The following is a 228,505-nucleotide window of genomic DNA, read 5'->3' as shown; positions in this document are numbered from 1 at the left end:
TCCCCGGCGTCAAAAAGCCAATAACAACCAAGGGACGAAACTCGTGCGAATTCCAGTGAAGGCCGTCGGAGCTGCGGCGGCCCTGTTGATGAGCGCGCCGGCTTTGGCCGGCTGGGAGCCGACCAAGCCGGTCGAGATCGTGGTCGCAGCCGGTGCGGGCGGCGCCTCCGATCAGATGGCGCGCATGATGCAGGCTGCGATCCAGAAGAACAATCTGATGAAGCAGCCCATGGTGGTGTCGCTCAAGGGCGGTGCGTCCGGTGCCGAAGCCCTGATGTACATGAAGTCCAGCGAGGGCGACCCGAACAAGGTGCTGATCGCCTATTCGCTGATCTACATGTTGCCGCTATCGGCCAAGATCCCCTTCAATTGGCGCGACCTGACGCCGGTCTCGGTGATCGCGCTGGACCAGTTCGTGCTGTGGGACAGCGCGGCGGGGCCGAAATCGACGAAGGAGTTCATCGAGGCGGCGAAGGCCGCAAGCTCCCCGTTCAAGATGGGCGGCACCGGCTCCAAGCGTGAGGATCACGTGCTCACCGTCTTCCTCGAGCAGAAGACCGGCGCGAAATTCTCCTATCTGCCCTACAAATCGGGCGGCGAGGCCGCGACCCAGCTCGTCGGCAACCACACCGAATCCAACGTCAACAACCCCAGCGAAAATCTCGAAGTCTGGCGCGCGGGCCAGGTGCGTGCGCTCTGCGTGTTCGACAAGGAGCGCATCTCCTACACCACCAAGGTGACGGAGACGCAGTCCTGGCACGACATCCCGACCTGCAAGGAGGAGGGGCTGGACATCCAGTACCTGATGCTGCGCGCGATGTTCTTGCCCGGCAAGGTGACGGCGGAGCAGCAGGCCTTCTATGTCGACCTCTTCCAGAAGGTAACGCAGACGGCGGAATACAGGGATTACATGGAGAAGCAGGCGCTCAAGCCGATCTTCCTCACCGGCAAGGACATGGTCCAGTTCCTCGAAGAGGACGACGCGCTGAACAAGTCGCTGATGACGGAAGCGGGTTTCGTCGCGAAGTAGCCGTCTTCACCTCGCCCCGCAAGCGGGGAGAGGGGATGGCCGCAGTGGTTGTTGTCGCTCATGTCTCAAACCGATCTAGAAATCGTCGTCGACGACCCGACCGCGCCTGAAGACGACTCGCCGAGCGTCGTCAGTTCGGGAACGATCGAGATCATCGTCTCGCTCCTGCTGCTCGCACTCGCGATCACGCTTGGCTACGACAATTGGCGCACCGGCATTTCCTGGGATTCGACCGGACCCGAGCCCGGCTACTTCCCGTTCTATCTGTGCGTCATTCTCGCCGGTGGAAGCCTCTATGGCCTCGTGGCGGCACTGCTCGCGCGGGGCGCCCGGGGCGAGCCGTTCGTCACCCGCGCGCAGGCCCGCCGCGTGATGGCAGTGTTCCTGCCGACGCTGCTGTTCTGCCTGATCACTCAGTTCCTCGGGCTCTATGTCGCGAGCTTCCTGCTGATCGCGGGCTTCATGCGGCTGATCGGCAAGATCGCGTTGTGGAAGTCGCTGCTCACCGCATTCCTGTTCACGGCGATCATGTTCGTCACCTTCGACATCGCCTTCGACGTCATCATGCCGAAGGGACCGCTCGAAGCGGCCTTCGGTTTCTAGGGCGGGCCCGCGATGGAAGCGTTCGGTCTCCTCCTCCACGGCTTTGCCGTCCTGCTCACCTGGAAGACGCTCGTTCTGATGATGGTCGGGCTGGTGCTCGGCATCTTCGTCGGCGTGCTGCCCGGGCTCGGCGGCCCCAACGGCGTCGCCATCCTGCTGCCGCTGACCTTCACGATGGATCCGACCTCGGCCATCGTCATGCTGTCCTGCATCTATTGGGGCGCGCTGTTCGGCGGCGCCATCACTTCGATCCTGTTCAACATCCCCGGCGAAGCCTGGTCGGTGGCGACCACTTTCGACGGCTATCCGATGGCACAGCAAGGCAGGGCGGCGGAAGCGCTCACCGCGGCGTTTACCTCCTCCTTCATTGGCTCGCTGGTCGCGGTGCTGCTGATCACCTTCCTTGCACCGCTGATCTCGTCCTTCGCGCTCAAATTCGGTCCGCCCGAGTTCTTCGCCGTGTACCTCCTGACCTTCTGCTCCTTTGTCGGTCTCGGCCGCGAGGCCAAGCACAAGACCGTCATTTCGATGTCGCTCGGCCTTTTGCTTGCCGGCATCGGCATGGACACCGTGTCCGGCCAATTGCGCATGACGTTCGGCTCCGCCGAACTGCTCCGCGGCATCAACTTCCTCGTCGCCGTCATCGGGCTGTTCGGAATCAGCGAGATTCTCCTGACGATGGAGGAGCGGCTGGCGCTGCGCGGGCATGCCGCGAGCATCTCGCTGCGCGTCGTGCTGTCGGTCTGGAAGGATCTGCCGAAATACTGGGTGACGCTGCTGCGCTCATCCTTCATCGGCTGCTGGCTCGGCATCACGCCGGGCGGCGCGATCGCGGCGTCCTTCATGGGCTACAATCTCGCCAAACGCTTCGCCAAGGACCCCCAAAGCTTTGGCAAGGGGCGTATCGAGGGCGTGTTCGCGCCGGAAACGGCGGCGCACGCCTCCGGCACCTCGGCGCTGCTGCCGATGCTCGCGCTCGGCATTCCCGGTTCGGGAACGGCGGCCATCCTGCTTGGCGGGTTGATGGTGTGGGGCCTCAATCCGGGGCCACTTCTGTTCGTCGAGCACAAGGATTTCGTCTGGGGCCTGATCGCCTCGATGTATCTCGGCAATGTCGTCGGCCTCGTGCTGGTGCTGACCACTGTGCCGATCTTTGCTTCGATCCTGCGCGTGCCTTTCGCCGCGGTCGCGCCGATGATCGTGGTGTCCTGCGCGATCGGGGCCTACGCCATCCAGAACGCGATGTTCGACATCTGGCTCATGCTGGGCTTCGGCGTCGTCGGCTACGTCTTCAAGAAGATCGGCATTCCCCTGGCGCCGTTCACATTGGCACTTGTCCTCGGCAACCGCGCTGAGGACGCTTTTCGCCTGTCGATGATCGGCGCCGGTGGCGACCTCAAGGTGTTCTGGTCGAACGGGCTGGTTGGCTCGATCACGACGCTGGCGATCGTGCTCCTGTTCTGGCCGCTGATCGATTCCCTGTTCAGCCGGATCCGGCGGTCGCCGCGGCCGACCCCTGCCTCGGGCTAGCTGTCGGCTGAGGAAAACCTACACCACCTTGGCGTCCCTGAGCTTGGTGATCTCGGCGGCATCGAAGCCGAACTCGGCCAGCACTTCGTCGGTCTGCTCTCCGAATTCCGGCGGCCGCGCGACCATTGCGCTCGGCGTGCGCGACAGTGTGACGGGCTGGCCGACCAGGCGGATGTGGCGGTTCTCCGCGTTCGGTACGTCCTGCGCGATGCCGAGTTGCTTGACCTGTGCGTCTTCAAACATCTGGTCGATGGCATAGATCGGCCCGCAGGGCACGCCGGCCTCGTTGAGCTCCCGGACCCAGGTCTCCGTTGATTTCGCCGCCGTGCGCTTCTCGATCTCGGCGTTGAGCGCATCGCGATTCTTCGATCGCGCCGGCGCGGTCGCGTAGTCCGGATTGGCGACGAGCTCGGGGGCGCCGATCGCCTGCGCGCAGCGCTCCCAGATCCGACCACCGGTGGTGGCGATATTGATGTAGCCGTCCGAGGTTTTGAATACGCCGGTCGGAATGCTGGTTGGATGATTGTTGCCGGCCTGCTTGGCGACTTCCTTCTCCATGAGCCAGCGCGCGGCCTGGAAGTCGAGCATGAAGATCTGCGCCTGCAACAGCGAGGTCTGCACCCACTGGCCCTCGCCGGAGACGTCGCGCTCGAGCAGCGCTGTGAGAATGCCGATGGCACAGAACAGCCCGGCGGTGAGATCTGCGACAGGAATACCCACCCGCATCGGACCGCCGCCCGGCGCCCCCGTGATCGACATCAGCCCGCCCATGCCCTGCGCGATCTGATCGAAGCCCGGGCGCTTGTGGTAGGGGCCGTTCTGGCCGAAGCCGGAGATGCTGCCATAGACCAGGCGCGGATTGATCGCGCGCAGGCTCTCATAGTCGATACCGAGCTTCTTCTTCACGTCGGGGCGGAAATTCTCGACCACCACATCGGCCTTGGCGGCGAGACGCTTGAACACCTCGAGCCCCCTCGGGTCCTTCAGATTGAGCGTCATCGCGCGCTTGTTGCGGTGCAAATTCTGGAAGTCTGCCCCGTGCCGTGGTCCGCCCGGCTGCTCGCCGCCGGCATCCTCCGTGAGGGCGTCGATCTTGATGACGTTGGCGCCCCAGTCCGCGAGCTGTCGCACACAAGTGGGACCGGACCGGACGCGGGTCAGATCGAGCACGGTAAAGCGCGACAGGGCCTGTGAGGCGTGCGGGAAGGGCATTCGTGCGAGCTCCGAAGCGAATTGTGCGCCTACCATAGTGCCCAACGATCGGGCGGCAAGCCTCGCTGGGCGCTGGTGTCGTGAGCAAAAACGTGGGGCTGGGGCGCGATGGCGCCCGGCTCAGCGCGACATGCGCTTCAGCTCGGCGCGAGCCTTCTCCGCGAGCGGGTCGTCGCCGTGGCGGGCAATGAAGAGCTCCAGCGCCTCGGCCGTTCCCTTTCGGCGAGCAAGCTCATATTCCTCGGCGACGGCAATGGAGGGATCGCGCGCGGGCGGCATGACCGCGGCGCGCCCGGGTTTCCCTGCTTCCTGCGCCTTGGCTTTGCGAACCATGACAGGCTGTTCCTCCAGGAGCAGGTGATCAGGACCGGCGAGTGCGATGAGGGCCACGAAAAGGCCCGCCGCAGGGCGGAACGGTCCCATGAGTTACCTCAAGATTGCTGCGGTGGTCTCGTCACACCCCGTGTAAACACAGGGGAAACCGATTAACAAGTCGTTATCAGGGCGGCTTCGCGCAACCTACCCAAATTAAACGAAACGTATAGAACGAACCCTAGAATTGGCGCGGCACCCGAATCAGGCGTGTGCTCGGCGTTCCCGGGAGAGGATCATTGGCTACCGCGGTTACTATCAGCTCAACCGGCAACGCCGACATCGATGGAATGCTGTCCGGTTACAAATGGACCGGCACGATCACCTATAGCTTCCCGGATTCCTCGAGCGACTATCCGAGCCCTTACACCGGGGGAAGCGGCGAGCCGACGACCTCGGGCTTCTCGCCGGCCCCGAGCCAGATGCAGGCCGCGATCAATTACGCGGTCGGACTGATCGAGAGCTATACGAATGCCACCATCCAGTATGCCGGAACCAACGGCGCGGATATCATGGTGGCGCAGTCGCCGGCTGCCAATCCGACATCTTACGCCTACTATCCGAATAACTACGCGTCCGGCGGCGACGTCTGGTTTGGAACCCAATACAATTATTCGCTGGCCTCGCTCGGCAACTACTATTTCGCGACCGCGCTGCACGAGCTCGGCCACGCCTTTGGCCTGAAGCACAGCCAGGAGACCGGCGGCGTCGCCAATGTCGCGGTGCCGAGCGCGCATGACGATTCCGAGTACACCGTCATGAGCTATCGCAGCTATGTCGGCGGGCCGCTGACCGGCTACACCAACGAGTCCTATGGGTTCCCGCAGACCTATATGGCCAACGACATCCTCGCGCTGCAGACGATGTACGGCGCGAACTACACGACCCACAGCGACAACACCGTTTATACCTGGAGCCCGACCACCGGCCAGGAATTCATCAACGGCGTCGCGCAGCTCGCGCCGGGCGGCGGAGCGGGCGGTTCGGCCAATCGCATCTTCGAGACGATCTGGGATGGCGGCGGCGTCGATACCTACGACCTGTCGAACTATACGACGAACCTGAGCATCAATCTCAACCCCGGCGCATCGTCGGTGTTCTCGACCACGCAATTGGCCTATCTCGGCAACGGCCACTATGCGTCAGGCAATGTCTACAACGCCTATCTCTACAACAACGACGCCCGGTCCTACATCGACAACGCGATCGGCGGCACCGGCAACGACACGATACTCGGCAATGCCATCGCCAACGTGCTGAATGGCGGCGCGGGCAACGACACCATCACCGGCGGTGGCGGCAACGACACGATCATCGGCGGAGCCGGGACCGACACCGCGGTCTATTCGGGCAATGAGGCGAGCTACGCTGTATCCTACGATGCGAGCACGCAGACTTTCACCTTGGTTGACCAGCGTGCTGGTTCACCTGACGGCACTGATACCGTAACCGGCGTCGAGTATTTCCAATTTGCCGACGGCACGATCACGAGCGCCGCTCTGCTGAGCCTGACCACCCCCACCACGGTCGAGGCGTTTGGTTCGACAAGCCTGGTGCAGATCGGAAACAACTACTATCTCGATCCCGTTGCTGGGGGGACCGGACCAGAATTGAAGTATGGCGGCAGCCCGTTCTCAGCCGCGACGTTGAATGGCTGGACGGTTATCGGCGCAGAGCAGACCGCCAGCGGTTATGAAGTGGCACTGCATTCGCTGACCGCCGATCAGTACACGGTGTGGAATACCGATAGCAGCGGCAACGTGATCGGCAATGCGACGGGTGGGGTCGTCTCGGGCACAAGCTACGCGCTGGAGTCGCTCGAGCCAAGTTTCCACCAGGACCTCAACGGCGATGGGCAAATCGGTGCGCCCAGCACGGTGGTCGAATCGTATGGTTCGACCAGCCTCGTGAAAGTTGGCGACAACTTCTTCCTCAATCCCGTTTCGGGCGGCACCGGGCCAGAATTGAAGTACGGCGGCAGCCCGTTGTCGGCCGCGTCGTTGAATGGCTGGACAGTTATCGGCGCAGAGCAGACCTCCGGCGGTTACGAAGTGGCGCTGCATTCGCTGACCGCCGATCAGTACACGGTGTGGAATACCGATAGCAGCGGCAATGTGGTCGGCAACGCGACGGGTGGGGTCGTCTCGGGCACAAGCTACGCGCTGGAGTCGCTTGAGCCGAGTTTTCACCAGGATCTCAACGGCGATGGGCAGACCGGCGCGCCCAGCACGGTGATTGAGTCGTATGGCTCGACCAGCCTCGTGAAAGTTGGCGACAATTTCTTCTTCAACCCTGTTTCGGGTGGCACCGGGCCAGAAATGAAGTATGGCGGCAGCCCGTTCTCGGCCGCGTCGTTGAATGGCTGGACGGTTATCGGCGCAGAGCAGACCGCCAGCGGTTATGAAGTGGCGCTGCATTCGCTGACCGCCGATCAGTACACGGTGTGGAATACCGACAGCAGCGGCAATGTGGTTGGCAATGCCACGGGTGGGGTGGTCTCGGGCACAAGCAGCGCACTGGAGTCGCTCGAGCCGAGTTTTCACCAGGATCTCAACGGCGATGGGCAGACCGGCGCGCCCAGCACGGTGATTGAGTCGTATGGTTCGACCAGCCTCGTGAAAGTTGGCGACAACTTCTTCTTCAACCCCGTTTCGGGCGGCAGCGGGCCAGAATTGAAGTACGGCGGCAGCCCGTTCTCAGCCGCGTCGTTGAATGGCTGGACGATTATCGGCGCAGAGCAGACCTCCGGCGGATATGAGGTGGCGCTGCATTCGTTGACCGCCGATCAGTACACGGTGTGGAATACCGATAGCAGCGGCAATGTGGTCGGCAATGCGACGGGTGGCGTCGTCTCGGGCACAAGCAATGCGCTGGAGTCGCTCGAGCCGAGTTTTCACCAGGATCTCAACGGCGATGGGACTACAGGTGTTGCGATGGCACCTCTGGCGTCTTCGACGCAGACTGCGGTCCATTTGGCTGATCTACTGGCGGGTCATTTTTTGATCGCGTAGTCTCCAAGAAGGGGAGGGTGGCGTCCATTTTGCCGCCCACCGCCGCCGGGCGGGCATCGGCAATCCCACTTTCGACTGATAGCTCGCTGTTCTTCACAGGGGGCGCCGTTTGATCCAAGCGCGAGATGGCCAAGCAGGACGGGCGGCGGCCGAGCCCGGCGGGGGTGGTCGCGTATGACAAATTGTATGCGGTTGGTCGGCAATTTCGCTCCGATATTGCTGGACCTGCCCCAGCAATTGCTGCGGATTCCGGTTTTTTTGGACGGGCGGCGTGCTCGCGGCTTGGCTGATCCGGTCCCCGGTTCCTTGCCATTGCTTAAGCTGTTCAACCGCCTTAAGACGCGCCTTCAAGGCCCTATCTAGTCGCCCGAAAACGTGTGCTCCGTTCTGAAATCTACCGGCGATCGTGCATGGTCGGGCATGGCCCAACGGTTGGAAATGGTGTGAGAAAAAGTCCGCCCGATCTGCTTGGAAATTCGGCTTGGAACGCGATTGCGTTCGTGGTGGCGGTGGTGCTCAATCTTGCCATCCTGCCGTTCGTCGTGCTTCGCCTTGGCCCAGCTTCATTCGGCGTCGCCGGGTTGGTCACGGCCTGCATCGCACCGGCGCTCGTGTTCAGCAATTCGCTGGCGATGTCGACGGCGCGCGAACTCGCGCTGCGATTGGCGCCGTCCGATTGCGACGATGCACGAAGGTTGTTTGCAACCGCCATGGCGCTGGCGATCGGTGCAGGCGCCTTGATTGCTGCTTTCTATGGCTTCGTCGGCGCGCCGCTCGCGCGCCTTGGCTTTCATCTCAGCGGACCGGTCGCCGACGATCTCGAGCGCGCCTTTACATTGGCGGGCTTCGGCTGGCTGTGCCAATGTTTATCGGCAGTTCTTCTCACGCTGTTCACGGCCCGCCAGGATTATCGGCGCATTGCGTCGATTAGTATCATCAATACGGTTACAGCGACGGCATCCATGCTGCTCCTCGTCCCATCCGCCCCGCGCGCGTCGACATTTCTCGGCTGTCAGGCGTTGGGCTTTGCGGCGAGTCTGCTCGCGACGTTCGGCTGGTCGCGCCATGCGATCGGAGATTGGTTGGCGCGACCGGCGATTCATCGCGGCGCGCTGCGAAGGCTGGTCCGTCTGGGTAGCTGGCAACTGGTGGCCCAGGGCGGCGCGCTATTTGCCGCGCAGGCAGACCGCTATCTCCTCGGCGCACTCCTGCAGCCGCAATTCGTGGGGTTCTATGGCGTCGCCCAGCGCCTTGAGGAGGCCGTCTATATCGGAGTCCTGAAGATCGGCGAAACCCTGTTTCCGTTCTTCAGCTCGCTGCACAAGGAGGCGGAGGACCGCAAGGTCGATCTGCTGCTTCGCTCCTCCTGGATCCTCAACGTACTGGCGGCCAGCGCGCTGGGCGGGCTCATTCCCGTCGCCGGGCCACTGCTGCACCTGTGGACCGATGCTGAGGTCGCGGCCGAAGGCGAGCGAGTGCTTGTGGTGCTGTCGGTCGCCGGCATCCTGGGATCGAGCGCAAACGTCCTTGCATTCTATTTGCTGGCACAGGGACGATCCCGCGCCAATGCCCTGATCTCGCTCTGCACCGGCGTCGTCACACTCGCAACCAGCCTCTTCGCGCTTCCGCGTTTCGGCTGGCAGGCCGCAGGTTGGAGTGCCTGCGTCGGCATGATCGCGCAAATGATCACGACAATCCTCCTGGTGCGGTCTACCATCAAGATCGCCGGTATCTGGTCGCGCGTGATTCATTTCATGTTGATGCCGCTCGGCGTCGGGATATTGGTGGCGCTGGCGCTTCGCTATGGGTTCGATCGCATCGCATTCGAGTCTGCGCCGGCCTGGTGGTATGTCGGCGGCGTGGCGTCTCTGTCGGCTGCGACTATCTTTGTCGCCACCATCGCCGCGTCGCAGCTCGGTCCCTACCGCGCCGTCTGCTGGCGCGACCTTCGCGCTGTCGTTGGCCGTTTCATCCCGATCAAGGCGGCCTAGGGAATGTGCGGAATTGCCGGCATATTGGACCTTCGCGGCAATGTCGTCGCGCCGGCCGACATCAAGCGGTTGACAGACCTGCTCGGGCATCGCGGCCCTTTCGGCGAAGGCATCTGGTCAAGTGCGGACGGGAGCCTCGCATTCGGCCACCGTCGCTTGGCGATCATCGATCCCAGCCAGGGCGGCTATCAACCGATGGTGTCTGCCGACGGTCGCTACGTCATCGTCTTCAACGGCGAGATTTACAATTTCCTCGAGTTGCGCCGCGAGCTCGCGGAGCGTGGCACGGTCTTCCGTAGCCAGTCCGACACCGAGGTGATCCTTGCGGCCTGGCAGGCCTGGCGCGAGGACATGCTGTTGCGTTTCAACGGCATGTGGGCGCTGGTGATTTTCGATACCATCAGCGGCGAGCTGTTCCTGGCGCGCGATCGCTTCGGCATCAAGCCGCTGTTGTATGCCCTGTCGCCCGAACGCTTCGTCTTCGCGTCCGAACAGCGCGCGCTGGCGCGGAGCGGGTTGATCGATGCGTCGATCGACGGCGACGTGGCGCGGCGCATGCTGCTCGATGCGTTCGGTATCGAGGGCAGCGAACGGACGTTGTTCCGCAACGTCCGCCGGCTCCAGGCGGGCCACTGCATGTGGCTGCGTCACGGCAAGGCGGATGTGCGGCGCTGGTGGCGGACCGTCGATCATCTGCCGGATAGCCCGCACACCGAAGCTGGGCGCGTGGATCGTTTTCGCGAATTGTTTCAGGATGCCGTGGCCTTGCGGATGCGGAGCGATGTCCCGATCGGGACATGCTTGTCCGGAGGCTTCGATTCCTCGGCGGTGATCTGTGCGATGGCGGCGCATGAGAGGGCCGGCATGGGACCGCGCGACAGCGCCGCATGGCGGCACGCCTTTGTCGCGACGTTCCCGGGTGCCGCGAACGATGAGCGTCCCATGGCCGAGATTGCCGCCGCCTGGGCCGGCGTCGCGCCTACGTTCGTTGAAATCGGACGCGGGGACGCGCTGACCGATATCGACCGGATCCTGGATGACAATGACGACGTCTATATCGGGCTGCCCAGCGCCGCGTGGCTGATCTATCGGGAGCTGAGACGCCACGACGTCACGGTGTCGCTGGATGGTCACGGCGCGGACGAGCTGATGGGCGCTTATTTGCAGGACGGACAAGCGGGGGCCTTCCGAATTCGGAATGCGGCGGCCGACCTCGCCTCCCGCTCGGCGCTGGCGCGGCGCGGCGTCGATCTCGTGCGGGCGTTGACTGTCAGGGCCCGAGGACACTACTTCCTGCGCGGCGGCCTGCTGAACGTTCCCGACGAGCTGCCGCTGGTTGCCGAAGACGACGAGCTGCCGCGCGAATGGGGCGCCTTGAACCGCCGGCTCTACCGCATGTTCCACAGCACGGTGCTGCCCACCATTCTGCGCAACTTCGATCGCCTTTCGATGGCGCACGGCATCGAGGTCCGCATGCCTTTCATGGACTGGCGCCTCGTGACCTACACAATGGCGCTGCCTGAATCGAGCAAGCTGTCGGACGGCTACACCAAAGCCATCGCGCGGCGGGCGATGGCCAATCTGATGCCGGAGCAGATCCGGACCGCGCGGCGCAAGGTCGGCTTCAATTCGCCGATGCCGGAGTGGCTCAACGGCCCGCTTGCCGGCTGGATCGCAGCCTTGCTCGACCGCAAAGTGCCGGCATTCGCCGAACTGGTCGATGAAGCCAGCCTGTCCGCGACAGTCGGCCGCTTGACCGCGGCCAAGGCATGGGACTGGGAGGCGGCCGGGCGGATCTGGCCGTATCTCAATATGAAATGGATGCTGGCAAGGTACGCTTAGATTATGCGGGTTTTTCAGAATTGCGGTCTTACTCCGTCCTACCTCGCGCGGCTGAACCGCCTGGCACCAGAAGGCCTGAGTTTTCGGGAACGACGCAACACGTTTCTGAACGATCGGTTCGGCGCGCTTCACTTTCTGCAACCTGTGCTCGACAGTGACACGAGTGCGTTTCTGACCTGCGCCAACGATGGCCGTCTGCAAGGCCAATGGGCACGCGAACAGGGTGTTCGCCAGGGAGCTGCGCCAGAAGACATTCTGCTCGCGCAGATCGAGCACCACAGAACCGAGGTGCTCTACAACCTCGATCCGGTCGCGTTTCCGAGTTCCTTCGTTCGCAGGCTGCCCGGCTGCGTGAAGAAGACGCTGTGTTGGCGCGCGGCGCCGTCGGGAAATGCAGACCTGACGGCCTATGGTGCCGTGCTTGGAAATTTCCCGTCAATTTTGGAGTCCTGGCGTGACAAGGGGTGTCGGGCGGAATGGTTTTCTCCCGCAATTGATCCTGCAATGAGCGAATACGTGCAGGATGAGCGCCCCATCGACGTGCTGTTTGTTGGCGGTTACTCGCGGCATCATTCGGCGCGGGCAAAAACGCTTGAGAAGGTTGCTTCCCTCGCCGGAAGCCGACGGATCGTTTATTGTCTTGACTCGTCCCGATTGACGAGACTCGCCGAGAGCTCGATCGGTTATTTTCTGCCGCTCCAGAAACATCGGCGCCCAAGGATGGTTGCAGCGATTGCCAAGCCGCCGGTGTTCGGGAAAGAGCTCTACGAGTTGATAGGACGGTCCAAGATCGTCCTCAACGGTGCGATCGACATGGCAGGCCGGGATCGCGGCAACATGCGTTGCTTTGAAGCCATGGGTTGTGGTGCGCTGCTGGTCTCGGACGCTGGCAACTATCCCGAGGGCATGGTCGCCGACGAAACGATGCTAGTCTACCACGATGAGAAGAGCTGTCTCGAGCAGATCGAGCGAGCTATCTCCGATTGGACCGACGTACGGCAAATAGCCGCGAATGGGCGAATTCGGGTCAATGATATCCACACCAAGGCACGTCAGTGGGGCCTCTTTCAGACTATCGTAGCACGTCTCTAGTCATTTGACGCATCGCGCCGAATGTCGTCCATTGGAGATCAGGTCTGATTTTTTGAAGGTGTCCTGTGCCCTTTCGCGCGGCGTCGTCGGCGTCACATAAGAGGAAACCTTGATGTCCAGCCTCGCCGGTCTTGCCCGCCACTGCGCAAGATTCATAGACGGGATCAATCTCCATTTTCTCACCCAACGGCTCATCGGCCGTGCCACCTGCCGTTTGCAGGAGGGGGCTTTTCTGGCTCACTGCGCAAGGATCCGAAACGCGCTCGGCGATAGCAATCAGATCGTCGTCGGCCCCTATTCGCACATCAGGGGCGAATTGATGGTTCTCGGGCACGGCGGCCGGATTTCGATTGGAGAATGGTGTTACGTGGGCGTCGGGACGCGCATTTGGTCGGGAGCGTCGATCCAGATCGGCAATCGGGTGCTGATCTCACACGGCGTGAATATATTCGACAATCTCTCGCATCCCATCAAGGCCGCCGAACGCCACGAGCAGGCCAGGCAGATTTTTTCGAGCGGCCACCCCAGAAACGTATTTCTTGACGATCGTCCGATTAAGATAGGCGACGATGCTTGGGTTGGCGCGGGCGCGATGGTCATGCGCGGCGTGACGATTGGGGAGGGCGGGATTGTAGCCGCGGGAGCCGTCGTCACCAAGGACGTTCCGGCCTATACGATTGTTGCTGGAAATCCGGCAACCGTCGTCAGGGCGTTGTCGCCGGATGAGCGATGAGACGATGAGCGGGAATGCCGCTAGTTGAGGATAAGATAGTTAGATGTCCATCTGGGTCACAGGCGCTAACGGGTTCATCGGCCGCCATCTCGTTCGTGAGCTGGCGCTGACCGGCAATGCCATTCATGGCGTCGGGCACGGTGCGCTCGACCCATCAGATGCGCGCTGGCTCGGCCTGGAGAGCTGGATCAACGGCGAGGTCGATGCGGCGAACCTGAACATGCTTGCGGCGGCGTACGGGCCGCCCTCGCAGGTCTTTCACCTTGCCGGCGGCTCTTCCGTTGGGCTGTCGATCGAGCGGCCCTTTGAGGACTTTTCCCGAACCGTCGCCAGCACGGCGCGGCTGCTGGAATGGCTGCGCGGTTTTGCGCCCCAATGCCGGCTGGTCGTGGCCTCGAGCGCGGCCGTCTACGGTGCGAACCATGCAGGTCCGATCCCAGAGGATGCGACGTTGACGCCGATGTCGCCCTATGGCGAGCACAAGCTGATGATGGAGCAGCTGTGCAGAAGCTATGCGCGAAGCTATGGAATAGGCTGTAGCGTCGTGCGCTTGTTTTCGGTCTATGGACCGAACCTGCGTAAGCAATTGCTTTGGGACATCTGCTCACGGCTGAAAGCTGACGAGCCCGTGCTGACGCTCGGCGGGACGGGAACCGAAATCCGGGATTGGACCGACGTGCGCGATGTCGTCCGATTGCTGGCGTGGATCGGACAAAACCCGCAACCGGACGGTCTTCAGGTGATCAATGGGGGCTCAGGAGTGGGAGCGAGCGTGGCCGAAATCGCCGACCAGCTCGTCAGGAACTGGGGAAGCGGCACCGTCGTCCGCTATTCCGGCGTCGCGCGGCCGGGCGATCCCGCGAGCCTGCTCGCTGATCACCAACGTCTCGGCGAGATGAAATTCGATTGGCGGATTTCGCTCGAGCGCGGACTCGCCGACTACGTGGACTGGTTCAAGGGACAGGATCGTGGCTGAGCAAGCGACGCTGCGGGTCGCTTTCACCAATATTCCCAGACGCCTGTGGGCCGGGGGATATAACTATCAACGCAATCTGTTCGAGGTCTTGAACCGCCATCGTCCCGGTGCGATCACGCCGGTCCTGTTCGCGGGCGCGATGGATGACGACGATGAGATCGCTGCCTTCACGCGGATCCCGAGCGTTGAGGTGGTCCGCTCGCCCGTGTTCGATCATGCAGGCGGCAACCTCTTCGGTGCCCTCGCCTTCGGACTCGATGCGCCCGCGTCCACGCTGTTTCGCGATCGCAACATCGACATGGTGTTTGAATCCGCACGGTTCTTCGGCTGGCGTCTGCCGTTTCCAACGATCGCGTGGTTCCCCGATTTTCAGCACCGGTTGCTGCCGCATCTCTTCTCGCGGGCCGCATACTGGCGGCGCGATCTCGGCTTCCGCGTCCAGATCGTGTCGGGCCGGCACATCATGCTGAGCAGCGCAAGCGCGCTTGGCGATCTCAGAAAATTCTATCCCGGCCTGCGCAACGGGGTCTCGGTTGTGCGCTTCGCCACCGAGCCGCCGTCGAATCTGCTTTCGACAAACCCTGTCGATGTCCTCGCGCAGCACGACCTGCCCCCGCGCTTCTTCTATCTGCCAAACCAGTTCTGGCGGCACAAGAACCATCAGCTCGTCGTCGATGCGCTCGATCTGCTCAAGCGACGCGGATTCGACGCTGTGGTCGCGGCTTCCGGCAGCACCTACGATCCGCGTGAGCCCGATTATTTCGACAGCGTCATGGCGCAGGTCAAGTCGCGTGGTCTCGGCAAGAGCTTTCGTCATCTTGGCATGATCCCGCTGGATCATGTCTACGCGCTGTTGCGCGCTTCGACGGCGCTCCTCAATCCGTCGCGCTGCGAGGGATGGAGCACGACGGTGGAGGAAGCAAAGTCATTCGGCGTCCCGATGCTTCTGTCTGGCCTGGACGTTCATCGTGAGCAGACCGCAGGCGCGGCGCGATATTTCGGCGTTGATGATGCCGAGGCGCTGGCCTATCACATCCGGGATGTCGCCGAGACCGCGCCGGAGACGGTCGTTCGGCAGCTGCAGCCGGATCTCGATGACCGGGTTCGCGCCTTCGTCGCGGATTTCGTCCAGCTCGCGACCGACGTGATGCGCGGCGCAGGAACAAGGTAGCCGTCGGGCCTCGCAAGGGGGGGCTTCTTCTGCCTTGATTTGTCGCGTTGTTCGGATAGAAACAGGTCCGGGTTCAGCGGAAAATGGCTGTTTTGGGCTTTCAAGCCCTCCAGGGGCCTTCGCTCTGACGACGGCGGGGAAGTCTTGATGATCAGATTCGGCCTGCTCGGGTGCGGGCGCATTGCCAAGCGTCATTCCGACCTGTTGGGCGGCAACCACATCGTGGGGGCGAAGCTCGTTGCCGTCTGCGATTCCGATCGCGCGCGCGCCGATGCGATCGCTGCCAAATTCTCCGTTGCCGCACATGACGATATCGACGAGCTCCTGTCGCGCGATGACATCGACGCCGTCGCTGTGCTCACGCCGAGCGGGCTGCATCCTCAGCATGCGATCGCCTGCGCACGTGCCGGCAAGCACGTCGTGGTCGAAAAACCCATGGCGCTGCGTCTCCAGGACGCGGACGACATGATCCGCGCCTGCGACGAGGCGGGCACAAAACTCTTCGTCGTCAAGCAGAACCGTTTTAACGTTCCAATTGTGAAGGCCCGCGAGGCGCTCGATGCCGGCCGGTTCGGCAAGCTCGTCCTCGGTACCGTGCGCGTGCGCTGGTGCCGCGACCAGGGCTATTACGATCAGGACGCCTGGCGCGGCACCTGGGCTTACGACGGCGGCGTGCTCACCAATCAGGCCAGTCACCACATCGACATGCTGGAATGGTTTTTTGGAGATGTCGTCAGCGTCCATGCCCGCAGCACCACAGCGCTCGTGAAGATCGAGACCGAGGACACCGCGGTGGCGACGTTGAAGTTTCGTAGCGGCGCGTTGGGCATCATCGAGGCTACGACGGCTACGCGTCCCGCCGATCTCGAAGGCTCGCTCTCGATCCTGGGCGAGAAGGGAACGGTGGAGGTCGGCGGTTTCGCCATGAACCAGATTCGGCATTGGCGTTTCGTCGACTCGCTGCCATCGGACAAGGAGGTGATCGAGAAATTTTCGGTCAATCCGCCGAATGTCTATGGCTTTGGTCACCAGGCCTATTATCAGCATGTCGTCGATTGCCTCGCCGATCGCGGCGCGGCGCTGGTCGACGGATTGCAGGGCCGCAAGAGCCTGGAGTTGATCTCGGCGCTCTACGAATCCATCGAGACCGGGCAGGAAGTGTCGCTCCGCTTCATGCCGCGTCGCAGCCGGCTGGGCGTGGCCTCATGAACCGGCCCGAGTTGAATCAAGCTGGTATCCGCGACGTCGCGTTCGGCGCCGGCGTGAAGGTCGTCGAGCCGTGCAACCTCTATGGCTGCACGATTGGCGACGACTGTTTCATCGGGCCGTTCAGCGAGATCCAGAAGGGCGTCGTCATCGGCGCCCGCACGCGCGTGCAATCGCACAGTTTCATCTGCGAACTCGTCACGATCGGCGAAGATTGTTTCATCGGCCACGGCGTGATGTTTATCAACGATACTTTCGCGAGTGGCGGTCCGGCACGTGGCCGCAAGGATCTGTGGCGCGAGACGAGAATCGGCAATCGGGTATCCATCGGCTCGAACGCGACGATCATGCCGGTTCAGGTCGTCGACGACGTCGTGATTGGGGCAGGGGCGGTGGTCACCAAGGACATCACCGAAGCTGGTACATACGCCGGCAATCCGGCGCGTCGGCTTCGGACATAGAGGCATGCATGGCGGTCCCTTTCGCTGATCTTCAGCTCCAGTATCAAACCATCAAAGGCGAAATCGACGCGGCGATCGTGGCGGTGATCCGCGACAACGCCTTCATCCGCGGTCCCTATGTCGAGAGGTTCGAGCGGGAGTTCGCCAAGGCTGCGTCGGCCGAGCACTGCGTCTCGTGTGCCAACGGGACGGACGCGCTGTATCTCGCAATGAGCGCGCTGAAGGTGAGACCGGGCGACGAGGTGATCACGACGGCGCATTCCTGGATTTCAACCTCCGCGATGATCACGCATGCCGGCGCAACCGTGAAGTTCTGCGACACTGACGGGTCGACCTTTACCATCGACCCGAAGGCGATCGAGGCGGCGATCACGCCCCGTACAGTCGGTATCATTCCGGTGCACCTGTACGGGCAGCCCGCTGACATGGACGCGATTATGGCGATCGCGAAGAAGCATGGATTGTGGGTGATCGAGGATTGCGCCCAGGCGCATCTGGCAAGCTACAAGGGGCGGATGGTCGGAACTTTCGGCGACGCCGCGACCTACTCGTTCTATCCCGGCAAGAATCTCGGCGCGATGGGCGATGCCGGCGCCGTCGTCACCAACGATGCGGCCCTCGCGGAGCGTATCGCGATGCTCGCCCGTCACGGCGGAATCGTAAAGCACCAGCATCAGATCGAGGGGATCAACAGCCGTCTGGACGGCATGCAGGCGGCGATCCTGTCGGCCAAGCTGCCGCATCTGGCGGACTGGACACGGGGGCGCCAGGAGGCCGCGAAATTCTACGATACTGCGCTGAACCAGCTCGAGGGCATGCAGACGCCTCAATTAGCGCCAGGGCGAAGTCACGTCTATCACCTCTACACGATCAGGCACGCGAAGCGCGACCAGCTGGCCGGCCATCTGGCCGGCAGGGGGATTCAGACCGCCATAAACTACCCGACGGCGCTGCCGCTGCTTCCCGCCTATCGGCGCTTCGAGCATAGTCCGGCGCAGTTTCCGAATGCCTATGCCGACCAGCAGAGCATCCTGTCGCTACCGATGTTCGCGGAAATCACACGCCTGCAGCAGGAAGAGGTGGTACGTGCGGTGCGCGAGTTCTCGGCCTGACAATTTCGGCTGCGTGTGGCTTACGGCTTCCTTCGAAGAAGCGCCCTGGCGTCACATACCATAGCAGGAATAGGAAGATGGCGCCGTGCGAGAGCAGGGCGACCGTGAGTGGCACGTTGAGGAGAACCTGCGGCAGCGCGCCGCCAGAGATTAGGACGAATCGGATCGGCAGCCGAGCGGACGCGCGGTTGCCTAGCGCTAGCACCAGGCCCGATGCGAGTGCCGTCAGCGGTGCTAGATAGGGCCCAACCGAGGCGGTGCCTTCGGTCGCAAACAGCGAAGCATTAAGGTTTCCGAAGTGATATGTGCTTTCCATCACGATCGACAGCGGCTCCTGGTAGGGACAATGCGTTACTGCCCGGAGAAAGGAGATGTGACAGAACCATGTATGCGGATGGTGGGCGAAGAAATCGTTGTAGATGTCGAGCGCGCTCGATGCCGTCGCCATCATCCGGATGTTGACGAGATCGAAATATCTTCCGACGAGGCTCTCGCCAAGTGACGTTTTGACCATCACCATTGCGATCAACCCCACGAGCATGGGGAGAAAGATCGACAAGACGACCGACGCCCGGGCTTCGAACAGCCGCGTGAGGATGACCAGCGCGATGAGCCAGGCCGGCGTGAAGAAGGCAAATTTGGTCAGCGTGATCGGGTAGAAAAGCAGGAGGAGCGCCAGTACAGCGGCGGCGCGCCAATAATAGTTGCGCATCCAGCAGCAGGCGAAGGCGAACGGCAGGAGTGTGCTGGCCGTCATGCCCATGAGATAGCGGATTGCGCCAGGAAACTCGATCTCATTGCGATAGTCGTAGATGTGCGAGACCGAGACTAGTTTGAAATTGTAGGTCGAAGCTACTGCGATGGTCGCCGCCGACAACACCAAAATGAGGTTCAGCAGGCGCTCAAAGTTCGTTTCCGTCAGGATGACGATCTGCCGGATCGGCGTCCTGATGAACAGGACCGGGATCAGAAACAGCACCAGCGAGAGCGCCGCCGAAATTCCGGCGGCGCTGTGGTCGTAATCGTATTTCGAGAACGTGTCGATCCACAGGAAGCCGAGGACCATGGTGTAGAGATAAAAGCCGACGAAATAGCCGAAGCTGAATCGGGAGACCACAAAGAGCAGCGACACGGTCGAAAAGGCGAGCGCGATTGTGGCTGCGATCCACAGCCGCTCTTCGCTGAACAAAATGTAAGACTGATAGCCGGAGACCTTGATCAGCGACAGGCAGGTGACGGCGCTGTGAAGGAGCACCAGCAAGGTGAGGCCGCGCCGCGACTCAAGTCGGGATCGCAGGCCGGAGATGATGTCGGAAAGGAAAGCTATCATGGACAAAGGGGAGCGCCGTGCGTCCAATCAGGCCAGTTCAAGCGTGCGCTTGAAATAGGCGATCGTCTCCTTCAGGCCGTCCTCCAGCGCGACCTTCGGCTGCCAATCCAAAAGCGCCTTGGCCTTGGTCAGGTCGGGCTGGCGCTGTCGCGGGTCGTCCTGCGGCAGCGGCTTGAAGATCAGCTGCGAGCGCGAGCCTGTGAGCTTGATGACCTTCTCGGCGAGCTCGCGGATCGTGAACTCCGAATTGTTGCCGAGGTTGATCGGGCCGGTCACGGCCTCTTCAGTCGCCATCAAACGGGTGATGGCTTCGACGAGGTCGTCGACATAGCAGAATGAGCGGGTCTGCCCGCCATCGCCGAACACGGTGATCGGCTCGCCCCTGAGCGCCTGGACGATGAACGACGACACCACGCGTCCGTCGTTCGGCTGCATCCGCGGACCGTAGGTATTGAAGATGCGCGCGACCTTGATCGGCAGGCCGTGCTGGCGCCAGTAGTCGAAGAACAGCGTCTCGGCGCAGCGCTTGCCTTCGTCGTAGCAGGAGCGGATCCCGATCGGGTTGACGTTGCCCCAGTAGTCCTCGGTCTGCGGATGGATCAGGGGGTCGCCATAGACCTCGCTTGTCGAGGCCTGAAATATCCGCGCCTTGAGCCGCTTGGCGAGCCCCAGCATGTTGATGGCGCCATGCACGGATGTCTTGGTGGTCTGCACGGGGTCCCGCTGGTAGTGGATCGGTGAGGCGGGGCAGGCCAGATTGAAGATCGCGTCGACCTCGATATAGAGCGGGAAGGTGACGTCGTGCCTGACCGCCTCGAACAGCGGATTTGCGACCAGATGGGCGATGTTGCGCCGGCTTCCGGTGAAGTAATTGTCCACCGAGACCACCTCGGCGCCCGTCGCGAGCAGCCGCTCGCACAGGTGCGATCCGATGAAGCCCGCGCCCCCTGTGACGAGTATCCGGCTGTCTTTGTAGCTTTCAAACGGCATGATCGGTTCCAGATTCATTCGCGCGGAGCGGCCGGCTGAGTGGTATCGGCAACGGCCGGGCTCGCCAATAGCCAAGTGGCCTTTTGGGTCGGTGGTCGTTTTGAGGTGTTTAAATACCTCTACGCTGCATGGGGTTGTTTTCGATGTTTTTGGAAGATGGACAGCCGGGCGACTAGAACTCCCGCCGCTTCAGCCAGGCGCGCGCGCCCCAATGGCCAAAGCACCAGGCCGATTTGATGAGCGGCAGGTGCTCGACGTTGCGATAGATGTGCCAGACCCATTTGGCGGAGCGCAGGGGACGGCTGGAGACCGAGGCGCCCCTGACGCGGTAGCGTGCCAGATCCTCGTTAAGGCCGAAGGCGGTATGGCCCGGCCTCAGGATTGAAAGCCACAGGCAGAAATCGTCGTAACCCTCGTTCTTCATGGCGACGGGGCCCGCAATCTCGCGGTCCACCAATGCCGTCAATGTCGCAATCGAGGTGTTCTTGAGCAGTTGCTGATAGCTGAGCGAAGCCGGTACCTCGATCAGGCGGCCGGTGGTCACATTGCTTTCGTCGATGCGGCGGAATGCGGTGAAGCTGAGTGCAGCACGCTTCTCGCGGGCGAAGGCAAGCTGCCGCTCGAGCTTGTTCGGCAGCCACAGATCGTCGCTATCGAGGAAAGCGAGGTAGCGGCCCTGCGCATGGTCGATCGAGGTCTGACGCGCCAGCGCCGGGCCGCCGTTCTTCTCCTGACGGAGCAGCTTGACGCGGGGGTCGCGTGCGGAGATCGCCTCGATCAGGTCGGGCGTCCTGTCGGTCGAGCAGTCGTCGGCGATCAGGAGTTCCCAATCCGTAAACGTCTGGGCCTGGACCGACCGGATCGTCTCCTCGATGAAGCGCTCGACATTCCAGGAGGGCGTGATGATCGAAACCAGCGGCATTGATCCGGTATCCGTTCAGTTCGCGCCGACGGGCTCGGCGATCGCTGCGCGCAAGGACGCCGCGAAAGTATCGAGCAGCTTTGTGTCGCTGATATAGAGTTCGCCGGGATACGACCGGCGCCAGGCGGATTCGAAATAGGGCGCGCCCTTCGCTGGATCGAACGGGCCGGCGCGCAACGCTTCGCGCAATCGTGCGGGCACGTCGCTCTGGCGGTCGACCGCGTAAACCAGCGGACAGGAGCGGTAGAAGGCATCGCCCATCACCACGACGGGCTTTCCGAGCAACAGCGCCTCGGCGCCCGACTTGCTGTTGACGGAGATGACGGCTTCGGAGCGGTTGAGCACGGTGTAGTTGTTGGTTTGCGGCGGCAGCAGGACGAGATTGTCGAAACGGCGCGCGAGCTCGAACAGGCGGTCGGCCGAAATTGCGCCGATCTGGGCAGGATGTTCCTTCACCACCAGCACATGCGAGTCAGGGATCGTGCGCAACAGGAAGTCGACGGTGGCGACCTGATCGAGATAGTCCGGCGCCCGCAGCGTCAGTGCCATGTCGGCCGGTACGTGGAACGGGTAGTAGACGAACGGCGTCTCGGGAAGCGGGCGATAGAGCTTGCGCAGCCGCGTCGCGTTGAGGGCCATCGTTGCATGCACACGGGCGTGCCGCAGATTATGCCCGAACTCCTGGTGCTTGCCGAGCGCGAACTGGTCCCAGAGCTTCTCGGCGAGTCGATGGGCGTTGCGCAGGTTGGCCACCTTCTTGAAGGCGGCGGAATAATGATGCTGGTCTTTCTTGGGAATGACGATCGCGCGCTGCTTGAGCGTGTCGTCGAGATAGGCTCTCACTTCGGATGACACGGTGTCCGCGGGCTTGCCCATCATGTCCGGCGCAGCGAGACTGTCGGGCGTAAAATACATCCGGCCGCGAAAGAACGACGGCTCGATGAACCAGTTGCGGATGCCGCGGCGTTTCGCAGCGTAAAAGCTCGCAATGACGGAAAGAAAGCCGCCGAGCTCCTGCACCAGTTCGGCGCGGCGGCCTTGCGCGTCCAGCCGGTCGAGCACTGCCTCCATCGCATTGGCGTAGATCATGAACCGGCGGCGCAGCGCTGCAGTGTCGCGAATGCCGAAGGTGAAGCGCTCGTGGCTGAACAGGAAGTTGGTGCCGTCAAGTCCGTAGAGGGCGACGCGGGCGTCAAAAGCCTTGCGGTCGTCAGCCGCAGGCCCGACCTTGAGGCCCTCGCGATACATGTTGGTGACCGTCACGCCTTCCGCTTCGGCCATCTCGGCGCTGCGATCATCGAAGGCTAGCAACGCGACGTCATGTCCTGCGGCACGCAGCCGCTGCGCCACCGGAATCCAGAACCGGGTCTGGTATTCGGCCAGCGTCGTGATGAGGATGGTCTTGGAAGGTGGGGTCATGCGTGTATCGGTCTATTCCCGATCGCGACGCTGGCAAGTGGAACGCCGGTCGTGACGCAACTCGCGCGGGAGGCTGTGAATCGCGATGGCTCGGCCCCGTCATGGGCGGCGATGCGGTTGAGCAGGTTGACTACGAATTGCGGCTCGATCCGCTTGTCGCGCCGAACTGGATTGACCCGGGAGCGCAGCCGTTCCGTCACGGCCGAACCCAGCACCATGCTGGCGACTCCCTTGGCGATCTGCCCCGGGCTCGGCTTCGAGCGTGTGCCGCTCACGCTGGCGCGCAGCGAGACATAGGGCTGGCGCGAATTCGGCATGCTGGTCAGGACGTCAGCAACCCGTTCGGCCGCCAGTCCGTCATTGTGGTGGAAGAACGCCTCGATGTCGGCGGCGTGAACTCCGTCGAAGTCGAAACGCTCGGTCTCGTTGTCGATGCGGTCGATTACGGTTAGAAGCTCGTCGAACGAGGCGACCGGTCGGCTGACGCGCGCCGGCAGCGCGGCGTGGCCGGCGGTTGCCGGGGTGTTGAGATATTCGAGCTGGAGCGGCAGCTTGCCGAGTAGCACCGACTCGACCGCGGTGCCGCAATTGAGATGGATCACGGCGGCGGCATTGCGGATGCGATGGAGCACGCTACCGCTGCCGTCAACGATGACGTTGGCATGATGCGCGAGCGCATTGCGATAGACTTTCTCGTTCTCGAACGGATGCGGGCGAACGAGAATATTGCGCTCGGGGCGTGCGGCCGCGAGGCGATCAATCTCGGCGAGATAGTTCGCGAACACCTGCTTCAGATCGGCCATGAAGCGGTCGACATAAAACGCGTCCCATCCGGCGCGAACCATCGCCTCGCGTTCACCGCCCGGCTTGCCGGCGAAGCGCGAATTGACGAGCGGGAAGTTCGCATTGACGAGCAGATAGCCGCGCGGCTCGCCGTCGAGCAGCGAGCGCCAGCGCGGCGCGGCAAAATCGAAGCGGGGACATCCGGTGAGATGAAGCTGGTCGGGCCTCATCGTGCCGGCCGAGTTGAAGGCTTCATGTAGCCGGCTGCCCCAGAAGAAATAGCCCGAAAGGATACCGGCATACCCGCTATCCCGGATTTGCGCGGCCATCGCGGGGGGGGAATTGCCGCCCTTTTCTGCAAGCACGCCGCCCTCGGTGTCGAGGATGTAGAGAGCGAGGCCGGCATTGGCGAATCCCTGCATCAGGTCGAGATTGGCAGTGCGCGCATAATTGGCGACCAGCGCGCTCAGCCCCAGCCGCGGCACGTCGACGGCCTGCTCGTACATCGGTACGAGCACAACCGACGCACCGCGCCGCGCGAGCTGGTACCCGAGCAGAACGGCTCCCGCCAAGTCACGCTTGGGGTGATCGACCACCAGGCCTATGCGCAAGGTTTCGGCTCCCGGCAGATCCGGCTCAAAAACGCATCACGGCACGCTCGAGACCCGTCACGGGCCCGACTGCCCGGAAGCGCGGTGGCGGCTCCGGGAAGATACGCGGCTGCTGGATATAGGTCGCGGTGTAGAGCAAACGATTGTGCTCGGACAGGATGCGGCTGCCCATGTGCAGACAGCGGGCGGTGTTGACGATGAATGACGACAGGCGCGGTGCGATCATCTCCTTCACCGCATTCGGGCCAGTCTTGGCAAAGACCTTCGCGTCGCTCATGTGGCTCTTGAGGGTATTGCGGAACGGCTTCGATGGCCCTGCCGGAATGAAGGTGAACGGGCCATCGGCGGTGTCGCGCACGTCAGTGAGGTAGATGAACAGCTTGCAGACGCGCTTGTCGTCATGATCGAGGTGCCAGAGCTGCGAATAGCTAAGTGCCTGGTTGGGGGTCGGCTGCGACAAGGTCAGGAGCACATCCGACAGCTGGGGCAGGTCATGCATGAAGTCGCCGATGATCCGCAATGCGGCCGGCTGCAGCGCGTAGCGTACGAACGGATGGTCGGTCGCGAACGCGCCGTCGACCAGGTCCTCGTCTAGGAGGCTGACCCAGAACGATTTGTGTCCGAGCTTCTGCCTGCCGGAGAGCTCGTTGAGCCGGTTGACCTTGCTTTCCGAGACGGCCGCCACAGCCTCTGCAAGGCTGCGATCCACGAGCGATGAAACATCGACATAGCCATCCTCGGCGAGCTTGCGGCTCGCCTCCGTCCATTCCGGCTTTGCGGGAAGTTGCTTCAAGAGATCGATCCGTTTGGCGCGCGCGCCCGGTTGCAGGCTGCTCAGTGCTGCCTTGGTGACCCAGCCAAGATCGGTGCGGTTGACGTGCCAGAGCAAGCGGCGGAACTGGCTGATTTTCTGCTTCTTGGTGGCTTTCGCACCAGCATCGATGGTCGTCATGAGAGCTCGCTCGATCGCACGGAAACAGGCCTCTTTAACCCCTGGGTTTGCCCATTTCTACCCTAAAGTGCCGTCGGGGAGGCGCCTCTTGGCCCGAGAAATGATCCACCGATGTCCGCGATCAGACTTCGCTGTTCCGGGCTCAGGACGAGGAAATATTGTGCGGCCCATATCGCGGCGCAATACACCGTAGCTAGGAATGCCAGCGTAGCGATTCCGGGGGCGGGTGTGAGGAAGTGGAGGATCGCGGCTAGCGGGATCGCACCGACTAGAAGTATCGTCCAATGGACCAGAATGGCCCTGGAAAAGCGCTTTGGATCGAGATCCAGCTCACGAACGAAGATCTGCAGCTGCCAGGGAACGATTGCGGCAGTTCCAATGGTCTGTCCGAGAATGAACGCGCGCTCGGCCAACGCATGTGACGCCGCAAGCGTGACGGCCGCCCAAATGACGAGGTGGATCATCATTAGCATATTGAGGCGCGCCTGGACCTTGGTGCGGGTCATGAAGAGCGTGTTGCCGAAGATCACATATTGGAAGCACATGGTGACCACGAACATCAGGCCCATCCAGTGCGCATAGGGAACGATCTGCGACCCGATCCATATCCGCATGATGTCGGGCGACATCACGGCAGCGGCGACCATCGGCGGCACGGTGACGATCGGTAGCATCGTGATGCCAGCCTCGCCGAATCGATTGAACTGCTGATGGTTGTTCCGCTGATCCAGGCGGCTGACGACCGGCAGTAGCGATGAGGTCAAAAGGCTTGCGACCACCTTTGCAAGGCGAGGGATGCGGACCAGGGTATCGTAGATGCCGACGCTTTGCGGGCCGATATAGAGGCCGATCAGGAAAGGCTGTATGGGAGCGATGACGCCTCCGATCAGCTTGCCCTGCATGACCAGGATGCACCTCGTCATCACTTCTCGTCCAACGGCCGAAGAAGGGAGCGACAGTCCTAGCTTCGTCCGGCGCAGGGCGGCGACCGAAGCTCCGAGCAGGATGAGGGCGCGTAACAGATTGGTCGCGAGAAAGCAGTAAGTGACCGTCTGATAAGGATGCCCGGAACGCGCGATATAGATGACCGTCGCCACGTACAACACCGTCGTCAGAAACTCGCAGATCCGCAATAGTCCGTAGCGCTCAAAACCCTTGACGATCCCCTCCCAGACCAGGGCAGGAAACAGCAGAAGATTGCACGCCGCCGTCGCGAGCAACATGTCGGTAAAGCTTGCGGTGTGCGTTGCTTCTACCTTGAACAGGGAAGCCAGGAAAGGCGCAGCGAACCACATGGCGAGACTGAGCACGACTCCCAGGACAATCGAAACGAACGTCAGCAGAAGGACCTGGCTTCCACCAAGCCGCATGTCGCGATGCTCTCTGGCGCGAGCAACGACCTGAGTGGTGACCTCGGACAGGCCGAAATCGATGATGCCGATGAGGCCCGCCGGCATGAACAAACGCGTGAGGACGATCAGGCCAAATTCAGCAACGCCCCAGGTCTGGATGATGACCGGGATGACAATCACACCGAGGATGGCGACCAGTCCGAAGACGATTGCCGATACGACGGTGTTTTGAACGAGGCGCTTCAGCATGCTCCGTCGCTCACCAGGCGCTCAGGCCGCCGTCGACCGCGATGTTCTGACCGGTCACATAGGAGGCGGCATCGGAAACCAGGAACAGCATCGCTCCGACCATCTCGTCCGCGCGTGCCATGCGGCCGAGCGGAATGCGGGCGCCGTAGCGCTGCTTGAAGGTCTCGTTCTGGCCACTCTCGACGCCTCCCGGAGTCAGGGTGTTGACGCGAACGCCCTTGGCCGCCCAATAGGTCGCAAGATGTTTGCTGAGGCCGATCACGCCCGCTTTCGAAGCTGTGTAAACCGCAGGCGTGTTAATGGCGCGGCCGAGATATTCGGAGCCTTCGTAGATGCGCTGGTCAGGCGCCATCAGGCCGTAGATCGAGGCGGTCTGCACGATAGCGCCATAGCCGCGCTCCGCCATCCGGCCGCCGAATACCTGCGCGACATTGAACATGCCGTCGAGATTGACCGCCATGATCTCGCGCCAGGTCTCTTGCGAGAATTTTTCGACCGGCGCGAAGAAGGCGTCAACGTCGCGCGTCTTGCTTGCGGCATTATTGAGCAGGATGGACACCGGTCCGAGTTCGTTTTCGATCGCGCTTGCGGTGTCGCTCACCGCATCCGGCCGGGTGATGTCGCAGCCATACCCCTTGGCGCGAATGGAATGGCGCGATGCAATCTCGGCTGCAGCGCTCTCCGTCGCGCTCTGGTCGAGGTCGAGGACCGCGATATTGGCGCCGAATTCGGCGAGGCCATCGGCAAAGCGTCGTCCGAGAATACCGCAGCCGCCAGTGACGACCGCGGTGCGGCCGGAGAGGTCGAACAGGGCCTTGAAGCTCGTGGTCATTGCTTTGCCCCTCAAGCCGTTAGCCTCTGGCGGAGCATTAGTTCCACCAAGGCAAAATCGAGGTCGGAATCGATATCGACCGAACGTTCTTCCGGCATCTCGAATAGACGGGTGTCGGAGTAAAACACCGCCGGTTGCTCCAGGAAAGGCGCAACACGCCAGACGTAGATCGACGCATTCATGTCGAAGCAGCGCGGCGCATCCTGGCGGCGCACGACCGGAGGATCCACGGCCTTGGACAGGCCGACGCTGCCGTCGGCGCGTTGCTCCACGAGATTGAAATAGGGCGAACGGCGCGCTGTTGCTCCGGTGATGACATTGCGTGCGCCGGACGTCTGCAGCAACTCCACGGCACCGGTGATATCGGAGGCGAGGCGCAGCGGCGAAGTGACGTCGAGATCCACGAAAATCTCCGGCGTCGTGCCGCTGCGCGCGACCGCCTGCTCCAGGCAATGCCGGATCGCCGGCAGTTTCGGCGCGGTGTCGGTCGCCATCTCGTCCGGGCGTTTCACCGCAATATCGGCGCCGGCCTTCAGTGCCGCCTCGAGCAGGGCGTCGGAATCGCTGCTGAAGGCGATCGCGTCGAACAGGGCGGTCTCGCGCGCCTGCTCGATGCTCCAGGCGAGCACGGGCTTGCCCAGGAGATCGCGGATGTTCTTTCCAACGACGCCTTTCGAGCCGCCCCGCGCGCAGATCGTGCAAATCAGGCTCATGGTGAAATCCAGCTTCCCGTGCGCCAGGCCCGCTCGCTTGCATCGATCAGGTGCACCACGCCCAGTGCTTCTGGTAACGAGCAGGCCGGGCGTTGTCCTTCCATCGCGGCGAGGTGCATGTCGCGATAGCTCTGGTCTCGCTGGCTCGGAATATCGACGGCCTTGCCGTTGACCGATAGCCTGCTGCCAACGAGGTCAGCCTCGATGGTCTCATCCTCGAGATTGACGCGGATGCGGCGGACACCTTGCCGGTCTAGATAGTCCATGTGGACGTGAACCGCTTGCGCGCGCTCCATATCGAGCAGCAGATCAAAATGATCGTCGACGTCGATGTCGCGCGCACCCGACGCGCCGGCGAGTGCTGCGACGCGATGCCAGGGCCCGAACAGCCATAGCAGATAGTCCAGCTCGTGGCTCAAGTCGCGAAGCACACCACCTCCCGCATCGGCCGTGGCGGACGCGGTCGCGCGGTGATCGCGGCCGGGCCGCCAGTCCCGGATGTCCTGTCCGACATAAGCGGACACGGTAATCGTCTCACGGCCACGGATTCTTTCCGCAAGTGCGGTCATCACCGGATGGAAGCGCAGATTATAGCCGACGCTCAGGTGGGCAAAGGGATAGCTGACGGTCGGACCAGGCCTTGCGAACAGCGGTTTCTCGACCAGTACCGATCCAAGGAAGCCGGCTTTCGCGAGCTCTTGGAGATCTTCTCCATGCCTGGCGGTCTCGGTCGCAACCACCGCATATTGGGGGTGCACCTTCGCGACGGCATCCATGATCGAAGCATGGTCGCCGCCTGCGCGCCGGCTCACCGTCGTAACTTCAAGACCGAGCTCGCGAAGGACGCGCGCATGTCGCGTTCCGATCGAGCCAAGGCCAATCACGACCGCGTTCGCCGAAGTCACAGGAAGACCTCGTGAAATTCCGCGTGTGCCTGCTCGAAATCCTCCATGCGGCCGATGTCGAGCCAGTACTCGCGGATCGGATAGACCGCGACGCGTCCCTTGCTCGCGATCACGCGCTCGAGCACGGTCGGCATGTCGATGGGTACGCCGGGTTCGACATGACGGAAGACGGAATTACCGACCACGTAGATGCCGGCGCTGACAAACCAGCTTTCCGTCGGCTTCTCGCGGATGGTCTGGAGAAAGCCGTCCGACGTCGAGACCACGCCATAGGGCACGTGCACCTTGTGCTCGCGTACCGCCATGGTCGCTTCCGCCGGTGTCCCGTTGTGGAAATCGAGCAGCGCGCCGTAGTTGATCGTAGTGAGGATGTCGCCGTTGGTGACGATCATCGGCAGATCCGGCGGCGTTGGAAACAGCCCGAGCGCGCCGGCGGTCCCCAGGCGCTCCGTTTCGTGGACATATTGGACGTTAGCGCCGAAGGCTGCGCCGTCGGCAAAATAGTCCTTGATGATGTCGGCCTTGTAGTTGACCGAGATGAAGATGTTGGCAAAGCCCTGCTGTACGACGCTGCGGACGATGGTCTCGAGCAGCGGCCGTCCGCCGACATTGAGCATCGGTTTCGGCATGTCCCGCGTCAGCGCACCGAGGCGCTCGCCGAGTCCACCGGCCATGATCAGCACCGGATTCGGATAGTGACGCGGCTCAAGCAGCTCATCGAACGTCTCGACCACGACGAGATGACCACCCTCGTCGAGCAGCGGGAGCTGCTTGATCGACTTCTGCCGCATCAGATGCAGGCGATCCTCGCGCGACAGTGTCGCCAGTGCCGATACTGGCGTCCGGTTCATCACGTCGGTCGCGAGCCCGGTAAGCGGAATGCCGCGGAGCAGGCCGCGCCTGATATCGCCGTCCGTGACCACGCCGAGCAGGCGATTCTGGTCGTCGAGCACGAGTGCGATCTGGATGCTGCCGCTCTCGATCGCGGCAATGGCCTCGCCGACGGTCGCCTGCGTTCCAACGACGGCTTTACGCCAGGATTTCATGGCAAACTGCCTCGTATACGCCGGATATTGGGGGCGCCCCACGGGTGATTTCGCTATATCGCGGCTGCGAGAGGCGGCGTCAACCCCAACCAGGGCTACCTCGGGTTGCCCCTGTTAACCGTGGCGCTCCCCGGTTCGAATCGGTGGTTTGAAGGCGTTCGGCCGGCCCGGTAAGATGATCACGATAGGGAGTCGCAATGGACGATCTGATCATCATCGGCGGTGGCGAGCACGCCTTCATGGTCTATGAGGCGGCGCTGCTATCCGGCCAGTTCAACGTCGTCGGATTCGTCGACCGCCAGCCTGTCAGGCTGGGCGAAGTGCGCTACCTTGGAACCGACGATGTGGCGGCCAACTATCCCGATGTCGCTTTCGTAGTCGGGATCGGGACGCTCCAGGCCGGACCGGGGCGGGCGCAGATGATCGGCCGGATCCGGGTCAAGCGCTGGGCGACCGTCATTCACCCGCGTGCATTTGTTTCGCCATCGGCGAGCATTGGCGTGGGCTCGGTCGTCCTGCCGGGGGCGATCATTAATGCGCGCGCCGCGATCGGCGATCACTGCATCGTCAATTCCGGTGTCATCGTCGAGCACGACGTGCGCGTCGGGCACTATACCCACCTCTCGCCGGGAACCGTCGCGGGCGGCGGTGCAACGATCGGCAACAATTGTTTCGTGGGGCTTGGCAGCCGGGTGAAGGATCACATCGTCGTCGGCGACGATACGTCCATTGCGATGGGCTCCGTCGTGACAGCTTCTTGCCCGGCGGGGTCCGTGCTGCGCGGGCTGCCGGCAAAGCCCTACGGTCAGAGCGGATCGTCCGGCTCGAGCGCACGCGGGGCAGGCGTTCCAATCAGCGACCAATAATCGATCGGCGAGCGGCCCGAACCCGGCCGCTTGGCGGCGATGTCGTCTGGCCCGATCAACTCGCCTGCCTTGAGCGATCGCGCCGCCACGATGCTCTTGCGCGCCACCGGCACGTTCCCGATCTCGGATTCCTTCGGCGCCTTCACGCCATCGCCGAGCGCTTTCTCGACGTTGCGGATTGCCGTAACCATTCGTTTGAACTCGCCAGGTTCGATCGATGCCGCATGGTCGGGACCTGCGGCGTTGCGATCGAGCGTGAGGTGCTTTTCGATGATGGTCGCGCCCAGCGCAACCGCGGCCAGCGAGATTTCGATGCCGTCGGTATGATCGGAATAACCGACTGGAAGCTGGAAGGCTGTCCGCATCGTCGCCATCGCTGCGAGGTTCACGTCGCCGATCGGGCAGGGATATTCGGTGGTGCAATGGAGCAGGCTGACGTGGCGGCCGAGCGCGGCACGTGCGCCCGGGTCACGCCACGCGGCGCGGAAGGCGTCGACGCCGGGCGAATCTACGTGGTGCGCGTAGCCATGCGCGAGCACGCCGAGGGCCTCTTCAACCTCGCCTAATGTCGCCATGCCCGTTGACAGGATCAAGGTCGCGCCGGCTTTTGCCGCTGCATGAAGCAAGGGCGCGTTGGTGAGATCGCCAGACCCGATCTTGATACGCGGCAGTTTCAGCGATAGCAGGAAGGCGAGCGAGGCATCGTCGAACGGCGTCGAAAGGAACTCGATTCCGCGCGTGTTGGCGCGTGCGATTAATTGCCGGTGCGCCGCTTGCGGCAGTTCGAGCCGTGTCAGCATGGCCAACTGGCTCTCCGAAGCGTCGGTCGTGCGCTGTTGATAATCCGCCTTCTTCGCCGCATGGCCGGCGAGAGACCTCGCATTGAAGGTCTGGAACTTGACAATATCGGCGCCGGCATCTGCCGCAGCGTCGACCAGTGCCAGCGCCTTTTCCAGACTGCCGTCGTGATTGACGCCGGCCTCGGCGATGATCAGCGTATGCCTCGTCATGCACCTCTCCCGCTTGCGGGAAGCTCGTAGAAGCCCTTCTTGAGGAGCTGTTTGAAATCCGGGATCGCAGCAAGGGTATCGGCAAATCGACGGCTGGATTCGCCGTCGCCGTACGGATTGACGGTGGGTTGACGCCCGCGCTGTAGGGCCTGGGCAATGGCGGCGGCGATCGAGCCGCGCTCGGGCTCCGCCTGAAACACCGAGGCCGCGCGCTCACGCCCCTTCTGGCGGTCGCCGATGTTGACCGTAGGCACGTTGAATGAAGGGGCTTCGAGAAGGCCGCTCGACGAGTTGCCGATCACCACGTCCACCTGGTTCATCAGGCTGAGATAGCGGAGCTGGCCCAGCGAGGCGACCGCGATGCTGTTCGGGCGGCCCGCGACGAAGGATTCGATCCGTTCGTTCAACGCGCGGCCTTCGGCATCGGCATTGGCAAGCGTGAAGACGAGACCGAAGGCCGGATCGAGCGTTGCGAGCGCCACGAACAGCTCCTCCAGCTCGGCTACCGAACGGCCCGCTTCGACCGTGACTGGGTGGAACGTCACCACAGCGTTGCGGCTGCCAAGCGCCATCCCGACCGCGCGGCCGATGCCGGCACGATCCATCAGAGTAACGCGCTTGATGGCATCTATGCCCACAGAGCCGATCGTATGGATCCGTGACGGATGCTCGCCGAGCTGGATCAGTCGCCCGGTCGAGCCCTGATTGCTCGTGAAATGCAGATGCGCCATCTTGCTGATGGCATGGCGTGTCGACTCGTCGACCGCACCTTCGGTGACGTCGCCGCCGAACAGATGTGCCATCGGCAGGCGCATGAACATCGCGGCCTGCGCGGCCGCGAACATCTCGAAACGGTCGCCGAGCACGACGACGAGATCAGGCTTCAGCCGCGTGAATGCGTCGGCAAATCCGATCACGCCCAGTCCGACCGATTTTGCGACGCCGGCTCCGGTATCGCTGCTGAGCAGCGTCTCGATCGTCTCGTCGACCGCAAATCCTTCGTCGCGGATGTTGCTGAAAGTGTAACCGAACTCCGGGGCGAGATGCATGCCGGTGGCAATGAGCTGGAGTGCCAGGCCGGGGGTTTCCCGGATCGCGCGCATCGGCCAGGTCAGCAGTCCGAAATCGGCACGGCTGCCGGTGATGAAGCAGATTTTGCGCGTGGCGTCACTCATCGTGGGCCCTGATGCTGGCGCTGCTCGGCAGGTTGATCAGTCGACGCTCGATCGATTCGGCGACAGACAAGTCGCCGCGCGGACTTGTTGCATACATCGGCAGCTTCTGCATCAAGGTCCAGGCCGGCCGCGCGCCAAAGCCGGCTTCGTTGAGCGCTGTAAGCACCTCGTCGCGGCGGTTCGCATGGGCTTCGTCGAGCAGAATCGCGTTCAGCCAATAGTTGCTGGTGGTGCCTGCAGGCTCACGCGAGAAGTGCACGCCAGGGACGTGTGCGAAGACGCGCTCGTAAGCCGACGCCAGCTTGCGCTTGCTCTTCAGGAAGCCATCGAGCTGCTCGAGCTGAGCGCAGCCGAGCGCGGCGTTCAGGTTGGGCAGGCGATAGTTGAAGCCGACCTCGTCGTGGACGAACGCCCATTTGTGCGGCAGCTTGGCGGTCGTGGTGAGATGTTTTGCGCGGCGGCCCAGCTCTTCGTCGTTGGTGAGAATGGCGCCGCCGCCGCCCGTCGTCACGATCTTGTTGCCGTTGAAGCTGAGCGCCGCGAGCCGCGCCTGTGATCCGACGGCGTGGCCCTTGTAGGTCGAGCCGAGTGATTCCGCAGCATCCTCGACCAGCGCGATGTTCCAGTCTTTGGCCAGCGCGGCGATCCCCTCCAAGTCTACGGGGTGGCCGAACGTGTGCATGGGCGCAAGGGCCGCGATGCGGCGCCCGGTCTCGCGGTTGATGGTGCCGGTTGCGGTTCGTTCTGCGATCGCCTCGAGGCGCGCGGCGACCGCGCGTGGCTCCATGCCGAGAGTTTCGAGGGAGCTGTCGACGAAATGCGGGACAGCGCCGCAATAGGCGATGGCGTTCGTCGTCGCGATGAAGGTGAGGGCGGGTGAGATCACCTCATCACCGGGTTCGACGCCGGCGAGTCGGAAGCAGGCGTGCAGCGCCGCCGTGCCGTTGACCACGGCGATCGCGCGTTTGGCTCCGGTTGTTTCCTCGAGCATGCGCTCGAACCGATCGACGAATTTCCCGACCGAGGATACGAAGGTGCTCTTGATGCATTCCTCGAGATAGGCGATCTCGTTGCCGGCAAAGACCGGCTCGTGCAGGCCAAGCAGGCCGTTCGGCGTTCCGACGGCGCGCCTTACGGCATCGACTACTGCTGTTGGCTCGAATACGGACCTTGTCACGGCGATGCCCACCGTCTCTTCAGACATTGTAGATGTCAGCCTTGTACCGGCTGAGATTGGCGGGATTGGTGAACCAGCTCACCGTCTTTTCCATGCCGCGGCGCATGCCTTCGACGCCGCCGAATTCCGGTGCCCAGCCGAGCCGTTGACGTGCCAGCGAATTGTCGGCCCACAGGCGTTCGACCTCGCTGTTGGCTGGCCGCAGGCGTGCCTCGTCGGTCTCGATCTCGATGGCGGTTCCCATGACGTCGGCGATCATCTGCGCGGTCGCGCCGACCGAGATCTCGAAGCCGCTGCCGAGATTGATCGTCTGGCCGCATACCTGCGTCGCCGGCGCGGTCAGGCCCGCGATCAGGCCCCGCGCGGTGTCGGTGACAAACGAAAAGTCGCGCGTTGGGCTGACGGCGCCAAGGCGGATCTTGCGCTTGCCGGTGGCGATCTGGCTGATGATTGTCGGGATCACTGCGCGCGCCGACTGCCGCGGGCCAAAAGTGTTGAAGGGACGGATGACGACGACAGGGATGTCGAACGAGGCCTGGAACGACAGCGCCATCTGGTCGGAGGCGATCTTCGACGCCGAATAAGGCGACTGACCGACCAGCGGGTGGCTCTCCTTGATCGGAACGGATTGCGCCGTGCCGTAGACCTCACTGGTCGAGGTCTGCACGAAGCGGCGCACCCCAGCCAGACGTGCTGCCTGGAGCACGTTCACTGTGCCGCGAATGTTGGTTTCCACGTAGGAATCCGGTGCGACGTAGGAGAAGGGGATCGCGATCAGCGCGGCGAGGTGCAGCACGTCGGTACAGCCCCTTGCGGCTTCGATCATGAAATGAGCATCGCGGATGTCGCCAGCGACGACCTCCACCGACTTCATGACCTCTGGGGCAATTGTGTCGAGCCAGCCCCAGGAGTTGAAGGAGTTGTAGTAGACGATTGCCTTGACCCGGGCTCCGGCCTTCACCAGCTCCTCGACGACATGCGAGCCGATAAAGCCGTCGCTGCCGGTGACGAGGACGCGGGCGTCCCTGAGTTGTTCCATGCCGGACCCCAAACGCGATTAAGCCAGTCTTCGCAATAGGATGGCGCTATAGCACACTGGCGGTTGTGTGCAACAGAGCAGGGCTCGACCACCCTCAAATGCCCGCTTATGCAGAGCTTTTGGGGACGACAGCGAGAGCCGGCCTAGACCTTTTTGGCGGCGTCGAGGCGCTGTCGCACAAAGGTCTCGAGATTTCCCCCGTCGAATAAATGGCCGGGAAGGCCTGCCGCCCCTGCCGCCTCCATGTCGCTTGGCTTGTCGCCGATCACCATGCTGCGGCTCATGTCGATCGGGAACCGCCTGACGAGGTCGGTGATCATGCCGGGCGCGGGTTTGCGCCGGTCGCTGGTGCGGCAATAGCGCGCGACGGTGCCGTCGGGATGATCGGGGCAATACTCGAAGGCATCGATATGTGCGCCGACCAGCGCCATCTGGTCCGCCATCCATCGGTGCAGGGTGATGACGTGGTGCTCCTCGTAGTAGCCGCGCGCGATTCCGGATTGATTGGTTATGACGAAGGCGAAGTAGCCGGCATCGTTGACCGCTTTCACGGCCTCGCGCGCGCCATCGATCCATTCAAGCCCGGCCGCTTCGTACGCGTAGCCGGAATCATGGTTGAGCACGCCGTCGCGATCGAAGAACACCGCCGGGCGCCGCAGTCTCGCGCGCAATTCGCGGTCGGCACGCGCAAAGTCCTCGGGGATGCCGATGTCGATAAAGTAGCCGCGATAGGAGCTGCCGCGCAGCGCACCGCGTGCGGCAAGAGAGGGGAATACGTCCTGCTCGATCGAGGCGGGAAGGAGTGGCAGATCGGCGAGAACCGATTTGTCGATGACGTAGACGCCGGCGTTGACCGGTCCAGTCGCGCCCGCGCCGGGGGCCACGAATGTCCGTACGACGTCGCCCTCCAGTAGCACGCGGCCGTAGCGGTCGCCGTCCACGTCGGCGCGCAGCGCCATGTAGACGCCGTCGGAGTGTGCGCGCGCGATTAGGTCCAGCAAATTGAAGTCGAACAGCGAGTCGCCGTTGAGCAGCACGAAGCGATCCTGCAGGAGGTCGTGTGCATGGATCAGCGCGCCAGCCGTGCCGAGCGGCTGCGTCTCGCGCGAGACGGCGATCCGCGCGCGACCCCGGACCACGCCGGCATAGTGCGCCTCGACGAGCTCGGCCTTGTGGCCCGCGAGAAGCAGAATCTCGTCGAAGACGTCGTAGCGTGCGAGTTCGTCGATCAGCGTATCGAGGAACGGCCGTCCGCCAACTTCGAGCATCGGCTTGGGGATGGACTTGGTGCGGTCGCCGAGTCGGGTACCAAGTCCACCGACGAGGATAGCGGCCTGTCTCAGCATGGTGCGCGCCGCTGGCGCAGGATTGGGTCCGCTTGTACGCGAGGCAATTTCATAGTCGGAGTTCATGTTTCGAACTAAGATGTCGTCTTGAGCTGCGATCTCGATCTGAAAAGCCTTAGGGCGCCGGCAAGCCCGCGGAGGCGTATCGCCATGACAGCCCATGGTACGAGAGGTAGTCCAACACGAGCAAACCGCGTTTCCAAGACCAGGCTGACGACGAGTGCCGCGATCTTCATCCAGTAGCTCTCCACGACTAGAAAATTGAGCATTCCGCCGATGTACATCACGAGGAAACCGTACAACACATAGAGTGCCAGGAATGCGGACGCATACCGCCCCTGCAGCGTGCCCTTCACGATCAGGGCGGTCAATAGCGCGGCAACGGCCCCGCACCCGAGAAGAAACGGCCACGCATAGATTGGGCCGAACAGCTCGAAGAAGATCTCCGGAAACCCGCCTGCAAACTGGAAGCCTGCGAGGATGTGATCGGACGTCCGAGGCTCACCGACGGTTTCCAGCATCAGATATTGCGGCGTGGTGTTCTTGCTGGGATCCAAGGGGGTCTGAAAAAGAAAATCGTAAACCCGGCCGGGCTGCCAATGATCGAGGACGAATATCCGCTCATAGGAAATCCAGCCCATCTCGCTGGGCTGGACCAGTAAGCGCTCCCAGAACTCGGACACGACTTCGGAGCCCTCATAGCCGCGAACCGTGGTCAGATTGTTGAAGATGGCTACAGCAGCGAGGATGACTGTTAGCGAAACGCCTACCCCCATGAGTGCAGTTTCGCGCGCCCCGAATGCGCGCTTGATCCAGTGAAATGGGATCACCGATCTTTCGACTTCGGTCTGCGCAACAACTGCAGAGAAGGGAATAACGAAAAAGCTCAACAGGCTGTAAAATGCGGAGAAGCGGTTGCCGGTGAGGAACATGTAAACGAGCAGGGTAGCGACCAGTCCCATGTAGCGGAAGGCGATTCTGCAATTTCGCAGCCGTTCCGCCGCCAGCATGAGTCCCCACCAGAATGCGAGGAAGCTGCCGTATTTAGCTACCCAACGGTGAGCCGCGCCGGCCGTTGTTGCAGTGTAATCGTACCGTTCAGTATGCGTGAACAGCGGAATCGAGCCGCGGCGCAACATGTCCATGAACAGATAGGCAAGAAACAGCGATGACAATAAAAACGTTACGTCCGCCAGGGTCAGAACCCTAGGTGCCGCCCGTCGCCGATCGATGGCATCCAACCAGTTCCTGATCGCGCCGGACCGCAGCACGTACAGAAAGGGGAGAAGCGTCACGAAATAGGCAAGCACATGCAGCGGAGTAGCGAGTCCGGGGCCGACGAAACGAACGGTCTGGGACGACCATATCGGGCCCGCTAAATCGATGAAGGAGGTTGACACCGTACGCCAGGCGAACGTGAACAGGATGAAGAAAAATCCAAGAAAGACGACGGGCCGGTAAGCCGCCAAGAAAATAACAAAGAGGCAAAATGCACCTGCCGGCAAGATGACCGCGGTCTGCTCTGGAAGGGGTGGCATTGAGTGCTCGGCCTCGGATCAGAACAAACGATATTCTGGCGGGATCGGACTCTAAGTCCTGCCCCGTGGACTAACGGCAAGAAAGAGAAGACCAATTGCCACAAGCATTAAGAGTCCCGCCGCAATGGATGCCGTCAGAGTTCCGACTGAGCGTGAAGCTAGGGGAGAAATCTCCCCCGCGGCCTGTACCACCGTAGCTTCACTCAAGGTTGCCAGACTCTCGCCGGTCTGAATACGATCTTTAAGACTATTCCACGTCGGAAGCGCGGCCGTCACGGTCGGAGTGAAGACCCAGGGCCCTGGACGAGTCTTCTCTTCGGCCTCCGTGCTCAACACCCGGCTGTTCAAGTCGTCGTTCGACTGCTCGATCCTGGCGACGCGGGCTTTTGCGTCTTCGATTTGGGCTCGCAGCGGTCTCAGGCTCTGTTCGAGGAGGGCCGCATGGATCTCTCCGATCTCCGCGGCAACAGCATCGAGCGCGGCTCGAACATCTCCCGGCGAGCCCGCCGAAAGCTCGACGCCGATGTTCCGATCGCTGTCCAAAAGAATGCCTCGCAGGCTGGAGGTGACGATCCGCTTGGAAAGGGCAGCGGTTTCGGGATTGAATGAAGCGCGATTTGCTATCTTCTCCTTGAAGGATTGATCCGAAATCCGCGCAACCAAAGTGCGAGGAGGCTCAAGCGGAGCCAAAGGCGGGCCACTCAATTGCATGACAAAACTGATGGGCGGCGCTTCGCCGATTGTTACCCTCGTCCTGCCGGTCCAGACATCCGATGCCGTCGGATGGTAAAGCGTAAACGTCAGCACGGCTGCGGCAATTGCGGCGCCCGCAACTAGCCATTTTGATCTCCAGACGCGCTCTGAGATGAACTTCAAGACCGTTCTTGCGTCCGGTGCCGCGCCCGAAAAATGCTGGCCCACGAAGTCCCCTCACAAGTTTGTCGGCTTTGCTGATTTTAGGCTGTGGTCCTGGCCAGTGGCAACCCCGCGAGAACAGGATAGTCGAGCTTATCCAGGCCTGCCGGAACTTGCGGTCGATCGGATCGTCATGAAGCCGTTGTGTTGCGTCACTGATGGGCGACCACCACGGTTGATTTATTGTAGAAGCGCGCAACGCAATCGTTCGGTAGTTGTGACGGCGATTCCTTCAGTTCGTCACCCGCCAACAAGCGTGGCGACGCTGTGCGGCGGGGAACGGTGACGTTCGCATCGCCTGACGTGGAGAGGAGCGAGTTCCTCGCCTGGCTCTCGCGCCAGTAAGTGACGAGTTGAGGCCACTCATCCTGGATCTGCAAATAGGTAGGTGCGGTGTTTACTGGCAGGATATGCCAGGTTCCGTATGTCGCCGCGATGAAGGCTGCCAGACTTGCCGCTGTCGGAGTTTTGCCCTTGTAGAACTGAAGCGAGATGCCGAGGATCGCTTGGACCGCAATGACAACGCAAGCCGACAAGAGCACGACCTCCACGGCAACAAGTTCATTTCGTGCCCGAAGCGCGAGTACCTCGCCCGTCGAGTAAGCGCCGATGAAGTAGGACACGAGCGCCCACTGCGCACCGAGCGCCAGCAACGCAATCGCAAACAGGATGTTCTGCGCCGCAGCCTTGGGTCTTAGTCGCCGGCTCGTGGCAATGCCGAAACAAATCGCCAAGATCGCAAACGATCGGATGACGTCAGAATTGCCAATCGCGTAGCAATAGTCGGCAAGATAGGTCATCGCATTGTCCAGCGATGCCGCGATATCGCCGCTGCGTTGGTAGGCTTTGAGGCGGATCGCATTGCTGGGCGAAAAGAGCACCACGCCGTAACTCAGCAGTATGACGGCGAGGATCCCGAGGTGGTAACCGACCTGGGCTTCGCGCCGCATCGTAAACAGCCTGAACAGAAGGGACAGCGTCGCCATGCCGAGCAGAAAGAATGCGGTGAATTCGTTGAACATGGCGGTGAACGCGCAGACCAGAACAGCCAAGCTCAATGAGCGGAGGTTGATGCGGGTTCGGTTGAGCGAAACATTGATTGCCCACGCCGCAAAGAGCGAAGCGCCGATCGCTGCGGTCAAGTAGCAAGCCTCGCCCGTCACCCAGTAGATGAATTCGCCGATGTTCGGCACGATGCTGAGAGTAAGGGAGCACAGCAGCAGCCCGAACAAGCCGCCGAGCAGATAATTGTCCGTCCGCAGCACCAATATTGCGGACGCCATGACAGCCATAATGAACAAGAGCAACATCAAAGCATTGAAGACGGGATAGACAACGAAAAGATCAAGTCCTGTGGCGCTCGCCAACAAAGAGGGGAGAGTGATGATCGTTAGAGCGGGCAGTCGACCGGTCACTGATACGTAATATTGGTGGACAGCGGCGACCGCCTGCCCGAGGGTGTGTGACGCCAAGCAGAAATCATCAGTCGAAGGGCTGCTGTAGAGTGCGGCTGACGCGAAGGGCAGAAGATAAAACAGCGGAACGCAGCAAAGCACCAGGTATCCGAATCGAATGGCCACCGTCAGTAATTTTTTCGCAGTCTCATTCATTGCAACCGAGCGATCTGCTTCTGTGCCGGTATAGAAATAGTTTGTGTGAAGGCGCGGAAGCGCTATCCGCTCGAACGCATCGAAGCCTTCTGGTCAAGTGGTGCGACGCTCGGGATCGGACCGGCGCGAACAGTCGTGCTGGCCACCCCGTCAAGGAATGTCTTCCACTCGCAGTGACGAATTAAGCAATAATAATAGTGGAATGACAACTCGTGACCGGCCAGAATTGGCGACTTCGGAACAAATTCAATAGTTGCCTGGGGACCGCGCAGATCCATATTGCGAAACGCAGACCCCTCCATGTGCATGGCTTCGTCGATTTCCCGTAGAATGGTCGGGCGCTCGTTTCGGCCGGTAAACCCAAAAAGCGGTCGATTGTCCCAGGCAAGGTGTAGGCCGCCGGTTATCTCCGTAATTCCATAATAGGTATGATCGGGGAAATCGAGGAAGCCATCGGCCAGATTGAATACCGCCGCAGGCGGCTCACGATAATCTCGCCCGAGTTGGTCGATCATTGCCGATTGCCGAATCCACCGGGCTTGCTGCAGGAAATAGCTGTTCCATAGCGAGCAAAGGTTGGCCGAAAGGATCAACGCGCAGACAACATAGCTTGCGGCCCTGTTGGAGGCAGACTGAACGGTGCGGAGGACCCAGATGACGATGAACCCGACAGGAAGGCCAAACAGAAGGAGGTGTCTGGATTCGTAGAAATGCCCCGTTGGTGCAATGCCGACGCTGATGTACGGCAGCGCGCAAATGATGAACAGCATGACGCCCGCCACCAAGGGCCACATCAGGGCAGCGGGTAATTTCTGCGAATGGTTCCTGATAGCCGTGCCGTGCCGTGCCGCCAAGACCACAAACCCTATGCCGGCAAGAAGGGACACGCTGGCAACCCAGGCCGATCGCGCGGCCAAATGGAGAGCGTCAAGTGCCGGTTCGTAAATGCCCCAACGCAGGAACTGCAGCAACTGCGACAGCGCCTCACCAAAAATGGGAATCCGAATTAGATAGTAATCGTGATACGGACCAATCTTGGGAAAGAAATAGTTGGTCGAGATCCAATAAATAAAAGGTATTGCGAGGCAGTCCGCGAATCGCACAGTCGGTCGGATCAGGTTGCTCATTGTTGGTCGCTTGCAGCCGGCTTCCGGCGTGAGCAAGCAGAGGCCAGCCAACACGCCGGCGTAGTAGACCAAGATCATAGAGTTGACCGCGAAGCTGCAGAAGATCGCAACCAAACAGGCGAGACGCAAGCCGATGCGCGGGCGGCGGGAGCTCGCGATGATGGCAAACAGGTTGAGCCCGAGACAGAGCAACGCGAAGCTAAAGATGTAGGCGGAGGTAATCTTGGTCGCCCAGTCGCGGAAACCGGCATAACTCCAGACGAAGAAAACGACAATCAGCGTCTCGAAGTCGCTGAGAATCCTCAGTCGCGTAAGAAAAGAGTACAGACTCACCGCGCCGATCGCGATGCCTGCCAACGCAAGCGCATTCATAAAGGCAGTGGGATAACCGCTGAAGTTGGCCAGCGCGCAGTAAAGGTAGGTGATCGGGTGCCCGGCGCCATGAAGCAGAAACGAGATCATCGTCTGATAACCAGGCTTGATCTCGAACATCAACCAGTCGTCGCCGTATAGGCCATTGTTCAAGGCGAGGGGAGCGTGCACGATCAACAGCGCGCAGACAAGGAAAAGCGCGTCTTTCGGCCGCGAGTAAGCGCTCGCTTGGACAGAAGTCTCCTCGAGGTGAAGCGCCGTCCGCGTCAATGTGTCGTCCATGGGATATCGCGCCAACCGCACATTTGACCCGATTTCAGTCAAAATTGACCCGCTCGCGCTCCACCACGATTGGTCGGCGCCGGACCTGGTTGAAGATCGCCACGATGTATTCGCCTAGCACGCCGAGGAAAAACAGCTGTACGCCGCCAAAGAAGAACAGGCCGATGACGATCGTCGGAATACCCCGCGGTCCGATGTCGAAGCCCGCGAGTTTGAGCAGCAGCACGACGAACGCATAGGCAAAGCTGAGCGACGAGATGATGAGCCCAAAGAAGAACGCCGTGCGCAGTGGAACCGTCGAGAAGCTGATCGCGCCGAGCAGTCCCTGGTCGATCAGGCTCGACAGCCGGTTACGCGACAGCCCGTGTTTTCGCGCGAGCCAGGTGTAGGGAACGCCGATGGAGCGGAATCCGCATTCGAACGGCATCATTCGCATGAAGGGCTGGACGTCCTCGAACTGCTTCATGGCGTCGAGCACCTTGCGGTCGACGAGCTGGTAGTCGCCGACGTCGGCGGGATAGTCGACATAGGACATCCGGCTGATCATTTTGTAGTAGAGGTGGCGCGCGGTGCGGCTCAGCAGCGGCTCCTCGCGCCGTGCCCTGATGCCGAACACGATCTCGTAGCCCTGTTCCCAATGCTTGACGAAGGTCGGGATCAGCGACGGCGGGTCCTGCAAATCGGCCGGCAGGAATAGCACGGTGGCATCACCTGTTGATGCCAGAACGCCATTGTAGGTGTTCCGCAGGACGCCGAAGTTCCGGGCATTCACGATCACCTTGACCGACGGATCCTCGGCCGCGATTTCCTTGAGGATCTCCACCGTCCGGTCGGTCGAGGCATTGTCGCAAAAGATGTGCTCGCGGTCATAGTCTGGAAGCTCCGCGTCCATAATCGCCTTGACGGTCGCGTAGCACTCGCGGATTCCCGCCTCTTCGTTGTAACAGGGGGTGACAAGGCTGATCTTTTTCCGCATCAATCCTCCAGGAGGTCCATCGAGGGAGATCAGTCACCCGTGGGCCGAATCGGGCGGATGGCAGCCGCCTGAGGTGGTTGGCTCGCCTGTAGTGGGGTTGCCATCGTTCGATCGTTTCTTTAGCAGGTAGATCGGCAACTTCAACCGCTGCCGGAACAGGCGCGGGGAGGCCGGATCATGTTGACAAGACAGGCCTAATCGGTCTGATGTGACGTTTTCCCGGAGCGAGTATGAGCATGAAGGCGGTGATTTTGGCAGGTGGTTTCGGGACCCGCATCACCGAGGAGAGCCACGTCAAGCCGAAGCCAATGATCGAGATCGGCGGCAAGCCGATCCTGTGGCACATCATGAAGATATTCTCGTCCTATGACATCAACGAGTTCATCATCTGCTGCGGCTACAAATCCTACGTCATCAAGGAGTATTTCGCGAACTACTTCCTGCACATGGCGGACGTAACGTTCGACCTCGCCACCAATTCGATGGAAGTGCACAACAAGTTCGCCGAGCACTGGAAGGTGACGCTGGTCGACACCGGTCTCAACACGATGACCGGCGGCCGCCTCAAGCGCGTCAAGGATTATGTCGGCAACGAGACGTTCTGCATGACCTATGGCGACGGGCTCGCCGACGTCGACATCGCAGCGCTTCGGGCCTTTCATCGTACCCACGGCCTTCATGCGACAGTCACCGCGATTCAGCCGCCGGCCCGTTTTGGTGCGCTCGATATCGACCACGACGTCGTCCAGCATTTCGAGGAGAAGCCGCGGGGCGACGGCCGGTGGATCAATGGCGGTTTCTTCGTGCTGGAGCCTGCGATCTTCGATTACCTGCGCGACGACGCCACGATCTGGGAACAGGAGCCGCTGAAGCATTTGTCCCGGGACGGGCAGCTCGCGGCGTACCGGCACACAGGCTTCTGGGAGGCCATGGATACGCTGCGGGACAAGATGCACCTGGAGCAGCTCTGGGACGGCGGCCAGGCACCCTGGAAGCGTTGGCAATGAACCCCAACTTCTGGCAGGGTAAGCGCGTTCTCGTCACCGGTCATACCGGCTTCAAAGGCGGTTGGCTGGTGGCATGGTTGCGCCATGTTGGTGCTGACGTGGCAGGGTTTGCGCTGTCCCCTGCGACCGCGCCGAACCTATTCGACCTGACAAAGACCGCGCAGGACGTCGGCTCCGTCTTCGGTGACATTCGCGACCTCGCGGCCGTCAAGGCGGCATTCGGCAGTTTCCAGCCGGAGATCGTGTTTCACATGGCTGCGCAGGCGATCGTTCGCGCATCCTACGAGGACCCGGTCGGGACCTACGCCACCAACGTCATGGGCACCGTGCATGTCTTCGAGGCGGCGCGGGAATCCGGCGTGCGTGTGCTGGTCAACGTCACTAGCGACAAGTGCTACGACAACAAGGAGTGGGTCTGGGGTTACCGTGAGGCCGACGCGCTAGGGGGCAAGGATCCCTATTCGAACAGCAAGGCCTGCGCCGAGCTGGTCACCGCGGCCTATCGGTCATCCTTCTTCAGCGGAGCCGACCGAATCGGCTTTGCCAGCGCGAGGGCGGGCAATGTGATCGGTGGCGGCGACTGGGCTCAGGATCGGCTGATCCCTGACGTGATCGCGGCGATCCGCGATCGGAAGCCCGTGCCCGTGCGCAATCCCGACTCGGTGCGCCCTTGGCAACACGTGCTCGAGCCGTTGTCAGGCTATCTTTTGCTCGCTGAGCATCTCTGGCAGGACGCGGCCGCATTCTCCAGCGAGTGGAATTTCGGCCCCGATCCCGACAGCGTCCGCTCGGTGCGCTGGCTCGTCGATCGCATCGCCGTCCTCTGGGGCGTTCCGCCGCAGCAGATGCCGCAGCCCGGACAGCATCCGCACGAGGCGTGCCTCCTGGCGCTCGACAGCTCTAAGGCGCGGGCCCAACTCGGCTGGTCGCCGCGCTGGGACCTGGAACAGGCTGCCGCGGCCGTGGTGGAATGGTACAAGGCGTTCGAGCGTGGCGCTGCGGTCAAGCCGGTGATGATTGACCAGATCAACGCTTTCATGAATGCGCGGCGCGACTAACTTATTTTTCCCGGCCCGAACGGGCCGCAAACCGGAACCGATATGATGGCGACCACGTCGACGAGACCGCTCACCGAGATCAAAGGCTGCGAGGTCTGCGGTAATGCAGAGCTTGTGCCAGTACTCGATCTCGGCCTGCATCCGCTCTGTGACGACCTGGTGACAGTCGGTGATTCTCGCCAGTGCCGCGAATACCCGATCAAGATCGATTTCTGTCCGACCTGTGCCACCGGTCATCAGCGCTTCCAGGTACCGAAAGAGGACCTGTTTCCCAAGGACTATCATTATCGTTCGCGCTTCACGGCCGATGTGCTCTCAGGCATGCGCGGGCTCGTGGCGACATGCGCAGAGCGCATGGGGCCGCTGACTGGCAAGGTCGTGCTCGACATCGGCTGCAATGACGGCAGCCTCCTGGACTTCTTCCGCGAGGCGGGCGCGAATACGGCTGGCATCGAGCCGACGGGCGCGGCCCAGGACGCTGCCGCCAAGGGCCATTTCGTGGTGCAGAACTATCTCAGCACGGAAACAGCTGCGGAGATCCGATGCGGCGTCGGGACGCCCGACATCGTCACCTTCACGAACGTCTTTGCCCATATCGAGGATCTGAAGGGCGTGCTGGCGGCGCTGAAGACGCTGCTCGGGCCGGACACGGCAGTCGTGATCGAGAACCACTATCTCGGTGCGGTGCTTGATCGGCACCAGTTCGATACTTTCTATCACGAGCACCCGCGCACCTACTCGTACAAATCGTTCAGCTACATTGCTAAGTCGCTCGGCCTCGACATCGTCAATGTCGAATTTCCTGCGCGCTATGGCGGCAACATTCGCATCATCCTCGGGCGCGCGACGAAGGCCAGCGACGCCGTCGCGGCTGACGTCGTTGCCCGCGAAAACAATTTCCAGGGCGAGTTTGCCCAGCTCGCGCGAGACGTGGATCTCTGGAAGGCGCGCAAGGGGCAGGAGCTGAAGACAATCATCGCGGCGCACGGCCCGATTCGCGCCAAGGCGTTTCCGGGCCGCGCCGCCATTTTGGTCAAGCTGCTCGGCCTGAGCGAGAAGGAGATCGTCGCGGTCCACGAGAAGCCGGGTTCGATCAAGATCGGGCATTATGTGCCAGGTACCCGCATCCCGATCGTCTCGGACGATGAGTTGTTTGCGCATGGCGACCAGAGTAAGCCGCTGCTCAATCTCGCCTGGCATATCTCGCGCGAAATTCGCCAGTATCTTTCCGACAACGGATACCGGGGACCGGTGATCGACGTGCTCGGCGCCGACGATTTCCATGCCTGAGGCCCCCGTCTTCACGATCCTCGGATCGGGCTTCGGGATGTACGGGTATCTTCCCGCGTTGATCGAGTGCGGGATGAAGGTGGCGCTGCCGGATCGGTACCGCGCGGTGGTCGGCGGCAGGAGTGAGCTTGCCCAATACGTGCCGGAGGTGATCTGGTGCGCAAGCAGGGAGGAGGCTTTGGCGCGTGCGCGCGGGGTCGTCATCGCGCTTCGCCCCGCCGACCAAGCCGACTGGATTCCGCGGCTCGCTCGCATGCCTGAGATCCGCGAGCTCATCCTGGAAAAGCCGGTCGCGCCAACGCCGCAGCATGCGGCCTCCCTGCTTGCCGAATTGGAGCGGGCCGGCAAGCGCTACCGCGTCGGCTACACCTTCCGCTTTCTCCCTTGGGTCGAGCGGCTCCGCGTCACCCTCGGTTCGGGTGTCGAAGCCGTCTCTCTCGAATGGACTTTCCTCGCTCATCATTATCGAGCCAATCTCGACAACTGGAAGCGGTTCGATGTCACCGGAGGCGGGGCGCTCCGCTTCTACGGTATTCACCTGATCGCGCTACTTGCCGAGCTTGGTTACGACGCCATCTCGACGTCGGCGCTCTCCGGGCCCTCGGATGCGGAGACAGCGGAGTGGAAAGCGACCTTCATCGGAGACGCTTTGTGCCCGGTTACACTGAACATAGGAACACGCGCGAAGGAACCCTGCTTCAGGATCACTGTGCGGCGCCCGAGGCAGGGCGACGAGCGCATTGTCGATCAGCCGGATCCGTTCTCCCAGACAAAGCCAGCCAACGTGAATGTTCGAGATCCGCGCGTCGATGTGCTCAGCCGGTTATGCCGCTCGTTCGATGAACCGGATGTAGGACATGCAAAGCGCCAGCAGGCGATTGTCCGCCTCTGGGCGTGCGCTGAGGAGAAATCGCAGCCTCGTTAGCGGGTTCCCGGCTAGCGATTGGCGAGTTTCAAAGCCCCTTCGCGAGCGGCCGTCCAGATGTCGGCGTCAACCTTTGGATTTTGAACCTCGGGATAGGGCCGATAGCTCTTCTCAACTACCTCGAGTGAAGAAGCAGGGATTGTGACGATGTTTTTGTAAGCGATGATGGTCCATCCGGCCCAGACGCTCAAAAGCAAGGCTGTGGTTACCGATCGGGACCGAACCCACTGCCCGATTTCGTGGCAGCACACGATCAGTAGGATGCCATATGCGAAGGCTGGCAACGCAAGGTGACGGTCGCGTGCGTAGGAATACGAGAACAGTGTGCCGCCGAGGATCGCCAGCACGATGATAACGAGCCAGATCGGAACATCCCGCCGTCGCATGCGGACGGCCAATCCGACGACGATCAGGACGGTCGAGATGGTGTGCACAACGACCTGGTAGCTCACGTGCGAGGTGAGAATGCCCCATTGGGCTGCGCGGAACAGGAGGGCCGCGAGTTGCGCTACCACATTGTACACATAGAGCCTGAAGACGGCGTGCCCGGGAAACATGGCCTGCCGCTGCTCGTGCGAGAGATAGTCGAAGAAGTAACCCACTGATTCGTTGACGCCGCCGGCTCCGATCGAGGGGCCCAGCACAAGCGCGCGCAACAACAGATAGCCGACCGTGATGCCTCCAAAGACCAGGGCCGCGCGGACAGGCGCGTGGCGCATGAAAAATAGATAGAACACCACGAGCGCCAGACCGTTTTCTTTCGAAAGCACCGCCACAGCAAAGGCCAGCGCGCAAAGTGCCAGCTTGGTGTTGTCTGACAAATTGGACAGGACCACGGTCAGGCTGGTCGCAAAGCAGATGACAACAAGGACGTGCGGTAACTCGCTGATCCAGATGATGGAGCCCAACAGGAAAGGCGAGCCGAGGCTGAAGCTCACCAGCACAAGCGAAGCCTCCCAGGGCAAGCGTAGTTGCCGGATGGCGATATAGCCGAGCGACATCAGGAGCACAAAGCAAGCGAACTGCACCGCACGATAGGCGGAGAGATCCATACCGAAAATCAAATAGAGGCCCTTCAGAAAAATCTCCGCCACCGGCCGGTAGAAGGGGCTCGACAGCATCCAAGCGGCTGAAAGCGGAAGCTCCCAAAAACTTTGCTTCCGTAATTTGGTGAACCAGATCAGGTCATCGTTCGGCTCGAAAGGCTGCCTGAGCATGACATCAAGCAACAGCCAGGCGAGCACGATCGTGCCCACGGCCATGATGACAAGCAGCACGGCGCGATAATCGACGCGACGCGAAAAACTGCGCAGCCGCGATGTGGCCGCATCGATCCTCTCATCCACGGCTTTTTCGCTCACATTCACAAATCTTCGACAACTCGTTGCTGTCCTGGTCTGGATCGCTCAGCGGCGGAACGCGACCCCGCCTTAGCAAAGGTGCTGGGTGCGGTCGATCGCGTTTTTCAGCTCGCGAGGCTCCGGGTTCACCCTGGCTCACAACAGGGGCCACGACAGGCGCCCGGAATCGGCGCTGTGCTTCTCTCTATTCGAACGAGCGAATCCGCTGGCGTCGCAGCGAAGCCAAGCGACTGAACGATGGTTTCGAGGAAGCCTGGCGGCTTGTGGTCGACGAGAAGCCTTGCTGTTTCGATCCGTCCATTCGAGGTGAAGCCTCCGAAACCATACTGCGGTTCGGAACGGCGACTCTCGCAAAGGCGTGTTAGCGCTGAGACTACGGCCGGAATAGCCGATGTGGGGTAGCTCCCGGTCGCCGGATCGAGGACCTCCCGGTTCGAGATTGCAAGGTTCGGTCCGCTGTTTCCGCCGTTGACCAGGAATGAAAGTTCATAAAACGGGAAGAAGCGGTCGAGCGCGCGATATTCACGGTCGTCCTCCACGACCAGCATCATGGTTCCCGGCGCCGACGGATGCTGCTTGAATGTCTCGAGCAGCGCGCCGGTCTCGCGCGAGTCCGAGAGTAGGCGTTGGGTGAAGGACATATCGAGCAACAGGAAGACCGCGCCGATCACGGCGGCAACTCGCCACAGGAAGCGGCGTGGCACGATCAGCCGCAGCAGAGCGAGAATGGCGAAGCCGCTTGCCAGCATCAACGTGGTTTGGTGGCGTGTTTCCCATAACCCGCTGAAGCGGGGCGGCTGGCCGACCATCACATAGGGAAACAGTGCGCAGAGGATGAGCGCCGCCGCAGCGGCGAGCGTCAGGGCCGCGGCAAGCCGCGGTGAATCGTCCGGGTGATCGTCGCTGGTCGCCAGCGGGAGGCGAAAGATCCGGGCGAGCATGGCAAGGATGGCGATCGCAATCGCCGCGACGACAATGAGATCCGGCAGGTCGGACAGGTGCGGGACGAGTGTGCGCGCAGCCCTGAACTGGTCGATGAAGGTGATCACCGTTTCCTTGAGTCCAGCCGGAATACTCATCCTGAACTTGTTGTAGTTCGCATAAAGCCCATAGGTCGGCTCGAGCAGCTGCTTTGCTGGCCAATAGACCAGCGGCAGCAGGAGTAGCTCGCCCCGGGCGACCACGGTGCGCAGCGCTGCGCCCGCGCGCCGGGTAAACCAAGATTTAACGTCGCTCTTTCGCCAGGCCGAGAGCGTGACGATTGCCGGCGGGACCCATGCCATCACCAGGAACGAATTGGTCGAGAACGCCATCACCAGGAGGAGGACGATCAAAAAGCGCCGCGCAAGGAAGGAGCGATCCAGATCGCGTAGCAGCAAGACGAGCGCGAGCGCGAAGAAGAAGCTCGAGAACGCGTAGGGAATGGTCGACAAAATGAAACGGGCCTGATTGAGCGGCACTAGCGCGGTCAGGAGCGCCGCCCAGAACGCGTCGGCTGCGGGCCACTGCGTGGTTCGCCTGATGATGGTGTAAACGAGGGGTGGCAGTGCGCAGGACAGGATCAGCGCCGCGACAATCCAGGCGCGCGGTTCACCAAGCGCGGCAAAGGGAGCTGCCAGCCCATATTGCTCGCGACGTCCCATCTGCTTGAAGAATTCCCAAAACGTGCCGGCATCGGAATAGGCGAGAAGAACCCAATCATCCCACAGTGCCTGGTTGATCAGGATGACCGGTCCCCAGGCGGCGACCATGGCCAGGACCAGCAGTGCCTGGCATTTGAAGTTGCGTGCGGCTTGAGCCTCAATGGCCATGCGATCAACGGTGTCGGCTGCCGAACGAAAGGGTGCAGCCGCTACCACACGCTTCTCCCGCCATCCATCACGAGGTTCTGCCCGGTCATGTAGCTCGATGCGTCGGAGCAGAGGAATTGTACGGCTGCACGGTATTCGTCGACGTCGGCCATGCGGCCCATCGGGATCAGGCGTGTGAGCCGCTCGACGAAAGCAGGATCCTGGTTGTTGAAGACTCCACCGGGCGAGATCGCGTTGACGCGGACGCCGTGGTCGGCCCAGTAGGTCGCAAGGTATTTTGTCAATCCGATCAGGCCGTGTTTGATCACGGAGTAGGTCACAGGCTTGACGGGCTGCTCCTCCTCGCGCGTGATGCCGGGCTGCCGATAGAGCCGCTGGTCCGGCGCGATCACGCCGAGATCGGAGGCAATGTTGAGGATCACGCCGCGGCCGCGCCTGGCCATCTCGCCGCCGAACACCTGGGCGCACAGCATCGCGCCGGTGAGGCCGACGGCGATTTCGGTTTGCCATTGCGGCACCGGAAACGCCTCGAAGCGCGAGGAGTGCATCACGCCGGGCGCCGACGTCACCTTCGGATCGATCGCCGCGTTGTTGACGAGGATGTCGACGGTGATCCCGCGGCTAGCAAGTTGTTTGTGCGCGGCTCGTACCGAGTCCTGCGACGTGACGTTGATCTCGACCGCCATCAGATCGGCTTCGGGCATGTTCTGCTTCAGCGTCGCTTCGGCCGCTTCGGCCTGCGCCAAGCCGACGTCGGTAACGACTACGCGCGCACCTGCTTCCGCGAGTGCTGCGACATGCTGTCTGCCGAGCAGTCCACCGGCGCCGGTCACCAGCGCGGTTCGTCCGGTCAGGTCATAGCGGCAGGAAGGGCTTGCCATGAAAATGCTCCTGTTCAGCTCCGCAACTGGCCGCCATCGGCGACCATCACGCTGCCCGTGATGAATGCGGCGCGCGGCGAGGCGAGGAATGCGACGAGATCTGCGATCTCCTCGGGTCTGCCGAGCCGGCGCAGCGCTACCTCGCGTTGGAGCATGTCGTCGACCGCCGGCTTGTTCTCTGCGATCCTGCGCGCCCAGGTGCCGTCGGCTGCCAGAATGTTGCCGGGCGCCACGGCGTTGATGCGGATGCCTTCAAGCGCGAGCGGCCGGGCCAGCCCGCGAACCGTCGCGTTTAGCGCAGCCTTTGCGGCGTAGTAAGTGACGGGCGCACCGATCGCGGCCATGCCGGCGATCGAGGAGATGCAGATCATGGCGCGGTCGCCGCTGCCGCGCGCCATCGACGGGCGCGCTGCTTCGATCATGTTGGTCGTGGCGAACAGATTGAGGTCCATCACCCTTGACCATTCCGCCGCGGTTTCCTTGCCGGGTGGCACGGACGCGCCGCTGCCGACATTGCAAACGAGGACATCGATCCGGCCCCATTGCTTTTCGACATCCTGCACCAGCGCGCTCGCGGCGCCCGGCTCGGTGACGTCGGCCACATGAACCGACGTGCTGCCGGCGATCATTGCTCGCGCCGCATGCAGAGCGTCCGAGCCGCGCGCGGCAAGCGCCACTTTTGCGCCTTCGGACGCGAGCGTCGTCGCGATCGCAAGCCCGATCCCCCGGCTGGCGCCGGTGACGAGCGCGACACGATCGTTCAGCTCGAGCTTCATCGCGCGGCGTCCTCGATCCAGCCGATCGTCATGTCGCGATATCTAGCAAGCGCTCCGGCGTGGTCGCCGTCGGCGGCGCGTGCGGTTTGCAGGATATACTGGCCCTTGTAGCCGGAACGCTCGATCAACCGGATCGTCTTGGCGAGATCCGCGTTGCCGGCGCCGAGCGGCACCGTGGTGCCGCCGCGAATGCGATCCTTCACATGCACGTTGAGAATGCGCGGCGCGTACGCTGCGATCTCCTCGTCGCTGTCATAGCCGAGCGAGGCGCTGTTGCCGCTGTCGTAGTTGATGCCGAACATTTCGGCCGGAAACGCTTCCATGAACCGGGCGAGCTGGCGCGGCGGCAGATCGGATTCGAAGACGATCTTGACCTTCTGCCGAACGAGCGCCTCACGGCGGGCGAGCAGCACGCGCTTGAGTGTGTCGCTCTCGCTTTCGCGCTCGATCTTGCCGTTGTCGACCAGCGGGATCACCACGAATTCGATGCCGAGCCGGTTGCAGGCAGCGAGCAGGAGGTCGAGATCGGCGACCAGTGCATCGCGGACCACGGCGTCAACCTTCCAGAACGGTGCCTGCATGAAGCAATCGCCGGTCAGGCTCGGGATGCGCATGCCGTTGTCGCGCGACAATGCGATGATCTCGTTCTGACCCTTTTCGGTCATCAGCGGATTTTCGCGCAGCCGCTCCTGGTCGATGGTCCATTCCATCCGCGTCAAGCCCAGGGCTTGCGCGCGCGAAAACTCGTCGCGCCATTCGTTCCAAGGGAATGCCTGGATCTTGCCGTCGATCAGCGCCGACAGCCTGCCTTGCATGAAGCCAATGCGTTCGAGCGTTGTGGTCACGACTGTCTGTCCGAGCTGATGGCGAGGCCTTTGGTCGTCCAGCCGCCGTCGACGAAGAGTTCCTGGCCGGTCACGTAGGCCGACGCTGGCGATGCCAGAAACACGGCCGCGCCGACCATGTCGGCGGGCTGGCCCCAGCGCCCGAGCATGGTGTGGCGACGCCGATCTTCATGCATCCCCGGATCGGCAAAGCTCTTTGCGGTCATCTCCGTCGCGACGTAGCCGGGCGCCAGCGCATTGACGCGGATGCCGTCGGGGGCGTAGTCAGCCGCAAGCGCGCGCGTCAGCCCGGCGAGGCCGGCCTTCGCCGCGACATAGCCGGGATTGCCCGGAAAGCCACGCGCTGAATTGATGCTGGTGACGTTGATGATCGAGCCGCCGGCCGTCTTCATCAGCGGATAAGCGGCGAGAATGGTTGCATAGGCGCCGGTAAGATCAGTCGCGACCGTCACGCGAAAGCGTGCGAGTTCGGTTTCGGCACTCTGGGCAGGAAGGCTGATGCCGGCCGCGTTGACCAGCACGTCGATGGTTTCGCGCTGCGCGCCGACAATGCCGAACGCATGCGCGATCGCGGCATCGTCAGCGAGATCGCAAGCGATCGGTGTCACGCCCTGTGGCGCCGTGCCGGAACGGCTGAGCCCGAAGACGTCGGCGCCGGCATCCTTCAGTCCGGCTGCAATCGCAGCCCCGATGCCGCGCGACGCGCCGGTAACGACCGCGATCTTGCCAGCAAGCGAGAAGGCGTTGAGGTCAGGCATAGCCGTAAGCCTGTATGATCGCGGCGCAGAGCTTGACGTCTTCGGGGCGGTCGATCTGGAACATCTTGTGACGCTCCATGACGTGAAAGCCGATCTTGCCGCCCAGGCGGTTGTTCTGCTCGCGCAGGAGCGACGGGATCAGGACGTAGAACGAGCCGTTTTCGAGATAGCGCTTCTCGATCTGCTGCCGCATACGGCGGTTGCGGAAGTCGTAGTTGATCGGCTCCGGTCCGCCCGTGCCGATCCGCCAGTTGAAATAGTCCTCGACTTCGCAGACCGAGAGCAGGCTGTCGAGATTTTTCCGCTCGAAGGTATCGAGCGCCTGTTCGATATCTCGAGGCTCGCGGATCGGAGAGGTCGCCTGGAGCGCGACGATGCGCTCGAAGCGGCCCGCCCGCTCGTCAATCGCATTGAGCGCGTGCAGCCAGGCGGATTCGGACGAGGCGAGATCGCCGGAGATGTCGTCCGGGCGGCGCACGCCGACGGCGCCTGCGGCTTCGGCCGCGGCGAGGATCTGGTCGCTGTCGGAGGACACTGCCACCACGTCGACGCCGCGGGCCGCGCGCGCCTGTTCGACTGTCCAGGCGATCAGCGGCTTGCCGCAGAGATCGAGCAGGTTCTTGTGCGGAATACCCTTGGAGCCGCCACGCGCGGCGATCACGGCCAGCGTCTTGCGCGCCATCAGATGTGCCCCTCGAGCCGCTCGAGCGCCGTCCAGAAGCCTTCGCCCATGTTTTTGTGGCCCTGCCAGATCTCGGGAATGAAAGAAGCGGTAGGCGCGTGCTCGCGCAGCACTTTTCCGATCTCGTTGAAGTCGATTTCGCCTTCGCCGACCTGGAGACCTTCGCCGTCCAGTCCCTTGGCGTCGCCGAAATGCAGATGCGCGGTGTGCGGGCCGAGCTGCGCCAGGCCTTGCGCAAAGTCGAAGCCGAAATGATTGGCGGCGAGCTTCGTGTGGGAGATGTCGACGCACATCCGCAGATCATGTTTGGCGCAGAATGCGGCGGACTCTTCCGGGAAGATGAAAATGTTCTGGTGCCGCTGTCCGCCGAAATGCCAGGGGAAGGGCGCCATGGTCTGCGGCGTCAGCTCGACACCCTCCATGTCCAGCTCCTTCAGGCTCTGCGCAAAGATGCGGTAGCGTTCGGCCTTCTCTTCCGGCGGCAGCGGCTCGTCCATCGTGAAGCCGCCGATATTGGCGACGATTGGCGGGCGCTTCGTCTTCGGGAAGAATTTCTTCAGGTTGCGGGTGATGTCGATCACCGCCTGTGTCTGCTCGAGCGAGTAGCGCCGCAGCGTCTCGTCGGGCGTCGCCAGATCCATCAGCTTGGAGCCGGCGAACAGCTCCGGCGCGTGCACGACGAAGCCGAGATCGTAGGTGCCGGACAGGTAGGCCGCCGGATCGCGCTCCATGTCGCTATAGCTGAGGTGGAACTCGATGATGTCAGGCTCGCAGATTTCGAGGAAGCGCTCGGTGTCGTGATAGCGCACCGGGACACCCCACGGGCGGTCGAAGCGGTAGCGCCGCGCTTTCGCGGCGCCCTCGTCGAGGTCGCTCTGAAAGAAATAATCGTCTGCTGCCATCTTCCGCTTGAGAACCTTGCCGATCAGCGCGGGCATTTTCAGCGGCGACAGACCCTGGCCCGGGCTCTTCACGGCAATATCATCGTCGGAAATGACGGTGCCAGGCGCGATGTCGCGCGCGGCTACGAGGCTTTTGGCGAGATTCTCGCGGTTGATCAATTCACCCTGGCTCAGGGCGCGCTCGGCGAGCTTTTCGCCGCGCGCCGCTTCCACCTCGCGGATGCCGGCGACGAGCGCCTTGAATTCCTCCGGCTCGAGGCTTGCAGCATGGTCCGGGCCTTCCATCTCGCGGTCGAGGGTGATGTGGCGCTCGATCACCACGGCGCCGAGTGCTACCGCCGCCGTCGACACCGCGGTGCCGCGTTCATGGCCGGAGTAGCCCACGATCGGATGGATTTCGCGCAGCGTCTCCATGAACCGTAGATGGATGTTGTGCAGCGCTGCCGGATAGGTGCTCTGGCAATGCAGGAGCACATAGCTCGCCTTGCGTTCGTCGAGGAATTTTGCCGCGGTCTTGATCTCGTCCGTCGTGCTCATGCCGGTCGAGACGATCAGCGTCTTCCCGGTCGCGATCAGTTTCGCGAGCAGCGGAAGGTTGGTGAGGTCGGCGGAGGCGACCTTGTAAGCCGCAACGCCAAAGCCTTCGAGCACGGCCACGCTCTTGGCGTCCCAGGGCGTGCAGAGATATTGAATGCCTTTCGAGGCGCAGTAATCGGCGATCTTCTTCTGCTGCTCGGTCGTCAGCTCGAAGCGGCGTAACAGGTCCAGCGTGTACTCGACCGCGAGGTCGTCATCCTTTCCGGAGAGAGAGGAAGCGCGATAGACCTCGTCGAGCTTGCGCATCTGGAACTTGGCGCAATCCGCGCCAGCCGTCACGGCTGCATCGACCAGCGCGATGGCGCGGTCGAAATCGCCGTTGTGGTTGTTGCCGATCTCGGCGATCACGTAGCAGGGCTCGCCATCGCCGACGAGACAGTTGCCGATGCGGATCGGGGCGGTCTTATGGGCAAAGGTCATCGACAATCTCGTCTCACTCGTCGGTCGGCCGGGCCGGGAAGCGTGATTTCCAGGTCTTGAGGCCGTTCTCCTCGAACATTATGCGTGCACAGCGTAGGCCCTTCTGCTCGAGCGCGGAGATCAGCGGGTAGCGCTCGAACGGGCGCACAAAGAACATGAAATAGCCACCGCCGCCGGCGCCGAGCAGTTTTCCGCCGACGGCACCGTGCGACTTGGCGAAGTCATAGATCTCGTCGAGCTCGTTCGAGGAGATCTTGGAGCTCATCTTGCGCTTGGCGTGCCAGGCCTCGTCGATGAGCCGGCCGCATTCGAGAAGCCGGCCGCGCAGGAGATGCCTGCGGATCTCGCGTGTCACTTCCTTCTGCTTGGCGGCGGCGGCGACAGCGTCCGAGGTCTCATGCTGCGCCTTCTGGTCGCGGTGGATCGCACCGGAGTCATGACCCGAGCCGGTGTAGCAGAGCACCAGGCTCTCCTCGAGCTCGGCGATGATATTGGAATCGAGGCGCAGCGGCACGATGGTGTTTTGGTCGGACGAGAATTCCATGTGATTGAAGCCGCCAAACACGGTGGCGTATTGATCCTGCCAGCCGCCGGGAATGTTGAGCATCAGTCGCTCGGCCTGGAACGCCATCTCCGCGATCTCGTGGCGGTCCCACTGATCGCTACGGAATTCGTTGAAGCAGCCAATAATGGCTGAGGACACCACGGCCGAGCCGCCAAGCCCGGAGCCTACCGGGAAATCGGCGGAGACCTCGAGCTCAAATCCGTAAGTAGGCTTGATCAGGCGGATCACCGATCTGATCAGCGCGAGATCGCCACCCGAGCCGAGCTCGACGAGACAGTTTGCTTCGACCGTGCAGCGGAAGTCGTGCGAGTAGATCCGGATCCGGGCGTCGCTGCGCCGCCTGAGCGTCGCGTGGGCGTACATCTTGATCGTGGCGTTAATGACCGCGCCGCCGTCGTTCGCCACGAAGTAGTGGGTAAGGTCCGTGCCGCCGCCGGAAAAACTGATGCGTACCGGGGAGCGGGCGCGCGCGAACACCTCGCTCTCTTCCGACAGGTTGAACAGCTCGCGGCTGAACACGTCAACCAGCCGTCCCTCGGCATCGAGGATCGGAACCACATGCACACGCTGATCGAGCAGCTTGAGGATTTGCTCGCGTGGTCCGCCGGCACGCGCCCAGACGAAGTTGCGATTGATGCAGGCTGCGACGCTGTCGTGGATGGTGATGCCGGTCAACATGCGCCTGCGGATGTCGCCATCCGTCACCGCGCCGATGATCCTCCCGCTGGCGTCCTGGGCAAAAAGGATACCGAGCATGTTGGCGTTGAGGCGGCGAAAGGCCTCCTCAATCGTCTCGGTCTCGGCGATGGTGACGAGTGTTCGCTCAAGCACGTTTTTGGGTCCGGAGAAAGGCCGATTCCGCGGCCGGAACCGGGGCGCGGGGGTCAACCTGCTAATACGGTAGCCCTCGGGGTGATGCAAGGTTCCCGGCCAGACCGGATTAGGGATATGATCGGGCTTACGAATTGACCGCACTGACGGGCTTGGCAGTGATATGAAGACGGAGGCCGGTCGCGCGCCGAGATTGCGCCAAGCCACTAGCGTTCGTCGGCAATCACCTTGCCGTCGTTCGGCAGCGCGCCCGGGTCCACCAGCTCGACATTGCCACCGAGCTTCGTCACCGCGCGCAACGTGATGGCGATCTCCTCACGCAGCGTCTCGCTTGCTGCCGCTGTCTCGGCCTTCAGCGTCATCGCATCCGTCTCGCGCTCGCGGGTGACGACAAGGCGCAGGCGGCCGAGTGCGGGATGGCGTTTGCCGATCTCGGCGATCTGCTCGGGGCGGACGAACATGCCCTTGACCTTGGTGGTCTGGTCGGCGCGACCCATCCAGCCCTTGATGCGCATATTGGTGCGGCCGCAGGAGCTCTTGCCCGGCAGTGCCGCGGTGAGGTCGCCGAGTGCGAGCCTGATCCAGGGATGATGCGGGTCGAGCGAGGTCACCACGATCTCGCCGACGTCTCCCGGCGCAACGGGATCGCCGGTGCCTGGCCTGACGATTTCGAGGATCAGGTCCTCGTTGACGACCATGCCTTCGCGCGCCTCAGTCTCGAAGGCGATGAGGCCGAGATCGGCGGTGCCGAACGCCTGGTAGGCGTCGACGCCGCGCGCCTTGATCTCGGCCTGAAGCGAGGGCGGAAATGCGGCGCCAGAGACCAGCGCGCGCTTGATCGAGGAGACATCGCGCCCTGCGCTTGCGGCGGCATCGAGCAGGATCTTCAGAAAGTCCGGTGTGCCGCTATAGCCGGTCGGTCGGTAAGCCTCGATCAGCTCGAATTGCGCTTCGGGATTGCCTGGGCCTGCTGGAATCACTGCGCAGCCGAGCGCCCGCGCCGAGGCGTCGAAAATGAAGCCGCCCGGTGTCAGGTGATAGCTGAACGTGTTGAGCACGATGTCGCCGGCCCGAAAACCCGCGGCGAACAACGACCTCGCACCGCGCCAGGGGTCGGCCTGGGTTCCCTCCGGCTCGAAGATCGGTCCGGGCGAGGTGAAGAGCCGCGCGAATGCCCCGGGAGGGTGTGCGACAAAACCGCCAAAGGGCAGGGAGGCCTTGTGGAGAGCCGGTAGTTCCGACTTGCGCAGCACCGGCAGTTGCGCCAGCGCCGCTCGTGAGGTCACGGACGCCGGCTCGAAGCCGCTCAGGCGCTCTGCATAGGCCGGTGCCGCCATCGCATGGTGCATGATGCCCGGCAGGCGCGAGAACAGCTCGGCCTCGCGCTCGTCGGGTGCGCGCGTCTCAAGGGCGTCGTAATAGGCAGTCATGGCGGTCCTCAACTGGTTCGCGTCCGTTGCGCCGCCTCGCGCGCGTCGCTATCAGGGCGGCATCCAAAGCTGGAGAAGGTGGAATGGCCGAACAGGGGATCACCACGGACGAGGCCGCTGACGTCGTCGCCAGATTGAAGCGGCGGATGATCGACGAAGCGATGCCGTTGTGGTCGGGTGAGGGCTGGGAGGCCGCCTCGGGCGGCTTCATCGACCGCCTGCACAAGGATGGCACGGCGGATCGCGCCGCGCCGCGCAGGGTGTTCGTGCAGGCCCGCCAGATCTACTGTTATGCCAAGGCGGCGCAGCTGGGCTGGTATCCGGAAGGCCGCGCGATCGCGCTGAAGGGCCTCGAGTACATGCTGGCGCGTGCCAAGGCGCCGGACGGCCGTCCCGGCTATGTGCATCGCTTGACGCCTGAGGGCGCGGTGCTCGACGGCAAGCGCGACGCCTACGACCATGCCTTCATCCTGCTCGCTCTTGCCACCGTCTACGCGCTGGACAACGACGCGCAGGTTCGCGCAGAGATCGACGCGTTGCTCGCCTTCATCGACGCGCATCTGCGCTCGCCGCATGGCGGAGTTCACGAGAGTCTGCCGATGGCGATGCCGCGTCGGCAGAATCCGCATATGCATCTGTTCGAGGCGATGATCGCGTGTTTCGACGCGACGCATGACCTGTCGTTCCAGAACCGCGCCGGCGAGTTCTTCGCGTTGTTCCTCGCCAATCTCTACGACAAGCAGAAGCGCGCGCTCGGCGAATATTTCGAGGAGGACTGGTCGAAGATCGAGCCGGTCAGCGTCGAGCCCGGCCACCAGGCCGAATGGGTCTGGCTTCTTAGGGGATTCGAGCGCATCACGGGCTGCCCGACGGGGCGTTATCGCGGCGAATTGCTGGAGACGGCAGTGCGTAGTTGTGACCCCGCGAGCGGTTGCCTCATCGACGAGGCCGACGTCGACGGCAACATCCGCCGGCATTCGCGGCGATTGTGGCCGCAGACCGAGATCGCGAAAGCGTGGATCGCGCAGGCCGAATCCGGCGAGCCGGGCGCGGCGGACAAGGCGCGCGCGGCTCTGGTGCGGCTGGAACGGCATTATCTCAGCCATCCCGTGAAGGGCGGCTGGTACGATCAGTTCGACCGCGATGGCAACTCGCTGGTCGAGACCATTCCTGCATCGTCGTTCTATCATGTTCTCTGCGCGGTGACGGAAGCCGAACAGGTGCTGGGGTGAAGCGATCTTGTTTTGACGCGTTTTCTTCACGCGAACCGGTTCCCACTTCGCTCGAAAACGCTATAGCCAGCGCTTGCGTCGCTTGAAGCTCTTGAGGTTCTTGAAGCTCTTGCGCTGATCGCCGGCGCCGCCGAGGTAGAACTCCTTGACGTCCTCATTGTCGCGCAGCTCGTCGGCGGTGCCGTCGAGCACGACCTTGCCCTGCTCCATGATGTAGCCGTGGCTCGCGACCGAGAGCGCGGCGCGCGCATTCTGCTCGACCAGCAGAATCGTGACGCCGAGGTCGCGATTGATCTTCTTGATGATCGCGAAGACTTCCTTCACGAGCAGCGGCGACAGCCCCATCGACGGTTCGTCCATCAAGATCATCTTCGGCCGCGCCATCAGCGCGCGGCCGATCGCGAGCATCTGCTGTTCGCCACCGGAGAGATAGCCGGCGAGCCCCGTGCGTTCCTTCAGGCGCGGGAAGTAGTTGAAGACCATGTCGAGATCGGCATCGACTTCGCGATCGCTGCGCGTGAAGGCGCCGAGCTTGAGGTTCTCCAGCGACGTCATGTCGGCGACGATGCGCCGGCCCTCCATCACCTGGAAGATGCCGCGGCGGACGATCTTGTCGGGATCGATGCCGTTGATACGATCGCCGTCGAATACGATTTCGCCGCGCGTGACCTCACCGTCCTCGGTCTTGAGCAGGCCGGAGATCGCCTTCAGCGTCGTCGACTTGCCGGCGCCGTTGGCGCCGAGCAACGCTACGATCGCGCCCTTGGGTACCTCGAGGCTCAGGCCCCGCAGCACCAGGATGACATCGTCATAAACGACCTCGATGTTGCGCACGCTGAGCAGCGGCGCGGGCGCGACGACGGTTGGCGTTGAGTGCGCTGCTTCGATGGTTTGGGTCATGTCTCTTCATTCTCCGCTGTCGTCGCCCGGCTTGACCGGGCGACCCAGTATTCCAGAGACGCCAGCCGCTTCCCGAGAAGCCGCGGCGTACTGGATCCCCCGCCTTCGCGGGGAATGACGCGTGTGTTGTGGATCGAGGGTATGACCCTCACCACCCAAACCATTCCGGCTTGCGCGGCAGCTCGACGGTCTTCACTTTCTCGAGCTTGATCGTGCCCTTGGCCATGAGGTCGTTGAGGTCGCCATCGGTCGCACCGGTCACCTTGGCGCGATAGAGGTCGACCTTCATCGTGCCGCGATGATCCTTCTCGGTGTAGGTCGAAGGGTTGCAGACGCCCTCCATGCCCGCCGGCACCCAGTCCTTCTTCTGGTAGTAGCCCTTGGCGACGTTCTCGCCGGTCGCGCCGCCGTTCTTGGCAGCCCAGTCGAGCGCCTCCTTCATGTACAGCGACGAGCACACGGCCGCGATGTAATGCACGGGACGATAGACCTTGCCGGTCGGGTCCGACATCTTGGAAATTTCCATCACCGTCTTCATGCCGGGGGCGTCACCACCCCAGCTCACGGCGGTGCGCAAGGGGAAGATCACTCCGTTGGCGGCGTCACCTGCGGTCTTGGCGGCGTTCTCGTCCATCCCCCAGACATTGCCGAGGAACTGGATGTCGACGCCGGCCGACTTGCAGGCCTTCATCACCGAGATATTGGAGGCCGCGGTGTTGCCGAGATAGGCGTAGTTGGCGCCTGAGGACTTCAGGCTCAGGCACTGCGCGCTGTAGTCGCCCGGCGTCAGCGCGAACACCAGCGGCGGCAGCACTTCGAATCCGAGTTCCTGCGCCAACGCCTCGCCGGCCGCTTTCGGCGCGTTCGGATAGGGGTGGTTCGCGCCCATATGGACGAACTTCGGCTTGCCGCTCTTGCCCTTGGCTTTCCAGTCGTCAGCCGCCCACATCAGCATCGCGCGCAGCGCATCCGAGTAGGTCGGGCCGTAGAAGAAGTTGTAAGGCGCGGCCTTGGCCTTGCCGCTGGTGCCTTCCGGATCAGTCAGCGCAGCAGCATAGGAGCCGGACATGTCGGGGATCTTGTCCTGCGCGAGGAAGCCGGTCAGCGCCTCGGTGTCCGCAGTGCCCCAGCCCATGATCGCCGCGACCTTGGTGTCGGGCGCCGACCACTTCTTGTACAGCGCGATCGCGCGCGGCACCTGGTAACCGTAGTCGTTGGTGTCGAGGTTGACTTGCTTGCCGCCGATGCCGCCGCTCTTGTTGATCCACGCAAACGTGTCGGCGACGGCCTGGCCGTAAGGGGTTCCGACGTCGGAGGTGCCGCCGGAATAATCGGCGAGGTGACCGATCGCGATCTGCGCCTGCGCGGTCGCCGAAAAGGCCGCGATCGCAAGCGCGAGCGATGCAGTGCTCAAAAGGGATTTTGTCTTCATCGGTCGTTTCCTCCTGTTATTGTTTTGCTCAAGCTGCCCGCGCTCAATGCGAGAACGGGTAGAGTTTCCAGTAAGCCTTGATCTGGCGCCAGCGATGCGCGAGCCCGTCCGGCTCGAACATCAGGAACGCGATGATGATGAGCCCGATTGCGATCTCGCGCAGAAAGGTGATGTTGGTGTTGAGCGAGAGAGCGTGGTCGATCGCGCCGCCCTTCAGATGCAGGCTGAGCCATTCCATGGATTCCGGCAGCAGCACCACGAAGGCGGTGCCCATCAGCGTGCCCATGATCGAGCCGGTGCCGCCGATGATGATCATGGCGAGGAACAGGATGGAGCGCTCGATGCCGAACCCCTCCTGCGACACCACCTGCTGATAGTGCGCATAGAGCGCACCGGCGATGCCGGCGAAGAACGCAGCGAGTGCGAAGGACAGCGTGCGGTATTTCGTCAGGTTGATGCCCATGATCTCCGCGGAGAGATAGTGGTCGCGGATCGCAACCAGCGCTCTGCCGTCGCGTGTGCGCATCAGGTTGGTGACGAGGATGTAGCTCGCGAGCACGTAAGCCAGCACGACGTAGAAATATTGCTTATCGCCGCGCAGCGTATAGCCGAAGATCGAGAACGGTTCGGCGCTGGCCGGCACCGAGCCGCCGGAGAACCATTCGGCGCGGGAGAAGAAGTCGAGCAGGATGTATTGCGCCGCGAGCGTCGCGATGACCAGATAGAGCCCCTTCAGCCGCGCCGCCGGAATGCCGAAGACCAGGCCGACCAGCGCGGTAACGATGCCGGCGAGCGGGATCGCGAAAAACACCGGGATCGGCGCGTTGTTGGAGATGTAGGCCGAGGTGAAGGCGCCGAGCAGGAAGAAGGCGGCATGACCGATCGAGATCTGGCCGGTGAAGCCGACCAGGATGTTGAGGCCAAGCGCCGCGATCGAGAAGATGCCGATCTGGATCAGGATGCTCAGCCAATACCCGCCGAAAAATTGCGGCGCGAGGCAGAGCAGCAGCACGCCGGCAATCGCAAAGTTGCGGCTGGTCCTGGTCGGGAAGATCGTGGTGTCGGCCGCGTAAGTCGTGCGGAAATCACCAGCAGGGATGAGGGCAGGGCCGGCCATGGTCAAATCCGTTCGATGTCGTGGGTGCCGAACAGGCCGTAGGGCTTGATCATCAGCACGATGATGAGGACGTAGAACGGCGCGATCTCGTAGAGATTGCCCCAGTGCAGATACTGGCTGTCGACATATTGCGCGATGTTCTCGAGCAGGCCGATGATGATGCCGCCGAGCACGGCGCCGCCGACGGAATCGAGCCCGCCGAGGATCGCCGCCGGAAATACCTTGATGCCGTAGGCGGCAAGGCCCGACGATACACCGTTCACCACGGCGACCACGACGCCGGCGACCGCCGAGACCGTCGCCGAGATCGCCCAGGCCATCGCGAACACGCTTTTGACGGAAATGCCGAGCGATTGCGCCACTTGCTGATTGAACGCGGTCGCCCGCATCGCAAGCCCGTATTTCGAGGCGCGGAAGAACCAGGCCATGCCGATCATCATCGCAACCGACACCACGAGGCTCATGACGTAGACGGTCTGGATCTGAAGCCCGAACAGGTTCACCGACTGGCTTTCGAACACCCGCGGGAACGGTTGCGGGTTGACGCCGAACATCCATTTCAGCGCGGCCTGGAATACGGTGGAGAGGCCGATCGTCACCATGATCACCGAGATGATCGGTTCGCCGATCATGGGCCTCAGAATCAGAACCTGGATCGCAATGCCGAACACGAACATGAAGACGAGCGTCATCGGCATGCCGATCCAGAACGGCACCTGGTATTTTGCCAGCAGAGCCCAGCACACCCAGGCGCCGACCAGCAGCAGCTCGCCCTGGGCGAAGTTGACGACTTGAGTGGCCTTGTAGATCAGCACAAACGACATCGCGACGACGCCATAGAGCGTGCCGACCACGAGGCCGTTGACCAGGAGCTGGATGAGGAATGCGATGTTCATGTCGGTTGACCCAGCTCGTCATTGCCGGGCTTGACCCGGCAATCCATCAATGTGGAAGGAAGCCTGTTCAGAAGAGGATGGATGCGCGGGTCAAGCCCGCGCATGACGAGTGAATATGCGGTGGCACCCTGCTCATTCTCTCCAACAAGGGGAGAGGGCGCAGCAATGCACTGTGTTGCACAAGAACAAGTCACTCCGCCGCCTCCGCCATGTGGCCGTGTCCGCCGAGGTCCACCACGCGTAGCGTAGTGCGGACGCGCTGGGTCGTGCCGTCCTGAAAGCGGATCACGGTGTCGACGGGAATGTTGGAGTCGCCGCGGTAGATGGCGTCGATGATATCGGCGTATTTCTCGTTGATGACGCCGCGGCGCACTTTTCGGGTGCGGGTCAGCTCGCCGTCGTCGGCGTCGAGCTCCTTGTAGAGCAGGAGGAAGCGCGAGATGCGCTGCGCCGGCGGCAGTGTCGCGTTGACGGTCTCCACCTCTTTCTGGACCAGCTTGTAGACCTCGGGCCGCGAGGTGAGGTCGCTGTAGGTGGTGAAGGAGAGGCGGTTCTTTTCCGCCCATTTCGAGATGATGGAGTAGCGGATACAGATCATCGCGGCGAGCGCGTCGCGGCCGGCACCCAGCACCACGGCTTCCGCGATATAGGGTGAGAATTTCAGCTTGTTCTCGATGAACTGCGGCGAGAAGCGTTCGCCGCGCGAGGTCTCGGCGAGATCCTTGATGCGGTCGATGACCACGAGCTGCTTGTTTGCGTTGAAATAACCGGCGTCGCCCGAGAGCATCCAGCCATCCCTGATGTCGGCGACGCTTGCCTCGGGGTTCTTGTAGTACCCCAGGAACATGTTGGGATGCCGCACCACGATCTCGCCGACGCCGTGGATGTCGGCATTGTCGATGCGGATCTCGATATCGTCGGCCATCGGCACGCCGGTGGTATCAGGATCGACCTTGCCCGTAGGATGCAGCGTGTAGGCGCCCAACAACTCCGTCTGGCCATAGAGCGTGCGCAGCGGCACGCCCATCGCCCGGAAGAATTTGAATGTATCGGGCCCCAGCGCCGCTCCGCCGGTCGCGGCCGAGCGCAGCCGCGTGAAGCCGAGGCGGTCCCGCAATGCGCGGAACAGGACCATGTCGGCGAAGGTCGAGTGCTTGCCCTGCGCGAGCGCAGCAAGACCGGCCTTCATGCCAAGATCGAACAGGCGCTGCTTGAACGGCGTCGCATCCATGACCTTCGCGCGGACATCGGCGGCAATCGATTCCCATACGCGTGGCGCAAAGAGCACGAACGTCGGCGCGATCTCGCGCAGATCGTTCATCATGGTGTCGGGCTCTTCGACGAAGTTGATCTTCATCCGGCAAAGCAGCCCTTTGCCGAGCACGTAGACCTGCTCCATGATCCAAGGCAGCGGCAGCACCGAGACGTATTCGTCGTCCGGTCCCTTGGGATCGAATGCGAGATAGGTCGCGCAGTGGCCGAGCACGCGGCCGGCGGCGAGCATCGCGAGCTTGGGATGCGAGGTGGTGCCCGATGTCGTGCAGAGGATCGCGACATCCTCGCCTTTGGTCGCATCCACGAGCCTGTCGTATAGCTCCGGCTCGCGCGTGGCGCGCGCGCGGCCGAGCTCGGTGAGCTTTTCCGCTGGCATCAGCCGCGGATCGTCATACTTCCGCATCCCGCGCGGATCGGAATAGATGATGTGCCTCAGCCTCGGCACACGATCGGCAAGCCCGAGGAGTTTGTCGACCTGCTCCTCATCCTCGGCGAAGACGAGCTGCGCTTCTCCATAGGTGAGAAGATAAGAGGCCTCCTCATCCAGCACGTCGCGGTACAGCCCAAGGCTCAAACCGCCGATCGCATGGGTGGCTACTTCCGCCGCGACCCAGTCCGGCCGGTTGTCACCGATGATGCCGATGACGTCGCCGCGCCCAAGGCCCAGCTCGATGAGGCCGAGCGCGAACTCGCGAACCCGGCTCTGGTAGTCGCTCCAAGTGAACAGACGCCAGAGCCCAAAATCCTTCTCGCGCAGCGCGACCTCGCTGCCATGCTCCTTCGCATTCAGCCGCAGCAGTTTCGGATAGGTGTCGGCCTGCGCGACGCGCCCCGCGTAATCCATCATGCCGCGCACTCCGGGGCAGCGGGCTTGTCGTCGGGATCGACCAGCACCTCGTCCTCCTCGCCGAGATAAGCGCGCTTGACGTGGGGATCGGCCAGCACCGCGGCTGGATCGCCCTCGGCGATCTTGCGGCCGAAATCCAGCACCATGACGCGGTGGGAAATATCCATCACCACGCCCATGTCGTGCTCGATCATCACCACCGTCATCCCGAACTCCTCGTTGAGATCGACGATGTAGCGGGCCATGTCCTCCTTCTCCTCGAAGTTCATGCCGGCCATCGGCTCGTCGAGAAGAATGAGGCGCGGCTCCAGCGCCATGGCGCGCGCAAGCTCGACGCGCTTGCGCAGGCCGTAGGGCAGGGTGCCGGCTTGCGCTTTTCGAACCGATTGCAGGTCGAGGAAGTCGATGATCTCCTCGACCTTGCGGCGGTGCGCGAGCTCCTCCTTGCGCGCGCCGGTCAGCCAGTACAGAGAGCCCGTGATGAAATTGTTCTTCAGCAGATGATGACGGCCGACCATGATGTTGTCGAGCACGCTCATATGGTGGAACAGCGCGAGGTTCTGGAAGGTGCGGCCGATGCCGAGCGAGGCGCGGGCGTTCGGCGTCAATCCAGTGATGTCGCGGTCCCGATAGAAGAGCTGGCCTTCGGTCGGCTTGTAACGACCGGAAATACAGTTCACGATCGAGGTCTTGCCGGCGCCATTGGGGCCGATGATCGAGAACAGCTCGCCGTCCTTGATGGAAAAGCTGACGTCGGTCAGCGCGCGGACACCGCCGAACCGCAAGGACACGCCGCGCACTTCAAGACTGGTTGCCACCAATGATTCCCTCCCCGGCGACGGCGCTTTGGCGCTCTTTCGTCCATTCCCTTGGGCCGATCCTATATCGGCCGTTCGGACGAAACCATGCAGCCGATGGTCCCGGTCCGATCACGCGATGCGGCGTTCTCCCCGTTGGGAACAAAAGCCGCTATCCGCGCGAGGTGGTCCTCAATAGGGTAAAGCGCTATTTTGAAATGTCTTGTGCCTGACAATTCGTCGGCAAAGTTTTTCGCGGGGGCGGGGCCTGCTTCTTTCGTCGCAAGGCGAATGAGGCGCTTGTTGCGGTGCAGCAATCGGACGGGGTGACACCAGGGTGCAGTTGGCTTCGGGATCATGATTTCAGAGGATCAGTTGAACCGCGTCGCCGCCTGGTCGCGTGAGCTCACGATGCGTGAGATCGAGGTCGCCCGCGCCGGGATCATCGAAAAATCCTACGTCAACGGCGAGACCGTTTTCATGCGCGGCGACAGGTTCGACTATTGGGCCGGCGTGGTCAGTGGCCTCGCGCGGATGGGCGGGGTCTCGCGCGACGGCAAGGAGACGAGTTTGGCGGGCCTCACCGCGGGAGCCTGGTTCGGCGAGGGCAGCGTGCTCAAGAACGAGCCGCGGCGCTACGACGTGGTTGCGCTCCGCGACAGCCGTCTTGCGCTGATGGAGCGCAGCGCCTTCCTCTGGTTGTTCGAGAATAGCGTCGGCTTCAACCGCTTCCTGGTACGCCAGCTCAACGAGCGGCTGGGCCAGTTCATCGGGATGCTCGAGGTCAATCGCACGCTGGACGCCACCGCCCGCCTTGCCCGCGGCATCGCCTCGCTGTTCAACCCGATCCTCTATCCGGATTCCAAGACGCATCTGGAGATCACACAGGAGGAGATCGGCGCGCTCTCCGGCATGTCGCGGCAGAACGCGAACCGCGCGCTGAACCGGCTCGAGAAGGAGGGGCTGCTGCGGCTCGAATATGGCGGCATCACCATCCTCGATGTCGAGCGGCTGCGCGGGTATGGGGATTAGGGCTGGCGGCGCCAATCCTTCATCGCGCATTGGCCGGCGCATGCGCCGGCCATAGATCGTCGCGCCAGCGCACTGCAATCGCCATCATCGCAATGAACCCCGAGATCGCATACAGCGAGCCCGTCGCCGAATAGCCGATGCGATCGATCAGGCTGCCCGCCGCGAGCAGCCCGAGCGGCAGGCCGTAGATTACCATCATGCGCACCCCCATCACGCGGCCCCGGAGGTGTGCGCTCGCTGCACGCATCAGGATCACGGCCGCTGATATCATCGACATGCTCTGGGCGATGCCGGCGAGCACGAGGCAGGCCATGGCGACCGGCATGGTCCTCAGTCCGACGAACACCAGCAGCATCGCGTACCAGGCGAGTGTCGCGCCGATGAGAAGCCGGGCGATGCGCAAGCCGCCCACAAGGCTGAGCGTGATCGAACCGATCAGCGAGCCTACGGCGAAACTTGCCGACAGATAGCCGAGACCGGTCTGGTCGGTATGAAAGATGTCGCGCGCAACGAAAGGCAACAGTCCGTTCGTCAGCGGAAATGCCGTGAGATTGGCCAAAAATGCGACGCAGAGCGCCGCTCTCATCCCAGGGCCGTTCCAGGCATAAACGATGCCTTCCCTCAGGTCGCGCAGCAGTCTGGTGCCGGCGCGGTCGTCCACCGGCCGATGGCTTGCGACAGCAGACTTTGCCGGCCGGGTCAGGCAGAACATCAGGATCGCGGCCACGAGATAGAGACAGGCGATCGCCACGTACACGAGGCCGATGCCGAGCGCGGCGAACAGTCCTGCGCCGGTCAGGGCGCCGGCGATGCGAGCGCTATCCTGGGTCGTGCGAGAAAGGCTGATGGCACCGACCAGCTGTTCGGCCGGCATGATGCTGGCAAGCAGCGCGCCACGAATCCCGAGATCCGAAGGACGGATCAGGCCCATGATCGCAACGATGATCATCACATTGAGCGGCGCCAGATGTCCGGTGAGGGCTAGCGCCACGATTGTCGAAGACAGAGCCGTATAAGCAAGACGCATGGCGACGAGAAGATCCCGGTGTCCCATGCGGTCGCCGATCATCCCCAGCACCGGCGCAATCAATGTTCCGACATATTGCAGCGATGCCAGGATGGTAAGCAGCAGCACTGAGCCGGTCTCGACCATGATGTACCAGCCGAGCACCAGCGTCTCCACCTCGAATGCCCAGGAGGTGAGCAGATCGGAGGGCCATTGAAAGCGATAGTTGCGGATGCGAAATGGCGCGAGCGCGGAAGGTTTTGTGGCTGTGCTCAAGATGCGATGACGGGTTTCACGGCGATTCCCTGCCCTTATTACTTGTTCTTTCTGTTCGTCAGCGTAGTAGCGGCGGTGCGCGTGTCAATTGACGCCGCCGCATACTCGCGATGCACCAAGGTGCTGCGCGCGTATGACGTCCGTCCGTGGTATTGCTGCAGGCTCAGGGATGGCCGCTCGTCAATGCGTGGCGGCCTGTCGATTCGCCAGCGCGGCGGCCATGGCGGAGATCAGCGGCCGCATGAAATAGTGGTCTTCTACCGGCGAGACATCGGTGCGTAACCCGTGCGCGGCGAGTTCGCCGGAGACCGCCGGTCCCACCGATGCAATCAGCGTTCGCTCTAATCCGGCGCGCAGGCGCGCCTCGCTGCCATGCGCCTTTGCGGCTTCGATCAGGCGGCGGACCTGGCCGAGATTGGTGAGCGCGATGGCATCGATCCGCCCTTCCGCCATGTCGTCAATCGCAGTGACGATATTCGCGTCCGCCGCTTTCGGATCGTAGATGTAGGGCAACACGGTATCGACTTCGGCGCCTTGCGCCTCGAGCGAGCCGATCAGCGCGCTGTGATCCTTGTCGGGATAAAGCTGAAGCCCCACCCGATGTCCCCTGAGATCGATCTTCGATAGCATCTCGATGACGCCCTCGGTGGTCGGCTTCTCCGTAGTCTGCTGCGAATCCAGCCCGACCTCTCGGAGGGCGCGCCCCGGCTTCGGTCCGCGGGTGAATTTTCGCGATTTGGCGAGCGCGGCGACCAGCGCCTGGTCGATCCCGCGCTCTGCCGCGAGCTTCATCATCCGCCGCAGGCCTTCGCCGGTCATCAGCACGAGGTCGTCGAAGGGCCGGTCGATGGCGCGGCGGATCCACGCCTCGACCGGCACGGGATCCGGAGCATCGTGAATCGTGAACATCGGGCATTGCACGACGTCTGCCCCCTGTTCGGCGAGAAGCTTGGAAAATTGGGCCTCCTCGCGTGTTTCCAGGATCAGGATGCGGTAGCCGTTCAGGCGGTCGGCCATGGTCGAGCCTCGGTTTGGAATCGCAATGTTACGTTCATCCTGACTCCGGACTTGGGATTGGCGCAAGGCCGGCTCCGGTGATAGAGCAGGACGCAAATCGGCCTGTTCGGTATCGTTTTGCCCAAACCTTCATCAACGCTCATGCCCGACCATCAATACGTTCTGACGCTTTCCTGTCCGGATCGGCCCGGCATCGTCTCGGCGGTGTCGACCTTTCTCGCCCACAACGGACAGAACATTCTCGACGCCCAGCAGTTCGATGACATCGAGACCGAGAAGTTCTTCATGCGGGTCGTGTTCACGGCGGCCGATCTCGCCGTCGAGCTGTCCGCCCTGCAGACCGGTTTCGCCGCGATCGCGGAACGCTTCGGCATGGAGTGGCAGATGCGCGACCGCGCGTCCCAACGCCGCGTGATGTTGTTGGTGTCGAAGTCCGACCACTGCCTGGTCGACATCCTCTATCGCTGGCGCACCGGCGAGTTGCCGATGATCCCGACCGCGATCGTCTCCAACCACCCGCGCGAGGTCTATGGCGGGCTCGATTTCGGCGAGATCCCGTTCCACCATCTGCCGATCACCAGGGAGACCAAGCGCGAACAGGAGGCTCAGATCCTCGACCTCGTCGCCAAGACCGGGACCGATCTCGTGGTGCTCGCCCGCTACATGCAGATCCTGTCGGATGATCTTTCCACAAAGCTGTCGGGGCGCTGCATCAACATCCACCACTCATTCCTGCCGGGCTTCAAGGGTGCAAAGCCCTATCACCAGGCCCATGAGCGCGGCGTGAAGCTGATCGGTGCGACCGCGCATTACGTCACGCGCGACCTCGACGAGGGCCCCATCATCGACCAGGACGTCGAGCGCATCAGCCATCGCGACACGCCCGAGGATCTCGTCCGCAAGGGACGCGACATCGAGCGTCGCGTGCTCGCGCGCGCGATCCGCTACCATCTCGACGACCGCGTGATTCTCAACGGTCGCAAGACCGTTGTGTTCGTGGACTAGATTGCTTCACCGCGACCCGAAAGCGCGGCGAGGAGTGCACGGGCTCAGTGTGCCGCGTCGCTGGATGTCGACCCCGCGGCGCCCTGCTGCGCCTGCTCTTCTTTTTCGCGATCCGCGGCCGGCATCATGCGCTTGCGTTCGCGCTCCTTCATCCAGGCGTCGTATTGCGGTGTGCCGGGGCGCGGAGGGGCGTCCGCCGGCAGGCCTCCGGCCCAGTGTGGAACGTAGTCGCCCATCCCGGCGGAAAGCTTCTCGTTGACCGTGCCGCAGCCAGTCAGCCCCACGACGAGAGCAAGGAGGATCATGAGAGAGCCGAAACGTTGCAGCATTGTAAGTGGCACGAGCAATTGGAACGGGTTAGCCGGAGCTGGCGTGGGAAGACTAGCCATCAACTAGGTAAAAGAGACTTATTCGAGATAGGTAACTGGGTACCAAATTCGAGCCGCGTGAAAACTCCCGAATGTACAAATTCTGCAAGGGAATGATGAAATCCTCCATCCACGCCGCGCATCCGATTTCTAGACTGTCGGGAGGGACTCGCGACAATCTGGCGTGGACGTCGAAGGGGCTTTCTCGTTGACAAGTCCATTTTATTTGTACAACCGTACAAATCAGATGCGGTCGAGGGATCGAGGCGCTTAGGTCACCTCGACGTAACCGACATCGCCCCCGCTGCTGGCAAAGGAACGCGCGGCTTGCGCCGAATGGTCGCCAAACGTCCGATTGACAACAGGGGCGCGAAAGACGCCATGTGGCCCCGCCACACGGTCCGGTCCGAGTTTTGGTGAGGCAAGAGCCGGGCACTCGGTTCTGGACGCAAGAGAAGGAAGAAGGGGAGGGACATTTTGATGTTCGGACGTCGCAGATTGTCATGGGTCGCCACGCTCGCGGCCGTCGCAGGCCTCGTGGCCGTCATGCCCGCCAGGGCGGAAGATACCGTGAAGGTCGGCCTGATCCTGCCGATGACCGGCGGGCAGGCCTCGACCGGCAAGCAGATCGAGAATGCGATCAAGCTCTACATGCAGCAGAAGGGCGACACTGTCGCCGGCAAGAAGGTCGAGATCATCGTCAAGGACGACGCCGCGATCCCGGACAAGACCAAGACGGCCGCGCAGGAGCTGATCGTCAACGACAAGGTCAATTTCATCGCCGGATTCGGCGTGACGCCGGCGGCACTGGCCGCGGCGCCGCTCGCCACCCAGGCCAAGATTCCGGAAGTCGTGATGGCGGCCGGCACCTCCATCATCACCGAGCGCTCGCCCTATATCGTGCGCACGAGCTTCACGCTGGCGCAGTCCTCCACGATCATCGGCGACTGGGCTGTGAAGAACGGCATCAAGAAGGTGGCGACGCTGACCTCTGACTACGCGCCGGGCAATGACGCGCTCAACTTCTTCAAGGAGCATTTTGTCGCTGGCGGCGGCGAGGTCGTCGAAGAGGTCAAGACGCCGCTCGCCAATCCGGACTTCGCGCCGTTCCTGCAGCGCATGAAGGACGCAAAACCCGACGCGATCTTCGTGTTCGTGCCGGCGGGCCAGGGCGGCAACTTCATGAAGCAGTATGCCGAGCGTGGTCTCGACAAGGCCGGCATCAAGGTGATCGGGCCGGGCGACGTTACCGACGACGATCTCCTCAACAACATGGGCGATGCCGTGCTCGGCACCGTGACCGCGCATCTCTATTCGGCGGCGCATCCCTCGCAGATGAACAAGGATTTCGTCGCGGCCTACAAGAAGGCGTTCGGCAGCCGTCCGGGCTTCATGGCCGTGAGCGGCTATGACGGCATTCACCTGATCTACGAGGCGCTCAAGAAGACCAATGGCGACACCGACGGCACCAAGCTGATCGAAGCCATGAAGGGGCAGAAGTGGGAGAGCCCGCGCGGCCCGATCTCGATCGACCCCGAGACCCGCGACATCGTGCAGAACATCTACATCCGCAAGGTCGAGAAGGTCGACGGCGAGCTCTACAACGTCGAATTCCAGACCTTCGAGGCCGTCAAGGATCTCGGCAAGACCAAGAAGTGACGCGCTCTTCTAAACCTCTTCCGCTTGCGGGAGAGGTCGGCGCGAAGCGACGGCTGGGGGCTTTCTCAACACGGGGATTGTCCCGTTACGGAGAGACCCTCTCCCGCAAGCGGGAGAGGGAGCACAGCGGACCTCATATTTTTTCGACAACGATCTGCGCCCGATGACCGCAATCCTCACCAACCTGTTCGATGGCGTTGCCTACGGCATGCTGCTGTTCGTGCTGGCCTGCGGGCTCGCGGTCACGCTCGGCCTGATGAACTTCGTCAATCTCGCCCACGGCGCCTTCGCGATGACCGGCGGCTACATCTGCGCCGTGCTGGTCAACCAGCAGGGCTGGCCGTTCTTCGCCGCACTGCCGCTCGCCTTCGTCTCGGCCGCCGTGGTCGGCATCGCGCTGGAGCGAACGCTCTACCGCCACCTCTATGCGCGCGGCCATCTCGACCAGGTGCTGTTCACCATCGGTCTGACGTTCATGTCGGTCGCTGCGGTCGATTACATCAAGGGCTCGTCGCGGGTATTCATCAATCTGCCGGCGGCGCTCCAGGGCCAGTTCGACCTGTTCGGCGTCGGCATTGGCCGCTACCGGTTGATGATCATCATCATCTGCGGGCTCCTCACCATCGCGCTTCAGCTCGTGCTGGCCAAGACGCGTTTCGGCAGCCGCCTGCGCGCCGCCGTTGACGATCCGCGCGCCGCGAGCGGCCTCGGAATCAACGTGCCGCAGGTGTTCGCCTTCACCTTTGCGTTCGGCTGCGGCCTCGCGGGCCTCGGCGGCGCGCTAAGCGCGGAGATCCTTGGGCTCGACCCGTACTTCCCGCTGAAATTCATGATCTACTTCCTGATCGTGGTTACGGTCGGGGGCTCCTCCTCGATTACCGGTCCGTTTCTGGCTTCGCTGCTGCTCGGCATCGGCGATGTCGCCGGCAAATATTACGTGCCGAAGATGGGGCCGTTCGTGATCTATACCATGATGATCGTGATCCTGATCTGGCGCCCGAACGGCCTGTTCGGCCGCACCGCCGCGCGTTGAGTTGAGCCGATGAGCGCCGCATCCGACGTCGGTTATCACGCCCAGCGCCACGCGCGCTGGCACTATGGCGAAGTCGCCTTCTGGCTCATCGTGCTGGCCTGCGGCTTCGTGTTTCCGTCGCGCTACCTGATCATGACCGACATCGTGCGGCTTGCGCTGTTCGCGATGTCGCTCGATCTGATCCTCGGCTATGCCGGCATCGTCTCGCTCGGTCATGCCGCCTTCTTCGGCGTCGGAGCCTATGGCGCGGGGCTGCTTGCGCTGCACGGGATCATCAACGAGCCCGTGATTGCGCTCGTCGTCGCTGGTCTTGCGGCGATGGTGCTGGGGTTTGCCACCAGCTTCCTCGTCATACGCGGCGTCGATTTGACCCGTCTCATGGTGACGCTCGGCATCGCGCTGCTGCTTGAAGCGCTCGCCGAACGCTTCTCCAACATCACCGGCGGCACCGACGGCCTGCAGGGCATCGAGATGCAGCCGATCTTCGGAACGCTGGCCTTCGACATGTTCGGCAAGACCGGGTTCTTCTACTCGCTCGCCGTCCTGTTCCTCCTGTTCCTGCTCGCGCGCCGCATCGTGCATTCACCGTTCGGCCTGTCGCTGCGCGCCATCAAGAACAATCCGCTGCGTGCCGCCGCCATCGGCATCCCCGTGAACCGCCGCCTGATCGCGATCTATACGCTCGCCGCCTTCTATGCGGGGATTGCCGGCGCGCTGTTCACCCAGACCACAGCGATCGCCTCGCTCGACGTGTTCGCCTTCGAGCGCTCCGCCGACCTCATGCTTGTGCTCGTGATCGGCGGCACCGGCTATCTCTATGGCGGGTTGATCGGCGCGGTCGTGTTCCGCATGCTCCAGGAATGGTTCTCGACCATCACCCCGCAATATTGGCAGTTCTGGATCGGCCTCGTGCTGGTCGTGATCGTGCTGGTCGGCCGCCAGCGCCTGCACCGATGGGTGCTCTTCGTTCCCAATCTGATCATCAAGCAGATTGGCGGTCGCAAGGCGGTCGTCGCCGTGCCGGAGGGCGATGCATGACCATCGCGCTCGAAACCAAGAATCTCGAAAAGCAGTTCGGCGGCCTGCGCGTGACGCGCGACCTGTCGCTCAGGATCGAGCAGGGCGCGCGCCACGCCCTGATCGGCCCGAACGGCGCCGGCAAGACCACCGTGATCAACCAGCTCACGGGCGTGCTCAAGCCGAACTCGGGGCGCATCCTGCTCGAAGGCCAGGACATCACCGATCTGCCCGTGCACAAGCGCGTGCTGCGCGGCCTGTCGCGTACCTTCCAGATCAACCAGCTCTACCCCGACCTGACGCCGCTCGAAACCATTGGGCTGGCGGTCTCCGAGCGCCTTGGCCATGGCGGCGACTGGTGGCGGCGGATGGGCACCCGTGACGACGTCAATGGCGAGATCGCCGAGCTCCTCGAGCACTTCCATCTGCTCGACGTCATGAACGAGCAGACCGTGACGTTGCCCTACGGCAAGCAGCGCCTGCTCGAAATCGCGGTCGCGATCGCGGCCAAGCCGCGCGTGCTGTTGTTGGATGAGCCCGCCGCGGGCGTGCCCGAAAGCGAGCGCCATGACATCCTTGCCGTGGTCGCGGGGCTGCCCCGCGACGTCACCGTGCTCCTGATCGAGCATGACATGGATCTCGTCTTTTCCTTCGCGGACCGCATCTCGGTGCTGGTCTCGGGCGCGCTGCTCACCGAGGGCCCGCCCGACGAGGTCGCGCGCGATCCGCAAGTCAAGGCCGTCTATCTCGGCGAGGAGGCGGTCAATGTCTGACCTGCTCGCAATCGACTCCCTGCGCGCCGGCTACGGCGAGGCGGTGGTGTTGCCCAACATGTCCTTGCGCCTCGCCGAGGGGCAAGTGCTCGCGCTGCTGGGCCGCAACGGCACCGGCAAGACTACGCTGATCAACTCCATCGTCGGCGTCACCCGACGCTTTTCCGGCTCGGTCGCGCTCGCCGGCACCGACGTCACCTCGCTACGGCCCGACCAGCGTGCGCGCGCCGGCATCGGCTGGGTGCCGCAGGAGCGCAACATCTTCCGCTCGCTCACGGTGGAGGAGAACATGACCGCCGTGGCCCAGCCGGGCCTCTGGACGGTCGAGAAGGTCTACGAGATGTTTCCGCGCCTGAAGGAGCGGCGGAGCAATTTTGGCAACCAGCTCTCCGGCGGCGAGCAGCAGATGCTGGCGATCGGCCGCGCGCTGACGCTCAACCCAAAAGTTCTGCTCCTGGACGAGCCGACCGAGGGTCTTGCACCCATTATCGTCGAGGAGCTCCTGAAGGCGATCGGGACCATTACCCGGGCCGGCGGCATCTGCTCGATCATCGTCGAGCAGAATGCCCAAAAGATTCTGGGGCTTGCCGACCGCGTTGTGATATTGGAGCGCGGAACGATCGTCCACGACGCCCCGAGCGCCGCGCTGAAGGCCGACCCGTCGGTCCTCGAGCGCCATCTCGGCGTCGCCGGGGCGGCCGCCCACTAGTCTGTCAGACGCGTTTCCTTCACGCGAACCGGTAGCCACTTCGCTTGAAAGCGCTATTGAAAATTCGGGAGTGAACCAATGCAGCGAACCAAAGCCCCCTTCCGCGCCGACGAGGTCGGCAGCCTCCTGCGCCCGGCCAAGATCAAGGAAGCCCGCGCGAAGCTGGAGAAGGGCGAGATCTCGGCCGATGATCTGCGCAAGATCGAGGACGTGGAGATCGAGAAGGTCGTGCACAAGCAGGCCTCGATCGGCCTCAAGCTCGCGACCGACGGCGAATTCCGGCGCTCCTGGTGGCATTTCGACTTCCTGGCCAAGCTCACCGGGTGCGAAATGTTCCATCCGGACACCGGTATCCAGTTCGCGGGCGTCGAGACGCGTCATGATTCAGTGCGGGTGATCGACAAGCTCGATTTTCCCGACCAACACCCGATGCTCGACCACTTCAAGTTCCTGAAGAAGTATGCCGACCAGGCTCACGTCACCGCCAAGATGACGATTCCCTCGCCGTCGGTGCTGCATTTCCGCGGTGGCCGCAAGTCGATCTCCAAGGACGTCTATCCCGATCTCGATGCATTCTACGAGGACCTCGGCAAGACCTACCGCAAAGCGGTCAAGGCGTTCTACGACGCCGGCTGCCGCTATCTCCAGTTCGACGATACCGTGTGGGCGTATCTCTGCTCGCAGGACGAATTGAAGAAGGCCCGCGAGCGCGGCGACGACCCTGAAGGTCTCCAGCAGATCTATTCGCGCATCATCAACTATGCGCTGGCGGAAAAGCCCGCCGACATGGTGGTGACGACCCATGTCTGCCGCGGCAATTTCCGCTCGACCTGGATTTCTTCGGGCGGCTACGAGCCCGTGGCCGAGACCTTGCTCGCCGCCACCAATTACGACGGCTACTTCCTGGAATACGATTCAGACCGCGCCGGCGGCTTCGAGCCGCTGCGCTTCCTGCCCAAGGGCAACAAGGTCGTTGTGGTCGGTGTCATCACCTCGAAGTTCGGCGAGCTCGAGAAGAGGGATGACATCAAGCGCCGCCTGGAAGAAGCCGCCAAGTTCGCGCCGCTCGAGCAGCTCGCGCTCTCCCCGCAGTGTGGTTTTGCTTCGACGGAGGAAGGCAACATCCTCTCCGAGGAGGAGCAGTGGGCAAAGCTCAGCCTGGCTGTTGAGATCGCAAAGGAAGTGTGGGGCAACTAAGAGCGCCACGTAATCCGTCACGTGAGTGACGGGGAGGCCCTACAACACTCTCGCTGTCATTCCCCGCGAAGGCGGGGAAGCCAGTACTCCGCAGCTTCTCCGTACCTCGCACTGTCGCTGGAGCACTGGATCGCCTGGTCAAGCCGGGCGATGACACTTGAGCGCGATGCGAGTAGCGCCGCGCTCCTGTGCCCGCGCCCTCACTTCTCCGCCAGATAAACCTCGCCCAGCAGCGACGAGTTCGACCACGGCACCTGCTTGTTTCTGGTGGACGAGACGACCTCCGCGCGCACCCGCGTCAGCATCTGCTGCACCTCGAGCCCCGGCGTGCCGATATGGCGGGAGAGGGCGGAGGAGAATGGCGAGTTGGCGCCTTCGCCATCGAGCGCAACCTGGCCCGGTGCCGTGGCGAATGCGATCAGCGTGCCGGCCCCCAGTGTCGCGCCTGCGCCGAGACTGGTCGGCGCTGCGAGACCCGAGGCGCCCTCGATGCCGCGATTGGCGCCGGCGGCAGCCACCTGCGGCGCCATCGGGTTGTTGCGGCAGGCGTCGAAGATCAGGATGTTGGTGCGGACCTGGTCGTCGAGGCCGGCCGTGATCGTGTCCATGTCGATCATCGCCTCCGTCATGCTCGCTCCCGGCTTGAGCTCGACGTCGACGGGAATGAGATAGTTGCGGCCGTCGATCTGCACGCCGTGGCCGGCATAGTAGACGAGCGCGACCTGTGCCCGCGCAGCGTCGCGCAGGAAGTCTCGCGTCATCTTCTGCATCGTCGCGCGGTCGAGGTCGATGCCCTCCGACACCGTAAAGCCGATATCACGCAGGCTCTTTGCGACTGCGCGCGCGTCGTTGGGCGGATTGGGCAGCGCCTTGACGTGGGCATAGGCGCCGTTGCCGATGATCAGCGCCATGCGCTGGCCGCGGCCAACCGAGGCGGACGATGACGCTGGCGTCGTGCTCGCCTGTTGCCCCGCAGGCGCATTTGTCTGTTGCGCCGGGGAGGTCGGCGGATCGCGCGGTGTAGGCACGGTCGCATCTGATAGCAGCGACAGCCGCACCTTCGCGGTCGCCTGGTTGGACTTGCTGCCGGCGTCCGATGCAGTGACGCCGAGCGCGCCCTTGTAGTCCTCGCTGGCGCGCGCGTAATCGCCCTTGGCCTCGTAGGCGAGCCCGCGGAACGTGTAGGCCGAGATCAGCACGCTGTTCGGCGGCGTCATGATGTTGACCGGGGGCTTGTCCTTGGCGAGCCGGATCGCTTCGCTGCCGTCGGCAATGGCGCGGTCGAGCTCACCCTTGGCGCGCCAGATCGTGGTCCGGTGCACCAGCGGCTGCGACAGGCTCGGGTCGATGCGGATGGCTTGGTTGATGTCGGCGAGCGCGCCGTCGAGGTCGCCGAGGGCTTCCTTGCAGGCGCCGCGATTCTGGAAGGAAAAAGCCGATTTCGGGTCGGCCTTGATCGCAGCATCGAAATCGGCAATCGCCTTGGCGTAGTCCTTCTTGCCCTGATAGGCGTTGCCGCGGTTGTGGAAGATGATCCCGCTCGGCGGTCCGAGCTTCAGCGCGTCGTCGAAATCGGCGATCGCGATGTCGTACTCGCCTTTGTCGAAATAAGCCGAACCGCGCAGATTGTAGACGGCCTGGCTCGGCTCGAGCCGGATGGCTTCGGTCGTATCCACGATGACCTTCGCGTAGTCGCCCTTCTTGTTCCAGCCGACCGCGCGCCAGAAATGAACGGTGGCGAGCTGGCCGCCCTTGGACACTTTCAGCGCGATGATCTTGTTACAGGCATCGATCATCTGATCGGCCGGCGTGGTGTCGGTCGTGCAGAGCGGACCGAGCTGGCTGCGCGACTGTGCAAGGGCCGAAGCATTCCAGAGCGCCGTGACAAGCAGGCCGAGCACAACAAGCAGACGGCGCATAGTCGTAAATCTCCCGGGGTGGAGCGTCTCTTGTTTGTTGCCGGGCCGCCGATGATGGTTCAAGGGCAGAAGCAATGACCCAATTTGACCTGGGCTGGATCAGCTCCTGGACCAACTCCTGCCAATTCCTCTGCGTCACGCGCTCGTAACCTGATACGATCTCAGCATCGCTCAGACGTCCAGGGGCGTTGTGCAATGAGGCGGCGGGATTTTACAGCCGGTCTGTTGCTGACCACGGCGATCCGGCCCGCGCGGGCACAGCGCGGCACACCGCAGCTGATTGCGATCTTCCATCCGGCGATCCCCGTTAGCCTCCTGACCGAAACCGGCGGCGGAACGGCGTGGCGCGCGTTTTTCGGAGAACTCCGTCGGCTGGGTTACGTCGAAGGACAGAATCTGATCATCGAGCGCTACTCCGCCGAGGGGCATCACGAGCGCTACGCTGACTTTGCCCGACAGATCGTGGCGCGCAATCCTGATTTGATCGTCACCGGGACCAATCCGGTCGTGGTCGCCTTCAAGGCGACGACGAGCACGATACCGCTTGTGGCCTTCATGCTGGATCCGCTGAAGGCGGGACTGATCGCCAGCCTTGCGCGACCCGGCGGCAACCTGACCGGTATCACGCTCGATGCTGGCATCGAGATCTGGGGGAAGCGCCTCGCGCTGCTGAAGGAAGCCGTCTCCCAGACCGTGAGCGTCGCCTTTCTCGGGATGCGCGATGGATGGGAAGGATCATTTGGGCAGGCCTTGCGGGACGTCAGCAGCCGATTGGGAATTTCACTGGTCTCAATGGTCCCGAACATCGGGACGACCGCGGAGATCGAGCGTGTCTTCACGGACATGGCCGAGCGGCGGCCGGACGCAGTCTTGATCACCGGCGAAGGCGACCTCTACGCTCATCGGCAGTTGATTGCGGAGCTTGCCCTGAAACACCGCTTGCCGACGATGTGTCCCTACCGCGATTACGTCGATGCCGGTGGGCTGATGGCCTATACCGTCGACCTCGCGGAATTGCTCAGGCGCATGGCCCAGGATGTCCACCAAATCCTGAAGGGAGCCAGGCCCGGCGACATCCCAATTTATCAGCCGACCAAGTTCGAACTCCTGATCAACCTGAAAACGGCCAAAGCGCTCGGCCTCGTCTTGCCGCCCGCGCTGCTGTCCAACGCCGACGAGATGATCGACTGAGCGGTCAGGCAGGACGCCAGCCTTCCTCATACCCGCGCATTTCCCCGGTGGGCAGATCGTGTTAGGACGTTCTCCATCGAGCCCGCTGCCCACTCCGTCCCACTCATGAAGAACGACGAAATTCTGAGCCAGATCACCGAATTCTGCCGCAAGGCCAATATGGCGGAATCCACCTTCGGCCGGCGCGCGGTGAATGATGGCAAGCTGGTGCAGCGTCTGCGCGAAGGCAAGCGCATCACCATCGACACGCTGGAGCGCATCCAGGCTTATATGGCGTCGAGCATGCCCGGCGGGATGCCGCCGCCGCGGGGCCTGCAGGTGCCGCCGGAGAAGCGCGATCCGCGCGGCAATTTCCGTTTCTTCGAGAACCGGCAGAAATACCTGCTGTTCGTCCACACCTGCAGCGAGAAGCGGGTGATCGCCGACCGCGTGGCGCTGGAGCTTGCCAGCATGCATCCGCGCCCGCCGGCGCTGCGGGTGTTCGACGCCGGCGTCGGCGACGGCACGGTGCTCGCGCGTGTCTTGCGCGCCATGCATCAGCGCTTTCCGCACATGCCGTTCTATGTCGCGGGCAAGGAGCTCAGCCTCGAGGATGTTCGCTTGACGCTGGAGAAGGTGCCGGACCGGCTGTTCGAGCATCCGGCCTCGGTTTTCGTCTTCACCAACATGTACTATGCCGAGGCGCCCTGGCTGACACCGGCGTCACCCGCGGCCGCCGCCGCCACTGTGTGGCATGAGGTGCCGATGCGCGGCGCCGCCTCCGGAGATTTCGAGGCTCAGATCGCCGACCTGAAACCCTTCCTGGAGCAGAACTGGCGCGCGGCGGTCAGCCCGCGGACCGGCATGCCACTCTACGAGCGGCCGGTGGTTCTGGTGCTCTACCGGGAGGATCACCGCTTCCTGCTTGATTCGACGATTCCTCGGCCCGGCCAGACCGAGGCCAATTTCGACCTCGTTATCGCATCCCAGCCATACCGGGCCAAATCATCGGTTAATTTCCGGGCAAAACGCATCATTGCACCGTTGGCGCGCGCCCTGAGGGGTGGCGGCCGCCTGATCGGGATTCACTCCCACGGCCAGGATCCGGGCATGGAGATCATCCAGGCCGTCTGGCCTGGAGAAAATCCTTTCTCAGTGAGCCGTCATGAGCTATTGCGCGCTGTGAAATACGAGCTCGGCTCGGCAGGGCGCGACCTCAATTTTAACGCATATGCTGATAACCGTTCGATCTTCCGGTATGATATGGAAGCGCTGCCCAACGAGGTGACCGGGACCATCGGAACCTCGACAGCCTTTGCAGCCTGGAATGCGGCGGTGTATGTCGCTCAGATTGAGGACGACCGATTGACGGAAATGACTCAAAACGGCCGCACTCTGGATGCTGCCAGGGACGTGCTGCGCAAGTACAACGGGCTCTGGTTTTACGACGAATCCTACGTCATCTCGCGCCGGCGTGATTGACATCATCCAAAAGTAAACATCGCAAACGACCGCCCAACGGGGCGGGACAAGGGGTTACTGATGCGAGCGTCCTATCTCTTCACCAGCGAGTCCGTGTCCGAAGGCCATCCGGACAAGGTCTGCGACCGGATCTCCGATGAGATCGTCGATCTGTTCTACCGCGAAGGGCCGAAAGCCGGCATCGACCCGTGGCAGATCCGCGCGGCCTGCGAAACGCTTGCAACCACCAACAAGGTCGTGATCGCAGGCGAGACCCGCGGTCCCGCATCGGTCACCAACGAGCAGATCGAAAGCGTCGTGCGCGGCGCGATCAAGGACATCGGCTACGAGCAGGAAGGTTTTCACTGGAAGACCGCGGACATCGAGATCCTCCTGCATCCGCAGTCGGCCGACATCGCGCAGGGCGTCGATGCGCTTCAGCCGGGCGAGGTCAAGGAAGAGGGCGCGGGCGACCAGGGCATCATGTTCGGTTACGCCACCAACGAGACGCCTGACCTGATGCCGGCGCCGATCTTCTATGCCCACAAGATCCTGCGCCTGATCTCCGAAGCGCGCCATTCCGGCCGCGAGAAGGTCTTGGGCCCGGACTCCAAGAGCCAGGTCACCGTGCAGTACGAGAACGGCAAGCCGGTCGGCGTGCGCGAGATCGTGGTCTCGCACCAGCATCTGGTCGAGGATCTCACATCCAGCCAGGTGCGCGACATCGTCGAGCCCTATGTGCGCGAAGCGCTGCCGAAGGACTGGATCAACGGCAAGACCATCTGGCACATCAATCCAACCGGCAAGTTCTACATCGGCGGTCCCGACGGTGACTCCGGCCTGACCGGCCGCAAGATCATCGTCGACACCTATGGCGGCGCAGCCCCGCATGGCGGCGGCGCGTTCTCCGGCAAGGATCCGACCAAGGTCGACCGCTCGGCTGCCTACGCGGCGCGCTATCTCGCAAAGAACATCGTCGCCGCAGGTCTTGCCGACCGCTGCACGCTGCAGCTCGCTTACGCCATCGGCGTGGCGCGGCCGCTGTCGATCTACATCGATACGCACGGCACCGGTAAGGTCCCCGAGGACAAGCTCGAGAAGGCCGCGGCCGAAGTGATGGATCTGACGCCGCGCGGCATCCGCAGCCATCTCGATCTCAACCGTCCGATCTATGCGCGCACCTCGTCCTACGGTCATTTCGGCCGTACGCCCGACAATGAAGGCGGGTTCTCCTGGGAGAAGACCGACCTCGTCGAACCGTTCAAGCGCGCGGTCTGATCAATTCCGTCATTCCGGGGCGCCGCGCCAGCGGCGAACCCGGAATCTCGAACCTCTGGATTCCGGGTTCGCTCGTTTCACGAGCGCCCCGGAATGACTTTTTTCAAACAACAGGAAGCTCGACATGAACGCGAAGCCCGGCTTCACCGATTACATCGTCAAGGACATTTCGCTGGCCGATTTCGGTCGCAAGGAACTCTCGCTCGCCGAGACCGAGATGCCCGGCCTGATGGCCACGCGTGAGGAATACGGCCCGAAGCAGCCGCTGAAGGGCGCGCGTATCGCCGGCTCCCTGCACATGACGATCCAGACCGGCGTGCTGATCGAGACGCTGGCCGCGCTCGGCGCCGACATTCGCTGGGTCTCCTGCAACATCTATTCGACGCAGGACCACGCCGCAGCGGCGATCGCCGCCGCCGGCATTCCGGTGTTCGCAGTCAAGGGCGAGACGCTGACCGAGTACTGGGACTACACCGCAAAACTGTTCGACTGGCACGGCGGCGGTCACCCGAACATGATCCTCGACGACGGTGGCGACGCCACCATGTACGTCCATCTCGGTCTGCGCGCCGAGAACGGCGACGCCGCGTTCCTCGACAAGCCCGGTTCGGAGGAAGAGGAAGTCTTCTTCGCGCTGCTCAAGAAGCAGCTCAAGGAAAAGCCGAAGGGCTACTTCGCCGGGATCGCGAAGAGCATCAAGGGCGTTTCCGAAGAGACCACCACGGGCGTGCATCGTCTCTATGACATGCAGAAGGCCGGCACGCTGCTGTGGCCGGCGATCAACGTCAACGACAGCGTCACCAAGTCCAAGTTCGACAACCTCTATGGCTGCCGCGAGTCTCTGGTCGACGGCATCCGCCGCGGCACCGACGTGATGATGTCGGGCAAGGTCGCGATGGTCGCGGGCTTCGGCGACGTCGGCAAGGGCTCGGCGGCATCGCTCCGCCAGGCCGGCTGCCGCGTCATGGTCTCCGAGATCGACCCGATCTGCGCACTGCAGGCGTCGATGGAGGGCTATGAGGTCACGACCATGGAAGACGCCGCGCCCCGCGCCGACATCTTCGTCACCGCCACCGGCAACAAGGATATCATCACCATCGAGCACATGCGCGCGATGAAGGATCGCGCCATCGTCTGCAACATCGGTCACTTCGACAACGAGATCCAGATCGCGTCTCTGCGCAATCTGAAGTGGACCAACATCAAGCCGCAGGTCGACGAGATCGAATTCCCCGACAAGCACCGCATCATCATGCTGTCGGAAGGCCGCCTCGTGAATCTCGGCAACGCGATGGGCCATCCCTCCTTCGTGATGTCGGCGTCCTTTACCAACCAGACGCTGGCGCAGATCGAGCTGTTCGCCAACAACAAGGACGGCAAGTACAAGAAGGAAGTCTACGTGCTGCCGAAGACCCTCGACGAGAAGGTCGCGCGGCTGCATCTCGCCAAGATCGGCGTCAAGCTCACCGAGCTGCGCAAGGACCAGGCCGACTATATCGGCGTCAAGCAGGAAGGTCCGTACAAGTCGGATCACTACCGCTACTGAGGTCGGATCGCCTCACAACATGCAAAAGCCCCGGAGCAATCCGGGGCTTTTTGTTTTGCAGGGCGGAAACTACGGAGTTCTTCTCCCGGTTGCATCGCAAGACCGATTGGCGATTGACGTGCCGCGGTGATGGTCGGACAATCCTCGGCGGCGGAGGAAACCATGCAACAAGAACATTTCGACGTCCTCATCGTCGGCGCCGGCCTGTCCGGCATCGGCGCGGGCTACCATCTGCAAACGAAATGCCCGGGCAAGAGCTACGTCATCCTCGAAGGGCGCGACTGCATCGGCGGTACCTGGGATCTGTTCCGCTATCCCGGCGTCCGCTCCGACAGCGACATGTTCACGCTCGGCTATTCCTTCAAGCCGTGGACCGATCCGAAGGCGATCGCCGACGGGCCGCAAATTCTCAACTACGTGCGCGAGACGGCATCCGAGAACGGTATCGACGGTAAGATCCGCTTCCGCCATCGCGTCAAGCGCGCGTCGTGGTCGACGCCTGATGCGCGCTGGACCGTCGAAGCCGAACGTCTGACGGGCGAAGGCGTATCCGAGATCGTCCGCTTCACCTGCAATTTCCTGTTCATGTGCTCCGGCTATTACAAATACGAGCAAGGCTACACGCCAGAGTTCAAGGGCACCGCGGATTTCCAAGGCCGCATCGTGCATCCGCAAAAGTGGGCCGAGGACATCGACTACGCGGAAAAGCGCGTCGTGGTGATCGGATCGGGCGCCACCGCTGTGACGCTGGTGCCGGAGCTTGCGAAGAAGGCCTCAGAGGTGGTCATGCTCCAGCGCTCGCCGACCTATGTCGTGTCGCGTCCGGCGCAGGATCGGCTCGCCAACAAGCTGCGCGGCAATCTGCCGGCGACGCTGGCCTATCATTTGATCCGCTGGCGCAACGTGATGTGGGGGATGTTCTTCTTCCAGCTCAGCCGGCGTCGGCCCGCCAAGGTGAGGGACTTGATCCTGAAGGGCGTGAGGATCGCGCTGGGGCCGGACTACGACGTCGCGACGCATTTCACGCCGCGCTACAATCCCTGGGATCAGCGGCTGTGCCTGGTGCCCGACGGCGACCTCTTCACGGCGATTCGAGAGAAGCGTGCCTCCGTTGTTACCAACGAGATCGACACCTTCACGAAAGACGGAATTCGCCTCAAGGACGGCACCGAGCTCGTCGCTGACATCATCGTCACCGCGACCGGGCTCGTGCTTCAGGTCGTCGGCGGACTCGAGATCAGCGTCGACGGGCGGGTGATCGATTTCGCCAAGACGCTGACCTACAAGGGCATGATGTATGCGGACGTGCCGAACATGGCTTCCGCCTTCGGATACACCAACGCGTCGTGGACGCTGAAATGCGATCTCACCTGCGAATATGTCTGCCGTCTCATCAACTACATGGATCGGCACAATTTCCGCCAGTGCATGCCCCACAATGACGATGCCACGGTCACTGCTCAGCCTTCCCTCGATTTCACCTCGGGCTATGTGCAGCGCTCGATTGCAAAGCTGCCGAAGCAGGGCTCCAAGCGGCCGTGGCGGCTGTATCAGAACTATGCAATCGACATCGTCTCGCTGCGGTTCGGCAAGATCGACGACGGCGTGATGCAGTATTCGTGAGTGCCGCCGTCCTCGCGCTCATTGCTTGCGTAGAGTCAGTGCCAGACCGAGATCGATGGCCAGCGCCAGCATCACGGCGCCTCCCGCGAGACCGAACAGGACCAGATAGTCACCGCCGGTGCCGAAAGTGCGCGCCTTCACCGATTTTGCCGTGCCGTGGTTGAAGAAGCGGTTCGCTGTCCTCGAGAAGGCTATCGACACTCGCCGAATTGTGACTCGTTCGCCGCGCGAGGAGCGTTTATCGCAGAGCGGCCATTCGCCGATCCGTCGCGATACAGCGGCCTTTGGGCGCCTTACGCGCCTTTCCATATGCAGGAAGATGAGGATGTCAAAAGAGATAAGCAGAGAGCGTCGTCGTTTCCTGACCACCGCCGCGATCGGCGTCGTCGCACCGTTCGTTCTCGGCCGCGCCGCCACCGCGCAGTCCGGCAAGGCGAGTGCCTCGACTGTGCCCGCGATCAAGCCGGGTACCAACACGTCTTTTGCCGCGATCAAGCAGATCGATGCCGGCGTTCTCAATGTCGGATACGCCGAGGCCGGTCCGGCCGATGGTTCCGCGGTGATCCTGCTGCACGGCTGGCCCTATGACATCCATAGTTTCGTCGATGTCGCGCCTGCGCTGGCGAAAGCCGGTCATCGTGTCATCGTCCCGCACCTGCGCGGCTATGGCACGACGCGCTTCCTCTCCGGCGAGACGATGCGCAATGGCGAGCCTGCGGCGCTCGCCGCCGATATCGTCGCGCTGATGGATGCGCTCAATATCAAGCAGGCGACGCTCGCCGGCTATGATTGGGGCGCGCGGACCGCCAACATCATTGCGGCGCTCTGGCCGGAGCGTGTCAAAGCGATGGTCTCGGTAAGCGGCTATCTGATTTCCAGCCAGGCGGCGGGCAAGATGCCGCTGCCGCCGGCTGCCGAGCTGCAATGGTGGTATCAGTTCTATTTCGCCACTGATCGTGGCCGCGAAGGCTATGCCAAGAACCTGCACGATTTTGCCAAGCTGATCTGGAAGCTCGCCTCGCCCAAATGGCATTTCGATGATGCCACCTACGACCGCAGCGCGGCCTCGCTCGACAATCCCGACCATGTCGACATCGCGATCCATAACTATCGCTGGCGGCTCGCACTGGCCGAGGGCGAAGCAAAGTATGCCGAGCTCGAGCAGCGGCTGGCGAGCCTGCCGGTGATCACCGTGCCTACCATCACCATGGAAGGCGATGCCAATGGGGCACCGCATCCGGAGCCATCCACCTACGCGAAGATGTTTTTCGGCAAGTACGAGCACCGGACGATCACGGGCGGTATCGGGCACAATCTCCCGCAGGAAGCCCCGCAGGCCTTTGCCCAGGCCGTCCTCGATATCGCCGCGAGCTGATGGCGCCATGCGTTGTTTTGCGTATTCGAGCCCGGAGATGAATCGGCCATGCTGCCCAAACGGTTAACGCCGGATTAACCGGCACGTCCTAGGCTCTCTCGGCCGGGGTGCTCGCTAACTGAGGGTAGCCCAATGGAAGCCCAGAAGATCGCGGTCGACGCCGTCGTTGCGCTGACCGATTGTGACCGCGATGCCGTCACCACCTTCATCCGCCGGCTCTATCTCCAAGGCGTCAGGGACCCCAAGCGCTTGACCTTCAAGGGACTGCAGGCGCTCGCGCGGGCCTGATCGCATCCCCTCTGTCGCAACTGCCTGTGTCGAGAGCGACGGAACCAGTCTGCGGCGCCTTGCCGCTGGCGACGGCCCGGGCTACACGAGACGCCGCTGGGTCAGTTGGGATCGGGGAAATGTTGAAACAGCTTTTTGCGCCGCAGCTTGTTGTTCTCTATGTGCTTGCGGCATCAACGATTTACGTACACTTCCGCGGCAAGCAGCGGCTGCGCTTTGCCCGCCAGCTTGGCGATCATTCGACCTATCTCGCACCCTACAACGTGCTGATGTATGCGGGCTCGGCCGTGCCGAACAAGCCGGTGATCTCGGTCGATCAGTTTCCCGAGCTGAAGCCGCTCAGCGAGAATTGGGAGACGATTCGCGATGAGGCCGTGCGCCTGTTCGATGAAGGCTTCATCCGCGCCGCGGCCAAGAACAACGACTGGGGTTTCTATTCGTTCTTCAAGAGCGGCTGGAAGCGCTTTTACCTGAAATGGTACGACGACTTCCTGCCCTCGGCGCGCACGCTGTGCCCGAAGACGGTCGAGCTGCTCAATTCGATTCCATCCGTGCACGGCGCGATGTTCGCGATGCTGCCGCCCGGCGGCAAGCTGGGCGCGCACCGCGATCCCTTCGCCGGATCGCTGCGCTATCACCTCGGACTGGTCACGCCGAATTCGAACAAGTGCCGAATTCTCGTCGACGGGGTCGAATGCGTCTGGCGCGACGGCGAAGCCTTCATGTTCGATGAGACCTTCATTCACAGCGCTGAGAACGCGACCGACGTCAACCGCATCATCCTGTTCTGCGACGTCGAGCGCCCGATGAAGTACGGCTTCATGACCGCGATGAATCGCTGGGTCAGCCATCACATCGTCAAGGCGTCGGCGACCCAGAACGTCGACGGCGAGAACATCGGCGTGCTCAACAAGGTATTCGGCAAGCTCTATGAGATCCATCTCCAAAGCCGCAAGGTCAAGGAGTGGAACCGCAACGTCTACTACACGCTGAAATATTCGCTGACCGCGCTCATCCTCGGCCTCATCGTGATCTCAGCGCTGCGGTGATCGCGGCGTCCGCGCTGAATGGGGGATAGGCAATGGCCCCGTTGCCGACCGCCGACGCCGAGACGGAGCAATTCTTTCGCCAATGGCTCGACACCTTCGCGGGTTATGTCCGCGAAGTCGACTACGCCGCGGCGAGGCCGCTCTTCCATCCGGATGTGCTTGCCTTCGGCACGCACAACGACGTCATCCCCGGTCTCGATCAATGGGTCGCGACGCAATGGGACAATGTCTGGCCCAAGACGACCGACTTTCGCTTTGTCCTTGAGCAGACGTCGGTCCTAGCGTCTTCCGATGGCAAGATGGTGACGGTGATCGCGCCGTGGACGAGCACGGGCTATCACTCCGATGGTAGCCCGTTTGCGCGGCCGGGACGGGCCACCATGGTGTTCTCGCGGAATGCCGATGGCTGGCTGTGTGTGCATTCCCACATGTCGCTCAACCGCGGTGTCCCGCAGGTGAGCCATGCCAGCCGACCGGTGAAGGCCTGGTAGATCGAATCCTCAGGCCGGGCGAGCACCGGTCTGAATGATCGTCCCGACGTGCTGGCCGCGCAGCGCGGCAGTGAGCCGGCCGGGAACGAGACCGTTCACGACCTGCACGTGCGCGATGTGCCGCGCGTTCGCCATGACCTCGATCAGCGCGGGATCGAACGGCAGTGTGCCCTTGAGCTTGCCAAGGTCGGCAAAGCTGGTCTCTTTCAGCAGCTCCGCCTGCTTCCCGTCGGCGCCATTGGGGTCCGCAGTGTAGACGCCATCGACGTCCTCCACGATCGTAAGGCCGGCAGCGCCCAGCGCGTCCGCGAGCAGGAAGGCGCCGGTGTCGGCGCGATGCAGCGGGATGCGCGAGGTCGGGAATTCGTGGTGGTGATACGGGGGAAACGCGCTGCCCACGACCGCGCGGGCTGCCGAGAGGTGAATGGCGAGCTGGCTCGCGATGGTGGGGTGCTCGATGTAGGACACGCCCTCGGGTACGAGCAGGCTCGCAAGGATGTGACCGTTCTGGCCGGCCTCGCTTGCGGCGAGCGGTGCGAGCGAGCCGACGGGGAGGCCGAGGTCTAGGCCGACGCTATAGAGGTGGCGCGCGCGGATGCCGGCGCCGGTCAGGATGAGCAGGCGATGCTCAGGTAGCAGCGAGCGCAACTCGTCGACGAGCGGAAGGATCGTCTCGTGGCCGCGATCAATGAGGCGGCCGCCGATCTTGATCACCTGCACCCAGGGCAACAGCTTGATCGGGCGGCTGCCTGCGACGGGGCGGGTGAGATCGCCGTCGAGCAGGGTCTGGCGTGCGAGCGGCGAGGCGACGTGCTTGATCTGGTTGGTGACAGTCATGGCGCTATTCTCTTCAGCTCGCGGTGATGATGGTGCCGACATGCTCGCCCGCGAGTGCGCGGGTCAGATTGCCGGGAACGAGGCCATTGATGATCTGCACCTGGTGGACGTGGCGCGCCGAGGTGAGGAGGTCGAGCACCGGAAATTCGAGGATCGAGTCCTGCAACCCCTTGGCCTTCATCTCGGCCACCGAGATCTTCGGGATGAAGGTGGCGTTCTTCGATGTCTTCGGATTCGCGGTGTAGAGGCCGTTCTCGTCCTTCACATAGACCATCGCCTTGCAGCCGAATTGCTCGGCCACGAGAAAGCATCCAGCGTCGGTGCGGTAGGGCGGGATCACGCCTTCGGCCGCGGGGCGCATCCACAGGCTATAGGGCGGCATGCCGCTGAAGATGACGGCGTTCACCTCGGCGAGGAACAGCGGTACGGAGGAGAGCCCGGCACTGCTGACCGCGGAGATGCCGTGCTTGGCGAGAAGTTGCCCGAGCATTGCGGCGTTCTGATCGGCAACGGAGGCGCCTAGCTGCGAGAGCAAACCGGCCGGCAGGCGAAGCCCCGCGGCGATCGAATAGAGATGCCGCGCGCGGGTGCCTGCGCCGGTCCCGATCAGGAGCTTATGGACCTTGCGTGCGGCGACGATCTCCTCGACCAGCGGATTAAACCGCGGCGCGGCCGCGATCGATGACGCTCTGTCCGCCGATCTTGATCACCGTGGCGTCCGGCAGAATCCGGAAGTCCGGAGCCGCTTCCGCCGCGGCCTGAAGCTGCGGATCTGTGAGCGAGCGCTGCATGAGGAGCGCCTCAAGCTCCGTGGTCGTGTTCGACATCCGAGACATCCTCTCGTTTCAGTGCATTCTCGACGCGGGCCCGCCGGCGGGGCACCGGGGATCAGCCTAATATGGAAAAGCCCCGGAACGAACTCCGGGGCTCTGATTTTTGCATGTGTAGCGTGGAGTTTGTTACTCCGGCTGGCCGATCGACACCTTCAGCGTGGCGACGCCGTCGACGCCGCATTCGAGCTTGTCGCCCGGCTGGAGCTGCGACACGCCGGCGGGCGTACCCGTCAGGATGATGTCGCCGGCGGCGAGCTTCACCTGCTGAGAGAGCTGCCAGATGATCTCGGGCACGTTCCAGATCAGCTCGGTGAGGTCGCCCTTCTGCGCTTCCTTGCCGTTCACGGTAAGCCAGATCTTGCCCTTCGACGGGTGCCCGATCTTGGAGGCCGGCTGCACCGCGGAGCAGGGTGCGGAGCCGTCGAACGACTTGCCGATCTCCCAGGGACGCTCCTTCTTGCGTGAGGCGATCTGGAGGTCGCGGCGGGTGAGGTCGATGCCGACGGCATAGCCGTAGACATGGTCGAGCGCCTTCTCAGCGGGAATGTTGAGGCCGCCGCTCTTCATCGCGACGATCAGCTCGACCTCGTGATGCAGGTCCTTGGTCAGCGGCGGATAGGGGATGGTGGCGCCATCGGGTACCAGCATGTCGGCGTGCTTCGCGAAGAAGAAAGGGGGGGCGCGCTCGTCATTGCCCATCTCGCGGATGTGCTCGAGATAGTTGCGGCCGACGCACCAGATGCGGCGCACCGGATAACGGCCGGTCTCGCCGACGACGGGAAGCGAAGCCTGAGGCGGAAGCGGGATGACGTAGGAGGCGGCGTTCATGAAGCGATCTCGCTGCTCTTGGGGTGAAACGAACTTAGAGCATGATCCGAAAAAGTGTGAAGCGGTTTTTCGAAAAGAACATGCTCAGACAATAACCTGAAGCACGATGATCCCTCATCGTGGTTCAGGCGGTTGCACTGATCGGCGCCAGCGCCGAGGCGCTGATGTCGTGGTGCTGGAGGCGGAAGAACGAGGCGTAACGGCCGGAGCGGCGCAGCAGCTCGTCATGCCGTCCGCGCTCGACGATCTCCCCGCCCTCGACCACCAGGATGGCGTCCGCATGCATGATGGTGTGCAGGCGGTGCGCGATGACGATGGTGGTGCGGTTCCGGCAGAGATGCTCGATCGCCTCCTGCACCTGCTTCTCGGATTCGGAATCGAGCGCGGCGGTGGCTTCGTCCAGGAGGATGATCGGGGCGTTCTTGAGCAGCGCGCGCGCCACCGCGATGCGCTGTCGCTGGCCGCCGGAAAGCTGCGTGCCGTGCTCTCCAACCGGCGTATCGTAGCCGAGCGGGAAGCTCATGATGAAGTCGTGGGCGCAGGCCGCCTTGGCGGCATCGATGATCTCGTCCTCGGTGGCACCGGGCCTGCCGAAGGCGATGTTGTTGCGGATGGTGTCGCGGAACAGATACACGTCCTGGCCGACATAGGCGGTCTGCGCACGTAGCGATTTGCGCGACACCGACCGGATCGACTGGCCGTCGATCAGAATATCGCCCTGTGTCACCTCATAGAAACGCAGCAGCAGCGACAGCACGGTCGACTTGCCGCCGCCAGAGGGGCCGACCAGCGCGGTGACCTTGCCGGGCTCGGCGGTGAAGCTCATGCGGTTGAGCACGGTCTCGCCCGCGCGATAGGAGAAGCTGACGTCGTTGAGCTCGATCCGCGCATCCGACAGTTTCAGCGCCGGCTTGTCGTCATCGGATTGCTCGCTCGCCGGACTGTCGACGACTTCGAGCAGCATGCGCGCGCCGACGAGCTGGCTGTTGAGGTCGATGTTGAGCCGCGCCAGCCGCTTGGCCGGCTCGGTCGCCATCAGGAAGGCGGTCATGAACGAGAAGAACTGCCCCGGAGTGGCGCCGAGTGCGACCACGCTGTAGCCGCCATAAAGCAGGCAGCCCGCGACCGCGAAGCCGCCGAGCATCTCCATCAGTGGATTGGAGCGGTTCGCGACGCGCGCCATCTTGTTGGCGTTGCGCTCGACGACGGCGATGTTCTCGTCGATGCGGCTTTGCATCGCATCTTCCAGCGTGAACGCCTTGACCGTGCGGATGCCTTGCAGCGATTCCTGCATGGTCTCCAGGATGTCGGCGGTGCCGGTGAACTGGTTATAGGCGAGGCCCTTGATGCGCTTGACCAGCTTGCGCAGCACCAGCATCGCCGGCGGCACCGCGACGAGGCCGATGAACGACATCAGCGGATCCTGCCACACCATCACGCCGATCATGGCCAGCAGCATCAGCAGGTCGCGCCCGATGGCATTGACCAGCATGTTGAGGACGTCGGTGATGGATTTGGCGCCGGCCGTCAGGCGCGCCAGGAACTCCGAGGAGTGCCGTTCGGAGAAGAAGCCGATGCTTTCGCGCATCAGCTTGGCGAAGAGTTGCCGCTGGTTGGTGGCGAGGATGGCGTTGCTGATCTTGGTCAGGATCACCATGTGGCCGTAGGTCGAAACGCCCTTGATGAACAGGAGGACCACCGTCACGCCGGACAGCATCGCGATGCCGGGAACGTTCTTGTCGACATAGGCCTGGTTGATGACCTGGCCGAGAACGTAAGTCGCAGCCGCCGTCGCGCCCGCGGCCACCGCCATCAGCGCGAAGGCGACCAGATAGCGCCGCCAATAGGTGATCCCTTGTTCCGTGACGAGGCGGCGAATCAGGATCGCTGCCGCATAGGGATCGTCGGTGATTTTCTTTGGAAACTGGGCCATCCGTAGTCCATTGACGGCCGGGTGCAAACTTGCCCGCGCGTCAGGGATCGAATGGCCTCTGTGCCCGCTCAGACCGGGTTTTTCAAGCCCAATTAAGGACTTGCAAACCTAACGATTCTAGGCCGAGACCGCCTGGCGGAGGTCGCCGTGGCGCTCGTGGAACAGATGTTCCTCCCAGGCCAGCGCGTGGGCCGCAATCGTCTCGAGGTTCTCGTATTGCGGCTTCCAGTCCAGCACGCTGCGGATACGGCCGGTGTCGGCGACCATGGTCATGATGTCGCCGGGCCGGCGCGGCGCGTACTGGACCGCGAAGCTGCGCCCCGACACGCGACGTACGGCATCGATGGTCTCGAGCACTGAGTAACCGCGGCCATAGCCGCAGTTCAGCGTCGTGGAGGCTCCGCCGCGGCGCAGGTAAGCCAGTGCCGAGCGATGCGCCTGCGACAGATCGGTGACGTGGATGAAGTCGCGGATGCAGGAGCCGTCCGGGGTCGGATAGTCGGTGCCGAACACGTCGATCTTGGCGCGCTGGCCGGTCGCGGCCTCGACCGCGATCTTGAGCAGATGCGTGGCGCCGACGGTGGCAAGCCCGATGCGCGCCTGCGGATCGGCGCCCGCCACGTTGAAGTAGCGCAAGGTCACATATTGCATGCCGTAGGCCGAAGCGACGTCGTGCAGCATGATCTCGGTCATCAGCTTCGAGGAGCCGTAAGGCGAGAGCGGCCGGGTCGGTGCGTGCTCGGGCACGGGCACCTGGTCGGGATTGCCGTAGACGGCGGCGGTCGACGAGAAGATGAAGCGGTTGATGCCGCGCTTGACCGCGACATTGAGCAGGTTGCGCGCGGTCATGAAGTTGTTGCGGTAGTAGCCGAGCGGATCGCGCATCGACTCCGGCACCACGACCGAACCTGCGAAGTGGATGATGCTCTCGATGTTGTGCTGGGCGATCACGCCTTCGAGCAGGTTTTCGTCGCCGGCGTCCCCAATGAACAGCGGTACGCCTTCCGGCAAGTAAGCGGAAAAGCCCGTGGAAAGATCGTCGATCACGACGACGTCCTCGCCGGCTTCCGCCAGCGCCAGAACGGTGTGACTTCCGATATAGCCGGCGCCGCCGGTGACAAGCACAGTCATGATCTCACCCGTCTTGCGATCATCCGGTGATGCTAACGTTTGCGTGGTGAAGAGGGGGTATCGGCGCGGCTGAACTGGTCACTATGCTTAATGTTGCGTATAGGAGCCTCACGAAACGGAGCGTGACGTGGCCAATTTCCCGGGCGATCTTGAGCTGATCGTGCCAAATCTGCACAGGCGCTATTCCGGTGTGACCGCGACCAACCGGATGGTTGCGCCGCGCCTTGCAAAGCTGTTTCGCGCCGCCTGGTTCGGCTCGGACGCGCCGGAGGGGATCGCGCGGCTCGACATTGCCGGTTTCCTGCAATTATGGCGCCGGCGCGCGCCGCTGATCTGGCACGCGCGGCGCAACAACGAGATGATCGCGGGCGTGCTGTTGCGCGCGCTCGGCTGGCCCTTGAAGCTCGTGTTCACATCGGCTGCACAGCGCCATCATACCTGGATCACGCGCTGGCTGATCCGCCGGATGGATGCGATCATCGCAACGTCAGACATCTCGGCATCGTTTCTGAAAGTGAAGGCGACCGTGATTCCGCATGGCGTCGATACCGACGTTTATGCGCCTCCTTTAAATCGCGCCGCGGCGTTTGCGGAAGCCGTGCTGCCGGGCCGCTACGCCATCGGCTGCTTCGGCCGCGTGCGCGCGCAGAAGGGCAGCGACGTCTTCGTGGACGCGATGTGCCGCCTGTTGCCGCGCTATCCGGACTTCACCGCCGTCATCGTCGGCGCGATCACGCCGGAGCAAATGCCGTTCGCAAATGATCTGAAGAAGCGGATCGAAGCCGCCGGCCTGCAATCGCGCATCGTCATCACCGGTGAATTGCCGACCGAACAGGTGCAGCGCTGGTATCAGCGGCTGACGATCTACGCCTTCACCTCGCGCAACGAGGGCTTTGGCCTGACGCTGATCGAGGCGATGGCCGTCGGAGCTGCGCTGGTGGCCTCACGCGCCGGCGCAGCCGAACTCGTCGTCGAGGACGGCGTCACTGGCGTCTTGATGCCGCCGGGTGATCCGGACGCCCTGGTCGCCGCGCTTGAGCCCTTGATGCGCGACGTTGCATCCGCAGAGGCGATGGGACAGCGCGGTCGGGGGCGGGTGCTCGAACGGTTCAGCCTCGATGCCGAAGCGGCGCGGATCGGGGAGGTCTATCGTCCGCTGCTCTGAACCGGCGCTTTCGGGGGCCCGAACAAAAATGTCGAAAACAGCCCCATGCAAAGTAGCCGGTGACGGCTTGGGTCGGCGTGCTGATTTTACGAAAACGCATGGCGCGTCCGGCAGGTCACCCGTAAGCATGCATCATCGCGGAAATGATCATGTCGGTGCCGCGTTACTACCGGCAGCGGGCTTCGTCGTCTTTCGATGTTCTTGACACATTGTTCATGTTTTGTTCTTATCGTGCCATCCCCGAGTGGAGATGGCCATGGACAACCGTATCAACGAAATCCGACGACTTATCAGGGCGCTACGCGTGAGCATGCTCGAGGCTGAGGCCATCATGCGAGACCAGATCAACCGGGATGAGAGCTGCGCCTTCGTGGCGCAGGAGGTCATGAAGATGCGTTCGGTCATGAGCCTGCTCGTTGAGGAGCGAACAGCTCTTGGAGATACCGATCCCATTCTCGTCAACAGCTTCGTCATTCCCCGTCGACGGCCGGTGGAGAAGTCGCTTGCTTGGCCGGTCGGGCGCAAGCTGACACTGGCGTCCTGTGAGAAGGCGCGGGTGCACTCACTGATGCGCTAAATCAGCGCGCCGCTTTCGCCGAGCACGCGCTCTGCGATCGCGACGACCTCGGAGGCGGCGATGTCGCGCATGCAGCGATGGTCGTTCATCCGGCAGATCGTGCTCTGACAGGGCTGGCAGGAGAGGATCGACTTGTCCTGCACAACGGTGGCGGCAAGGCCGTTGAGCGGCCCCCAGAGGTAGGGGCTGGTCGGGCCGAAGATGCCCATGGTCGGCGTGCCCAGCGCGGCTGCGATATGCATCAGTCCGGAATCGTTGGAGATGGCAACGCCGGCTGCCGCCATCGCCAGCACGCCGTTGCGCAAATCCGTCCCGGTCAGGTCGCGCACCTTCGGCCCGCCGGCTGCGACGATCTCCTGGGCCATGGCCTTCTCACCGGGGCCGCCAACCACCCAGACCTCGAGGCCCTTTTCCACGAATTGGCGGGCCGCTTCCGGATAGTAGGTCCAGCGCTTGGAGACACCGACCGATCCCGGGCCCAACGCGACCGCGGTGACCCCGGTCAAACCGTTCGCCTGGCGCCAGCGCGCAACTTCTTCGGCCGGGACCCGCAACTGCGGCACCGGCCATTCCGGCGGCAGCGGCGCACCGTCGGGCTGGGCGAGCGCAGCGTTCTTGTCGATGAAGCGGGGTAGTCGTTTCTCTCCCCAACGCCAGCGATTAATCAGGCCGAAGCGGAACTCGCCGACGAAGCCGACCCGCTCGGGAATGGCGGCCAGCGCCGGCGCGATGGCCGCCTTCCAGGTACGGGGCAGCACCAGGGCCGTGCCATAGTTCCGTTCGCGCAGCAGCTTCGCCAAGCCGAGCTGGCGGCCGACAGCAAGGCGGCTGCGCGGCAGGTCCCAGACGATCCCCTGGCGGACGCCCGGCATGTAGTCGACCAGGGGAGCGCAGAGTGGGGTGGTCAGGAGGTCGACCGGCCGATTCGGCCAGCGCTCGTTCAGGACACGCACCACGGTGTGACCGCGCACGAAATCACCGATCCACATATAGGGGATGATCAGGATCGGGCGCGTGTCGGCCGGATCCTCAAATCCGCTAAATTGTGAATCAAGGTTCATTTTTCTAATGGGCCCTGGGGATGTCGATAGGGACCGTTCGGTAGCCGCTCTGCACAGGCAGGACAAGGCGGGACAGTTCCGATCCCAAAACCGCTTACACTTTGGTGGATCATGCGCTAGGGCAGGGTCCGGCGCAGTCGCGCTGAATCTGGCAAATCGGGCAGGGACGGTGGAATGTTGCTGGTGACCGGCGGGGCCGGTTTTATCGGGTCGAATGTCGTGGCGGCGCTCAACGATGCCGGCCGTAGCGACGTGGTGGTCTGCGACCTGCTCGGCCACGAGGGCAAATGGCGCAATCTTGCCAAGCGACAGCTCGTCGACATCGTGCCGCCGGCCGAGCTGATTGACTGGCTGAAGGGGCGCAAGCTCGATGCCGTGATCCATCTCGGCGCGATTTCCGAGACCACCGCGACCGACGGCGATCTCGTCATCGAGACCAATTTCCGCCTCTCGATGCGCCTTCTGGACTGGTGCACGGCGAATGCCGTGCCGTTCATCTATGCCTCGTCAGCCGCGACTTATGGCGACGGTGAGGCAGGCTTTGGCGACGACGCTTCGCTGCCGGCGCTGAAAACGTTACGGCCGATGAATCTCTACGGCTGGAGCAAGCATCTGTTCGATCTCGCTGTTGCCGAGCGCGTCGCACGCGGCGACAAGCTGCCGCCGCAATGGGCCGGGCTGAAGTTCTTCAACGTGTTCGGCCCGAACGAGTACCACAAGGGCACGATGATGAGCGTGCTGGCGAAGCGCTTCGACGACATCAAGGCCGGGCGCGTCGTGCAACTGTTCAAGTCGCATCGCGAAGGCATTGCCGACGGCGACCAGCGCCGCGATTTCATCTATGTCGACGATGTCGTGCGGGTCGTCATGTGGCTATTGGCAACGCCCTCGGTCTCCGGGCTGTTCAACGTCGGAACCGGCAAGGCGCGCAGCTTTAAGGATCTGATCCTCGCGGCCTACGCTGCGCTCGGCACCAAGCCCAACATCGATTATGTCGACATGCCCGAGGCGATCCGCGGCAGCTACCAGTATTTCACCCAGAGTGAGGTCGATCGCCTGTGTCGCGCCGGCTATAACGGCGGCTTCACGACGCTCGAAGATGCGGTGAGGGCCTATGTCAGAGGCTACCTCGACCGACCCGACCGTTTCCGCTGAGGCGTTGAGGAGCATGCAAACGCCCGTCTTCGATTTCGATACGCTCGCAGAGGCCGTCGCTGGCCGCACCGTGCTCTGCATCGGCGACCTCATGCTCGACGAATTCGTCTATGGCGAGGTCTCGCGGATTTCGCCGGAGGCGCCGGCGCCCGTCATCGCCGCGCAGCGCAGCGAGACCCATATCGGCGGCGCCGGCAACGTCGCACGCAACATCGCATCCCTCGGTGCGCGCTGCATCTTCGTTGCGCTGGTCGGCGATGATGACGCGGGGAGGCGGCTGAATGATGCGCTGGCCGAGATCGCCGGAATCGAAAGCGTGCTGGTGTGCGATCCGTCACGTCCCACGACGCGCAAGATGCGTTTCGTCTCCGAGCATTTTTCCACCCACATGCTGCGCGCCGACTGGGAGCAGGCGGCACCTGCCTCCTCCGAGATCGAGCTGAAGCTGATCGAGGCGATCCTGCCGCAGATCTCGCGCGCCGACATCGTGCTGCTCTCCGACTATGCCAAGGGCGTGCTGACCGCGCGCGTGATCCGCAACGTGATCGACGCCGCGCGCAAGCTCGGCAAGCGCGTGATCGTCGATCCCAAGAGCCTCAACTGGGCGATCTATCGCGGCGCCAGCCTGCTCACGCCCAACCGCAAGGAGTTTGCCGAGGCGACCCGCAGCCGCGCCGACACGGTCGAGAGCATCGCCGAGGCGGCGCAGGACGTGATGCGACTTGCCGATTGCGAGGCGATCCTGGTGACGCGAAGCGAGCACGGCATGACGCTGGTGCCGCGCGAGGGCGAGGCCGTGCATGTGCCGGCCCATCCGGTGAAGGTGCGCGACGTCTCGGGCGCCGGTGACACCGTCGCTGCGGCGCTCGCCGCGACGCTTGCTACAGGCGCCGATTGGGATACCTCGCTGCGCATGGCCAGCGCCGCCGCTGCGGTCGCGGTCGGCAAGCAGGGCACCGCGAGCGTGAGCACGGCCGAGCTGCGGCGAAAGATCCTGCCGCATGCCTATCTCGCCGCCGAGGAAAAGATCGTGCTCGTCCCTGGCGCACTTGCCGCACAGCTTGCGGACTGGCGCAAGCAGGGGCTGCGCGTCGGTTTCACCAATGGCTGCTTCGACATCCTGCATCCCGGCCACGTCAAGGTGCTGACCGCGGCGCGCGCCGCCTGTGATCGCCTCGTCGTCGGTCTGAACAGCGACGCCTCGGTGCGGCGGCTTAAGGGCGAAGACCGGCCGGTGCAGAACGAGCGCGCGCGGGCCGAGGTGCTGGCCGCGCTCGAAGCCGTCGACCTCGTCGTCATCTTCGAGGAGGATACGCCGATCAACCTGATCACCGACATCAAGCCGAACGTGCTCGTGAAGGGCGGCGACTACACGCGCGAGCAGGTGGTCGGCCATGACGTCGTCGAAGCCGCGGGCGGAACGGTGGTCCTGGTCGACATCCTCAGGGGATTCAGCACGACCGCACTCGTCAACCGCGCGCGGGGAGGGACGACGTGACGGCACTGACGCGGGAAACCACCGGCGCGATGATGCTCCGCCGCTTGCGCAGCCCGGCCGCCTGGGTCGAGTCCGTGGACCTGTTCGCGGTCCTGACCGCAGCCTCGCTGCCGTGGTCGACGTCGCTGGCCGCGATCTTCAATGCCCTCATGCTCGTCTGCATGGTGCCGTTTCTCGACGTCCGGGATTTCCTGACATCCTTGAAGCGGCCGATCTGTGCGGCGCCGATCGCGCTGTTCCTGCTCGCGCTGGTCGGAATGCTGTGGTCGGATGCGGCATGGGGCGCCCGGCTCTACGCCATGAATCCGACCGTCAAGCTGCTCGTGCTCCCGGTCCTGCTCTATCACTTCGAGCGATCTTCGCGCGGACGTTGGGTATTCGTCGCCTTCCTGGTCTCCTGCGCTCTACTGTCGGTGATGTCCTGGCTGGTTGCCTTCTACCCGCACCTCTCGCTGAAGCCCGGCAATCTCGAGCGAGGCATCTTCGTCAAGAACTACATCGACCAGAGCCAGGAGTTCACGCTGTGCGCAGTCGCGCTCGCCTATCCGGTCGTGATGCTGCTGCGTGAGAAGCGATACGGGCTCGCCGCGGTGCTCACGGCGCTTGCGCTGAGCTTCTTCGTCAACATGGCCTTCGTCGTGGTCTCGCGCACCGCGCTCGTCACCGTGCCGATCATGCTCGCGGTGTTCGCGTTTCTGCACCTCAAATGGCGCAGCATCGCGATCATCTCCGCCGCTCTGCTTGCCGGTGCTGCGCTCGCCTGGCAGGCCTCGCCGCAACTGCACAAGACCGCCGACACCTTTGCCAGCGATTATTATCGCTACAAGGAGAAGGGTGAGCCGACCTCGCTCGGGCTGCGACTCGAATTCTGGCGAAAATCCCTCGGCTTCTTCGCGGAGGCGCCGATCATGGGGCATGGCACCGGCTCGACGCGCGGATTGTTCGAGCAGGTCGCGACACCGAGTGGGCACTACCAGGCTTCCGCCGAAGTGATCGGCAACCCGCATAACCAGACGCTGAATGTCGCCGTGCAATGGGGCGTCATCGGCATCGTCATTCTCTACGCGATCTGGTTCCTGCACCTCCTCATGTTTCGCGGCGACGGACTTGCCAACTGGGTCGGCCTCCTGGTCGTGGTGCAGAACATCTTCACCTCGCTGTTCAACTCCCATCTGTTCGACTTCCACGAAGGGTGGATGTACGTCATCGGCGTCGGTGTTGCCGGCGGCATGGTGATCCGCGCGCAACGAGCCGAGCCGAAGGTGGGGGAAGCTGGTTCCTGAGTTGTCGCGCGGCTGGCAAGTCTTGTGCTGGCAAGTCTTGTCGAGATGGGCTATCAGCGCGGACAGGTTGTAGACAACTGGATATCATCGGTCGGCGGATGACGCGTCTTTCGCATCTTAACTCGCGCAATTTCCTGATCGCGCTCCACGACCTGCTTGCGACTGCGGCGGCGCTGTTTGTCGCGTTCTACCTCCGCTTCGAGGGCGGTGAGCTGTTCTTTGTCCGCCTGCCGCTGCTTCTGAAGATCCTGCCCTGGTTCCTCGCCTTCAGCGTGGTCGTGTTCTTTATCTTCAACCTGACCACGACGAAATGGCGCTTCATCTCGCTGCCCGATGCGCTGAACATCATCCGCGTCGCGACCGTGCTCACCGTCGCACTGCTCGTGCTCGACTACATCTTCCTCGCGCCCAACGTCCACGGCACCTTCTTCCTCGGCAAGGTGACCATCATCCTCTACTGGTTCCTGGAGATCTCCTTCCTCAGCGCGCTGCGGCTCGCCTATCGGTATTTCCGCTATACCCGCGTGCGGCGGCATGCCCGGATCGAGGATGCATCGCCGACGCTGCTGATCGGGCGCGCAGCGGATGCCGAGGTGCTGTTGCGCGGCATCGAGAGCGGGGCGATCACGCGGGTCTGGCCGGTCGGCGTGCTGTCGCCGTCGCGCGCCGATCTCGGACAGCTCATCCGCAACGTGCCGGTGCTTGGCGGCATCGACGACATCGAGGACGTGATCGGCGACTTCGCCAAGCGCAACAAGTCGATCGCGCGGGTGGTGATGACGCCGTCCGCCTTCGAGCCGGAGGCTCATCCCGAATCCGTGCTGATGCGGGCGCGCCGTCTTGGCCTGATCGTCAGCCGGCTACCGTCGCTCGAAAGCGGCGATACGCCCCGGCTCACGTCGGTCGCGGTCGAGGACCTCCTGCTGCGGCCGAGCGAGAAGATCGACTACGCGCGGCTGGAAGCTCTCATCAGGGACAAGTCCGTCATCGTCACCGGTGGCGGCGGCTCGATCGGTTCCGAAATCTGTGAGCGCGTCGTCGCCTTCGGCGCCGCGCGCCTCCTGGTGCTCGAGAATTCCGAGCCGGCGCTCTATGCGGTCACCGAAGCGCTTGCGGCGCAGGGGTCTGTGGCGACGATCGAAGGCCGGATCGCTGATATCCGCGATCGCGAACGCATCATGCGCCTGATGGCCGAGTTCAAGCCGGACATCGTGTTCCACGCCGCTGCGCTCAAGCACGTGCCGATCCTGGAGCGCGACTGGAGCGAAGGCGTCAAGACCAACATCTTCGGCTCGATCAACGTGGCGGATGCAGCCCTCGCCGCCGGCGCCGAGGCCATGGTGATGATCTCGACCGACAAGGCGATCGAGCCGGTCTCGATGCTCGGCCTGACCAAGCGCTTTGCCGAAATGTATTGCCAGGCGCTGGATCACGATCTGGGCTCGCAGGGCGCTGACAAGTCGCCGATGCGGCTGATCTCGGTCCGCTTCGGCAACGTGCTCGCCTCGAACGGCTCGGTGGTGCCGAAATTCAAGGCTCAGATCGATGCGGGCGGCCCCGTCACGGTCACTCATCCCGACATGGTCCGCTACTTCATGACCATCCGCGAGGCCTGCGACCTCGTGATCACGGCTGCGACCCACGCGCTCGGGGCCGAGCGTTCCAACGTCTCGGTCTACGTGCTCAATATGGGCCAGCCGGTGAAGATCGTCGATCTCGCCGAGCGCATGATACGCCTGTCCGGCCTGCAGCCCGGCTACGACATCGAGATCGTGTTCAGCGGCATGCGGCCCGGCGAGCGCCTGAACGAGATCCTGTTCGCGTCCGAGGAGCCGACGGTCGAGATCGGCATTGCCGGCATCATGGCGGCGCGGCCCAACGAGCCGCCGATGCAGACCCTGCGCAAATGGATCTCCGCGTTGGAGCAGGCGATCGCGCGCGATGATCGCGCCACCATCAGGACCATCCTGAAGGACGCCGTTCCGGAATTCGGGTCGACCGCGGCCTGACCATGCAGTCTCGAGGCAAGATCGTCGTCGCGAGCCAGCATTATCCGCCGGATCCCAGCACCACGGCGGCGATCATGGCGGAGATCGCGTGTCGTCTTGCCGTGGGCCACGAGGTCGTCGTGCTGTCCGGCACGCCCGGCGCGCTGCCGGTCTCGCAGATCGGACCGGACAAGCCGCGCGTCATTGCGGTCAAGAACCGGATGACCGGAAAGGCGGCGCTGGTCCGGCGGGCTCTCGCCGAGATCCTGTTTGCGCTGCGCACCTTCTTCGCACTCTCCAAAGTGTTGAAGCGCGGCGACGTGGTGCTCACCGTGACCGCGCCATTCATGCTGCCCTATGCGGTCGCGGCGGCCGCAAGGCTGAAGGGCGCGCGCTCGGCGCTGATCATGCACGATCTGTTTCCCGACGTGCTGGTGATGGCGGGCCTGCTCAAGCCCCGCTCGATCGTCACCCGCATGATCCGAGCCGCCAATGCGCTCATGTTCCGCGCGCTCAATGCCGTCATCACCATCGGCCGTGACGCCGAGGGACCGCTGCTGCGCTACCGCGGCATGACCGCAAACAAGATCCGCTTCATCCCGAACTGGGCGACGCTTGCTTCTGCGCTGCGTCCGGTCAGCGCGGATAACCCTTTCCGCCGCACGGTGTCGGCGCGCTTCATCGTCGGACTGTCGGGCAATCTCGGTTTCACCCACGATCCGGAGATCGTATTCGAGGCCGCGCGCCTGTTGCGGCAGGAGACGAACATCCACTTCCTGCTCTCCGGTTGGGGCATTGGCTTCGAGCGGCTGAAGCAGTTGCAGGCGGAATCGACCTTGCCGAACGTCTCCTTCGTGCCACGTGTCGAGGATTCCGAGCTCGAGGCGTTCCTCGCCGCCGCCGACGTGTGGATCATTCCCTATCGGAAGAACGTTGCGGGTGTGTCGGTGCCGAGCCGGTTCTATAATCTCCTGGCCGTCGGTCGTCCGGTGGTGCTGGTTTCGGAGCCCGAGGCAGAGGCGGCGTTGACGGTGGTCGAAAACGGGCTGGGCTGGGTGGTGGCGCCGGGCCGAGCCGATGAGCTGGCGGATGCGATCCGGGCGGCGGCCAGCGCCGACGCCGCGGCCATGGCGGACCGGGCGGTGAAGGCCGCCGCAAAATTCGATCGCGCCACGGCCATGGATGCCTATGCTGGCGTGATCGATGAATTGTTGCGCAATCCGGAGCTGGCGGGGCAACGATGAGCGAGCGAAAGCCGGTTGTGCTGGTGACGGGCGCCAGCGGCTTTGTCGGCCGCCACGTCGCGCCCGCACTGGTCGAGCAGGGATGGTCGGTCCGCCGCGCGGTGCGAAGCCCCAGGGGGCTGGACGACGAGGTCGTCATCGAGTCGATCAGTCCCGAAACCAGCTGGCAGGCTGCGCTCGACGGTGTCGATGCAGTCGTCCATCTTGCAGCCCGCGTTCACCACAAGCACGAGGAGCACGCGGTCCAGCTCTATCGCAATGTCAACATCGCCGGCACCCTGCACCTGGCGCGATCGGCGGCTGCGGCAGGCGTGCGCCAGTTCATTTTCATCAGCACCGTTCTCGTGCATGGCCGTAGCAATGAGGGTCGCGCGCCGTTCAGCGAGGACGATATCCTGACGCCGCGCGGGCTGTACGGCATGTCCAAGGCGGCCGCCGAGGCCGGTCTCAAGACGCTGGCGCGCGACAGCGACATGAAGATTTCGGTGATCAGGCCGCCGCTGGTCTATGGGGCCGGAGCCAAGGGAAATTTTGCGCTGCTGAGCCGAGCGGTCAATCTCGGATTGCCGCTTCCGTTCGCCGCGATCCACAATCAGCGCGCCTTCCTTGCCGTTCAAAATCTCTCGTCGTTCATCCTGCGCCGGCTCGCTCACCCCGATCCCGCGAGCAATTTCGAGATATTCCTGATCGCCGACAGGGAGCAGGTCTCGACGCCCGAATTCATCGAAAGATTGGCCAAGGCCGCGGGTAAGCGGCCACGGCTATTTGCGGTCCCGCAGGATCTATTGGGCTCGGTGCTCGGGATCCTCGGCCGCCAGGACACCCATGACAGCCTGATCGGCTCGCTCGAGCTGAATGTGTCGAAGGCGATCGCGATCGGCTGGCGGCCGGAGGTGTCGTTAGACGAGGGGCTGCGACGGGCATTGTCCGGCCAGGACGCCTGATAACCGACGACCTGGTGTCAGCCCACCCGCATCTGAGAAAATCTGCGCAGCACGAAGCCGACCGCGATGCTGCCCGCAAGCAGCGCCAGCGTCGTGACAGTCGTCGAATTGGCCCTGATCGTGAGAATCGCGAGCAGCGCAAGCAGGAGATTGAGCGCGAATACCTCGCCGACCACGCGGGACACCGTGAAGCCGTTGTCGGTGGCGCGCTGATAGAAGTGCGACCGGTGCGCCGACCAGAACGGCTCGCGCCGCGCGATGCGCCGGAACAGCGTCACGGTGGAATCGGCAAGATAGTAGGCCGGCAGAAGCAGCGCCGCGGCGATCTGGTGATGCCAGGCAAGTGCGAGCAGGCACCAGCCAAGCAGAAGCCCGATCGGCAGACTGCCGACATCGCCCAGAAACACCTTTGCGACGGGGCGATTGAACGGTGCAAACCCGACCATGGCGCCGCACAGCGCCGCCGCGACCAGCGCGGCCGGCAATGGCAGGTCGCCGAGCCATCCGAGCAGGACCAGCGCGGCGGTGATGGGGACCACCTCCGCCACCGTCATCAGATCCAGACCGTCCATGAAATTGACGAGATTGACGAACCACACGCCTGCGAGCAGGACGAGGCTGCGCTCGAATGCCAGCGGCAGCGCCGGGATGATCCGGAGCGAATCCGAGGTCGTGAACACAACGGCTCCGACGGAAGCGGCCTGGAGCACGAGCCGCAGCAGCACGGGAAGGGGCCGGATGTCATCGGCAAAGCCGACCAGCGCAATCACCACCGTGGCCACGATCAGAACCAGCGGAATGGAGGTATGCAACCAGGCGGTCCAAAGCGAGGCGACCAGCAGGGTTGCAGCAACAATTGCGATGCCGGCACCTTGCGGCGTGGGGGTCCGATGCGAGGAGCGCGCATTTGGCCGGGCCAGCGCGTAACGTTGGAGCAGGGGCATGCTCCGCCAGGTGATGCAGGCCGAGAGCAGCGCGGCCAGCGCGGCAGGCAGGAGGGCGACCAGAAACATTCCCACTGCCGTGTCGGGTCCGGAAACCAACGTGCTCACTCAGGCACCCCTATCGGGGCCGATCCCTGCTGAGCCTTCTCCGCGCTGAAAATCCAGACCAAGCCGCCGAATGCGCCGACGATGAAGGTCACGGCACCATACAACAGCGAGACGTTGACGCCCTCATTTGCGGCAAGGCCCGCAAAACCGAAGGCGAGGCCCATGCTCGCTTCGCGCACGCCCCAGCCGGCGATGGAAACCGGCATCATCGTGATCAACATCACCGGCGGAATGAGCAGGAAGGTCTCGCCGAAACTGACGGGCGCCGCGATCGATTGCACCACGCACCAGGCGATCACGACGGTGAGCACGTGAACGAGCAGCGACAGGATCGTGACGATCAGACCGCGCGAACGGTTGAAGATGACGCGATTGGCGATCACCGCGCAGGCATGAATGTGGTGGGTGGCCCACCAGCGCTTCAGCCATGGCCAGTTCAGGGCACCGAGCAGCAGGAAGCCGAGGCCGGCCCCGAGCGCCGCAAAATCCAGCAGCAACAGCGCCGAGCGTCCCTGCGCATCGTTGATGAGACGGTAGCTCCAGGGCAGGCTGGCGACGATGACGATCGCGAGCGCGATCAGGCCGATCGCGCGATCGACGAAGATCGAATAGGTCGCAGCACGCCAGCCGGCGCCAGCGCGCGCGACGAGCCAGAGCCGGACGGCATCGCCGCCGATCGCCGAGGGCAGGGTCTGGTTGAAGAAAGTTCCGATCACGTTGTAGCGCATGGCGCGCTCGAGCTCGAGCGGCGCGCCGCACTCCGCGCTGATCTCGCGCCAGCGCAGCACCCCGACGAAGATCTGCAGGAACGTCACCGCAATCGCGAGCGCGATCCAGTACAGGCTGCTCACGGTAAAACGCGAGAGCAGATCGGACGGGTTCACCTTGCGCAGTGCCAGGTAGAGCAGCGCACCGGAAACGATGATCTTGGCCGCAGAAAGCAGGATTCGGCGCATCTCGCCCGCGTTTGAACAGGGGTTTCTTCAGAGTTGGCGTAACCCGACGCCCCGCGCCGAATTGGCCGCTTTGGTATGGTCTTGGCGCTGATCTTGCAATAGCTGTCGTGAAAGGAGCTGTCGTGAGGCGGCGCGATAGCTATTGCCGGCCCCGTGACGCGGCGGCTAAAGAGGTGCCGGCGGACGATTTGGGAACATGATGGCAGATCAGGCAATTTTGGTCACAGGCGCGGCCGGCTTCATCGGCTTTCATGTCGCCCGGCAGCTTCTGGCTGAAGGCCGGCAGGTCGTCGGGCTCGATAATCTCAACAACTACTACGATCCGGCCTTGAAGCGGTCACGGCTCGACGTGCTGAAGCAGGATGGCGGCTTTTCCTTTGTCCAGGCCGATCTCGCCGATCGCGACACGATCGCGAAGCTGTTTGCGCAGCACAAGTTCGCGACCGTCGTGCATCTCGCAGCCCAGGCCGGCGTGCGCTACTCGATCGACCAACCGCAGACCTACGTCGATTCCAATCTCCAGGGCTTTCTTAACGTGCTCGAGGGTTGCCGGCACAATGGCTGTCGTCATCTCGTCTACGCCTCGTCATCTTCCGTTTACGGCGCCAACACAAAGCTGCCTTTTGCCGTAGAGGACAGGACGGACCATCCCGTGAGCTTCTACGCCGCGACCAAGAAGGCCAACGAGGTGATGGCGCAGTCCTATAGCCATCTGTACCGGTTGCCGGTCACGGGCTTGCGCTTCTTTACCATCTACGGCCCGTGGGGCCGGCCTGACATGGCCATGTTTCTGTTTGTAAACGCCATCATGGAGGGCAGGCCGATCCGGCTCTTTAACCATGGCAGGATGCGGCGCGACTTCACTTATGTTGACGACGTCACCCGTGTAATATCCAAGCTGATTGATCGGTTGCCCGCGGACAATCCGGCTGCTGCAAATGCGCCGTCTCGGCTCTACAATGTCGGTAACCACCATCCGGAAGAGCTGATGCACGTCGTCGGACTTCTGGAACATGAGCTGGGCCGGACGGCGGTCAAGGATCTTCTGCCGATGCAACCTGGAGACGTGCTGGAGACTTTCGCTGATGTCGGGGATCTGATGCGCGACACCGGGTTCGCACCATCAACTCCGATCGAGATCGGTGTCCGTAACTTCGTGGGCTGGTATCGCGACTACTACAAGGTTTGAGATGACGATGGACAGACGCATTATCCCCCTGATCATGTGCGGCGGTGCCGGCACGCGGTTGTGGCCGGCTTCGCGCGAGGTGCGGCCCAAGCAGTTCCTGCCGTTGTTTGGCTCGCGCTCGACGTTCCAGGATACGCTGCTGCGCGTCTCCGACGCTGCGCTGTTCGATCGTCCGATCGTCATCACCAATGCGGCCTATCGTTTCATGGTGCTGGAGCAGCTCGCCGAGATCGGCATCGAGGCCGATGTGTTGCTGGAGCCGATGCGGCGCGACTCGGGCCCCGCGATTGCGGCCGGCGCTGCCTTTGCGCAGAGCCGCGACAACGCGGCGATCGTGCTGGCGCTCGCCGCCGATCATGTCGTGCGCGACAATACGGCCTTCGTCGCGGCCTGCCGGCAGGGACTCGTTGCCGCCGGCGAAGGGTGCATCGTCACCTTCGGCGTCAAGCCGGAACGGCCGGCGACCGAATATGGCTACATCAATCCCGGAGAAGCGGTTGCGGGCGAGGTGCGCGCGGTCACGAAATTCGTGGAGAAGCCGGACGCGGTGAAGGCGGCCGACTACGTCAATTCGGGTTATCTCTGGAACAGCGGCAACTTCATGTTCCCGGCCGCTGTGCTGCTCGATGAATATCGCAAGGTCGATGCGGCAAGCGTTCAGGCCGTCTCCGAGGCCGTCGCGAACGCCGGCCACGATCTCGGCTTCGTCACGCTGGAGCCGAAGGCGTTCGCCTCCGCCAAGGCGATCTCGATCGACTATGCGGTGATGGAAAAGACCGCGCGCGCCGCGGTCGTTCCGGTGTCGTGCGGCTGGTCCGATGTCGGCTCCTGGCTTGCGGTGTGGGAGCTCTCGGAGAAGGACGCGCAAGGCAATGCCGCGCACGGCACCGCCGTGTTCGAGGACTCGCGCAATTGCAACGTCACGACCGACAAAGCGCTGGTGGCGCTGGAGGGGGTCGATGATCTCGTGGTGGTAGCGACCGCCGACGCCGTGCTGGTCTCGCGCCAGAAGGATGCCAACGGGCTGAAGCGGCTGGTTGCGAAGCTGAAGACGGTCGCGCCGCAGGTCACCGAAGAGCATCTCAAGGTGCATCGTCCCTGGGGCAGCTATCAGTCGGTCGACAATGGCGAGCGTCACCAGGTCAAGCGCATCGTCGTGAAGCCGGGCGGACGGTTGTCGCTCCAGAAGCATCACCATCGCGCCGAGCACTGGATCGTGGTCCGCGGCGCGGCCCGGGTGACCGTCAACGAGACCGTGAAGACGGTGCATGAAAACGAGTCGATCTACATTCCGATGGGCGCCGTCCACCGGATGGAGAACCCCGGTAAAATCATGCTGGAACTGATCGAGGTCCAGACCGGCAGCTATCTGGGGGAAGACGATATCATCCGGATTGAAGACGACTATCAAAGGTCGTAACCAGCAAGCTCCGAATCACGTGCTCCGGGCCTAAGGGCCGGCCTCCAACTGTGCTAAGGCCCGGGGAACGTGTAATTTTTTGAATCAAATCGTGTCCGGACCACGATCTCGGCGTTCGCCACAAATGTGGCGCCCGTGCTAGGAGTGGCGCCGGGGATTTGGGTTGAATCGGGGTTCGATTAGATGAGTTCCAAAGGATCTGCACCGGCAAAGGCCGGCTTGCGCGTCGGCGTCATCGGTGCCGGCGTGATGGGCAGCAACCACGCGCGCGTGCTCGCGGGGCTTCCCGGCGTCAGCCTCGTCGGTGTGGTCGATCCCTCGCCGGCGCACCGCGCGCGCGCGACCGAGCTTGTCAATTGCCAGTGCTTCGAGACGCTCGATCAGCTGGTCGCCGAAGGCGTCGATGCCGTGACCATCGCGGCGCCGACCCATCTGCACCACGAGATATCGCTCGCCTGCATCGCCAAAAAGGTCCACGTGCTGGTCGAGAAGCCGATCGCGTCTTCCGTGGAGGAGGGGCGCGACATCGTCACCGCTGCGCGCGAGGCCGGCGTGACGCTGATGGTCGGCCATGTCGAGCGCTTCAATCCGGCGGTCGCTGCGGTCAAGCAGGCGATCGCGGGTGAGGACATCCTGTCGATCGCGATCACGCGCGTCGGCCCGTTCCCGCCGCGCATGTCGAATGTCGGCGTGGTGATCGACCTTGCCGTGCATGACATCGACCTGATCCGCTGGTTCACCGAGTCCGATATCGTCGAGGTGCAGCCGCAATTGTCGAGCGCGGTCGCCGAGCGCGAGGACATCGCGCTGTTGCAGTTCCGCACTGCCTCCGGCGTGCTCGCCCACATCAACACCAACTGGCTGACGCCATTCAAGGCGCGCAGTGTCACGGTGGCGACCCGCGGCAAATACGTGATGGGCGATCTGCTCACGCGCCAGGTCACCGAATGCTTCGGCTTCAAGCCGGACGGCAGCTATTCGATGCGGCATCTGCCGGTCGGCCACGACGAGCCGCTGCGTGCCGAACTGATCGCGTTCCTCAACGCGGTGCGCCGCGGCGAGACGCCGGCGGTGACCGGCGATGAGGGCGTTGCGAGCCTCGAGATCGCCACGCGCTGCCTGGAGACGCCGAGCAGGCCTGCTGCGGCATCCGCGGCCCGCAAGGGGCCGCGCCGCGTCGCCGGCTGATCCGCCTCGATGTCGACCACCCAGAATCTGCAAGACAAGGTGCAAGGCGCCATGAACCAGCATCTGCGTTCCGATCCCATTCCCTTCATCGATGTCGGCGCGCAGCGTCGCCGGCTCGGCGCTTCGCTCGATGCTGCCGTCACCCGCGTTCTCGACCATTGCCAGTTCGTCAATGGCCCCGAGGTGACCGAGCTCGAGAAGCAGCTTGCGGCCTATTGCGGCGCCAAGCATGTGATTGGCTGCGCCAGCGGCACCGATGCGCTTCTGATGGTGCTGATGGCGAAGAACGTCGGGCCCGGCGATGCGGTGCTGTGTCCGTCCTTCACCTTCATTGCAACGGCTTCGCCGGCGGCGCGGACCGGCGCTACGCCGGTCTATGTCGATGTGGATGAGGCGACCTTCAACATGAGCGCCGAGTCCCTTAAGCGCGGCATCGCGACCGCCCGGAAGGCAGGCTTGAGGCCTGTGGCGGTCATTCCCGTCGATCTGTTCGGACAGCCTGCCGATCACGACGCCATCGCCGAGATCGCGAGCGCCGAAGGTCTTTTCGTGCTCGACGACGCCGCACAGGGTTTTGGCGCGAGCTACAAGGGCCGCAAGCTCGGCACGCTGGCGCTGGCGACCACGACCAGCTTCTTCCCGGCGAAGCCGCTCGGCTGCTTCGGCGATGGCGGCGCGATCTTCACCGACGATGACGAACTCGCGCATACGCTGCGCAGCATTCGCGTCCACGGTCAGGGCGCGGACAAGTACGACAATGTGCGTCTCGGCCTGACAGGGCGGCTCGACACCATGCAGGCCGCCATCCTGATCGAGAAGCTCAAGATTTTCGACGACGAGATCGCGGCGCGCAACAAGGTGGCGGAGCGCTATGCGCGGGGCCTGTCCAACGTCGTCACCGTGCCGCGGCTTGGCGCTGGCTGCACCTCGGTCTGGGCGCAGTACACCATCCGCCTGCCCGAGGGCACCGACCGCGACGGCTTTGCGGCCGCACTGAAGGCCCAGGGCGTGCCGACCGCGATCTATTACGGCAAGTCGATGCACCAGCAGACCGCCTACCGCCACTATCCGGTCGCCGACGGCGGCCTGCCGGTCTGCGAGAGCCTTTCGAAGGACGTCATCAGCCTGCCGATGCACGCCTATCTGACCGAAGCCGATCAGGAGCGAATCATCGCTGCCGTGCGCGGCGCGATTGCGGGCTGATTTCGCTGCCGAGGACTGGCTTTACCTCTCCCGCTCGCGGGAGAGGTAAAGCCAAAGGCGCGGGTGAGGGCTCTCACCTCTTGGGGAATCTCACTGCGGAGACACCCTCTCCCCAACCCTCCCCCCGCGCAAGCGGGGGAGGGGGCGAACCTTCGTCGTGGTTTGCACCTAGACCTAATCTCGCCATGCTGTAGAGCCTTATCGGTTGACGGATAACGCTCTAGAACAGACGCATGCTCGGACGCATCTTCACGGTTGGCGGATATACGCTGCTCTCGCGGCTGACGGGGTTTGCCCGCGACATCATGCTCGCGGCGATCCTGGGCGCCGGTCCCGTTGCCGACGCCTTCTTCGTGGCGCTGCGGCTGCCCAATCACTTCCGCGCGATCTTTGCCGAGGGCGCCTTCAACGCCGCCTGGGTGCCGGCCTATGCGCATGTCCATGGCGACAAGGGCGAGGCGGCCGCAAAGCTGTTCGCCGACCGCATCTTCACGCTGCTGTTGGCTTCCCAACTCGTGTTGCTGGTCGTCGCCTGGCTGTTCATGCCGCAGGCCATGAGCATCCTGGCGCCGGGCTTTAGTGAGGATGCCGAGCAGCGCAAGCTCGCGATCGAGCTGACCCGGATCACTTTCCCCTATCTGCTTTTGATCACGCTGGTGACGCTCTACGGCGGCATGCTCAACGTGATGCAGCGCTTTGCAAGCGCCGCGGCCGCGTCGATCTTCCTTAACGTCGCGATGATGATGACGCTGGCGCTCGCCGCCTGGTTTCCCAGCGCGGGCCACGCTGCAGCCTGGGGTGTCCTGATTTCGGGCTTCCTCCAGTATTTCCTGCTCGCGGGGGATCTCGCGCGCCATGGCGGCCTGCCGCGCTTTGCGCCGCTGAGGCTCGACGAAGACGTCCGCGGCTTCTTCAGGGCGCTTGGACCTGCGACGCTGGGCTCGATGGGGACGCAGGTCGCGCTGTTTGCCGACACCATCATCGCGACTTTCCTGCCGGCTGGCGCGCTGTCGGCGCTCTATTATGCCGACCGCCTCAACCAGCTGCCGATCGGCGTGATCGGTATTGCTATCGGCACGGTGCTGCTGCCGGAGATGTCACGCCGGATCACGGCCAATGATCATGACGGCGCGATGAAGGCGCAGCGCCGCGCGTTCGACTTCACGCTGCTGTTCTCGGTGCCCTTCGTCGCGGCCTTCATCACCGTGCCCGAGGCGATCATGCGCGCGCTGTTCGCCCGTGGGGCCTTCTCCAAGGCCGATGCGGCGGCCGCCGGCGCGACGCTTGCGGCCTATGCGATCGGCCTGATCCCCTTCGTGCTGATCCGCAGCGCGGTCGCGACCTTCTATGCGCGCAAGGATACGGCGACGCCGGTTCGGGCATCGCTGACCGGCATTGCGGTCAACGTCGCCCTGAAGGTCGCCTTGATGGGATCGCTCGCCCAGATCGGCCTGGCGCTGGCAACCGCCGTTGGCGTCTGGACCAATCTCTTGCTGGTGCTCTTCTTCGCGGTGCGGCGCGGCTTTCTCCTGCTGGACCGCGCCTGGCTGTTGTCGCTCGTCAAATTCCTGCTGATCGGGTTAATCCTCGCCGGCGCCTTCTGGCTGATCGCGCGCGTCAGTGGTGCCTATCTTGCCTCGATGCACTTCCACGACGAACTGACGCTGGTCCTGTTGGCCGTCGGAGGCACGATCGTCTATGCGCTCGCGATCCTCGCGCTGTTCGGCCGCGCCTGGCTGGTGTCGCTGGTGCGCGGTTAGGAGAGCTTCGATAGATTCGTCGCGTCCGCTTTGCGAGGAGGGGACGAATGTGCCAGGGCGAGGGGCTCGCCTCCAGGATGCAGCAGGCCTCCACACATCCCTTGATTTTGCACGATTGCCGTGGTATTGGCGCCTCATGAACAGAGTAGTGCGCATCGTCAACTTCAACCACATGACCCGCTTTGGCTGGGCCGTGGAAGGAGTCGCGCGCTAGGAATTGGACGACGACATCTTTTCCACCAGGCCCCGCCGGCATCGGACGGGGCCTTTTGTTTGGCCACGCTCCCTGCCGGCACAACAGCAGGAGCATCCGATGCCACCCCAACAGACGAACATCACATCCGAGACGGGGCGCGATGCCGCGTCGCTCGGCCTTGACCTCCCCATCGCAGCGCTGGACGACGTTTTGTCGGAAAAGGATGCTGCGGGATCAACGGCCGCGCCGGCGCGGAGCGTCCTGGGCTTGCTCCAGCGATATTGGCGTGCGTTTCAGGAGCGGCGACAACGCCAGAACGTGCGAACCACCTTGCACGAGCTCAGTGACAGGGAGCTGATGGATATCGGTTTGACGCGCGCTGAGGTCGACTACATCACAGGTCAACGAGCTATCGATACGCTCAGAGATAGCACGAGGTATCTATGGGGCCGTGGTGTGATCTAAACCATCACCGTCAGAAGCGGACATGCGCTTTGCTGGGCCAAGAACGGTCATTGCCGTTCTTTGGCTGTGCAGTCATATTGTTGGCATGAGCGTATTCCTGGTCCCCTATAATCCTGATTGGGAAAAAGCTTTCGAGCGAGAGGCAAAGGCCATCAGCCGTGCCCTTCCTAATGTGCCGATCATTTTGCACCATATTGGCAGCACCGCTATTCCGGGAATTTTGGCTAAGCCTATCATCGACCTGCTTGGCGTCGTGGATAGCTTCGAGACGCTAGATCGGCGTTCAACAGGGATGCGCGATCTCGGATATGAGGTTATGGGACCGTTTGGCATCGAGGGACGTCGTTATTTCCGGAAGTTCGACGCGACTGGTCGTAGGACACACCAACTCCATGTCTTCGTGCTGGGATCGCCGCATATAGAACGTCATCTTGCCTTTCGGGACTACTTGCGGAGCAATCCGCTAAAAGCTGCGGAATATTCCAATCTCAAGGCCAGGATAACCTCCGGTGAAGCCGTCTCTTGGGATGACTACATGGACGCAAAAGAGCCTTTCATTGCCGAAACTGAAGAAGTTGCTGTGGCTTGGTATCGTCTGAAGGCAGAGCATAGCTAGTGCCACTTGACGGGGTCTGTATCGACCTCCACAGGGAGACTAGCAAATTGATGCCATTCCGCCCAATCCCGCTATGACCAGGCGCAGCGGCGCTTTTTCCCGGCCTGCGTCCATCTTGCATGGCTAAGGCGTTTGCGCTGCCCGCCGATCCGCTGCAATATGCGGCAAAACAACCATGAGGGCATGGAGAGAACATGGCTGCTCCCATCAAGTTCGGCGTTGGCCAAAGCGTGCTGCGCAAGGAGGATGACGTACTGATCCGCGGCAAGGGCCGCTACACCGACGACTATGCGCCGCACGCGGCCTTGCGCTGCCTGATGCTGCGCTCGCCGCATGCGCATGCCAAATATACGATCGATGTGAGTCGCGCCCGCACGTTGCCGGGCGTTGCGCTGATCCTGACCGCCGACGACGTCGGGGATCTCGGCAATCTGCCGTGCCTGTTCAATCTCGAAACCGATCCGTTCACCGGCCCGCCTTATCCGATCCTCGCCAAGGACGAGGTGCGCCATGTCGGCGATTCCATCGCGTTCGTGGTCGCCGAGACCATCGATCAGGCCCGCGATGCGATCGAGGCGATTGAGGTCAAGTGGACGCCGCTGCCGGCGGTAACGGGCGTCGTCAACGCCGTGAAGCAGGGCGCACCGCAGGTCTGGCCGGACAAGCCCGGCAACGTCTTGTTCGACGTCTCCATCGGCGAGAAGGCCGCAACCGAAGCTGCCTTTGCGAAAGCGCATGCGGTCGCCGAAATCTCCATCGTCAATCCGCGCGTGGTCGCAAGCTTCATGGAGACGCGCGCGGCGGTCTGCGAATACGACTCAAAGCGCGACCATCTGACGCTGACGGTCGGCAGCCAGGGCAGCCACCGCCTGCGCGACATCCTCTGCCAGAACGTGCTCAATATCCCGACCGACAAGATGCGGGTAATCTGCCCCGATGTCGGCGGCGGTTTCGGCACGAAGCTGTTTCCGTATCGCGAATACGCGTTGATGGCGGTCGCGGCGCGAAAGCTGAAGAAGGCGGTGAAATGGGCGGCCGATCGCTCCGAGCATTTCATGGGTGACGCGCAGGGCCGCGACAACGTCACCACGGCCAAGATGGCGCTGGCCGAGGACGGAAAGTTTCTCGCCATGGATTGCGACCTGATGGGCGACATGGGCGCCTATCTGTCGACCTTCGGGCCCTACATCCCCCATGGCGGCGCCGGCATGCTGCCGGGCCTCTACGACATTCAGGCCTTCCATTGCCGCGTGCGTACCATCTTCACCCACAGCGTGCCGGTCGACGCCTATCGCGGCGCGGGCCGGCCCGAGGCGGCCTATGTCATCGAGCGCCTCGTGGATGCATGCGCGCGAAAACTCGACATGACGCCCGACGCCATCCGCCGCAAGAACTTCATCCAGCCGAAGTCGCTGCCCTACAAGACCGCCACGGGCAAGGTCTATGATTCCGGTGACTTCGCCGCGCATCTGAAGCGCGCGATGGAGATCGCGGAGTGGAAGGAATTTCCCAAGCGCGCCAGGGCGGCCAAGAAGCAGGGCCTGGTCCGCGGTATTGGCCTTGCGAGCTATGTCGAGATCTGCGGCGTGATGGGGGAAGAGACCGCCAATGTCAGGCTCGACCCCAACGGCGACGTCACCGTCCTGATCGGCACGCAGTCGAGCGGGCAGGGGCACCAGACGGCTTACGCCCAGATCGTCGCCGAGCAGTTCGGCCTGCCACCGGAGCGCGTGCATATCCGCCAGGGTGACACCGACGAGATCGCGACCGGGCTTGGCACCGGCGGCTCGGCCTCGATCCCGACCGGCGGCGTCTGCGTAGAGCGTGCCACGGGCGAGCTCGGCAAGAAGCTGAAGGAGATCGCGGCGCAGGCGCTGGAGGCCAGCGCGGGCGACCTCGAGATTGCGGCAGGCGCCATACGCATCGCGGGCACCGACCGTTCGATCTCCTTTGCCGATCTCGCCAAGCGCCCCGGCGCGGACTCCTCGAAGATGAACGGCACTGCGACCTTCGCCAGCGCCGACGGCACTTATCCGAATGGCACGCATCTGGCGGAAGTCGAGATCGACCCGGCCACCGGCGTGATCAAGATCGTCAACTACGTGATCGTCGACGATTTCGGCAAGACGCTCAATCCGCTGCTGCTCGCCGGCCAGGTGCATGGCGGCGCCATGCAGGGCATCGGCCAGGCGCTGATGGAGCAGGTGGTCTATGGCGCGGGTGACGGCCAGCTCGTCACCGGCACCTATATGGACTACGCGCTGCCGCGCGCGGCCGATGGGCCGGCCTTCGTGTTCGAGACCCACAACGTTCCCTGCAAGACCAATCCGCTTGGCGTGAAGGGAGCGGGCGAGGCCGGCGCGATCGGCTCGTGCCCCGCAATCGTCAATGCCATCGTCGACGGCCTTTGGCGCGAATACAAGATCGACCACATCGACATGCCGGCGACGCCGGAGCGGGTGTGGATCGCCATCAACGAGCACCACCGCCGTCACAGCCTCTAACGCGTGATCTCCGCACGCGGGAATAAAACCCCGCGGCGGGGTTCTATTCAGGGATAGGCCATGCCTCCCACCATGCGGAGCATGGTTCTGAGTTGTTGTTTGAGCATGATCTTTCTCGGAAAACCGCTTCACACTTTTCCCGGATCATGCCCTTGAAACGTCTGCGAGCCCGGAGAAATACCAGATGAAACGGACGATTGTTGTCGTGGGCACATTGTTGCTGGGTGCCGGCGCCGTGATGGCGCAGCAGGAGATTGCCGTTCAGCAGGACAATCTGATGCGCTCGCAGGCCAAGAGCATGTATGGCGTCATCCTGAAGATGACCAAGGGCGAAATCCCCTATAACCAGAAGGCCGTCGACGAGGCGATTGCCAACCTCGAAGCCGACGTCGCCAAGATCGCCAAGACCTTCGAGGTCAATCCCAAGCAGGACGTCGTGAACGCGACCTACGGGGCGTCGCAGAAGGTCTGGCAGAACAAGGCGGATTTCGATTCCAAGATCCCGCCGGTGCAGAAGGCCATCGCGGACGTCAAGGGCAAGGTCAAGGACCTCGCCAGCCTGAAGGCCGCCTACACCAGCATGAATGATCGCTGCACCGACTGCCACGAAACCTATCGCGTGAAGTTGAAGTAGCGCGGCGGGCGTTGCCGCTCCGGCAGCTGCTCTTCGCGATCACCGAATCGTGGCACGCGCGCATCCCATCTGCGATGTCCGCGAAAGCGGGCGATCCAGTACGCCGCGGCGGTTGTGCGGAAAGTTTAACCTCTCTGGAATACTGGATTCCCCGCCTTCGCGGGGAATGAAAGCGGTAAGAGAGGCGGCATTGTAGGCCTGAGCCGCCGCAGGAATTTCTTTCACCACAGCCGACCTATCGCTGCCAGAGCGCCGCGCATGAGCTATCTTCAGATTGAGCCGCCGCGACGTTGACGATGAGTCGTTGGATGCCGGCGCATCCAGCTCCTGACTGCTTTCGATTGCGGGGTTCCAACGCACGGCGAGGATCCGAATCAAGAATAGCGAGACAGGCCATGGCAAAACCGTTCCCGTCCAAGACGCACATCGGCAACCATATGCTGCATCCGGAAACCCTGATGCTGACCTATGGCTATGATCCGCAACTCTCGGAAGGCGCCATCAAGCCGCCGGTATTCTTGACCTCGACCTTCGTGTTCAAGACGGCCGAGGACGGGCAGGACTTTTTCGACTTCGTATCCGGCCGGCGCGAGCCGCCGGAGGGCATGGGAGCGGGCCTCGTCTATTCGCGGTTCAATCATCCCAACAGCGAGATCGTCGAGGATCGCCTCTCAGTCTACGAGCGCACCGAAAGCTGCGCGCTGTTCTCATCCGGCATGGCGGCGATCGCGACGACGATCCTCGCTTTCGTCCGTCCGGGCGATGTCATCCTGCACTCCCAGCCGCTCTATGGCGGGACGGAAACCCTGCTGACGAACACGCTCGCACGCCTTTCGATCGGCGCCGTCGGTTTCGCCGATGGCATCGACGAAGCTGCGGTGCAGCAGGCCTCCGGGGAGGCTATGCGCAAGGGTCGCGTCGCAATGATCATCATCGAAACCCCGGCCAACCCGACCAACGGCCTCGTCGATATCGCGATGATCCGCCGCGTCGCCGACGCGATCGGCAAGACCCAGGGCCACACGCCCATCATCGCGTGCGACAACACGCTGCTCGGTCCGGTGTTTCAGCGGCCGATCGAGCACGGTGCGGACATTTCATTGTACTCGCTGACCAAATATGTCGGCGGTCATTCCGACCTGATCGCGGGTGCCGCGCTCGGCACAAAGGCAGTCATCAAGGGCGTCAAGGCGCTGCGCGGCGCCATCGGCACGCAGCTCGATCCGCACTCATGCTGGATGATCAGCCGCTCCCTGGAGACGCTGAGCATTCGGATGGAGAAGGCCGACGGCAACGCGCGCCTCGTGGCCGACTTCCTGCGGGACCACCCAAAGGTGGAGAAGGTCCACTACCTCGGTCATCACGAAGCGACGTCGTCGGCCGGACGTGTGTTCGCGCGGCAATGCCTCGGCGCGGGATCGACGTTCTCCTTCGACATCGTCGGCGGCAAAGAAGCAGCCGTGAAATTCCTCAACGCGCTGCAAATCCTCAAGCTGGCGGTGAGCCTGGGTGGGACGGAGTCGCTTGCGAGCCTGCCTGCGACGATGACCCATTCCGGCGTTCCCGCCGACATCCGCCAAAAGATCGGCGTTCTCGATTCCACGATACGGCTCTCGATCGGTATCGAAAACCCCACCGATCTGATCGCGGATCTCGCGCAGGCATTGGGCGCGGCCTAAGGAGCTTGGACGTGAGCGCAGCGGTGGGGCGCTGATGGGCTCAGACGGGTGTGCAAAGTCAGGGCGCGATTAACCCTGACTCAATCGTCCGCACCGAAAGTGCCGGGTGGCCGTCTAGAAAGGTATTGTTTGTGACCGAGGTCACAGAACGAATATTGCATTTCGGCACGCTGTATTTAGTCTGCCAGATTGCATTCCTGGGGGGACTGCAGTGAGTCGTTTTAGTCTTTTTGTTTTATCGATATTTGCTGTTTTGCTGGGATGCGGCTCGGCCTACGCCGAGAAGCGCGTGGCGCTGGTCATTGGCAACTCCGCCTACAAGACCGTGCCCAGGCTATCGAATCCGGTCAACGATGCCGGCCTGGTCGGCGGCATGCTCAAGAAGGCCGGCTTCGATGTCGTCGATGTCAAGCAGGACCTGAGCGCCGCCGAGATGCGCAAGGCGCTGCGTGAGTTCGGCGGCAAGAGCCGCGATGCGGATGTTGCGATCGTCTACTATGCCGGCCATGGCATGGAGGTGGATGGCAATAACTACCTGATCCCGACCGACGCTGTTCTCGAGACCGACACCGATGTCTATGACGAGGCGTTCCCGCTCGATCGGGTGCTGGTCAGCATCGAGCCGGCCAAGCAGCTTCGGCTCGTCATCCTGGATGCCTGCCGGGACAATCCCTTTGCCAAGACGATGAAGCGTACAGTGGCATCGCGCGCGATCGGGCGCGGGCTGGCCAAGGTCGAGCCGACCAGCCCGAACACCATGATCGCGTTTGCCGCCAAGGCGGGATCGACCGCATCGGACGGTGACGCGAAGAACAGTCCGTTCGCAATAGCTCTCGTCGACCGTCTCCCCACGCCTGGACTTGACCTGCGCAAGGCCTTCGGTTTCGTGCGCGACGATGTGCTGAAGACGACCGGCTACAAGCAGGAGCCGTTTGTCTATGGCTCGCTCGGCGGCGATGATGTGTCGCTGGTGCCGGCCAAGCCGGCAGCCGGGCCGGGCCCGCAGGCCACCGCTCAGGACAGCCTGCGGCGGGACTATGAGCTTGCGCTTCAGGCCGGCGATCGCGAGGCTTGGGAAGCGTTTCTGCGAGCCTATCCGGCAGGGTTCTACGCAGACCTCGCGCGTGTGCAGCTCAGGAAGATTACCGCGGAGGAAGAACGCGCGGCCGCGATCGAAAAAGCCCGGTCAGCCGAACAGGAGAAGGCGAGGCTCGCCACGGAACGCGCCCAGAAGGCGGAACGGGAGAAGGCCGCAGCCGCGGCCAAGGCGGCCGAGGACGCCCGCATCGCCGCCGACAAGGCCAAGCAGATCGAGGAAGCCAAGGCAGCGGCCGCCGAGCAGCGCCGGAAGGAAGCCGAGGCCGCAGCCGCGAAGGCCCTCGCGGAGAAGCAGGCCGCTGAAAAGGCGGCAGCCGAGAAGGCTGCGCAGCAGGCTTCTGATCCGCAGTCTGCCGAGACACAGAAGGTGGCGGCGCTTGCGTCTCCGCCGACATCGACCCTCTCTGCGGCTGAGCTGGCGAAGTCGGTGCAGTCGGAACTGCGCCGCGTCGGTTGTCTGACATCATCCGCCGATGGCGACTGGAATGCGGCCTCGCAGCGCTCGCTGACGCAATTCAACAAACACGCTGGCACCAAATTCGATGCGAAGGCTGCGAGTATCGACACGCTCGATGCGCTGAAAGCGAAGCAGGGCCGTGTCTGTCCGCTGATCTGCGATCGCGGCTTCAAGGCGGATGGCGACACTTGCGTGAAGATCACCTGCCGCGCCGGCTACCGGGTGAACGACGACAACGAGTGCGAGAAGGTCCAGGACAAGAAGCCTGTGGCGACCCGCGATGACTCCAAGCCGCGAGACGACGAGAGGAAGAAGGTCGAGTCCGCACCGTCGAAGCCGCAGACCACGGGACAGATCTATTGCGACACCAGGGGCTGCCGTCCAGTTCGGCAGGGCTGTCGAGTTGAAGTCGCGATTGGGCAGTACGGGCACCGCGAGGTCTGTAACTGAGGACGGGCGCCGGGCAGTGAGCTCGGCAAAGATGCAGAGAAAACGGAAGGTGGGTTTTGTTCCGTTTGGTACAGCTTGCTATGCTTGGGCTCGCTACAGCGGGTTTGACGTTCGGCATGCCGAGATGATCGCGGCGGCAGCTTCATTGGCCTGGGCGCCCGACAGTTGCTGCACGAGGCAGACATAGTAGCCCCTGCTTCGCTCGTTCAGCAGGGAGTCGCCGTTGACGGCAAGCCAGTTGCAGGCGGAGCGAATGTACTGGATGGCCACCGGCGATCGGGTGTCGCGGACGAAGGACAGCTCACATTGAGCCTGCCGTTCCATGGCGGATTGTGCGGCGGCGTATTCCGACGATGAAACGAGCGCTGCGGCAGCGGCGACTGCCGACACAAGCGCGAGCAGCAGGCGAGCCCGCGCTCTGCCGTGCGCACGTCTTCGAGTTGCCAACGCAGAAAGCCTCATGGACCGACAGCACCTGTTCGGCAAAGCCACGGATTGCGGCACGATGACACAGCGCGCGAGTCTGTTCCGGAATCTGATAGGTGACGCGGGAGGAGTCAAGAAATTGCCATTGGCTGCGACGATATGATGGCGCGTCGAAGGACAAGGCTCGACCCGGGGGAGGGGCAAGCCTGATTGGAGTGGAACTGAAAGGACTTGCGAATGGCAAAGAACACGATTTGCCTCTGGTACGACAAGGACGCCGAAGCTGCGGCCCGCTTCTACGCCGAGACGTTCCCTGACAGCAAAGTAAGCGCTGTCCGCCGCGCACCCGGTGATTACCCATCCGGCAAGGCGGGGGATGTGCTGACGGTCGAATTCACCGTCGCCGGAATCCCGTGTCTTGGCCTCAACGGAGGTCCCATGTTCAGACATAGCGAAGCCTTCTCGTTCCAGATCGCGACCGACGATCAGGAGGAGACTGACCGCTATTGGAATGCCATCGTCGGCAATGGCGGGCAGGAAAGCGCGTGCGGCTGGTGCAAGGACAAATGGGGCGTGTCCTGGCAAATCACACCGCGCGTGCTGATGGAGGCGCTGGCGGCCGGCGGCGCTGAAGCAAAGCGCGCGTTCGACGCGATGATGGGCATGACGAAGATCGACGTCGCCGCGATCCAGGCGGCGCGGCGCGGCTGAAGTTGTGCTGGCATCCCGCAGGATGGGCCGAGCCTTGCGCGAAAACGCGCACCCTGCGGGCCGCTATCGCTTTCTTTGGTGGTGATCAATTTCGATCAAGCGGGTGGTGCGGTCCTGTGCCACGCTGTGTACTCTTCGTCGACAGCACATTAGTTCAACGGCGGCAGTCGAGACTTACATGTTCCGCGTGACGGCAGACACGTTGCAGGCCTATCTCGATTTCGATCCAGAGCGAAAGCATGACCTGGTCAACCTCCACAAGCTGATCGTTCAGGCTGCTCCGGCCCTTAAGCGCTTCTTCCATGCAGGGACACCAGCGGGAGAGGCGGGGATGCGGATGAAGATGATCGGCTATGGAAAATTTCGCTATGCGATCAAATCCGGAAAGACCACCGAATGGCCGGTGATAGGCGTTGCGCTTCAGAAGAACTACATCAGCGTGTATGTGTCGGTGACCAGGCAGCGAGCGCCGATCGTACCGAGATATGCAGGAAAACTCGGCGAATTGCGAGTGGGCGGAAATAACTTCAGCTTCGAAAGGTTCGATGATCTGAAGCAGAATGCGACGTCGCTGCTGTTCACGGAAGTTTCCGACATCTTCACGTCGGATCCGGAGAACCCTGTTCGATACATGCAGGGCGCGTGATGTGCCTCGTGGGGTAGAGGATGACGTCGATACCCTCCTCCGTCATTGCGAGCGTAGCGAAGCAATCCAGACTGTCACCGTGGAGAGATTCCGGATTGCTTCGCTGCGCTCGCAATGGCGACGTGGGAGAGGGTTCGCCCGATGTCTTCGTTTGAATGCTTGAAAAAAAGCCGAGCGCTCCTGGGAGCGCCCTGCTTCATTTCACAGCAAGATAGTGCCGCCGCTTACTTCGTCACCTGGCCGCGGATCTCGCCGCCCGGATTCGCTGCGGTGTGGATGTTGACGTAGTACTTGCCGCTGAGCAGATCGGCGGCTTGCGCGTCGGTGAGGGTCGCTTCGCCCTTGACGGGGCTCGATGCCGCATTCGGGATCGCGACCGCGACGCCGGCATTCTTGCCGGCTTCGGCCGGGCCGTGGAAGTGAGCGGCGGTCGCCGGGCCCGAGAGCCCGGAATAGGTGACGGTCCAGGAGAGTTTCTTGCTGGCGGCGTCATAGTTCAGATCGGCCGTGCCGGTGCCGCTGCTGGTCGTGGCAGGCACCTCGGCCTTGCCGTCCAGTGTCGCCTTCAGTTTTTCCGCGCAGGCGGGGCCGGCAAACGCAACGGCGGCCGTGAGCGCGAGCGTGGCAAAAAGGGGCTTGTTCATGGTTCTCTCCCTGTTGACCTCGAAAGGTGGCAAACGTCCAAACAATGCCACTTGGAATTTATTCCCCTCAAGCGTTCAAACCATCTAAATTATTCGTGGCTGGAGCGGCGGTGGCCGCAGCCTTAAGTTCGTCGGACGCCGATGGATTTCGTGAATGTTGCGACGAACGATCATTGCTGCGCTGCTCGCCGCCGGTCTCGGCCTTGCGCTCTATTGGTGGCTCACCGCGCCGGTCGCGCTGGCGCTGCCTGTGGCCTCGCGCGGGCCCGATCTTGCCAACGGTGAGGAGCTGTTCAACGCCGGCGGCTGCGCCTCATGTCATGCGGTGCCAGGCCAGCCTGATCGGCTTAGGCTCGGCGGAGGGCTCGCGATCGGCTCGCCGTTCGGCACCTTCTACGCACCCAACATCTCGCAGGATCCGACCGACGGCATCGGGCAATGGAGCGAGGCCGATTTCGTCAATGCGGTGATGAAGGGCGTCTCACCCGATGGCGCGCATTACTTTCCTGCATTTCCCTATACGTCCTACGCGCATGCGAAGGTGGACGATGTGCGCGATCTCTTCGCCTATCTGAAGACGCTGCCCGCCGTTCCGGGCAAGGTGCGCGATCACGATTTGCCGTTTCCGTTCAACATTCGTCGCAATGTCGGCGTCTGGAAATTTCTGTTCATGGACGGCGCGCCTTTCGTGGCCGACGCCGCGCGCTCGCCGCAATGGAATCGCGGCGCCTATCTCGTGAACAGTTTCGGCCACTGCGCCGAGTGCCACAGCCCGCGCAATCGGCTCGGCGGCCTCATTACGTCGCAACGCTTTGCCGGCGGCCCGAGTCCGGAAGGCGAGGGCTGGGTACCGAACATCACGCAAAAGGGCATCGGCGACTGGAGCGAAAAGGACATCGCCGACTTCCTCGAGACCGGAGACATGCCCGAGGGCGACAGCGCCTCCGGCGCGATGCGGCCGGTGATCAAGAATCTCGCGCTACTCACGGCCGAAGACCGCGCCGTGATGGCCGAATATCTGAAATCGCTGCCGCCGGTCGAGGGGCCCAAGCCGCCGCCGAAGCGGAAGGAGGGCGACTAGCGACCGCCGAACGCCTTGAAGGTGATGATGGTGAGAGTGTCCTGGATGCCTGGCAGGATCTGCACCTTCTCGTTGATGAAGTGGCCGATGTCGGTGTCCTTGTCGACATAGAACTTCACCAGGAGGTCGTAGTGGCCCGCCGTGGAATAGATCTCGGAGGCGATCTCGGCTTCGGCGAGCGCGTTGGCGACCGTGTAGGACTGGCCGAGCTTGCATTTGATCTGGACGAAGAAAGGAACCATCGCGGTTGCTCCGAAGGCATGATTTGGCGGCTAGAGCCGTTTCCGTTCCGATTGAATCGGAACGGGGCTCCAGATTCTAGTTTTGACGCGTTTTCTTCACGCGAACCGGTGTCCACTTCGCTGGAAAACGCTCTAATAGGCCAAAATCGGTCGGCTTTAGCAAGCGAACTTGCTGGCCTCGGGGCGCAAGCAGGCTTGCTGCCCCCGGGTATGCGCGTTACGACAGTTCATGGCACCGATCCAGCAAAAAGCCGCGCCATGACGACGCCCATAGCGCTCACCATCGCCGGCTCCGATTCGAGCGGCGGCGCCGGCATCCAGGCCGACCTGAAGACCTTCGCCGCGCTCGGCGTCTATGGCGCCTCCGCGATCACGGCGCTAACCGCGCAGAACACCAAGGGCGTGACCGGAATTCACGCAGTGCCCGCCGCATTCGTGATCGCGCAGATCGATGCGGTGTTCTCCGATCTCGATGTCGACGCGGTCAAGATCGGTATGGTCGCGCAAGCCGGCAGCATCGATGCGATCGCCTCCAGCCTGGTGCGATGGTCGCCACGGCATGTCGTGCTCGATCCCGTGATGGTCGCGACCTCCGGCGACCGGTTGCTGGCAGCAGAAGCCGTCGAGGCACTGCGCGCAAAACTCATGCCGCTAGCATCGGTGATCACGCCGAACCTGCCCGAGGCTGCTGCGCTGCTCGACGAAAAGGTGGCGGATAGCGAGGTGGAGATCGAAGGTCAGGGGCGCCGCCTGCTCGCGCTCGGCTGTCGCGCGGTGCTGATCAAGGGCGGGCACGGGCAGGGCGCCGAGAGCATCGACTATCTCGTCACGGCGGACGGCGTGATTGCACTCGCCGCGCCGCGGGTTGCCACGCAAAACACCCATGGCACCGGTTGCTCGCTGTCCTCGGCGGTCGCAGCAGGGCTTGCCAAGGGCGAGCCACTCGAGCAGGCGGTGCGCAATGCCAAGGCCTGGATCAGCGCGGCGATTGCAGCTGCCGATCGCTTCAGCGTCGGTCACGGCCACGGGCCGGTCCATCATTTCCACAAGTTCTATTGATCTCGGCCGCGATGGCGGCAGCGTGCGGTGGCCGCTGGCATTAACCAGTAAACCAAGCCAATAACCTATGGGTTCCCGGAGTTTTGCGGAGGTCGCCGCGGCGCCGTGTCGCCTGATTGTCGCATGCGGCTGATATCCGCGGAGTGGGCGAGGCAGGGTTTGATTCGTAACTGAGGGTGCCTCGCAGGTTCAATCGGTCATCCCCCTGTCACGGGACATTGTTACAGGCTGGCGCATGGGAAGTTACGATATGAGTGACGAGAGTCCCGAACGGCGCTTTCGGACCTTGTTCATCTCCGACGTTCATCTCGGGGCCCGCGGTTCGCAAGCTGATCTCCTCCTGGACTTCCTGCGCTACCACGATGCCGACACGATCTATCTCGTCGGCGACATCGTCGATGGCTGGGCCCTGAAATCGAGCTGGCACTGGCCGCAATCGCATAACGACCTCGTGCAGAAGCTGCTGCGCAAGGCGCGCAAGGGCGCCAAGGTCGTCTACGTCCCGGGCAATCACGACGAGTTCCTGCGCAACTACTACGGCACGCATTTCGGCGGCATCGACGTGGTCGAAAACACTGTCCATACCGGCGCCGACGGCAAGCGCTATCTCGTGATCCACGGCGACATCTTCGACCTTGTGGTGCAGAATGCGCGCTGGCTCGCTCATCTCGGCGACAAGGCCTACGATTTCGCGATCCAGGTGAACCGGCTCGTCAACTTCTTCCGTCGCGCTTTCGGCGTGCCCTATTGGTCGCTGTCGCAATGGGCGAAGCTGAAGGTCAAGAACGCCGTCAATTATATCGGCGCGTTCGAGCAGGCGCTGGCCGCCGAAGCACGGCGCCACGATGCCGACGGCGTGATCTGCGGCCACATCCACTACGCCGTGATCCGTGACGAGAACGGCATCCGCTACATGAATTGCGGCGACTGGGTGGAGAGCTGCACCGCGTTGGCCGAGCATGACGATGGTCACTTCGAGATCATCACCTGGGCCGATCAGTCGCGAAAGGCCGCGCCGGTCGTGCCGGTGGCTGCAAGAGCTGCGTGATGCGCATCCTGGTCGCGACCGACGCCTGGCACCCGCAAGTCAACGGTGTGGTTCGGACGCTGACCAAGCTCGCTGACGCCGCGAAGGCGCTGGACGTCGAGTTCAGCTTCCTCACCCCGCAATCGTTCCGCACCTTCGCGATGCCGAGCTATCGCGACGTGCGGCTCGCAATGCCGCGGCCGGCGAGGATCGCCAAGCTGATCGAGGAGGCGCGCCCCGATAGCATCCATATCGCGACCGAAGGGCCGATCGGCCTCATGGTTCGCCGCTACTGCCGGCAACGCAAGCTGCCGTTCACGACGAGCTTCCACACCCGCTTTCCTGAATATGTCCGCGCCAGGGTGCCGGTTCCGGGCTCGCTGATCTGGCGGGCGCTGCGCCGATTTCACGCGCCCAGCCGCGCCGTGATGGCGGCGACCCCGGCGCTCGCCCGCGAGCTCACCGAGCGCGGCTTTAACAATGTCGTACTGTGGCCTCGCGGCGTCGACAACAAGCTGTTCTATCCCCGCGCCATCGATCTCTGCTTTCCGGCGCCGGTGTTTTTGTGCGTCGGCCGGGTGGCGGTGGAGAAGAATCTTGAGGCGTTCCTCGATCTCGATTTGCCCGGCACCAAGGTGATCGTTGGCGACGGCCCGGCGCGTGCCGGCCTGGAGCAGGCCTATCCCCAGGCGATCTTCCTGGGCGAAAAGCACGGCGAGGCGCTCGCCGAAATCTATGCGGCAGCCGACGTATTCGTGTTTCCGAGCCGGACGGACACGTTTGGCCTCGTGCTCCTCGAAGCGCTGGCGAGCGGCCTGCCGGTGGCAGCGTTCCCGGTGAAGGGTCCGCGGGACGTGATCGGCGGTGCGCCGGTCGGGGTGCTGGATGAGGATCTGCGCAGCGCCTGCCTCGCCGCGCTCGACATTTCCAGGCAGGCCTGCGTCGAATTTGCCGCCAACCATACCTGGGAGGCGTCGGCGCGTGCCTTCGTCGACAGCATCCGGGCGGTCGGCGCAGTGCTGCCGTGCGCAGGCGGACGGGAACAGCCACGTTTCGTCGCCTAAAGCGCGATGAGATTGGAACGATGGTCATCGCGCTTTAGGTTACTGTTTGAGCATGATCTCCGCGCAAACGCGTTCCGCGTTTGTCGCGAGGGAAAACCGCTTTACACTTTTCTGGATCATGCTCTACCCTCACGTGGCAGTGTCTTCCCAGCCGTCGGCGGCCGGGATACAAATTGTCCATGACGGACCAGCCCCTCCCGGTCGGACCTGCCGACATTGATGCCGCAGCGCGCGTGATCGCGCCCTTCGCCATCCGTACCCCGCTTTTGTCCTTCCCCGTGCTCAATGAGCGGGTCGGCGCAAAAGTGTTCCTGAAGCCGGAGATGTTGCAACGGACCGGCTCGTTCAAGTTCCGTGGCGCCTTCAACAAGGTGTCCTCCATACCGCAGGACAAACGCAGCGGCGGCGTGGTCGCGTTTTCCTCGGGCAATCACGCCCAGGGCGTGGCGGCCGCGGCAAAGATCCTCGACATGCAGGCGACCATCGTGATGCCGTCGGATGCGCCGCTCTCCAAGCGCGAGCGCACCAAATCCTACGGCGCCGAGGTCGTGCTGTACGATCGCGACCGCGACGATCGCGAGGCGATCGCGCGCAGCATCGCCGAGAAGCGCGGTGCGACGCTGGTCAGGCCCTACGATGATCCCTTCGTCATCGCAGGGCAGGGCACTGCAGGCCGCGAGATCGCCGAGGACATGGCAGCGCTCGGCATTGCGCCCGACATCGTGGTGGCGCCGGCTTCAGGCGGTGGCCTGATCGCGGGCGTCGCGACCGCAGTGAAGGCGCGCTACCCGCAGGCCCAGCTCGTCGTAGCCGAGCCCGAAGCATTCGACGATCACAAGCTCTCGCTTGCCGCAGGTCACCGCGAGGCGCATGCGCCCGCCGGGCGGACGATCTGCGACGCGCTGATGGCGCTGATCCCCGGCGAGATGACCTTCGCCATCAACGGCAAGCTGCTGTCGCGCGGCGTCACCGCCTCCGATGCGGAGGTCGGCGCGGCGGTGGCCTTCGCCTATCGCGAACTGAAGCTGGTGGTCGAGCCCGGCGGCGCCATTGGGCTCGCCGCGCTGCTCGCAGGTCGCCTCGATGTTGCCGGCAAGAACGTCGTCATCGTGCTCTCGGGCGGCAACGTCGATGCCGATTTGTTTGCCGAGCTCGTGGCCTGATTCTTCGTCGGTTGGAGTGAGCCGAAGGCCCTGTTCACCTCTCCCCGCTGGGGAGAGGTGAAAGCCGGGATTCATAGTTTACATGCGCGCTCCTGACATGGAGAGGGCGGAGCATCGGTGCTCCGCCCCTCGTCGTTGTTGCTGAGGTCAGCGGTGATCAGTGCATGAGGCTGACGCGGCGCTTCATGCCGGCGTTGGCCGGTGCCTGATTCATCGTCTGGGCATATCGCGGCTTGAACTTGGTGTTCGTCGCGCCGCCGCCCGTCCGGTTCGGCGTCGTATTGAGCTGCGGACGGTTGGTCTGCACCTGGGCGTTGTTCGGCGGATTGTTGTTCTGCTTGACGATACCGCTATTGCCGTTGCCGGTGCGGATCGGCTGGTTCTGGGTTTGGATGGCATTGGTCTTCACGTCGATATCTTTTGCGTCGACGTTCAAGCCGGCCTTGCCCACGGTGGTCACCGGCATGGTCACGATCTTGCCGACGGTGCCTTTGCTGGTCGTGCCGTTGGTCGGCGCGGGCAGGGTGACGATCTTTCCCGGGAGCTGCGACGGCGTGGTGTTCGGCTGGTTGTTGGAAGGCGGCGTGCCGATCTGGCCGCCGTTGGCCTGCTGGACAAGCGGGATGTACTTGGTCGGGCCGAGATTGCCGAGCTTCAGCGTCGGTGCGATGGTCTGCGGAGCGAGGAAATGCGTCGCCTGCATCAGCGGGATCTGCTTCGGCTCGATCTGGAGCTTCAATGCCGGCGTTGCATAGGCGCTGCTCGCATAACTGTCGTAGAAGTTCTTGTAGGCAAGCGGCGAGTTGGCAAGAACGGCCTTGTGCCAGGCTTCCGCCATCAAGAGGTTGGCGAGCAGCCTGCGGATGTGGTCGCACAGCGGGTCGTGCGGATACATCTCGATGAACTCCTGATAGTACTGCGGCTGGCCCTCGGAGAGCACGTAGTCGTAGGCTTGTCGCGCGGAGCGGCTTGGCAGGTTGGACGCCGTCTGCACGACCGGCGCCTTCACGGGCGCACGGTTGGCGGCGACCGCGGTGTCGCCGAAGAAATAGAAGTCAGACGTCAGCGACGAGCTTTCCCAGGGCGTCTGCTGGCCGTCTGTGGTGTGGTTCACCTCCAGCCGCACCCGCTTGAACAGCTGCTCGATCGGCACGTTCGGTTCACGCGCGACGTTCAGGAAGGCCTGGGTGTAGGGGCTGTGGCTGCCTCTGCCGTCCAGTGCTTCCGCACCGGGCGCGGTCGAATAGCCGACGATCGAGCCATTCGGCGCATCGACGATGGCAAGGCCCCGATTGGCATCGATCAGGGATGGGAACGGATTGTTGCGGCAGGCATCGAGAATGACGATGCGCATGCGGCTCGGGATCGTCTCCAGCGTCGACATCACATCGACCAGTCGCACCGAGTTGTTGACGAACTCGGTCGGGTTCGAGATCTTGGCGTCGACCGGCACGAGATAGTTCTCGCCGGCAAGCTGCACGCCGTGGCCGGCGTAGTAGACCATCGCCACGGTGTTGGGCCCGCGCGAGGCGACCTTGGCGGAAAAGTCCTGCACTACCCTGAGCATGTCGCTCTGGGTCAGGTCGGTCGCGGAAATCACCTCGAAGCCTGCCGAGTTGAGGAATTGCGCCATCGACTGTGCGTCATTGTCGGGATTCGCCAGTTGTGGAGCGTTCTGGTAGTTGGAATTGCCGATCACCAGCGCAACTCGCTGCTCCGGGCCTTGCAGCGCGCCAGGGGCGGCATTGCCCTGCTCGACGATTGCGGTCTGGGCGAGGGCGGGACTGCACGCGAAGCCGAACAGGCTCCCGAGCAGGCCCGCATACATCAGGAAAGATTTCAAACGGAACATGAGCGCGCTCCCTCGGGGCTAACCTCGATGTGAGATTGGTTGCGGGAAAGCTGGACTACGTTCAGGGGAGGGCACGCGATGTCGGTTACCCCGGACGCCGGATGTGATCTGGGTCACGCATGGAACCGGCCTTGGCTAAGGGAAGCTCCTGACGACCTCGATCGGGCCGACAATGGCGGCGTTGAATGCGTCAAGGTCGTCTGCGGGGATCCAGTACTCCAAATGGGAGCGACCGCCGGCTTCCCGGACGTCGTACCTGTCGATGTAGCTCCGCTTGATCCGAAATCGCGTCACGAAGCCTGCGCCACTCGCTGGGACATTCCAGTCACGCGCGATCTTGATCGCGTAGTCCTCAGTCAATACCGGGTAGAAAATTGGCTGGTCCGGCAGGCGCGGCGGGAAGGCACGCATTCCTGCTTGCTGGATCAGCTCAAGCTCCTTTGGTCCCACGGGACGCCACAGGGTCAGGGTGTCGTCGGCTACCATTGTTGCTGGATGCGTGTGCCCGCTACGAAAAGAACGCAATCTTTTCGGCCTGGGTCATGCGGCGGATCGGGGCCAGCGGATCGTTGGCGGGTGCGCTGGGCTTTTGCAGCATGCCGCTCGCAAGAATGGTTGCGCCGAGTGACGGCTCCGGCAGCGGCGAAGGCATGGGAAGGGGCGATGCCTGTAGGGTGGCCGTAGCCTGCAGAGAGATCTGGGCTTCGACCATTGCTGGACGCTCCATGATCGCGACGGCGGGCTCGAATGCCGCGACCGGTTCGGTTGCGATCGGCTCGGCCAAAGCTGGCTCTTGCAAGACCGGCTCCGGCAAGGGCGTCTCGGACGAGACTTGCTCGGCGGCGACGGGCGCCTCGACAGGGGCTGCAACTTCCGCAGGCTCGGCAATTGCCTCGTCGAACTCCGGATCGGGCGCGGCCATCTCCATCGCGATCCGCTCGAGAATGGCGTCGTCTTCCGCCTCGGCTGCGGCATCGAACGGAAGCTCGTCGGCGACCTCCGCAATGGCAGAAGGCTCGGCAGCGCTCGCGTCGACCGCTGCGCGGCGTTCGGCGAGCTCTGCCAGCTCGGGCTCGCCGGCAACGTCCATCGTCTCGTTGATGGCCATCTCCTCGGCGACATCGGCCGCGGCAGCACTGGCCTCGGGCTCCGCGACGGCAGCGACCTCCTGCGGCACCGCCGCTGCGGATGGCTCGCTTGCCGACATCGCCATCTCGGCGTCCGCCATCGCGACCATCTCGGGCGCCGGTGCAGGTGGGGCTTGAGTCGCTGCACTGTCCCCCGTTTCGACCCGCTCGATGTGGTCCCTGAGCAGATCGAAGGCGGCCTTGAGGTCGGTGCGGGGGTCGATGGTCGACGTCTGACCGCAGGCGGCCTCGATGGCCGCGAGCTGCGAATCAATCAGGTCGCAGATTCGCCCGTCGGCGCCAATCTCGCGCCAGCGCCAGGAGATCTCCTTGATGATGCGCACACCGCGGTTAATCGGCCCGAGGCTGGTCTCGATCAGGGTGGGATCGACGGCCGCAATCGCGATCGTCTCGGCCTCGCGGATGGCGCGGCGGATCGCTACGAGTGCCTCAGGCAGCCGATCCTCGACGACCGGTTGGCGCTGTGCTGCAAGGGTTTCCTCGATTTTTGCGACCGCATCGAGCACCATGCGCGTATCGGCGTTGCGGTTGCGCTTGGCGTATTCGCCGAGGAACCAGCGGCCGCGCGCGGTCTCCATGAAGGCCTCGCGGATCGCATCGTAGTCCTGCTCGTTCGGCTCGGCCGCGCGGGCAGACATAGGCGAGAGGGCGAATGCTTCAGTGGCCATGGCAATCTCGTCGCGCAAATCAGTGCGCGTTACAGTAACGATCACCACGATATCGTCCGAATCGCAATTGGTTTGATGCTGACCGAATCACAAATCCCCATCGCAGCAGCGCAGCGCAGGCGATTCGCCGTGCGCCTGGCGCTGTTCTACAGCGTTTCGTTCGCCGTCCTCGGCACGCATCTGCCCTTCTTCACGGTGTGGCTGAAGGCGGTCGGCATCGAGTCGGCCTGGATCGGAATCATCGGTGCCGTCCCTGCGGTGACGCGCTTCACCACATTGCCTTTCGTGACCGGCTTCGCCGAGCGGCGCCAGGCCGTGCGCGCGGCACTGATCCTGACCGCGTTCGCGTCGGCGATCGGTTTTGCGCTGGTCGGGACGCAGCATCAGCCGCTGCCAGTGCTGCTGCTCTATATCGCCACCTGCTGCTTCTGGACGCCGCTGCTGCCGCTGACGGATGCCTATGCGCTGCGCGGCGTTACCAGCTACAATCTCGACTATGGGCCGCTGCGGCTGTGGGGTTCGGTGGCCTTCATCGCCGGCGCGCTCGCCTGCGGGCTCCTGGTCGACCTGATCGCCGCGCGCGAACTGATCTGGATCATCGTCGCGCTTGCGGCGCTCACGGCCTACACCGGCCTTTCGCTCCAGCCGCTGGATGAGTCGCGACGAAAGAGCGCAGCCGCCCATGGCGGCAAGCGCCTGCTGCGCGATGCGAGCTTCCTCGCGATCGTCGTGTCGGCGGCGCTGATCCAGAGCAGCCATACCGCCTACTACACCTTCGCCTCGATCAACTGGCAGGCTCACGGGCTCGGCGGGCTGACCATCGCCGGCCTGTGGGCGCTCGGCGTGTTCGCGGAGATCATCGTCTTTGCGGTGTCGCCGCGGCTTTCGCTGCATCCCTCGCTGCTGGTGGTGATCGGCGGCGTGAGCGCAGTGGTGCGCTGGTCGATCACGGCGCAGGAGCCGCCGGTCGCAGTGCTCGCGCTCGTCCAACTCGGGCATGGATTGAGCTTCGGCCTTACCCAGGTCGGAGTCATGAACCTCCTGGTGCGTCACGTGCCCGCGCATCAGATGGCGCGCGGGCAGGGCTATTACGCGGCGACCAGCGGGCTGTTGAGCTCGACGACCTCGATCATGTCGGGTGCGATCTATGCGCGCTATGGCGAGGCGCTATACTACCTGATGGCCGCGATGGCCGGCACGGGGGCTATGCTGATGTGGACTGCTCGGCATCGCCTCTTCGCTCACCCCCAGAGCGAAGCGTCGGGCGGATAGATAAGGCTCTCGTCATAGCGCAAGCCGTGATCGCGATCCCTTGCCAAGAGCAGCGGCCCGTCGAGATCGACGAACCGCGCCTGCGGCGTCACCAGCATCGCGGGCGCCATCGACAGCGAGGTCGCGACCATGCAGCCGACCATGATCTCGAAACCCAGCGCCCGCGCCGCATCGGCCATCGCGAGCGCCTCGGTGAGGCCGCCGGTCTTGTCGAGCTTGATGTTGACGGCGTCGTAGCGCTCGCGCAGCGGCGCGAGCGAGGAGCGGTCATGCACGCTTTCGTCGGCGCAGACGGCGATCGACCGCTTGATGCGGGCCAGCGCCTCGTCCTGGCCGGCCGGCAGGGGCTGCTCCACCAGGGTGACACCGACCTCGGCGCAGGCGGAAAGGTTCCGCTCCAGGTTGGCCACCGTCCAGGCTTCGTTCGCGTCGACGATCAATTCCGATTCGGGAGCGGCCTTCCGCACCGCGACGATCCTTTCAGGGTCGCCTTCGCCGCCGAGCTTGATCTTCAGGAGCGGGCGGTGCGCGGCCTTCGCCGTCGCCTCCGCCATCGCCTCAGGGGCCCCCAGCGAGATTGTGTAGGCGGTGGTGCGTTCTACTGGAACCGGGCGGTCGAGCAGGTTCCAGGCCCGCAGGCCCGCCTCCTTGGCCTCCAGATCGATCAGGGCGCAATCCAGGGCATTGCGGGCCGCTCCCGGAGCCATCGCGGCCTGCAGGGCCCGTCGGTCCAGTCCGCCGCCGATCGCCTCCTGCATGGCCTGGATCGCGCCGAGCGTCGCCTCCGGGGTCTCCCCATAGCGCGCGTAGGGCACGCATTCCCCGCGTCCGGTCAGGCCGCCCCGGCTCACCTCCGCCACGACGGTCACGGCCTCGGTCTTGGCGCCCCGGCTGATTGTGAAGAGGCCTGCGATCGGGAAGCGCTCGATTCGCGCCACCAACATTGGAAGTTTGCTGGAAGTCATTTAGAACTCTGGCAATTTCTGAACCGGCTGGTTACCTGATGCAACTAACTATGGCTGGTTGGGGATACCTTCTTCAAGGTCAGGGCGCGTGCGCAACCATCTCTTCTCATCCGACCCCTTCGCCAGGGAGCGGACATCTTGAACGGCGATCCAAAGCTGGAGCGGATTGCCAAGGGCAACGCGCTGGCACTTTGCGCTACGGGAACATGGACCGCGAGCTTCGCGCCGGCCCTCGAGCGGATGGTGGCTGACGCCGAGAAGCTCGCCGGCAGCGGGCCGAACATCTTCATCGACGTCTCCGAAGTCGCCAAGCTCGACACCTTCGGCGCCTGGCTGATCGAGCGGCTGCGCCGCAGCCTGACGCAAGACGCAGTCGAGGCCCAGATCGCGGGGCTGTCGGCCAACTATTCGAGCCTCGTCGACGAGGTGCGGCGGGTCAAGGCGACGCCGGTCATCGAGACGGGCGCTATCACCATCACGGGCATGCTGGAGCAGATCGGCCGCGGGGTCGCCGGCCTCACCTCGACCGTGACCGATCTCGTCGACATGCTCGGTGCGGTGCTCGCAGCCAGCGGTCGCGTGCTGATCCGTCCGCGTTCCTTCCGCCTGACCTCGACCGTGCATCATCTCGAGCAGGTCTGCTGGCGCGCAGTGCCCATCATCGTGCTGATCACATTCCTGATCGGCTGCATCATCGCGCAGCAGGGCATCTTCCATTTCCGCAGGTTCGGCGCCGACATCTTCGTCGTCGACATGCTCGGCGTGCTGGTGCTGCGCGAGATCGGCGTGCTCTTGGTTGCGATCATGATCGCCGGACGTTCGGGCAGCGCCTACACCGCCGAGCTCGGCTCGATGAAGATGCGCGAGGAGATCGACGCGCTGCGCACCATGGGGTTCGATCCGATCGAGGTGCTGGTGCTGCCGCGCATGCTGGCGCTGGTGCTGGCGCTGCCGATCCTCGCCTTCCTCGGCGCGATGGCGGCGCTCTATGGCGGCGGGCTCGTCGCCTGGCTGTATGGCGGCGTCGATCCCGAAGCCTTCCTGCTGCGCTTGCGTGATGCGATCTCGATCGATCATTTCATCGTCGGCATGGTGAAGGCGCCGGTGATGGCTGCGGTGATCGGTATCGTCGCCTGCGTCGAAGGCCTCGCCGTGCAGGGCAGCGCGGAATCGCTGGGTCAGCACACCACCTCCTCGGTCGTGAAGGGCATCTTCTTCGTCATCGTCATGGATGGCGTATTCGCGATCTTCTTTGCATCGATCGGGATGTGATGATGGTAGGCGAAATTCAGGACCCCATCATCCGCGTCCGCGACATCACCGTGCAGTTCGGGTCGACGCGCGTCCTCGACGGGCTGAACCTCGACGTCAAGCGCGGCGAGATCCTCGGGTTCGTCGGCCCCTCCGGCGCAGGCAAGTCGGTGCTGACGCGCACCATCATCGGCCTCGTCTCGAAAGTTGCCGGCCGTATCGAAGTGTTCGGCGTGGATCTGGATTCGTCCAATAGCTCGCAGCGCCGCGGCGTCGAACGGCGCTGGGGTGTGCTGTTTCAGCAGGGGGCGCTGTTCTCCTCGCTGACGGTCCGGCAGAACATCCAGTTTCCGATGCGCGAATATCTGAAGGTCTCGCAGCGCCTGATGGACGAGATCACCATGGCCAAGCTCGCCATGGTGGGCCTGAAGCCGGAGGTCGCCGAGCGCTTCCCGTCGGAGCTGTCGGGCGGCATGGTCAAGCGTGTCGCGCTGGCCCGTGCGCTGGCGCTAGATCCCGAGCTCGTCTTCCTGGACGAGCCGACATCGGGCCTCGATCCGATCGGCGCCGGCGATTTCGACGAGCTGGTGAGGACGCTCCAGCGCACTTTGGGGCTGACCGTTTTCATGGTAACGCACGACCTCGACAGCCTCTATACAGCTTGCGACCGCATCGCCGTTTTAGGGAACGGTAAGATCATTGCTGCAGGGTCGATCGCCGACATGCAGGCCTCGCAGCACCCCTGGTTGAGGCAGTATTTCCATGGCAAGCGCGCCCGCGCGGTCATGAGCTGAATATCCGGAGCACTTCATGGAAACGCGGGCGAATTACGTGCTGATCGGGTCGTTCACGCTGGCGGTGATCGCCGCGGCTATCGGCTTCGTGCTGTGGTTCCAGTCGCTGCACACCACCAAGCAGCGCAGCCCTCTGCGCGTCGTGTTCGAGGGCCCGGCGGCGGGCCTGCGCAACGGCGGCAGCGTCAATTTCAACGGTATCAGGGTGGGCGAGGTGGTCTCGGTGAAGCTCGACAACCCGCGTCGGGTTGTCGCACTCGCCATGGTCGAGAACAACGCCCCGATCCGCAAGGACACCCTGGTCGGCCTCGAATTCCAGGGCCTGACCGGCGTCGCCGCAATCTCGCTGAAGGGCGGCGAGGAGGCGGCCCCCGCGCCGCCGCTCGACGAGGACGGCATCCCGACGCTGACCGCCGATCCCAACAAGCTCCAGGACGTCACGGAAGCGATCCGCGGCACGCTGCAGAACATCAACAAGCTCGTCGCCGACAACCAGGAGTCGGTGAAGAAATCGCTGAAGAATCTCGAGACGTTCACCAACTCGCTCGCGCGCAACTCCGAGCGTATTGACGCGGTCATGGGCAAGGTCGACGGCGTGATGCTGAAGGCCGACAGTCTCATGCTCGGCCTCAACACGCTGGCTGGCGGCAAGGACGGCGGCGAGCTGTTCCAGGCGGTGAAGTCGATCCGCGAGCTCGCCGATGATTTCGACAAGCGCTCCGGCGCGTTGATGTCCGACGGCCGCCGCACCCTCGGCGATATCAGCCGCGCCGTGAACAACTTCGACCGCAACCCGACCCGCGTCCTGTTCGGCGCCAGCAACAGCAGCGCGCAACAGGCTCCGCCGCCGGCCGAGCCGCCGAAGCCCGCGCCCGCGCCCGCGAACGAGCGCAAGCGGCAGTAGCGGCACAGTGCTTCCCGGACGTCGTCCTGGCGAACGCCAGTACGACATCGAATGTGTGGTGGATCGTTGTCCTCAATGAGGGCTCAAACAAAAACGGAGGCCGTGAGGCCTCCGTTTTCATTTCGCTATTCGAAGAGCCTTGCCGTTTATCCCAGCCGTCCTGCCGCATGCGCGAGCAGGGTGTAGACCAGGCCCGTCTCCGAGGTCAGGTGGCTGCGCAGCTCCTGCGGGCTGCGGCCGTCGCGGGCGACTTCGTCGAGCAGGCGTTCGAACTCGGCGATGTAGCGGTCGACCGTGCCCTTGAAGTTGCGGTCGGCGCGATACTTGCGGGCGACCTCGTCAAAGGCCTTCTGGCCGGCGGGCGTGTAGAGGCGCTTGGTGAAGGCCTTGTTCTCGCCACGCTGGTAGCGGTCCCACATCTCGGCCGCGAGGTTGCGGTCCATCAGCCGGCCGATGTCGAGCGACAGCGACTCCAGCGGATTGCTGTTGCCTTGCGGGGCCTGCGCCGGCGGCGGCTGCGGCGGGCGGCCGCGCGGTGCCTCTCGGCCCGCCGGAGCTGCCGGGCCGGTATCGGCGCGGTTCAAGAGGTCCGACAGCCAGCCGTCGCGGCTCTGGTCGTTGCCGGCCGGTGCGACCGGCGGGGCCTCGGTGCGGCGCGAGGCCGGCACGCCGAGATCCGGCGGCGGCAAGGTCGACGCGCTGCCGGTGTCACGCATGCGCGTTTCGGTGCCGCGGCTGACGGCGGTCGCCAGCATCGGTTCTTCCTGACGCGCAACCGAGGCGCGGCCCGCGGTCGTGACGTCGAGGCCACGGCCGTGCTGGGCGACAATGCGGTTGAGCTCGGCGAGGGCCTCGATCTGGTCGACGATCACCTTGCGCATCTGCGCGGTGCTCTCGGCGGCCTCCTGCGGCATCTCGAGCACGCCGCGGCGCAGCTCGTTGCGGGTGGCCTCCAGCTCGTTGTGCATCTCGAACGCCATCTGCTTCATGCTGGCGACGAGGTTGCCGAACTTCTCGGCCGACTGCTTGAACATCGTGTCCGCCTCGTCGGTGGTCTGGCGATAGATGTCGTGCATGGCGTCGATGGTCTGGCGGTGCTCCTCTTCGGAAGCCGCGCGCACCGCCTCGAACTGCCGGGTGATCGCGGCAGATCCCGCGCCGGCGGTTTCCGCGACGACGCGCGCGATGTCGCGGGCGCGCTCCTCGGCCGCGGCAAGCGATTCATCGAGCAGGCCGGTGAAGCGCGACAGCCGCTGGTCGAGATCGGCGGTGCGCAGGTCGATCGTGGTGACCAGCGATTCCAGCGCCTGCTTGCGCTCGGCGAGCGAGGCGGTGGTGTTCTTGTTGCTCTGCTCGACGACGGCTGCGGCATCGACGAGCGCCTTGCCGTGCGCGTCGAACTGGGTCGAGAGCTCGCCGAGGTCGACCAGCGCCTTCGTGGTCTTGGTGTTGAAGACGTTGAGCTGCTCTTCGAGGTTCTGCGTCGCAGCGCCATTGCGCGCGGTGACGTCGTTCATTGCCGAGACGAAGTCGGCAACGCGGGTCACCAATGCACGCTCGAGCGAGTTGAGGTTGTCGTGGGCTCCGGTCAGCACCTCCTGGAGGAGGATGTTGCCTTCGCGCAGGCGCTCGAACAGGGCGACGGTATCGGTGCGCAGGATCTTGCTGGTCTCCTGCATCTCGGTGACCGCCGCGATCGAGACCTGGCGCGACTGGTCGATCGCCGCGCGCGAGGCCTGCTCGAGGTCCCTGAGCGACTTGTTAACCGCGCCGGTCGCGACTTCGCTGGCCGCGTTGATGGTGCGTGCGACCTCGTTGCCGTTGCCCGACATCGACTGCGAGAACGCCTGGCCGCGCGTCTCGATCGACTTCAGCGCGTCGGAAGTGACGCGGTCGATGTCGAGCGTGAGCTGGCTGGTCTTCGAGCCGATCGCGTCCACCAGCGTGCCGCGCTTGGCGTCGATCAGGTTCGACAGGCGGTCGGCCTGCTGCTGCACATAGGTGACGATCTCGTCGGTCTTGGCCGTCATGGCCTGGCCGAACGAGCCGCTGGCGGCGAGCACCGAGCGCTCGACGTCTGCCGAGCTCGACTTGACCCGCGAGCTCGCCTCGTTCGAGGCTGATATCAGCGCGTTCTGCGCGTTGAGCGCGCTGGTCTGGATGTCGTTGGTGGCGTTCGAGGTTGCCGTGCCGAGCGCCCGCTCGATGTCGGTCGAGATCGCGCGGATCTGGCTTGCCGCATCAGCCGACGTTGCGGTCAGCGAGGATTGCGCCTCGCGTGCGCTGTTGAGGATCGCCGACGCGGTATCGGCGCCGACCGCGGTGAGCGTCCGCTCGATGTCTGAAGACAGCGACTTGATCTGGCTTGCCGCTTCCGAAGTGGCGGTGACGAGCGATCCTTGCGCGTCGCGGACGCCGACCGTGAGCGCCTCGATGGTGGCGCCGCCGGCCATGGCCAGCGAACGCTGCATCTCTGCGGCGAGCGATTTGACCTGGCCGGTCTGCTCGGCCGAGACCGCGAGCAGGGTGCTCTGCGCGTCACGGGCGCTGGTCGTGATCGTCTCCGCGGTCGACTGGCCTGCCTGCGACAGCGAGCGCTGCACTTCGGCGGCAAGCGACTTCACCTGGCTCGCCGCATCCGAGGACGCAGTGACGAGGGTGTTCTGCGCCTCGCGCGCGCCGGCCGTGATCGTCTCGGCCGTCGAGGTGCCGGCCATCGAGAGCGAGCGCTGCACGTCGGAGGACAGCGCCTTGATCTGGTTCGACGTCTCGGTCGAGGCCGCGATCAGCGTGCTCTGTGCGTCGCGCGCGCCGGCGGTGATGGCTTCGGCCGTCGTGCTGCCCGCCAGCGACAGCGAGCGCTGCACGTCGGCCGTGAGCGTCTTGACGTGGTTGGCGGCATCGGAGGAGGCGGTGATGAGGGACGTCTGCACCTCGCGTGCGCCGGCCAGGATCGAGGCCGCGGTGGCCGAGCCGGCCGCCGACAGGGTGCGCTCGACGTCAGCCGACAGGGACTTGATCTGGTTGGAGGCTTCGCCCGATGCGGACACCAGGGTCGACTGCGCCTCGCGGGCGCTGGTCAGGATCGAGTTCGCAGCACCCGTGCCGACGGCGGTCAGCGCGCGCTCGACCTCGGACGAGGTCAGCTTGAGCTGCGCATTGACGTCGGACGAGGTCGCCTTGAGCTGAGCGTTGACGTCGGACGATACGGTCATCAGCGACTGCTGGGCCGTCCGGGCGCCGGTCTGGATGGTCTCGCTGGTGTTGACCACGAGGTTGGTCAGCGAGCGTTCGGCGTCCTCGACATGCGAACGGATGGTGGTGGAGATCATCTCCGCGCGCGACATCAGGTCGTCGCTGGCCTGGCGTCCGCTGCTCTCGATGCGGCCGGCCACGGCTTCGACCCGCGAGCCGAGCAGGTCCTCGAACTGCGCAACGCGCACGTCGATGTCGTTGGCGACCGAGCCGACCTTGGTCTCGATAGCCTGGTGGATTTCCTGGAAGCGCGCGGCGACCGTGCTGGCGAGAAGCGAGCTGCGGCCATCGATCGTCTCGGTCACCCCGCTGATGCGGCGGTCGACGGCTTCGATCGCCTGCGCGGTGCCGTCGGACAGGGTCGAGGTCAGCAGCGTCAGCCGCGAGTCGACCGACTGCACCGCCTGCGCCGCCGTGTTGGTCAGCGAGAGCGTGAGGTCGGTGAAGCGCGTATCCATCGATTGCAGCGCGTGCGCCGCGCCGCCCGTCAGCGACGTGGTCAGGTGCGTCAGGCGGGCGTCGATCGACTGGATCGCCTGGGTCGCGCCGTCGGTCAGCGATGCCGTGAGGTGAGTGAGGCGCGAGTCGATCGACTGGATCGCCTGCGATGCACCATCGGTCAAGGACGTCGAGAGCGCGCCGAGGCGGTTGTCGATCGTCTCGGTGACGGACTTCGAGCGCGTGTCGAACGACTGCTCCAGCGCGACGACCCGGCCGCCGAGCTGATCGTCGAAGGTCTTGATATGGCCTTGGATCACACCGTCGAAGTTGGCGAGCTTGCTGTTGAGCGAGCCGTCAAGATTGGTGACGCGCTCGCCGAGCGTGGTTTCGAACTGCACCAGGCGCTGGTCGAGCGCCGCGGTGATCTCGCCGCCGTTCGAGGTGAGGCGGGTGTCGAAATTGTCGACATAGTTCTTCAATGTCTCGGCAATGTCGGCCGTACGCTGGCCCATCCGCTCGACGATGTCGCCGCCGAAGGTCTTCACCGTGCGGTCGAACTCGGAGATGTGGCGGGTGATCAACGCGCCCAGCGTGCCGGAGTCGCGGGCGAACCTCTCCACGAGGTCGGCGCCCTGGTTTTTCACCAGCTCGTCGAATGCGCTCATCTGCAACGACAGGGAGTCGTGCGCAGTCTCGGTCTGGCTCACGACCTTGGCGACCAGCGTGTTGACGGTGGCATCGAGCGCATCGCTCGCCTTGTCGCCGCTCGTCATGATGTGGCCGGCGAGGCGGTTGCCGGCGTCGTCGATCTTGGCGGACAGGTCGTTGGAGCGCAGCTCGAGCTCGAGCAGGAGCGAGTCGGAGGAGTTCTTCAGGGAGTCGTGGACCTGCTCGGTACGCTCGGAGATGCCGTCGACGATCGCGGACGAACGCTGCTCGAATTCACCGGTGATGCGATCGATGCGCTCGTTGAGCATCTCGTGGACGCGGTCGGCGAGGTCGACGAACTCGTCGTGGACGTGACCGGTCTTGAAGTTGAGGCTGGTGGTCAGCCGCTCGCTGGCGTCGAGCACCGCGCGCGTGGTCTCGTTGCTGGCTTCCTCGAGGCGGTCGAGCAGGTCGCCGCCGCGCTCGCCGAGCGCGAGGATCATGTTGTCGCCGGCGTTGCTCAGCGCCTGCGTGATGTGGGCGCCGCGCTCTTCCAGGGCGCCGGTGATGGATTTTGCGACCTCGTCGACGCGCGAGGCGATCGCGTCCGAGATCAGTGCGATGTCGTGGCGCAGGTCGATCTGCACGCCGGAGATGGCGCTGCGGACCTGCTCGGCCTGGCCGACCAGGTTGTCGCGCTGATGCGCGATGTCCTGGAGCAGGGCGCGGATGCGAACTTCGTTGTCGCTATAGGCGCGCTCGAGGGCGGCGACTTCGTTCGCGACCAGTGTCTCCAGCTCGCCGGCGCGCGCGATCGCGCGCTCGATACCGTCGCCCATCGCCGCGACCTCGCGGCGGATGGCCTGGCCGACGGTGACCATCGAATCGGAGGCCGAACCTTCCGGCTCGGAGAAGCGGATCGCGACCTGCGCCATGGCCTGCGCGATCATGCGCATTTCCTGGCCGCGCCAGACAAGGCTCGCGAGGAAGTAGAACAGCATGATGGGCGCAAAGAACATCGCGACCAGGCCCGCGATCACCAGCACGCCGCCGCTCTGGCCCATCGCCGCATGGATCGAGGGCAGGAAGCCGACGGTCAGCGCGGCGCAGGCCGCAAGCCAGATGCCGGCGAAGACGGTTGCGAAGGTGTAGACGCTGCGGGCAGGGCGGCCCTTCTGAAGCGCCTGCAGGAGCTGGCCGATGGTCTCGCGGTCGTCATTGGCGGCCCGGCGGGGCGTGCGCGGCTCCTCGATCGGGTCGAACACCGGACGCTCGGTCGCGGCGGAGCGCGCCTCGAAGGTCGGCTCGTCGAACGCGGGGGGCGCCGGCGGCATCGGAGGCACATTCTCGGTGCGCACGGCAGAGGCGCGGCTGGTATCAGCGGCCGTATCGCTAATGTTCAGGGCTTCCTGGATAGCAGAAAGCGCGACTTCCGTGGGGTCTTTGACCTTCTTGGGAGTGTTCGCCATGTTCAGTCTGAGCCCTCGTTACTTGTACACGTCCCCGCGAGGCCTGCGTGTTCCGCAAGCCCACAGACCGGTTCATGCCGCTTGCGCGGATCCAATCGCCGTCTTCCACCCCGGACGGCTTGTCCGCCAATTTCCGCAACATCCTATTGGCAGAGCGCAGCGAATGAAATGGTCGCGATTAAGACAATCTTAATCATCGTTAACAGGATCGGGCCGTAAGGCCTTAGCAATAAATGAATTTCCCCACGGAACTTAGTCGATTGCGGCAACTTTTCGTCAATATGCGGGCGGAATTGGGTAAAACAGGTCTAACGTTCCATTAACCATTTCCGTGGTTGGGTGGGTGCGAAAGCTTCGCCGCCGGACTGGCGCGTTGCCAGTAATGCCGGGGCCCGCACATGACGCCAGATCTGCAACGGATGGACTGGATGCCCTCGCCGCCGCTTGCTCCGCTCGACCCCCTCGATCTCGACCATCTCGCGCGCATGACCCTCGGGGATGCCACGCTGGAATCCGAGGTGCTCGCGATGTTCGCGGAGCAGTCGAGCCGGCTGATCTCGGCGATGGCGGCGCTTCCCGCAGACGCATCCGCGCTGGCGCACAAGCTGAAGGGCTCGGCGCGCGGGATCGGCGCCTTTGCGGTGGCGGATGCCGCCGCTGAGCTCGAATGCGCGATCCGGACCGGCGACAACCCGACCCGCGCCTTCGCCGTGCTGAAGGAGGCGGTCGCAGAGGCCCGCGAAGCGATCGAGGCGATCCTGCGCCGCGCCTGAGCGCAATCCCAGGATTTTGCAAAGCCCAGTTCTGAGGTGATCAGAACCGGGCTCAAGCCTCTTGTTCTGACGCGTTTTCTTCAGGCGAACCGGGCTTCACTTCGCTCGAAAACGCTATGGCGCGGTGCCAAGCGACCCGTTATAGGACAGCGCGGACCCTCCCTCATTCCCAAGACTCCGGCAGCACGAGCACACATGGCCAAAATCCACTATGTCGATCACAAGGGCGAAACCCGCACGGTAGACGTCGAGAACGGCGCGACCGTGATGGAAGGCGCCATCCGCAACGCCATTCCCGGGATCGAGGCCGAATGCGGCGGCGCCTGCGCCTGCGCGACCTGCCACGTCTATGTCGACGAAGCCTGGCGCGAAAAGGTCGGCAGCCCGACGCCGATGGAAGAGGACATGCTCGACTTCGGCTTCGACGTGCGCCCGAACTCGCGCCTGTCCTGCCAGATCAAGGTGTCCGACGAGCTCGACGGGCTGGTGGTGTCGACGCCGGAACGTCAGGCCTGACGGCATCCTGGCGGCGCATCATCTCTTCGGAAAACCGCTGCACACTTTGCGCTAACGCGGCCCTCCGGGTCCGGATCATGCGCTGCTAGAGCTTCGGCAACGCGACCTCGATGCCGCGCTTGTGCCAGGGTCTGAGCTTCTCGATGACCTCGGCGGTGAGAGGGGTCGGTCGCCGCGAGGCCTCGTCGATGAGGACGCCGACCGACATCGCGGAGGCAATGCATGTGCCTTCGCAGAACACGACCTGCTCGAAGGTCACCGACGTCCGTCCCAGTTTCACGACGCCGAGCCCAAGCTCGATCGTGCCCGGCCAGTGCAGCTCGGCGCGGAAATGGATGTCGAGCCGCACCATGATCCAGGCGAGCCCCGACGGTGTCAGCCCGATCTTCGGGTCCTTCATCAGCGTGACGCGGCCGGTCTCGAAATAGGTGGCGTATACCGCGTTGTTGACGTGCTGGTTGGGATCGAGATCGCCGAAGCGCACATTGTCGCTGAGGCGATAGGGGAAATCCGCAAGTCGCGGCGCTGAATCCAGGCGGCTTGGTGCATTCACCGGTTGATCTCCGTCATATCCTGCGCCGTTACAGCTCAGTTATCCTGCCCCGGCAAGTAGCCCTGCCGGCAGGCGGCCAATGCTTTTATGCCTTCCCTGGGCCGTTCCTGTTGGCTAGACAGGAACTGCCCTTTCCGTTGCCTGCCGGGCGCCGTCCAACCGATAACGACCGATAAAGAGACGACATGAGCGACGCGATCAAAACCGATGTGCTGATTATTGGCGCCGGCCCTTGCGGTCTGTTCGCCGCCTTCGAGCTTGGCCTTCTCGACATGAAGGCGCATTTCGTCGACATCCTCGACAAGGTCGGCGGCCAGTGCGCCGAGCTCTATCCGGAGAAGCCGATCTACGACATTCCCGGCATTCCACACATCTCGGGGCAGGGCCTCACCGAGGCGCTGATGGAACAGATCAAGCCGTTCCATCCGACCTTCCACCTCGGCGAGATGGTCGAGAAGGTGGAGAAGATCGGCGATCCCGCGTTCCGCGTCACCACCGATGCCGGCAAGGTGTTCGAATGCAAGGTGGTGGTGATCGCCGCCGGCGGCGGCTCGTTCCAGCCCAAGCGTCCGCCGGTGCCCGGGATCGAGGCCTATGAAGGCACGTCGGTGCACTACTCCGTGCGCAAGATGGAGCAGTTTCGCGACAAGGAGATCTTGATCGTCGGCGGCGGTGATTCCGCACTCGACTGGACACTCAATCTGCACCCGCTCGCCAAGCGCATCACGCTTTTGCACCGTCGCGATGAATTCCGTGCCGCGCCTCACAGCGTCGAGCAGATGCGTGCGCTGGTCGCGGGCGGCAAGATGGATCTGAGACTCGGCCAGGTCACTGCGCTCTCGGGTAGCGACGGCAAGCTCGCCGGCGCCACGATCAAGGGGAACGACAACAGTGTCACCGAGATCGCCTGCGACACTATGCTGCCGTTCTTCGGGCTCACCATGAAGCTTGGCCCGGTTGCGAACTGGGGCATCGCGCTGGAGAACAATCTGGTGCCGGTCGAGACATCCGCGTTCGAGACCAACGTGCCCGGCATCTTCGCGATCGGCGACATCAATACCTATCCGGGCAAGATCAAGCTGATCCTGTGCGGTTTCCACGAGGGCGCGCTGATGGCGCAAAAAGCCCATCGTTACGTCTATCCGGAGAAGCGGCTGGTGTTCCAGTACACGACGTCTTCGTCCAGCCTGCAAAAGAAGCTCGGAGTCAACTGATCCGAGCCGTAACGAGGAGGGACGTGCCATGTTTCTGGTGCTGGAACCCTTCGCGAAATAGCCTTAGTCTGCGGCCATTCCAGTCGTGGGTTAGCCAGGTGATCATAATGCGGAATATCTTTTCCAGCTTCCGACTGCTCTCGCTCGTCGCGCTCGGTCTCGCGCTGTCGCCGGCGATGTCGCAGCCCGTTGCAGCGCAGGCCCAGCAGCCAACGGCTGCGGGCCTCTGGCAGAAGATCGAGGACGGCAAGCAGGTCGGATGGTTTCTCTTCATCGACCACAATGGCGTCTTTGAAGGCGTGATCGCGAAGACCTTCCCGCGTCCGGGCGATGATCCCAACGAGGCCTGCACCAAATGCACGGATGATCGCAAGAACGCACCGGTGCTCGGCCTGTCCTTCGTGCGCGACATGAAGCGCGAGGGTCTGAAGTACGAAGGCGGCAACGTGCTCAATCCGCGCGACGGCAACATCTGGAAGGCCAACATGAAGGTCAGCCCGGATGGTCAGACCCTCACCTTGCGCGGCTATCTCGGCATCTCGCTGCTCGGCAAGGACGAGAGTTGGACGCGACTGCCCGACACCTACATCGCGCAGGTCGATCCCGCGATCGTGGCAAAATATCTCCCTGCACAAGCCGCTGCCGCCAAGCCGCCCGCGCCTGCCGCGAAGAAGGGCGGCGCGATGATGGCGCCGATGAAGCAGTAGAGCGCGGCGTCGCCGCGCAGTCTTATCGATTCATAACGGACCTCTCGGAGTACTGGATCGCCCGATCAAGTCGGGCCATGACACCGAGGGTATGACACGCTCGCGCCCCAACCTCGTTATTGCTTCGCTGCGTTAGTAATGACGGCGGAGGGTCCGCCATCTCCATCTTCCAACCGACATCTCCAGTCGCAGACATGCAGGCGCGTTCTCGCGGCCTGGTCGCGTGATGGGAATGCGGTCCTGTTTGACTGCAGGCGTATGAGTCCAAAGACGCATGCCGCCCGTGTCCCCAACAGTAGTTCCCCGGAATGCGCTTTGGCGCCGGTTTTGCATAGTGGTCGGGAAAGCTGCTGGGGGAGCGAATCGCTATTTCTCCACGTCTGCGCGGTTCGCAGCGGACGAATAGTGGCGCTTGCGCCCCGCGGCGGACACCGACCCGCGGAGACGAAGGAATGTTTGCAAGACATTGTGCCGCACTCGTGCTTGGCGTGATCGTGCTGGCCCCGTCGGCGTTCGCGCGCGACGACGGGCGCTATTCCCATTCACCGCTCAAGCCCTGGTTCGAGAGCCTGCACAGCCAATACGGGCAATGCTGTTCGGATGCCGACGGCTACGTCATCGCCGACGTCGATTGGGAATCCGACAACGGCCATTACCGCGTGCACATCGACGACGAATGGGTCACGGTGCCTGACGGGGCCGTCATCACCGAGCCGAACAAGATCGGGCGGACGATGGTGTGGAAGCACTATGTCGACGGCCATCCGCGTGTGCGCTGCTTCATGCCGGGCAGCATGACCTGAACGTACACGCGACGGGTTTCTGTTTGGTTGCCATCGCGCATCCGCGCTAGAACCGCAATCTCACGCTGCCGAGCAGCACTGTGTGGTCGTGCAACGCGCGCCGATTGATATCGGCGCGCGTATGCGTGGAAGTGAAGGTGGCGTGATGTGCGACGATATCGTCGTCTAACGCTGCTCGCTCGTCGTTGTCGCGCTCGCGACCACCCTGACGTGCGGCGACAGCACCGCGATCTGCGCGGGCGAGGCGGGCATGCCTTCGATGGTCAGCGTCGGAGTGGCCGCCTGCTCCTGAACGTTGACGGCGCCGAGCAGCTGGACCTGCGTCGCCGAAATCGGAAATGACTTCACTTCGTAAGAGGGAAGCTCGCCGGCAAATGCGCCGGCAGTGCTGGCAATCATTGCGCCTGCAACGGCCATCATCGAAAAAATCCGCATCTCAATTCTCCTTGGGAAGATCAGCAATCGGAGGATTGGTCGCGAGAACGCCATAACAGGTTCGCGAATCTGGGAAACGCGAGCACCGATATTTGGTTGCGAGACATGAAGCGCGACGAAGCAATTCGGAAACGCGCCGCTGTTGTGTTTCAGGACTGTTTCGCGGAAGTCTCGTCGCATGCGACGAGGTACCGGTCGGCGAGAGCAATTACACACGCCCGGAATGGCCTCTCATCGCGTGGTACCGCAGTCGCGTCTCGCGCGTTGTCGACTGTCAACGTGGGAGAGGAGAATGGCCGTCGAGACCGAACTGAAGTTCCGCGTGCCCGTGCGCCATTACAAGGCGCTGGCGAATGGGCGCATGGCTGGCGGCAAGATCGGGCCACGATCCGAGAACGATCTGGTGTCGACCTACTTCGATACCAGAAAACACAAGCTGAAACGGAATGGCCTCACGCTTCGCGTGCGCGATGATGGTGACAAGTACGTCCAGACGGTCAAATCGGCCAACGGTGCGCAGTTCGGCCGCGGCGAATGGGAGGCGGAGATCAAGAACAGTGCTCCGAATCTCGGCAAGACGCAGGGCACCCCGCTGGAGTCGTTTGCATCGGGGAAGTTGCGTCGCAAGCTGAAGCCCGTGTTCGAGACATCGGTGCACCGCATCACGTTGCCACTTCGTACCAGGAGAAGTGAGATCGAGCTCGCCATCGATCGCGGGCGTATCGTCGCAGGGCAGCGCTCCAGTCCGGTCGAGGAGCTTGAACTGGAACTCAAGAGCGGCCGGCTCGTCGATCTGTTCCGCGTTGCAAGGTCGATCGAGCGGAGGTCGCAAGCCGAGCTCGATCTGCGATCGAAATCGGACCGCGGCTATGCCCTTGCGCGCGGCGAGGAGCATTCCGTCCTGTCCGCCGAAAGTATCGCCTTGAACGCCGAGCTGAGAGCGGGTGACGCCTTCCGGACCATCGGTCGCGCGGCGGCTCGCCATTTCTCGTGCAATGCCGACGCTGTCCGCAATGGCGACCCGGAAGGAATCCACCAGATGCGGGTGGGATTGCGACGCCTGCGCGCGGCGATCTCGTTGTTCTCGCAGATCCTGTCCGGGACGAGCACGAACAGGATCAAGCAAGAATTGAAGTGGCTCACCAATGAACTCGCGCCTGCACGCGAGCTCGATGTCTTCGTGACGGAGAATATCGAGCCTGCCACGCGCGAGCTGTTGCTGCGCAGGGGCGGCAGCGCCATCAAGAGGGAGTTCGGTGCCAGGCGCGAACGCGCCTTCGCGCGCGCAAAGGAGGCGGTCAACGCGCCGCGCTATCGCTCCCTGCTGATCGATACGCTGCAATGGATCGAAGCCGATCAAACGATTGCGACTGAAGATGCGAAGACGCCGATCTGCAAATTTGCCGGCAGACTGCTGAATCGTCGCATCAAGAAGCTGCGCAAGCGGGGACGGCATCTCGACGAGATGTCGGCGCGCGAACGGCACAAGTTGCGCATCAGTGCCAAGAAGATCAGATATGCGCTCGAGTTCTTTGAAAGTCTTTTTCAGTCCAGGCGTGAACGAAAACGGATGGCAGAGCAGTCGCAACATCTGAAGAAAATTCAGAACGCGCTTGGCTCGCTCAACGATTTTGTCGCGCATCGCGACATGGCTGTCGATGCAGCGCTCAAGACACATGCGCCGCGCCATGAAGGGCGTGCGCGTGCATTTGCCTCGGGCGTGGTCCTCGGCCGGGAAGACCAGGCGGTCAAGCCATTGGTGAAAATTGCGGAAAAGGCGGTGCGAGGGTTGGAAGTGATGTGAGCCGCGAGCCCGTGTTTCAGAATCGTTCCGTGGCGCAAATCAGGCATCGGTTGGTGCGGATGTTGTGACCGAAATGCATCGCCTTGCGGTAAAGCGCTTTCGATTTCGCGGCAATCCCATCGAACGTCGCAGCAGCCCGAGCGCCGAGCGGCCGTGACCGGCTAGATTCCGCTGCACCTGCGTCGGAAATGAAGGGATCGTCCGTGAAGAGAATGCTGTTCGCCGTGGTCGCGATGGTTGCCGGTGGCGCAGCGACCGCCGTCGCGGCCGATCTTTCGCAGCCGACTTATGTCAAGGCGCCGCGGCTCGAGAGCACGCTCTACGACTGGACCGGGTTCTATCTCGGCATCAATGCCGGCCATGGTGTCGGCCGCAACCTCACGAGCGTCGGATTTCCCGGCACGATCTTCAACGAGACAAATCGCCTGGCGCCGCAAGGCGCGGTGGGCGGCGGGCAGGCAGGCTACAACTGGCAGACGGGAGATTTCGGGCTCGGCAACGTCGTTCTCGGCGTCGAGACCGACATCCAGGCGGCGGACCTGACGGATAATCGCGGCTGCGGCATCTTCTCGCTCGCGGCGTGCAGCACCGACGGTCTGAATTACAGGCAGCGGCTCGGCTGGTTCGGCACGGTACGCGGCCGCATCGGTCTCGCCAATGGACCGGTGCTGAGCTACGTGACCGGCGGCCTCGCCTATGGCGGCGTGCGGACCAGCATCACCGAGATCCCCGACAGCTTCGCGACCAGCGAGGTGCGTACGGGCTGGACGATCGGCAGCGGCGTCGAGGCTGCGCTCGCCGGCAACTGGACCGGCAAGATCGAATATCTCTATCTCAACCTCGGCACCCAGACGGGCGCTGGCAGCCTGCTCGCGACGCCCGCCAGCTTCTCATCCGATCTGCACGAGCACGTCTTCCGGGTCGGCCTGAACTATAGGGTCGGCGGCACGCCTTATCGCGAGCAGCCGGTGGCGAACTGGACTGGCCTCTATCTCGGCGGCAATGCAGGTTCGGCGATTGCGCGCAATGCCAGCACCTATGGCGTCGCCGGCACAACCGATCCCGGACGCCACGATCTGAGCCCGAAAGGCTTCATCGGCGGCGGACAGATCGGCTACAATTGGCAGGCGGCTAATTGGGTGTTCGGCCTCGAGGCCGACATCCAGGGTTCGAGCCAGCGCGACAATGAGGTGTGCCTGTTGTGGTGCGGGCCGCCGATCGGCTTCGATCTCACCATCGATCAGCGGATGAGCTGGTTCGGCACTGCGCGGGCGCGCGTCGGCTATTCGGTCGGCTCGACGCTGTTCTACCTGACCGGCGGTGCCGCCTACGGCAACGTCAGGACGACTCTGGTCGACACCAACAATTTCGGCCTGTTCGTCGCCCAGCAGGTCTCGGCCACGCACACCAAAAGCGGCTATGCCGTTGGCGGCGGCGTGGAATCGCCGGTCAACCTGCTCGGCCTGTTTGGACCGAACTGGACCGCGAAGACGGAATATCTGTTCGTGGATCTCGGCAGCGTGACCGACCTGCACACCACTCTCTTCGGCGCGACGTTTGCCCACACCAGCCAGCTCCAGGAGCACATCTTCCGCTCCGGGCTGAACTATCACTTCAACACGCCGGTGGTGGCGAAATACTGAGGCGAGGCCGTCGCGCATCCTGGCTGCGCTCCGAAGAGGGCACGGTCGCGAGCCGATCACGCGCCGAGTTTGGATTCGCGTACCGTCGCGTCCGGCCTCTGGCGCAAATCCGGATTGAGCGCGAGCCCGAGGCCGGGACCGCGCGGCGCTGACACCATGCCGTTGCGGACGACGGGAAGCTCAGTCACGAGATCGCGATACCAGGTGGACAGCGTCGCGCGTACGACCTCCTGGAAGATCGCGGTTGGCGCATGGAGGGCGAGATGCAGGCCCGCCATCAGCGCAACCGGGCCGGTGCAATCGTGCGGCGCGACCGGCTTGCTGTAGGCCTCCGCAAGGGCTGCGATCTTGCGCGCTTCGCTGAGGCCACCGCACCAGGCGATGTCGAGCATCACGACGTCGAGCGCTTCTGCCGCAAGCAGATTGCGGAAGCTTGCAGCGCCCGCAAGCGTCTCGCTGCCGCATATCGGCGTCTTTACCCGGCGCCTGAGATCGGCGAGGCCTTGTGCGTCGTCCATTTTGTTGAGGGGATCCTCGACCCAGAATACACCGTAATCTTCGAGCGCGCGGCAGATGCGTTCGGCGGTGTGGGCACCCCACAGGCTGTGCAGCTCGCACATGATGTCGATGCGGTCGCCGACGGCAGCGCGGATCTTGCGGAACGGCTCGAGGCCGGTCTTGAGATCGGTCAGCGTGATCGAGTGGCCACCATTGGCGGCGAAGGGATCGAATGGCCAGATCTTCATCGCGCCGTAGCCTTCGCTCACGAGGCTCTCGGCGAGCGCGCCGGCGTCGCGCATGAAGGCAATCTGGTCGTCATAGGGGCCGAGTGCGGCATCGTCAGCGCCGATCTCGCGACGCTTCGCACCCTTGGTATTGTAGGCATAACCCGCGCAGGTGTTGTAGGCGCGAATCTCCAGCCGGCTCGCGCCGCCGAGCGCTTCGTGCACGGGAATGCGGTGGCGCTGGCCCTTGATGTCCCACAGCGCGATGTCGACAGCGCTGGCCGCGCGCACCTCCGCGCTGACGCTGTGAAAGCCGAGATAAGGCGTCAGCAACTGACGCGAGATGGCTTCGATGCGGCGGGAGTCCTGGCCGAGCACGAGAGGTGCTGCAAGCTCATGCACCGCGGCCTCGACGGCCTGCGCGCCGCGAAAGCTTTCGCCAAGACCCGTGAACCCCTCGTCAGTCTCGACTTCGACCCAGATCAGATTCGGCCGCTCGTCAATGCGAATGGTTCGGAGGGTGGTGATGCGGGACATTCAAAGGTCCTCTTGGTTTTTGCCGGCGTCGGTAACAGCGCGTCAGGTCACCGGCGCGGGATTGAACAGCGTCAGATCGTTGTGGATGCCCCAGCGGTCCGACCACGGCTTGGTGCGGCCGCTGGCGACGTCGAGGATCAGGCGGAACAGGTCCCATCCGGTTTCCTCGATGGTCTTCTCGCCGGTGGCGATGCGCCCCGCGTCGAAGTCGATCAGGTCCTTCCAGCGCCGCGCGAGCTCGCTGCGCGTCGCGACCTTGATCACGGGGGCGGCGGCGAGGCCGTAGGGCGTGCCGCGGCCGGTGGTGAACACCTGCAGGGTCATGCCGGAGGCAAGCTGAAGCGTGCCGCAGATGAAGTCGGAGGCGGGCGTTGCCGCGAACAGCATGCCCTTCTGCGTCGCCTTCTCACCGGGCGAGAGCACGCCTGCGATCGCGCTCGAGCCTGACTTGACGATCGAGCCGAGCGACTTCTCGACGATATTGGCAAGCCCGCCCTTCTTGTTGCCGGGGGTGGTGTTGGCGCTGCGGTCGGCGCCGCCGCGCGCGAGGTAAGAGTCGTACCAAGCCATCTCGCGCACCAGCGCGCGGCCGACATCCTCGTTGATCGCGCGACGCGTGAGCAGCTGGATGGCGTCGCGCACCTCGGTCACTTCCGAGAACATCACGGTGGCGCCGGCGCGCACCAGCAGATCCGCAGCGAAGCCGACGGCGGGGTTGGCGGTGACGCCGGAGAAGGCATCGCTGCCGCCGCATTGCAGGCCGATGACGAGATCGGAGGCCGGGCAGGTCTCGCGCTTGCGCGTGTTGAGAATTTTCAGGCGCGCCTCGGCCTGCGTCATGATCGCGTCAACGATCGCACCGAAGCCGTCGAAGGCCTCGTCCTGCATGCGCACGATGGCGTCATTCACGCCCTCGGGCACCAGCCGCTCGGGCGCGAGCTTTTCGCAGCCGAGGCCAACCACGAGAATCTCGCCGCCGAAATTGGGGTTGAGCGCGATGTTTTGCAGTGTGCGGATCGGCACGACAGCGTCAGGTGCGGTGATCGCGACGCCGCAGCCATAGGCATGGGTGAGGGGAACGATGTCGTCGACGTTCGGATATTTCGGCAACAGCTCGGCGCGGATGCGCTTCACCGCATATTCCATCGTGCCCTTCACGCATTGCACGGAGGAAGAGATGCCGAGGATGTTCTTGGTGCCGACGGAGCCGTCCGGATTGCGATAGCCTTCGAAGGTAAAGCCTTCGAGCGGAGGAAGCGGAGCGGGGACGGCAGTGGAGATTTCCAGCTTGTCGAGCGCAGGCGCTTCCGGCATGCGGATGCGGGCCTCGTCGACCCATTCGCCGGCGAGGATCGGCGACAGTGCGTAGCCGATCACCTCGCCGTAGCGGACGATCGGTGCGTCTTGCGCGATATCGACCAGTGCGGTCTTGTGCCCTTGCGGCACGAAGGCACGCAGCGTCAGTCCGTCGGCAAAGCGGGAGCCGGCGGGGAGCCCGAAATCATTGACCACGATCGCGACATTGTCGCGCTCGTTGAGCTTGATGTAGCGGGGCTGCTCTTTCGCTGCGACTGACTGGTCCATCTGCTCTTGCCTCATGAACTGAAATCGTAGGGTGGGCAAAGGCGCGACGCGCCGTGCCCACCATGCTTCACCCCGAACATAAGCGGTGGGCACCCTTCGCTTTGCCCACCCGACGACGCTTACGGTGCCAACCTAACAACCGAGATACCGGCGCGTTGAGAGAAGAGGTGGGTTACGCCGGCGGACTGCGCTTCGCGCAGCCGCGGACTAACCCACCCTACGATCGCGGCCTATCAGCCAGGGAACGTGTAGCCGGTCTTCACCGTGGTGTAGAACTCGCGGGCGTACGAACCCTGCTCGCGGGCGCCGTAGCTCGAGCCCTTCCGGCCGCCGAACGGCACGTGATAGTCGACGCCGGCGGTCGGCAGGTTGACCATCACCATGCCGGACTCGCTGTTGCGCTTGTAATGCGTCGCGTATTTCAGGCTGGTGGTGCAGATGCCGGAGGCGAGGCCGAACTCGGTGTCGTTCGAGATCGCGAGCGCCTCCTCGTAGTTCTTGGCGCGGATGACTGCGGCGACCGGGCCGAAGATTTCCTCACGCGCGATGCGCATGTTGTTGTTGGCCTCGGTGAACAGCGCCGGCTGGAGATAGTGGCCGGGCGTCTCGCGCTTGAGCAGCTCGCCGCCGAAGGCGAGCTTGGCGCCCTCGTCCTGGCCGATCTTGATGTAGCGCAGATCCTGGTCGAGCTGGCCCTGATCGACCACCGGGCCGATATGGACACCGGCCTTGAGTGCGTCGTCCACCGACAGGCCGTTCAGGCGCTCAGCCACCGCCGCGACGAAGCGGTCGTGGATGCCTTCGGTGACGATCAAGCGCGAGGAGGCCGTGCAGCGCTGGCCCGTCGAGAAATAGGCGCCGTTGACGGCGACCTCGACTGCGGTCTTGAGGTCGGCGTCGTCGAGCACAACCAGCGGATTCTTGCCGCCCATCTCGAGCTGGAATTTCTTCATGGGGTTGGAGAGCACACAGGCCTGCGCGATCTTGCGTCCCGTCTGCACCGAGCCGGTGAAGGAGATTGCGGCGACGTCCGGATGATCGAGCAGGGTCTGGCCGACCACGGAGCCGGAGCCGACGACGAGGTTGAACACGCCTGCCGGAATGCCGGAGCGGGTGATGATCTCGGACAACGCATGGCCGGAGCCCGGCACGAGTTCAGCGGGCTTGAACACGACGGTGTTGCCGTAGCAGAGCGCGGGCGCGATCTTCCAGGCGGGGATCGCGATCGGGAAGTTCCAGGGCGTGATCATGCCGATGACGCCGACCGGCTCGCGGGTGATCTCGACTTCGAGGCCGGGACGCACGGACGCGCCCTTCTCGCCGATCAGGCGAAGCGCTTCGCCGGCGAAGAACGCGAAAATCTGGCCGGCGCGGGCGACCTCGCCGATGCCTTCGGGCAGGGTCTTGCCTTCCTCGCGGGCGAGCAGGCGGCCGAGCTCTTCCTTGCGGGCGAAGATTTCGGTCGAGATCTTGGTGAGCGCGTCAAAGCGCTCCTGCGGCGTCGAGCGCGCCCAGGCCGGGAAAGCGGCCTTGGCAGCCGCGATTGCCTTTTCGGTCTGCGCCTTGTCGGCCTTGGCATATTCGCCGACGACGTCGTTGGTGTTGGAGGGGTTGATGTTTTTGGTGATGCCGGAGCCGTCGACCCATTCACCACCAATGAAATTCTTCAGGATCGCAGTCATCTTTTTCCTCCAGGGAAGCTTTTAGCGCACGAGGCAAGGACGCTTGTCGTCGAACGTCCAGCCGGGGATCAGGTACTGCATGGCAATAGCGTCATCCCGGGCACCGAGTCCATGCTGCTTGTAGAGGCCATGCGCGGCTTCGATGGCTGCCCGGTCGATTTCGATGCCCAGGCCCGGTTTGTCGGGAATGGCGATCTTGCCGCCCTTGATCTGGAGCGGCTCCCTGGTGAGCGCCTGGCCGTCTTGCCAGATCCAGTGGGTGTCGATGGCGGTGACCCTGCCGGGAGCGGCTGCGCCGACATGGGTGAACATGGCTAGCGAAATGTCAAAATGGTTGTTGGAGTGCGAGCCCCAGGTCAGCCCGTTGTCGCGGCAGGTCTGGGCGACGCGCACCGAGCCTTGCATGGTCCAGAAATGGGGGTCGGCCAGCGGGATATCAACCGCGCCGAGTCTCAATGCGTGAGACAGCTGGCGCCAGTCGGTGGCGATCATGTTGGTTGCCGTCGGCAGGCCGGTGGCACGGCGGAACTCGGCCATGATCTCGCGGCCGGAGAAGCCGGCTTCGGCGCCGCAGGGGTCCTCGGCATAGGCAAGGATGCCGTGCATGTCCTTGCAGAGGCTGACCGCCTCATCGAGCGACCAGGCGCCGTTCGGGTCGAGCGTGACGCGGGCATTCGGAAAGCGCTTGGCGATCGCGGTGACGGCCTCGATCTCTTGCTCGCCGCGGAGCACGCCACCCTTGAGCTTGAAATCCGCGAAGCCATAGTGATCGTGAGTGGCTTCCGCGAGCCGCACGACGGTCTCGGGCGTCAAGGCTTCCTGATGGCGCAGGTTGAACCAATCAGGCTTGCCGGTCTCGCCTTCGACATAAGCGAGACTGGTTTTGCTGATGTCGCCGACAAAGAAGAGATAGCCGAGCGTCTCGACGCTCTTGCGCTGCTGGCCTTCGCCGAGCAGGGCTGCGACGGGCAAATTGAGATGCTGACCGAGCAGATCGAGCAGCGCCGATTCCACGGCGGTGACTGCGTGAATCATCACGCGCAGGTCAAAGGTCTGCTTGCCGCGGCCGCCGGCGTCACGATCCGCAAACGTCGTGCGCATGTCGGCGAGGATATTGTTCAGCGCGCCGATGGTCTTGCCGACCACCAGATCGCGGGCGTCTTCCAGCGTCTTGCGGATCTTTTCGCCGCCCGGCACCTCGCCGACGCCGGTATGGCCGGAGTTGTCGGTGAGGATGACGATGTTGCGGGTGAAGAACGGCGCATGCGCGCCGCTCAAATTGAGGAGCATGCTGTCGCGGCCGGCAACCGGGATCACCTGCATCGACGTGACGATTGGCGCGCCGGAAATTCCGCTCTCGACCATCTTCTGCTCCTCCCTTTTTTCTTTCGTTATTCTGCAGCCTGTTGCGCCGATTGCGCGGCGGGCAGGTTTTGCACGAGCGCGGTGAGTTCCGCCATCTCCTGCTCGTTGAGATCAGTGAGCGGCGGACGGACCGGACCGGAGTCGCGGCCGATCACCTTCATGCCGGCCTTGATGATCGAGACCGCATAGCCCTTCTTGCGGTTGCGGATCGCGATCAGCGGCAGGATGAAGTTTTTCAGGCCTGCATTGATCGTCTCGTGATCGCGCTTGCGCACGGCTGCGTAGAACTTGGTCGCAAACTCCGGCACGAAGTTGAACACGGCCGACGAATAGGTGGTGACGCCCATGTCGAGATAGGGCAGGGCGAAGGTTTCGGCCGTCGGCAGGCCGCCGACATAGGTCAGGCGGTCGCCGAGCTTGGTGTAGACGCGGGTCATCAGCTCGATGTCGCCGATGCCGTCCTTGTAACCGACGAGGTTCGGGCAGCGCTCGGCGAGGCGCGCGAGGGTGTCCGGCTGGAGGATGGCATTGTCGCGGTTGTAGACGATGACACCGATCTTCACGGAGGCGCAGACCGCCTCGACATGGGCAGCGAGGCCGTCCTGCTCGGCATGGGTGAGATAGGGCGGCAGCAGCAACAGGCCGTCGGCGCCGGCCTTTTCCGCGCCGATCGCGATCTCGCGCGCAGTCGCGGTGCCGTAGCCGGTGCCGGCGAGCACGGGCACGCGGCCCTTGGTCTCGTCGACGGCGATCTTGACGACCTGCGGAACCTCCGCCGGCGTCAGCGAGAAGAATTCGCCGGTGCCGCCTGCAGCGAACAGGCCGGCGACGTCATAGCCGCACAGCCAGTCCATGTTGGCGCGGTAGGTCGTCTCGTCGAAGGAATAGTCCGCCTTGAACGGCGTGACGGGGAAGGACAGGAGGCCGGAGCCGATCTTCTGGGCCATCTCCTGCGGGGTCATCTTGCTCATGGGCGCTGCTCCCTTTGGGTTTTGAAGGTGGCGTGCACGCGGGCACGCCGGGATGTCCTGGAGGACGCGCGAACCGCCGCGTCCATGAGCCGTTACTTAAGAGACCGTTCGATGCGCGTCCAAGCCAAAGCCTATATCGAATGATGCGTATTGAGCATCAATCTTCCATGGTCTCAGCAGCCGCCAATTCGCCCGCGATTTTCACCAGTGCCGACAGCAACGGGTTCTCGTCATCGCGCCGCCAGACCATGAAGAGCTCGACCGGAACGCGCGTTCGCAGCTTGAGCGGCCGCAGCCGGACGTCTGAGATTTTCAGGCTCGCGGCCGCCGCCGGCACGATGGCAAGCCCGAGCCCCGCGCGCACCATCGCCAGGATCGAGTGGATCTGGCTCAAATGCTGGACATAGCGCGGCAGGATGTCGGCGCGGGTGAACAGCGCCACCAGCAGATCGTGGAAATAGCGGCTCTCGTAGGGCGAATACATCACGAAGGGCTGGTTGTCGAAATCCTTGATGGTCACGGACTCCGCGTTCGCCAGCGGGTGTTTCTTCGGGATCGCGGCGAGCAGGGGCTCGGCGACGACGCGGCGGCTGGCAAGCTCCGGCCGCGCGATCGGCGGCCGCAGCAGGCCGGCATCGATCTGGCCCGAGGCCAGCGCCTCGAACTGGTCGCCTGAGACCATCTCCTTCAGCGAGAAATCGACCTCGGGCAGTCTTGCACGGCAGGCGGCGACGAGCTCGGGCAGGAAGCCGTAGGCGGCAGCCGCCGTGAAGCCGATCTTCAGCGAGCCGGTCTTGCCGAGCGCGATGCGGCGGGCGACTTGCGAGGCGCTCTCCGCGAGCTTCAGGATGCGCCGCGCTTCGGGCAGGAAGCTGCGCCCGGCCGGCGTCAGGCGTACGGAGCGGCTGGTGCGCTCGAGCAGCGGGGCGTCGATGATGTGCTCGAGGACCTGGATCTGCCGTGACAGCGGCGGCTGGGTCATGTTGAGCCGCGCGGCAGCGCGGCCGAAATGCAATTCCTCGGCCACGGTGACGAAGCAGCGGAGCTGGTTGAGGTCGAACATCGATACGGGCCTTGGATGGATAAGGCGTTTCGCCGGCACTTCTAGCATCGATGACCCCCGAAACAAAGACGGCGGCTATGAAGCCGCCGTAAGTTGCCTGGTCTGCTCCGTTTTGCCGGAGCGCTCAGGAGGAACGCTTGAGCACCACCCGCTGGATCTGGCCGACCACCACGAGATAGGCGAAGGCGGCGACCAGCGCGTTGACGCCGACGAAGACCAGGGCGCCGTTGAACGAGCCGGTTGCGGCCACGATGTAGCCGATCACGATCGGGGTGGTGATCGAGGAGAGGTTGCCGAAAGTGTTGAACAGGCCGCCGGAGACGCCGCCGGCTTCCTTGGGCGAGGTGTCCGAGACGACCGCCCAGCCGAGCGCGCCGATGCCCTTGCCGAAGAAGGCGAGCGCCATGAAGCCGATGACCAGCGCCTGGCCGTCGACATAGTTGCAGCCGATGATTGCCATCGACAACAGCATGCCGCCGACGATCGGGATCTTGCGGGCCATGGTCAGCGAGCCGGTCTTGCGCAGGATCGCATCGGAGATGATGCCGCCGAGTACGCCGCCGATAAAGCCGCAGAGCGCGGGCAGCGTCGCCACGAAGCCCGCCTGCAGGATCGACAGGCCGCGCTCCTTGACGAGGTACACCGGAAACCAGGTCAGGAAGAAATAGGTCAGGGTGTTGATGCAGTACTGGCCGAGATAGACGCCGAGCATCATGCGGTTGGAGAGAAGCTGGCGGATGTGGTCCCATTTCGGGCCCGAGTCCGGCGCACGCTCATCCTTTAGATCGTCCTTGGGCGCGTCGAGATCGACCAGCGCGCCGCCTTCTTTGATGTAGTCGAACTCGGCCTCGTTGATCGAGGGGTGCTCCTTTGGGCCGTAGATCGTCTTGATCCAGACCAGGCCCATCACGATGCCCAGCCCGCCCATCACCAAGAACACGTAGCGCCAGCCATAATCATGGGCGATCCAGCCCATCAGCGGCGCGAAGATAACGGTCGCGAAATATTGCCCGGAATTGAAGAAGGCCGACGCGGTGCCGCGCTCATTGCCCGGGAACCAGGCTGCGACGATGCGCGCATTGGCGGGGAACGAGGGCGCCTCCGCAATGCCGACCAGGAAGCGGAGTGCGAACAGCATGGCGACCGCGGTGCCCGCGCCGAGGAAGCCGACCCAGCCCTGCATCAGCGTGAACAGCGACCAGACGATGATGCTGAAGGCATAGACGATGCGCGAGCCGTAGCGGTCGAGCAGCCAGCCGCCCGGCACCTGCGCGATCACATAGGACCAGCCGAAGGCCGAGAAGATGTAGCCCATGGCGACGGGATCGAGATGGAGTTCCTTGGAGAGCGCGGGGCCTGCGATCGACAGCGTGGCGCGGTCGGCATAGTTGACCGTGGTGACCAGGAACAACATGGTCACGATGAACAGCCTGACGCGGGACCTTTTCACGTCCGCTGCGGACACCACTGCGCTCATGCGCGCGCCTCCTCAAAATGAATGTTTCCTCGGGGACGACTCCTAGAGGCGCGCGCGGGAAAGTGTCCAAGTTGAAGGGAGCATCGATCGATGCCGTTTTTGGATTGATGGAACGGCAGGGAGGGCGGGAACGATGCGTGGGTGACGAACACCTTCGCGCTCAATCGTCGTCCTGGCGAACGCCAGGACGACTCGAAAGGGGGTCTTCGCGCGGCTTACTGCCGCGCGCCTGGCAGGAGCGGCGCCAGCAGGCCGCGGGTAACGCCCGGCGGCACGGCATCGAGGCCCAGCACGGTGCTTGCGGCCGGCAAGGCCGCGTCCGCCATCGCGGCGTGGCCCTCGGCGGAGGGATGCACGGCGCCGCCATAGACGGCGGAGAGCACGCCCCAGGTGGCGTCGTGAATGTCGTTCGGCTGGCTCGCGGCGGGCAATCCCTGCGGATAGGTCATCGCGGCGAAATAGCTGTCATTGGCGTCGCGAATCCAGCGGGCGCGCGGCAGGTAGGCGCGATATTCCGAGGCGCCGCGGCCGCACAGCATCGGCTGGCTCGCGGCGCTGACGATGTCCGGGTTGAAGCTCTGGCCGTTCTCGGCAAAGCAGGCGCGGTCGAATTCAGGATCGGAGCCCGAATGCGCGCAGAAGCCGTGGTCGGCGAACAGGCCCTGATGCGTATCGACGAAGGTCATGCGCTCGGATTCGGGATCGCGGCACAGCGCGCCTTGCGTGCAGGTCGCGAGCCCCTTGAGCTGCGGCAGGAATTCGGTGTCGACATAGGTCGAGACGCGGGCGAGCCGCTGCGGATCGGCGTTGAAGGCGGGATGGATGTCGAAGCCGGCGCGGCCGCCGCGGCACGGCACGCCGCCATCGGCGAGCGCCGGATTGGCGTAGGAGACATAGACGACATGCGAAAGGTCGCCGTCGACCAGCGGCTTCAGGGCCTCGCGCAGCCTGACGAAATTCCTGGGCAACTCGCGCGCGAGAGCATCGCGTGAATCGTCGACGCCTGCCATCACGCCGGAGCGCGTGAACAGTGCGCGTTCGGTCGCGGTGTCCACGATCACGTCGGCGACGAGACCGGAGAAATAGACGTCGTTGGCACCGATCGAGAGCAGCACGAGGTCGAGCTTGCGGTCCGGCTGGCGTTTCCTCGCCGCAGTGAGCGCCTCGCGCAGCTCGGCCACTTGTGCATTGACGCTGGTCTGGCAGGTGCCGCTCTTGCCGGGCGGGCATTCGCGCGCTCGCTGCGAGCCGAGCAGCCCGTCGCTGATGCTTGCGCCGGTGCAGGCGAGCGGCAGATAGGTGACGGCGATGTGGGGGTAGCGGACCGCGAGCGCGAGCGCGGTGCGGGTCTGGTAACTGTAGAGCGAGCGATGGCAGGCGGCGTTGAACCAGAGCGCGCCGTAGCGCTGCCAGTTGGCGAGCGTGTCCGGCGCCTCGCAGGCCCGGCCACCCTTGAAGCCGGCGCGGCTCGGCCGATAGTATTGCCCGCCGGCAGTGCCGAGATAGGAACGGAAGCAGAAACCGTCGTCGGACAGCGCGATAGCCCGGTCCGGATTGCCTTCGCCGGAGGCGATGCTGTCGCCCAAGCCCGCAATGAAGATGTCTCGGACCTGGATCTCGGTCTGGATACGCTGGGTCGGGTCGGAGCCCGACGAGACGTCGACGGTCGCCACCGTTTGCCTGCCATAACGGACGCGCAGGTTCACCGGCTCGGCGCAGTCGAAGGTCGAGGCCTGCGGCCCGTCGCCATCATCGAACGACCAGGCGCAGACGGCTCCGACCGGCACGGCGCCGGTCAGGCGCACGGTGACGGGATGGTCGACCGGGGTGATGTAGTTCTCTTTGACGTTGTCGCGGGTGCAGGGCTGGTTGACCCGGCCCTGGAGGTCGATGCAAAGCCGGTTGACCATGTTGCGGGCCCAGCCGCGGCCCTCGCTTTGCATCTCCAGCGACTGCTCGGTGGCGAGAATGCTGCGATTGCGGGCGTTCTCGACATGGAGCAGGAAGTCGCGCTCCTCGCGGAACAGGCGGAAGCGGTTGCGCACCTCCCAGGTGATCTGCAGGCTGCCGTCTTGCGCGGCAGCGCGTTCAGGCAGAAGAGCGCCGAGTGTCCCGACAAGCAGGGCGCCGGCGAGGAAGGTGCGGAGGTTGGCTCGGATCATGGCCCGCGCTTTCAACGTCAAAGTTGAGGCGGAAATAAGAGAGGCTTCCTCGACCCGCCGTCGACGTTGTCTGACCGGTTTACGGACCGCCGTCCAGCGGCCCGCGCGGGATGCTTAGCGCTTGCTGGCCTGCCGCAGCGACCGTTCGCGCTCCATCTGCGTCACCTGCTTGGGCAGGTTGGCCTGCGCGCAGGCCTCCGCCAGCCTGCGACGTTCCTGCCAGGGCTCCACGACGTTCATCCAGAGCTCGCGCGCGCCCATGATGGAAATGGCGAGGCCGAACGGGATCATGAAATAGAGGATGCGGAAGACCAGGAGGGTTGCCAGGAGCTGCTCGCGGCCGAATTCGGGGAGCGCTACCAGCATGGCGGCATCGAACACGCCGATGCTGCCGGGGGCATGGCTGGCGAAGCCCAGCAGGGTCGCCAGGATGAATACCACCGCCAGCGACATGAAATCGATCGGCGGGGTGGACGGTACCAGCAGGTACATCGCCATGGCGCAGAAGCCGAGGTCGACCACGCCGATAAGGATCTGCACGAGTGTGAGCGGCGCCGACGGCAGCACCACCTTCCAACCCTTCTGGCCGAGCTCGCGGCGCTTCTCGCCCATCGACAGCCAGACCAGATAGGCGGCGATCGAGGCAAGGCCCCCAAGGGCGATCAGGCGGTTGATCGCGGAGGGGAGCTGATCCATGGCGGAGGCGGCGGCGGGGTGGATCGCCATGCCGATCGAGAGCACGAAGATGTTACCGAGCCAGAAGGTGAGGCCGGAGAGGAAGCAGATCTTCGCAACGTCGATCGCATTCAGCCCGTAATCTGAATAGATCCGGAAGCGGATCGCGCCACCGGTGAAGACGGTCGCGCCGATATTGTGACCGATGGAATAGGACGTGAAGCTGGACAGCGCTGCGATGCGGTAGGGGACGTGCTTCTTGCCGATCGTTCGCAGTGCGAAGAAGTCGTAGAAGGTCAGCGTACAGAAGGCGAAGAAGACGCAGAGCGCCGCAAGCCCGATATTGCCTCGGGGAATCTCGGTTAACGCGGTCAGGATGACGCCGGTGTCGATGCCCTTGAGGGTGCGTACCAGCGTTGTGATCGCGAAGGCGATGATCATGACGCTCGCGGCAATGCCGAGCCGACGCCAGCCGATCCATCTCTTGAAGCCGCGTTTCAGCGCGGGCAGCACGTCCTGCATTCATCCTCCCGGCGGGGCACACTTAACCATACAGCCTACCCGATCGAGCCTGGGCCGATCGAGTGCGATCGCAGCCTGAAGGTTGGCACCGATCGCGAGGCATATCCCAGTTCCTTAAGGCAAAAACAGCGCCTTGTGCAGCCCTTGACAACGGAAGGTTCTGCGCTCGGGCATCCCCTTTTGTCATACGTCCTACACATTGCGGCGCGTTAAGGATTACGAGTCGCGGCGTTGCCGCTTCATTGCCTGCATTTTGCCAAATCACCGCACGCATCGCCTTGTTCCAGCGCAAGGTTTTCCATCCATTCGGAACGTCCCTCATGCGTGTCGGTTAGCCGAATATCAGCAACCGAACATCGCGCGACAGCCGCCTGCACCCAGGCCGGCGCCGCTGCTCTGTTCCCGAAGTGCAAGGATTGGAACGATGGGACTGTTCACCAAGGACATCAAGACCATGAACGACCTGTTCGTGCATCAATTGCAGGACATCTATTACGCCGAGCAGCAGCTCACCAAGGCATTGCCGAAAATGGCAAATAAGGCGACCGATCCGCAGTTGAAGCAGGGCTTTTTGACGCACCTCGATGAAACCAAACAGCACGTGAAGCGGCTGGAAGAGGTGTTCAAGATGCATGGCGTCGAGGTGAAGGCGGTCGATTGCCCGGCGATCGACGGGATCATCGAGGAAGCCGACGACACCGCCGGCGAGGTCGCCGACAAGGCGGTGCTCGATGCGGCCCTCATCAACGCCGCGCAGGCCGCCGAGCACTACGAGATCGTCCGCTACGGCAGCCTGATCGCCTGGGCCAAGCAGCTCGGCCGCACCGACTGCGCGGCGGTGCTCGCCAAGACGCTCGAGGAGGAGAAGGCGACCGACAAGAAGCTGACCTCGATCGCCGAAACCAAGGTGAACCTGCGCGCGGCGAGCTAGGCGGAACGCGTCGAGGGAACGCCGCGCGCATGACGCGCGGCGTTTCCATTAAGTGTTTCTCTTCTGCGTCTCTTGGCGGCACAACTTAACCGGCCTGGTATCTTAGCCCAAACACGAGAGCAATCACCGCGAAGGCGGCGATGGTCACGGAGAAGACGAGGCTCGCCACGGTCGAGCTGATCAGGGTCGACAGTACACCGATGCCGATCACCGGAAGCGCATTGCCGAGGAAGCAGCATATGAAATAGGCCGAGACTACCTCGGCGCGGCGATCATCCGGCGCGATCTGGTTCACCACCTGTAGACTCCCGCGATATCCAAGGCCCGCGGCCACGCCGCAGATTGCAGTGGCCGCGATCATGACGCCCAGCGACTGCACGAACTGCGCGATCACCAGCAAGGCAAGGCTCGGCAGCATGAGGCCGAGCGACCACAGCATCGCGGTCCGGCTCGACAGCGCACGGGTGAGGCCGATGACGAGCGCCACGGCGGCGGCAAGCTCGAGGAAGATCGCGCCGGCGACGGCATGACTGGTTTCATGTAACTGGTTCGCAAGCACGCTCGGAGCGAGCGCGGCGAAAAAGGCAACGAGGGCCATGGCGCCGAAGCCGGTGACGGCGGGTGCGACGAACCGGGCCCGGATGGTCGCTGGCACGCTCGCGCGGGGCCGCACCGACACGCGGGTGAATGCGCCCAGCGGTCGTTCCATGGTCTCGCGAGCGAATGCAAGAAGTGTCGCGACGGCGATCAAGACTGCGAGACATGCAATGAACGGTGTTCGCAGCGGAAACGCGACATATTCGGCGAGCAGGCCAGCCACCAAGGCGCCGAGACCGAGACCGGTGAAATTTGCAACGGTCGCAATCACGGTGGCGCGGGAGCGGTCTTGTTCGGCGATCAGTTCCGCAAGCCACGCGGTGCCCGTTCCGGCGCCGATCCCGATCGCCAAGCCGCTCAGCACCCGTGCCACATAAAGCGACGCAACGCCGTGGGCGAACAGGAATACGAGCGCCCCCAGGATGGCGATGCCCATGGCAATGGCTGATGTGCGCCGACGCCCCACTTCGTCGGATATGCGGCCGAACATCAGAAGCGCGGTCAGGTTTCCGACGACGTAAACGGCGTAGATCAGGGTCAAGGTGATCTGGGAGAAGCCGAATTGCTGCTTGTAGACGATGTACAGCGGGGTTGCGATCGTGCTGCCGGCGAACAAAGCGCCGATCATGCAGGCGACCGCGACGATCGTTGCCGTCTTGCCGAATTCCGAGCTCGCGCCTGACGAAACCGAGTAGTTGCCAACTCTTGCCATGACTTCGCTACCTTGAGGAGAACACCGACGTCCAACACGAGACAATCCGCACCGTTCCCACGCCGCATGCATGGGGAGGCTTGCATGGCGAGCAGACCGGATCTCTCGATCTTGTTTATCGAAGGAGACGATTCACCCCGCGATGATGCTTCGATCGCGGTCGGATCATGATGACGAACGGAAGCGCGCGTCAGTTGTCATTGCCGCCGCGGTCCCGCTGCTGGCCGCGACCGCGAGCTGGCGTAGCGCGCCAGCTGATGGTTAACCCCGAGTATGCTGCCCTGCGCCCACAGCCTTTGTTCACCATGCGCCGAGCCGGCATGTAGCCAGTTACCGACTGTGCACCACTACATCCCTTTAGTGCAGGTGCCGAAAATGGACCTGCGATATGTACCAAGTTCTTGATTGCCTGACGTACCAGCATGACTGGGAGCTGGTCGCGCTGGGCGGCGCGGTCTGCCTGCTCGCCAGCGCCGCAGCGATCAGCCTGTTCCATCGGGCGCGCGCGACACTGGGCTCTGCGCGCCTGGTCTGGCTTGCGCTCGACGCCATCGTCAGCGGTTGCGGCATCTGGGCGACGCATTTCATCGCGATGCTGGCTTACGGGCCGGGTGCCGGCGCCGCCTACAGCATTCCGGTGACGGTTCTGTCGCTGATCTTCGCGATCTCGGTAACCTTCGTGGGCCTGAGCATCGCGGTATCGTCCAAGCGCACGCACTGGGTCCTTCTCGGCGGTGCCATCGTCGGGGGCGGCGTCGCGGCCATGCACTATACCGGCATGGCGGCGCTGGAGCTGCCAGCGCATATCGGCTGGGTGAGCAGCACGGTGGCCGCCTCGATCCTGTTCGGAATCGTGTTCGGTGCGGCTGCCGTCCATGTCGCCGCGCGGCGAGACGATTTCTCGCATGCCATGACCGCCACCGGCCTGCTCACGCTCGCCATCGTCTCGCATCACTTCACGGCGATGGGCGCCGTCGTGCTGACGCCGGATCCGACGCTTGCCATCGACGGCTTGTCGATCGAGCCGGCGACGCTCTCCTTGCTCACCGCGAGCGCCGCGGCTGCCATCATCGCCATCGCGCTCGTCGCCGCCATCCTCGATCGCCGCGCCAAGGGCGAATTGGGACGCCAGCAGGTCGTGCTCGATACCGCGCTCGAAAACATGTCGCAGGGCCTTTGCATGTTCGACAGGGACGGCAGGATCCTGCTGTTCAACGAGCACTATGCCGCGATGATGGGCCGGACCGACATGATGTTGATCGGGCGTACACTGCTCGATGTGCTCCTGGAACAGAAGGCGATGGGCAGGTGGGAGGGCAACCCGGAGGAGTTCTTCGCGCAAGTCGTCGCCGACGCTCGCGACAGCCGTACCACGACAACGATCGTTCGCCGGTTCGGCCGTTCGATCCGTGTCGTCAATCAGCCGATGCAGGGCGGCGGCTGGGTCGCGACCTTCGAGGACATCACCGAATGGCTGGCGGCGCAGGACAAGATCTCCCACATGGCGCGTCACGACGCGCTGACCAATCTGCCGAACCGCGTGCTCTTCCATGAGCAGCTCGAGCAGGGCCTGCGCCTCGCCAGGTCCGGCGACCAGCTCGCAATGCTGTGCCTCGATCTCGATCACTTCAAGGACATCAACGATTCGCTCGGGCATCCGATCGGTGACGCGCTGCTCAAGGAGGTCGGCCGCAGGTTGGCTGCCTGCGTGGGCGAGAAAGACACCGTGGCGCGGCTCGGGGGCGACGAGTTCGCCGTTGTCCAACTCGGCAAGGAGGAGGAAGCCGCGGCCGCGGCGCTCGCCGGACGCCTGGTCGAGGTGATTTCCGCGCCCTATGAGATCGCCGACCATCAGATCATCATCGGCGTCTCGATCGGCATCGCGCTGTCGCCGCAGGACGGCAGCAATCCGGACGAGCTATTGAAGAACGCCGACCTTGCGCTGTACCGCGCCAAAGCCGACGGCCGCGGCACCTATCGCTTCTTCGAGACCGGCATGGATGCCCGCGCGCAGGCACGACGGCTGCTCGAAATGGACATGCGGGCCGCGCTGGGCAGGAACGAGTTCGAGGTCCATTACCAGCCGATCCGCGATGTTGCCAGGGATCGCGTCGTGGGCTTTGAGGCGCTGAGCCGATGGAATCACCCGGAACGCGGCCTGATCCCGCCGGTCGCCTTCATTCCGCTTGCCGAAGAAACCGGCCTGATCGTGCAGCTCGGTGAACAGGTGCTGCGCAACGCCTGTGCCGATGCGGCCACCTGGCCCGAGGAGATCGGCGTTGCCGTCAACCTCTCGCCGGTGCAGTTCAAGAATCCGAACCTGGTCGCCTCGGTGACCGAGGCGCTGGCCGCCTCGGGGCTCGCCGCCGCGCGCCTGGAACTCGAGATTACTGAATCCGTGCTGCTCCAGAACAGCGAGGCGACGCTTGCGATCCTGCACGAGCTGCGCGCGCAAGGGGTGCGGATATCGCTCGACGATTTTGGCACGGGTTATTCCTCGCTCAGCTACTTGCGCAGCTTCCCCTTCGACAAGATCAAGATCGACCGCTCGTTCGTGTCCGAACTCTCGACGCGCGACGACTCGATGGCGATTGTCCGCGCCGTCACCAGCCTCGGGCGAAGCCTCGGGATCGTGACTACGGCTGAGGGCGTGGAGAACGATGCGCAGCTCGAGCTCTTGCGACGCGAGGGCTGCACCCAGGCGCAAGGCTATCTGTTCAGCGCGCCGCGGCCGGCGTCCGAAGTTGCGATGATGCTGGCGAAGCCGCGCCTGCGGGCCTCTGCCTGAATGTCAGCCCTTGCGGAGCGCGAAATGCGCACCGCAGAACGCCATCACTGCGCCGAGGCCCAGTGCGGCAAGGCCGGCCAGCACGCCGGAGATGGTCGGGATCGGGCTCGGTGCGGAGGCTGCCTGTCCGGCACCCGCGAGCAGCAGCACGCCGACCGCGATCAGGAACTGCCGCATCCGTTGCGGGATTTGGCCCGAGACGGCGCTCTGCATCAGCGTTGCGGTGAAGTAGCCGCCCGAAAAGCCGACAGTGGCGATCAGCCACCATGCGATCGCCGCACCGGCCGGCATGACCTCATGCGTGTCCAAGCGCCAAAGGCCGCCGAGGTCGAGTCCGTAGCGCGCGCCCAGCATGTGAACCGCGAGCGCGAGCAGCATGCCCGCGATCATTGCGCCGCCGAGAATCAGGTGACGGGGGAAAAAGGTCGTCTCAGCCATGCCTCGTTTGTAGGATGGGCGAGGGCAGTCGCGCAAGCCGATCGGGCCGCGCGCTAAGTTGATAAGGTCGATCGAGATGTCCGAGGTGCAGCAGGCCGGCGCGCAAGCCACGAGTGCGCAAGTCACGAGCTACGCCTACAAGGCGTCGCTGATCGGCTCGGCGCACCGCTTCGAACTGACGGATGAGGGCCTGTCGTGGCAAATCGCCGGCCGCTACGGCCTGTGGCGCTATGGCGAGATCTCGGCGATCAGGCTGTCGTACCGGCCCGTCTCGATGCAGCAGCACCGCTTTCGCGCCGATCTTCGCCATGCGGATGGCCGCCGCATCTCGATCCTGTCGACGACCTGGCAGACCGCGGCGCTGATGGCCGCGCAGGATCGCGGTTTTCGCGATTTCATCGTCCTGTTGCATGCTCGCATGGCGAAAGCGGGCAGCCGTGCCAGGCTGACCGCAGGCCTCGGGCGCGCCGCCTACACGGCCGCGCTCGTGCTGTTGGCGATTTTGGCGGTGGCGATGGCCGGGCTCCTGGTCCGCGCCGTCGTGACCGCCGAATTCACGGGCGCGCTGTTCATCATCGGCTTCGCCGCATTGTTCACCTGGCAGATCGGCGGCTTCATCCGGCGCAATCAGCCGCGCAGCTACAGCTTTGACCGGCTGCCCGAGGCGCTGCTGCCATAGGGACGGCTGCAACCGGCGGTCATCAAACGTGACTTCGCCGCAGCGCGCCGGTGTCGCATCCTCATCGTCATGGAGCGCAGCAAGCGAATGCCGACGGCGGATGAGATCGCCGCGATCAATGCCACGCATCTGATCGAAACCCCGCTTTGGCCGGCTGACCTGCTGTTCCTGTTTGGAACCCGCGAGGACGTCGCGCTGCGCGCCGATACCGCGGCCCGGCTTTGGCGGGACGGCTATTTCCGCTGGTCGATTGTCAGCGGCGGCGTGACGCCGGGTTCGGAGCAATCCGAGTGCAAGCTGATCAAGGCAGCGATGGTCGAAGCCGGCATTCCGGCGGATCGGATCCTCGAAGAGCAGCGGGCGACGAATACGGGGGAGAACGTCGTCTTCTCGCTGCCGATCATCGATGCGGCGCTCGGGCTGCAAAACATTCGCAGCGTGATCTGCCTCGGCAATACCTGGACCGCGCGTCGCTATCCCATGACGCTGCACCGCCACTGGCCGGAGCCGGCCAAGATGCTCGTCACTGTCGACAGTTTCGCAACGCGACGCGGGCTCTGGCACACCGATGCCGAGTTTCGCCGGCGCGTCCTGCACGAATGGGACAAGATCGAGCCTTACAAGGCGAAGGGCTTCATCGCGGACTGGCCGGCGGCGTGAGAGGTCGGCACGTTACTGGCCGGCATGTTACTCCGTCGAATCGAAATCCTCTTCCTTCGAGCGCAGCATCGCCGAGAGTGTGCGCAGGCCCGTGTCGAGCTGCTCGAACGTTGGTGCGCCGAGCGCAAGGCGGACCGCATTGGGGGCGTGGCCACTGGCGATCGCGAACGTTGTCGAGGGCGTCAGTGCAATGTCGCGGCGGCTGGCTGCGGCGACCAGTGTCTGCGAGCGCCAATGTGGCGGCAGCGACAGCCACAGATGATAGGCTTTCGGGTCGGCCTGGATATCGAAGCCAGCGAGCCGCTGCGCGGCCAGATGCTGGCGCTTGCCCGCATCGATGCGTTTGAGGCGCGACAATTCGGCGGCAGTGCCGTCGATCATCAGGCGCTGTCCCGCCGCAAAGGCAAAGCCCGACGCGGTCCAGCCGCCCGAGCGCACCGAGGCCATCACGCTCTCACGCAAATGCGCCGGCGCGACGATGAAGCCGAGCGCGAGCCCCGGCGCAACCTTCTTCGACAGGCTGTCGAGCACGAGGCAGCGGTCCGGCGCGAGCGAGGCGAGGGGCACCTCGTCGGTGAGAAAACCATAGACGGTGTCCTCGATGATCGGCAGGTCGAGCTTCTCGGCGACGCGCAGCACGTCGTTGCGGCGGCCGAGCGGCATGGTCATGCCGAGCGGATTCTGCATCGTCGGCTGGAGATAGAGCGCGGCAAGATGCGCCTCGCGATGCGCCTTCTGGATCGCGTCCGGGCGCACGCCGTGCTCGTCCATCGCGAGCGGCACCAGCGCGATGCCGAGCCGCGCGGCGATGCCCTTGATGAAGGGGTAGGTCAGCGCCTCGACTCCGCAGCGCCCGCCCGCAGGCACGAGCGCGGCAAGCGCGGCGGCGATGCATTGCCGTCCGTTGGAGGTGAAGACGAGATGATCGGCGGCAGGCGTCCAGCCGTTGCGCGCAAGGAATGATGAGGAAATGCTCCGAGCTGCCTGCGTGCCGGTGCTCGTTGCGGGCCGCATCGCGGCCTCGAGCCCCTCGGGGCGCTCGAGACCGGCGAGGCTCTTTGCGATCATCGCCGATTGCTGCGGCAGGAGCGGATAGTTGAACTCGAAGTCGATGCGCGCGCCGTGCGGCTCGGCGGGAGCCGGGATCCCGCGTCGCGCCTCGCCGGAAATGAACGTGCCGCGGCCGACCTCGCCGACGACGAGGCCGCGACGCAGCAGCTCCGTATAAACCCGGCTCGCGGTCGAGACGGCAATGCCGCGCTCATAGGCGAAATTGCGCTGCGGCGGCAGGCGGTCGCCCGGCCTTAACGCGCCGTTAGCGATATCGGCGGCAATGGCATCGGCCAGCTTCACGTACTCGAACTTGGACATTATTGCACCGAGAGCAATGTTTTCCTTGCACCGAGGATTGTACTGGAGCATTTAAGTTCCATCAAGTTCCGCGATTGAACCCCGGCTGCGCGAGCAATCCGAGGGCAATGAAGGAGCAGACGCCGATCAGCATCTGTGCCGGCGGCATCGCTTTCGCCGCGCGGGACATTGGCCGGAGAAGAAACATGACCACCGTCTCGCAAACTGCCGGGCAGCCTCTCAGCCCACCCTCATCAGGCGGATTCCTCCGCTCGCTCGTCAACGGCGCCTCGGCGCTGCTCGACTTCCTGGAGCGCCGCACCGCCGTCAAAACGCTGAACGAGCTCGACGACCGCGCGCTGCGCGACATCGGGATCACGCGCTCGCAGATCGAGGATGCCGTTTACGGACAGGTGAAAGCCGAACTGGCGCGGTATCTGTAGCCAACCGCGGGGATCAGGCGATTGCGGCCTGTCCCCATGCTGCGCCAAAGGCTCGATCGTCGTCGGAACGATCGGGCTTGCGGCGCGGCCTCGTCGCGGCGCCGTGTTCGCGCCGGTGTCGAAGGCCGAGACGTCGCGCATGCATGGCGACGTTGTCGACGAGTGCCGTTATCCGTGCCGACGCCTGTTTGACGACGTACAGGATCGTCGTGACGCGGCTCAGCACGCCGAGCAGGAACAACACCGAGAATACGTCGATATAGGCAAGGAGATCGCCGACCAGCATCAGCTCGGGCGGGATCGGGATCCTGTGGTAGTAGGCCAGGATCAGAATGACGACGGGGATGAAGGCGATGACCTTCCGTACCGTCAACCTGTCCAGCAGCGCCGCCAGTTGTACGACCAGCACCTCCCAGAGCGCATCTCCGATCGCGAGCGGGACTTCGTAACTCCATTTGCGCCACCAGTCCCGCATGCGATTGCTCCGAAGTCAGTGCCTGACCACCAGCACCGAGCATTTGGCGTAGCGCACCACGTGGCCGGCGTTCGAGCCCAGGAAATAGGTCCGCATTGCCGGGCGGTGCGAGGTCATGACGATGAGCTCGGCCTTCATGTGCGCCGCTTCCTCGAGGATCTCGTGATAGATGCCGCCCTGACGCACCACGCTGGAGATGCGCGGGGCGTCGATACCGGACTCGCGCGCGACGATCGCGAGGGCTTCCTCCGAGGTCTGGCGCTGCTGCTCGTCGAAATCCGCCGGCACATATTCGGCCAGCATGACCGGCGTCATCGGCAGCACGTTGAGCAGGCGCACCGTGCCGTTCCAGGTCTGCGACAGCGTCGCCGCCGTTGCGATCGCAGGTTTTGCGAGGTCGGTGTCGGCAAGGTCGATGGGCACGAGAATGGACTTGAACATCTGCGCCTCCCTGTCTTTCGACGGCCGAGGACGGCGCCCTGTGTCCTCATGCCTGCTTCAGCAACTTGGGGCTGACGAACAGCACCAGCTTCCCGCGGCGGTACGCCACGTCGCCCCAATCCTTGACGTCAAAGTCGAAGACCGCAAGTCCCGCTGTGGGCAGATTGTGGGCGAGGGCCTTCCGGCCGGCTTCATCACCGCTGCCCATCAGCATCAATGCAATTTCATGCATGCCCGGATTGTGACCGACCAGCATCAGGTTCTTCGGCGAGGCCGGAACGGTTGCGATGCGAATGATTTCCAGGAGCTGCGCGGGACCGGCGCCATAGAGTTCCGGCAGCAATTCGACCTGGGGCTCCGCGACACGATTCTTCATGGTTTCCCAGGCGATGTCCCAGGTCTGCCTGGCCCGCACGGCGGGCGAAACCAGCACGGTATTGGGGAACGGCGGATGATGGGCGACCCAGTCGCCCATATGGGCTGCATCCCGATGGCCCCGGTCGTCGAGACGGCGGTCCTGGTCACGGCCGCTCGGTGCGTCAGTCTCGGTCTTGGCGTGACGCAGCAGCATCAAACGGCGCATGGCATTCTCGAATCATTACAGTCGTAATTAATGTACAGGCACAGGCATCGGTTCAGGACAAGGTGACAAGCGCCTGACCGGTGCCTTAAGAAAACGACATGAGCGAGACTTACACAAGCGTGTCCCAGGAAGAAGTCGGCTTTCGCGAGCGCGAGCGGCTGTCGTTCGATCTCGACGCCGATATCTGCGTGATCGGCGCTGGGCTCGCCGGGCTCACGATCGCGCTGGAGGCGGCTCGGCTCGGGGCCAGCGTCGCGGTGCTGGAGGGCCGGCATGTCGGCTGGAACGCGTCCGGCAACCAGCTCGGCACCGTGATGCCGGGCTTTGCGCTTCCGCTCGCCGATCTGATCGAGCGCATCGGTTTCGAGGACGCGCGCGAACTCTGGGCGCTTTCGAAGGAGGGCGCCAAATTCGTGCGCGCCAACGCCACCGAAGAGGCGATCCCGGGGATCGGCCTCGGCGACGGCGTGCTCGAGGTTTCCAATATCGATGCCGGGGACCGGCTGATCAGCCGGCTCCAGATGCTGAACGAGGATTTCGATACCGAGGCCGAGGGCTGGCAGGCTGATCGCGTGCGCGCAGTGCTCAAGTCCGACCGCTATTTCCATGGCGTCTATTACCCGAGGGCGTTCCACGTCGACGGCAGGAAATATGTCCACGGCCTCGCGGCCCTGGCGCGGCGGGCCGGCGCGCGCATCTTCGAGGAGACGCCGGTCGTCAGCATCGATCATTCCGGCATCCGCAAGCGTATCGTGACGCCGTCGGCACGCCTGCGCGCCACGCATATCGTGCTCGCCGGCAACATCCATCTCGGCGCGCCGCTGAAGCGCCTGTCGGACACATTGCTGCCGGTCTGGCGCTACGCAGGCGTCACCGCGCCGCTCGGCGAGCGCCTCTCCGAGATCCTCGCCTTCAAGGGATCGGTGATGGATACCGACGGCATCGATCATTTCCGCGTCGTCGACCGCGACCGTTTGATGTGGGAAAGCCCGGAGACGACATGGGCGGCGAGCCCGCAGCGCTTCGCGGGCGCCATCAAGCGCCGGATCCGCACGATCCTTCCGAATCTCGGCGAGGTCGAGATCGCCGAGATGTTTGGCGGGGCCACCGGCCAGACCGTGCACGGCATGCCGCAGATCGGGCAGCTCCGCAAAGGACTGTGGGTGGCAAGCGGTTTTGGCCGCCAGGGCATGAATACCTCGGCCATGGCTGGGCAGCTCATCGCCCGCGGCATCTTCCGGGGCGACGACCGCTGGCGCCTGTTCTCGTCGTTCGAACTGGTCTGGGCGGGCGGGATGACCGGGCGCGCCGCCGGCCAGATGATCGGGCTCTGGGGCAGGGCGAGCTCGGCCGCCGCCGGTGCGCTCGCGCGTTACCGCGACCGGGCACGGGTCAGGGAGAGGGCGCGCGAGGCGAAGCTGGCTGAGGCCAATCGGGCCGCCGGCACGGGTCCGCGGCGTACTCCGCCCGGCGCCGTGCGCCCGGTTCGGCCCGCCCCGCGGCCGGAACCGGTGCCGCATGCCGAGGAGGCCGTGTCGGAGGAGCAGGGCGTCTCGCAATAATTTGAGAAAAAACTCCGCCTGACGGTGTAACGTCGCGCGTTGAAGCCCGTATCTCAGCGCGTGGACAGGTGAAAAGTCCCTCGCACGGAGAAAGAGATGTTTGACCGCCGCATCCTGTTGACGTCCGTTGCCGGCCTCTTCGGCCTGACGGCGTTCCGCTGGTTGAGAGCGACCCCGGCCAAGGCTGGAGAGAAGGCCGCGGAGAAATTCGAGGTCGAGAAGACGGAGGCCGAGTGGCGCGCCCAGCTCACGCCTCAGCAGTACGAGATTTTGCGCAACCACGGCACCGAGCGGCCCGGCTCGAGTCCGCTTCTGAAGGAGCATCGCAAGGGCATCTTCGCCTGCGCCGGCTGCGACCTGCCGCTGTTCGCCTCCGACACCAAGTTCGAGAGCGGCACCGGTTGGCCGAGCTTCTACCAGCCGATCGAAGGCAATGTTGGCAAGACCGAGGACCGGACCTACGGCATGGTCCGCACCGAGGTGCATTGCCGGCGCTGCGGCGGCCATCTCGGCCACGTCTTCGACGACGGTCCGAAGCCCACCGGATTGCGCTACTGCATTGACGGTTTCGGGCTGGTCTTCCACCCGGCGGCGGCGTCCGCGACTTGAGCCTTGCGCCCGGCAATTGTTGCCGGCTCGGCAATTGTGCCCCGGTCTCACGGCCGGGGCATGTCTATTTAAGTCATTGATTTCCTGAGAATACCCGCATTGGCATAGCCCTTGCGATGTCTCCTTTCGAATGCGGCCATGGGTCCGGCGGCCGCCGAGATCGGATTTGGAGACAAAGTTATGGGTATCTTCGATGCAATGAACACCTCGGTGGGGGGGCTGCAGGCGCAGTCCTATGCGCTGCAGAACATTTCCGGCAACATCGCGAACTCATCCACCACCGGCTACAAGGGCATCGGAACCAGCTTCGAGGATCTCATCCCGGACGCCTCCGTGCCGAGCAAGCAGGTCGCCGGCGGCGTCACCGCGCATGCCCAGGCAACCATCACCACCCAGGGCACGATCTCATCCTCCAGCGTCGCCACCAACATGGCGATCACCGGCGACGGCTTCTTCTCGGTGCAGAAGGCGAGCGGCGTCGTCGACAACGTGCCGGTGTTCGACGGCGTCAACTACTACACCCGCCGCGGCGACTTCCAGGTCAACGCCAACGGCAATCTCGTCAACGGCGCCGGCTACTACCTGATGGGCGTCGCGGTCGACCCGAAGACCGGCAACGCGCTCGGCAACGTGCCGACGGTGCTGCAATTCCAGAACAACTTCGTCCCGGCGCAGGCGACCACCGCGATCCAGTATGCGGCGAACCTGCCGAGCCAGCCGAACACGTTGGCGAGCTCGACGGCGGCGAGCGGCTCGCTCGTGGCCTATGGTGGCCTTAATCCGTCCGATTTCGCGTCGAGTCCGTTGCCGTATGTCGATGCGACGGTCACCGGCACGGCCGTCAACAACCAGGCTTCCGCGCCTGCTCCTATCACCTCAGCGACGGCGCTGTCGGGCACCGCGCCCAGCGACTCGTTGACGACCAGCTTCGCCGCCGGCGACACTATCGTGGTCGACGGCACCACCATCACCATCACCGCGGCCGGCACCGGCCTGCAGGATTCTACCCATGTTCGCGCGGACGATACCGTCGGCGATCTGCTCACGGCGATCGGCGGCATCACCGGCGTGGCACCGACGATCAGCGGCGGCGCCATCACGCTTCACACCGGCGCCATGAAGGACCTTACCATCACGAGTGCGTCGTCCGCCTTTTCCGCGCTCGGTTTCACGAGCCCGGTATCGCAGGCCCGCGGCACCGGCAACAGCGTCGTGACTAGCAACGACGTTTCGACCTTCACCAAGGAGTCCATCAGCGGCGGCGCAGTGACTGCGTTTAATGCTTCCGGCACGCCGGTGAACCTGCAATTGCGCTGGGCCAAGGTCGACAGCTCCTCACTCGGGACCGGGCACTCCGACACCTGGAACCTGTTCTATCAGTCGAACGCCGATGCGACCGGCACCCAGACGGCTTGGATCAACACCGGCACTAATTTCACCTTTGCCAGCGACGGCTCGCTCAGTTCCCCGAGCGGTTCAGGCATCACCATCCCCAACGTCACCGTCGGCGGCCAGTCGCTGGGCTCGGTGGCCTTCAACATCTCCTCCGGCGGACTGACGCAATATGCCAGCACCAGCGGCGCCGTCACCATCAACACCATCACGCAGAACGGCTACGCCGCCGGCCAGCTCCGCTCGGTCGCCGTCAACAACAACGGCATCGTGGTCGGCACCTTCTCCAACGGCCAGAACCTCGATCTCGCTGCGGTGACGCTCTCGCACTTCAACGGCACCAACTATCTGAAGGCGATGGACGGCGGCGCCTATGCCGTGACCGACCAGTCGGGCCCGGCGATCGACGGCGCTTCCGGCAGCATCAGCGGCTCGTCGCTTGAGGGATCGAACACCGACATCGCCGACGAATTCACCAAGCTGATCGTGACCCAGCAGGCCTATTCGGCCAACACCAAGGTCATCACGACGGCGAACTCGATGGTGCAGGATCTCCTGAACGTGTTGCGCTGATCAGCGCCGACGCAGCGTAACCAGAGGCGGGCAGTAACATGGGTTTGAGTTCATCCCTCGCCAGCGCAATGAGCGGCCTGCGCGCCAACCAGGCCGCGCTTTCGATCGTCTCCTCGAACGTCGCCAATTCGCAGACGCCGGGTTACGTTGCGCAGTCGCCGAACCAGATCGAGGTCACCACCGGCGACTTCGGTTCGACGGTGACGACCACCGGCGTCAGCCGCGACCTCGATGCCTATGTGCAGGGCCAGCTCCGCACCGAGATCGGCGGCGGCGGCTACGCCGACCAGATGGCCAACATTCTGAAGCAGCTTCAGAATGTCTACGGCAACCCCGGCGGCAGCGGCACGCTCGAAACCGCGCTGAACGATTTCACAAGTGCGTTGCAGGCATTGTCGACGAGCGCAGGCGCGTCGTCTGCGCAGACCGTCGCGGTCGCTGCGGCGCAGTCGCTGGCGCAGCAGCTCAACCTCACTACCAAGGGCATCCAGTCGCTGCGCAGCAATGCCGAGCAGGATCTGAGCACCTCGGCGCAGCAGGCCAACGCGGCGATGCAGCAGATCGCCGACATCAATACCAAGCTGCAAGGCCTGAGCTCGAGCGATCCGTCGGCGGCGACGCTGATGGATCAGCGCGACCAGGCCATCAACACGCTGTCGAAATATGTCGACGTCCGCGTCGTTACCGACGGCTCCAACCAGGCCAACGTCTATACCAGCACGGGCATCCAGCTCGTCGGCGCGGGGCTGGCCTCGAAGTTCACCTTCTCGTCCGCTGGCGCGCTGACGGCGAATTCGCTCTATGACAGCAATCCGGCCAAATCCGGCGTCGGCGCATTCAACATCTCGCTGCCGAACGGCTCGTCGATCGACGTCGTCGCCAACAACGTGGTGTCGTCGGGACAGATCGCGGCCGACCTCAAGCTGCGCGACCAGACGCTGGTGCAGGCGCAGACCCAGGTCGACCAGCTCGCCGCGACGATGGCGAGCGCCATGTCCGACAAGACCACGGCCGGAACGGCCGTGGCCGGCCCGCCGTCCGGCTTCACGGTCGACATCTCCAATACGGCGCCTGGCAATTCGGTCAACCTGGCCTACACCGACGCCGCGACCAACACCCAGCGCCAGATCACGATCGTCAACGTGACGGATCCGGCGGCGCTGCCGTTGCAAAACGCCACCAATGCCAATCCGCTCAAGGTCGGCGTCGACTTCTCCGCGCCGATGGCCACGATCCTGTCCACGCTCAACACCGCGCTCGCCGGCACAACCCATCTGTCGTTTGCGGGCTCCGGCACCACGCTCCAGATCACGGACGACGGCACCGGTGCGAGCACGGTCAAGTCGGCCTCGGTGACCAAGACGATCTCCGCGCTCCAGTCGGGCAACGCGCAATTGCCGTTGTTCACTGACGGCAGCGCGCTCTACACCGGCGCGATCACCTCGTCGGGGTCGCAGATGACTGGACTTGCCGGACGTATCGGGGTGAACGCGGCGGTCGTGAGCGACCCGAGCAAGATCTCGGTCTACAACACCTCGCCGGTGACGCCCGCGGGCGATACCACGCGATCGGACTTTCTCTACACGCAGCTTACCAGCTCGGTGTTCTCCTATTCGCCGACGACAGGTCTGGGCTCGTCGAGCCAGCCATTCAGCGGCACGGTCTCGAGCTATCTGCAGCAGTTTCTGAGCATCCAGAGCAACGCCTCGACCCAGGCGACGGCGCTCCAGCAGGGCCAGAGCGTGGTCGTCTCGACCCTCCAGGCGAAGTTCAACTCGACCTCCAGCGTCAATCTGGACTCGGAGATGTCGAACCTGATTCAGCTCCAGAATGCCTATGCCGCCAATGCCCATGTCATGTCGGTGGTGCAGAGCATGATGAACACATTGCTCCAGGCTCAAGTGTAACCAGTACAGGGCTCTGAAAGATGTCGATCAGCAGCATCAACTATTCTTCGTCGGTCCTCGGCGCGCAGATCCGCAACATCAATCAGCAGCTCACCGATCTGTCGACACAGCTCTCGACCGGCAAGCTGTCGCAGACTTATTCCGGCATGGGGACCAACGAAGGTTTTGCGATCGCCGGGCGCGCGCAACTTTCCAACATCGCCGCCTACACCGACACGATCACCAACGTGAACGTCAACATCAACCTCGCCAACACCGCGCTCCAGTCGCTGACGACGATCCGCAACACGGTACAGACTGGCTCCGCCAGCACCGCCCAGGATCTCAACGTCAACGGCCAGACGATCGCGCAGAACACCGCCGCCGCCCAGTTCGGCTCGATGGTCGGCGTCCTCAACACGCAGTCAGGCAACCGCTATCTGTTCTCCGGGACCGCCTTCAACACGCAGTCCGTCGCCAATGCCGACGACATCATCAACGGGACGACGACGCAGGCCGGCCTGAAGACCGTCATGGCGGAGCGCCAGGCGGCCGATCTCGGCGCCAACGGCATGGGCCGGCTGGTGCAGACGCAGCCGACGCCGAGCTCTGTGCAAGTGTCCGAGGACGCCGCGGGATCGCCCTTCGGGTTGAAGATCGCGGCCGTTTCCTCGACGTTGACGGGCGCGACGGTCACGGGTCCGAGCGGCTCGCCGGTGTCGTTTTCGGTGGACCTCAACGGCACCAATCCAAACAATGGCGACAAGCTCAGCGTCCAGTTCACGCTTCCGGACGGCACGACCGAGCAGATCGACCTGACCGCGTCGACCGCCACGCCGACGCCGACCGGCAGCTTTGCGATCGATACGACCACTCCGGGCAACACCGCTACGAATCTCAACGCCGCGCTGAACACCGCGATCCAGAAGCTTGCCAACACTTCGCTGGTGGCGGCATCCGCCGTCACCGCCGGCGACAATTTCTTCAACACCGCGAGCTCGGCGACGGGAACGGCGGCAGTCTCCAATCAGGCCGCGCCGCCGGCTTCGACCACGGCCACGGGCGCGACAGCGCTGTCCGGCACGGCTCCCTCGGACTCGATATCACCCGGCTTCTCGGTCGGCGATTCCATCACCGTCAACGGCACCACGCTGAGCTTCGTCGGCTCGGGTGCGACCGGCAATCAGCTCAACGTCACCGACAGCATCCAGACCCTGCTCAGCAAGATCGATTCGATCACGGGCACCTCGAAGCCGTCGACGATCCATGGCGGCGTAGTCACGATCAACACCGACGATGCGGCGAGCCTGAACATCTCGGGCTCGACTCCGGGCGCCACGGCCGCGCTGAACACGCTGGGGTTCAGCTCGTCCCCGATCACCGCCACGCAACCACCGCTGCGCGTGGGCTCTTCGCCGGCGAGCTCTGCGACGACGCTGGTGAACGGCTCCGCCAATACGGTGAAATGGTACACTGGCAATGACGGGCCCGGCTCACCGCGCTCGACCGCGGTCGCGCGGGTCGACGATTCCATCACGGTGCAATATGGCGCCCAGGCCGACGAGGATGCGATCCGCACCCAGTTGCAGGCGATCGCCGTGTTCGGCACGTTCTCGACCTCGCCGACCGGGCAATATTCCGGGGCCCAGGTCGCGGCGCTGAGCCTGCGCACGACGCAGGCGCTGACGCCGCAGCCCGGGCAACAGAAGATCGAGGACATCCAGACCGATATCGCGATGGCCCAGAACACGATGAAGGACGCAACCACGCGTCAGACTCAGGCCAAGGCGCAGCTTCAGTCCATCATCGACCAGGCCGAGTCGGCGTCTCCCGACCAGGTCGCGAGCGAGATCCTGGCGCTCCAGAACGCGCTCCAGGCGTCCTACCAGACCACGGCGAACCTGGCGCAGCTCTCGCTCGTCAAGTTCCTGTAAGGGAGCGTTAAGGCTCCATTAACCATGCCTGTTTACCTCTTGGTGAGGAATTGGGGCGCGCGGGGCAATTGATGTCGGATCGGATGCAGCTTGTGGTGGCGACGCCGTGTTTCGGCGGCCAGGTGTCGAGCATCTATGCGAGCTCGATCTTCGCGCTCCAGCGCGCCGTGCACGGCATGTCCAATCTCGAGCTCAAGGTGCTCCTGCGCGACGGCGACGCGCTGATCACCCGGGCGCGGGCCAATCTGGTCGCGATGTTTCTCGACGATCCCAAGGCGACGCATTTCTTGTTCATCGACGCCGACATCGGGTTCAAGCCCGAACAGGTGTTCCGGCTGATCGAATGCGGGGCCGACGTCGTCGCCGGCTGCTATCCGATCAAGCGCGTCAACTGGGACAAGGCCGGGCGGGCGATCCAGGCCGGCCGGACCGACGTGCCGGCGGCCTCGCTCGATTACGTGCTCGAGATCGAGGATCCCGACCGCATCGTCGTCGTCAACGGATTTACCCGCGTGCGTTACGCAGGCACCGGATTCCTCATGATTCGCCGTCACGTGCTGGAGGCGATGTGCCGGCACCCGAACTATGCGAGCTTGCAGTTCTTCCGCGAGCATTCCCACGACACGCTGGCTGCGAGCCAGAACCGCTTCGCGCTGTTCGAATGCATGATCGACCCGGCGACCGGCACCTATCTCTCCGAGGATTTCGCCTTCTGCAAGCGCTGGACCGATATCGGCGGCGAGATCTGGGCCGACCTCCAGAGCTCGCTCGATCATGTCGGCCCGTCGGTGTTCCACGGCGACATCACCTCGCAATTCGCGCCGGCACCCGCCGCCGCAGCAGACGCCGCGTGAGCTTTCGGGATGAGCCTCGGCGCACCCCGCCTGCGAGCTGAAGACGGCCCGCGATACGGGCTGCGCGACCTCTTCACGCCGCTGGAGACGCTGCTTGCCTCCGGTGGCGACCAGCGCCTGGCGCTCGATCCGCGCGATGGTCTCAACGCCTACGCCTGCGCGCCGCAGCCGACGCCCGAGATCTGGAATTTTGCATCCTCGACCGCATCCTCGATCTCGCAAGCGGCCTATGAGCGCGCTGCGCTCGCGCGCGAGGAACTCGTGCACAAATCGCTGTTCGACGAGGTTGAGGTCGCTTTCGACGCCCGCATCGAGGACATGCGCGACGAACTGCGCACCCATCTCCAGCTCTCGCCGCGGGTGGATGTCGTGTTCTCGCCGTCCGGCACCGATGCGCAGCTTCACGCGCTGTTCCTGGCGCGCGCCGTGCTCGGTGCGCCGCCGGTCACCATCGTCGTCGGCTCCGACCAGACTGGAAGCGGAACAGCGTTCACCGCGCGCGGGCGTCATTTCAGCTCGGTGACGGCGAGCGGCGTGTCGGTCCGCAAGGATGGTCCGATCGCAGGTCTCGGCAGCGACAGTGTTGCGCTGTCGCTGATGGATGAGGCGGACGCCGACTCCGCGGTGCTTCGCGCAATCACCATGGTGGTCGCCCAGGGCGCGCCCGTGTTGCTTCAGATCATGGACTCCTCGAAGCTCGGCTGGCGCGCGCCGAGCGAGGCCTGTCTCGACGAGATCGCAAAACGCTGGCCAGGCAGAGTTCAGATTGCGGTCGATGCCTGCCAGATGCGGCTCGGGCGGCGTCGGCTGCGCTTCTATCTGGATCGCGGCTACATGGTGCTGGTCAGCGGCTCGAAATTCTTCGGCGGGCCCGCCTTCAGCGGCGCGCTCCTGGTGCCCAAGGGATTTGCCCGCGCTCTCGATCGCCTGAACGAGATTGCGCCCGGCTTCCTCGACTACGCCAGCCGCTTCGACTGGCCGAAGGGCTGGAGCGGCCTGCGATCGCGTTTCGAGCGCCGGCCGAACTTCGGTCAGTGGCTGCGCTGGGAAGCGGCACTGGCGGAGATCGCCAGCTACTACGCGCTGCCCGGTGCCTTCCGCGCCAAGGCGCTCGGCGAGCTCAGGGCCGGCATCGACGACATGATCGCCTTGACGCCTACGCTCCGCGCGATCACGTCCACCTCGCGCCGGAGCAGCGTGGACGACGAGGAATTCGTTCACGACACGATCTTTCCCGTCATGCTTCTGCGCGACGGCCGCCCGGCCACGACTGCCGATACCAACGCGATCTATCGTGCGCTCGCACGCGACGTGAGCGACGTCGACGTCGGTAGCGCCGCGGACCGGCAGGTGGCCGCGCAGCGCTGTCTCGTCGGCCAGCCGGTGCGGCTGCAGCGGCCGGACGGCACGCAAGCGCTGCTGCGGCTCTGCGTGGGCGCGCAGCTCGTGACCGGGGCGTGGTCGGCGGACGCGGCGCAAGGGCAAAGAAATCTTCAGCAAGTTCTCGAGCGCATCGCCCACGTGCTGGCGAAGATCGAGCTGCTGCTTGGCCGCACCAACAGCGCGACATCTGCATCCGGAGCCTGACATGCAGTCCGAAGTTTCGTATCCGCTTGGCGTCAGCGCGGCGCAAGTTGCCGATCGTATCGGCTTTGCGCGGTTGACGCATCAGGCGTTCGTCGGCGTCGATCTGCGGCCGCTGCGTGATCAGCTCGTGAGCAAGATCGCCGATGGCACCGCGCAGGCCGGCGAGGGGCTCGACCTGTCGCTGATCGCGCAGCTTCTCGGCGACAAGGAGGCGGGCCTTGCGATCCAGGCCGAGGTGCTCGCCTTCCATCAATTGTTCCGCTCGCCTTGCGCCGTCGCAAAGCCGGCGTTGCGCGTGCTCGCGCTCGCTGCGGCCATCGACATGGGCGGCAACACCCCGATCGAATTCCTGCTCGAAAGCTCGGACATCGAGCTGTTGACACTCTACGTCGTCAAGGGCGTCGGCCTGCCGGAGCCGCTGCCGGATCACGACGTCGCCATCGTCGTCGCATCCGATTCCGAAGAATGCCGCGAGCCGTTAGCTGCGATCGGCAATGCCGCCGCGAGCTGGCCAAGGCCGTTGCTCAACCGTCCGGATCGCATCGCCAACCTCGATCGCGACAAGCTGCATCGCCTGCTCGCCGGTACGGCGGGCCTCGACATTCCCGCGACGGTCTGCGCGACGCGCGCGCAATTGTCGGGTCTGTCGCAAGCGCGGACCCGCTGCGAGGACATCACGGGCGAATTGCGCTTCCCGATGATCGTGCGGCCGCGCGGCACGCATGCGGGCGTGGGACTGGCAAAGGTCGATGATGCCGCGGCGCTCAGCGAGTATCTGGCCGGGCGGCAGGAGCAGGAATTCTTCGTCGCACGCTTCGTCGACTATTCCAGCGCCGACGGACTCTTCCGCAAATATCGGCTCGCCATCGTCGACGGCAGGCCGTACGCCTGTCACATGGCGATCGCCGACCGCTGGGACATCTGGTACCTCAACGCCTACATGGCCTTCAGCGAAGAGAAGCGCGCGGAGGAAGCCGACTTCATGCGCGACTTCGATGTTGCCTTCGCGAGTCGTCATAGTGCGGCGCTCGACGAGATGATCGCTCGCGTGGGGCTGGACTATTTCACCATCGACTGCGCCGAGAACAAACGCGGCGAGCTCTTGATCTTCGAGGCCGACAACACGGCCGTTGTGCACAACATGGACTCGCCGGACGTGTTTCCGTACAAGCAGCCGCAGATGCGCAAGATCTTTGCCGCGTTCACGTCGATGCTGTCGCGACACGCGAAGGCGGACGGGAGCAGGGCGTGAACGAGATCATCCGGGGCGATATCCAGAGCGCACCCGCAAGCACTTCGCTCGATCCGCAGGATTGGAGTGCGTTCCGTGCGCTCGCTCACCGTATGCTGGACGAGACGATCGATTCCATTGCCAATGTGCGCGAACGGGCGGTGTGGCAGCCCGCGCCGGACAGTGTTCGCGCGCAAATGAAGGCGGATGTGCCGCGCGCGGCGACCGATCTCGGCGACGTCTATCGCGAGTTCGCCGATGTGATCGCGCCTTACGCGACAGGCAACGTCCATCCCGGTTTCATGGGTTGGGTGCATGGCGGCGGTACTGCGGTCGGCATGCTCGCGGAGATGCTGGCGGCCGGGCTCAACGCCAATCTCGGTGGCCGCGATCACATGCCGATCGAGGTCGAGCGGCAGATCACCGCATGGATGCGAGAGCTATTCGGCTTTCCGCAAGGTGCCAGCGGCATCTTCGTCACGGGCACGTCGATGGCGAACCTGATGGCGGTGCTGGTGGCCCGCACGAACGCGCTGGGTACGCTTGCACGTCAGCACGGCATCGGCAATGACGGCGCGCTGCTCACCGCCTACACATCGAAGGCGGCGCATGGCTGCATCGCGAAGGCGATGGACATGGCTGGACTCGGCACCGATGCGCTGCGCCAGATCGATGTCGATGCGGAGCATCGCATCGACATTGCCGCTCTGCGAGCGCAGATCGCCGTCGATCGCGACGTCGGTTTCAAGCCGTTTCTCGTGGTCGCGTCTGCAGGCACCGTCGATATCGGCGCGATCGATGATCTTGCCGCTCTTGCGCAACTATGCAGCGAGGAAGGGATCTGGTTCCACGTCGACGGTGCGTTCGGTGCACTGGCGATTCTTTCATCTGAACTGGCGCCGCGCCTTGCCGGTATCGAGCTTGCCGATTCCATCGCGCTCGATTTCCACAAATGGGGGCAGGTGCCGTATGACGCCGGCTTCCTGATGGTGCGCGACGGTGAGAAGCATCGGCAGGCTTTTGCGCAGCCTGCGGCGTATCTGCGGCGCGAGGCGAGGGGGCTGGCTGCGGGCTCGCATTGGCCGTGTGATTTTGGCCCTGATCTGTCGCGTAGTTTTCGTGCACTGAAAACCTGGTTCACATTGAAGACGTTCGGCACTGACAGGCTGGGCGCCATGATCGCGCACACCTGCGCGCTCGCCAGATATCTCGAAACGCGCGTTCTTGCCGAGCCTCGGCTCGAACTCCTGGCGCCGGTCAATCTCAACATCGTCTGCTTCCGATATCGTGCCGACGACGAGATCAATCGCGAGATCGTGGCCGACATCCAGGTATCGGGCGTCGCCGCGCCCTCGAGCACGACGCTGGACGGCAAGTTTGCGATCCGCGCGGCGATCGTCAATCACCGCACGGACGTGACCGACATCGATGCGCTGGTTGCCGCCGTGCTGGATTTCGGTGCGAGGCGATCGGGAGATGGCCTGATCGAGATCGACGCGCCGCCGCTCGCGGCGCAGTAGTCCCTCGAGGGCGTCCTGAAAACGAAACCGCCCCGGACCAGGTCCGGGGCGGTTTCGTTTGAAGATCTCTGCGAGGCGTCTAGGCTGCCGAACTCACGTTGCCCTTGACGTCGTCCTTCGGATGCGTGGCCTCGTATTGGTCCCGCAGCTTGTCTTCATAGGCGATCAGCTTGCGGGCCTCTTTGAGCGCGCGATAGAGATCGCCGCTCATGATATTGTTGTTGATGCCTTCGATGATCGGCCATGCGCTCGGCACGGCAGTTACGATGTCGCGCACCAGGTTGAAATAGGTGCCGTGCTGGGTCTGCGGATCCGGCGAGATATACATCAACTGCACCGCCAGATAGACGAGCTTTGCCGGGCTGTTCGCGGTATCGGGGGTGAGGATGTCGCGCTCGCGCAGGATCGGTACATTCTCGCCGTCGATCAGGAGGCGGGCACGCTGGTCTGTATTGGTGATCACGCAATTGCCGACGATGATGCGTTCGTGCGGTCTGAGCTCGACTTTGAGAGCCATGCCTGTTCTCCATCAACGCTTTTGTAAATGAGCGACAGGCGCACCCAGTCAATGACGGCTGTCGGCTCCGATTGGGCCTGATCCTTGCTGAATGTGGTTAACGCGTCGTAAACACCGGCGCGCATCGCCGAAAAGCGAATTATTTCAATATGTTGGCGGATGACAAGGAGCCGGCCTGAACCGTTGCGAGATACCGTTTCGGCCCGAGGCGGACAAAAGCGCGGGTTTCATTTCACGGATTGTTAGAGGCTTGGACGCACCGTCCGCCGGTCGTTTGATCAATCTCGGTCAAACAGGACGCGTAGCTACTACCAGAAAGGTAACAGTATGTCCGGTATCGTTCTCTCCGCATCGGTTCGTCAGAACCTGCTCTCCCTCCAGTCCACCGCCGACCTCCTCGCCACCACCCAGTCCCGTCTGTCGACTGGCCGGAAGGTGAACTCGGCGCTCGACAATCCCACCAACTACTTCACCGCGCAGGGCCTCGACAACCGCGCCAGCGACATCGGCAACCTGCTCGATGGCATCGGCAACGGCGTCCAGGTGCTGCAGGCCGCCAACACTGGCATCACCTCGCTGCAGAAGCTGGTCGACAGCGCCAAGTCGATCGCCAACCAGGTGCTGCAGAGCCCGACGGGCTACTCGACCAAGTCGACCGTGACCTCGACCGCCATCACCGGCGCGACCGCCAGCAACCTGCTGGGCACGGGCTACACCAACGCCACTTCCACCCCCGGCACCACTATTAAGAACGACAACACGACTTCTGTCGACATCACGGCCGCGACCCAGCTGGTTGGTACCTCCAGTGGTACGTCCGACGACCTTGCCACGGCCATCACCACCGGTTCTGTCCTAACGGTCAACGGCAAGACCATCACGTTCGACAACACCGTGACCACCTCGACCCAAGACGCCTCGGGCAACTTCACCATCGGCATCAAATCGGGTAGCACCCTGACGGTGGGGACGGTGCTTAGCGCGATCGATACCATTACCGGCGCCGCGACGGCTTCGACCGTCAACGGTTCTGGTCAGCTCGTGCTGAGCACAGGTACTGCCTCGGACCTCACGATCTCCGGCTCGGGCAACGTGCTCACAGCCCTCGGCCTGTCGGCCGGTACCACCGCGCGCACCCCGCCCGCTATCTCCGGCCAGACGCTGACGATCGCTGCCACCGGCGGCGGCGCTGGCACCAGCATCACCTTCGGCACCGGTACCGGCCAGGTCTCGACGCTGAACGGGCTCAATGCGGCGCTGTCGGCCAACAACCTGCAGGCCTCGATCGACTCAACCGGCGTGATCTCCATCACGACCACCAACGACGCGGCGTCCTCGACGATCGGCGCGCTCAGCGGCTCGGCCATTACCAGCGCCGGCCCGTTCCACAGCTCCACCGTGGCGGCTCCGGTCGCCGATCCGACCTCGCAGGCCCAGCGTGCCAGCCTGGTTGCGCAGTACAACAACGTGCTCGCGCAAATCGACACCACGGCGCAGGACGCGTCCTTCAACGGCGTCAACCTGTTGAATGGCGATACGCTGAAGCTGACGTTCAACGAAACCGGCAAGTCGACGCTGAGCATCACCGGCGTTACCTTCAACACCGGCGGCCTCGGTCTGTCGAGCCTGAGCTCGGGTACCGACTTCCTGGACAACGCTTCGGCAAACAAGGAGCTGACCGTGCTCAATGCGGCCAGCAGCACGCTGCGTTCGGAAGCGTCGACGCTCGGTTCGAACCTGTCGGTCGTGCAGATCCGCCAGGACTTCAACAAGAACCTGATCGACGTCCTGCAGACTGGCTCGTCCAACCTGACGTTGGCCGACACCAACGAGGAAGCGGCCAACAGCCAAGCGCTGTCGACCCGCCAGTCGATCGCTGTCTCGGCGCTGTCGCTGGCCAACCAGTCGCAGCAGAGCGTGTTGCAGCTGCTCCGCTGATACGCGGCGAAAATCGCTAACCAAAACATCGCGGCGGGGCATTTGCCCCGCCGCTTTTTTTCGTCTCGCGATACGGCGGGCCGGGCGTTTGCGGACCCTGGCGTTAACCGATCGTTAACCTTGCGGCTTAAGCCGCCATTAACCTTAATTTAAAGGACACCCCCTAAAACTGGACAAAAGCCAATTCTCCAATCGGCGAGCCCCGATTCGTACCGGTTTCGCGTCCCAACAGGAAGATCCGCCAATGTCCAACATCGTTCTTTCGGCATCAGTTCGCCAGAACCTGTTGTCGCTTCAGTCGACGGCAGACCTGCTCGCGACGACGCAGGAGCGCCTTGCGACCGGAAAGAAGGTGAACACCGCGCTCGACAACCCCACCAACTTCTTCACTGCGCAGGGGCTCGACAACCGCGCCAGCGACATCAGCAATCTCCTCGACGGCATCAGCAACGGCGTTCAGGTGCTGCAGGCGGCCAACACCGGCATCACCTCGCTGCAGAAGCTGGTCGACAGCGCCAAGTCGATCGCGAGCCAGGTGCTTCAAAGCCCGACGGGCTATTCACCCAAGTCCAACGTCACGTCGGCCGCGATTACCGGTGCAACCCCCAACAACCTGCTCGGCTCGGCCTACACCAACAACACGGTCACCGGCACCACCATTCAGAACGACAACTCGAGTGGCGCACAGAACATCACGGCTGCGACCAAGCTTGTCGGCACCGCCGCCGCGGGTTCCGACGACCTCGGCACAGCCATCGCCAACGGCTCGGTCCTGACCATCGACAACAAGACTATCACCTTCTCGACCTCGCAGACCACCTCAACCACCGATTCCTTTGGCAACGTCACCATCGGCATCGGCTCTGGCAGTAACTTGACGGTGCAGACCGTGCTGTCCGCGATCGACAGCATCACCGGCACCGCGACGGCTTCGACCGTCAACGGTTCTGGTCAGCTTGTGCTGAGCACCGGCACGACGCAGGATCTGACGATCTCCGGCTCAGGCAACGTGCTCACGGCGCTCGGCCTCAGTGCCGGCGCCACCGCCCGCGTCCCGCCCCCGCTGAGCGGCAAGACGTTGCAGATCAATGCGACCGGTGGCGGTACCCAGACCAACATCACCTTCGGCACCGGCACCGGGCAGATCTCGACGCTCAATCAGCTCAATGCCGCGCTGGCGGCGAATAACCTGCAAGCAACGATCGACACCACGGGTCACCTCAACATCGTGACGTCCAACGATGCGGCGTCCTCGACGATCGGCACGATCGGCGGCACGGCTGCGGCGAGTGGTCAGCCCTTCTACGGCCTGATCGCGCCGGCCCCTGTCGCCGACCCGGATTCGCAGGCCACTCGTGCGAATCTAGTCTCGCAGTACAACAACGTGCTGGCACAGATCAATACGACTGCCCAGGACTCCTCCTACAATGGTGTGAACCTGCTGAATGGCGATACGCTGAAGCTGGTGTTCAACGAAACGGGAAGATCCACGCTGACCATTCAGGGCGTAACGTTCAACTATGCCGGTCTCAGCCTTGCGCCACTGACCCAGAGCGTTGATTTCCTCGACACCAATTCGGCGAACGCCGTCCTTACGTCGCTCAATTCGGCAAGCACGACGCTTCGTGCAGAAGCATCGACGCTCGGTTCGAATTTGTCGATCGTGCAGATCCGCCAGGATTTCAGCAAGAACCTGATCAACGTGCTGCAGACCGGTTCCTCCAGCCTGACGCTTGCCGATACGAACGAGGAGGCAGCGAACAGCCAGGCGCTGTCGACGCGGCAGTCGATCGCGGTCTCCGCGTTGTCGCTCGCCAACCAGTCGCAGCAGAGCGTGCTGCAATTGCTCAAGTAGTCGCGGAGCTGACGGACCTGCTTCGAGATTTCGCGGCGAGGCTGATGCCTCGCCGTTCTATTTGAATGAGATCGCTAAGACTCGATTAGCTGAGATCGGTGTATGACAAGTGCTGTGATTTACAGCGCATGCGCTCGCATTTAGCTTTGACGTGAGGGAAGAATCCGCGACCCGTACTTGTCCGGAGTGCTTCCACACTTTCACGTAAGCAAATCTTAAGCGGTGCTGCCTAGGGTTGGGAAAGAAATCCTTAAGCCTGTTCAACGGGCTAGGAAGCCTCCAGGGTGATCAATGTCGAATTCTGCTGCTTCGGCCTACGCGCGTGTCGCCACGACCACTGCATCTCCTCGCGACATCGAGGCGCAGACGCTGCTGAAGGCCGCGAACAAGCTGCAGGACGCGATCAATAGCGCCGATCCGCTCAGCGAGCAGACGATGCATGCGCTGATGTTCAACCGGAAGCTCTGGACCATTTTCCTCAGCGAAGCGATGCGCGACACCAATCCGCAGCCGCTCGATGTGCGGCAGAAGATCGCCAATATCAGCGTGTTCGTGCTGAGCCAGACCGCTGCGCTGCAGGCCAGCCCCCAGTTCGATCACTTCCGTCCGCTGATAGAGATCAACCGTAACATCGCCGCGGGTCTGTCCGGCCGGCCGTAGGAGGTCCTTATGGCCGACGTCATGAGCATCCTGTCGAGCTCGTATAAATCGGCCGGCATGTCGGTTCCGAGCAAGACCAAGTACGTCGCGGTCGACCCGACGCTCTACCAGGGCACCTGGTCCGGCACATATTCCGACGGCAAGAAGTTCTCGCTCACCATCTCGCAAGTCAGCGGATTCCGCGCGCAGGTCAGGTATCAGAGCGGCGGCACGTCGCAATATCAGCAGGTCCTGATCAAGGACTCTTCGTTTCGCTTCGGCAATACGAAGTTCACGCTGACCGGTTCCGGCAAGGCGCAGATCAAGAACGTAGTCACCGATCCCGTGACGGGCTCGAGCTATCTCGACACGGCCCAGGCTACTCTGAGCACCTAAGCGCTGCGGTCGGTCGAGGTCGGACGCGCGAGCTCGGACTTGCTCAGATCGAGGGCGTGGAAATAGGCGCGACGGCGCAGCATCGCGTCGTCGGGAAATTGCGTTACCACTGCGTCCGTTTTTTCATTGACGACCTGGAAGACGAACGAGGCCGCGGCCTGGTTGAAGACGACCTGGCGCGAGACGTTCTCATTGCCCTGCAGATCGTTGCGCGCGGCCGCGCCCGCATCGCTTGCGGCGACCGTCTGGCTTGCCGGCAAATCGGTTTGCACAGCGTCGTTCGCCGCCGCGCTCGACGTCGATATAGTCAACGTAGCCGCCGGTATCCCCACCGGCCTGATACTGAAATCTGTACTCACGGCAGCCTCCTGGCCTTGCCCCCGAGTCAAATCCCACCCCGTCCAATCGCGCAACTATGGGGAACCACCATTAAAGGTCCGGTTACGAAATATGGCTAACGGCGCCCCCGATTCGTGGTGCGGATTTTCGTCAAATCGGCCCTATCGGCGCGATCAGAGCGAGCGGCTGACCGAGAGCGGCGTAATGTGGCGCGGACCCGGCGCCGCGCGCCGGCCGGCGGCGGTGTAGGTGTTCGGCACGTTGCGCTTCTGGATCTCGGCGTTGACGCCGCGGATCACGCTTTCGGACACCGCGTGCGCGGTTGCGAGCACGGTGAGGTTGACCTGGAGCATCGCGCGGAAGGCATCGTGATGGCGATGCAAGGTCGAGAGCAGCTCGGGCGCGGATTTCGCAAGCTGATTTTGGCTCGCCTTGAGCTGGCTCACGGCGCCGACGTAGCGGCGGGACAATTCCTGCTTCTTCGATTCGAATGCCAGCGCTTCGCGCAGGCGGCCGGCGCGCACCAGCTCAGTCTCCCGTTCGATCAGCCCGAGCAGTGCGCTCATCGCATCCATCAGGTCCTCGGCGAGCTTGCGGGCCTCGGCGCTGCCCGGCGCGCTTGCGCTGCCGGGCGCGCTCGCGCTGCCGGGTGCAGCGGCAGCGCGAGGGGCGGGCATCGGCTGACGTGACGCGTTGAAGTGGTTCATGTCGTTTGGACCTTATGCCGTGCGGACGGTTTTCGCCTGCTGCAGGATGAGGGTGCGGTAGACTTCGCTGGCCACGCCGACACCGCCGGCATTGGCGAAATTCTTCGCATATTGCTCGGTCAGCATCGAGCGCCACACGCCGGTGCCGACCGTATCGCCGAACGGGCCTTCGCCCTTCAGGCCCGACGTCATCTGCGAGAACATCGCGTTGAGGAACATGCCCTCGAAGTCGGTCGCGGTCTTCTGGGCCTTGGCCTGCTGCTGCGGCGAGACTTTTTGCAGGGCGCTTGCGAGCTCGAAGTCGGGCCGGCCGTTGCGGCTCTGCACCGAGAAGGCCGAGGAGGCGATGGCGGGCGTGCTGATCGCGGCGGTCTGCATCACATCACCTCGATGTCGGCTTCGATCGCGCCGGCGGCCTTGATCGCCTGAAGAATGCTGATGAGGTCGCGCGGACCGATGCCAAGGCCGTTGAGGCCGTCGACGAGTTGCTGCAGCGAGACGCCGTCCTTGACGACGGCGAACTTCTTGCCGTCCTCGGTGACGCTGACGCCGGTGCGCGGGGTAACCACGGTGCGGCCGCGCGACAGCGGATTGGGCTGGCTCACTTGCGGGCTCTCGGAGATCGTGACGGTGAGATTTCCTTGCGCGACCGCAACCGTTGCAACGCGGACGTCGCGCCCCATCACGATGATGCCGCTTCGTTCGTCGATGATGATCTTCGCGGCGAGATCCGGATCGACCTGGAGTTGCTCGATCTCGGTGAGGAAGGCGACGACGTTGCCCTTGAACTCCGGCGGAATCGCGAGCTGCACCGTGGAAGGATCGAGCGGCTCGGCGCTCTTGACGCCGAGATAGTCGTTGATGGCTGCCGCGATGCGCTTAGCCGTGGTGAAGTCGGCGTTGCGCAGCGCCAGCCGCACGTTCGGCAGGCGGTTCAGCGCGAACTCGATCTCGCGCTCGATGATGGCGCCGTTGGCGATGCGCCCCACCGTCGGCACGCCGCGGACGATCTTGGCGGCTTCGCCCTCGGCCTGGAAGCCGGAAATCGCGAGCGAGCCCTGGGCGACCGCATAGACGTTGCCGTCGGCACCGAGCAGGGGGGTGACGAGCAGTGTGCCGCCCTGCAAATTCTTGGCATCGCCGAGCGCGGACACCGTGACGTCCATGCGCGTGCCCTGCGTCGCGAAGGCCGGCAAATTGCCGGTCACCATGACGGCGGCGACGTTGCCGGTGCGGATGGTGGCGCCGCGGATGTTGACGCCCATGCGCTCGAGCATCGCCTGCAACGACTGCTTGGTGAAGGGGATGTTGTTGAGCGTGTCGCCGGTGCCGTTGAGGCCGACGACGAGGCCGTAGCCGATGAGCTGATTCTGCCGGACGCCTTCGATATTGGCGAGGTCCTTGATGCGCGAGGTCGCGCTTGCGGGCGCGGCCGCGAGCGTCAGCGCTGACAGCGCGACGCATGCCACTCCCAATAACCTTGCCCAACGCACGCCTGGCATCCTCTGCTCCCCGAGGCTCCTTAGATCCCGGACCTGTTCGACACTCCCATGACGAGCTGGTCCGAGCCTCTCTATGCGAGCACTGTGCCAGCGTGGGTCGCGGCAGCTAGGCACTTGAATAGGTTGATTAAATTGAGCGACATCGACGCCAGTCGGCGTTCGCCTTAGGGAGCGAAACTGCCGTGTGCCGGCAGATTTTGCCGGGCTGTTTACGCCCCATTAACCATAATGCGGCGAAGCTGCCGTCATCGATCACGCGGATTCCTGCGATGCGCATCTACGGACCGAATGGCACCACGCTTGGAGCACCCGCCGGCCAGACCAGGCGGACGAGCTCCGGCACCTTCGTGCTGCCCGACACCTCCTCGACACAGGAGACCAAGTCCGCTTCCGCACCGAAGGCCGCCGCCAATATCGATGCGCTGCTGGCGCTGCAGGGCATCGAGGAAGATCCGGTCGAGCGGCGCAAGCGCTCGGTCGCCCGCGGCAAGACTGCACTCGATGTGCTCGACGATCTCAAGATGGGACTGTTATCGGGCAATCTCGACGCCTCGACGATCATGCGCCTGCGCGATGCGGCGGCGAACCTCAAATCGTCCTCGGGTGATCCCGGCCTTGATGCCGTGCTCTCCGAGATCGAGCTGCGCGTCGAGGTCGAGCTCGCGAAGGCCGGGCAGGGCTGAGCCGCGGACTCGTTCTTCGCTCTGAAGACTCTATCCTCACGTCGTCGCCACGGCGCATGACAGCGGAATTTGGCTGCGGCCATTTACGCGCCTTGAGCGGTGGTTACGCCGCTTCCTGCTTCTGCTGCGCGTCGTAGCGGCGCTGGGCGGCGAGGACGTCCTTCAGGTTCTGCTCGGCCCAGTCGCGTAGTGGATCGACGGCGGCCGCCAACGTCAGTCCAAGCTGCGTGATCGAATACTCGACCGTCACCGGAACGGTTGCGATGGCGCGGCGCCTGATCAATCCGTCGCGTTCGAGTGATTTGAGAACCTGACTCAACATCTTCTGCGAAATGCCTTCAATCGTCCGGCGCAACTGATTGAAACGCATCGCGTCCTCGCGCAGCAGCAACAGGATCAGCACCGCCCATTTGTCGCCGACGCGATCGAGGATCTGGCGTGTTGGGCAATTGGCTGCGTAGACGTCGGGCTTCATGTCTTCGTTCCTCGCAATCTGTTCCGGTTACTCCTGCGTAAGCAGGTAGGCCGAAAGTGCTCTCTTAACACCAGCGTTCTCTGCGATATCTAGTTACCCATAGTTACCACAGAAGCAAAGGAGCCTTCCATGAAAATCGCAGTCGCTGGCGCCTCGGGCCGGGCCGGATCGGAGATCACCAAGGAACTGTCCCGCCGCGGCCATGCCGTCACGGCCATCGCGCGGAACCCGGAAAAGATCGCCCATCTGCCGAACGTCATTCCGACCAAGGGCGATGTGCTCGATCAGGCCGGGCTCGCCAAGCTATGGGCCGGGCATGACGTCGCCGTCAGTTCCGTCCATTTCCTGGCCAGCGACCCGCACAAGCTGATCGGCGCTGCCAGGGACTCGAAGGTTGGCCGTTACCTCGTGGTCGGCGGTGCGGGCAGCCTCGAGGTGGCTCCGGGCGTGAAACTGGTCACAACCCCCGGCTTTCCCGCCCAATACAAGGCTGAAGCCGAGAAGGGTTCCGAATTCCTCGACCTGCTGCGGCAGGACAAGGAGCTGAACTGGACCTTCATCTCGCCCTCGGCCCTGTTCGTGGAGGGTGAGCGGACCGGAAAGTTCCGGCTTGGGTCCGATCAGCTCCTCGCAGATGCGAACGGAAAGAGCTGGATCACCTTTGCCGATTACGCCATTGCGCTTGCCGACGAGATCGAGCGGCCTTCGCATCTGCGGAAGCGTTTCACGGTCGGCTATTGAGTGGATAACCGTCCCCAGGGTCTTGCCGATAAAGCTGCCGGTGCAAGGACTTGGGGGCGGTAACGCCAAGATCAGGGAAATATTGTCTGTCACAGGAGGCCGCTATATAAGCCCCGCTCAACGGACCCTGTCCGTCGCGAGTCGTTGCCAAAAAAAGAATAGGCCGCCCTTGGAAAAGTTGAAAAATTACCGACCGACCGAAAAAGAGCCTTTCATGAACGACCGGCAGAAGGAGTACTTCCGTTTGAAGCTCCTCGCCTGGAAGGATGAGATCCTCAAAGAGTCCAAGCTCACCCTGCAAGCCCTGCAGGAGGAGAACGTGAACCACCCCGATCTCGCCGATCGGGCTTCGTCCGAAACGGACCGTGCCATCGAACTCCGCGCTCGCGACCGCCAGCGCAAGTTGATCGCCAAGATCGATGCAGCGCTTCAGCGTATCGAGGACAACACCTACGGCTATTGCGAAGAGACCGGCGAGCCGATCTCGTTGAAGCGGCTGGAAGCCCGCCCGATCGCAACGCTGTCGGTGGAAGCGCAGGAGCGCCACGAGAAGCGCGAGAAGGTTTATCGCGACGAATAGGAGTTGAGCCGCACTTTCGCGGTTCCTCATGAACGATGCATCTTGCGCGTAGCGTCGCGCCAGCCTGAGCTTTTGCGCAGATCGCGAGCGCGCACTGAAGTCCGCGGTTACAATCGCGAAAAGTGAATCGCGATCAAAGGGCTACATTCAACTCCTTCATGCTCACGTGAGCTCGCATGAGAAAGAGCCTTCACTTCAGGTGAGGATGTTTTTTGCGAGTCGGAGCAACGGGATCGACTCGACTTCTGAAGATGCGACGGGCAGCGATGAATATCGCCGTCGTTACGCATCCACCGCGAGCCCGGGCAGGGAGCGCGCGCCGCCATAAAGCCTGGACCAGCTCAACAACTCCTTAAAAGCCGGCAGCAGGCCAAAGGCAGCATCGGTCAGCTCGTACTCCACCCGTAACGGCTTTTCGGCGAAGGCGGTCCGGGAGACGAGGCCGTCCTGCTCGAGTTCGCGCAGTTGCGTGGTCAGCATGTGCTGGGTGATGCCGGTGACCGACCGCCGCAAGGCGCCGAAGCGCATCGCGCCGTTCATCAGCGCGAACAGGATCTCGAGCTTCCATTTGCCGCCGACCGCGTGGATGGCCCGCTTGAAGTCGGCGAGCAGGCTGGGGTCGGGGGCGCAGTCGCAATCGTCGTCGCAGTGCGCTGACGTGGTCAGGTTTTCCATACCGGTCTCGAAATTCATTCTACTTGTGCCTTCGGCAGATAGTGACCAGATGCGGCCGGCAGCAGGGGCCGGTGGGACAAATTTGCCGGCCCGCGAGCGAAGGGTTTGCGACATGAGCAAAACTGTTCTGGTCACGGGTGGATCGGGTTTCGTCGGTATCCATGCCGTCCTGCAATTGCTGGCCGCCGGCTACGAGGTGCGGACTACGGTCCGCAGGCCGGACCGGCAGACCGATGTGCTGGCGATGCTGCGAGAGGGCGGTGCCGATCCGGCCGAGCGGCTGGCCTTCTTTACCGCCGACCTGACCCGGGACGAGGGCTGGCGCGAGGCGGTCGCGGGCTGCGACTACGTCCTGCATGTGGCTTCGCCACTCTCGACTACCGTTCCGAAGGACGAGAACGAGATGATCATCCCGGCCCGCGACGGCACGCTGCGGGTGCTGCGCGCTGCGCGCGAAGCGGGCGTCAAGCGCGTGGTCATCACCTCGTCGCTGGGCGCGATCGGCTACGGCCATCCACCGCGTGCAACGCCGTTCGACGAAACCGATTGGACCAATCTCGGTGGTGGCGACGTGCAGCCTTACGTCAAATCCAAGACGCTGGCCGAGCGCGCGGCCTGGGATTTCGTCGCCCGCGAGGGAGGCGGCCTGGAGCTTGCCGTCGTCAACCCCGCCGGCATTTTCGGTCCGGTGCTGGGGGCGGATTTCTCCGGCTCGATCGAGATCGTCCAAATGCTGCTCAACGGCGCCATGCCGGCAGTGCCGCGGATCTATTTTGGTCTCGTCGACGTGCGCGACGTGGTCGACCTTCATTTGCGGGCGATGACCGCGCCCGAGGCCAAAGGCGAACGTTTCATCGCCGTCGCCGGCGAGACGCTGTCGCTGCTCGACATTGCCAACGTGCTGAGGCGGGAGCTTGGGCCTGCGGCGCGCCGGGTTCCACGCCTCCAGGCGCCGGACTGGCTGGTGCGCCTCGCTGCGACCGGCGTTCCCATGCTGCGCCATACCTTGCCGATGCTCGGCAAGGTGCGGCGGTCGACCAGCGCCAAGGCGGCGCGGCTGCTCGGCTGGCAGGCGCGCTCCAATGACGAGGCGATCCTGAGCTCGGCCGAGAGCCTGATCCGGCTCGGTCTGGTCAAGGTGTGACGCGTGCGCTCCTCGCGCCGCGCTTGTCAGGCGGGGGCGGGGATGCTGAAGTGCCGCCTCCAGTTGCGTAGCGTGGGAGTCGGCACCGATGGATAAAATTCTAGCAGCCGCAAAGGCGATCGCCCTTGCGCGCCGCAATCATGCCCCGCTCGCGCCGCTCGAGGTTCCCCCGCGCGATGAGGCGGAGGGTTACAAGATCCAGCGCGCTTTGCACGACGTGCTGCTGCCCCATGTCGGCGCGCTGGTCGGCTACAAGATCGGTTGCACAAGCCAGGTCATGCAGGACTACATGCAGATCGATCATCCCTGCGCCGGCGGCGTGTTCGAGAAGGTCGTGCATGACAGCGGCGCAAAACTGCCCGCCTCCGACTATGTCCGCGTCGGCGTCGAATGCGAGATCGCCGTGCGGCTGAAGCGCGACCTTTCCCCCGGCGAGGCGCCGTTCACGGCCGAGTGGGTGGGAGAGGCGGTCGATGCCTATGCTCCCGCGATCGAGATCGTCGACGACCGCTATGTGAAATGGGAGACGATGGGCGCGCCGACGCTGATCGCGGATGATTTCTTCGCCGCCGGCTGCGTGCTTGGCGAAACTGTCCCGCGTTCGTCCGTGCCCGACCTCAAGGCGGTCGCCGGCCGTGCCCTCGTCAATGGCGAAGAGGCCGGCAAGGGCACCGGCGCCGACGTGCTCGGCCATCCCCATAACGCGCTTGCCTGGCTCGCCAACCACCTCGCCGCCGAAGGCAAGGGCCTGCATGCCGGCCAGCTCGTGCTCACGGGCAGCCTCGTCAAGACAGTGTGGCTGAAGGCCGGCGACAAGGTACGGATGGAGCTGGACGGGCTGGGTACGGTAGAGGCGAAGTTTACGTGAGGTGGTGGCGCCTCACTCTCCGTTGTCATTCCCCGCGAAAGCGGAGAATCCAGTACGCCGCGGCCCATCGATTGAGTCTCCGCTGTCTCGGAGTACCGGATCGCCCGATCAAGTCGGGCGATGACAGTTGAGCACGGGGCGCGCCACCACCAAAAATCATGCGGCCTCCGGCAGGGGAGCTACCGGAGGCCGCGTAGAACATCGCGTTGCGCCTAGGTTCACAACGAGATGTGGGAGCTCTTGAAGAAACTCTTAGAAGGGAAGCAGCACGTCCATCACTTGCTGGCCGTAGCGCGGCTGTTGCACGTCCATGATCTGGCCGCGGCCGCCATAGGCGATACGGGCCTGGGCGATCTTGGTGGAATCGATGGTGTTGTCGCTCTGGATGTCTTCGGGGCGGACGATGCCGGCGACGATCAGCTCGCGGATTTCGTAGTTGACGCGGATCTCCTGCTTGCCTTCGACGACGAGGTTGCCGTTCGGCAGCACCTGCGTCACGACCGCCGCGACATTGGTCTGCAACGCTTCCTGGCGCTGCACGCTTCCCTTGCCGTCGCTGGAGGCGGTGGAGTCGGCGGTGAGGAGGCGGCCGGGCAGCACCTTCTGCGCCTGCACGCCGAGCGTCTTTGAGCCGATGAAATCGGTTATCCCCGAGTCTTCCGAGTTGGTACGGCTGCGCTGGGTCTCGTTGGAGAGGTTGGCCTTGTCGGTGATGTTCACGGTCACGGTCAGGAGGTCGCCGACCTGGTGGGCGCGCTGGTCCTTGAAGAAGGCGCGACTGCCGTTGCGCCACAGCGAGTTCGGATTGTAGGAGGCGACCTCCGGCTTCGGCATCGGCAACTGCACCGGCTTGTAGCCGGGCTGCGTCGTCGGATTGTCGATTGCCGACAGTTTCGGCTGCTCGCCGATCTGCGACAGGCGGTCGATCGAGGAGCACCCGCTCGCAAAGGCGAAGGTTGCGAGCAGCGTGCCGGAGAGGGCGATACGACGAAGACGGGCCGCGGAACTGAACCTGGACATGACTTACTCTGACTTGGCTTGTGCTTGCGCGATCTGGGTTGGCGAAACCGGGGTTTGGATCAGGCTTTGGGCGAGAGCGGCCGCCGCGGGCGTCTCCTCGCGTTTGAGCGATGAGGTCTGCTCGACCGCGGGGGCGGCCGGCGCGGACTGGCTCGCGCCCTGCACCGTAATTTGGCCGCGGCCGGTGACGATGCCTTGCAGCGTGCGCTTGGACTGCATGTTGAGAACGGAGACGGTGTCGCCCTCGGAGCCGTTGTCGACCGCCTTGCCGCGGGTGGTGAGGTAGAGGCCCGGCACCTGGTAGATGATGGTGACGTTCTGGTCGCGCTGGACGAGGTCGGGCTTTGCGATGTCGGCAATGCGGATCGGGGTGCCGGCCCGCATCGGATGGCGGAGCTGCATGCCGACTGCGCGGTCGCGCGTGGCCGCTTCGCCCGCAACCTCCGCCTTGGGGCGGCGCTCGAACGCGACGTCGGACGATTTCAGCATCTCCGTGCGGTCGATATCGCGGGTCAGCACGGCGACCTCCACCGTCTCGATCGCGCTGCCGGTGAGGCGCAGCTTGGTCGGCGTCGAGCTGTTCTCGTTGTTGATCTCGAACGTCAGGTCGAAGCGGCCGCTTCGCGCATCGTAGCGCGTCGCGCTCGCCTGGAGCGCACCGGTGTTGGAGGCATCCAGCCGCATGTCGGAGACGCCGCGATCGAAGGTCACGGTGATGTTGGCGGCATCGCCCAGGCCAAAGCGGCGCTCCAGTGCCGAGGCGACCGCAAGCTCGAGATCCTTGTTGGCCAGCGTGCGCGCGAGCCGCGTGACCGTCACCTCCTTGAGGTCGCCGGTCATCACGCCGATCACCTGTTTTGCGCGCAGCACGCTCAGGACGTTCGCGACCGGCAGCGCGCCGGTGGTGCCGAGGTCGGGCGAGCGATAGACCGGGATCTGCGCGGCAGAGCCGGCATTGTCGATGAGATCGCCGACCCGCACCACGTCGGAGGTGACGGTGATGCTGGCGCGCAGCGTCGGCGGTGCGACGCCCTCGTCTGCGGCGCGCGCCGGCGCGGAGAGCGCGAGCAGGGCGGCGAGGGTGGTGATGGTGTTGCGCATCATCGTCATGGCCTTACCGGAACAGCGCCGTGGTGGATTGCATCATCTGGTCGGCGGCACTGATCACCTTGGCGTTCATCTCGTAGGCGCGCTGGGCGGCGATCAGGTCGCTCATCTCCGAGACGACGTCGACATTGGCCTGTTCGAGGCTGCCTTGCGTGATCGTGCCGTAGCCTTCCGAGCTCGCCGTGCCGTCCTGCGGCGCGCCGGAGGAGGGTGTTTCGGTGAACTGGTTGTTGCCGACCGGCTGGAGGCCCGCCTTGTTGATGAAGCGGGTCACGTTGAGCTGGCCGATGATGGACGAGCTGGTTTGGCCCGGCAGCGTTACCGAGACCTGGCCCTGGACGTTAACCGTGATACCGGAGGCGTTGTTCGGAATCGTGATGGTCGGCTGCACCGGGTTGCCCTGGGCCGTGACGATGCGGCCCTGGTTGTCCATCTGGAAGGTGCCGTCGCGGGTGTACTGGTAGGTGCCGTCGGGCATCAGGATCTTGAAGAAGCCTTCGCCCGAGATCGCCAGATCGAGGTCATTGCCGGTCTGCGACAGCGTGCCTTGCGTCATGCTGCGCGGCGTGCCGACCGTCTTGACGCCGCCGCCGATATCGACGCCGACCGGCAGGATGGTGCCCTGGTCCGATGACTGCGCGCCGACGCGGCGGATGTGCTCGTAGATCAGGTCCTGGAACGCCGCGGTCTGCTTCTTGAAGCCGGTGGTGCGCAGGTTCGCGATGTTGTTGGAAATGACCTGCACGTTGAGTTCCTGTGCCGCCATTCCGGTCGCAGCGGTGTGAAGCGCTTGCATGTCAATCGTCTCCTGATGGCGTTACGCTGGAACGTCGGCGAGCTTCTCGATCGCCGATTTGTGCATGTCGCTCTGCTGCTGCAGCAGGTTGGCGACCTGGGTGTACATCCGCATCACTTCGACCATGCGGCTCATCTCGCCGACCGCATTGACGTTCGACTTCTCGATGTAGCCCTGGCGCACGGTGGACTTGGCGTCGGTCTGCTGGTTCGCCGAGCCCTGGGCGTAGAGATTGGCGCCCTGCTTGGCGAGTTTCTGCGGATTGTCGAAGGCGACCGTGCGGATCTTGGCGCGGATCGAGTCGACGCGGGCGGTGCCCTCGAGCACCGTCACCGTGCCATCGGGCGCGACGTTGATGTCGTGGTCGGTCGGCTGGAAGGTGATCGGGCCGGCATTGCCGAGCACGAGATCACCGTCCGAGGTGACGAGCTGGCCCTGGTTGTTGAGCGAGAACTTGCCGTCGCGGGTGTAGCGCTCGCCGCCGGCGGTCTGCACCGCGAAATAGGCATTGCCGTCGACCGCGAGGTCGAGCGGGTTCTTGGTCTCCTCCATCGGGCCCTGGCCGACGTCGCGGAAGGTGCCGCGGTCCTGCACATAGGAGACCCGGCGGTCGGAGCCGACGAAATTGTCCTCATGCGCGCCGGAGTTGAGGAATTCCTCAAACAGCGTGCGATCGGCCTTGAAGCCGTTGGTGTTGGCATTCGCGACGTTGTTGGCGATGACATCCATCTGCCGTTCCAACGTCATCTGCCGCGATAGACCGACCAGAAGCGCGTTCTGCATCGGATGGTTCTCCCCTGTGGAGGTCCTGCTTCGCCGCTCTCCCAAGCGTCTTGGCCGACCCGTCGATGAGACCTTCGGGCTCTCCCAAACCATCCGGTCTCGGCCTTTCCTGAGCGAAAGCCGTGCCAACGCAGAAAATGTTGTATTTACAATCGCTTAGATGTTTTGAAGGGGTGCGCGAGGGGCGGCAGAAAGGTTCTGTTGACCATGTTTGCCCGGCAGATTTTTCCTAGTGCCAGGGCAATCGAAAGGTTCTGTTAACCATCATTACCGTAGCGTTTGCAGCTATGAGGAGCGCGTTGCGCGCCGGGGCATTTGTTTCGCGTCACTGGCCGACCAGCAGGCTTCGCTCTCTTAAGACCCTTTATAGTGAGCAAGCGCGGCGACCATGGCAGAGAACGAAGCGGAAGGCGGCGCAGCCACTGACGGCACCGAGGCGGCTCCGCCGAAGAACAAGCTCAAGCTCATCATCATCGCGGTCGCCGTCCTCGCCATTCTCGGCGGTGGCGCGGCAACCTGGTTCTTCTTCTTCCGTCATGGCGATGACGAGCATCACGCCGAGGCCGCGCCGCCGCCGAAGCCGCCGGCCTTCGTCGACGTGCCCGACATGATGGTCAACCTCGCCGGCGCGCCCGGCGAGCGCGTGCAGTATCTGCGGCTGAAGATCGTGCTCGAATTGAAGGAAGAGAAGCAGATCGAGGCGATCAAGCCGACGATGCCGCGCGTCACCGACATCTTCCAGACCTATGTGCGGGAACTTCGCCCCTCCGACCTCAACGGCTCCGCCGGCATCTTCCGCCTCAAGGAAGAGCTGACCAAGCGTGTCAACGCGGCGGTCGCGCCGATCCAGGTCAGCGCGGTGCTGTTCAAGGAAGTCGTGGTGCAGTGAGGGTAATGGGCTAGCGCCATGGCCGGCAACGAGCAAATGGACCAGGATGCGATTGCCGCCCAATGGGAGGCCTCGCTCGATTCCGAGGATCCCGCGGAGGCCGCGAAGGCTGCCGCCGAAAATGAATTATCCGAGACCATGGCCCTGCAATGGGCGGCCATGGTCGAGGACGGCAGCCGCGATCTCGGCAACGGCAAGAACTCGGGCGAGCGGGTGCTGTCGCAGGAGGAGATCGACAATCTCCTCGGCTTCACCGTCGGCGACGTCACGCTCGACGACCACTCCGGTATCCGCGCGATCATCGATTCGGCGATGGTCTCCTACGAGCGTCTGCCGATGCTCGAAATCGTCTTCGACCGCCTGGTGCGGTTGCTGACGACTTCCTTGCGCAATTTCACTTCCGACAACGTCGAAGTCTCGCTCGACCGTATCACCTCGGTGCGTTTCGGCGACTACATGAACTCGATCCCGCTGCCGGCCGTGCTCTCGGTGTTCAAGGCCGAGGAGTGGGAAAACTTCGGCATGGCGGTGGTCGACTCCAGCCTGATCTACTCGATGATCGACGTGCTGCTCGGCGGCCGCCGCGGTGCGAGCCAGCTCCGCATCGAGGGCCGGCCCTACACCACGATCGAGACCGAGCTCGTCAAGCGGCTGGTCGAGGTGGTGCTCGCAGACGCCGAACAGGCGTTCCGGCCGTTGTCACCCGTGACCTTCACGATCGACCGGCTCGAGACCAATCCGCGCTTTGCCGCGATCAGCCGTCCCGCCAACGCCGCGATCCTGGTGCGCCTGCGCATCGACATGGAAGACCGCGGCGGCAACATCGAATTGCTGCTGCCTTACGCGACCATCGAACCGATCCGCGGCGTGCTGCTGCAGATGTTCATGGGCGAAAAGTTCGGCCGCGACACGATCTGGGAGGGGCATTTCGCCACCGAGATCGCGCAGGCCGAGATCGCGGTCGACGCTGTGCTCTACGAGGCCGACATTCCGCTCAAGCAGTTGATGCGGCTCAAGGTCGGCGACACGCTGCCGTTGGACATGCGCGCGGATGCCAACGTGACCGTACGCTGCGGCAGCGTCACGCTGACCGAAGGGCGGATGGGACGCGTCGGCGACCGCGTCGCGATCCGCGTGACGAAACCCCTGCGCAAGCCAGGTACGACACTTGCGATGTTCGAGAAGGTCGACGAGCAGAACAAGATGATGGAGGCACCATGAACCACTCCTTAGGCATGGCGATCGAGATGCTGGTCGCGATCCTCCTGATGCTGACGATCGGCTACTGCATCCTGCTCAACAAGCGGCTCACGCGGCTGAAGGCGGACGAGCATTCGCTCAAGGCCGTGATCGCCGAGCTGATCACCGCGACCGAAATCGCCGAGCGCGCGATCGGCGGGCTGAAGCTCGCTGTACGCGACGTCAACGAGAATCTCGGCACCCAGCTCGCCGCCGCAACGCAGATGTCAGACCAGCTCTATCGCCAGCTCGGCGAGGCCGACAACGTGGTGCGGCGCCTGTCCAAGATCGCCATCGCCGCGCGCCCCGCGACGAATCCGGAAGCTGCCGTAGCCGCACCAGCCGCGAAGCCTTCGACGGCCAGGGCGGTGGCGGCAGCTGCCGAAGCGTTCTCCGAGCGCAGAAGGTCCAACGGGATCGCTGCATAAAGTCGCTGCATGAAATCCTTTCGTAACATCCGCGTCATTCCCGTCGTCCTGGTCGCGGTCGCTGCCCTCGCCACGCTGAAGGTCGCGGGCCTCGTGATCAATGGCGGCTATGTGTTCGACTATCAGCCGAGCACGACCAAGAAATCCTGGGCCCAGGAGAACCTCAACTTCCCGACCGGCCGCGAAGACCCCGACATCACCGGCTCGACGCATGGCGCACCGAAGGAGGCTTCCAAGGAAGATGCGCCGAAACCGGCCGCGCCCGAGACCAAGCCGGAGGGCCAGGTGATCAAGCCGGAAGAATCCCGTGACCAGACTTCGCCCGCCGAGCGCGCGATCCTGGAGCGCCTGCAGAACCGCCGCCAGGAGCTCGAGGCGCGCCAGCGCGAGATCGACATTCGCGAGAGCCTGCTCAAGTCGGCCGAGAAGCGCATCGAGTCCAAGGTCGAGGAGATGAAGGCGGTGGAATCCCGCATCTCCACCACCGCGGCCGAGCAGAAGGCGGCCGAAGCTCAGCGCCTCAAGGGCATCGTCACCATGTATGAGAGCATGAAGCCCAAGGACGCCGCACGGGTGTTCAATCGCCTGGAGATGGACGTGCTGATCGAGATCGCGACGCAGATCGCGCCGCGCAAAATGTCCGACATTATGGGGGTGATGCAGCCCGAGGTCGCCGAGCGGCTGACGGTCGAGATGGCGCGCCGCGCCGGTGGCGGTGGAGACCGCTCTGCGGACACAGCCGATCTGCCCAAGATCGAGGGGCGCCCGACGCAGAAGCCGAATTGACATCGGGCTTCCCGCTCCACCGCGATGGGGCTGGGGGCTGAGGTTCGCGGTGGAGCGGAGCCGACGAGCCTCAATACTCAAGCGAAGCGTCCGGCGAGGACAATCTGCGTCTGTGATTCGGGCGCGTTGGCGGCCAATCCGAGGCGTTGTTGGTTCGCGGATGACCACTTGCCCAGCACATTGCTTCCCGCCGCGATGCGCTCTTTGCAGTGCAGCATCAGTCGGTGTGAGAATGCATTAAGACGCCATTAGCTTCTGCGGATCATGCTTCCCAGCATGAGAGTTGCAATGGCCGCACTTGTTGCTCTCCTCGCGCTTCATTACGTGGATGAGCAATTATTCGGCGCCCGGTATACCCGAGGCGCAAGCGCGATGCTGTCTCAGATCATGAGGTCATTCGGCTAAGGCGGCGCGTTCAGACCCGCTGACTAGTTCGCGATCCGCTGGTGCAGCCTGCGACCTCCAATCCTGGCAGTCGTCGCGTCGAACCACTTCTCGGCGGGAAGCGGCGTCCCGCATCGTTGCTTGATCAGCTCCGCCCTCGTGACTCGTGTCACCAGATGCAGAGTGCTGTGGCAACAAGAGCACTCGTAGACTTTCAGGGCAAATCCTCTGGCGACCGGAACGAGCGCTATGAGTGCTCTTGCCCTGCTGCAGATGATGCAATTGGCTTCCCCGCGCATCGATCGAGCCCCCGCCTGATCAATCGAAATCGGATCGTCACAACCTTATCTCATTCTGAGTCGCTCATCGGTAGCAACCTCTCAACGGTTGCGTGAGGGTACTCGCCAAACCTCACCGAGCAGATCGTTTTCGCTCGTGAAGTGAGTGACGAAGAGTCTGCTTCGCGTTGCAGATGCAGCGAGATGACGCTTCACGTTCTGAACGTGCGATGAGTTGACGCGCAGGAAATGTGAGATGGACGACAGTTGCGCAGGGCAGACCGGGACTAGCGTGAGACCATTCGCTAATCAACGGCGCGGAGGGAGCGATGAACTACTGCTCATCCATAGCGGAGCGCGCAATTGAAGCCATCAATCGCCTGCTGATCGTGGCGATGACGTCCGCCTGGACGTCGACCTTGAATCATCAGCATGCATTGCCGTCCTCCGAGGAAGACGACAACGACGGTGACGCTTGTTCCCGTCAGCGGAGCTCCGCAGCCTCGGATTGGATCGGCACGCGACACTGATGCAGCCTCGCGGCATAAAAGCAGGTCGCGATCAGCCCGCGACGTTGGGAGGCGTTGAACGATCCTGATGCGGCGCCCCGGTCTGGTTGGCTCAGCGATTTCCGATCCGGGCGCGCCAACGGGCTTCGAAAGTGTCGTAATCCACCGCCCACGCTTGCGAGTTTAATGGATTGGTTGAGCTGCTTGCCGCCACCGCGCTTGCTACGTTCGCATCCAGATCGCGCCGTGCCGAAGTCTGCTTCGGCCACTCCAGCTCCGATTTAGCGAGCATAGGCTTACCCTCGTACCAGCACTTCCGTCCGTCGATGATACGATAGGACCACCAGCGCCCCTGCGTCGTCGAAAGTCTCGCGCTGCTGCATTGTTGCTTCGCCACGGCATCGGGTATGCCGGTTGGCAAAAGCCAGGCCGCGCACGCGGCAAGGAGGATCGATCGGAGCCGGGTCCTCATTCTGCAAACGAGCCGTTTCGCTGCTGTAATCGACTTACAGCAACGACGAGATCGGGACGTTCGAGAATTTCGATCAGTCTATCGAGAACACGCTCGGTGCTCTGAGGTCGAGGTTGCAAGTATTCTTCGAGAATTGATTGCGCTTCGCTGATCGCATGAATTGCCAATTGTTGATCGGTCATTATGTCTTACCCATCCACAAATTCGCTCTTGATCAGAGATGGGAAAGATCAAGTCAGTTTTGGGGAATATTCACGTTTTCCTCAGCCCAGCGATCAAATTTTGTTTCGGCTGGAACCCGAGCCGCAGTAGCCTTCTGGTCGAAATTCTTCAGACCAGCAACTCGTGGTGAAAGGCGGACTGGACGCTTGGCTCGTGAACGGAGACCGGATTGGGCGAGTCAGCGAAATCCCGCCCAAGCACAAACGGTTCAACCGCCTGGACTGCAGGAGCCGCCGGGTGTGCGGTGTTTGCAGCCTGATCGACCGATGAATGGACCAGTGGCAGTTCCGCGGGCGCAATGGCGTCCGAGCCCTTGGCTCCGGTAACGTCGTGCTTGAAGCGAAAGGCCTCTTCAGCGCCGAGCACTGTGAAAGAATGTAAGTCCGGGGGCGATGGGGCGGGATCGGACAATTCGGAATGATCCGCGGCGGACTGAATGGCCGCGATACCGAGCTCGCTTCTTGCGCCAAAGACCAGATCGGCCGCGAACGAAAAAACAAAATGGTCGCTGTTGGCGAGATTGCTGGCACTAGGTCCGCTGATCGTCTCAGGCGTCGGGTCAGCCTGGCCGATGTCGTCCCCGCTGGTGCCGGTTGTCGTCGGGCTGCTGGAACTGCTGGCGACCACGACGGCGGCTTGGCTGACCTCGTTCGTTGAATCTGGACTGGCTACCGGATGAAGCGTCTGGCTGGCCTCGCTTCCGCCCATTGTGTCGTCTTGTTTCGATGTCCCCTCGGTTGGCGGCGGATCCGTTTGCGCTGCCGTGGCCGGGCCGCCGAGGTCGTGGAAGCCTGCGCCGTGGATGGTGATCGTCACAACCTGCGGAGTGCCGTCGATCGTGGTCACGGTGAAGGTATCGGTCAGCGTGTCGCACGCTCTCAGCGCCTGGACCGCGCAGTTGTCCTCGTCGAGCGCATAGGTCCAGACGCCCGCGGCCGTCATCGTGAAGGTGCCGTAGCCGTGCGTGCTCCACTTTGGCGCGCAAACCGCCGTGAACATGTTGGAAGGATTATCGACATCGGTGTCGGTGAGTGTGCCGGTGGCCGTCGGTGGCTCCGGCGTCTTGCAGACGGGCTCGGTCACCGAGCCCGTCTTGGTACCGCAGATGATGGCGGGATCGTTGGCGCCCTGGATGGTGATCGTCACCACCTGCGGCGTGCCGTCGATCGTGGTCACCGTGAAGGTGTCGGTGAGCTTGTCGCAGACATTGAGCGCCTGCACCGTGCTGTTGCTGTTGTCTAGCGTGTAGGTCCAGACGCCCGATGCCGTCATCGTGTACGTGCCGTAGCCACCCGCGCTGGCCTTGGGTAGGCACACCGCGGTGAACGTGTTGGATGGATTGTCGACATCCCAGTCGGTCAGCGTACCGGTCGCAGTCGGCACTCCCGGCTTGCAGCCGGCCGCCTCGATCACGCATCCGGTTGTCTTGCCGCAGATGATGGCGGGGTCGTTGGCGCCATGGATGGTGACCGTCACCACCTGGGGCGTGCCGTCGATCGTGGTCACCGTGAACTTGTCGGTCAACGTATCGCCGACATTGAGCGCCTGCACCGCGCACTTGCTGTTGTCGAGCGTGTAGGTCCAGACGCCCGATGCCGTCATCGTGAAGGTGCCGTAGTCGCCCGCTTCGGGCGAGCTGATCGGCGCGAAGGTGTTGGGCGTATTATCGACGTCGGTGTCGGTCAGCGTGCCTGTCGCGGTTGGAATTCCCGGCTTGCAGCCGGCCGCCTCGGTCACGGATCCGGTCGTGTCCCCGGAGACGATCGCGGCATCATTGGCGCCGTGGATGGTGATCGTCACCACCTGCGGCGTACCGTCGATGGTCGTCACGGTGAATGTGTCAGTCAGGGTGTCGCCGACATTGAGCGCCTGCACCTTGCTGTTGGCGTTGTCGACCGTGTAGGTCCAGACGCCCGATGCCGTCATCGTGAACGTGCCGTAGCCGCCCGTGCTGGACTTTGGCGAACTCACGGCCGTGAAGGTGTTGGGCGTATTGTCGACGTCCTTGTCGGTCAGCGTGCCGGTCGTGCTCGTTGGGCCGGGCGTCGTGTTGGCAACGCCGCCCGCTTCGACCGACGAACCGGTCGTGACGCCGGAAATGATCGCGGCGTCGTTGACGCCATCGATGCTGATTGTGAAGGTCTGGGCGGTGGAGAGGTTGCCGTCCGACACCGTGATGACGAAATCGTCCGTTGTGGGCGCCGTCAGCGCGTTGATCGCGTCACTGTTCGGTATGAAGGTATAGGCGCCGCTGGCGCTGTTCACATAAAGCGTGCCATAGGCGCTGCCTTTCGACACGTCGTACGTCACTCCACCCAGGACCGTATCGCCGCTGGTGCCGCCGCTGATGCCGAAAACCAGTGGCGCGCCGCTGCTGCTGCTGGCGCTGAACGTGCCGCTGGTTGCAGTGAAGGTGTCAAACACCACCGTATCGAGCTCGACAGGTCCCGACTGAATGTTGAACGTCGGCGGCGGATGGACGAGAGGAATGTCGGGAACGACGACGGTGCTGGGCAGCACGATGGGAAGCGAATGTAGCTGCGCGGGGCCATCAGACTCTATGAAATTGATCGGCTCCAGTGGCAGTGTCTCCGGAAAGGGAGTGGTGCCGGAGCCTTTTGGCCCGGCCTCCCCCGAGAGATTGGCCCACACATCATGTTCCGCCGCCTGGAGCTCCTCCATGCGAGCCGCAGTGTTGATGACCTGGTTGACGCTGACTGAAGACCCGACCTTGTTGAGTACGACCGTCTCGCCGGGATCCTCGACGATGATGTGCCGAGGGATCGCCTCCTTGGTCACGAGCTCGAACGCGCCGTGCACGAGGTCCTTGTAGGTGATGCTGTCATTGTCCAGGAACGTGATGTTCGCGTCTGCGGCCTCGGCACCCCTCAACATCGAGAGCATCAATGCTCCGAGCGTCAGCACTCCGAACCCGCCCATATGGAACCGGCCGCGGATGCTCCCGACAGGTGTGTCGAGCGTCAAGGCACCGCTCTGAGCCGACCGGCCGGCAACGAAAGCAAACTTGCCCCTGGATATCGTGAACAGGGCCGATGGCGTGGTGCCGTCGAGATCGTAGACGAACTCGCTGAGCTCCATGCGAGCGTCGCTGGAGAGCTGGAAAATGGTGTCGTCAATGAAGCGGATGCCGATCTGCCCGTCGGCGCCGGTCTCGATCACGTCACCGGGGTAGAGTGAATCGCCAACCATGACTTCGGTGGCGACACCGCTCACACGCCTGAGAATGCCGCAGCCGATCGCGGTGCGAACGGTGCCGATCATCTTCGAAGGCGGGACCATGGAGGTCACGTCTCCGGCCTCAACGCCGTACGCAACTAACATAGTCTCCGACCTCGCCAGCCGACGAACTCAGGCTCAGCGCAGTGCTTTTTCTTTCGCTCTGGTCTGCCCTCGCCACGTGGTCAATAAATCATGGCGCCGGCAGCCCGAGGCTTGCCCGCTGAATCCCGATCGAGATGACCCAAGTCGATTCAAGAAAGAGACGCGTCAGCGCGAGACCGCCGTGAACCGCTTTCGTCTCGCTGATAATCCGGCCCCTTCCATCGAAGCGATCTGCTTTTCCAAATAAGAGGTAGTGCAATTTCGCGGCATTCCGGATCTGCAAGACAAAAATAGGACGATGGGGTGGATTTAACAACAATTAAATTATAGTATCCTCTGCCCTACCTTCGAATTCGGAAAAATCGGAGGAGGGCTTGGAGGCGAAGATCTTCTCGACGAAAGGGGAGGTCATGCGTGCACATTCGCTATTTGGATTGGTGGCCGCTTTCGTTCTGACGCTCGCCGGCTTTTTGCCCGATGCCGCGCGTGCCCAAGTTGATTCCGCCAAGCCCGTTCTTCAGAACTTTTCATCGAAGCCGATTGGGAAGGTCGTAACAGCCACGGGCTCCGTCACGATCGAGCATGCGAATGCGGTCGTTGTTCAGGCCAACCTGCCCGCCCAAGCCGATCAGGCGAAAGTCGGCGATCTCGTCTATCTCGCGGACGTGGTGCGGACGGGAGCTGACGGTCGGGTTGGCATCAACTTTACCGATGGCAGCTCCTTCAATCTGTCGAGCAACGCGCACATGACCCTGGACGAGTACGTCTACGATCCAAACGGAAAGTCCAATTCGACCTTCTTCAGCCTCGCCAAGGGGACCTTCACCTTCGTCGCCGGCAAAGTCGCCAAAACCGGTGACATGAAGATCGACACGCCGGTCGCCACGATGGGCATCCGAGGCACCACGCCCCATGTCGAGATCTCCGACAACGGGTCGGCGAAATTCTCGACCCTCATCGAGGAGGGCAAGAGCAAGACGACAAAGAAATCCGGTGCATCCACCGGGCCATCCGAGCAGAAGGCCGAGCGCAAGCTCAACTTGAATATTTGCCGACGGTGCTAGAAGCCACGGATGGAAATTTCCCTATCCGCGATCGGGAATCCCGATATGAAGCCGAGTGCGATAGGAATTATCACCGGTGGCATGGCGTCCGGTCTCATTCTGCTATTGCTCGAGCTGCCGGCGACGGCGCAGGCGCCGAAGGAGCAGGGGGACTATCTCAAGACGATCGAGCTGTGCAACGGCGTCGCTCAGACACCGCGCGAAGCGCGAATTGATGGTTGCACCGCGTTCATCGACGCGCACGGAGGTGCGACGAAGGCCCTGGCCATTGCCTATAACAATCGTGGCAGTGCTTATGCCGAAGCGGGGGACTATGACCGCGCCATCCACGATTTCAATCAGTCGATCGAGCTCAATCCGGCCTACACCAAGGCCTTCAACAATCGCGGCGTGGCCCAACTGAGGAAAGGCGAATACGACCTCGCGATCGGGTCTCTGGATGAGGCCATCAAGCTCAATCCCAACTACGGCGAGGCCTTCGCGAACCGTGCGGAGGCCAACCTGCGAAAGAACGCGTACGATCGTGCGGTGCAGGATTTCGATGACGCCATCCGTGTGCGGCCGGAGATGACGGGCGCCTGGAGCGGACGCTGTTGGGCGCGAACCATGCTGGGCGCCCTGCAGGCCGCGCTCGAAGACTGCAACAAGGCGCTTCAATCGGGATCGAGCAATGCCGCAACCTACGACTCGCGTGCACTGCTCCAGTTGAAGATGGGCCAACTCGCCGCGGCCATCGATGACTATAGTGCGGCGCTGCGGCTCGAGCCGAAGCTGGCGAGTGCGCTCTATGGTCGCGGGCTTGCTAGACTCAAGCAAGGCGACAAGGCAGGGGGTGATGCTGATCTCTCGGCCGCAACGACGATTCAGCCTGGAATCGCAGACGATTTCGCGCACTATGGCCTTCCGTAGATGCTCGGGTCTGCATGCACGAACATCGAGTGCGAATATCGAGGTATTAAAATCCTGTATTCAGGCAAGGTCGATGGTGCTTAGATTTCACCTGCGTGACGACGTGACAGGCGCAGGCTTACGGACTACGCCTGCCACTTTGGAGTAGGCATTCCCTTAAGGCCCGCCTCCAGCTCTTTAGATTTTCCGTTCTTCCCAACACTCGGGAGGCGGGCTCTTATTTTCAGCAGGCCGTGGGTCGCGACTGGTGACCCCACCATACGGAAGTCATCGTCCGGTTCTGTTCAAGAGACATTGCTGTGGGCCGCACCGCTGGCCAGGAAGTCCGTTGCCAAGCCACGTTGCACAGTCCGATAGGATGGCACCGTAGCGGTGCTCTCCTCGTCGTGATGTTTTGTCTCGCACACGCCGTGCTGGGAGCGCATGAAGCAAGAGCCCAGTGTTCAGCGCGAGACGTCCTGCAAAGTCAGCTCCGGCTCAAGAGCGCTCCCATATCTGGCGTGCCGCGTATTCCAATTCGCGCCGCCGCTGACGTCCAGGTATGGAGGGCGATCGCGATTGGTACATTCGTAGATAGACTCAGCCTCATGGGCGCCCTCGATGCGGTCGGGTGTAGCGTTGGAAATCTGGCAGGAGACGTGCTCGCCAGTCCTGCCTTTTTCCTCAGCGTCACGAAAACGAACGCGGATCTCTTCGCAGTCTCTGCAGCCGAGCTCGGTTTCAAGGCGGACACGGCGTCGCTGGGAGATATCTATGCCCGTGCTCAGCAGCTCGGTTTTGCGCTCGCGGCAGCAGAGGTGGCACCACAACTGAGGCTGCAATATTTTGATCAGCCGGTTGGCGAATTTCTCATCATTGGAATGGAGCCGATCACCACGAGGATGGGCGAGCCGGTCATTCTGACAGTGGCCAATGGTGGGGCAGGACTGATTCTCATCGGCCAGGACGGCAGGGCCGACGCACAAATATCCGTACGCTCCCGCTTTCTGTTCGTGCGGCCGTCAGGAGCAGAGACCGCGGCATTCCTCCCGCCCTAAGAATACTGGCTGCGGAGAGGACTGCTTCGTTCGCGGCAACCGAGGTGAAGGGTGGACTTCACTGGGCCTGGTCCTTCACGGACCGCCCGGTTGCCGGCGGATGTCTTCGAGCAGGCTGCGCATCGCCTCGATCTCCTTGCCGAAGCCTGCCCAATCGCCGGATTTCAACTTCTCCATGGCCTGACCGTAATGAGCGAGCGCCTCTTGTGCGCGCGCTGCCGCGGCCCCATCGCCGGGCGATTCCGTGCTCGCACCCGGCGCTGCCTTTGCCCCCCCGCTGTTCACGAACAGCGCCGACAAAGCATCTTCAAGCGTTTCCTTCATGACGACGTGCTCGCCATAGGCGGCAATCACCCGTTTCAGCTCCGGCAAATGCCCTTGCTCGGCCCGCAGATACAGCGGCGAGACATAGAGGATCGAGTTCTCGATCGGAATCACGAGCAGGTTTCCCCTGATCACCCGCGATCCCATCTGGTTCCACAGCGATATCTGCTGGGAGATTTCCGTATTCTGATGAATGCGCGCCTCGATCTGGAACGGTCCGTAGACGAGCTTCTCCTTGGGAAATTCGTACACGATCAGCTTGCCATAGCCGGGCTCGTCGCAGCGCGCAGCAAGCCACGCGATCATGTTGTCGCGCCGGCTCGGCACCATCGGGATCATCAGAAAGAACTCGGCCTGGGCTTCGCCGGGCAACCGCATGATGATGTAGTAGGGCGCCATCGCGGTCGTGCCGTCCATTGAAGAGACGCCGTCGCCGGCCGGCTGGCGCGGGAATTGCCAGAGGTCCTCGCGGTTGTAGAAAACATCGGCAGATTCCATGTGATAGGTCTGGAAAAGCCGAGCCTGGATCAGGAAGAGGTCCTCGGGATAGCGAATGTGCCTTTGCAGATCGGGAGGCATTGTCGCGAACGGCTTGAAGAGGGCCGGGAAGATTCGACGATAGGTCGCAGCGATCGCATCGGCCTGGTCCATCAGATAGAAGTCGACAGTGCCGTTATAGGCATCGATGACCACCTTCACCGAATTTCTGATGTAGTTGAGACTATTGAGGCTGGACGCGCGCTGCGCATAGGGAAAATATTCGCTGGTCGTGTAGGCGTCCTGTATCCAGAACAGCCGGCCTTCGCTGACGACGAGATAGGGGTCGCGATCCAGAGTGAGGAACGGGGCAATCGCGTCGACCCGCTCCCGAATGTTGCGCCGGATCATGATCCGGCTGCCGTCGCTGATGTAATCTGAAAGAAACAGGTTCACGTCGTTGAAATAGTGGGCGAAGATCAGTCGCCGTACCATGCTCGACAGCGGCACGCCGCCGGCCCCGTCATAGGCCGCGTAGACGTTGTCCTTTCCCTTGGGATAGTCGAATTCCGGCACGGTCGCCTTGACGATGACGTAGTCCTCGGTCTGCTGCCCGTAATAGATGCGCGGCTCGCGAATGTCGGGACCTCCCTGCGCAACCGGAGGAACATCGTGCAGGTAGAGGAGCGGAAGCCCTTCGCCGCTCTTCTGCGTGACCGGACTCATGACGGCGCCATTGCCATGGGTGAACAGGATGTGGCGGTTGACCCAGGTCTGCGCGTTGGGCGGCAGAAGCTCGGAATTCAGCTCGCGCGCCGAGAGCATCACGCTCTGATAGGTGCCGCCGAGCCAGTAGCGATCGACATCGAGATTGCGCAGCTTGTAGTAGGTGCGGATCTCCTGCAACTGCGCGTAGGTATCGGCCAGGGGCTGCCAATCCCACAGCCTTATGTTCTCGATCGTGGCCTTGTTGGCCTCGAGCGTGCTGAAGGTAAGGGTCTGCTCCGCGGGAAACGGCTTCGGTGAGATCCGGTTGAGATTGTAGGCCTCGCGGGTCAGCGTGATGTTGCGTTCGATGTAGGGACGCTCCCAGTCAAGCTCGTTTGGCCTGACGTAGAAGCGCTGAAAGGCTGCGGGGATGATGCCCGATAGCAGGAAAGCGGCGCCGAACAGCAACGCAATCGCGGCGGTGGGAAGGCGATAGGTGCGGACCCACAGGTTCGCCCAGGCCGCCAAGGCGGCGACGACCGACAGCGCGATCAGGATCCATAGGACCGGCAATTCGACGTTGACGTCGGTATAGCCTGCGCCGACCACCACGCCGTTGTCGCCGAACAGCAGGTGGTAACGGTCGAGGCCGTAGGACCACGCCTTGAGGCCGAAGAAAAAGCCGAGCAGAGCCGAACCGTGGGAGATTGCCGCCGGCGACATGCGCTGGGCTCTGTCCTCGATGTCGCCATGCACCCAATAGACAAATCCAGCGAGCAGTGCGCTCATGACGAGCGTCAGCATTGCCCAGTTCTTGACTGCGACCAACGCGGGCAGGGAGAAGAGGTAGAAACCGATATCCTTGCCATAGAGGGGATCATTGCTGCCGTATGGCACCTGATAGATGAACCGGAGCAGCGTGCTCCAGTTGCCGACTTCGCCCCAGGCGACAAGCAAGGCCAAGAGGCCGCTGCTGGCGGCAATCACGCCGCGCCACGGCAGTCGTTCGCGCAGGAATTCGAGCGGATCAGGCTGAGCCGCGGCAGCCCCAAATGTTGGGACAAAGGCCGCAGGCAACCTGGGTCGCCGCCCGGCAAGACCAAGCGCAATTCGCGCGTTCACCCACAAGACGGTGGCCGTCATTGCGAACACGGCGAGGAAGCCGGCGGTTTTGGCGCCGATCGTGGTCCAGAACACTTGCGTGTAGCCGACCGAGGCGAACCACATCCAGTCGACCAGGATGTCGCTCACGAGAGCGAGCAGGATCAGGCCAATGACGGTGGCGATGGCCGCGACAATGAGCCCTGCCGCAGCACTGCGCCGCGGCGCCTTCTGGCCGGGTCCGGCGATCCCGATCGTCATGTCCGTATTATAGCAGAACGGCAGCCGGGGCGGCGCTTCGTGGGCGGGCGACCGATGCCGCGAACCGCCCGCGGGCCGGAGGCTGTTTTCCGGAACAGTGGTGCGGCGCAGCGCGGGCAGGTCAAATCAATCCGACAGCATTAACAAGTCCTTAATTGGCGAAACCTTACAGTCGATGGCACGGGCCGGCCCCATTGCCGGCATGGATCGTCGGACCGGATGAAATGCCGCCATTGGCGCGACAGGCTGCCGCTGGGTTTTGGTCGCGAGCCCGCGCCTTGGTACTGACCTCGGCGCTGGGCGCGCGCCGCTATGCCGGTTGCGTTCCCACGCTGGCCATCTGCCTGCTGATCGGACTGGTATCGTCCGCGCGCGCCGAACCGGTGCGGGGTGAGGCGACGTTTTCGGCCGGCGGCGGCTTTGCCCGCCTCGTCATCAAGCTCGGCGAGGACGTTGCCTCCGAGGTGACGACCGCCGGCTCGATCCTGATCATCCGCTTCGAGCGCCCGGTCGATGTACCGGTCGACCGCATCCCGGAAGGTGCACCCGACTACGTCAACTCCGCACGGCGGGATCCCGACGGCGGGGCGATCCGGCTGTCGCTGGCGCGCCGCGTCACGGTCAGCACCATGAATGCCGGCGAGCGAACGTTCATCGACCTCTTGCCTGAGGGCTGGAAGGGCCCCTCGCCGAGCCTGCCTTTGGACGTCGTGAAGGAACTCGCCGACCGTGCGCGCGCCGCCGAGCGGGCGCTACGTGCCCAACGCGCGGCTGCCGAGACCAAGAAGCGCCCGCCGATCCGCGTTCGCGCCTCGGTGCAGCCGACCTTCGTGCGTTTCGTCTTCGAGATGCCCGATGGCGTCGCCGTCTCTTCGGTGCTCAACGAGCAGAAGCTGACGCTCGCCTTCAACGCCAACCTCAACTTCGATCTCGCCGACGCGGTCGTGGCAGCCCCGCCGAACGTCGCCTCGATCAAGCAGAAGGCCGACATCGACCAGACCAATGTCGAGATCGCGCTGATCGGCGAGGCCGACGTGCACTCCTTCCGTGACGACAAGAACTATGTCGTCGATGTCGCCTTCCAGCCGGACAAGAACAAGGCTGCGTCGACGGCCGAGCAGGTCCTGGCGCCAGCAAAGCCGGCCGCGGCGCAGGGACCGCACGCGGCGGCCGAAAAGAAGGAGATGCCGCGCGAGGCCACGCCACCGACTTCCGAGACCATCGCGCGGGAGGCCCGGATCGAGGTGAAGCCTGAGGCCGCGAGCGCACCGCCAGCTTCCGAAGCGCCGACGCCCGCGCCGGTGCAGGCCGCACCCGAGTCCGTCGCTGCCGACGCTGCGCATCCGGCCGAGGCGCCGAAACCTGCGCCGCCGGCGGCAGAGGTCGCAGCGCCCGCTGTTGCCATGCCAAAACCGGTGGCCGTCGAAGCGCCGAAGGAGCCGATGAAGGAGGCCGCGAAGGAGCCGGTCAAGGACGCGCCGAAGGATATGGCGAAAGCCGCACCAGTCGAGGCGCCGGCTCCGGCCGTCGCGCAGGACGCTGCGCCGAGCGTCGATGCCCGCCGCGACAGCGACGGCCTGCGCGTGCTGTTCCCGCTCTCGGTCGCAACCCCCGCCGCCGCATTCCGCCGCGGCGACACCGTCTGGCTGCTGTTCGATACGCAGAAAGCCATCGACGTCGAGCCGATCCGCGCCAAGGGCGGCGCGATGATCGGCGAGGTCAGCCGCACGCCGCTCGACAAGGGCCAGGCCATCCGCATCCGCCTCAACCGGCCGCTGGTCTACTCACTGTCGACCGAGGAGAACGGCAAGGAGACCAATTGGCTCCTGACGCTCGCCGACAAGATCCAGGCAACGCCGCTGCCGCTGATGATGATGCGCAACATCACCGACCCAGCGCTCGCCAATATCGCCATCCCCTTCACCAATCCGGGCATGCTGCACAAGCTGACTGATCCCGACGCCGGCGACACGCTCTACGTCGTCACCGCGCCGCGGCCGGTCCGCGGCTTCATCAAGCGGCAGGACCTGGTCGATCTCTCGCTGCTCGAATCCGCCCACGGCATCGCCATTCGTCCGAACTCCGACGAGGTCGGCGTCGAGGTCGGCTCCGACAAGGTGATCCTGGGCAAGAAGGGCGGGCTGACGCTGTCGCCGGTCGACGTCTCCGCCGAGCGTGCGCCGACCGCGGTGCGGCCGGTCTTCAACATCGAGGAATGGCGCAAGGGACAGTCCGAGCTGTTCATGAACCGGCAGAGCGCGCTGGTTGGCGCGATCGCGGCGGTCGAGCCGGCGCAGCGCTCCATCCCGCGGCTCGACCTCGCGCACTTCTACATGTCGCGCGGCATGTATCACGAGGCCAAGGCAATGACCGACGTCATGCTGGCCGATCCCCTCAACAAGGAGGAATCTTCGGCGCTGATCATGCATGCGATATCGAGCATCCTGATCGGGCGGCCGGGGCAGGGGTTGAAGGATCTCGCCAATCCCGTGATCGGAAACAGCCACGATTCGCAGCTTTGGAAGGCGCTGGCCTACGCACGGCAAGGGAAGTGGGCCGATGCGCGTGAGAAATTCAAGAATGTCGAGTTCGCCATCGCCTCGCTGCCGCTCGACGTCCAGCGCATCGTGACGATGGATGCGATGCGGGCCTCGCTCGAGGTGAAGGACTATGCCGGCGCTTCCAAGCGGCGCAGCGAGCTCGAGGTCGTCGGCGTGCCGCCGGACATGGCGCCGTCCTTCGCGGTGCTGCGCGGCCGGCTCGCCGAAGCGCTCGGTCACGACAAGGACGCGCTCGACGACTACAAGTTCGCGGTCGGCTCGGACGATCGGCCAGCCGCCGCCGAGGCCAAGCAGCTCGAGGTCGCGCTGCGGCAGAAGCGCGGCGAGATCACCAAGGAGGACGCGCTGCGGGAGCTCGAGACGCTCGCGATGACCTGGCGCGGCGATGCCGTCGAGGTGAAGACGCTCCAAATGCTGGCGCGGATGTATGCCGACATGGGCCGCTACCGGGATGCGCTCGCCGCGGCGCGCACCGCGACCAAGCTGCAGCCGAATGCGGACGCCTCGCGCCAGGCGCAGGACCTTGCGCAGGAGCTGTTCGCGCAGATCTTCCTGAGCTCCAAGGGCGACGATCTTCCGCCGATCGAGGCGCTCGGAATGTTTTACGAGTTCCGCGAACTGACGCCGATCGGCCGTCGCGGCGACGAGCTGATCCGCAAGCTTGCCGATCGGCTGGCGTCGATCGACCTGCTGGACCAGGCCGCCGAGCTCCTGCAATACCAGGTCGACCATCGCCTGGAAGGCGCGGCGCGCGCGCAGGTCGCTGCCCGCCTTGCCATGGTCTATCTCGCCAACCGCAAGCCCGACATGGCCATTTCGGCGCTGCGCGCGAGCCGCATCAGCGATCTCTCCGGTGAATTGCGCCAGCAGCGCCTGCTGCTGGAGGCGCGCGCGCAGAGCGATGTCGGCCGGCACGATCTCGCGCTCGACATCGTGTCCAACGTCGCGGGCCGCGAGGCCGTTCGCCTGCGCTCCGACATCTTCTGGGCGGCGCGGCGATGGCGTGAATCCGCCGAGCAGATCGAACTCTACTACGGCGAGCGTTTTCGCGATTTCAAGCCGCTCAACGCGGTCGAGAAGAGCGACGTGATCCGCGCCGCCGTCGGTTACGCGCTCGCCGACGACGCGATCGGGCTGTCGCGCTTCCGCGAGAAATACGCGCCCTTGATGAGCGAGAGCTCCGATCGGCTTGCCTTCGACGTTGCGAGCAAGCCGGCGGCGGCCTCCAGCGCCGAATTCGCCGACATCGCGAAGCTCGCTGCCAGCGTCGACACGCTCGACGGCTTCCTGCGCGAGATGAAGCAACGCTTCCCCGACGCCACCGCCCGCGGGCCCATGCCGCCGCAGGCCAAGGACGAGACCGATCACACCGGCTCGCTGCCCGCGATCCCGCCCGTGAGGCAGATCAAGATCACGCGCTAGCTCTTCTGCTATGCTTTCGGCCTCTCGACAGCCGCCTGCCAAGGCGGCAATTTGAGATCCAAGGGGCGGGTCCAGTCATGCGCCGATACCGGGAGAAGCGTGGACATGAGCAAGCCGGTCAAGACCGAAGCCGAACTGATCGCCATGGCGAAAGCCGAATTGAAGGTCCATGCCGATTGTTCGGACGGCATGAAGATCATCGTTCTCCGCGATGGCAATAGCTGGGAGTTCCGCGACGAATCCGACCAGTCCACCATCGACAAGCCCGGCTACCCCGAATGCGTCGCCATGCTCGTGCAGATCGGCGATCACCTCAGCAAGCAGTATGACGTGAAGGGGTAGGGGACTCGCCATCGCGAGTGTCCCCCTTCCGCGCGAAGCGCGGCCCGCGACCTCGCCTCCCACTCCGTCATTGCGAGCGCAGCGAAGCAATCCAGAATCTTTCCGCGGGTGACAGTCTGGATTGCTTCGTCGCTTCGCTCCTCGCAGTGACGGGCGAAGGAGTGCGCCCCTTGCGGGAGCTATCCCCCGTAACTCTGCACCAGACTTCCCGCGACCAGCGACCAGCCGTCCACCAGTACGAAGAAGATCAGCTTGAACGGCAGCGACACCACGGCCGGCGGCAGCATCATCATGCCCATCGACATCAGAACGGAGGCGACGACCAAGTCGATGATCAGGAAGGGCAGGAACAGGAGGAAGCCGATCTCGAAGGCGCGCTTCAGCTCCGAGATCATGAACGAGGGGATCAGGATGCGGAGTGCGAGCTCGTCGGGGGTTGCCGGCGGCGGCTCGCCGGAGAGGTCCATGAAGAGTTTCAGATCCTTCTCGCGCACGTTCTTCTGCATGAAGCCGCGCAGGGGAACCGAGGCGCGTTGCAGCGCATCCTCGACGCCGATCTGGTTCTGTCTCTTATACACATCTGACGCTGCCGACAAAAAGGGGGGGGGGGGGGGGGGGGGGGGGGGGGGGGGGGGGGGGGGGGGGGGGG

The 228,505-nt window shown here is 63.6% G+C and carries 195 protein-coding genes and 2 pseudogenes; 105 read left to right on the top strand and 92 right to left on the bottom strand.

What is annotated here, in order from left to right:
• Positions 1–88: 88 nt before the first annotated feature.
• From ACV1FX_RS10150 to ACV1FX_RS10140, 3 genes are read left to right on the top strand one after another with little or no spacing between them, the layout of a single operon-like run.
• Entirely contained in the window at positions 89–1,030 is a 942-nt protein-coding gene (locus tag ACV1FX_RS10150; protein ID WP_473117579.1) for a Bug family tripartite tricarboxylate transporter substrate binding protein, read from the top strand.
• Between the two features lie 60 nt (positions 1,031–1,090).
• The gene (locus ACV1FX_RS10145; RefSeq protein ID WP_473117411.1) at positions 1,091–1,633 is read left to right on the top strand and encodes a tripartite tricarboxylate transporter TctB family protein; all 543 of its coding nucleotides are present in this window, start codon (positions 1,091–1,093) and stop codon (positions 1,631–1,633) included.
• 12 nt (positions 1,634–1,645) lie between these two features.
• Positions 1,646–3,163 (top strand): tripartite tricarboxylate transporter permease, encoded by a 1,518-nt coding sequence (locus ACV1FX_RS10140; RefSeq protein WP_473117410.1) that lies wholly within the window; start codon positions 1,646–1,648, stop codon positions 3,161–3,163.
• A gap of 18 nt (positions 3,164–3,181) precedes the next feature.
• Here ACV1FX_RS10140 and ACV1FX_RS10135 read toward each other — a convergent pair whose 3' ends face one another.
• Together ACV1FX_RS10135 and ACV1FX_RS10130 are read right to left on the bottom strand one after the other, a co-directional pair.
• Positions 3,182–4,375, bottom strand: coding sequence for a CaiB/BaiF CoA transferase family protein (locus ACV1FX_RS10135; RefSeq protein WP_473117409.1), 1,194 nt, complete (start codon positions 4,373–4,375; stop codon positions 3,182–3,184).
• A gap of 120 nt (positions 4,376–4,495) precedes the next feature.
• Positions 4,496–4,798: a hypothetical protein gene (locus tag ACV1FX_RS10130; protein WP_473117408.1), complete on the bottom strand. Its 303-nt coding sequence runs from the start codon at positions 4,796–4,798 to the stop codon at positions 4,496–4,498.
• A 188-nt stretch (positions 4,799–4,986) separates the two neighbouring features.
• Here ACV1FX_RS10130 and ACV1FX_RS10125 point away from each other — a divergent pair, with 188 nt between their 5' ends.
• From ACV1FX_RS10125 to ACV1FX_RS10080, 10 genes are all read left to right on the top strand, one after another.
• Positions 4,987–7,758 (top strand): M10 family metallopeptidase C-terminal domain-containing protein, encoded by a 2,772-nt coding sequence (locus ACV1FX_RS10125; protein WP_473117407.1) that lies wholly within the window; start codon positions 4,987–4,989, stop codon positions 7,756–7,758.
• 443 nt (positions 7,759–8,201) lie between these two features.
• Positions 8,202–9,749, top strand: coding sequence for a lipopolysaccharide biosynthesis protein (locus ACV1FX_RS10120; RefSeq protein ID WP_473117406.1), 1,548 nt, complete (start codon positions 8,202–8,204; stop codon positions 9,747–9,749).
• Positions 9,750–9,752: 3 nt separating this feature from the next.
• On the top strand, positions 9,753–11,591 hold the full coding sequence (gene asnB / locus ACV1FX_RS10115) for an asparagine synthase (glutamine-hydrolyzing) (RefSeq protein ID WP_473117405.1): 1,839 nt from the start codon (positions 9,753–9,755) through the stop codon (positions 11,589–11,591).
• A gap of 3 nt (positions 11,592–11,594) precedes the next feature.
• Positions 11,595–12,683 (top strand): glycosyltransferase family protein, encoded by a 1,089-nt coding sequence (locus tag ACV1FX_RS10110; protein ID WP_473117404.1) that lies wholly within the window; start codon positions 11,595–11,597, stop codon positions 12,681–12,683.
• Between the two features lie 112 nt (positions 12,684–12,795).
• Positions 12,796–13,416 carry an acyltransferase gene (locus tag ACV1FX_RS10105; RefSeq protein ID WP_473117403.1) on the top strand — a complete coding sequence of 207 codons (621 nt, stop codon included), beginning with the start codon at positions 12,796–12,798 and terminating at the stop codon, positions 13,414–13,416.
• Between the two features lie 43 nt (positions 13,417–13,459).
• The gene (locus tag ACV1FX_RS10100; protein ID WP_473117402.1) at positions 13,460–14,392 is read left to right on the top strand and encodes an NAD-dependent epimerase/dehydratase family protein; all 933 of its coding nucleotides are present in this window, start codon (positions 13,460–13,462) and stop codon (positions 14,390–14,392) included.
• A complete protein-coding gene (locus ACV1FX_RS10095; protein ID WP_473117401.1) occupies positions 14,385–15,563 on the top strand; it encodes a glycosyltransferase family 4 protein in 1,179 nt (392 codons plus the stop codon). Before ACV1FX_RS10100 ends, ACV1FX_RS10095 begins: the two co-directional genes overlap by 8 nt.
• A 147-nt stretch (positions 15,564–15,710) precedes the next feature.
• Positions 15,711–16,772, top strand: coding sequence for a Gfo/Idh/MocA family protein (locus tag ACV1FX_RS10090; RefSeq protein ID WP_473117400.1), 1,062 nt, complete (start codon positions 15,711–15,713; stop codon positions 16,770–16,772).
• Complete coding sequence (locus ACV1FX_RS10085; protein ID WP_473117399.1) at positions 16,769–17,230, top strand: acyltransferase; 462 nt, start codon at positions 16,769–16,771, stop codon at positions 17,228–17,230. Before ACV1FX_RS10090 ends, ACV1FX_RS10085 begins: the two co-directional genes overlap by 4 nt.
• Before the next feature lie 8 nt (positions 17,231–17,238).
• The gene (locus ACV1FX_RS10080) at positions 17,239–18,342 is read left to right on the top strand and encodes a DegT/DnrJ/EryC1/StrS family aminotransferase (protein WP_473117398.1); all 1,104 of its coding nucleotides are present in this window, start codon (positions 17,239–17,241) and stop codon (positions 18,340–18,342) included.
• On the opposite strand, the gene ACV1FX_RS10075 is transcribed toward ACV1FX_RS10080, so the two are convergent.
• The 11 genes from ACV1FX_RS10075 to ACV1FX_RS10025 form a co-directional block, all read right to left on the bottom strand.
• On the bottom strand, positions 18,287–19,672 hold the full coding sequence (locus ACV1FX_RS10075) for a hypothetical protein (RefSeq protein ID WP_473117578.1): 1,386 nt from the start codon (positions 19,670–19,672) through the stop codon (positions 18,287–18,289). The two genes, ACV1FX_RS10080 and ACV1FX_RS10075, sit on opposite strands and share 56 nt — an antisense overlap.
• 27 nt (positions 19,673–19,699) lie before the next feature.
• Positions 19,700–20,662 (bottom strand): UDP-glucuronic acid decarboxylase family protein, encoded by a 963-nt coding sequence (locus ACV1FX_RS10070; protein ID WP_473117397.1) that lies wholly within the window; start codon positions 20,660–20,662, stop codon positions 19,700–19,702.
• A gap of 172 nt (positions 20,663–20,834) precedes the next feature.
• Positions 20,835–21,584 (bottom strand): glycosyltransferase family 2 protein, encoded by a 750-nt coding sequence (locus ACV1FX_RS10065; RefSeq protein WP_473117396.1) that lies wholly within the window; start codon positions 21,582–21,584, stop codon positions 20,835–20,837.
• 15 nt (positions 21,585–21,599) lie between these two features.
• Positions 21,600–23,003 carry a capsular polysaccharide export protein, LipB/KpsS family gene (locus ACV1FX_RS10060; RefSeq protein WP_473117395.1) on the bottom strand — a complete coding sequence of 468 codons (1,404 nt, stop codon included), beginning with the start codon at positions 23,001–23,003 and terminating at the stop codon, positions 21,600–21,602.
• Positions 23,000–24,397: a surface carbohydrate biosynthesis protein gene (locus tag ACV1FX_RS10055; RefSeq protein ID WP_473117394.1), complete on the bottom strand. Its 1,398-nt coding sequence runs from the start codon at positions 24,395–24,397 to the stop codon at positions 23,000–23,002. The genes ACV1FX_RS10060 and ACV1FX_RS10055 overlap by 4 nt, the downstream gene beginning before the upstream one ends.
• A gap of 25 nt (positions 24,398–24,422) precedes the next feature.
• Complete coding sequence (locus tag ACV1FX_RS10050; RefSeq protein ID WP_473117393.1) at positions 24,423–25,349, bottom strand: hypothetical protein; 927 nt, start codon at positions 25,347–25,349, stop codon at positions 24,423–24,425.
• A gap of 62 nt (positions 25,350–25,411) precedes the next feature.
• Complete coding sequence (locus ACV1FX_RS10045) at positions 25,412–26,950, bottom strand: lipopolysaccharide biosynthesis protein (protein ID WP_473117392.1); 1,539 nt, start codon at positions 26,948–26,950, stop codon at positions 25,412–25,414.
• A 10-nt stretch (positions 26,951–26,960) separates the two neighbouring features.
• Positions 26,961–27,782 carry an SDR family oxidoreductase gene (locus ACV1FX_RS10040; RefSeq protein WP_473117391.1) on the bottom strand — a complete coding sequence of 274 codons (822 nt, stop codon included), beginning with the start codon at positions 27,780–27,782 and terminating at the stop codon, positions 26,961–26,963.
• 11 nt (positions 27,783–27,793) lie between these two features.
• Positions 27,794–28,495 (bottom strand): acylneuraminate cytidylyltransferase family protein, encoded by a 702-nt coding sequence (locus ACV1FX_RS10035; protein ID WP_473117390.1) that lies wholly within the window; start codon positions 28,493–28,495, stop codon positions 27,794–27,796.
• Positions 28,492–29,400, bottom strand: coding sequence for a Gfo/Idh/MocA family protein (locus ACV1FX_RS10030; RefSeq protein ID WP_473117389.1), 909 nt, complete (start codon positions 29,398–29,400; stop codon positions 28,492–28,494). Before ACV1FX_RS10030 ends, ACV1FX_RS10035 begins: the two co-directional genes overlap by 4 nt.
• Positions 29,397–30,446: a nucleotidyltransferase family protein gene (locus ACV1FX_RS10025; protein ID WP_473117388.1), complete on the bottom strand. Its 1,050-nt coding sequence runs from the start codon at positions 30,444–30,446 to the stop codon at positions 29,397–29,399. Before ACV1FX_RS10025 ends, ACV1FX_RS10030 begins: the two co-directional genes overlap by 4 nt.
• A gap of 197 nt (positions 30,447–30,643) precedes the next feature.
• Here ACV1FX_RS10025 and ACV1FX_RS10020 point away from each other — a divergent pair, with 197 nt between their 5' ends.
• The gene (locus ACV1FX_RS10020) at positions 30,644–31,312 is read left to right on the top strand and encodes an acetyltransferase (RefSeq protein ID WP_473117387.1); all 669 of its coding nucleotides are present in this window, start codon (positions 30,644–30,646) and stop codon (positions 31,310–31,312) included.
• On the opposite strand, the gene neuB is transcribed toward ACV1FX_RS10020, so the two are convergent.
• The 10 genes from neuB to ACV1FX_RS09970 all read right to left on the bottom strand — a co-directional run bounded on the left by neuB (position 31,252) and on the right by ACV1FX_RS09970 (position 43,879).
• Complete coding sequence (gene neuB, locus ACV1FX_RS10015) at positions 31,252–32,322, bottom strand: N-acetylneuraminate synthase (protein WP_473117386.1); 1,071 nt, start codon at positions 32,320–32,322, stop codon at positions 31,252–31,254. The genes ACV1FX_RS10020 and neuB overlap by 61 nt on opposite strands.
• Positions 32,319–33,497 (bottom strand): UDP-N-acetylglucosamine 2-epimerase, encoded by a 1,179-nt coding sequence (neuC, locus tag ACV1FX_RS10010; RefSeq protein ID WP_473117385.1) that lies wholly within the window; start codon positions 33,495–33,497, stop codon positions 32,319–32,321. Before neuC ends, neuB begins: the two co-directional genes overlap by 4 nt.
• The gene (locus ACV1FX_RS10005; protein WP_473117384.1) at positions 33,490–34,701 is read right to left on the bottom strand and encodes a LegC family aminotransferase; all 1,212 of its coding nucleotides are present in this window, start codon (positions 34,699–34,701) and stop codon (positions 33,490–33,492) included. Before ACV1FX_RS10005 ends, neuC begins: the two co-directional genes overlap by 8 nt.
• Entirely contained in the window at positions 34,694–35,713 is a 1,020-nt protein-coding gene (locus tag ACV1FX_RS10000) for an NAD-dependent 4,6-dehydratase LegB (RefSeq protein WP_473117383.1), read from the bottom strand. Before ACV1FX_RS10000 ends, ACV1FX_RS10005 begins: the two co-directional genes overlap by 8 nt.
• A gap of 143 nt (positions 35,714–35,856) precedes the next feature.
• Positions 35,857–37,059 (bottom strand): HAD-IIIA family hydrolase, encoded by a 1,203-nt coding sequence (locus tag ACV1FX_RS09995; protein WP_473117382.1) that lies wholly within the window; start codon positions 37,057–37,059, stop codon positions 35,857–35,859.
• A 74-nt stretch (positions 37,060–37,133) separates the two neighbouring features.
• Positions 37,134–38,597 carry a DUF6418 domain-containing protein gene (locus tag ACV1FX_RS09990; RefSeq protein ID WP_473117381.1) on the bottom strand — a complete coding sequence of 488 codons (1,464 nt, stop codon included), beginning with the start codon at positions 38,595–38,597 and terminating at the stop codon, positions 37,134–37,136.
• A 51-nt stretch (positions 38,598–38,648) separates the two neighbouring features.
• Positions 38,649–39,518, bottom strand: a complete 870-nt coding sequence (locus tag ACV1FX_RS09985) for a coiled-coil domain-containing protein (RefSeq protein ID WP_473117380.1) — start codon at positions 39,516–39,518, stop codon at positions 38,649–38,651.
• A 146-nt stretch (positions 39,519–39,664) separates the two neighbouring features.
• Positions 39,665–41,122 (bottom strand): hypothetical protein, encoded by a 1,458-nt coding sequence (locus ACV1FX_RS09980; RefSeq protein WP_473117379.1) that lies wholly within the window; start codon positions 41,120–41,122, stop codon positions 39,665–39,667.
• A gap of 62 nt (positions 41,123–41,184) precedes the next feature.
• The gene (locus ACV1FX_RS09975; protein WP_473117378.1) at positions 41,185–42,903 is read right to left on the bottom strand and encodes a hypothetical protein; all 1,719 of its coding nucleotides are present in this window, start codon (positions 42,901–42,903) and stop codon (positions 41,185–41,187) included.
• 34 nt (positions 42,904–42,937) lie between these two features.
• On the bottom strand, positions 42,938–43,879 hold the full coding sequence (locus ACV1FX_RS09970; protein WP_473117377.1) for a glycosyltransferase family 2 protein: 942 nt from the start codon (positions 43,877–43,879) through the stop codon (positions 42,938–42,940).
• Between the two features lie 236 nt (positions 43,880–44,115).
• Between ACV1FX_RS09970 and rfbF the strand changes: the two genes are divergently transcribed.
• From rfbF to ACV1FX_RS09950, 4 genes are read left to right on the top strand one after another with little or no spacing between them, the layout of a single operon-like run.
• Complete coding sequence (gene rfbF / locus ACV1FX_RS09965) at positions 44,116–44,886, top strand: glucose-1-phosphate cytidylyltransferase (protein ID WP_473117577.1); 771 nt, start codon at positions 44,116–44,118, stop codon at positions 44,884–44,886.
• Complete coding sequence (rfbG, locus tag ACV1FX_RS09960; protein WP_473117376.1) at positions 44,883–45,944, top strand: CDP-glucose 4,6-dehydratase; 1,062 nt, start codon at positions 44,883–44,885, stop codon at positions 45,942–45,944. The genes rfbF and rfbG overlap by 4 nt, the downstream gene beginning before the upstream one ends.
• Positions 45,945–45,989: 45 nt before the next feature.
• Positions 45,990–47,234 (top strand): class I SAM-dependent methyltransferase, encoded by a 1,245-nt coding sequence (locus tag ACV1FX_RS09955; protein ID WP_473117375.1) that lies wholly within the window; start codon positions 45,990–45,992, stop codon positions 47,232–47,234.
• Complete coding sequence (locus ACV1FX_RS09950; protein WP_473117374.1) at positions 47,227–48,159, top strand: Gfo/Idh/MocA family oxidoreductase; 933 nt, start codon at positions 47,227–47,229, stop codon at positions 48,157–48,159. The genes ACV1FX_RS09955 and ACV1FX_RS09950 overlap by 8 nt, the downstream gene beginning before the upstream one ends.
• Before the next feature lie 11 nt (positions 48,160–48,170).
• On the opposite strand, the gene ACV1FX_RS09945 is transcribed toward ACV1FX_RS09950, so the two are convergent.
• From ACV1FX_RS09945 to ACV1FX_RS09900, 10 genes are all read right to left on the bottom strand, one after another.
• Entirely contained in the window at positions 48,171–49,520 is a 1,350-nt protein-coding gene (locus tag ACV1FX_RS09945) for a hypothetical protein (protein ID WP_473117373.1), read from the bottom strand.
• 125 nt (positions 49,521–49,645) lie between these two features.
• On the bottom strand, positions 49,646–51,379 hold the full coding sequence (locus ACV1FX_RS09940) for a hypothetical protein (RefSeq protein ID WP_473117372.1): 1,734 nt from the start codon (positions 51,377–51,379) through the stop codon (positions 49,646–49,648).
• Positions 51,373–52,212 (bottom strand): SDR family oxidoreductase, encoded by an 840-nt coding sequence (locus ACV1FX_RS09935; RefSeq protein ID WP_473117371.1) that lies wholly within the window; start codon positions 52,210–52,212, stop codon positions 51,373–51,375. The genes ACV1FX_RS09940 and ACV1FX_RS09935 overlap by 7 nt, the downstream gene beginning before the upstream one ends.
• Before the next feature lie 14 nt (positions 52,213–52,226).
• Positions 52,227–52,988, bottom strand: coding sequence for an SDR family NAD(P)-dependent oxidoreductase (locus tag ACV1FX_RS09930; RefSeq protein WP_473117370.1), 762 nt, complete (start codon positions 52,986–52,988; stop codon positions 52,227–52,229).
• Positions 52,985–53,833, bottom strand: coding sequence for a sugar phosphate isomerase/epimerase family protein (locus ACV1FX_RS09925; RefSeq protein ID WP_473117369.1), 849 nt, complete (start codon positions 53,831–53,833; stop codon positions 52,985–52,987). The genes ACV1FX_RS09930 and ACV1FX_RS09925 overlap by 4 nt, the downstream gene beginning before the upstream one ends.
• Positions 53,830–54,591 (bottom strand): SDR family oxidoreductase, encoded by a 762-nt coding sequence (locus tag ACV1FX_RS09920; RefSeq protein WP_473117368.1) that lies wholly within the window; start codon positions 54,589–54,591, stop codon positions 53,830–53,832. The genes ACV1FX_RS09925 and ACV1FX_RS09920 overlap by 4 nt, the downstream gene beginning before the upstream one ends.
• A complete protein-coding gene (locus ACV1FX_RS09915; RefSeq protein ID WP_473117367.1) occupies positions 54,584–55,273 on the bottom strand; it encodes an acylneuraminate cytidylyltransferase family protein in 690 nt (229 codons plus the stop codon). The genes ACV1FX_RS09920 and ACV1FX_RS09915 overlap by 8 nt, the downstream gene beginning before the upstream one ends.
• The gene (locus tag ACV1FX_RS09910) at positions 55,273–57,192 is read right to left on the bottom strand and encodes an N-acetylneuraminate synthase family protein (RefSeq protein ID WP_473117366.1); all 1,920 of its coding nucleotides are present in this window, start codon (positions 57,190–57,192) and stop codon (positions 55,273–55,275) included. Before ACV1FX_RS09910 ends, ACV1FX_RS09915 begins: the two co-directional genes overlap by 1 nt.
• 13 nt (positions 57,193–57,205) lie before the next feature.
• Positions 57,206–58,588, bottom strand: coding sequence for a GHMP family kinase ATP-binding protein (locus ACV1FX_RS09905; protein ID WP_473117365.1), 1,383 nt, complete (start codon positions 58,586–58,588; stop codon positions 57,206–57,208).
• A 206-nt stretch (positions 58,589–58,794) separates the two neighbouring features.
• Complete coding sequence (locus tag ACV1FX_RS09900; protein WP_473117364.1) at positions 58,795–60,018, bottom strand: phenylacetate--CoA ligase family protein; 1,224 nt, start codon at positions 60,016–60,018, stop codon at positions 58,795–58,797.
• An 83-nt stretch (positions 60,019–60,101) separates the two neighbouring features.
• Here ACV1FX_RS09900 and ACV1FX_RS09895 point away from each other — a divergent pair, with 83 nt between their 5' ends.
• Entirely contained in the window at positions 60,102–61,250 is a 1,149-nt protein-coding gene (locus tag ACV1FX_RS09895; protein WP_473117363.1) for an AGE family epimerase/isomerase, read from the top strand.
• 60 nt (positions 61,251–61,310) lie between these two features.
• On the opposite strand, the gene ACV1FX_RS09890 is transcribed toward ACV1FX_RS09895, so the two are convergent.
• The 6 genes from ACV1FX_RS09890 to ACV1FX_RS09865 form a co-directional block, all read right to left on the bottom strand.
• Positions 61,311–62,150: an ABC transporter ATP-binding protein gene (locus tag ACV1FX_RS09890; RefSeq protein WP_473117362.1), complete on the bottom strand. Its 840-nt coding sequence runs from the start codon at positions 62,148–62,150 to the stop codon at positions 61,311–61,313.
• Positions 62,151–62,298: 148 nt separating this feature from the next.
• Positions 62,299–63,582: an ABC transporter substrate-binding protein gene (locus tag ACV1FX_RS09885; protein ID WP_473117361.1), complete on the bottom strand. Its 1,284-nt coding sequence runs from the start codon at positions 63,580–63,582 to the stop codon at positions 62,299–62,301.
• Between the two features lie 43 nt (positions 63,583–63,625).
• Positions 63,626–64,699, bottom strand: coding sequence for a branched-chain amino acid ABC transporter permease (locus ACV1FX_RS09880; RefSeq protein WP_473117360.1), 1,074 nt, complete (start codon positions 64,697–64,699; stop codon positions 63,626–63,628).
• Between the two features lie 2 nt (positions 64,700–64,701).
• Positions 64,702–65,595 carry a branched-chain amino acid ABC transporter permease gene (locus ACV1FX_RS09875; RefSeq protein ID WP_473117359.1) on the bottom strand — a complete coding sequence of 298 codons (894 nt, stop codon included), beginning with the start codon at positions 65,593–65,595 and terminating at the stop codon, positions 64,702–64,704.
• A gap of 190 nt (positions 65,596–65,785) precedes the next feature.
• The gene (locus ACV1FX_RS09870; protein WP_473117358.1) at positions 65,786–67,717 is read right to left on the bottom strand and encodes an AMP-binding protein; all 1,932 of its coding nucleotides are present in this window, start codon (positions 67,715–67,717) and stop codon (positions 65,786–65,788) included.
• Entirely contained in the window at positions 67,714–68,535 is an 822-nt protein-coding gene (locus ACV1FX_RS09865; protein ID WP_473117357.1) for an ABC transporter ATP-binding protein, read from the bottom strand. Before ACV1FX_RS09865 ends, ACV1FX_RS09870 begins: the two co-directional genes overlap by 4 nt.
• A gap of 336 nt (positions 68,536–68,871) precedes the next feature.
• On the opposite strand from ACV1FX_RS09865, the gene ACV1FX_RS09860 reads away from it, so the two are divergent.
• A complete protein-coding gene (locus ACV1FX_RS09860; protein ID WP_473117356.1) occupies positions 68,872–69,546 on the top strand; it encodes a Crp/Fnr family transcriptional regulator in 675 nt (224 codons plus the stop codon).
• Positions 69,547–69,565: 19 nt separating this feature from the next.
• On the opposite strand, the gene ACV1FX_RS09855 is transcribed toward ACV1FX_RS09860, so the two are convergent.
• On the bottom strand, positions 69,566–70,828 hold the full coding sequence (locus tag ACV1FX_RS09855) for an MFS transporter (protein WP_473117355.1): 1,263 nt from the start codon (positions 70,826–70,828) through the stop codon (positions 69,566–69,568).
• 180 nt (positions 70,829–71,008) lie between these two features.
• Positions 71,009–71,845 (bottom strand): uroporphyrinogen-III synthase, encoded by an 837-nt coding sequence (locus ACV1FX_RS09850; RefSeq protein ID WP_473117354.1) that lies wholly within the window; start codon positions 71,843–71,845, stop codon positions 71,009–71,011.
• Between the two features lie 141 nt (positions 71,846–71,986).
• Between ACV1FX_RS09850 and purU the strand changes: the two genes are divergently transcribed.
• Complete coding sequence (gene purU / locus ACV1FX_RS09845; protein WP_473117353.1) at positions 71,987–72,850, top strand: formyltetrahydrofolate deformylase; 864 nt, start codon at positions 71,987–71,989, stop codon at positions 72,848–72,850.
• 44 nt (positions 72,851–72,894) lie between these two features.
• Here purU and ACV1FX_RS09840 read toward each other — a convergent pair whose 3' ends face one another.
• Positions 72,895–73,179: a hypothetical protein gene (locus ACV1FX_RS09840; protein WP_473117352.1), complete on the bottom strand. Its 285-nt coding sequence runs from the start codon at positions 73,177–73,179 to the stop codon at positions 72,895–72,897.
• 519 nt (positions 73,180–73,698) lie between these two features.
• Between ACV1FX_RS09840 and ACV1FX_RS09835 the strand changes: the two genes are divergently transcribed.
• The 6 genes from ACV1FX_RS09835 to ACV1FX_RS09810 all read left to right on the top strand — a co-directional run bounded on the left by ACV1FX_RS09835 (position 73,699) and on the right by ACV1FX_RS09810 (position 79,606).
• The gene (locus ACV1FX_RS09835) at positions 73,699–74,877 is read left to right on the top strand and encodes an ABC transporter substrate-binding protein (RefSeq protein ID WP_473117351.1); all 1,179 of its coding nucleotides are present in this window, start codon (positions 73,699–73,701) and stop codon (positions 74,875–74,877) included.
• A 163-nt stretch (positions 74,878–75,040) separates the two neighbouring features.
• Positions 75,041–75,910 carry a branched-chain amino acid ABC transporter permease gene (locus tag ACV1FX_RS09830; RefSeq protein WP_473117350.1) on the top strand — a complete coding sequence of 290 codons (870 nt, stop codon included), beginning with the start codon at positions 75,041–75,043 and terminating at the stop codon, positions 75,908–75,910.
• Between the two features lie 9 nt (positions 75,911–75,919).
• Positions 75,920–76,948 carry a branched-chain amino acid ABC transporter permease gene (locus ACV1FX_RS09825; protein ID WP_473117349.1) on the top strand — a complete coding sequence of 343 codons (1,029 nt, stop codon included), beginning with the start codon at positions 75,920–75,922 and terminating at the stop codon, positions 76,946–76,948.
• Positions 76,945–77,700: an ABC transporter ATP-binding protein gene (locus ACV1FX_RS09820; protein ID WP_473117348.1), complete on the top strand. Its 756-nt coding sequence runs from the start codon at positions 76,945–76,947 to the stop codon at positions 77,698–77,700. Before ACV1FX_RS09825 ends, ACV1FX_RS09820 begins: the two co-directional genes overlap by 4 nt.
• On the top strand, positions 77,693–78,409 hold the full coding sequence (locus ACV1FX_RS09815) for an ABC transporter ATP-binding protein (RefSeq protein WP_473117347.1): 717 nt from the start codon (positions 77,693–77,695) through the stop codon (positions 78,407–78,409). Before ACV1FX_RS09820 ends, ACV1FX_RS09815 begins: the two co-directional genes overlap by 8 nt.
• 78 nt (positions 78,410–78,487) lie before the next feature.
• Positions 78,488–79,606, top strand: a complete 1,119-nt coding sequence (locus ACV1FX_RS09810) for a cobalamin-independent methionine synthase II family protein (protein WP_473117346.1) — start codon at positions 78,488–78,490, stop codon at positions 79,604–79,606.
• Between the two features lie 200 nt (positions 79,607–79,806).
• Here the strand turns inward: ACV1FX_RS09810 and ACV1FX_RS09805 are convergent, their stop codons facing one another.
• On the bottom strand, positions 79,807–81,525 hold the full coding sequence (locus ACV1FX_RS09805) for a caspase family protein (protein WP_473117345.1): 1,719 nt from the start codon (positions 81,523–81,525) through the stop codon (positions 79,807–79,809).
• A gap of 195 nt (positions 81,526–81,720) precedes the next feature.
• On the opposite strand from ACV1FX_RS09805, the gene ACV1FX_RS09800 reads away from it, so the two are divergent.
• The 5 genes from ACV1FX_RS09800 (at position 81,721) to ACV1FX_RS09780 (ending at position 88,603) form a co-directional block, all read left to right on the top strand.
• On the top strand, positions 81,721–82,716 hold the full coding sequence (locus ACV1FX_RS09800; protein ID WP_473117344.1) for an ABC transporter substrate-binding protein: 996 nt from the start codon (positions 81,721–81,723) through the stop codon (positions 82,714–82,716).
• 105 nt (positions 82,717–82,821) lie between these two features.
• A complete protein-coding gene (locus tag ACV1FX_RS09795) occupies positions 82,822–84,177 on the top strand; it encodes a hypothetical protein (protein WP_473117343.1) in 1,356 nt (451 codons plus the stop codon).
• Positions 84,178–84,237: 60 nt separating this feature from the next.
• Positions 84,238–85,434 carry a methionine adenosyltransferase gene (gene metK, locus ACV1FX_RS09790; RefSeq protein ID WP_473117342.1) on the top strand — a complete coding sequence of 399 codons (1,197 nt, stop codon included), beginning with the start codon at positions 84,238–84,240 and terminating at the stop codon, positions 85,432–85,434.
• A 124-nt stretch (positions 85,435–85,558) separates the two neighbouring features.
• Complete coding sequence (ahcY, locus tag ACV1FX_RS09785) at positions 85,559–86,980, top strand: adenosylhomocysteinase (protein WP_473117341.1); 1,422 nt, start codon at positions 85,559–85,561, stop codon at positions 86,978–86,980.
• A gap of 162 nt (positions 86,981–87,142) precedes the next feature.
• Positions 87,143–88,603: a flavin-containing monooxygenase gene (locus ACV1FX_RS09780; protein WP_473117340.1), complete on the top strand. Its 1,461-nt coding sequence runs from the start codon at positions 87,143–87,145 to the stop codon at positions 88,601–88,603.
• Positions 88,604–88,621: 18 nt separating this feature from the next.
• Here the strand turns inward: ACV1FX_RS09780 and ACV1FX_RS09775 are convergent, their stop codons facing one another.
• Positions 88,622–88,804: a hypothetical protein gene (locus ACV1FX_RS09775; protein WP_473117339.1), complete on the bottom strand. Its 183-nt coding sequence runs from the start codon at positions 88,802–88,804 to the stop codon at positions 88,622–88,624.
• A 124-nt stretch (positions 88,805–88,928) separates the two neighbouring features.
• Here ACV1FX_RS09775 and ACV1FX_RS09770 point away from each other — a divergent pair, with 124 nt between their 5' ends.
• From ACV1FX_RS09770 to ACV1FX_RS09755, 4 genes are all read left to right on the top strand, one after another.
• Entirely contained in the window at positions 88,929–89,978 is a 1,050-nt protein-coding gene (locus tag ACV1FX_RS09770) for an alpha/beta fold hydrolase (RefSeq protein ID WP_473117338.1), read from the top strand.
• A 132-nt stretch (positions 89,979–90,110) separates the two neighbouring features.
• Positions 90,111–90,266, top strand: coding sequence for a hypothetical protein (locus tag ACV1FX_RS09765; protein WP_473117337.1), 156 nt, complete (start codon positions 90,111–90,113; stop codon positions 90,264–90,266).
• Positions 90,267–90,385: 119 nt separating this feature from the next.
• Positions 90,386–91,315: an aspartyl/asparaginyl beta-hydroxylase domain-containing protein gene (locus ACV1FX_RS09760; RefSeq protein ID WP_473117336.1), complete on the top strand. Its 930-nt coding sequence runs from the start codon at positions 90,386–90,388 to the stop codon at positions 91,313–91,315.
• A gap of 32 nt (positions 91,316–91,347) precedes the next feature.
• Positions 91,348–91,806 (top strand): YybH family protein, encoded by a 459-nt coding sequence (locus ACV1FX_RS09755; protein ID WP_473117335.1) that lies wholly within the window; start codon positions 91,348–91,350, stop codon positions 91,804–91,806.
• A 9-nt stretch (positions 91,807–91,815) separates the two neighbouring features.
• Here ACV1FX_RS09755 and ACV1FX_RS09750 read toward each other — a convergent pair whose 3' ends face one another.
• The 5 genes and pseudogenes from ACV1FX_RS09750 to galE form a co-directional block, all read right to left on the bottom strand.
• Positions 91,816–92,643 carry an amino acid kinase family protein gene (locus tag ACV1FX_RS09750; RefSeq protein ID WP_473117334.1) on the bottom strand — a complete coding sequence of 276 codons (828 nt, stop codon included), beginning with the start codon at positions 92,641–92,643 and terminating at the stop codon, positions 91,816–91,818.
• Positions 92,644–92,656: 13 nt separating this feature from the next.
• Positions 92,657–93,470: pseudogene (locus tag ACV1FX_RS09745) on the bottom strand (amino acid kinase family protein).
• A gap of 132 nt (positions 93,471–93,602) precedes the next feature.
• The gene (locus ACV1FX_RS09740; protein ID WP_473117333.1) at positions 93,603–94,304 is read right to left on the bottom strand and encodes a fumarylacetoacetate hydrolase family protein; all 702 of its coding nucleotides are present in this window, start codon (positions 94,302–94,304) and stop codon (positions 93,603–93,605) included.
• 124 nt (positions 94,305–94,428) lie between these two features.
• Positions 94,429–96,237, bottom strand: coding sequence for an ABC transporter ATP-binding protein (locus ACV1FX_RS09735; RefSeq protein ID WP_473117332.1), 1,809 nt, complete (start codon positions 96,235–96,237; stop codon positions 94,429–94,431).
• 117 nt (positions 96,238–96,354) lie between these two features.
• Positions 96,355–97,368: a UDP-glucose 4-epimerase GalE gene (galE, locus tag ACV1FX_RS09730; protein ID WP_473117331.1), complete on the bottom strand. Its 1,014-nt coding sequence runs from the start codon at positions 97,366–97,368 to the stop codon at positions 96,355–96,357.
• A 127-nt stretch (positions 97,369–97,495) separates the two neighbouring features.
• On the opposite strand from galE, the gene ACV1FX_RS09725 reads away from it, so the two are divergent.
• On the top strand, positions 97,496–98,533 hold the full coding sequence (locus ACV1FX_RS09725; protein WP_473117330.1) for a glycosyltransferase family 4 protein: 1,038 nt from the start codon (positions 97,496–97,498) through the stop codon (positions 98,531–98,533).
• 256 nt (positions 98,534–98,789) lie between these two features.
• On the top strand, positions 98,790–99,110 hold the full coding sequence (locus ACV1FX_RS09720) for a hypothetical protein (protein WP_473117329.1): 321 nt from the start codon (positions 98,790–98,792) through the stop codon (positions 99,108–99,110).
• On the opposite strand, the gene waaF is transcribed toward ACV1FX_RS09720, so the two are convergent.
• Positions 99,107–100,171 (bottom strand): lipopolysaccharide heptosyltransferase II, encoded by a 1,065-nt coding sequence (gene waaF, locus ACV1FX_RS09715; RefSeq protein ID WP_473117328.1) that lies wholly within the window; start codon positions 100,169–100,171, stop codon positions 99,107–99,109. The genes ACV1FX_RS09720 and waaF overlap by 4 nt on opposite strands.
• A 174-nt stretch (positions 100,172–100,345) precedes the next feature.
• Here waaF and rfaD point away from each other — a divergent pair, with 174 nt between their 5' ends.
• From rfaD to ACV1FX_RS09685, 6 genes are all read left to right on the top strand, one after another.
• On the top strand, positions 100,346–101,326 hold the full coding sequence (gene rfaD / locus ACV1FX_RS09710) for an ADP-glyceromanno-heptose 6-epimerase (protein ID WP_473117327.1): 981 nt from the start codon (positions 100,346–100,348) through the stop codon (positions 101,324–101,326).
• Between the two features lie 13 nt (positions 101,327–101,339).
• Positions 101,340–102,824 carry a D-glycero-beta-D-manno-heptose-7-phosphate kinase gene (rfaE1, locus tag ACV1FX_RS09705; RefSeq protein ID WP_473117326.1) on the top strand — a complete coding sequence of 495 codons (1,485 nt, stop codon included), beginning with the start codon at positions 101,340–101,342 and terminating at the stop codon, positions 102,822–102,824.
• The gene (locus ACV1FX_RS09700) at positions 102,821–104,107 is read left to right on the top strand and encodes an O-antigen ligase family protein (RefSeq protein WP_473117325.1); all 1,287 of its coding nucleotides are present in this window, start codon (positions 102,821–102,823) and stop codon (positions 104,105–104,107) included. Before rfaE1 ends, ACV1FX_RS09700 begins: the two co-directional genes overlap by 4 nt.
• 98 nt (positions 104,108–104,205) lie before the next feature.
• On the top strand, positions 104,206–106,116 hold the full coding sequence (locus ACV1FX_RS09695) for an SDR family NAD(P)-dependent oxidoreductase (RefSeq protein WP_473117324.1): 1,911 nt from the start codon (positions 104,206–104,208) through the stop codon (positions 106,114–106,116).
• Between the two features lie 2 nt (positions 106,117–106,118).
• Complete coding sequence (locus tag ACV1FX_RS09690) at positions 106,119–107,339, top strand: glycosyltransferase family 4 protein (protein ID WP_473117323.1); 1,221 nt, start codon at positions 106,119–106,121, stop codon at positions 107,337–107,339.
• A complete protein-coding gene (locus tag ACV1FX_RS09685; protein WP_473117322.1) occupies positions 107,336–108,283 on the top strand; it encodes an NAD-dependent epimerase/dehydratase family protein in 948 nt (315 codons plus the stop codon). The genes ACV1FX_RS09690 and ACV1FX_RS09685 overlap by 4 nt, the downstream gene beginning before the upstream one ends.
• 17 nt (positions 108,284–108,300) lie before the next feature.
• On the opposite strand, the gene ACV1FX_RS09680 is transcribed toward ACV1FX_RS09685, so the two are convergent.
• Both ACV1FX_RS09680 and ACV1FX_RS09675 read right to left on the bottom strand, forming a co-directional pair.
• Positions 108,301–109,296, bottom strand: a complete 996-nt coding sequence (locus ACV1FX_RS09680; protein WP_473117576.1) for an MraY family glycosyltransferase — start codon at positions 109,294–109,296, stop codon at positions 108,301–108,303.
• 35 nt (positions 109,297–109,331) lie between these two features.
• Entirely contained in the window at positions 109,332–110,291 is a 960-nt protein-coding gene (locus ACV1FX_RS09675) for a lysylphosphatidylglycerol synthase transmembrane domain-containing protein (RefSeq protein WP_473117321.1), read from the bottom strand.
• A gap of 199 nt (positions 110,292–110,490) precedes the next feature.
• Between ACV1FX_RS09675 and ACV1FX_RS09670 the strand changes: the two genes are divergently transcribed.
• The 11 genes from ACV1FX_RS09670 (at position 110,491) to ACV1FX_RS09620 (ending at position 125,150) form a co-directional block, all read left to right on the top strand.
• The gene (locus ACV1FX_RS09670; protein ID WP_473117575.1) at positions 110,491–111,480 is read left to right on the top strand and encodes an SDR family NAD(P)-dependent oxidoreductase; all 990 of its coding nucleotides are present in this window, start codon (positions 110,491–110,493) and stop codon (positions 111,478–111,480) included.
• 7 nt (positions 111,481–111,487) lie between these two features.
• Entirely contained in the window at positions 111,488–112,900 is a 1,413-nt protein-coding gene (locus ACV1FX_RS09665; protein ID WP_473117320.1) for a mannose-1-phosphate guanylyltransferase/mannose-6-phosphate isomerase, read from the top strand.
• Between the two features lie 183 nt (positions 112,901–113,083).
• Complete coding sequence (locus ACV1FX_RS09660) at positions 113,084–114,088, top strand: Gfo/Idh/MocA family oxidoreductase (RefSeq protein ID WP_473117319.1); 1,005 nt, start codon at positions 113,084–113,086, stop codon at positions 114,086–114,088.
• 51 nt (positions 114,089–114,139) lie between these two features.
• Positions 114,140–115,291 carry a DegT/DnrJ/EryC1/StrS family aminotransferase gene (locus ACV1FX_RS09655; protein WP_473117574.1) on the top strand — a complete coding sequence of 384 codons (1,152 nt, stop codon included), beginning with the start codon at positions 114,140–114,142 and terminating at the stop codon, positions 115,289–115,291.
• Positions 115,292–115,524: 233 nt separating this feature from the next.
• Positions 115,525–117,051, top strand: coding sequence for a murein biosynthesis integral membrane protein MurJ (gene murJ / locus ACV1FX_RS09650; RefSeq protein WP_473117318.1), 1,527 nt, complete (start codon positions 115,525–115,527; stop codon positions 117,049–117,051).
• A 217-nt stretch (positions 117,052–117,268) separates the two neighbouring features.
• Positions 117,269–117,712 (top strand): DUF1127 domain-containing protein, encoded by a 444-nt coding sequence (locus tag ACV1FX_RS09645; RefSeq protein WP_473117317.1) that lies wholly within the window; start codon positions 117,269–117,271, stop codon positions 117,710–117,712.
• A 22-nt stretch (positions 117,713–117,734) separates the two neighbouring features.
• Positions 117,735–118,328, top strand: coding sequence for a GrpB family protein (locus ACV1FX_RS09640; RefSeq protein ID WP_473117316.1), 594 nt, complete (start codon positions 117,735–117,737; stop codon positions 118,326–118,328).
• Between the two features lie 194 nt (positions 118,329–118,522).
• The gene (locus ACV1FX_RS09635; RefSeq protein WP_473117315.1) at positions 118,523–120,832 is read left to right on the top strand and encodes a xanthine dehydrogenase family protein molybdopterin-binding subunit; all 2,310 of its coding nucleotides are present in this window, start codon (positions 118,523–118,525) and stop codon (positions 120,830–120,832) included.
• Between the two features lie 184 nt (positions 120,833–121,016).
• The gene (locus ACV1FX_RS09630; RefSeq protein WP_473117314.1) at positions 121,017–121,466 is read left to right on the top strand and encodes a cytochrome c; all 450 of its coding nucleotides are present in this window, start codon (positions 121,017–121,019) and stop codon (positions 121,464–121,466) included.
• Between the two features lie 395 nt (positions 121,467–121,861).
• Complete coding sequence (locus tag ACV1FX_RS09625; protein ID WP_473117313.1) at positions 121,862–123,145, top strand: cystathionine gamma-synthase family protein; 1,284 nt, start codon at positions 121,862–121,864, stop codon at positions 123,143–123,145.
• Between the two features lie 211 nt (positions 123,146–123,356).
• On the top strand, positions 123,357–125,150 hold the full coding sequence (locus ACV1FX_RS09620) for a caspase family protein (RefSeq protein WP_473117312.1): 1,794 nt from the start codon (positions 123,357–123,359) through the stop codon (positions 125,148–125,150).
• A gap of 93 nt (positions 125,151–125,243) precedes the next feature.
• Here the strand turns inward: ACV1FX_RS09620 and ACV1FX_RS09615 are convergent, their stop codons facing one another.
• Entirely contained in the window at positions 125,244–125,612 is a 369-nt protein-coding gene (locus tag ACV1FX_RS09615; protein ID WP_473117311.1) for a VF_A0006 family four-cysteine protein, read from the bottom strand.
• Between the two features lie 201 nt (positions 125,613–125,813).
• On the opposite strand from ACV1FX_RS09615, the gene ACV1FX_RS09610 reads away from it, so the two are divergent.
• Both ACV1FX_RS09610 and ACV1FX_RS09605 read left to right on the top strand, forming a co-directional pair.
• The gene (locus ACV1FX_RS09610) at positions 125,814–126,287 is read left to right on the top strand and encodes a VOC family protein (RefSeq protein WP_473117310.1); all 474 of its coding nucleotides are present in this window, start codon (positions 125,814–125,816) and stop codon (positions 126,285–126,287) included.
• Between the two features lie 178 nt (positions 126,288–126,465).
• Positions 126,466–126,933: a hypothetical protein gene (locus ACV1FX_RS09605; protein WP_473117309.1), complete on the top strand. Its 468-nt coding sequence runs from the start codon at positions 126,466–126,468 to the stop codon at positions 126,931–126,933.
• A gap of 224 nt (positions 126,934–127,157) precedes the next feature.
• Here the strand turns inward: ACV1FX_RS09605 and ACV1FX_RS09600 are convergent, their stop codons facing one another.
• Positions 127,158–127,577 (bottom strand): CHRD domain-containing protein, encoded by a 420-nt coding sequence (locus ACV1FX_RS09600; protein ID WP_473117308.1) that lies wholly within the window; start codon positions 127,575–127,577, stop codon positions 127,158–127,160.
• Between the two features lie 154 nt (positions 127,578–127,731).
• Between ACV1FX_RS09600 and ACV1FX_RS09595 the strand changes: the two genes are divergently transcribed.
• Positions 127,732–128,658, top strand: a complete 927-nt coding sequence (locus ACV1FX_RS09595) for a c-type cytochrome (protein WP_473117307.1) — start codon at positions 127,732–127,734, stop codon at positions 128,656–128,658.
• On the opposite strand, the gene ACV1FX_RS09590 is transcribed toward ACV1FX_RS09595, so the two are convergent.
• A complete protein-coding gene (locus ACV1FX_RS09590; protein WP_027528612.1) occupies positions 128,655–128,900 on the bottom strand; it encodes an Lrp/AsnC ligand binding domain-containing protein in 246 nt (81 codons plus the stop codon). The genes ACV1FX_RS09595 and ACV1FX_RS09590 overlap by 4 nt on opposite strands.
• A gap of 258 nt (positions 128,901–129,158) precedes the next feature.
• Between ACV1FX_RS09590 and thiD the strand changes: the two genes are divergently transcribed.
• The 4 genes from thiD to ACV1FX_RS09570 all read left to right on the top strand — a co-directional run bounded on the left by thiD (position 129,159) and on the right by ACV1FX_RS09570 (position 133,213).
• Positions 129,159–129,959 carry a bifunctional hydroxymethylpyrimidine kinase/phosphomethylpyrimidine kinase gene (gene thiD, locus ACV1FX_RS09585; protein ID WP_473117306.1) on the top strand — a complete coding sequence of 267 codons (801 nt, stop codon included), beginning with the start codon at positions 129,159–129,161 and terminating at the stop codon, positions 129,957–129,959.
• A gap of 235 nt (positions 129,960–130,194) precedes the next feature.
• On the top strand, positions 130,195–131,007 hold the full coding sequence (locus tag ACV1FX_RS09580; protein ID WP_473117305.1) for a UDP-2,3-diacylglucosamine diphosphatase: 813 nt from the start codon (positions 130,195–130,197) through the stop codon (positions 131,005–131,007).
• Positions 131,007–132,050: a glycosyltransferase family 4 protein gene (locus ACV1FX_RS09575; RefSeq protein WP_473117304.1), complete on the top strand. Its 1,044-nt coding sequence runs from the start codon at positions 131,007–131,009 to the stop codon at positions 132,048–132,050. The genes ACV1FX_RS09580 and ACV1FX_RS09575 overlap by 1 nt, the downstream gene beginning before the upstream one ends.
• Before the next feature lie 179 nt (positions 132,051–132,229).
• Positions 132,230–133,213 (top strand): threonine/serine dehydratase, encoded by a 984-nt coding sequence (locus ACV1FX_RS09570; protein ID WP_473117303.1) that lies wholly within the window; start codon positions 132,230–132,232, stop codon positions 133,211–133,213.
• Between the two features lie 157 nt (positions 133,214–133,370).
• On the opposite strand, the gene ACV1FX_RS09565 is transcribed toward ACV1FX_RS09570, so the two are convergent.
• The 3 genes from ACV1FX_RS09565 to ACV1FX_RS09555 all read right to left on the bottom strand — a co-directional run bounded on the left by ACV1FX_RS09565 (position 133,371) and on the right by ACV1FX_RS09555 (position 136,881).
• Positions 133,371–135,065 carry a caspase family protein gene (locus ACV1FX_RS09565; protein ID WP_473117302.1) on the bottom strand — a complete coding sequence of 565 codons (1,695 nt, stop codon included), beginning with the start codon at positions 135,063–135,065 and terminating at the stop codon, positions 133,371–133,373.
• Positions 135,066–135,200: 135 nt separating this feature from the next.
• The gene (locus ACV1FX_RS09560) at positions 135,201–135,551 is read right to left on the bottom strand and encodes an ADP-ribosylation/crystallin J1 (RefSeq protein WP_473117301.1); all 351 of its coding nucleotides are present in this window, start codon (positions 135,549–135,551) and stop codon (positions 135,201–135,203) included.
• A gap of 22 nt (positions 135,552–135,573) precedes the next feature.
• The gene (locus tag ACV1FX_RS09555; protein WP_473117300.1) at positions 135,574–136,881 is read right to left on the bottom strand and encodes a hypothetical protein; all 1,308 of its coding nucleotides are present in this window, start codon (positions 136,879–136,881) and stop codon (positions 135,574–135,576) included.
• Between the two features lie 75 nt (positions 136,882–136,956).
• Between ACV1FX_RS09555 and ACV1FX_RS09550 the strand changes: the two genes are divergently transcribed.
• Positions 136,957–138,153 (top strand): MFS transporter, encoded by a 1,197-nt coding sequence (locus ACV1FX_RS09550; protein ID WP_473117299.1) that lies wholly within the window; start codon positions 136,957–136,959, stop codon positions 138,151–138,153.
• On the opposite strand, the gene dgcA is transcribed toward ACV1FX_RS09550, so the two are convergent.
• Positions 138,123–139,118: an N-acetyl-D-Glu racemase DgcA gene (dgcA, locus tag ACV1FX_RS09545; RefSeq protein WP_473117298.1), complete on the bottom strand. Its 996-nt coding sequence runs from the start codon at positions 139,116–139,118 to the stop codon at positions 138,123–138,125. The two genes, ACV1FX_RS09550 and dgcA, sit on opposite strands and share 31 nt — an antisense overlap.
• Before the next feature lie 138 nt (positions 139,119–139,256).
• Here dgcA and ACV1FX_RS09540 point away from each other — a divergent pair, with 138 nt between their 5' ends.
• The 3 genes from ACV1FX_RS09540 to ACV1FX_RS09530 are packed head-to-tail and all read left to right on the top strand — an operon-like array spanning position 139,257 to position 142,067.
• Positions 139,257–140,390 (top strand): MlaE family ABC transporter permease, encoded by a 1,134-nt coding sequence (locus ACV1FX_RS09540; RefSeq protein WP_473117297.1) that lies wholly within the window; start codon positions 139,257–139,259, stop codon positions 140,388–140,390.
• A 2-nt stretch (positions 140,391–140,392) separates the two neighbouring features.
• Positions 140,393–141,163, top strand: a complete 771-nt coding sequence (locus tag ACV1FX_RS09535; RefSeq protein WP_473117296.1) for an ABC transporter ATP-binding protein — start codon at positions 140,393–140,395, stop codon at positions 141,161–141,163.
• Positions 141,164–141,179: 16 nt separating this feature from the next.
• Positions 141,180–142,067, top strand: coding sequence for an MlaD family protein (locus ACV1FX_RS09530; RefSeq protein WP_473117295.1), 888 nt, complete (start codon positions 141,180–141,182; stop codon positions 142,065–142,067).
• Positions 142,068–142,213: 146 nt separating this feature from the next.
• On the opposite strand, the gene ACV1FX_RS09525 is transcribed toward ACV1FX_RS09530, so the two are convergent.
• Complete coding sequence (locus ACV1FX_RS09525) at positions 142,214–147,880, bottom strand: apolipoprotein A-IV repeat region-like domain-containing protein (RefSeq protein WP_473117294.1); 5,667 nt, start codon at positions 147,878–147,880, stop codon at positions 142,214–142,216.
• Between the two features lie 398 nt (positions 147,881–148,278).
• Between ACV1FX_RS09525 and ACV1FX_RS09520 the strand changes: the two genes are divergently transcribed.
• On the top strand, positions 148,279–148,653 hold the full coding sequence (locus ACV1FX_RS09520) for an Hpt domain-containing protein (RefSeq protein WP_473117293.1): 375 nt from the start codon (positions 148,279–148,281) through the stop codon (positions 148,651–148,653).
• 195 nt (positions 148,654–148,848) lie between these two features.
• Positions 148,849–149,169, top strand: coding sequence for a 2Fe-2S iron-sulfur cluster-binding protein (locus ACV1FX_RS09515; RefSeq protein ID WP_473117292.1), 321 nt, complete (start codon positions 148,849–148,851; stop codon positions 149,167–149,169).
• Positions 149,170–149,254: 85 nt separating this feature from the next.
• Here ACV1FX_RS09515 and ACV1FX_RS09510 read toward each other — a convergent pair whose 3' ends face one another.
• Positions 149,255–149,722, bottom strand: a complete 468-nt coding sequence (locus ACV1FX_RS09510) for an acyl-CoA thioesterase (protein WP_473117291.1) — start codon at positions 149,720–149,722, stop codon at positions 149,255–149,257.
• Between the two features lie 185 nt (positions 149,723–149,907).
• Between ACV1FX_RS09510 and ACV1FX_RS09505 the strand changes: the two genes are divergently transcribed.
• The 3 genes from ACV1FX_RS09505 (at position 149,908) to ACV1FX_RS09495 (ending at position 152,446) form a co-directional block, all read left to right on the top strand.
• Positions 149,908–150,936, top strand: coding sequence for an NAD(P)/FAD-dependent oxidoreductase (locus tag ACV1FX_RS09505; RefSeq protein ID WP_473117290.1), 1,029 nt, complete (start codon positions 149,908–149,910; stop codon positions 150,934–150,936).
• A gap of 107 nt (positions 150,937–151,043) precedes the next feature.
• Positions 151,044–151,643: a DUF2147 domain-containing protein gene (locus ACV1FX_RS09500; RefSeq protein WP_473117289.1), complete on the top strand. Its 600-nt coding sequence runs from the start codon at positions 151,044–151,046 to the stop codon at positions 151,641–151,643.
• A 452-nt stretch (positions 151,644–152,095) separates the two neighbouring features.
• Positions 152,096–152,446: a hypothetical protein gene (locus ACV1FX_RS09495; RefSeq protein ID WP_473117288.1), complete on the top strand. Its 351-nt coding sequence runs from the start codon at positions 152,096–152,098 to the stop codon at positions 152,444–152,446.
• A gap of 165 nt (positions 152,447–152,611) precedes the next feature.
• Here ACV1FX_RS09495 and ACV1FX_RS09490 read toward each other — a convergent pair whose 3' ends face one another.
• Positions 152,612–152,881, bottom strand: a complete 270-nt coding sequence (locus tag ACV1FX_RS09490) for a hypothetical protein (RefSeq protein WP_473117287.1) — start codon at positions 152,879–152,881, stop codon at positions 152,612–152,614.
• A gap of 292 nt (positions 152,882–153,173) precedes the next feature.
• Between ACV1FX_RS09490 and ACV1FX_RS09485 the strand changes: the two genes are divergently transcribed.
• Both ACV1FX_RS09485 and ACV1FX_RS09480 read left to right on the top strand, forming a co-directional pair.
• Positions 153,174–154,685 carry a CYTH and CHAD domain-containing protein gene (locus tag ACV1FX_RS09485; RefSeq protein WP_473117286.1) on the top strand — a complete coding sequence of 504 codons (1,512 nt, stop codon included), beginning with the start codon at positions 153,174–153,176 and terminating at the stop codon, positions 154,683–154,685.
• 212 nt (positions 154,686–154,897) lie between these two features.
• Complete coding sequence (locus tag ACV1FX_RS09480) at positions 154,898–156,328, top strand: outer membrane protein (protein WP_473117573.1); 1,431 nt, start codon at positions 154,898–154,900, stop codon at positions 156,326–156,328.
• A 56-nt stretch (positions 156,329–156,384) separates the two neighbouring features.
• On the opposite strand, the gene ACV1FX_RS09475 is transcribed toward ACV1FX_RS09480, so the two are convergent.
• The 9 genes from ACV1FX_RS09475 to ACV1FX_RS09435 form a co-directional block, all read right to left on the bottom strand.
• Positions 156,385–157,590 carry a mandelate racemase/muconate lactonizing enzyme family protein gene (locus tag ACV1FX_RS09475; RefSeq protein WP_473117285.1) on the bottom strand — a complete coding sequence of 402 codons (1,206 nt, stop codon included), beginning with the start codon at positions 157,588–157,590 and terminating at the stop codon, positions 156,385–156,387.
• 42 nt (positions 157,591–157,632) lie between these two features.
• Positions 157,633–159,174: a galactarate dehydratase gene (gene garD, locus ACV1FX_RS09470; RefSeq protein WP_473117572.1), complete on the bottom strand. Its 1,542-nt coding sequence runs from the start codon at positions 159,172–159,174 to the stop codon at positions 157,633–157,635.
• 233 nt (positions 159,175–159,407) lie between these two features.
• Positions 159,408–160,856 carry an aldehyde dehydrogenase family protein gene (locus ACV1FX_RS09465; protein WP_473117284.1) on the bottom strand — a complete coding sequence of 483 codons (1,449 nt, stop codon included), beginning with the start codon at positions 160,854–160,856 and terminating at the stop codon, positions 159,408–159,410.
• A 21-nt stretch (positions 160,857–160,877) separates the two neighbouring features.
• Complete coding sequence (gudD, locus tag ACV1FX_RS09460) at positions 160,878–162,221, bottom strand: glucarate dehydratase (protein WP_473117283.1); 1,344 nt, start codon at positions 162,219–162,221, stop codon at positions 160,878–160,880.
• A gap of 26 nt (positions 162,222–162,247) precedes the next feature.
• Positions 162,248–163,192 (bottom strand): 5-dehydro-4-deoxyglucarate dehydratase, encoded by a 945-nt coding sequence (gene kdgD, locus ACV1FX_RS09455; protein ID WP_473117282.1) that lies wholly within the window; start codon positions 163,190–163,192, stop codon positions 162,248–162,250.
• A 157-nt stretch (positions 163,193–163,349) separates the two neighbouring features.
• Positions 163,350–164,255, bottom strand: a complete 906-nt coding sequence (locus ACV1FX_RS09450; protein ID WP_473117281.1) for a LysR family transcriptional regulator — start codon at positions 164,253–164,255, stop codon at positions 163,350–163,352.
• A 124-nt stretch (positions 164,256–164,379) separates the two neighbouring features.
• Positions 164,380–165,732, bottom strand: a complete 1,353-nt coding sequence (locus ACV1FX_RS09445; protein WP_473117280.1) for an MFS transporter — start codon at positions 165,730–165,732, stop codon at positions 164,380–164,382.
• A gap of 215 nt (positions 165,733–165,947) precedes the next feature.
• A complete protein-coding gene (locus ACV1FX_RS09440; RefSeq protein WP_473117279.1) occupies positions 165,948–167,894 on the bottom strand; it encodes an SGNH/GDSL hydrolase family protein in 1,947 nt (648 codons plus the stop codon).
• Between the two features lie 114 nt (positions 167,895–168,008).
• Positions 168,009–169,091 (bottom strand): lysylphosphatidylglycerol synthase transmembrane domain-containing protein, encoded by a 1,083-nt coding sequence (locus tag ACV1FX_RS09435; protein WP_473117278.1) that lies wholly within the window; start codon positions 169,089–169,091, stop codon positions 168,009–168,011.
• Positions 169,092–169,515: 424 nt separating this feature from the next.
• On the opposite strand from ACV1FX_RS09435, the gene ACV1FX_RS09430 reads away from it, so the two are divergent.
• On the top strand, positions 169,516–170,022 hold the full coding sequence (locus ACV1FX_RS09430; RefSeq protein WP_473117277.1) for a YciE/YciF ferroxidase family protein: 507 nt from the start codon (positions 169,516–169,518) through the stop codon (positions 170,020–170,022).
• Positions 170,023–170,107: 85 nt separating this feature from the next.
• On the opposite strand, the gene ACV1FX_RS09425 is transcribed toward ACV1FX_RS09430, so the two are convergent.
• Complete coding sequence (locus ACV1FX_RS09425) at positions 170,108–171,331, bottom strand: MFS transporter (protein WP_473117276.1); 1,224 nt, start codon at positions 171,329–171,331, stop codon at positions 170,108–170,110.
• 388 nt (positions 171,332–171,719) lie between these two features.
• Here ACV1FX_RS09425 and ACV1FX_RS09420 point away from each other — a divergent pair, with 388 nt between their 5' ends.
• The gene (locus ACV1FX_RS09420; RefSeq protein WP_473117275.1) at positions 171,720–174,119 is read left to right on the top strand and encodes a putative bifunctional diguanylate cyclase/phosphodiesterase; all 2,400 of its coding nucleotides are present in this window, start codon (positions 171,720–171,722) and stop codon (positions 174,117–174,119) included.
• 3 nt (positions 174,120–174,122) lie between these two features.
• Here ACV1FX_RS09420 and ACV1FX_RS09415 read toward each other — a convergent pair whose 3' ends face one another.
• Positions 174,123–174,557 (bottom strand): hypothetical protein, encoded by a 435-nt coding sequence (locus tag ACV1FX_RS09415; protein ID WP_473117274.1) that lies wholly within the window; start codon positions 174,555–174,557, stop codon positions 174,123–174,125.
• A 76-nt stretch (positions 174,558–174,633) separates the two neighbouring features.
• On the opposite strand from ACV1FX_RS09415, the gene ACV1FX_RS09410 reads away from it, so the two are divergent.
• Together ACV1FX_RS09410 and ACV1FX_RS09405 are read left to right on the top strand one after the other, a co-directional pair.
• Positions 174,634–175,236, top strand: coding sequence for a hypothetical protein (locus tag ACV1FX_RS09410; protein ID WP_473117273.1), 603 nt, complete (start codon positions 174,634–174,636; stop codon positions 175,234–175,236).
• A gap of 87 nt (positions 175,237–175,323) precedes the next feature.
• On the top strand, positions 175,324–175,896 hold the full coding sequence (locus tag ACV1FX_RS09405) for a YdcF family protein (RefSeq protein ID WP_473117272.1): 573 nt from the start codon (positions 175,324–175,326) through the stop codon (positions 175,894–175,896).
• Between the two features lie 27 nt (positions 175,897–175,923).
• On the opposite strand, the gene ACV1FX_RS09400 is transcribed toward ACV1FX_RS09405, so the two are convergent.
• Positions 175,924–177,267 carry an aminotransferase-like domain-containing protein gene (locus ACV1FX_RS09400; protein WP_473117271.1) on the bottom strand — a complete coding sequence of 448 codons (1,344 nt, stop codon included), beginning with the start codon at positions 177,265–177,267 and terminating at the stop codon, positions 175,924–175,926.
• A gap of 107 nt (positions 177,268–177,374) precedes the next feature.
• Between ACV1FX_RS09400 and ACV1FX_RS09395 the strand changes: the two genes are divergently transcribed.
• Positions 177,375–177,689: a DUF1127 domain-containing protein gene (locus ACV1FX_RS09395; RefSeq protein WP_473117270.1), complete on the top strand. Its 315-nt coding sequence runs from the start codon at positions 177,375–177,377 to the stop codon at positions 177,687–177,689.
• 13 nt (positions 177,690–177,702) lie between these two features.
• Here the strand turns inward: ACV1FX_RS09395 and ACV1FX_RS09390 are convergent, their stop codons facing one another.
• The 3 genes from ACV1FX_RS09390 to ACV1FX_RS09380 are packed head-to-tail and all read right to left on the bottom strand — an operon-like array spanning position 177,703 to position 179,188.
• Complete coding sequence (locus tag ACV1FX_RS09390; protein ID WP_473117269.1) at positions 177,703–178,164, bottom strand: hypothetical protein; 462 nt, start codon at positions 178,162–178,164, stop codon at positions 177,703–177,705.
• 15 nt (positions 178,165–178,179) lie between these two features.
• Complete coding sequence (locus tag ACV1FX_RS09385; RefSeq protein ID WP_473117268.1) at positions 178,180–178,605, bottom strand: universal stress protein; 426 nt, start codon at positions 178,603–178,605, stop codon at positions 178,180–178,182.
• A gap of 46 nt (positions 178,606–178,651) precedes the next feature.
• On the bottom strand, positions 178,652–179,188 hold the full coding sequence (locus tag ACV1FX_RS09380) for a SixA phosphatase family protein (RefSeq protein ID WP_473117267.1): 537 nt from the start codon (positions 179,186–179,188) through the stop codon (positions 178,652–178,654).
• 98 nt (positions 179,189–179,286) lie between these two features.
• Here ACV1FX_RS09380 and ACV1FX_RS09375 point away from each other — a divergent pair, with 98 nt between their 5' ends.
• The 9 genes from ACV1FX_RS09375 to ACV1FX_RS09335 all read left to right on the top strand — a co-directional run bounded on the left by ACV1FX_RS09375 (position 179,287) and on the right by ACV1FX_RS09335 (position 192,336).
• Complete coding sequence (locus ACV1FX_RS09375; protein ID WP_473117266.1) at positions 179,287–180,750, top strand: NAD(P)/FAD-dependent oxidoreductase; 1,464 nt, start codon at positions 179,287–179,289, stop codon at positions 180,748–180,750.
• 96 nt (positions 180,751–180,846) lie between these two features.
• Entirely contained in the window at positions 180,847–181,359 is a 513-nt protein-coding gene (gene msrB, locus ACV1FX_RS09370; RefSeq protein WP_473117265.1) for a peptide-methionine (R)-S-oxide reductase MsrB, read from the top strand.
• Positions 181,360–181,539: 180 nt separating this feature from the next.
• A complete protein-coding gene (locus ACV1FX_RS09365; protein WP_473117264.1) occupies positions 181,540–183,324 on the top strand; it encodes a flagellar hook-basal body complex protein in 1,785 nt (594 codons plus the stop codon).
• Between the two features lie 38 nt (positions 183,325–183,362).
• On the top strand, positions 183,363–185,231 hold the full coding sequence (gene flgK / locus ACV1FX_RS09360) for a flagellar hook-associated protein FlgK (RefSeq protein WP_473117263.1): 1,869 nt from the start codon (positions 183,363–183,365) through the stop codon (positions 185,229–185,231).
• Positions 185,232–185,251: 20 nt separating this feature from the next.
• Positions 185,252–187,144 (top strand): flagellin, encoded by a 1,893-nt coding sequence (locus ACV1FX_RS09355; protein ID WP_473117262.1) that lies wholly within the window; start codon positions 185,252–185,254, stop codon positions 187,142–187,144.
• A gap of 71 nt (positions 187,145–187,215) precedes the next feature.
• The gene (locus tag ACV1FX_RS09350) at positions 187,216–187,998 is read left to right on the top strand and encodes a hypothetical protein (protein ID WP_473117261.1); all 783 of its coding nucleotides are present in this window, start codon (positions 187,216–187,218) and stop codon (positions 187,996–187,998) included.
• Between the two features lie 9 nt (positions 187,999–188,007).
• Positions 188,008–189,585 carry a hypothetical protein gene (locus tag ACV1FX_RS09345; protein WP_473117260.1) on the top strand — a complete coding sequence of 526 codons (1,578 nt, stop codon included), beginning with the start codon at positions 188,008–188,010 and terminating at the stop codon, positions 189,583–189,585.
• Position 189,586: 1 nt separating this feature from the next.
• Positions 189,587–190,837 (top strand): ATP-grasp domain-containing protein, encoded by a 1,251-nt coding sequence (locus ACV1FX_RS09340; RefSeq protein WP_473117259.1) that lies wholly within the window; start codon positions 189,587–189,589, stop codon positions 190,835–190,837.
• The gene (locus ACV1FX_RS09335) at positions 190,834–192,336 is read left to right on the top strand and encodes a pyridoxal phosphate-dependent decarboxylase family protein (RefSeq protein WP_473117258.1); all 1,503 of its coding nucleotides are present in this window, start codon (positions 190,834–190,836) and stop codon (positions 192,334–192,336) included. The genes ACV1FX_RS09340 and ACV1FX_RS09335 overlap by 4 nt, the downstream gene beginning before the upstream one ends.
• Before the next feature lie 79 nt (positions 192,337–192,415).
• On the opposite strand, the gene flbT is transcribed toward ACV1FX_RS09335, so the two are convergent.
• Entirely contained in the window at positions 192,416–192,853 is a 438-nt protein-coding gene (gene flbT / locus ACV1FX_RS09330; protein ID WP_473117257.1) for a flagellar biosynthesis repressor FlbT, read from the bottom strand.
• Positions 192,854–193,180: 327 nt separating this feature from the next.
• Here flbT and ACV1FX_RS09325 point away from each other — a divergent pair, with 327 nt between their 5' ends.
• From ACV1FX_RS09325 to ACV1FX_RS09310, 4 genes are all read left to right on the top strand, one after another.
• Positions 193,181–194,791 (top strand): flagellin N-terminal helical domain-containing protein, encoded by a 1,611-nt coding sequence (locus tag ACV1FX_RS09325; protein WP_473117256.1) that lies wholly within the window; start codon positions 193,181–193,183, stop codon positions 194,789–194,791.
• A gap of 244 nt (positions 194,792–195,035) precedes the next feature.
• Positions 195,036–196,646, top strand: coding sequence for a flagellin N-terminal helical domain-containing protein (locus ACV1FX_RS09320; RefSeq protein WP_473117255.1), 1,611 nt, complete (start codon positions 195,036–195,038; stop codon positions 196,644–196,646).
• Between the two features lie 291 nt (positions 196,647–196,937).
• Positions 196,938–197,306 carry a flagellar biosynthesis regulator FlaF gene (gene flaF / locus ACV1FX_RS09315; RefSeq protein WP_473117254.1) on the top strand — a complete coding sequence of 123 codons (369 nt, stop codon included), beginning with the start codon at positions 196,938–196,940 and terminating at the stop codon, positions 197,304–197,306.
• Positions 197,307–197,315: 9 nt separating this feature from the next.
• Positions 197,316–197,681 carry a hypothetical protein gene (locus ACV1FX_RS09310; protein WP_473117253.1) on the top strand — a complete coding sequence of 122 codons (366 nt, stop codon included), beginning with the start codon at positions 197,316–197,318 and terminating at the stop codon, positions 197,679–197,681.
• Here ACV1FX_RS09310 and ACV1FX_RS09305 read toward each other — a convergent pair.
• From ACV1FX_RS09305 to ACV1FX_RS09290, 4 genes are all read right to left on the bottom strand, one after another.
• Positions 197,678–198,040: a hypothetical protein gene (locus ACV1FX_RS09305; RefSeq protein WP_473117252.1), complete on the bottom strand. Its 363-nt coding sequence runs from the start codon at positions 198,038–198,040 to the stop codon at positions 197,678–197,680. The two genes, ACV1FX_RS09310 and ACV1FX_RS09305, sit on opposite strands and share 4 nt — an antisense overlap.
• 153 nt (positions 198,041–198,193) lie before the next feature.
• Positions 198,194–198,727, bottom strand: coding sequence for a hypothetical protein (locus ACV1FX_RS09300; RefSeq protein WP_473117251.1), 534 nt, complete (start codon positions 198,725–198,727; stop codon positions 198,194–198,196).
• A gap of 12 nt (positions 198,728–198,739) precedes the next feature.
• Positions 198,740–199,105, bottom strand: coding sequence for a flagellar assembly peptidoglycan hydrolase FlgJ (gene flgJ / locus ACV1FX_RS09295; RefSeq protein ID WP_473117250.1), 366 nt, complete (start codon positions 199,103–199,105; stop codon positions 198,740–198,742).
• Complete coding sequence (locus ACV1FX_RS09290; RefSeq protein WP_473117249.1) at positions 199,105–200,229, bottom strand: flagellar basal body P-ring protein FlgI; 1,125 nt, start codon at positions 200,227–200,229, stop codon at positions 199,105–199,107. The genes flgJ and ACV1FX_RS09290 overlap by 1 nt, the downstream gene beginning before the upstream one ends.
• 269 nt (positions 200,230–200,498) lie before the next feature.
• Between ACV1FX_RS09290 and ACV1FX_RS09285 the strand changes: the two genes are divergently transcribed.
• On the top strand, positions 200,499–200,912 hold the full coding sequence (locus ACV1FX_RS09285) for a flagellar assembly protein FliX (protein WP_473117248.1): 414 nt from the start codon (positions 200,499–200,501) through the stop codon (positions 200,910–200,912).
• A 103-nt stretch (positions 200,913–201,015) separates the two neighbouring features.
• Here ACV1FX_RS09285 and ACV1FX_RS09280 read toward each other — a convergent pair whose 3' ends face one another.
• Positions 201,016–201,387 (bottom strand): winged helix-turn-helix transcriptional regulator, encoded by a 372-nt coding sequence (locus ACV1FX_RS09280; protein ID WP_473117247.1) that lies wholly within the window; start codon positions 201,385–201,387, stop codon positions 201,016–201,018.
• Between the two features lie 129 nt (positions 201,388–201,516).
• Here ACV1FX_RS09280 and ACV1FX_RS09275 point away from each other — a divergent pair, with 129 nt between their 5' ends.
• On the top strand, positions 201,517–202,128 hold the full coding sequence (locus ACV1FX_RS09275; protein WP_473117246.1) for an NAD(P)-dependent oxidoreductase: 612 nt from the start codon (positions 201,517–201,519) through the stop codon (positions 202,126–202,128).
• Between the two features lie 214 nt (positions 202,129–202,342).
• Entirely contained in the window at positions 202,343–202,708 is a 366-nt protein-coding gene (gene dksA / locus ACV1FX_RS09270) for an RNA polymerase-binding protein DksA (RefSeq protein ID WP_085966600.1), read from the top strand.
• A 282-nt stretch (positions 202,709–202,990) separates the two neighbouring features.
• Here the strand turns inward: dksA and ACV1FX_RS09265 are convergent, their stop codons facing one another.
• Positions 202,991–203,401, bottom strand: a complete 411-nt coding sequence (locus ACV1FX_RS09265; protein ID WP_473117245.1) for a winged helix-turn-helix transcriptional regulator — start codon at positions 203,399–203,401, stop codon at positions 202,991–202,993.
• A gap of 94 nt (positions 203,402–203,495) precedes the next feature.
• Here ACV1FX_RS09265 and ACV1FX_RS09260 point away from each other — a divergent pair, with 94 nt between their 5' ends.
• Positions 203,496–204,527: an SDR family oxidoreductase gene (locus ACV1FX_RS09260; RefSeq protein ID WP_473117244.1), complete on the top strand. Its 1,032-nt coding sequence runs from the start codon at positions 203,496–203,498 to the stop codon at positions 204,525–204,527.
• Between the two features lie 88 nt (positions 204,528–204,615).
• Positions 204,616–205,395: a 2-keto-4-pentenoate hydratase gene (locus ACV1FX_RS09255; RefSeq protein ID WP_473117243.1), complete on the top strand. Its 780-nt coding sequence runs from the start codon at positions 204,616–204,618 to the stop codon at positions 205,393–205,395.
• A gap of 252 nt (positions 205,396–205,647) precedes the next feature.
• Here ACV1FX_RS09255 and flgH read toward each other — a convergent pair whose 3' ends face one another.
• From flgH to flgF, 4 genes are read right to left on the bottom strand one after another with little or no spacing between them, the layout of a single operon-like run.
• Positions 205,648–206,415, bottom strand: a complete 768-nt coding sequence (gene flgH / locus ACV1FX_RS09250; RefSeq protein WP_473117242.1) for a flagellar basal body L-ring protein FlgH — start codon at positions 206,413–206,415, stop codon at positions 205,648–205,650.
• A 3-nt stretch (positions 206,416–206,418) separates the two neighbouring features.
• Positions 206,419–207,519, bottom strand: coding sequence for a flagellar basal body P-ring formation chaperone FlgA (gene flgA, locus ACV1FX_RS09245; RefSeq protein ID WP_473117571.1), 1,101 nt, complete (start codon positions 207,517–207,519; stop codon positions 206,419–206,421).
• 10 nt (positions 207,520–207,529) lie between these two features.
• Complete coding sequence (flgG, locus tag ACV1FX_RS09240; protein WP_473117241.1) at positions 207,530–208,318, bottom strand: flagellar basal-body rod protein FlgG; 789 nt, start codon at positions 208,316–208,318, stop codon at positions 207,530–207,532.
• Between the two features lie 21 nt (positions 208,319–208,339).
• A complete protein-coding gene (gene flgF, locus ACV1FX_RS09235) occupies positions 208,340–209,101 on the bottom strand; it encodes a flagellar basal-body rod protein FlgF (protein ID WP_473117240.1) in 762 nt (253 codons plus the stop codon).
• Positions 209,102–209,489: 388 nt separating this feature from the next.
• Here flgF and fliL point away from each other — a divergent pair, with 388 nt between their 5' ends.
• From fliL to ACV1FX_RS09215, 4 genes are read left to right on the top strand one after another with little or no spacing between them, the layout of a single operon-like run.
• The gene (gene fliL, locus ACV1FX_RS09230) at positions 209,490–209,990 is read left to right on the top strand and encodes a flagellar basal body-associated protein FliL (protein ID WP_473117239.1); all 501 of its coding nucleotides are present in this window, start codon (positions 209,490–209,492) and stop codon (positions 209,988–209,990) included.
• Between the two features lie 18 nt (positions 209,991–210,008).
• Positions 210,009–211,211 carry a flagellar motor switch protein FliM gene (gene fliM / locus ACV1FX_RS09225; RefSeq protein ID WP_473117238.1) on the top strand — a complete coding sequence of 401 codons (1,203 nt, stop codon included), beginning with the start codon at positions 210,009–210,011 and terminating at the stop codon, positions 211,209–211,211.
• Positions 211,208–211,657 (top strand): DUF6468 domain-containing protein, encoded by a 450-nt coding sequence (locus ACV1FX_RS09220; protein WP_473117237.1) that lies wholly within the window; start codon positions 211,208–211,210, stop codon positions 211,655–211,657. Before fliM ends, ACV1FX_RS09220 begins: the two co-directional genes overlap by 4 nt.
• A gap of 9 nt (positions 211,658–211,666) precedes the next feature.
• Positions 211,667–212,443, top strand: coding sequence for a MotE family protein (locus ACV1FX_RS09215; RefSeq protein WP_473117236.1), 777 nt, complete (start codon positions 211,667–211,669; stop codon positions 212,441–212,443).
• A 1,639-nt stretch (positions 212,444–214,082) separates the two neighbouring features.
• On the opposite strand, the gene ACV1FX_RS09210 is transcribed toward ACV1FX_RS09215, so the two are convergent.
• On the bottom strand, positions 214,083–214,268 hold the full coding sequence (locus ACV1FX_RS09210) for a hypothetical protein (RefSeq protein ID WP_473117235.1): 186 nt from the start codon (positions 214,266–214,268) through the stop codon (positions 214,083–214,085).
• A 148-nt stretch (positions 214,269–214,416) separates the two neighbouring features.
• Entirely contained in the window at positions 214,417–217,608 is a 3,192-nt protein-coding gene (locus ACV1FX_RS09205) for a VCBS domain-containing protein (protein WP_473117234.1), read from the bottom strand.
• 452 nt (positions 217,609–218,060) lie between these two features.
• Here ACV1FX_RS09205 and ACV1FX_RS09200 point away from each other — a divergent pair, with 452 nt between their 5' ends.
• The 3 genes from ACV1FX_RS09200 to ACV1FX_RS09190 all read left to right on the top strand — a co-directional run bounded on the left by ACV1FX_RS09200 (position 218,061) and on the right by ACV1FX_RS09190 (position 220,660).
• On the top strand, positions 218,061–218,714 hold the full coding sequence (locus ACV1FX_RS09200; protein ID WP_473117233.1) for a FecR family protein: 654 nt from the start codon (positions 218,061–218,063) through the stop codon (positions 218,712–218,714).
• Positions 218,715–218,723: 9 nt separating this feature from the next.
• On the top strand, positions 218,724–219,623 hold the full coding sequence (locus tag ACV1FX_RS09195; protein WP_473117232.1) for a tetratricopeptide repeat protein: 900 nt from the start codon (positions 218,724–218,726) through the stop codon (positions 219,621–219,623).
• Positions 219,624–220,210: 587 nt separating this feature from the next.
• On the top strand, positions 220,211–220,660 hold the full coding sequence (locus ACV1FX_RS09190) for a hypothetical protein (protein ID WP_473117231.1): 450 nt from the start codon (positions 220,211–220,213) through the stop codon (positions 220,658–220,660).
• 75 nt (positions 220,661–220,735) lie between these two features.
• On the opposite strand, the gene ACV1FX_RS09185 is transcribed toward ACV1FX_RS09190, so the two are convergent.
• The gene (locus ACV1FX_RS09185; RefSeq protein ID WP_473117230.1) at positions 220,736–223,531 is read right to left on the bottom strand and encodes a UPF0182 family membrane protein; all 2,796 of its coding nucleotides are present in this window, start codon (positions 223,529–223,531) and stop codon (positions 220,736–220,738) included.
• A 224-nt stretch (positions 223,532–223,755) separates the two neighbouring features.
• On the opposite strand from ACV1FX_RS09185, the gene ACV1FX_RS09180 reads away from it, so the two are divergent.
• Positions 223,756–227,514, top strand: coding sequence for a tetratricopeptide repeat protein (locus ACV1FX_RS09180; RefSeq protein WP_473117229.1), 3,759 nt, complete (start codon positions 223,756–223,758; stop codon positions 227,512–227,514).
• A gap of 105 nt (positions 227,515–227,619) precedes the next feature.
• The gene (locus ACV1FX_RS09175; RefSeq protein ID WP_473117228.1) at positions 227,620–227,856 is read left to right on the top strand and encodes a hypothetical protein; all 237 of its coding nucleotides are present in this window, start codon (positions 227,620–227,622) and stop codon (positions 227,854–227,856) included.
• Positions 227,857–228,035: 179 nt separating this feature from the next.
• Here the strand turns inward: ACV1FX_RS09175 and ACV1FX_RS09170 are convergent.
• Positions 228,036–228,419, bottom strand: a pseudogene (locus ACV1FX_RS09170) (flagellar type III secretion system pore protein FliP); the annotation flags it as partial.
• Positions 228,420–228,505 lie beyond the last annotated feature (86 nt).

Source organism: Bradyrhizobium ingae, assembly GCF_055791185.1.
This window is presented reverse-complemented; position numbering and strand designations above follow the sequence as displayed.

What these genes read in the sequence shown, in the direction of transcription:
- ACV1FX_RS10150 (WP_473117579.1), top strand. Translation starts at nt 89, where the DNA reads ATGAGCGCGCCGGCTTTGGCCGGCTGGGAGCCGACCAAGCCGGTCGAG.
- ACV1FX_RS10145 (WP_473117411.1), top strand. Translation starts at nt 1,091, where the DNA reads ATGTCTCAAACCGATCTAGAAATCGTCGTCGACGACCCGACCGCGCCT.
- ACV1FX_RS10140 (WP_473117410.1), top strand. Translation starts at nt 1,646, where the DNA reads ATGGAAGCGTTCGGTCTCCTCCTCCACGGCTTTGCCGTCCTGCTCACC.
- ACV1FX_RS10135 (WP_473117409.1), bottom strand. Translation starts at nt 4,375, where the DNA reads ATGCCCTTCCCGCACGCCTCACAGGCCCTGTCGCGCTTTACCGTGCTC.
- ACV1FX_RS10130 (WP_473117408.1), bottom strand. Translation starts at nt 4,798, where the DNA reads ATGGGACCGTTCCGCCCTGCGGCGGGCCTTTTCGTGGCCCTCATCGCA.
- asnB (WP_473117405.1), top strand. Translation starts at nt 9,753, where the DNA reads ATGTGCGGAATTGCCGGCATATTGGACCTTCGCGGCAATGTCGTCGCG.
- ACV1FX_RS10110 (WP_473117404.1), top strand. Translation starts at nt 11,595, where the DNA reads ATGCGGGTTTTTCAGAATTGCGGTCTTACTCCGTCCTACCTCGCGCGG.
- ACV1FX_RS10105 (WP_473117403.1), top strand. Translation starts at nt 12,796, where the DNA reads ATGTCCAGCCTCGCCGGTCTTGCCCGCCACTGCGCAAGATTCATAGAC.
- ACV1FX_RS10100 (WP_473117402.1), top strand. Translation starts at nt 13,460, where the DNA reads ATGTCCATCTGGGTCACAGGCGCTAACGGGTTCATCGGCCGCCATCTC.
- ACV1FX_RS10090 (WP_473117400.1), top strand. Translation starts at nt 15,711, where the DNA reads ATGATCAGATTCGGCCTGCTCGGGTGCGGGCGCATTGCCAAGCGTCAT.
- ACV1FX_RS10085 (WP_473117399.1), top strand. Translation starts at nt 16,769, where the DNA reads ATGAACCGGCCCGAGTTGAATCAAGCTGGTATCCGCGACGTCGCGTTC.
- ACV1FX_RS10080 (WP_473117398.1), top strand. Translation starts at nt 17,239, where the DNA reads ATGGCGGTCCCTTTCGCTGATCTTCAGCTCCAGTATCAAACCATCAAA.
- ACV1FX_RS10075 (WP_473117578.1), bottom strand. Translation starts at nt 19,672, where the DNA reads ATGATAGCTTTCCTTTCCGACATCATCTCCGGCCTGCGATCCCGACTT.
- ACV1FX_RS10070 (WP_473117397.1), bottom strand. Translation starts at nt 20,662, where the DNA reads ATGCCGTTTGAAAGCTACAAAGACAGCCGGATACTCGTCACAGGGGGC.
- ACV1FX_RS10065 (WP_473117396.1), bottom strand. Translation starts at nt 21,584, where the DNA reads ATGCCGCTGGTTTCGATCATCACGCCCTCCTGGAATGTCGAGCGCTTC.
- ACV1FX_RS10060 (WP_473117395.1), bottom strand. Translation starts at nt 23,003, where the DNA reads ATGACCCCACCTTCCAAGACCATCCTCATCACGACGCTGGCCGAATAC.
- ACV1FX_RS10050 (WP_473117393.1), bottom strand. Translation starts at nt 25,349, where the DNA reads ATGACGACCATCGATGCTGGTGCGAAAGCCACCAAGAAGCAGAAAATC.
- ACV1FX_RS10045 (WP_473117392.1), bottom strand. Translation starts at nt 26,950, where the DNA reads ATGCTGAAGCGCCTCGTTCAAAACACCGTCGTATCGGCAATCGTCTTC.
- ACV1FX_RS10040 (WP_473117391.1), bottom strand. Translation starts at nt 27,782, where the DNA reads ATGACCACGAGCTTCAAGGCCCTGTTCGACCTCTCCGGCCGCACCGCG.
- ACV1FX_RS10035 (WP_473117390.1), bottom strand. Translation starts at nt 28,495, where the DNA reads ATGAGCCTGATTTGCACGATCTGCGCGCGGGGCGGCTCGAAAGGCGTC.
- ACV1FX_RS10025 (WP_473117388.1), bottom strand. Translation starts at nt 30,446, where the DNA reads ATGAAATCCTGGCGTAAAGCCGTCGTTGGAACGCAGGCGACCGTCGGC.
- ACV1FX_RS10020 (WP_473117387.1), top strand. Translation starts at nt 30,644, where the DNA reads ATGGACGATCTGATCATCATCGGCGGTGGCGAGCACGCCTTCATGGTC.
- neuB (WP_473117386.1), bottom strand. Translation starts at nt 32,322, where the DNA reads ATGACGAGGCATACGCTGATCATCGCCGAGGCCGGCGTCAATCACGAC.
- neuC (WP_473117385.1), bottom strand. Translation starts at nt 33,497, where the DNA reads ATGAGTGACGCCACGCGCAAAATCTGCTTCATCACCGGCAGCCGTGCC.
- ACV1FX_RS10005 (WP_473117384.1), bottom strand. Translation starts at nt 34,701, where the DNA reads ATGTCTGAAGAGACGGTGGGCATCGCCGTGACAAGGTCCGTATTCGAG.
- ACV1FX_RS10000 (WP_473117383.1), bottom strand. Translation starts at nt 35,713, where the DNA reads ATGGAACAACTCAGGGACGCCCGCGTCCTCGTCACCGGCAGCGACGGC.
- ACV1FX_RS09995 (WP_473117382.1), bottom strand. Translation starts at nt 37,059, where the DNA reads ATGCTGAGACAGGCCGCTATCCTCGTCGGTGGACTTGGTACCCGACTC.
- ACV1FX_RS09990 (WP_473117381.1), bottom strand. Translation starts at nt 38,597, where the DNA reads ATGCCACCCCTTCCAGAGCAGACCGCGGTCATCTTGCCGGCAGGTGCA.
- ACV1FX_RS09980 (WP_473117379.1), bottom strand. Translation starts at nt 41,122, where the DNA reads ATGAATGAGACTGCGAAAAAATTACTGACGGTGGCCATTCGATTCGGA.
- ACV1FX_RS09975 (WP_473117378.1), bottom strand. Translation starts at nt 42,903, where the DNA reads ATGGACGACACATTGACGCGGACGGCGCTTCACCTCGAGGAGACTTCT.
- ACV1FX_RS09970 (WP_473117377.1), bottom strand. Translation starts at nt 43,879, where the DNA reads ATGCGGAAAAAGATCAGCCTTGTCACCCCCTGTTACAACGAAGAGGCG.
- rfbF (WP_473117577.1), top strand. Translation starts at nt 44,116, where the DNA reads ATGAAGGCGGTGATTTTGGCAGGTGGTTTCGGGACCCGCATCACCGAG.
- rfbG (WP_473117376.1), top strand. Translation starts at nt 44,883, where the DNA reads ATGAACCCCAACTTCTGGCAGGGTAAGCGCGTTCTCGTCACCGGTCAT.
- ACV1FX_RS09955 (WP_473117375.1), top strand. Translation starts at nt 45,990, where the DNA reads ATGGCGACCACGTCGACGAGACCGCTCACCGAGATCAAAGGCTGCGAG.
- ACV1FX_RS09950 (WP_473117374.1), top strand. Translation starts at nt 47,227, where the DNA reads ATGCCTGAGGCCCCCGTCTTCACGATCCTCGGATCGGGCTTCGGGATG.
- ACV1FX_RS09935 (WP_473117371.1), bottom strand. Translation starts at nt 52,212, where the DNA reads ATGGCAAGCCCTTCCTGCCGCTATGACCTGACCGGACGAACCGCGCTG.
- ACV1FX_RS09930 (WP_473117370.1), bottom strand. Translation starts at nt 52,988, where the DNA reads ATGAAGCTCGAGCTGAACGATCGTGTCGCGCTCGTCACCGGCGCCAGC.
- ACV1FX_RS09920 (WP_473117368.1), bottom strand. Translation starts at nt 54,591, where the DNA reads ATGCCTGACCTCAACGCCTTCTCGCTTGCTGGCAAGATCGCGGTCGTT.
- ACV1FX_RS09915 (WP_473117367.1), bottom strand. Translation starts at nt 55,273, where the DNA reads ATGGCGCGCAAGACGCTGGCCGTGATCGCCGCGCGTGGCGGCTCCAAG.
- ACV1FX_RS09910 (WP_473117366.1), bottom strand. Translation starts at nt 57,192, where the DNA reads ATGACCTTTGCCCATAAGACCGCCCCGATCCGCATCGGCAACTGTCTC.
- ACV1FX_RS09900 (WP_473117364.1), bottom strand. Translation starts at nt 60,018, where the DNA reads ATGACTGCCTATTACGACGCCCTTGAGACGCGCGCACCCGACGAGCGC.
- ACV1FX_RS09895 (WP_473117363.1), top strand. Translation starts at nt 60,102, where the DNA reads ATGGCCGAACAGGGGATCACCACGGACGAGGCCGCTGACGTCGTCGCC.
- ACV1FX_RS09890 (WP_473117362.1), bottom strand. Translation starts at nt 62,150, where the DNA reads ATGACCCAAACCATCGAAGCAGCGCACTCAACGCCAACCGTCGTCGCG.
- ACV1FX_RS09885 (WP_473117361.1), bottom strand. Translation starts at nt 63,582, where the DNA reads ATGAAGACAAAATCCCTTTTGAGCACTGCATCGCTCGCGCTTGCGATC.
- ACV1FX_RS09880 (WP_473117360.1), bottom strand. Translation starts at nt 64,699, where the DNA reads ATGGCCGGCCCTGCCCTCATCCCTGCTGGTGATTTCCGCACGACTTAC.
- ACV1FX_RS09875 (WP_473117359.1), bottom strand. Translation starts at nt 65,595, where the DNA reads ATGAACATCGCATTCCTCATCCAGCTCCTGGTCAACGGCCTCGTGGTC.
- ACV1FX_RS09870 (WP_473117358.1), bottom strand. Translation starts at nt 67,717, where the DNA reads ATGATGGATTACGCGGGGCGCGTCGCGCAGGCCGACACCTATCCGAAA.
- ACV1FX_RS09860 (WP_473117356.1), top strand. Translation starts at nt 68,872, where the DNA reads ATGATTTCAGAGGATCAGTTGAACCGCGTCGCCGCCTGGTCGCGTGAG.
- ACV1FX_RS09850 (WP_473117354.1), bottom strand. Translation starts at nt 71,845, where the DNA reads ATGGCCGACCGCCTGAACGGCTACCGCATCCTGATCCTGGAAACACGC.
- purU (WP_473117353.1), top strand. Translation starts at nt 71,987, where the DNA reads ATGCCCGACCATCAATACGTTCTGACGCTTTCCTGTCCGGATCGGCCC.
- ACV1FX_RS09840 (WP_473117352.1), bottom strand. Translation starts at nt 73,179, where the DNA reads ATGCTGCAACGTTTCGGCTCTCTCATGATCCTCCTTGCTCTCGTCGTG.
- ACV1FX_RS09835 (WP_473117351.1), top strand. Translation starts at nt 73,699, where the DNA reads ATGTTCGGACGTCGCAGATTGTCATGGGTCGCCACGCTCGCGGCCGTC.
- ACV1FX_RS09830 (WP_473117350.1), top strand. Translation starts at nt 75,041, where the DNA reads ATGACCGCAATCCTCACCAACCTGTTCGATGGCGTTGCCTACGGCATG.
- ACV1FX_RS09825 (WP_473117349.1), top strand. Translation starts at nt 75,920, where the DNA reads ATGAGCGCCGCATCCGACGTCGGTTATCACGCCCAGCGCCACGCGCGC.
- ACV1FX_RS09820 (WP_473117348.1), top strand. Translation starts at nt 76,945, where the DNA reads ATGACCATCGCGCTCGAAACCAAGAATCTCGAAAAGCAGTTCGGCGGC.
- ACV1FX_RS09815 (WP_473117347.1), top strand. Translation starts at nt 77,693, where the DNA reads ATGTCTGACCTGCTCGCAATCGACTCCCTGCGCGCCGGCTACGGCGAG.
- ACV1FX_RS09810 (WP_473117346.1), top strand. Translation starts at nt 78,488, where the DNA reads ATGCAGCGAACCAAAGCCCCCTTCCGCGCCGACGAGGTCGGCAGCCTC.
- ACV1FX_RS09805 (WP_473117345.1), bottom strand. Translation starts at nt 81,525, where the DNA reads ATGCGCCGTCTGCTTGTTGTGCTCGGCCTGCTTGTCACGGCGCTCTGG.
- ACV1FX_RS09800 (WP_473117344.1), top strand. Translation starts at nt 81,721, where the DNA reads ATGAGGCGGCGGGATTTTACAGCCGGTCTGTTGCTGACCACGGCGATC.
- ACV1FX_RS09795 (WP_473117343.1), top strand. Translation starts at nt 82,822, where the DNA reads ATGAAGAACGACGAAATTCTGAGCCAGATCACCGAATTCTGCCGCAAG.
- metK (WP_473117342.1), top strand. Translation starts at nt 84,238, where the DNA reads ATGCGAGCGTCCTATCTCTTCACCAGCGAGTCCGTGTCCGAAGGCCAT.
- ahcY (WP_473117341.1), top strand. Translation starts at nt 85,559, where the DNA reads ATGAACGCGAAGCCCGGCTTCACCGATTACATCGTCAAGGACATTTCG.
- ACV1FX_RS09780 (WP_473117340.1), top strand. Translation starts at nt 87,143, where the DNA reads ATGCAACAAGAACATTTCGACGTCCTCATCGTCGGCGCCGGCCTGTCC.
- ACV1FX_RS09770 (WP_473117338.1), top strand. Translation starts at nt 88,929, where the DNA reads ATGTCAAAAGAGATAAGCAGAGAGCGTCGTCGTTTCCTGACCACCGCC.
- ACV1FX_RS09765 (WP_473117337.1), top strand. Translation starts at nt 90,111, where the DNA reads ATGGAAGCCCAGAAGATCGCGGTCGACGCCGTCGTTGCGCTGACCGAT.
- ACV1FX_RS09760 (WP_473117336.1), top strand. Translation starts at nt 90,386, where the DNA reads ATGTTGAAACAGCTTTTTGCGCCGCAGCTTGTTGTTCTCTATGTGCTT.
- ACV1FX_RS09755 (WP_473117335.1), top strand. Translation starts at nt 91,348, where the DNA reads ATGGCCCCGTTGCCGACCGCCGACGCCGAGACGGAGCAATTCTTTCGC.
- ACV1FX_RS09750 (WP_473117334.1), bottom strand. Translation starts at nt 92,643, where the DNA reads ATGACTGTCACCAACCAGATCAAGCACGTCGCCTCGCCGCTCGCACGC.
- ACV1FX_RS09740 (WP_473117333.1), bottom strand. Translation starts at nt 94,304, where the DNA reads ATGAACGCCGCCTCCTACGTCATCCCGCTTCCGCCTCAGGCTTCGCTT.
- ACV1FX_RS09735 (WP_473117332.1), bottom strand. Translation starts at nt 96,237, where the DNA reads ATGGCCCAGTTTCCAAAGAAAATCACCGACGATCCCTATGCGGCAGCG.
- galE (WP_473117331.1), bottom strand. Translation starts at nt 97,368, where the DNA reads ATGACTGTGCTTGTCACCGGCGGCGCCGGCTATATCGGAAGTCACACC.
- ACV1FX_RS09720 (WP_473117329.1), top strand. Translation starts at nt 98,790, where the DNA reads ATGGACAACCGTATCAACGAAATCCGACGACTTATCAGGGCGCTACGC.
- waaF (WP_473117328.1), bottom strand. Translation starts at nt 100,171, where the DNA reads ATGAACCTTGATTCACAATTTAGCGGATTTGAGGATCCGGCCGACACG.
- rfaD (WP_473117327.1), top strand. Translation starts at nt 100,346, where the DNA reads ATGTTGCTGGTGACCGGCGGGGCCGGTTTTATCGGGTCGAATGTCGTG.
- rfaE1 (WP_473117326.1), top strand. Translation starts at nt 101,340, where the DNA reads ATGCAAACGCCCGTCTTCGATTTCGATACGCTCGCAGAGGCCGTCGCT.
- ACV1FX_RS09695 (WP_473117324.1), top strand. Translation starts at nt 104,206, where the DNA reads ATGACGCGTCTTTCGCATCTTAACTCGCGCAATTTCCTGATCGCGCTC.
- ACV1FX_RS09690 (WP_473117323.1), top strand. Translation starts at nt 106,119, where the DNA reads ATGCAGTCTCGAGGCAAGATCGTCGTCGCGAGCCAGCATTATCCGCCG.
- ACV1FX_RS09685 (WP_473117322.1), top strand. Translation starts at nt 107,336, where the DNA reads ATGAGCGAGCGAAAGCCGGTTGTGCTGGTGACGGGCGCCAGCGGCTTT.
- ACV1FX_RS09680 (WP_473117576.1), bottom strand. Translation starts at nt 109,296, where the DNA reads ATGTTTCTGGTCGCCCTCCTGCCTGCCGCGCTGGCCGCGCTGCTCTCG.
- ACV1FX_RS09675 (WP_473117321.1), bottom strand. Translation starts at nt 110,291, where the DNA reads ATGCGCCGAATCCTGCTTTCTGCGGCCAAGATCATCGTTTCCGGTGCG.
- ACV1FX_RS09670 (WP_473117575.1), top strand. Translation starts at nt 110,491, where the DNA reads ATGGCAGATCAGGCAATTTTGGTCACAGGCGCGGCCGGCTTCATCGGC.
- ACV1FX_RS09665 (WP_473117320.1), top strand. Translation starts at nt 111,488, where the DNA reads ATGGACAGACGCATTATCCCCCTGATCATGTGCGGCGGTGCCGGCACG.
- ACV1FX_RS09660 (WP_473117319.1), top strand. Translation starts at nt 113,084, where the DNA reads ATGAGTTCCAAAGGATCTGCACCGGCAAAGGCCGGCTTGCGCGTCGGC.
- ACV1FX_RS09655 (WP_473117574.1), top strand. Translation starts at nt 114,140, where the DNA reads ATGAACCAGCATCTGCGTTCCGATCCCATTCCCTTCATCGATGTCGGC.
- murJ (WP_473117318.1), top strand. Translation starts at nt 115,525, where the DNA reads ATGCTCGGACGCATCTTCACGGTTGGCGGATATACGCTGCTCTCGCGG.
- ACV1FX_RS09640 (WP_473117316.1), top strand. Translation starts at nt 117,735, where the DNA reads ATGCGCTTTGCTGGGCCAAGAACGGTCATTGCCGTTCTTTGGCTGTGC.
- ACV1FX_RS09635 (WP_473117315.1), top strand. Translation starts at nt 118,523, where the DNA reads ATGGCTGCTCCCATCAAGTTCGGCGTTGGCCAAAGCGTGCTGCGCAAG.
- ACV1FX_RS09630 (WP_473117314.1), top strand. Translation starts at nt 121,017, where the DNA reads ATGAAACGGACGATTGTTGTCGTGGGCACATTGTTGCTGGGTGCCGGC.
- ACV1FX_RS09625 (WP_473117313.1), top strand. Translation starts at nt 121,862, where the DNA reads ATGGCAAAACCGTTCCCGTCCAAGACGCACATCGGCAACCATATGCTG.
- ACV1FX_RS09615 (WP_473117311.1), bottom strand. Translation starts at nt 125,612, where the DNA reads ATGAGGCTTTCTGCGTTGGCAACTCGAAGACGTGCGCACGGCAGAGCG.
- ACV1FX_RS09610 (WP_473117310.1), top strand. Translation starts at nt 125,814, where the DNA reads ATGGCAAAGAACACGATTTGCCTCTGGTACGACAAGGACGCCGAAGCT.
- ACV1FX_RS09605 (WP_473117309.1), top strand. Translation starts at nt 126,466, where the DNA reads ATGTTCCGCGTGACGGCAGACACGTTGCAGGCCTATCTCGATTTCGAT.
- ACV1FX_RS09600 (WP_473117308.1), bottom strand. Translation starts at nt 127,577, where the DNA reads ATGAACAAGCCCCTTTTTGCCACGCTCGCGCTCACGGCCGCCGTTGCG.
- ACV1FX_RS09595 (WP_473117307.1), top strand. Translation starts at nt 127,732, where the DNA reads ATGTTGCGACGAACGATCATTGCTGCGCTGCTCGCCGCCGGTCTCGGC.
- ACV1FX_RS09590 (WP_027528612.1), bottom strand. Translation starts at nt 128,900, where the DNA reads ATGGTTCCTTTCTTCGTCCAGATCAAATGCAAGCTCGGCCAGTCCTAC.
- thiD (WP_473117306.1), top strand. Translation starts at nt 129,159, where the DNA reads ATGACGACGCCCATAGCGCTCACCATCGCCGGCTCCGATTCGAGCGGC.
- ACV1FX_RS09580 (WP_473117305.1), top strand. Translation starts at nt 130,195, where the DNA reads ATGGGAAGTTACGATATGAGTGACGAGAGTCCCGAACGGCGCTTTCGG.
- ACV1FX_RS09575 (WP_473117304.1), top strand. Translation starts at nt 131,007, where the DNA reads ATGCGCATCCTGGTCGCGACCGACGCCTGGCACCCGCAAGTCAACGGT.
- ACV1FX_RS09570 (WP_473117303.1), top strand. Translation starts at nt 132,230, where the DNA reads ATGACGGACCAGCCCCTCCCGGTCGGACCTGCCGACATTGATGCCGCA.
- ACV1FX_RS09565 (WP_473117302.1), bottom strand. Translation starts at nt 135,065, where the DNA reads ATGTTCCGTTTGAAATCTTTCCTGATGTATGCGGGCCTGCTCGGGAGC.
- ACV1FX_RS09560 (WP_473117301.1), bottom strand. Translation starts at nt 135,551, where the DNA reads ATGGTAGCCGACGACACCCTGACCCTGTGGCGTCCCGTGGGACCAAAG.
- ACV1FX_RS09555 (WP_473117300.1), bottom strand. Translation starts at nt 136,881, where the DNA reads ATGGCCACTGAAGCATTCGCCCTCTCGCCTATGTCTGCCCGCGCGGCC.
- ACV1FX_RS09550 (WP_473117299.1), top strand. Translation starts at nt 136,957, where the DNA reads ATGCTGACCGAATCACAAATCCCCATCGCAGCAGCGCAGCGCAGGCGA.
- dgcA (WP_473117298.1), bottom strand. Translation starts at nt 139,118, where the DNA reads ATGACTTCCAGCAAACTTCCAATGTTGGTGGCGCGAATCGAGCGCTTC.
- ACV1FX_RS09535 (WP_473117296.1), top strand. Translation starts at nt 140,393, where the DNA reads ATGGTAGGCGAAATTCAGGACCCCATCATCCGCGTCCGCGACATCACC.
- ACV1FX_RS09530 (WP_473117295.1), top strand. Translation starts at nt 141,180, where the DNA reads ATGGAAACGCGGGCGAATTACGTGCTGATCGGGTCGTTCACGCTGGCG.
- ACV1FX_RS09525 (WP_473117294.1), bottom strand. Translation starts at nt 147,880, where the DNA reads ATGGCGAACACTCCCAAGAAGGTCAAAGACCCCACGGAAGTCGCGCTT.
- ACV1FX_RS09520 (WP_473117293.1), top strand. Translation starts at nt 148,279, where the DNA reads ATGACGCCAGATCTGCAACGGATGGACTGGATGCCCTCGCCGCCGCTT.
- ACV1FX_RS09515 (WP_473117292.1), top strand. Translation starts at nt 148,849, where the DNA reads ATGGCCAAAATCCACTATGTCGATCACAAGGGCGAAACCCGCACGGTA.
- ACV1FX_RS09505 (WP_473117290.1), top strand. Translation starts at nt 149,908, where the DNA reads ATGAGCGACGCGATCAAAACCGATGTGCTGATTATTGGCGCCGGCCCT.
- ACV1FX_RS09500 (WP_473117289.1), top strand. Translation starts at nt 151,044, where the DNA reads ATGCGGAATATCTTTTCCAGCTTCCGACTGCTCTCGCTCGTCGCGCTC.
- ACV1FX_RS09495 (WP_473117288.1), top strand. Translation starts at nt 152,096, where the DNA reads ATGTTTGCAAGACATTGTGCCGCACTCGTGCTTGGCGTGATCGTGCTG.
- ACV1FX_RS09490 (WP_473117287.1), bottom strand. Translation starts at nt 152,881, where the DNA reads ATGCGGATTTTTTCGATGATGGCCGTTGCAGGCGCAATGATTGCCAGC.
- ACV1FX_RS09485 (WP_473117286.1), top strand. Translation starts at nt 153,174, where the DNA reads ATGGCCGTCGAGACCGAACTGAAGTTCCGCGTGCCCGTGCGCCATTAC.
- ACV1FX_RS09480 (WP_473117573.1), top strand. Translation starts at nt 154,898, where the DNA reads ATGCTGTTCGCCGTGGTCGCGATGGTTGCCGGTGGCGCAGCGACCGCC.
- ACV1FX_RS09475 (WP_473117285.1), bottom strand. Translation starts at nt 157,590, where the DNA reads ATGTCCCGCATCACCACCCTCCGAACCATTCGCATTGACGAGCGGCCG.
- garD (WP_473117572.1), bottom strand. Translation starts at nt 159,174, where the DNA reads ATGGACCAGTCAGTCGCAGCGAAAGAGCAGCCCCGCTACATCAAGCTC.
- ACV1FX_RS09465 (WP_473117284.1), bottom strand. Translation starts at nt 160,856, where the DNA reads ATGACTGCGATCCTGAAGAATTTCATTGGTGGTGAATGGGTCGACGGC.
- gudD (WP_473117283.1), bottom strand. Translation starts at nt 162,221, where the DNA reads ATGGTCGAGAGCGGAATTTCCGGCGCGCCAATCGTCACGTCGATGCAG.
- kdgD (WP_473117282.1), bottom strand. Translation starts at nt 163,192, where the DNA reads ATGAGCAAGATGACCCCGCAGGAGATGGCCCAGAAGATCGGCTCCGGC.
- ACV1FX_RS09450 (WP_473117281.1), bottom strand. Translation starts at nt 164,255, where the DNA reads ATGTTCGACCTCAACCAGCTCCGCTGCTTCGTCACCGTGGCCGAGGAA.
- ACV1FX_RS09445 (WP_473117280.1), bottom strand. Translation starts at nt 165,732, where the DNA reads ATGAGCGCAGTGGTGTCCGCAGCGGACGTGAAAAGGTCCCGCGTCAGG.
- ACV1FX_RS09440 (WP_473117279.1), bottom strand. Translation starts at nt 167,894, where the DNA reads ATGATCCGAGCCAACCTCCGCACCTTCCTCGCCGGCGCCCTGCTTGTC.
- ACV1FX_RS09435 (WP_473117278.1), bottom strand. Translation starts at nt 169,091, where the DNA reads ATGCAGGACGTGCTGCCCGCGCTGAAACGCGGCTTCAAGAGATGGATC.
- ACV1FX_RS09430 (WP_473117277.1), top strand. Translation starts at nt 169,516, where the DNA reads ATGGGACTGTTCACCAAGGACATCAAGACCATGAACGACCTGTTCGTG.
- ACV1FX_RS09425 (WP_473117276.1), bottom strand. Translation starts at nt 171,331, where the DNA reads ATGGCAAGAGTTGGCAACTACTCGGTTTCGTCAGGCGCGAGCTCGGAA.
- ACV1FX_RS09420 (WP_473117275.1), top strand. Translation starts at nt 171,720, where the DNA reads ATGTACCAAGTTCTTGATTGCCTGACGTACCAGCATGACTGGGAGCTG.
- ACV1FX_RS09415 (WP_473117274.1), bottom strand. Translation starts at nt 174,557, where the DNA reads ATGGCTGAGACGACCTTTTTCCCCCGTCACCTGATTCTCGGCGGCGCA.
- ACV1FX_RS09410 (WP_473117273.1), top strand. Translation starts at nt 174,634, where the DNA reads ATGTCCGAGGTGCAGCAGGCCGGCGCGCAAGCCACGAGTGCGCAAGTC.
- ACV1FX_RS09405 (WP_473117272.1), top strand. Translation starts at nt 175,324, where the DNA reads ATGCCGACGGCGGATGAGATCGCCGCGATCAATGCCACGCATCTGATC.
- ACV1FX_RS09400 (WP_473117271.1), bottom strand. Translation starts at nt 177,267, where the DNA reads ATGTCCAAGTTCGAGTACGTGAAGCTGGCCGATGCCATTGCCGCCGAT.
- ACV1FX_RS09395 (WP_473117270.1), top strand. Translation starts at nt 177,375, where the DNA reads ATGAAGGAGCAGACGCCGATCAGCATCTGTGCCGGCGGCATCGCTTTC.
- ACV1FX_RS09390 (WP_473117269.1), bottom strand. Translation starts at nt 178,164, where the DNA reads ATGCGGGACTGGTGGCGCAAATGGAGTTACGAAGTCCCGCTCGCGATC.
- ACV1FX_RS09385 (WP_473117268.1), bottom strand. Translation starts at nt 178,605, where the DNA reads ATGTTCAAGTCCATTCTCGTGCCCATCGACCTTGCCGACACCGACCTC.
- ACV1FX_RS09380 (WP_473117267.1), bottom strand. Translation starts at nt 179,188, where the DNA reads ATGCGCCGTTTGATGCTGCTGCGTCACGCCAAGACCGAGACTGACGCA.
- ACV1FX_RS09375 (WP_473117266.1), top strand. Translation starts at nt 179,287, where the DNA reads ATGAGCGAGACTTACACAAGCGTGTCCCAGGAAGAAGTCGGCTTTCGC.
- msrB (WP_473117265.1), top strand. Translation starts at nt 180,847, where the DNA reads ATGTTTGACCGCCGCATCCTGTTGACGTCCGTTGCCGGCCTCTTCGGC.
- ACV1FX_RS09365 (WP_473117264.1), top strand. Translation starts at nt 181,540, where the DNA reads ATGGGTATCTTCGATGCAATGAACACCTCGGTGGGGGGGCTGCAGGCG.
- flgK (WP_473117263.1), top strand. Translation starts at nt 183,363, where the DNA reads ATGGGTTTGAGTTCATCCCTCGCCAGCGCAATGAGCGGCCTGCGCGCC.
- ACV1FX_RS09355 (WP_473117262.1), top strand. Translation starts at nt 185,252, where the DNA reads ATGTCGATCAGCAGCATCAACTATTCTTCGTCGGTCCTCGGCGCGCAG.
- ACV1FX_RS09350 (WP_473117261.1), top strand. Translation starts at nt 187,216, where the DNA reads ATGTCGGATCGGATGCAGCTTGTGGTGGCGACGCCGTGTTTCGGCGGC.
- ACV1FX_RS09345 (WP_473117260.1), top strand. Translation starts at nt 188,008, where the DNA reads ATGAGCCTCGGCGCACCCCGCCTGCGAGCTGAAGACGGCCCGCGATAC.
- ACV1FX_RS09340 (WP_473117259.1), top strand. Translation starts at nt 189,587, where the DNA reads ATGCAGTCCGAAGTTTCGTATCCGCTTGGCGTCAGCGCGGCGCAAGTT.
- flbT (WP_473117257.1), bottom strand. Translation starts at nt 192,853, where the DNA reads ATGGCTCTCAAAGTCGAGCTCAGACCGCACGAACGCATCATCGTCGGC.
- ACV1FX_RS09325 (WP_473117256.1), top strand. Translation starts at nt 193,181, where the DNA reads ATGTCCGGTATCGTTCTCTCCGCATCGGTTCGTCAGAACCTGCTCTCC.
- ACV1FX_RS09320 (WP_473117255.1), top strand. Translation starts at nt 195,036, where the DNA reads ATGTCCAACATCGTTCTTTCGGCATCAGTTCGCCAGAACCTGTTGTCG.
- flaF (WP_473117254.1), top strand. Translation starts at nt 196,938, where the DNA reads ATGTCGAATTCTGCTGCTTCGGCCTACGCGCGTGTCGCCACGACCACT.
- ACV1FX_RS09310 (WP_473117253.1), top strand. Translation starts at nt 197,316, where the DNA reads ATGGCCGACGTCATGAGCATCCTGTCGAGCTCGTATAAATCGGCCGGC.
- ACV1FX_RS09300 (WP_473117251.1), bottom strand. Translation starts at nt 198,727, where the DNA reads ATGAACCACTTCAACGCGTCACGTCAGCCGATGCCCGCCCCTCGCGCT.
- flgJ (WP_473117250.1), bottom strand. Translation starts at nt 199,105, where the DNA reads ATGCAGACCGCCGCGATCAGCACGCCCGCCATCGCCTCCTCGGCCTTC.
- ACV1FX_RS09290 (WP_473117249.1), bottom strand. Translation starts at nt 200,229, where the DNA reads ATGCCAGGCGTGCGTTGGGCAAGGTTATTGGGAGTGGCATGCGTCGCG.
- ACV1FX_RS09285 (WP_473117248.1), top strand. Translation starts at nt 200,499, where the DNA reads ATGCGCATCTACGGACCGAATGGCACCACGCTTGGAGCACCCGCCGGC.
- ACV1FX_RS09280 (WP_473117247.1), bottom strand. Translation starts at nt 201,387, where the DNA reads ATGAAGCCCGACGTCTACGCAGCCAATTGCCCAACACGCCAGATCCTC.
- ACV1FX_RS09275 (WP_473117246.1), top strand. Translation starts at nt 201,517, where the DNA reads ATGAAAATCGCAGTCGCTGGCGCCTCGGGCCGGGCCGGATCGGAGATC.
- dksA (WP_085966600.1), top strand. Translation starts at nt 202,343, where the DNA reads ATGAACGACCGGCAGAAGGAGTACTTCCGTTTGAAGCTCCTCGCCTGG.
- ACV1FX_RS09265 (WP_473117245.1), bottom strand. Translation starts at nt 203,401, where the DNA reads ATGAATTTCGAGACCGGTATGGAAAACCTGACCACGTCAGCGCACTGC.
- ACV1FX_RS09260 (WP_473117244.1), top strand. Translation starts at nt 203,496, where the DNA reads ATGAGCAAAACTGTTCTGGTCACGGGTGGATCGGGTTTCGTCGGTATC.
- ACV1FX_RS09255 (WP_473117243.1), top strand. Translation starts at nt 204,616, where the DNA reads ATGGATAAAATTCTAGCAGCCGCAAAGGCGATCGCCCTTGCGCGCCGC.
- flgH (WP_473117242.1), bottom strand. Translation starts at nt 206,415, where the DNA reads ATGTCCAGGTTCAGTTCCGCGGCCCGTCTTCGTCGTATCGCCCTCTCC.
- flgA (WP_473117571.1), bottom strand. Translation starts at nt 207,519, where the DNA reads ATGATGCGCAACACCATCACCACCCTCGCCGCCCTGCTCGCGCTCTCC.
- flgG (WP_473117241.1), bottom strand. Translation starts at nt 208,318, where the DNA reads ATGCAAGCGCTTCACACCGCTGCGACCGGAATGGCGGCACAGGAACTC.
- flgF (WP_473117240.1), bottom strand. Translation starts at nt 209,101, where the DNA reads ATGCAGAACGCGCTTCTGGTCGGTCTATCGCGGCAGATGACGTTGGAA.
- fliL (WP_473117239.1), top strand. Translation starts at nt 209,490, where the DNA reads ATGGCAGAGAACGAAGCGGAAGGCGGCGCAGCCACTGACGGCACCGAG.
- fliM (WP_473117238.1), top strand. Translation starts at nt 210,009, where the DNA reads ATGGCCGGCAACGAGCAAATGGACCAGGATGCGATTGCCGCCCAATGG.
- ACV1FX_RS09220 (WP_473117237.1), top strand. Translation starts at nt 211,208, where the DNA reads ATGAACCACTCCTTAGGCATGGCGATCGAGATGCTGGTCGCGATCCTC.
- ACV1FX_RS09215 (WP_473117236.1), top strand. Translation starts at nt 211,667, where the DNA reads ATGAAATCCTTTCGTAACATCCGCGTCATTCCCGTCGTCCTGGTCGCG.
- ACV1FX_RS09210 (WP_473117235.1), bottom strand. Translation starts at nt 214,268, where the DNA reads ATGACCGATCAACAATTGGCAATTCATGCGATCAGCGAAGCGCAATCA.
- ACV1FX_RS09205 (WP_473117234.1), bottom strand. Translation starts at nt 217,608, where the DNA reads ATGGTCCCGCCTTCGAAGATGATCGGCACCGTTCGCACCGCGATCGGC.
- ACV1FX_RS09200 (WP_473117233.1), top strand. Translation starts at nt 218,061, where the DNA reads ATGCGTGCACATTCGCTATTTGGATTGGTGGCCGCTTTCGTTCTGACG.
- ACV1FX_RS09195 (WP_473117232.1), top strand. Translation starts at nt 218,724, where the DNA reads ATGGAAATTTCCCTATCCGCGATCGGGAATCCCGATATGAAGCCGAGT.
- ACV1FX_RS09190 (WP_473117231.1), top strand. Translation starts at nt 220,211, where the DNA reads ATGGGCGCCCTCGATGCGGTCGGGTGTAGCGTTGGAAATCTGGCAGGA.
- ACV1FX_RS09185 (WP_473117230.1), bottom strand. Translation starts at nt 223,531, where the DNA reads ATGACGATCGGGATCGCCGGACCCGGCCAGAAGGCGCCGCGGCGCAGT.
- ACV1FX_RS09180 (WP_473117229.1), top strand. Translation starts at nt 223,756, where the DNA reads ATGCCGCCATTGGCGCGACAGGCTGCCGCTGGGTTTTGGTCGCGAGCC.
- ACV1FX_RS09175 (WP_473117228.1), top strand. Translation starts at nt 227,620, where the DNA reads ATGAGCAAGCCGGTCAAGACCGAAGCCGAACTGATCGCCATGGCGAAA.